Source organism: Geopseudomonas sagittaria, assembly GCF_900115715.1.
GTDB classification, from domain to species: domain Bacteria; phylum Pseudomonadota; class Gammaproteobacteria; order Pseudomonadales; family Pseudomonadaceae; genus Geopseudomonas; species Geopseudomonas sagittaria.
In genome coordinates, this window is sequence record NZ_FOXM01000009.1 from 1 (window position 1) to 175,455 (window position 175,455).

General features: G+C 67.2%; 162 protein-coding genes, 1 tRNA gene, 1 other RNA gene and 2 pseudogenes. 63 read left to right on the forward strand and 103 right to left on the reverse strand.

Translation table 11 applies throughout. The features are described 5' to 3' along the window. Positions 1–397 precede the first annotated feature (397 nt). Positions 398–1,741: a DEAD/DEAH box helicase gene (locus tag BM297_RS12045; protein WP_092431827.1), complete on the reverse strand. Its 1,344-nt coding sequence runs from the start codon at positions 1,739–1,741 to the stop codon at positions 398–400. A 289-nt stretch (positions 1,742–2,030) separates the two neighbouring features. Here BM297_RS12045 and BM297_RS12050 point away from each other — a divergent pair, with 289 nt between their 5' ends. Then, positions 2,031–2,939, forward strand: coding sequence for a LysR family transcriptional regulator (locus BM297_RS12050; RefSeq protein ID WP_092431830.1), 909 nt, complete (start codon positions 2,031–2,033; stop codon positions 2,937–2,939). Between the two features lie 91 nt (positions 2,940–3,030). Next, entirely contained in the window at positions 3,031–3,585 is a 555-nt protein-coding gene (locus BM297_RS12055; RefSeq protein WP_092431832.1) for a peptidylprolyl isomerase, read from the forward strand. 77 nt (positions 3,586–3,662) lie between these two features. Here BM297_RS12055 and BM297_RS12060 read toward each other — a convergent pair whose 3' ends face one another. Then, a complete protein-coding gene (locus BM297_RS12060; protein ID WP_092431834.1) occupies positions 3,663–4,790 on the reverse strand; it encodes a GNAT family N-acetyltransferase in 1,128 nt (375 codons plus the stop codon). Between the two features lie 88 nt (positions 4,791–4,878). Further along, complete coding sequence (locus BM297_RS12065; protein ID WP_092431836.1) at positions 4,879–6,201, reverse strand: OprO/OprP family phosphate-selective porin; 1,323 nt, start codon at positions 6,199–6,201, stop codon at positions 4,879–4,881. Positions 6,202–6,427: 226 nt separating this feature from the next. On the opposite strand from BM297_RS12065, the gene BM297_RS12070 reads away from it, so the two are divergent. The 5 genes from BM297_RS12070 to BM297_RS12090 all read left to right on the forward strand — a co-directional run bounded on the left by BM297_RS12070 (position 6,428) and on the right by BM297_RS12090 (position 11,842). Then, complete coding sequence (locus tag BM297_RS12070; protein ID WP_092431839.1) at positions 6,428–6,802, forward strand: hypothetical protein; 375 nt, start codon at positions 6,428–6,430, stop codon at positions 6,800–6,802. A gap of 54 nt (positions 6,803–6,856) precedes the next feature. Then, on the forward strand, positions 6,857–8,824 hold the full coding sequence (locus BM297_RS12075) for an alkaline phosphatase D family protein (RefSeq protein ID WP_092431841.1): 1,968 nt from the start codon (positions 6,857–6,859) through the stop codon (positions 8,822–8,824). Between the two features lie 165 nt (positions 8,825–8,989). Further along, positions 8,990–9,745 carry a transporter substrate-binding domain-containing protein gene (locus BM297_RS12080; protein ID WP_217648262.1) on the forward strand — a complete coding sequence of 252 codons (756 nt, stop codon included), beginning with the start codon at positions 8,990–8,992 and terminating at the stop codon, positions 9,743–9,745. 12 nt (positions 9,746–9,757) lie between these two features. Beyond that, positions 9,758–11,278, forward strand: coding sequence for a GGDEF domain-containing protein (locus BM297_RS12085; protein WP_092431843.1), 1,521 nt, complete (start codon positions 9,758–9,760; stop codon positions 11,276–11,278). 36 nt (positions 11,279–11,314) lie between these two features. Next, positions 11,315–11,842 (forward strand): hypothetical protein, encoded by a 528-nt coding sequence (locus BM297_RS12090; protein ID WP_092431845.1) that lies wholly within the window; start codon positions 11,315–11,317, stop codon positions 11,840–11,842. A gap of 110 nt (positions 11,843–11,952) precedes the next feature. On the opposite strand, the gene BM297_RS12095 is transcribed toward BM297_RS12090, so the two are convergent. From BM297_RS12095 to BM297_RS12105, 3 genes are all read right to left on the reverse strand, one after another. After that, positions 11,953–12,561 carry a lipid-binding SYLF domain-containing protein gene (locus BM297_RS12095; RefSeq protein ID WP_092431847.1) on the reverse strand — a complete coding sequence of 203 codons (609 nt, stop codon included), beginning with the start codon at positions 12,559–12,561 and terminating at the stop codon, positions 11,953–11,955. 433 nt (positions 12,562–12,994) lie between these two features. Further along, positions 12,995–17,038: an ATP-dependent RNA helicase HrpA gene (gene hrpA, locus BM297_RS12100; protein ID WP_092431849.1), complete on the reverse strand. Its 4,044-nt coding sequence runs from the start codon at positions 17,036–17,038 to the stop codon at positions 12,995–12,997. 62 nt (positions 17,039–17,100) lie between these two features. Beyond that, positions 17,101–18,303, reverse strand: a complete 1,203-nt coding sequence (locus BM297_RS12105) for an MFS transporter (RefSeq protein WP_092431851.1) — start codon at positions 18,301–18,303, stop codon at positions 17,101–17,103. Positions 18,304–18,403: 100 nt separating this feature from the next. Between BM297_RS12105 and BM297_RS12110 the strand changes: the two genes are divergently transcribed. After that, entirely contained in the window at positions 18,404–19,309 is a 906-nt protein-coding gene (locus tag BM297_RS12110; RefSeq protein WP_092431853.1) for a LysR family transcriptional regulator, read from the forward strand. A 12-nt stretch (positions 19,310–19,321) separates the two neighbouring features. On the opposite strand, the gene fadD1 is transcribed toward BM297_RS12110, so the two are convergent. Continuing rightward, a complete protein-coding gene (gene fadD1, locus BM297_RS12115) occupies positions 19,322–21,010 on the reverse strand; it encodes a long-chain-fatty-acid--CoA ligase FadD1 (RefSeq protein WP_092431855.1) in 1,689 nt (562 codons plus the stop codon). Between the two features lie 350 nt (positions 21,011–21,360). Between fadD1 and BM297_RS12120 the strand changes: the two genes are divergently transcribed. Continuing rightward, a complete protein-coding gene (locus BM297_RS12120) occupies positions 21,361–21,831 on the forward strand; it encodes a MaoC family dehydratase (protein ID WP_092431858.1) in 471 nt (156 codons plus the stop codon). A 134-nt stretch (positions 21,832–21,965) separates the two neighbouring features. Here BM297_RS12120 and ccoM read toward each other — a convergent pair whose 3' ends face one another. Together ccoM and BM297_RS21870 are read right to left on the reverse strand one after the other, a co-directional pair. Continuing rightward, a complete protein-coding gene (ccoM, locus tag BM297_RS22295; protein WP_280142154.1) occupies positions 21,966–22,082 on the reverse strand; it encodes a cytochrome c oxidase subunit CcoM in 117 nt (38 codons plus the stop codon). A 262-nt stretch (positions 22,083–22,344) separates the two neighbouring features. Further along, positions 22,345–22,506: a hypothetical protein gene (locus tag BM297_RS21870; RefSeq protein ID WP_092431860.1), complete on the reverse strand. Its 162-nt coding sequence runs from the start codon at positions 22,504–22,506 to the stop codon at positions 22,345–22,347. A 167-nt stretch (positions 22,507–22,673) separates the two neighbouring features. Here BM297_RS21870 and rapA point away from each other — a divergent pair, with 167 nt between their 5' ends. Then, entirely contained in the window at positions 22,674–25,523 is a 2,850-nt protein-coding gene (rapA, locus tag BM297_RS12130; protein WP_092431862.1) for an RNA polymerase-associated protein RapA, read from the forward strand. A 160-nt stretch (positions 25,524–25,683) separates the two neighbouring features. Here rapA and BM297_RS12135 read toward each other — a convergent pair whose 3' ends face one another. Further along, positions 25,684–26,472 carry a hydroxypyruvate isomerase family protein gene (locus BM297_RS12135; RefSeq protein WP_092431864.1) on the reverse strand — a complete coding sequence of 263 codons (789 nt, stop codon included), beginning with the start codon at positions 26,470–26,472 and terminating at the stop codon, positions 25,684–25,686. Next, positions 26,469–27,362: an NAD(P)-dependent oxidoreductase gene (locus BM297_RS12140; protein WP_092431867.1), complete on the reverse strand. Its 894-nt coding sequence runs from the start codon at positions 27,360–27,362 to the stop codon at positions 26,469–26,471. The genes BM297_RS12135 and BM297_RS12140 overlap by 4 nt, the downstream gene beginning before the upstream one ends. Positions 27,363–27,541: 179 nt before the next feature. Here BM297_RS12140 and BM297_RS12145 point away from each other — a divergent pair, with 179 nt between their 5' ends. From BM297_RS12145 to phnE, 4 genes are read left to right on the forward strand one after another with little or no spacing between them, the layout of a single operon-like run. After that, the gene (locus tag BM297_RS12145) at positions 27,542–28,393 is read left to right on the forward strand and encodes a putative selenate ABC transporter substrate-binding protein (protein WP_092431870.1); all 852 of its coding nucleotides are present in this window, start codon (positions 27,542–27,544) and stop codon (positions 28,391–28,393) included. Then, positions 28,390–29,202 (forward strand): phosphonate ABC transporter ATP-binding protein, encoded by an 813-nt coding sequence (locus tag BM297_RS12150; RefSeq protein ID WP_092431871.1) that lies wholly within the window; start codon positions 28,390–28,392, stop codon positions 29,200–29,202. The genes BM297_RS12145 and BM297_RS12150 overlap by 4 nt, the downstream gene beginning before the upstream one ends. Next, a complete protein-coding gene (locus BM297_RS12155; RefSeq protein ID WP_092431873.1) occupies positions 29,196–30,050 on the forward strand; it encodes a PhnE/PtxC family ABC transporter permease in 855 nt (284 codons plus the stop codon). Before BM297_RS12150 ends, BM297_RS12155 begins: the two co-directional genes overlap by 7 nt. 13 nt (positions 30,051–30,063) lie before the next feature. Continuing rightward, on the forward strand, positions 30,064–30,831 hold the full coding sequence (gene phnE, locus BM297_RS12160) for a phosphonate ABC transporter, permease protein PhnE (protein ID WP_092431874.1): 768 nt from the start codon (positions 30,064–30,066) through the stop codon (positions 30,829–30,831). 6 nt (positions 30,832–30,837) lie between these two features. Here the strand turns inward: phnE and BM297_RS12165 are convergent, their stop codons facing one another. Both BM297_RS12165 and BM297_RS12170 read right to left on the reverse strand, forming a co-directional pair. Further along, positions 30,838–31,203 carry a DUF5064 family protein gene (locus BM297_RS12165; RefSeq protein WP_092431876.1) on the reverse strand — a complete coding sequence of 122 codons (366 nt, stop codon included), beginning with the start codon at positions 31,201–31,203 and terminating at the stop codon, positions 30,838–30,840. A gap of 70 nt (positions 31,204–31,273) precedes the next feature. Then, complete coding sequence (locus BM297_RS12170; RefSeq protein ID WP_092431878.1) at positions 31,274–31,597, reverse strand: DUF2288 domain-containing protein; 324 nt, start codon at positions 31,595–31,597, stop codon at positions 31,274–31,276. 221 nt (positions 31,598–31,818) lie between these two features. Here BM297_RS12170 and BM297_RS12175 point away from each other — a divergent pair, with 221 nt between their 5' ends. The 5 genes from BM297_RS12175 to BM297_RS12195 all read left to right on the forward strand — a co-directional run bounded on the left by BM297_RS12175 (position 31,819) and on the right by BM297_RS12195 (position 36,824). Next, entirely contained in the window at positions 31,819–32,940 is a 1,122-nt protein-coding gene (locus tag BM297_RS12175) for a branched-chain amino acid ABC transporter substrate-binding protein (protein ID WP_092431879.1), read from the forward strand. A 223-nt stretch (positions 32,941–33,163) separates the two neighbouring features. Further along, positions 33,164–34,087, forward strand: a complete 924-nt coding sequence (gene livH, locus BM297_RS12180; protein ID WP_092431881.1) for a high-affinity branched-chain amino acid ABC transporter permease LivH — start codon at positions 33,164–33,166, stop codon at positions 34,085–34,087. Between the two features lie 8 nt (positions 34,088–34,095). Further along, the gene (locus BM297_RS12185) at positions 34,096–35,355 is read left to right on the forward strand and encodes a high-affinity branched-chain amino acid ABC transporter permease LivM (RefSeq protein WP_092432128.1); all 1,260 of its coding nucleotides are present in this window, start codon (positions 34,096–34,098) and stop codon (positions 35,353–35,355) included. Beyond that, positions 35,352–36,119 (forward strand): high-affinity branched-chain amino acid ABC transporter ATP-binding protein LivG, encoded by a 768-nt coding sequence (gene livG / locus BM297_RS12190; RefSeq protein WP_092431883.1) that lies wholly within the window; start codon positions 35,352–35,354, stop codon positions 36,117–36,119. The genes BM297_RS12185 and livG overlap by 4 nt, the downstream gene beginning before the upstream one ends. 3 nt (positions 36,120–36,122) lie before the next feature. After that, a complete protein-coding gene (locus BM297_RS12195) occupies positions 36,123–36,824 on the forward strand; it encodes an ABC transporter ATP-binding protein (protein ID WP_092431886.1) in 702 nt (233 codons plus the stop codon). Positions 36,825–36,896: 72 nt separating this feature from the next. Here the strand turns inward: BM297_RS12195 and rpsA are convergent, their stop codons facing one another. From rpsA to mtnA, 8 genes are all read right to left on the reverse strand, one after another. Beyond that, the gene (gene rpsA / locus BM297_RS12200) at positions 36,897–38,573 is read right to left on the reverse strand and encodes a 30S ribosomal protein S1 (RefSeq protein WP_092432131.1); all 1,677 of its coding nucleotides are present in this window, start codon (positions 38,571–38,573) and stop codon (positions 36,897–36,899) included. Between the two features lie 120 nt (positions 38,574–38,693). After that, the gene (gene cmk / locus BM297_RS12205) at positions 38,694–39,386 is read right to left on the reverse strand and encodes a (d)CMP kinase (protein ID WP_092431888.1); all 693 of its coding nucleotides are present in this window, start codon (positions 39,384–39,386) and stop codon (positions 38,694–38,696) included. Continuing rightward, the gene (locus BM297_RS12210; protein ID WP_092431890.1) at positions 39,383–41,614 is read right to left on the reverse strand and encodes a bifunctional prephenate dehydrogenase/3-phosphoshikimate 1-carboxyvinyltransferase; all 2,232 of its coding nucleotides are present in this window, start codon (positions 41,612–41,614) and stop codon (positions 39,383–39,385) included. The genes cmk and BM297_RS12210 overlap by 4 nt, the downstream gene beginning before the upstream one ends. Then, positions 41,607–42,719 (reverse strand): histidinol-phosphate transaminase, encoded by a 1,113-nt coding sequence (gene hisC / locus BM297_RS12215; RefSeq protein ID WP_092431892.1) that lies wholly within the window; start codon positions 42,717–42,719, stop codon positions 41,607–41,609. Before hisC ends, BM297_RS12210 begins: the two co-directional genes overlap by 8 nt. A 66-nt stretch (positions 42,720–42,785) precedes the next feature. Continuing rightward, positions 42,786–43,883: a prephenate dehydratase gene (gene pheA, locus BM297_RS12220; RefSeq protein WP_092431893.1), complete on the reverse strand. Its 1,098-nt coding sequence runs from the start codon at positions 43,881–43,883 to the stop codon at positions 42,786–42,788. Then, on the reverse strand, positions 43,883–44,968 hold the full coding sequence (gene serC / locus BM297_RS12225; protein WP_092432132.1) for a 3-phosphoserine/phosphohydroxythreonine transaminase: 1,086 nt from the start codon (positions 44,966–44,968) through the stop codon (positions 43,883–43,885). The genes pheA and serC overlap by 1 nt, the downstream gene beginning before the upstream one ends. A gap of 89 nt (positions 44,969–45,057) precedes the next feature. Further along, the gene (gene gyrA / locus BM297_RS12230) at positions 45,058–47,823 is read right to left on the reverse strand and encodes a DNA gyrase subunit A (protein ID WP_092431895.1); all 2,766 of its coding nucleotides are present in this window, start codon (positions 47,821–47,823) and stop codon (positions 45,058–45,060) included. Positions 47,824–47,959: 136 nt separating this feature from the next. After that, the gene (gene mtnA / locus BM297_RS12235; RefSeq protein WP_092431896.1) at positions 47,960–49,036 is read right to left on the reverse strand and encodes an S-methyl-5-thioribose-1-phosphate isomerase; all 1,077 of its coding nucleotides are present in this window, start codon (positions 49,034–49,036) and stop codon (positions 47,960–47,962) included. A 130-nt stretch (positions 49,037–49,166) separates the two neighbouring features. Between mtnA and BM297_RS12240 the strand changes: the two genes are divergently transcribed. The 6 genes from BM297_RS12240 (at position 49,167) to BM297_RS12265 (ending at position 58,032) form a co-directional block, all read left to right on the forward strand. Further along, positions 49,167–50,492, forward strand: coding sequence for a TRZ/ATZ family hydrolase (locus BM297_RS12240; protein ID WP_092431899.1), 1,326 nt, complete (start codon positions 49,167–49,169; stop codon positions 50,490–50,492). 214 nt (positions 50,493–50,706) lie between these two features. Then, entirely contained in the window at positions 50,707–51,405 is a 699-nt protein-coding gene (gene ubiG / locus BM297_RS12245) for a bifunctional 2-polyprenyl-6-hydroxyphenol methylase/3-demethylubiquinol 3-O-methyltransferase UbiG (protein WP_092431902.1), read from the forward strand. A 5-nt stretch (positions 51,406–51,410) separates the two neighbouring features. Beyond that, positions 51,411–52,082 (forward strand): N-acetylmuramic acid 6-phosphate phosphatase MupP, encoded by a 672-nt coding sequence (gene mupP / locus BM297_RS12250; protein ID WP_092431905.1) that lies wholly within the window; start codon positions 51,411–51,413, stop codon positions 52,080–52,082. 206 nt (positions 52,083–52,288) lie between these two features. Further along, positions 52,289–53,029 carry a YciK family oxidoreductase gene (locus BM297_RS12255; protein WP_092431908.1) on the forward strand — a complete coding sequence of 247 codons (741 nt, stop codon included), beginning with the start codon at positions 52,289–52,291 and terminating at the stop codon, positions 53,027–53,029. 184 nt (positions 53,030–53,213) lie between these two features. Further along, positions 53,214–56,696: a hybrid sensor histidine kinase/response regulator gene (locus tag BM297_RS12260; RefSeq protein WP_092431909.1), complete on the forward strand. Its 3,483-nt coding sequence runs from the start codon at positions 53,214–53,216 to the stop codon at positions 56,694–56,696. Positions 56,697–56,775: 79 nt separating this feature from the next. Then, positions 56,776–58,032: an MgtC/SapB family protein gene (locus tag BM297_RS12265; protein ID WP_092431911.1), complete on the forward strand. Its 1,257-nt coding sequence runs from the start codon at positions 56,776–56,778 to the stop codon at positions 58,030–58,032. Positions 58,033–58,119: 87 nt separating this feature from the next. On the opposite strand, the gene BM297_RS12270 is transcribed toward BM297_RS12265, so the two are convergent. The 10 genes from BM297_RS12270 to oscA form a co-directional block, all read right to left on the reverse strand. Continuing rightward, complete coding sequence (locus tag BM297_RS12270) at positions 58,120–59,595, reverse strand: DNA recombination protein RmuC (protein ID WP_092431914.1); 1,476 nt, start codon at positions 59,593–59,595, stop codon at positions 58,120–58,122. A gap of 419 nt (positions 59,596–60,014) precedes the next feature. Continuing rightward, entirely contained in the window at positions 60,015–61,424 is a 1,410-nt protein-coding gene (thrC, locus tag BM297_RS12275; RefSeq protein WP_092431917.1) for a threonine synthase, read from the reverse strand. A gap of 53 nt (positions 61,425–61,477) precedes the next feature. Next, a complete protein-coding gene (locus BM297_RS12280) occupies positions 61,478–62,782 on the reverse strand; it encodes a homoserine dehydrogenase (protein ID WP_092431920.1) in 1,305 nt (434 codons plus the stop codon). Between the two features lie 109 nt (positions 62,783–62,891). Next, the gene (locus BM297_RS12285; protein ID WP_092431923.1) at positions 62,892–63,626 is read right to left on the reverse strand and encodes a disulfide isomerase DsbC N-terminal domain-containing protein; all 735 of its coding nucleotides are present in this window, start codon (positions 63,624–63,626) and stop codon (positions 62,892–62,894) included. Between the two features lie 96 nt (positions 63,627–63,722). Next, the gene (xerD, locus tag BM297_RS12290; RefSeq protein ID WP_092431925.1) at positions 63,723–64,619 is read right to left on the reverse strand and encodes a site-specific tyrosine recombinase XerD; all 897 of its coding nucleotides are present in this window, start codon (positions 64,617–64,619) and stop codon (positions 63,723–63,725) included. An 81-nt stretch (positions 64,620–64,700) separates the two neighbouring features. After that, positions 64,701–65,690, reverse strand: a complete 990-nt coding sequence (locus tag BM297_RS12295; RefSeq protein ID WP_092431927.1) for a sulfate/molybdate ABC transporter ATP-binding protein — start codon at positions 65,688–65,690, stop codon at positions 64,701–64,703. Between the two features lie 3 nt (positions 65,691–65,693). Then, on the reverse strand, positions 65,694–66,569 hold the full coding sequence (gene cysW, locus BM297_RS12300) for a sulfate ABC transporter permease subunit CysW (RefSeq protein WP_092431929.1): 876 nt from the start codon (positions 66,567–66,569) through the stop codon (positions 65,694–65,696). Positions 66,570–66,582: 13 nt separating this feature from the next. Next, positions 66,583–67,401: a sulfate ABC transporter permease subunit CysT gene (cysT, locus tag BM297_RS12305; RefSeq protein WP_092431931.1), complete on the reverse strand. Its 819-nt coding sequence runs from the start codon at positions 67,399–67,401 to the stop codon at positions 66,583–66,585. A 98-nt stretch (positions 67,402–67,499) separates the two neighbouring features. After that, on the reverse strand, positions 67,500–68,498 hold the full coding sequence (locus BM297_RS12310) for a sulfate ABC transporter substrate-binding protein (protein ID WP_092431933.1): 999 nt from the start codon (positions 68,496–68,498) through the stop codon (positions 67,500–67,502). A gap of 201 nt (positions 68,499–68,699) precedes the next feature. After that, a complete protein-coding gene (oscA, locus tag BM297_RS12315; protein WP_092431935.1) occupies positions 68,700–68,885 on the reverse strand; it encodes a sulfur starvation response protein OscA in 186 nt (61 codons plus the stop codon). 267 nt (positions 68,886–69,152) lie between these two features. Between oscA and BM297_RS12320 the strand changes: the two genes are divergently transcribed. The 4 genes from BM297_RS12320 to BM297_RS12335 all read left to right on the forward strand — a co-directional run bounded on the left by BM297_RS12320 (position 69,153) and on the right by BM297_RS12335 (position 73,073). After that, positions 69,153–69,734, forward strand: a complete 582-nt coding sequence (locus BM297_RS12320; protein ID WP_092431937.1) for an RBBP9/YdeN family alpha/beta hydrolase — start codon at positions 69,153–69,155, stop codon at positions 69,732–69,734. An 80-nt stretch (positions 69,735–69,814) separates the two neighbouring features. Beyond that, positions 69,815–70,639 carry a sigma 54-interacting transcriptional regulator gene (locus BM297_RS12325; RefSeq protein WP_092431938.1) on the forward strand — a complete coding sequence of 275 codons (825 nt, stop codon included), beginning with the start codon at positions 69,815–69,817 and terminating at the stop codon, positions 70,637–70,639. Positions 70,640–70,840: 201 nt separating this feature from the next. Then, positions 70,841–71,434: a nitroreductase family protein gene (locus BM297_RS12330; protein ID WP_092431940.1), complete on the forward strand. Its 594-nt coding sequence runs from the start codon at positions 70,841–70,843 to the stop codon at positions 71,432–71,434. A gap of 316 nt (positions 71,435–71,750) precedes the next feature. Then, entirely contained in the window at positions 71,751–73,073 is a 1,323-nt protein-coding gene (locus BM297_RS12335; RefSeq protein WP_092431942.1) for an OprD family porin, read from the forward strand. Positions 73,074–73,241: 168 nt separating this feature from the next. Here the strand turns inward: BM297_RS12335 and BM297_RS12340 are convergent, their stop codons facing one another. After that, a complete protein-coding gene (locus BM297_RS12340) occupies positions 73,242–74,240 on the reverse strand; it encodes a sulfate ABC transporter substrate-binding protein (RefSeq protein WP_092431943.1) in 999 nt (332 codons plus the stop codon). Positions 74,241–74,479: 239 nt separating this feature from the next. Between BM297_RS12340 and BM297_RS12345 the strand changes: the two genes are divergently transcribed. The 7 genes and pseudogenes from BM297_RS12345 (at position 74,480) to BM297_RS12375 (ending at position 80,137) form a co-directional block, all read left to right on the forward strand. Further along, entirely contained in the window at positions 74,480–75,118 is a 639-nt protein-coding gene (locus BM297_RS12345) for a peroxiredoxin (RefSeq protein WP_092431946.1), read from the forward strand. 98 nt (positions 75,119–75,216) lie between these two features. Next, on the forward strand, positions 75,217–75,804 hold the full coding sequence (gene ssuE, locus BM297_RS12350; protein WP_092431949.1) for an NADPH-dependent FMN reductase: 588 nt from the start codon (positions 75,217–75,219) through the stop codon (positions 75,802–75,804). 147 nt (positions 75,805–75,951) lie between these two features. Continuing rightward, complete coding sequence (locus tag BM297_RS12355; RefSeq protein ID WP_092431951.1) at positions 75,952–76,917, forward strand: sulfonate ABC transporter substrate-binding protein; 966 nt, start codon at positions 75,952–75,954, stop codon at positions 76,915–76,917. A 108-nt stretch (positions 76,918–77,025) separates the two neighbouring features. Further along, a pseudogene (ssuD, locus tag BM297_RS12360) lies at positions 77,026–78,170 on the forward strand (FMNH2-dependent alkanesulfonate monooxygenase). 121 nt (positions 78,171–78,291) lie between these two features. Beyond that, the gene (gene ssuC, locus BM297_RS12365; protein ID WP_092431953.1) at positions 78,292–79,083 is read left to right on the forward strand and encodes an aliphatic sulfonate ABC transporter permease SsuC; all 792 of its coding nucleotides are present in this window, start codon (positions 78,292–78,294) and stop codon (positions 79,081–79,083) included. Next, positions 79,080–79,877 carry an aliphatic sulfonates ABC transporter ATP-binding protein gene (gene ssuB, locus BM297_RS12370; protein WP_092431955.1) on the forward strand — a complete coding sequence of 266 codons (798 nt, stop codon included), beginning with the start codon at positions 79,080–79,082 and terminating at the stop codon, positions 79,875–79,877. The genes ssuC and ssuB overlap by 4 nt, the downstream gene beginning before the upstream one ends. Before the next feature lie 44 nt (positions 79,878–79,921). After that, on the forward strand, positions 79,922–80,137 hold the full coding sequence (locus BM297_RS12375; RefSeq protein WP_090310682.1) for a TOBE domain-containing protein: 216 nt from the start codon (positions 79,922–79,924) through the stop codon (positions 80,135–80,137). Positions 80,138–80,202: 65 nt separating this feature from the next. Here the strand turns inward: BM297_RS12375 and rplS are convergent, their stop codons facing one another. From rplS to ffh, 5 genes are all read right to left on the reverse strand, one after another. Further along, the gene (gene rplS / locus BM297_RS12380) at positions 80,203–80,559 is read right to left on the reverse strand and encodes a 50S ribosomal protein L19 (protein ID WP_090310680.1); all 357 of its coding nucleotides are present in this window, start codon (positions 80,557–80,559) and stop codon (positions 80,203–80,205) included. A 42-nt stretch (positions 80,560–80,601) separates the two neighbouring features. Next, entirely contained in the window at positions 80,602–81,345 is a 744-nt protein-coding gene (trmD, locus tag BM297_RS12385) for a tRNA (guanosine(37)-N1)-methyltransferase TrmD (protein ID WP_092431958.1), read from the reverse strand. Between the two features lie 3 nt (positions 81,346–81,348). Then, positions 81,349–81,885 carry a ribosome maturation factor RimM gene (gene rimM, locus BM297_RS12390; protein WP_092431960.1) on the reverse strand — a complete coding sequence of 179 codons (537 nt, stop codon included), beginning with the start codon at positions 81,883–81,885 and terminating at the stop codon, positions 81,349–81,351. Positions 81,886–81,894: 9 nt separating this feature from the next. After that, a complete protein-coding gene (gene rpsP, locus BM297_RS12395; protein WP_090310674.1) occupies positions 81,895–82,140 on the reverse strand; it encodes a 30S ribosomal protein S16 in 246 nt (81 codons plus the stop codon). A gap of 218 nt (positions 82,141–82,358) precedes the next feature. Next, positions 82,359–83,735, reverse strand: a complete 1,377-nt coding sequence (gene ffh / locus BM297_RS12400) for a signal recognition particle protein (protein WP_092431961.1) — start codon at positions 83,733–83,735, stop codon at positions 82,359–82,361. A gap of 142 nt (positions 83,736–83,877) precedes the next feature. On the opposite strand from ffh, the gene BM297_RS12405 reads away from it, so the two are divergent. Together BM297_RS12405 and BM297_RS12410 are read left to right on the forward strand one after the other, a co-directional pair. Further along, positions 83,878–84,675, forward strand: coding sequence for a cytochrome C assembly family protein (locus BM297_RS12405; RefSeq protein WP_092431963.1), 798 nt, complete (start codon positions 83,878–83,880; stop codon positions 84,673–84,675). Between the two features lie 13 nt (positions 84,676–84,688). Continuing rightward, positions 84,689–85,975: an HlyC/CorC family transporter gene (locus BM297_RS12410; RefSeq protein ID WP_092431965.1), complete on the forward strand. Its 1,287-nt coding sequence runs from the start codon at positions 84,689–84,691 to the stop codon at positions 85,973–85,975. A gap of 69 nt (positions 85,976–86,044) precedes the next feature. Here the strand turns inward: BM297_RS12410 and purT are convergent, their stop codons facing one another. The 4 genes from purT to BM297_RS12430 are packed head-to-tail and all read right to left on the reverse strand — an operon-like array spanning position 86,045 to position 88,619. Then, entirely contained in the window at positions 86,045–87,226 is a 1,182-nt protein-coding gene (purT, locus tag BM297_RS12415; RefSeq protein WP_092431967.1) for a formate-dependent phosphoribosylglycinamide formyltransferase, read from the reverse strand. 12 nt (positions 87,227–87,238) lie between these two features. After that, complete coding sequence (locus BM297_RS12420; protein ID WP_092431968.1) at positions 87,239–87,466, reverse strand: DUF1289 domain-containing protein; 228 nt, start codon at positions 87,464–87,466, stop codon at positions 87,239–87,241. Next, positions 87,466–87,990, reverse strand: coding sequence for a gamma carbonic anhydrase family protein (locus tag BM297_RS12425; RefSeq protein ID WP_092431970.1), 525 nt, complete (start codon positions 87,988–87,990; stop codon positions 87,466–87,468). Before BM297_RS12425 ends, BM297_RS12420 begins: the two co-directional genes overlap by 1 nt. Before the next feature lie 26 nt (positions 87,991–88,016). Further along, positions 88,017–88,619 (reverse strand): CoA pyrophosphatase, encoded by a 603-nt coding sequence (locus BM297_RS12430; RefSeq protein WP_092431972.1) that lies wholly within the window; start codon positions 88,617–88,619, stop codon positions 88,017–88,019. A gap of 271 nt (positions 88,620–88,890) precedes the next feature. Between BM297_RS12430 and BM297_RS12435 the strand changes: the two genes are divergently transcribed. Then, entirely contained in the window at positions 88,891–89,397 is a 507-nt protein-coding gene (locus BM297_RS12435; protein ID WP_092431973.1) for a L,D-transpeptidase family protein, read from the forward strand. Positions 89,398–89,494: 97 nt separating this feature from the next. Here BM297_RS12435 and BM297_RS12440 read toward each other — a convergent pair whose 3' ends face one another. Then, positions 89,495–89,812, reverse strand: a complete 318-nt coding sequence (locus BM297_RS12440) for a YqfO family protein (RefSeq protein WP_092431975.1) — start codon at positions 89,810–89,812, stop codon at positions 89,495–89,497. A gap of 243 nt (positions 89,813–90,055) precedes the next feature. Continuing rightward, positions 90,056–93,952 (reverse strand): phosphoribosylformylglycinamidine synthase, encoded by a 3,897-nt coding sequence (gene purL / locus BM297_RS12445; protein ID WP_092431977.1) that lies wholly within the window; start codon positions 93,950–93,952, stop codon positions 90,056–90,058. Between the two features lie 156 nt (positions 93,953–94,108). Between purL and mltF the strand changes: the two genes are divergently transcribed. Then, the gene (mltF, locus tag BM297_RS12450) at positions 94,109–95,566 is read left to right on the forward strand and encodes a membrane-bound lytic murein transglycosylase MltF (protein ID WP_092431979.1); all 1,458 of its coding nucleotides are present in this window, start codon (positions 94,109–94,111) and stop codon (positions 95,564–95,566) included. 30 nt (positions 95,567–95,596) lie between these two features. Here the strand turns inward: mltF and tadA are convergent, their stop codons facing one another. Next, the gene (gene tadA / locus BM297_RS12455) at positions 95,597–96,079 is read right to left on the reverse strand and encodes a tRNA adenosine(34) deaminase TadA (RefSeq protein WP_092431981.1); all 483 of its coding nucleotides are present in this window, start codon (positions 96,077–96,079) and stop codon (positions 95,597–95,599) included. Positions 96,080–96,151: 72 nt separating this feature from the next. Then, on the reverse strand, positions 96,152–97,525 hold the full coding sequence (locus tag BM297_RS12460) for a multicopper oxidase family protein (RefSeq protein ID WP_092431983.1): 1,374 nt from the start codon (positions 97,523–97,525) through the stop codon (positions 96,152–96,154). Positions 97,526–97,692: 167 nt separating this feature from the next. On the opposite strand from BM297_RS12460, the gene BM297_RS12465 reads away from it, so the two are divergent. Then, positions 97,693–98,604: a c-type cytochrome domain-containing protein gene (locus tag BM297_RS12465; protein ID WP_092431985.1), complete on the forward strand. Its 912-nt coding sequence runs from the start codon at positions 97,693–97,695 to the stop codon at positions 98,602–98,604. 10 nt (positions 98,605–98,614) lie between these two features. Here the strand turns inward: BM297_RS12465 and BM297_RS12470 are convergent, their stop codons facing one another. From BM297_RS12470 to BM297_RS12500, 7 genes are all read right to left on the reverse strand, one after another. Next, entirely contained in the window at positions 98,615–99,883 is a 1,269-nt protein-coding gene (locus BM297_RS12470; protein WP_092431987.1) for a DUF445 domain-containing protein, read from the reverse strand. 115 nt (positions 99,884–99,998) lie between these two features. Further along, complete coding sequence (guaA, locus tag BM297_RS12475) at positions 99,999–101,579, reverse strand: glutamine-hydrolyzing GMP synthase (protein WP_092431989.1); 1,581 nt, start codon at positions 101,577–101,579, stop codon at positions 99,999–100,001. A 224-nt stretch (positions 101,580–101,803) separates the two neighbouring features. Next, positions 101,804–103,273, reverse strand: coding sequence for an IMP dehydrogenase (guaB, locus tag BM297_RS12480; protein WP_092431991.1), 1,470 nt, complete (start codon positions 103,271–103,273; stop codon positions 101,804–101,806). A gap of 90 nt (positions 103,274–103,363) precedes the next feature. Then, a complete protein-coding gene (locus BM297_RS12485) occupies positions 103,364–103,669 on the reverse strand; it encodes a ribbon-helix-helix domain-containing protein (RefSeq protein ID WP_092431993.1) in 306 nt (101 codons plus the stop codon). Positions 103,670–103,788: 119 nt separating this feature from the next. Continuing rightward, positions 103,789–104,370 carry a DJ-1/PfpI family protein gene (locus BM297_RS12490; RefSeq protein ID WP_092431995.1) on the reverse strand — a complete coding sequence of 194 codons (582 nt, stop codon included), beginning with the start codon at positions 104,368–104,370 and terminating at the stop codon, positions 103,789–103,791. A gap of 90 nt (positions 104,371–104,460) precedes the next feature. Then, positions 104,461–105,009: a sugar ABC transporter ATPase gene (locus tag BM297_RS12495; RefSeq protein ID WP_092431997.1), complete on the reverse strand. Its 549-nt coding sequence runs from the start codon at positions 105,007–105,009 to the stop codon at positions 104,461–104,463. Positions 105,010–105,063: 54 nt separating this feature from the next. Beyond that, positions 105,064–105,540 carry a multidrug/biocide efflux PACE transporter gene (locus tag BM297_RS12500; RefSeq protein ID WP_092431999.1) on the reverse strand — a complete coding sequence of 159 codons (477 nt, stop codon included), beginning with the start codon at positions 105,538–105,540 and terminating at the stop codon, positions 105,064–105,066. 88 nt (positions 105,541–105,628) lie between these two features. Here BM297_RS12500 and BM297_RS12505 point away from each other — a divergent pair, with 88 nt between their 5' ends. Together BM297_RS12505 and xseA are read left to right on the forward strand one after the other, a co-directional pair. Beyond that, the gene (locus tag BM297_RS12505) at positions 105,629–106,507 is read left to right on the forward strand and encodes a LysR family transcriptional regulator (protein ID WP_175526645.1); all 879 of its coding nucleotides are present in this window, start codon (positions 105,629–105,631) and stop codon (positions 106,505–106,507) included. A 43-nt stretch (positions 106,508–106,550) separates the two neighbouring features. Beyond that, positions 106,551–107,930 carry an exodeoxyribonuclease VII large subunit gene (xseA, locus tag BM297_RS12510; protein ID WP_092432134.1) on the forward strand — a complete coding sequence of 460 codons (1,380 nt, stop codon included), beginning with the start codon at positions 106,551–106,553 and terminating at the stop codon, positions 107,928–107,930. Between the two features lie 160 nt (positions 107,931–108,090). On the opposite strand, the gene BM297_RS12515 is transcribed toward xseA, so the two are convergent. From BM297_RS12515 to BM297_RS12530, 4 genes are all read right to left on the reverse strand, one after another. Beyond that, positions 108,091–110,388 carry a PepSY domain-containing protein gene (locus tag BM297_RS12515; RefSeq protein WP_092432003.1) on the reverse strand — a complete coding sequence of 766 codons (2,298 nt, stop codon included), beginning with the start codon at positions 110,386–110,388 and terminating at the stop codon, positions 108,091–108,093. A 180-nt stretch (positions 110,389–110,568) separates the two neighbouring features. Continuing rightward, positions 110,569–111,249 (reverse strand): Fe2+-dependent dioxygenase, encoded by a 681-nt coding sequence (locus BM297_RS12520; RefSeq protein WP_092432005.1) that lies wholly within the window; start codon positions 111,247–111,249, stop codon positions 110,569–110,571. Positions 111,250–111,309: 60 nt separating this feature from the next. Next, the gene (locus tag BM297_RS12525; protein WP_092432007.1) at positions 111,310–113,511 is read right to left on the reverse strand and encodes a TonB-dependent receptor; all 2,202 of its coding nucleotides are present in this window, start codon (positions 113,509–113,511) and stop codon (positions 111,310–111,312) included. Between the two features lie 222 nt (positions 113,512–113,733). Then, a complete protein-coding gene (locus BM297_RS12530; RefSeq protein WP_092432009.1) occupies positions 113,734–114,897 on the reverse strand; it encodes a type III PLP-dependent enzyme in 1,164 nt (387 codons plus the stop codon). A gap of 365 nt (positions 114,898–115,262) precedes the next feature. On the opposite strand from BM297_RS12530, the gene BM297_RS12535 reads away from it, so the two are divergent. The 3 genes from BM297_RS12535 (at position 115,263) to BM297_RS12545 (ending at position 118,603) form a co-directional block, all read left to right on the forward strand. After that, entirely contained in the window at positions 115,263–116,846 is a 1,584-nt protein-coding gene (locus BM297_RS12535) for a peptide chain release factor 3 (protein WP_092432012.1), read from the forward strand. Between the two features lie 64 nt (positions 116,847–116,910). After that, positions 116,911–117,690 carry a TatD family hydrolase gene (locus tag BM297_RS12540; RefSeq protein ID WP_092432014.1) on the forward strand — a complete coding sequence of 260 codons (780 nt, stop codon included), beginning with the start codon at positions 116,911–116,913 and terminating at the stop codon, positions 117,688–117,690. Positions 117,691–117,715: 25 nt separating this feature from the next. Continuing rightward, positions 117,716–118,603 carry an ROK family protein gene (locus BM297_RS12545; RefSeq protein WP_092432015.1) on the forward strand — a complete coding sequence of 296 codons (888 nt, stop codon included), beginning with the start codon at positions 117,716–117,718 and terminating at the stop codon, positions 118,601–118,603. Positions 118,604–118,607: 4 nt separating this feature from the next. Here BM297_RS12545 and ampE read toward each other — a convergent pair whose 3' ends face one another. Both ampE and ampD read right to left on the reverse strand, forming a co-directional pair. Next, on the reverse strand, positions 118,608–119,432 hold the full coding sequence (gene ampE / locus BM297_RS12550) for a regulatory signaling modulator protein AmpE (RefSeq protein WP_092432017.1): 825 nt from the start codon (positions 119,430–119,432) through the stop codon (positions 118,608–118,610). Then, entirely contained in the window at positions 119,429–119,989 is a 561-nt protein-coding gene (gene ampD, locus BM297_RS12555) for a 1,6-anhydro-N-acetylmuramyl-L-alanine amidase AmpD (protein WP_092432019.1), read from the reverse strand. Before ampD ends, ampE begins: the two co-directional genes overlap by 4 nt. 181 nt (positions 119,990–120,170) lie before the next feature. Between ampD and nadC the strand changes: the two genes are divergently transcribed. After that, positions 120,171–121,019: a carboxylating nicotinate-nucleotide diphosphorylase gene (nadC, locus tag BM297_RS12560; protein ID WP_092432021.1), complete on the forward strand. Its 849-nt coding sequence runs from the start codon at positions 120,171–120,173 to the stop codon at positions 121,017–121,019. Positions 121,020–121,094: 75 nt separating this feature from the next. Here nadC and BM297_RS12565 read toward each other — a convergent pair. From BM297_RS12565 to BM297_RS12600, 8 genes are all read right to left on the reverse strand, one after another. Further along, a tRNA-Thr gene (locus tag BM297_RS12565) sits at positions 121,095–121,170 on the reverse strand. 22 nt (positions 121,171–121,192) lie between these two features. Beyond that, entirely contained in the window at positions 121,193–122,296 is a 1,104-nt protein-coding gene (gene thiO / locus BM297_RS12570; RefSeq protein WP_092432023.1) for a glycine oxidase ThiO, read from the reverse strand. A gap of 118 nt (positions 122,297–122,414) precedes the next feature. Next, positions 122,415–122,972 (reverse strand): GspH/FimT family pseudopilin, encoded by a 558-nt coding sequence (locus BM297_RS12575; protein WP_092432024.1) that lies wholly within the window; start codon positions 122,970–122,972, stop codon positions 122,415–122,417. Beyond that, the gene (locus BM297_RS12580; RefSeq protein WP_092432026.1) at positions 122,969–126,259 is read right to left on the reverse strand and encodes a pilus assembly protein; all 3,291 of its coding nucleotides are present in this window, start codon (positions 126,257–126,259) and stop codon (positions 122,969–122,971) included. Before BM297_RS12580 ends, BM297_RS12575 begins: the two co-directional genes overlap by 4 nt. Positions 126,260–126,311: 52 nt before the next feature. Further along, the gene (locus tag BM297_RS12585) at positions 126,312–126,809 is read right to left on the reverse strand and encodes a pilus assembly PilX family protein (protein WP_217648263.1); all 498 of its coding nucleotides are present in this window, start codon (positions 126,807–126,809) and stop codon (positions 126,312–126,314) included. After that, positions 126,806–128,305: a PilW family protein gene (locus BM297_RS21995; RefSeq protein WP_217648264.1), complete on the reverse strand. Its 1,500-nt coding sequence runs from the start codon at positions 128,303–128,305 to the stop codon at positions 126,806–126,808. The genes BM297_RS12585 and BM297_RS21995 overlap by 4 nt, the downstream gene beginning before the upstream one ends. Beyond that, positions 128,302–128,868, reverse strand: coding sequence for a type IV pilus modification protein PilV (pilV, locus tag BM297_RS12595; protein WP_092432030.1), 567 nt, complete (start codon positions 128,866–128,868; stop codon positions 128,302–128,304). The genes BM297_RS21995 and pilV overlap by 4 nt, the downstream gene beginning before the upstream one ends. Positions 128,869–128,870: 2 nt before the next feature. Continuing rightward, complete coding sequence (locus BM297_RS12600) at positions 128,871–129,293, reverse strand: type IV pilin protein (protein WP_092432032.1); 423 nt, start codon at positions 129,291–129,293, stop codon at positions 128,871–128,873. 328 nt (positions 129,294–129,621) lie between these two features. On the opposite strand from BM297_RS12600, the gene BM297_RS12605 reads away from it, so the two are divergent. Beyond that, a complete protein-coding gene (locus tag BM297_RS12605) occupies positions 129,622–130,137 on the forward strand; it encodes a GspH/FimT family pseudopilin (protein ID WP_175526646.1) in 516 nt (171 codons plus the stop codon). 15 nt (positions 130,138–130,152) lie between these two features. Here BM297_RS12605 and ispH read toward each other — a convergent pair whose 3' ends face one another. The 6 genes from ispH to murJ form a co-directional block, all read right to left on the reverse strand. Further along, positions 130,153–131,100, reverse strand: coding sequence for a 4-hydroxy-3-methylbut-2-enyl diphosphate reductase (gene ispH / locus BM297_RS12610; RefSeq protein WP_092432035.1), 948 nt, complete (start codon positions 131,098–131,100; stop codon positions 130,153–130,155). Between the two features lie 99 nt (positions 131,101–131,199). Next, positions 131,200–131,637, reverse strand: coding sequence for an FKBP-type peptidyl-prolyl cis-trans isomerase (fkpB, locus tag BM297_RS12615; RefSeq protein WP_092432037.1), 438 nt, complete (start codon positions 131,635–131,637; stop codon positions 131,200–131,202). Then, a complete protein-coding gene (lspA, locus tag BM297_RS12620) occupies positions 131,630–132,139 on the reverse strand; it encodes a signal peptidase II (RefSeq protein ID WP_092432039.1) in 510 nt (169 codons plus the stop codon). Before lspA ends, fkpB begins: the two co-directional genes overlap by 8 nt. Then, entirely contained in the window at positions 132,132–134,978 is a 2,847-nt protein-coding gene (gene ileS, locus BM297_RS12625) for an isoleucine--tRNA ligase (protein WP_092432041.1), read from the reverse strand. The genes lspA and ileS overlap by 8 nt, the downstream gene beginning before the upstream one ends. Next, positions 134,975–135,922, reverse strand: a complete 948-nt coding sequence (gene ribF, locus BM297_RS12630) for a bifunctional riboflavin kinase/FAD synthetase (RefSeq protein ID WP_092432043.1) — start codon at positions 135,920–135,922, stop codon at positions 134,975–134,977. The genes ileS and ribF overlap by 4 nt, the downstream gene beginning before the upstream one ends. A gap of 73 nt (positions 135,923–135,995) precedes the next feature. Beyond that, positions 135,996–137,543, reverse strand: coding sequence for a murein biosynthesis integral membrane protein MurJ (gene murJ / locus BM297_RS12635; RefSeq protein ID WP_092432044.1), 1,548 nt, complete (start codon positions 137,541–137,543; stop codon positions 135,996–135,998). Positions 137,544–137,703: 160 nt separating this feature from the next. On the opposite strand from murJ, the gene rpsT reads away from it, so the two are divergent. Then, a complete protein-coding gene (gene rpsT, locus BM297_RS12640; RefSeq protein WP_090310567.1) occupies positions 137,704–137,973 on the forward strand; it encodes a 30S ribosomal protein S20 in 270 nt (89 codons plus the stop codon). A 130-nt stretch (positions 137,974–138,103) separates the two neighbouring features. On the opposite strand, the gene BM297_RS12645 is transcribed toward rpsT, so the two are convergent. Further along, entirely contained in the window at positions 138,104–139,312 is a 1,209-nt protein-coding gene (locus BM297_RS12645; RefSeq protein ID WP_092432046.1) for a Bcr/CflA family multidrug efflux MFS transporter, read from the reverse strand. A 327-nt stretch (positions 139,313–139,639) separates the two neighbouring features. Here BM297_RS12645 and BM297_RS12650 point away from each other — a divergent pair, with 327 nt between their 5' ends. Further along, positions 139,640–139,831 carry a hypothetical protein gene (locus tag BM297_RS12650; RefSeq protein WP_092432049.1) on the forward strand — a complete coding sequence of 64 codons (192 nt, stop codon included), beginning with the start codon at positions 139,640–139,642 and terminating at the stop codon, positions 139,829–139,831. A 10-nt stretch (positions 139,832–139,841) separates the two neighbouring features. Here the strand turns inward: BM297_RS12650 and BM297_RS12655 are convergent, their stop codons facing one another. Further along, positions 139,842–140,342 carry an LEA/WHy family protein gene (locus tag BM297_RS12655; RefSeq protein ID WP_092432051.1) on the reverse strand — a complete coding sequence of 167 codons (501 nt, stop codon included), beginning with the start codon at positions 140,340–140,342 and terminating at the stop codon, positions 139,842–139,844. A gap of 339 nt (positions 140,343–140,681) precedes the next feature. On the opposite strand from BM297_RS12655, the gene BM297_RS12660 reads away from it, so the two are divergent. Next, the gene (locus BM297_RS12660; RefSeq protein WP_092432053.1) at positions 140,682–141,131 is read left to right on the forward strand and encodes a bacteriohemerythrin; all 450 of its coding nucleotides are present in this window, start codon (positions 140,682–140,684) and stop codon (positions 141,129–141,131) included. Positions 141,132–141,359: 228 nt separating this feature from the next. Here BM297_RS12660 and ssrA read toward each other — a convergent pair. Continuing rightward, positions 141,360–141,717, reverse strand: a transfer-messenger RNA (tmRNA) gene (ssrA, locus tag BM297_RS12665). A 229-nt stretch (positions 141,718–141,946) separates the two neighbouring features. Here ssrA and ahpC point away from each other — a divergent pair. Beyond that, positions 141,947–142,510, forward strand: coding sequence for an alkyl hydroperoxide reductase subunit C (gene ahpC / locus BM297_RS12670; protein ID WP_092432055.1), 564 nt, complete (start codon positions 141,947–141,949; stop codon positions 142,508–142,510). 124 nt (positions 142,511–142,634) lie between these two features. Continuing rightward, a complete protein-coding gene (gene ahpF / locus BM297_RS12675; RefSeq protein WP_092432057.1) occupies positions 142,635–144,191 on the forward strand; it encodes an alkyl hydroperoxide reductase subunit F in 1,557 nt (518 codons plus the stop codon). A 96-nt stretch (positions 144,192–144,287) separates the two neighbouring features. Here the strand turns inward: ahpF and BM297_RS12680 are convergent, their stop codons facing one another. The 5 genes from BM297_RS12680 to BM297_RS12700 form a co-directional block, all read right to left on the reverse strand. Then, the gene (locus tag BM297_RS12680; protein ID WP_092432059.1) at positions 144,288–144,527 is read right to left on the reverse strand and encodes a DUF2789 domain-containing protein; all 240 of its coding nucleotides are present in this window, start codon (positions 144,525–144,527) and stop codon (positions 144,288–144,290) included. Positions 144,528–144,667: 140 nt separating this feature from the next. After that, positions 144,668–145,105: a YqaA family protein gene (locus BM297_RS12685; RefSeq protein WP_092432060.1), complete on the reverse strand. Its 438-nt coding sequence runs from the start codon at positions 145,103–145,105 to the stop codon at positions 144,668–144,670. A gap of 42 nt (positions 145,106–145,147) precedes the next feature. Continuing rightward, a complete protein-coding gene (locus BM297_RS12690) occupies positions 145,148–145,621 on the reverse strand; it encodes a hypothetical protein (protein ID WP_092432062.1) in 474 nt (157 codons plus the stop codon). A 125-nt stretch (positions 145,622–145,746) separates the two neighbouring features. Beyond that, the gene (locus BM297_RS12695) at positions 145,747–147,021 is read right to left on the reverse strand and encodes an OmpP1/FadL family transporter (protein WP_092432064.1); all 1,275 of its coding nucleotides are present in this window, start codon (positions 147,019–147,021) and stop codon (positions 145,747–145,749) included. A gap of 141 nt (positions 147,022–147,162) precedes the next feature. Beyond that, positions 147,163–147,483, reverse strand: coding sequence for an ArsR/SmtB family transcription factor (locus BM297_RS12700; protein ID WP_175526647.1), 321 nt, complete (start codon positions 147,481–147,483; stop codon positions 147,163–147,165). Between the two features lie 192 nt (positions 147,484–147,675). On the opposite strand from BM297_RS12700, the gene BM297_RS12705 reads away from it, so the two are divergent. After that, a complete protein-coding gene (locus tag BM297_RS12705; RefSeq protein WP_092432066.1) occupies positions 147,676–147,936 on the forward strand; it encodes a YebG family protein in 261 nt (86 codons plus the stop codon). 18 nt (positions 147,937–147,954) lie between these two features. Here BM297_RS12705 and moaA read toward each other — a convergent pair whose 3' ends face one another. From moaA to BM297_RS12755, 10 genes and pseudogenes are all read right to left on the reverse strand, one after another. Further along, the gene (moaA, locus tag BM297_RS12710) at positions 147,955–148,938 is read right to left on the reverse strand and encodes a GTP 3',8-cyclase MoaA (protein WP_092432140.1); all 984 of its coding nucleotides are present in this window, start codon (positions 148,936–148,938) and stop codon (positions 147,955–147,957) included. A gap of 236 nt (positions 148,939–149,174) precedes the next feature. Beyond that, positions 149,175–149,624: a molybdopterin synthase catalytic subunit MoaE gene (gene moaE / locus BM297_RS12715; RefSeq protein ID WP_092432068.1), complete on the reverse strand. Its 450-nt coding sequence runs from the start codon at positions 149,622–149,624 to the stop codon at positions 149,175–149,177. A 1-nt stretch (position 149,625) separates the two neighbouring features. Then, entirely contained in the window at positions 149,626–149,874 is a 249-nt protein-coding gene (locus tag BM297_RS12720) for a MoaD/ThiS family protein (RefSeq protein WP_092432070.1), read from the reverse strand. Next, positions 149,871–150,347 carry a cyclic pyranopterin monophosphate synthase MoaC gene (gene moaC / locus BM297_RS12725; RefSeq protein ID WP_092432142.1) on the reverse strand — a complete coding sequence of 159 codons (477 nt, stop codon included), beginning with the start codon at positions 150,345–150,347 and terminating at the stop codon, positions 149,871–149,873. The genes BM297_RS12720 and moaC overlap by 4 nt, the downstream gene beginning before the upstream one ends. Before the next feature lie 138 nt (positions 150,348–150,485). Next, positions 150,486–151,049: pseudogene (gene mobA / locus BM297_RS12730) on the reverse strand (molybdenum cofactor guanylyltransferase MobA); the annotation flags it as partial. A gap of 148 nt (positions 151,050–151,197) precedes the next feature. After that, positions 151,198–152,310 (reverse strand): dihydrolipoamide acetyltransferase family protein, encoded by a 1,113-nt coding sequence (locus BM297_RS12735; RefSeq protein ID WP_092432072.1) that lies wholly within the window; start codon positions 152,308–152,310, stop codon positions 151,198–151,200. 145 nt (positions 152,311–152,455) lie between these two features. Beyond that, entirely contained in the window at positions 152,456–153,442 is a 987-nt protein-coding gene (locus tag BM297_RS12740; RefSeq protein WP_092432075.1) for an alpha-ketoacid dehydrogenase subunit beta, read from the reverse strand. Continuing rightward, positions 153,435–154,532, reverse strand: a complete 1,098-nt coding sequence (gene pdhA / locus BM297_RS12745) for a pyruvate dehydrogenase (acetyl-transferring) E1 component subunit alpha (protein WP_092432077.1) — start codon at positions 154,530–154,532, stop codon at positions 153,435–153,437. The genes BM297_RS12740 and pdhA overlap by 8 nt, the downstream gene beginning before the upstream one ends. Positions 154,533–154,590: 58 nt before the next feature. Next, positions 154,591–155,613, reverse strand: a complete 1,023-nt coding sequence (locus tag BM297_RS12750) for a Glu/Leu/Phe/Val dehydrogenase family protein (RefSeq protein ID WP_092432079.1) — start codon at positions 155,611–155,613, stop codon at positions 154,591–154,593. A gap of 198 nt (positions 155,614–155,811) precedes the next feature. Continuing rightward, positions 155,812–156,264 (reverse strand): flavodoxin domain-containing protein, encoded by a 453-nt coding sequence (locus tag BM297_RS12755; protein WP_092432081.1) that lies wholly within the window; start codon positions 156,262–156,264, stop codon positions 155,812–155,814. A gap of 119 nt (positions 156,265–156,383) precedes the next feature. Between BM297_RS12755 and BM297_RS12760 the strand changes: the two genes are divergently transcribed. Next, entirely contained in the window at positions 156,384–156,839 is a 456-nt protein-coding gene (locus tag BM297_RS12760) for a PAS domain-containing protein (RefSeq protein ID WP_092432082.1), read from the forward strand. A 363-nt stretch (positions 156,840–157,202) separates the two neighbouring features. Here the strand turns inward: BM297_RS12760 and BM297_RS12765 are convergent, their stop codons facing one another. Continuing rightward, a complete protein-coding gene (locus BM297_RS12765; protein ID WP_092432084.1) occupies positions 157,203–158,156 on the reverse strand; it encodes a MerR family transcriptional regulator in 954 nt (317 codons plus the stop codon). 97 nt (positions 158,157–158,253) lie between these two features. Between BM297_RS12765 and BM297_RS12770 the strand changes: the two genes are divergently transcribed. From BM297_RS12770 to cysZ, 7 genes are all read left to right on the forward strand, one after another. Beyond that, positions 158,254–158,694, forward strand: coding sequence for a thiol-disulfide oxidoreductase DCC family protein (locus BM297_RS12770; RefSeq protein ID WP_092432086.1), 441 nt, complete (start codon positions 158,254–158,256; stop codon positions 158,692–158,694). Between the two features lie 288 nt (positions 158,695–158,982). After that, positions 158,983–159,693 (forward strand): dihydromonapterin reductase, encoded by a 711-nt coding sequence (gene folM, locus BM297_RS12775; RefSeq protein WP_092432088.1) that lies wholly within the window; start codon positions 158,983–158,985, stop codon positions 159,691–159,693. A gap of 45 nt (positions 159,694–159,738) precedes the next feature. Beyond that, complete coding sequence (gene folE / locus BM297_RS12780) at positions 159,739–160,308, forward strand: GTP cyclohydrolase I FolE (protein ID WP_092432090.1); 570 nt, start codon at positions 159,739–159,741, stop codon at positions 160,306–160,308. Then, complete coding sequence (folX, locus tag BM297_RS12785) at positions 160,309–160,680, forward strand: dihydroneopterin triphosphate 2'-epimerase (RefSeq protein ID WP_092432092.1); 372 nt, start codon at positions 160,309–160,311, stop codon at positions 160,678–160,680. A 120-nt stretch (positions 160,681–160,800) separates the two neighbouring features. Beyond that, the gene (locus BM297_RS12790; protein WP_175526649.1) at positions 160,801–161,094 is read left to right on the forward strand and encodes a DUF1244 domain-containing protein; all 294 of its coding nucleotides are present in this window, start codon (positions 160,801–160,803) and stop codon (positions 161,092–161,094) included. After that, entirely contained in the window at positions 161,091–161,432 is a 342-nt protein-coding gene (locus tag BM297_RS12795) for a HopJ type III effector protein (protein WP_092432096.1), read from the forward strand. The genes BM297_RS12790 and BM297_RS12795 overlap by 4 nt, the downstream gene beginning before the upstream one ends. Before the next feature lie 158 nt (positions 161,433–161,590). Continuing rightward, positions 161,591–162,346 (forward strand): sulfate transporter CysZ, encoded by a 756-nt coding sequence (gene cysZ, locus BM297_RS12800; RefSeq protein ID WP_092432099.1) that lies wholly within the window; start codon positions 161,591–161,593, stop codon positions 162,344–162,346. Positions 162,347–162,369: 23 nt separating this feature from the next. Here the strand turns inward: cysZ and BM297_RS12805 are convergent, their stop codons facing one another. Together BM297_RS12805 and BM297_RS12810 are read right to left on the reverse strand one after the other, a co-directional pair. Beyond that, positions 162,370–162,861 (reverse strand): glutathione peroxidase, encoded by a 492-nt coding sequence (locus BM297_RS12805; RefSeq protein ID WP_092432103.1) that lies wholly within the window; start codon positions 162,859–162,861, stop codon positions 162,370–162,372. Between the two features lie 114 nt (positions 162,862–162,975). Next, positions 162,976–163,461, reverse strand: a complete 486-nt coding sequence (locus tag BM297_RS12810) for an FKBP-type peptidyl-prolyl cis-trans isomerase (RefSeq protein ID WP_092432106.1) — start codon at positions 163,459–163,461, stop codon at positions 162,976–162,978. A gap of 224 nt (positions 163,462–163,685) precedes the next feature. On the opposite strand from BM297_RS12810, the gene BM297_RS12815 reads away from it, so the two are divergent. Beyond that, positions 163,686–164,597, forward strand: a complete 912-nt coding sequence (locus tag BM297_RS12815; RefSeq protein WP_092432108.1) for an acyltransferase — start codon at positions 163,686–163,688, stop codon at positions 164,595–164,597. A 31-nt stretch (positions 164,598–164,628) separates the two neighbouring features. Here the strand turns inward: BM297_RS12815 and BM297_RS12820 are convergent, their stop codons facing one another. The 10 genes from BM297_RS12820 to BM297_RS12865 all read right to left on the reverse strand — a co-directional run. Further along, the gene (locus BM297_RS12820) at positions 164,629–165,684 is read right to left on the reverse strand and encodes an extracellular solute-binding protein (RefSeq protein WP_092432110.1); all 1,056 of its coding nucleotides are present in this window, start codon (positions 165,682–165,684) and stop codon (positions 164,629–164,631) included. A gap of 126 nt (positions 165,685–165,810) precedes the next feature. Next, positions 165,811–167,532: a PAS domain-containing hybrid sensor histidine kinase/response regulator gene (locus tag BM297_RS12825; RefSeq protein ID WP_092432112.1), complete on the reverse strand. Its 1,722-nt coding sequence runs from the start codon at positions 167,530–167,532 to the stop codon at positions 165,811–165,813. After that, complete coding sequence (gene ercA / locus BM297_RS12830) at positions 167,516–168,676, reverse strand: alcohol dehydrogenase-like regulatory protein ErcA (RefSeq protein WP_092432114.1); 1,161 nt, start codon at positions 168,674–168,676, stop codon at positions 167,516–167,518. Before ercA ends, BM297_RS12825 begins: the two co-directional genes overlap by 17 nt. 138 nt (positions 168,677–168,814) lie before the next feature. Next, on the reverse strand, positions 168,815–170,842 hold the full coding sequence (locus BM297_RS12835; RefSeq protein WP_092432116.1) for an alpha/beta hydrolase family protein: 2,028 nt from the start codon (positions 170,840–170,842) through the stop codon (positions 168,815–168,817). A 7-nt stretch (positions 170,843–170,849) separates the two neighbouring features. Then, positions 170,850–172,004, reverse strand: coding sequence for a pyrroloquinoline quinone biosynthesis protein PqqE (gene pqqE / locus BM297_RS12840; protein ID WP_092432118.1), 1,155 nt, complete (start codon positions 172,002–172,004; stop codon positions 170,850–170,852). Beyond that, positions 171,976–172,254, reverse strand: a complete 279-nt coding sequence (pqqD, locus tag BM297_RS12845; RefSeq protein WP_092432120.1) for a pyrroloquinoline quinone biosynthesis peptide chaperone PqqD — start codon at positions 172,252–172,254, stop codon at positions 171,976–171,978. The genes pqqE and pqqD overlap by 29 nt, the downstream gene beginning before the upstream one ends. Further along, positions 172,251–173,003, reverse strand: a complete 753-nt coding sequence (pqqC, locus tag BM297_RS12850; protein ID WP_092432122.1) for a pyrroloquinoline-quinone synthase PqqC — start codon at positions 173,001–173,003, stop codon at positions 172,251–172,253. The genes pqqD and pqqC overlap by 4 nt, the downstream gene beginning before the upstream one ends. Positions 173,004–173,141: 138 nt before the next feature. Continuing rightward, entirely contained in the window at positions 173,142–174,053 is a 912-nt protein-coding gene (gene pqqB, locus BM297_RS12855) for a pyrroloquinoline quinone biosynthesis protein PqqB (protein WP_092432124.1), read from the reverse strand. A gap of 47 nt (positions 174,054–174,100) precedes the next feature. After that, positions 174,101–174,172, reverse strand: a complete 72-nt coding sequence (gene pqqA, locus BM297_RS12860) for a pyrroloquinoline quinone precursor peptide PqqA (protein ID WP_003253598.1) — start codon at positions 174,170–174,172, stop codon at positions 174,101–174,103. Positions 174,173–174,492: 320 nt separating this feature from the next. Further along, positions 174,493–175,455, reverse strand: a 963-nt coding sequence (locus BM297_RS12865; RefSeq protein ID WP_139231055.1) for an aldehyde dehydrogenase family protein, incomplete at its 5' end; no start/stop codon positions are given.

Consider the following 175,455-nt stretch of genomic DNA (forward strand, 5'->3'; position numbering starts at 1 on the left):
GCCAGCGTTCAATCTGAGCCATGATCAAACTCTTCAGTTCACATCATTGCGGGTTTTGAGAAAACCCTAAACTTGGCTCAGCAATCGCAAATAAACTCATGAATTCACGAGACTACTTGTGACGCTGATAATCTTGCGACCATCAGTCTTATCTCACAAGCACCCACACGAATTGCTTGATTCAACTTGTTAAAGAGCGTTTCGATCAAGTCTTTCGTCTCAACCGAGGCCGCGAATTCTACAGCAGCCTTGCAACCTGTCAAGCGTTTTTCGAAATTTTCTTTTCTACTCAACCACTTGCGTAACTCTTCCGCTGAGACAACCCGGGGGCCGCTGCAGCGAGGAGGCGAATAATACAGCTTGGAAAAATGCTGTCAACACCTCCCCGCATACTTTTTCAGCCTTCCGCCGCACCCGGCTTCTTGCGCTTGGGTGCAGTGAAGCCATCGCCAATGGCAACCGGGGCCGGGCGACTCTTCTCGCTCTTGCGGGCCGAAGGTTTGCCACTGCCCGCGCTACCCTTGGTGGCAGCAGCGGACTTCTTCACCTGCTTCTTCTTTTTGCTGCCCGCTGCCTTGCCCGAAGCCTTGAGCTTCTTCGGTCCCTGATAGCTGCCCTGCAGCTCCTTGATCTGGCGGCGCTCGAACGACTGCTTCAGATAGCGCTCGATGCTGGACATCAGGTTCCAGTCGGTATGGCAGATCAGCGAGATGGCCAAGCCGTCCTGACCGACGCGCCCGGCACGCCCGATGCGGTGGACGTACTCATCACCGCTGCGCGGCATATCGAAGTTGATCACCAGATCGACCCCTCCAATATCCAGGCCGCGCGCCGCCACGTCGGTGGCGATCAGGACATTGATGCTGCCCTGGCGCAGGCGCTCGACGGCCAGCTTGCGCTCGTCCTGGGTCTTCTCACCATGCAGCACATAGGCCTTGACCGCAGAAGCCCGCAGCACACCCGCCAGACGATCGGCCTGGACACGGGTATTGGTGAAAACCATGGCCTGCTCGAAGGTTTCATGCGCCAGCAGCCATTGCAGCAGCCGCTCCTTGTGCTGCACATCGTCGGCCGTGATGATCTGCTGCTTGAGATTTTCGTTCAGGTCGTCACGACGGTTGAGCAGCAGCAGCTGCGGGTCGCGCAGGACCGCGCTCGCCACCTGCCCCAGTCCCCGCTCACCCGCGGTCGCCGAGAACAGCAGGGTCTGGCGCTCCTGCGGACAGGCCTTGGCAATCTTCAGCACGTCCTCGCTGAGCCCCATATCGAGCATGCGATCCGCCTCGTCGAGCACCAGCACCTCGATGTCGCCCAGTTTCAGGCTGCCAGTCTCGAGATGATTGAGCACCCGCCCCGGCGTGCCGATCACGACCTCGGGATTCTTGCGCAGGGCCGCAGCCTGTTCCTTGTAACCTTCACCACCGGTCACCAGACCGGCCTTGATGAAGGTGAACTGGGCGAAGCGCTCGACTTCCTTGAGCGTCTGCAGGGCCAGCTCGCGGGTCGGCAGCAGGATCAGGACGCGCGCGCCGGCTTGCGGTTTGCTGTCCTGCAGCAGGCGGTGCAGCAACGGCAACACGAAGGCAGCCGTCTTGCCGCTGCCGGTCTTGGCGGTCACGCGCAGGTCGCGACCTTCCAGCGCCGGAGGAATGGCCGCGACCTGAACCGGGGTCGGCTCTTTGAAGGACAACGTCGACAACGCCTTGAGCAAACGCTCATGCAAACCGTAATCAGCAAACACAGCCTACCTCGAATAATGAAAATCGCTGGCGCATAGACTACCGCGAGTCATCGCCCAGAAGTTGTTTTCCCTGCTGGCCGGCTCAACGCTTCTGCGGCAACGTTCCACGACCATAACCTTGGATATCTGGATTGGTCCCGATCATGTCATCCACTTGATCGAGAGAAGGCAGGCCGCAACGCAAAAAATCGATAAGAAATCCGAAAAAACTATTACAAACAATCATCTGAATTGATGTAATTTTATGCAAGCCCCCCCGCACAGAGTCGAGAGACAGGAGCATAGAGCGATGAAAGCGCCCCGCGTGACCCTCGAGCAGTGGCGCACCCTGCAAGCAGTGGTCGATCACGGTGGCTTTGCCCAAGCCGCGGAAGCCCTGCACCGCTCGCAATCATCGATCAGCTATACCGTCGCACGCATGCAGGAACAGCTCGGCGTGCCACTACTGCGCATCGACGGACGCAAGGCGGTGCTTACCGAAGCCGGAGCCCTGCTCCTGCGCCGTTCGCGACAACTGGTCAAGCAGGCCAGTCAGCTGGAAGAGCTGGCCCATCACATGGAGCAGGGCTGGGAGGCCGAGGTGCACCTGGTGCTGGACGCGGCCTATCCGACCCAGCAAGTGGTCAGCGCCCTCTCCGCCTTCATGCCACAAAGCCGCGGCTGTCGCGTGCTGCTGCGCGAAGAGGTGCTGTCCGGCGTCGAGGAAGCACTGATCGAAGGCAAGGCCGACCTGGCCATCAGCGGCCTGATCCTTCCCAGCCAGTTGGGCACCGACCTGGCCAACGTCGTATTCGTCGCCGTCGCCCACCCCGACCATACGCTGCATCGCCTGCAGCGCGAGCTGTCCTATCAAGACCTAGAAACCCAGTTGCAGATCGTCACCCGCGACTCCGGTCGCCGCCAGCAGCGTGACGTCGGCTGGCTCGGCGCGGAACAGCGTTGGACCGTCGGCAGCCTGGCGACCGCCGCCACCTTCGTCAGCAGCGGTCTAGGCTTCGCCTGGCTACCCCAGCACATGATCAGCCGCGAACTGGCCGAAGGCACGCTCAAGCCATTGCCGCTCAGCAACGGCGCCCGCCGGGAAATGCGTTTCTTCCTCTACCCTAACAAGGACCGCCAGATGGGCCCCGCCACCCGCATTCTCAGCGACCTGCTGCTTCAGCATGCGCAGAATTCGGCGGCGCCCGTACCGACATGAACCGCAGCAGCGCCAACCGGTCCAACTGATCCAACCGCCACCGCGGCACGCAAAATTACCTCACTCATCCACTACCACAGGAAGTCCACGCATGCTGAAAAAACTCGCCATCGCCGCCAGCACCCTGCTCTTCTCTTCCGTACTGCTGGCCGCCGAAGCCCCGCACGTAGTGCTCACCACCAGCCTCGGCGAAGTCGAGATCGAACTGAATGAGGAGAAAGCCCCGGTCAGCGTGAAGAACTTCCTCAGCTACGTCGACAGCGGCTTCTACAACGGCGTGCAGTTTCACCGGGTTATTCCCGGCTTCATGATCCAAACCGGTGGCTTCGCCGCCGACATGCAGCAGAAATCCCCCCAGGCGCCGATCAAGAACGAAGCCGACAACGGCCTGCACAACGTGCGCGGCACCCTGGCCATGGCGCGCACCAGCGACGTCAACAGCGCCACCAGCCAGTTCTTCATCAACCTGGCCGACAACGCCTTCCTCGATCACGGCGGTCGTGACTTCGGCTATGCGGTATTCGGCAAGGTGGTGCGTGGCATGGATGTAGTCGACCAAATTGCCCGTGTACGCACCGGCAACCGCGGCATGCACCAGAACGTGCCGGTCGAGCCGGTACTGATCGAGTCGGCCAAGCGCCTGTAATCCCGAGTCGGGTCATCGACGACAAAAAAGGCGAAGCCATGGCTTCGCCTTTTTATTCGCCCGCTCACTGGACTGCCCTACCCCTGCCGATACGGCAACGCCTTACGCGCCTCCTCGGCATAAGCCAGCACCCCGACGCGTTCCTGCACAAGAAAATCCGCCACCGCCGCACGCAGGCCCGGATGCCGCAGATAGTGCCAGGAGCGCGTCAGCACCGGCTCGAAGCCGCGGATCAGCTTGTGCTCGCCCTGCGCACCGGCATCGAAACGCTGGAGCCCCAGACTTATCGCCAGATCGAGGCCCTGATAGAAACAGGTCTCGAAGTGCAGACGGTCGAAATCGGCCAGGCAGCCCCAGTAGCGCCCATACAGGCACTCGCCATCCCGCAGGAAGAACGCCATGGCCACCGGCCGGCCACTCTGACGCGCCAGCACCACGCGGATCGCCTCGGGCATGCGCTCGGCCAGCAGACTGAAGAAGGCGCGAGTCAGATAGGGGCGCTGCTCGCGTACCGCATAGGTATTGGCGTAGCAGGCGTAGACGAAGTCCCACTCCACCTCGCTCAGCTGCTCGCCCTCGCGCCAGTCGAAGTCGATGCCCTGCCCCGCCACCTGCTCGCGCTCCTTGCGCATCTGCTTGCGCTTGCGCGAAGCCAGCGCATCGAGAAAGTCCTGGAAATCCCGATAGCCACGATTGAACCAGTGAAACTGGCAGCCCAGCCGCTCCAGCCAGCCTTCGCGCCCGGCGATCACCCCATCGGCGAAGGCATCGGTGAAGTTCACATGCAGCCCAGACAGCCCCTCACCAGCCACCCGCAGGGCCAGGCCATCGAGCAACCGACCGGCATCCGCCGCGTCCCGCGCCAACAGGCGGGCACCGGCCACCGGCGAAAACGGCACTGCCGCCAGCAGCTTGGGGTAGTAGGGGATGCCAGCGCGCTGACAGGCGTCGGCCCAGGCCCAGTCGAACACGTATTCGCCGCGCGAATGGTTTTTCACATAAGCCGGCATCGCAGCCAACAGCTTTCCCTGCGTGTCGCGCAGCAATCGATGGGCCGGCTGCCAGCCGCGGCGCACAGCGACACTGCCACTGTCTTCCAGCGTCGACAGAAAGGCATGGCGCAGGAAGGGCTGAGCATCGGGCAGCTGGCTGTCCCACTCGGAAGCGGACATATGGGTAAGGGAGTGCAGTATCTGGATCGTCATCGATACAGTCTGGTCCTCCATGCACACGAAAAAAAGCCCCGCCAGAAGGCGGGGCTTTAATGGGGCTGTTGCGGATGAAGCGTACTGCTTAGAACACGTACTGGGCGCGCATCACGAAGCCGTCGCCGTCGTCGTCGCCAGCGTCGTTGGTGATGCCGTCGGTCTTGACCTTGACGTAGGTGGCGCTCAGGCGAACAGCCTCGTTGGCGTACCAGTTCACACCCAGGTTGTGGGTCTGGCCGTCGACCTCACCGATTTCGCGGATGGCGACGCCCTGAGTCAGGCTCAGACCGTTGTCGTCTTCCACAGTGAAGTCATCGTAACGGTAGAAGACTTCCCAAGCACCGATCTGCTTGTTCTCCGGCTTGATCTTGTCGAACTTGCCGAGCTTGTACTCGCGAGCCTCGCCGGTCAGGGTATAGGCAGCCTGGACATAGAAGCCGTCGGCCTCGATGTCTTCAGTGACGTCGGCATTATCACCAGCTTCCAGAGTACGCTGCATGTACTCGCCCTGCAGGGAGAACGGGCCGGTTGCCCAAGCCGCTTCCACACCCCAGGCGGTATCCTTGTCGAAGTCACCTGCATCAGCGTTGTTAAAGCCGCCGAATGCAGCACGGTTGCCGTTCTTGGCTTCGGTGCCGCCCTCGGTCGCTACACCGCGCATACCCATACGGCTGCGGAAACGACCATCGTAGCCCTCGTCGTCAGCATTGCGCTGGGCGAAGTTGGCGCCGAGGTGCAGGACATTGCCGGTTTCATGCAGCGGGGCGAAGACACCACGCAGGTTGACCTGCTTGGTGCTCTGGCCGTTGTCGTCGCCGTTGTCCTTGGAACTCAGGGTAACAGCACCAAGCAGGGAGTCAGCATAGGTACCGACGACTTCGATACCCATACCATCCTGATGGCTGTTGACCCAGTCCATCAGGTCATAGTTGGCGTTGCGCTCCGGAGCGGTCACCCACTTGGAGCTGGTGGCCTTTTCCAGACCGAAGATCGGATCGAAGCGACCTACCCGGATCTGTACCGGATCCCAGCCGGTGTAGGTGATCGAGGCTTCGTCGAAATAGCCGTTGTCTTCGCTGCCGGCGTTGTGGGCGAAGTCATAGTTGATCTGGTATTTCCAGTCCTTGTAGGCAACACCGGAAATTTCCAGGAAGGCGCGACGGAAATAGGCCGCATCCTCGGTATCGCCAGACGCCGTGTAGAAACCGTCAAACTGGCTGTAGTCAGCCTGCAGACGGCCGCCCACCTTGAAGGCGAACTCCTTGTCAGCGGTAGCGACTTCCAGACCACCCTTGGTCTTGAGGACGATATCGGCGCCATCGGTGGTCACGGTACCGGCAACGGCTTGAGCGGAAACGGCCAGGGCCAGGGCGCTGGCGGCAATGCCGGCGAAGTGCTTGCGGATCATCAAGGATTCCCCTTATACGATTTGACGTTGGTAAACACGCGGGCCTGGCCCGTTTCGATCTGGGGGGAATATTCGCGGCTGACTGTGTCAGCCAGGTTGCTCATATGTAAAAGTTTTATTACAACGGAACTTATTCATTCCGAATTCGCATATGTGCAACGATGCTGTTGACCGCCCCCATCCGGAGCGTCAAGGACGCGCCTCAGCGCAGAACGGAGCCCTTCCCATGTCCACCCGACCACCCAAGCTCGGCCACTACGCCCTCGGCGCCATCCTCGCCTGTTCGCTGGTCAACCTGCTGGTACGCACCGTCCTCAAGGTCGGCGGGGTGTTCGCCACCCTGCTGGTTGCTGCCCTGGTTGCGTTCGGCCTGGCCCTGGTGTTTCGCTGGCGCACCGGCCGGCGACCCTATCCGGTCGAGCGCCGCGCGCTGGTCGCCTTCTACGCTCTCGGTCTCGGCCTGCTGTATGCCGGCCTGCTGGCGCTGATGTACCTCAAGGAGGAACCCGGCCTGCCCGGCCAATTGCTGTTCGCCGCCCACTACCTAGCCTACCCGCTGCTGGCCTGGATCGCCCTGACGCCGGAGCGCAACGGCGAATGAACCGAACGCCCGTCGCACTGACCAAGGCGAGGTCACTCGCCGCATTTGTGAAACATGAACGCCCTATCCTTGCCTGAAGCTCATACCGCCGACCTGCCCCTCGTCCTCGCCGGCCCGCTGCTGCGCCGCCTCGAAGCCCGGCGCCTGGTGCTCTGGCTGGTCGGTTCGCGCCCGCTGGACGCCCGCCTGCAACTGACCTGGGACGATCCGCAGCGCGGCATGGTTGAGCTCGACCTGCCGCTCGACGACTCCCGCTGCCAGCACCTGGCCGTCGGCCGCCACGCTTGCCTGCACCTGATCGATGTGCAGCTGGACGAGCCGCTGCCGGCCGACACCTTCATTTATTACGATCTAGCTATAGAAGAAGACGGTGCGACCCTGGCCATCGCCGACTGGGCGCCGCATCTGTTGTATCCCGGCCAGACGCGGCCGAGCTTCGTGCGCCGCGGCCGGCTCGACCACCTGCTGCACGGCTCCTGTCGCAAGCCGCACCATCCGAGCAAGGACGGCCTGCTGCAGGCCGACGTCCTGATCGAAGCCAGCCGCGAACAGCCTGGCAAACGCCCCGCATTACTGATGCTGAGCGGCGACCAGGTCTACGCCGACGACGTCGCCGGGCCGATGCTGGCCGCCATCCACCAGCTGATCGAGCGCCTCGGCCTGTACGGCGAACACCTCGACGGCGCCACGGTCAGCACCAGCGAGGCGCTCTACGCCCATCCGGCCGGCTACTACCGGCGCGAGGACCTACTGCCCGCCTACACCGCCAACGCGGAACTGCGCGAACGCTTCTTCGGTGGCGTCAGGAAGCCGGTGTTCACCAGCGCCAACGCCCACAACCACTTGGTCACCTTCGCCGAAGTGCTGGCCATGTACCTGCTGGTCTGGTCGCCCGCGCCTTGGCGGCTGATCGTCCCGCGCCTGCCGGAGCTGCCCGAGCACCTCACCGCCCGCTATCACGCAGAGGAGCCGCTGATCCGAGCCTTCGTCGCCGACCTGCCGCAGGCGGCGCGCGCCATGGCCCACCTGCCGTGCCTGATGATTTTCGATGACCACGACATCACCGACGACTGGAACCTCTCGGCGCGCTGGGAACAGACCGTCTACAGCCACCCCTTCTCGCGGCGTATCGTCGGCAACGCCCTGCTCGGCTACCTGCTCTGCCAGGGCTGGGGCAACTGCCCGGACGCCTTCGCCACCGAGTTGCCGGCGATCCGCGACCTGCTCGCCGCGCCGGACCACCAGCAACGACTGATCGCCGAGACCCAGGACGCGATCATCGGCCGCCTGCTCGCCTTCAACCGCTGGCACTACAGCCTGCCCGCCCAGCCACTGTTATTGGTGCTCGACACCCGCACCCGCCGCTGGCGCAGCGAGAGCACCCTCAGCCGCCCCTCCGGACTGATGGACTGGGAAGCCCTCTGCGAGCTGCAGCACGCCCTGCTCGACGAGCCGGCGGTGGTCATCGTCTCGCCGGCGCCGATGTTCGGCGTCAAGCTGATCGAGATCGTCCAGCGCCTGTTCACCTGGGCCGGCTACCCGCTGCTGGTCGACGCGGAAAACTGGATGGCTCACCGCGGCGCAGCCAAGGTGATGCTCAACATCTTCCGCCACTCGCGCACCCCGGCGAACTACGTGATCCTCTCCGGCGACGTGCACTACTCCTTCGCCTACGAGGTGCACATCCGCCACCGCGACAGCGGTCCGCGCATCTGGCAGATCACCAGCAGCGGCATCAAGAACGAATTCCCGCGACGCCTGCTCGACTGGTTCGACCGCCTCAACCGCTGGCTGTACGCGCCGCACTCGCCGCTCAACTGGTTCACCAAACGGCGCAAGATGCAGATCACCCCGCGCATCCCCAGCCGCAGTCAGCGTGGCGAACGCCTGTGGAACGGCGCCGGCCTCGGTCAGGTGCACCTCGACGAGCGCGGCCGGCCCAGCGAGATCCGCCAGCTGAACGCCGACGGCTCGACGCCGACACGCTTCGAGGCGACCGAGCGGGACGAGCTGCACGGCTGAACGCCGAGGTAGCCACGGGTCTTTCGCCAACACGGCTCGCGCGTGTTGCCCTGGCTGCTGCGCAACACCGGGTTGATCCAGGTCAGCCGGCGGCATGCCATGGCGCTGGCGCTGGCATTACAATGCCATCAATGAGAGCCATATAACCGCACAAGGACCTCGACGATGCGCCCCGGACTGACTGCTCTATCCCTGCTGATGCTCGGCCTGCTGCTGGTCCGGGGCGCCCATGCCGAAACCCTGCGGATCGCCACCGAGGGCAACTACGCCCCGTTCAGCTACTTGGCCGACAACGGCAGCCTGGCGGGTTTCGACGTTGAGATCGCCCAGGCTCTGTGCCGGCAGATGCGCGTCGATTGCGAAGTCCAGGCGATCGTCTGGGACAAGCTGATCCCCAGCCTGGAGTCAGGCCAGGTGGACATGATCGTCGCCAGCATGGCGCGTACCGCGGAGCGCGAGCAGCGCGTCGCCTTCAGCGACTACTACTACCAGTCACACTCGGTATTCGCCGGCAAGGCCGGCATCGCCGCCGATACCTCGCCCGGGGCGCTGGCCGGCCTGCGCCTGGCGATCATCCGCGGCACCATCCAGGCCACCTTCGCCAGGGAGCGCTATCCGCAGAGCCCACTGCTGCTGGTCGCCCACCAGGAGGAAGCCTTCGCCATGCTGTTGGCCGGCAAGGCCGACCTGGTGCTGGCCGATACCATCAACCTGCTCGATTTCCTCCAGCAGCCGAGGGCGACCGGCTACGACTTCATCGGCCCGCCCCTGCTTGGCGATACCCTGAGCAGCAAGGCGCACATTGCCGTGCGCAAGAACGACCGTCTGCTGAGTCGGGTCAACCGCGCGCTGGAAGCCATCCGCCTCAATGGCATCTACGATCGCATCAACCGCCACTATTTTCCCTTCAGCATCTACTGAGGGCCATCGCGCATGACTCACCCGCCCCCGCACGCGCACTTCCGCCCCCGCCTGGCTACCACCGTGCGGCTGGGGCTGAGCGGCCTGCTGCTGTTCAGCCTGGCCGTCTGGCTGTCTCTGCCCCTGCTCGGCGGTATCGTCGACAAGGCCAACCAGGTGCGCGACGAGTATCTGCCCGACCTGACCCGCTGGCGCTACAACACCCAGCGCACCGAGCAGCTCTACGGCTTCATCCAGACGCTCTACTGGAGCAACGATGCCCAGGTGGCGCGCAGCAGCCGCCTGCAAGCCCAGGTGCTGCTCGACAGCTTCGCCTTCGAGCCGGGCAATGCATTGGCAGCCCAGGCCACACGGATCCTCCTCGACATCCAGACTCTGGCCCGCCTGCGCGACAGCCAGCGCGCCACCCTGCATGAGGTGCAGACCCTAGCCGGCGCCCTGCTACGCGACGATGCCATCTCCGACGACAGCGCCCGCTTCGCCGCCTCCTGCACCCGGCTCGGCCTGATCGGTACCGACTGGCAGGCCCTGCGCCAGGAAGCCGACCAGTTGCAGACCCGCCTCCCGGCCGGGCCTGCGAAGAATGCCCTCGCCGAGCTGCAGAGCCGCTTCACCCAACTGCAGGCGCTGGAAACCCAGGTCGGCCAGACCTACCAGCAGGCCCTCGGCCAGCAGAAGCAACTGGCCGCCACCCTCAACACCGACACGGCGCTCAAGACCCAGCAGATCGCCATGGCCGTCGAGAAGGAAGCGAACCAGGTCCGTCACTACGGCCTGCTGACCATGCTGCTGTTCGGCGCCATCACCCTCGCCATGCTCTACGCCTTCCAGCGCTTCCTGCTGCGGCCGATCCTGCACTGCACCCAGGCGCTGGAACAACTCAACACCAGGCAAACGGTCCATCTGCCGGGGCGCACCCTGTTTCATGAACTGGACACCATCTGCCAGAGCGTGAGCCAGTACAGCGACATGACCCGCCAGCAGCAGCACGTCAACCAGGAGCTGATGCAGCTGTCCCAGCAGGATGGCCTGACCGGCCTGAGCAACCGGCGCCATTTCGACAACGTGCTCGCCGTCGAACACGCCCGCGCCTGCCGCCACGCTCAAGACCTGGCGCTGATCCTCATCGACATCGACCACTTCAAGGCGCTCAACGACCGCTACGGCCATCTGTTCGGCGACGACTGCCTGCGCCAGCTGGCCGGCGTGCTACGCCGCTTCAGTCGACGCCCGGGCGACCTCGCCGCCCGTTACGGCGGTGAGGAGTTCGCCCTGATCCTGCCGGGAATGAACCTGGAGCAGAGCCGGCAACTGGCCGAACGGGTGCGCCAGGCCATCGCCGAGCTGACCACCCCCACCGACTCGGGCGAGGTCGTACACTTCACAGCCAGCGCGGGACTGATCCACACTAGCAATGCCCCCCGGCACACACCGGAGAGCCTGATTCATCAGGCCGACCTCGCCCTCTACCGGGCCAAGCAACTGGGCCGCAACCGGGTGGAAGTCGCCGGGGAAGCCGTCCCGCAGAGCTGACCCGCGCGCAGACGCGTGACAAGACCGGAGAGAAGCATGCTGCCCCGTACCCTCGAACAACTGGACGCCCTGCGCGACGAGTGCAAGGCCATGGTCACCAGGCGCGCCGGCCTGTCCGCCGGGGCGGCGGTGCTGCCGATCCCCGGCCTCGACCTGGGCGCCGACATCGCCCTGCTGGTCGAACTGATCCCGGCGATCAACCAGAAGTTCGGCCTCGCCCCCGAGCAGATTGAGGGCCTAGACCCGAAGCTCAAGCGGGTGATCCTGATCGGCGCCACCAGCCTCGGCAACAAGATGATCGGCAAATGGGTGACCCAGCAGCTGGTCATGCAGACGCTCCAGCGCGTCGGCATCCGCGTCACCACCAAGACGGTGGCCAAGTTCGTGCCCATCCTCGGCCAGGCCCTGGCCGCCTCGATCAGCTTCGGCGCGATGAAGCTGCTCGGCAACGCCCATGTCGACGATTGCTACGCGGTGGCGAAGAAGGCCCTGCTGGCGCAGGAGCCGGAGCAGGTAAGGGTGATCGAGGTAACTCCGGACATGGTCGAGATCGCCCGGCCCTGACCGCCCCGTCACACTGGACACCGCTCGCTGAAGGAAGATCAGCCGAGATCGATTTCCCTGCGCCCGACAGCGCGTGACCTCCCCCTGCCGGGCGCGGGGAAACGAGACAACTACTTGGTGATCTTGGTGATCTTGGTGCCTTGGATGCCGATCCCCGCCATCAGCCCCTTCTGGCCGAAGACGAAGGCATAGATGTCTTCCTTCATGGTTGCTGTAGTGGCGTTGCGCGCCATCCCCTCGTCCACGACCACCACGGTCGGGCCGACCCCCACCTCGAAGCCCTCCGCCTTGCTGAACGCCTGGAACGCCGCGTCGGTCATGAACATCATCGCGTAGCCATACTTCTGCACGCCGGCCTGCAGGCCATAGGAGGCCCCGGCGGTGCTGTAGTAGCCGACGGTCTTGCCGCCCCGGATCAGCACACCCTCACCGTACTGACCGCCGACCACCAGCCCCGCCTTGGTGATGCTCGGGAAAACCAGGATCGCCTGCGCCCGCTCGCCCAGCGCCTTGGCGGCTGGTACGTCCGCATACAGCGACTGCAGGGCGGCATGCGCCTCCTTGCTGAGCACTGCCGCCTCCGCGGCAACGGCAGTGCTTGCTGAAAATGCCAGAAAGACGCTCATGATAGTGGCGATCAATGCCTTCCACGTCTTGCTGAAGAACACGAGCGGTTCGGTTGTCGGCAAAGCGGTTGAGACTGATTGGCCAAGCTTCATGGTGCACCTCGTTGATTGTGAAAACCCACTGCGCGCCAAGCCGGAGCCCTTTCCCGCCGCGTCAAGGCACACGGGAAAGGGCCTCGCCGCGTCCGGCGGACCGGCCTGACCGGATGAGATCCCGGTGCCTGTCACGTGCCGCACGATGAGCGCAGTGGGCATACGCTGGTGTGCGCTTCAAAAACGCTAGTTCGCGTCGGGAAGGAGGTCAATTTGGTGGGCAGGCCATTTGCCGCAGGCTGGAGGCGTTGCTGCCCCGCCAATCGGAGGCACGGCAAATGGAAAGGGCGAGGCGAATAACCCAGCAGGCCGGGGTGAGGCAAGCGCTGCGCCCTGCACCTATCTCTGTGCCAGGGACGCGGAGCGTCCCGGACTGCATTCCCACGCCGAGCGATGGAACGATCGGGTCACGGCCACGGCATGTGGCGGGCCGTCAGGACTCCACCGCCGCCCACTGCTTGCCCAGGCGCTTGTCCGACACCGCCATCCGGGTCCCCAGCTGCTGGGCGAACAGCGACACCCGGTACTCCTCGAGCATCCAGCGGTACAGGGTCAGCTCGGGGTCGCGCTTGCCTTCCTGCTGGTGTTTCTTCAGGCGCGTCTGGTACTGCTCCCAGTAGCCGGCCAGTTCGCCGCTCCACACGCGGTCGCGCTGCAGCTGGCTGCCGACCTTGTCCAGACGCTGCTCGATGGCCTTGAGGTAGCGCGGGTATTCCCTGAGCCATTCGGCCGGGGTCTGGCGCACGAAGCCGGGGTAGACCAAGTGGCCGAGCTGGGCCTTGATGTCGTTGAGGGCGACGGCCATGGCCAGGTCGATGCGCCCCTTGAAGCGCTTCTGCAAGCCATGCCAGAGCTTGAGGATTTCCAGGGTCAGTTTGGCCAGGCGCTCGGCGTGTTCGGTCCAGCCGCCGCGCTTCTGTTCGGCGAGGCTGGCCAGCGCGGCGCCGTCGCGCGGCAGCGGGCTCTGCCCTTCGAGGATGCAGCTGTCCAGGCTGGCCAACAGGATGTCCTCGACCAGCGCGTCGACGCGACCCAGGTCGCGGTACAGCAGGCCCAGCTCGGTGAGCCCCGGCAGGCGGGTGCGCAGGTACTTGGCCGGCTCGGCCAGCTGCTGCAGCAGCAGGCGCTGCAGGGCGCGACGGTGCTGGAATTCGGCCTCCATCTGGGTCGGGAAGCGACCTTCCTTGACCACCCCGCCCTCCTCGACCAGCGCCGGGTAGACGGTCAGCGACAGGCCGGCGATCTTCTGCTGGGTCTGCGCCTCGACGGCGGCGAAGTCGCGGGCGGCGACCGGCCTGGCCTCGCCCTTGCTCGCCGGTAGCGCCAGCGCGGCCTGGCTGGCCTCGGCGAAGCGCGCGGTCAGTTCGGCGAGGTCGCGGCCTTCGCCGAGGAACTTGCCGTGCGCATCGACCACCTCGATGTTCATCTTCAGGTGGCTTTCCAGCTGGGCGGCGGCGTCCGCCCAGGCCTCTTCCGGCACACGGGCGCCGGTCATGCGGGTCAGCTCGCGGCCCAGCGCCTCGGGCAGCGAGCCCTCGCCGAAGGCCAGCTTGGCCAGTGCCGCGCCGACGAAGTCCGGCACCGGCACGAAGTTCTTGCGCAGCGCCTTGGGCAGGTTGCGCACCAGCGCCACGCACTTGCTTTCCAGGAGGCCCGGCACCAGCCAGTCGAGGCGCTCGGCCGGCAGTTGCGGCAGCAATGGCGCCGGCACGCGCAGGGTGACGCCGTCACGCGGATGGCCGGGCTCGAAGTGGTAGGCCAGCGGCAGCTGCAGGCGGCCGATGCTCAGGCTGTCCGGGTACTGCTGCGCGGTGATCTCGCTGGCCTCGCGGGCCAGCACGTCTTCCTCGCGCATGATCAGCAGCTGCGGGTTCTTCGCACTCTCGCGCTTGTACCAGGTCTCGAAGCTGGCGGTCTGGTAGATGTCCGCCGGCAGACGCGCGTCGTAGTAGGCGTACAGGGTTTCCTCGTCGGCGAGGATGTCGCGGCGACGCGCCTTGGCTTCCAGCTCATCGAGCTTGTCCAGCAGCTGGCGGTTGGCGGAGAGGCACCGGGCGCGGCTGTTGATCTCGCCGCGCACCAGGCCCTCGCGGATGAACAGCTCCCTTGCCGCTGCCGGATCGATGGGCCCGTAGTGCACCGCACGGCGGCCGACCACGATCAGGCCGTAGAGGGTGATCTGCTCGAAGGCCACCACCTGGCCGCGCTTCTTCTCCCAGTGCGGCTCGAGGTGGTTCTTCTTGACCAGGTGCGGCGCCAGCGGCTCGATCCAGTCCGGCTCGATCTTCGCCACCATGCGCGCGAACAGCTTGGTGGTCTCCACCAGCTCGGCGGCCATGATCCACTGCGGGCGCTTGCGCGACAGCGCGCTGGACGGATGGATCCAGAAGCGCCGCTGGCGGGCGCCGAGGTAGTCGCCCTCCTCGGCCTTCTGGCCGACCTGGCTGAGCAGACCGGCGAGGATCGCCTTGTGCACCGCCGCGTAGTTCTTCAGCGACTGCGCCACCTGCTGGCGCTCGCCCTGGGCGGCGACCGCCTGACGGGCGCGCTGGTCCAGCTCGCCGCTGACCTTGGCTGCCGCAGTCGGCTTGGCCGCGCTCTCCGGCGCCTCGGCCTTGTTCAGCGCCAGCTTGAGGTCGCGGCAGGTCAGCAGCAGCTGGCGGTGGGCGTCGCGCCACTCGCGCAGGCGCAGATAGTTGAGGAAGTTCTTGCGGCACCAGCTGCGCAGGGCGCTGGAGCCGAGCGCCTGGCGCTGTTCCTCGAAGCCGTGCCACAGGTTGATCAGCGCGGCGAAGTCGGAGTCGACGTCCTTCCACTGCGCGTGGGCCTGGTCGGCGGCCTGCTGGCGGTCGGCCGGGCGCTCGCGCACGTCCTGCACCGACAGCGCGCTGGCGACGATCAGCACTTCGGCGAGACTGCCCTGCTGGGCGCCTTCCAGCAGCATGCGGCCGAGCCGCGGATCGATCGGCAGGCGCGCCAGCTGGCGGCCCAGCGGGGTCAGCTGGCCCTCGCGGTTGACCGCCGACAGCTCCTGCAACAGGTTGAAGCCGTCGTTGATCGCCTTGCCTTCCGGCGGCTCGATGAACGGGAAGTCCTCGATGCTGCCCAGGCGCAGGTGCAGCATCTGCAGGATTACCGCGGCGAGGTTGGTGCGCAGGATCTCCGGATCGGTGAACTCGGGGCGGGCGAGGAAATCCTCCTCGGCGTACAGGCGCACGCAGATACCCGGCTCGACCCGGCCGCAGCGGCCCTTGCGCTGGTTGGCGCTGGCCTGCGACACCGCCTCGATGGGCAGGCGCTGGACCTTGGAACGGTAGCTGTAGCGACTGATCCGCGCGGTGCCGCTGTCGATCACGTAGCGGATGCCCGGCACGGTCAGCGAGGTTTCCGCCACGTTGGTGGCCAGCACGATCTTGCGCCCGGACAGCGGCTGGAAGATTTTCTGCTGCTCGGCCGGGGTCAGGCGCGCATACAGCGGCAGGATCTCGGTGTGACGCAGGTTGGCCTTGCGCAGCACCTCGGCGCAGTCGCGGATCTCGCGCTCGCCGGGGAGGAACACCAGCACGTCGCCGGGACGCTGGCCGACGCTGCGCTCGTGGGCGGCCAGCTCGTCGAGGGTGGCGAGGATGCCCTGATCGACCGACAGGTCTTCCTCGACGCGGTTGCCGTCCGGGTCGACCTCGGCGGTCAGCGGCCGGTACCAGGTTTCCACCGGGTAGGTGCGCCCGGACACCTCGACCACCGGCGCCCCGCCGAAGTGCTTGGAGAAGCGCTCGAGGTCGATGGTCGCCGAGGTGATGATCACCTTGAGGTCAGGGCGGCGCGGCAGCAGGGTCTTCAGGTAGCCGAGCAGGAAATCGATGTTCAGGCTGCGTTCGTGGGCCTCGTCGACGATGATCGTGTCGTAGCGCTCGAGGTGGCGGTCGTGCTGGGTCTCGGCGAGCAGGATGCCGTCGGTCATCAGCTTGACCAGGCTGCTGTCCTTGCTCTGGTCCTCGAAGCGCACCTGGTAGCCGACCAGTTCGCCAAGCGGCGTGCCCAGCTCCTCGGCGACGCGGGTCGCCACGCTGCGCGCGGCCAGGCGGCGCGGCTGGGTGTGGCCGATCAGGCCGTGGCTGCCGCGGCCCAGCTCCAGGCAGATCTTCGGCAGCTGGGTGGTCTTGCCCGAGCCGGTCTCGCCGGCGATCACCACCACCTGGTGCTTGGCGATGGCCGCCTTGATCTCGTCGCGGCGCGCGGCGATCGGCAGCGCATCGTCGTAGCGGATGCGCGGCACGCTGGCCAGGCGCGCCTCGACCTTGGCGGCGGATGCCTGGAAGCGCTCCAGCCACTGCGCCAGCCTGGTCTCATCCCACGCTGGCGTGCCCGACTGCTTGCGCAGCTCGTGCAGCTGGCGGCGCAGGCGATGACGGTCGGCGATCAGCGCCTGGTCGAGGTTCTTCAGCAGCTGGTCGAAGGCGGGCGTGGCATCACTCATCGGGCGGGAGTCGGCTTGCTATTCAGGGGGCGGCGATTGTCGCAGATTTGCTCGCCAGCGGGTCAGCCCTCGGCGTCGGCGGCCAGCGCGACGCCGCGCCGCCCGAGCGCCAGCCAGATCCCCAGTGCCACCACGCCCAGCGCCGCGCCGGCACTGCACACCCCGGCCCAGCCGTATGCCTCGAACAGCGCCGCCGAAGCCAGCGAGCCCAGCGCACCGCCGATGAAGTAGCCGGTCATGTAGCCGGCGTTGATACGGCTGCGCGCCTCTGGGCGCAGCCGGTAGACCTGGTTCATGTTGCTGACGTGGGTCAGCTGCACGGCCAGGTCGAGCACCACCACGCCAAGCAGCAGAGCCGCCAGCGAAGTGTCGCCGAAGCCCAGCGGCAACCAGGACAGGGCGAGCAGCAGCAAACCCAGGCTGGTGGCCTGCGCCCCACGCCCGCTGTCGGCCATGCGCCCGGCCTGGCTGGCGGCCAATGCGCCGACCGCACCGACCACGCCGAACAGGCCGATCACCCCGTCGGAATAGCCATAGGGCTCGGCCGACAGCAGGAAGGCCAACGGCGTCCAGAGCATCGCGAACATGGCGAAGCTCAGGCCGCCGAGCAGCGTGCGCAGACGGAATTCGGGCTCGTCGCGGAACAACTGGGCCACCGAGGCCAGCAGGCGCGGATAGCCGATGCGCTCCGGGTGACGATAGCGCGGCAGGGCGAACCACAGGGCCAGTGCGGTGATCGTCATCACCGTAGCCGCCAGCAGGTACACGCTGCGCCAGTTGCCCAGCGCGGACAGCGTGCCGGCCACCGTGCGCGCCAGCAGGATGCCCAGCAGCAGGCCGCTCATCAACGTGCCGACCACCCGGCCGCGCTCGTGCGGCGCGGCCAGGGTTGCCGCGAAAGGCACCAGCACCTGGGCGACCACCGAGAACATCCCGGCCAGCGCGGTGCCTAGCAGCAGCACTGTAAAGCTGGGCGCCAGCGCACTGAGCAACAGGCCGCCGGCGACCACCAGGGCCATGCCGACGATCAGCCCCCGTCGCTCCAGCAAGTCGCCCAGCGGCACCAGCAGGATCAGGCCGACGGCATAGCTGACCTGAGCGGTGGTGACGAGCATGCCGGCCTTGGCATAGGAGAGGTCGAACTGCTCGGCCAAAGTCTGTAGCAGCGGCTGGTTGTAGTAGTTGCTGGCCACCGCCACGCCAGTGGCGAAGGCCATCAGCAGGACCAGCCAGCGGCTCAGAGAGGGGGTTGGGTGTGCGTGCATCGCGTCGGCCTCGCAGGGTGGGGAGGCAGTATCGGCCCGACGCTGTAATGACAGAAATGAATTGTTAAGATCACTGCAATCGCATAACAAGATTAAAATCATGAACCTCAAGCAGCTCGAATTCGCCATTGCCGTCGCCGAGGAAGGCAACTTCACCCGTGCTGCCGAGCGCTGCAACGTGGTGCAGTCGGCACTCAGCCACCAGATCGCCCGCCTGGAGGAGGAGCTGGGCACGCGCCTGTTCGAGCGCCGGCCACGGCAGGTGCTGGTGACAGCCGCCGGCGAGGCGCTGCTGGAGCAGGCGCGCCTGGCGGTGGAGGCCACGCGGCGGATTCCGGCGGCGGTCGCCGCGGTAGCCGGCGAGGTGCGCGGCAGCCTGACGGTCGGGATGATCTCTTCGCTCGACCTGTTCGACATCGTCCAACTGCTGGCGGCCTTCCACACCCGCTTCGCGCAGATCGACATCGCCCTGCGTCAGGAGCACAGCGAGATCCTGCTGGAGGCCGTGCGCAAGCGCAGCATCGATCTGGCGTTCATCGGGGTGCCGGCCAGCACGCTACTGGAGGGCGTCGAAAAACGCCTGCTGGCCGAAGAAGAGCTGGTCGCGGTCCTCCCCCCCGGCCACTCGCTGGCGGGCCGCGAGCGCCTGCATCTCGAGGAGATCCAGTATTTGCCGCTGGTCGACTTTCCCGCCGGCAGCAGCGCCCGCCAACAGACCGACGAGGCCTTCGCTGCCCTCGGCCTGCCCCACCGGGTTCGCTTCGAGATCAGCCACATTGACCTGATGGCGCGTTTCGTCCGCGGCGGCATGGCGATCGGACTCGCGCCCACCAGCACCGCCGCCACCTTTGACGGCCTGACGCGCATACCCGTCTGCGACGCGCCCAAGCGCAGGGTCTTCGCCATCTGGGCGAGTACGCCGACACCGGCGACCCGAGAGCTGCTGAGCGAGCTGGAAACGCTCCTGGCGCGAACCGGCCTCACGGCAGCACCAAGCATCCCGTAGACCGACTGCAACTCAGGCCGCCGTGCGCTTCTTCAACTCCTCGTCGCGCAGCTCCCGGCGCAGGATCTTGCCGACGTTGCTGGTCGGCAGACTGTCGCGAAACTCCACCTGGCGCGGCAGCTTGTAGCCGGTGAGGTTGGCGCGCATGTGCGCCAGCACCTGCTCGGCGCTGAGCTCGGCGCCCGGCTTGCGCACCACGAACAGCTTGACCGCCTCGCCGGTCTTCTCGTCCGGCACGCCAATGGCGGCGCCGATCTGCACCCCCGGCAGGCTGGCCAGCACTTCCTCCAGCTCGTTGGGATACACGTTGAAGCCGGAGACCAGGATCATGTCCTTCTTGCGGTCGACGATGCGGATGTAGCCATCGGGCTGGATCACCGCGATGTCGCCGGTCTTCAGCCAGCCGTCGGCGTCCAGCACCTCGGCGGTGGCCTCCGCACGCTGCCAGTAGCCCTTCATCACCTGCGGCCCCTTGACGCACAGCTCGCCGGGTACGCCGAGGCCCAGATCGTTGCCGGCCTCGTCGATCACCTTGCACAGGGTCGATGGCACCGGAATGCCGATGGTTCCGGGCTGGTTGTGCTGGCGCGGGTTGACCGCCACCACCGGGCTGGTTTCGGTGAGGCCGTAGCCTTCGCAGATGGCGCAGCCGGTGATTTCCTTCCAGCGCTCGGCGCTGGTCTGCTGCAGGGCCATGCCGCCGGAGATGGTCAGTTTCAGCCCGGAGAAGTCGAGACGGCGGAACGCCTCGTTGTTGCACAGGGCGACGAACAGGGTGTTGAGGCCGACAAAGCCGTTGAACCGCCACCTGGCCATTTCGCCGACCATCGCCGGCAGGTCGCGCGGGTTGGTGATCAGCACGTTGTGGTTGCCCATCAGCATCATCGCCATGCAGTGAAAGGTGAAGGCGTAGATGTGGTACAGCGGCAGCGGCGTGATCAGCACCTCGCAGCCCTCGCCGAGGTTGTCGGCCATCAGCGCCTGGCACTGCAGCATGTTGGCGATCAGGTTGCGGTGGGTGAGCATGGCGCCCTTGGCCACCCCGGTGGTGCCGCCGGTGTACTGCAGCACCGCCACCTCGCCGGGCTGCGGCGCGGCTTCGCGCAGCGGCCGGCCACGGCCGCGCGCCAGCACTTCGGTGAACTTCACCGCCTGCGGCAGGTGGTAGGCCGGCACCAGCTTCTTCACGTAGCGCACCACCGCGTTGACCAGCCAGCGCCTGAGCGGCGGCAGCAGGTCGCCGACCTCGGTGACGATCACCCGGCGCACGCCGGTATGCGGCAGCACCTCCTCGGCCAGGTGCGCCATGTTGGCCAGACAGACGAGGGCCTTGGCGCCGGAGTCGTTGAACTGGTGCTCCATCTCCCGCGCGGTGTACAGCGGGTTGGTGTTGACCACCACCAGCCCCGCGCGCAGGGCGCCGAACATGGCGATGGGAAACTGGATCAGGTTGGGCAACTGGATGGCGATGCGATCGCCGGGGGCCAGATCGGTGTGCTCCTGCAGCCAGGCGGCGAAGGCACCGGACAGTTCATAGAGTTCGCCGTAGCTGAGGGTGCGGCCGAGGTTGCTGAAGGCCGGCTTGTCGGCAAAGCGCTGACAGGATTCGCGCAGCACCGCGAGGATGTGCGGATAGCGGTCGGGATCGATCTCGGCTGCGACGCCTGCCGGGTACTTGTCCGTCCAGAAGTTTTCGGTCATCGCGACTCCCCCGAGCGACTGCGCCTGTCGACCGCAGCGGGAACACGAGTCCGCGCTCCCTCGCCTGCCGTGGCGCTTTGTTATGTATGGCCCGCACCGGCGCGCATCGCAAGCAGCGCGGGCCCGGCGGGTGCCGGTCGAGGATAACAGCTCCCCGCCAGCGCCAACCAGCGGCGGGCCGGGCCGCAGGGGAAGTCGGTCACAGCTTGCACTGCCTGGCCGGCCCCAGCACCCGATGTAGCGGTCGTCAGCAGCGAGTCTGTACCGTATCCTGCCAGCCGTTCGCCCCGGGCAGGACTCGCTGCCCCCAGACACGCGAACGCTAGCCACTCGATGAGCCAGGAGAATCCATGAGTCTGGTAGAAAACACCCCCTACGCTGAACTGCAGGTCGGCCAGAAGGCCACCTATCAGCGCACCGTGGAAGAGCGCGACATCCAGCTGTTCGCCGAGGTTTCCGGCGACCGCAATCCGGTGCATCTGGATGCCGAATACGCCGCCACCACCCAGTTCAAGGAGCGCATCGCCCACGGCATGCTCACCGGTGCGCTGATCAGCGCGGCCATCGCCTGCACCCTGCCCGGGCCGGGCACCATCTACCTCGGCCAGAACCTGCGCTTCACCCGCCCGGTGAAGCTCGGCGACGCGCTGACCGTGGAGCTGGAAGTGCTGGAGAAGCTGCCGAAGAACCGCGTGCGCATCGCCACCCGGGTACTCAACCAGCAGGGCAAGGCCGTGGTGGATGGCGAGGCCGAGGTCATGGCGCCGCAGGACAAGCTGAGCATCGCCCTGACCGAACTGCCGCCGATCAGCGTGGGCTGAACCCGCTACGGCAGACACGACAACGCCCGCAATTGCGGGCGTTGTGCCGTTCAGGGACTTTCTGCAGGCAAAAAAATAGGCGACCGAAGTCGCCTTAAATGCCTTGCGTGCTCGTGTATCGGGAAGGATCGGCGCTACTTCTTGCTGCCTTTCTGTGCGTCCTTCCAGACGAAATATCCAAAACCTCCCAAGAAGCCGGCAGTCAACACCACGATTACGATGCCTGCGATTACTACTTCATCCATAAACATGGTTTGTTTCTCCGCGCTGTCTTGCTGTTGGAGCCAGAATACCCATGCGCTCGGCCGGGAAATTGACCCGGATCAACAGGCACCCACGACCTTGCCGGCGAAGGCAGGCAAATCCTGACGCAGATCAACGGAAGCACGGGCTGGCGAACGCGGCAGCCTCCGCCGATGATGGGCGCGTGCGCGCACGCCCCTGCACAGGCGGGTCGATAACGGTCATGGACGGCGCGGCGCGTCCAGGGCGGACACCGGCCGGCGAGCGGGCTCAGCGCTTCTTCGGCTTGCCGCGGGCCTTGCTCTTCTTCTTCGCGGTCAGCGGCAGCGCCTGCTCGAACGCCTGGCGCATGTCCTGCAGGCGCTTCTCGTGCAGGTCGTGGATGCGCCGCTCGCGCTCGGCGGCGAAGTCGACCAGGGTTTCGTCACTCATGGCAGCGCTCCTGCGGCGGTGGATGGACTGGGCGGGCGACGGAGACTCCGTCGGTCATTCCATGATGCGCAGTTGCGCCGGCCATGACCAGCCCGCGGTTGTCTTTGGCCTGCCCGGCACGCTTCCGCTAAAATGCCGCATTCATCTTTTCGTGTCTGGAGACATGCATGGCGCAGTATCAACCGGGGCAACGCTGGATCAGTGACAGCGAGGCGGAGCTGGGGCTGGGAACCATCCTCGCGCAGGACGGCCGACTCCTCACCGTTCTCTATCCGGCGACCGGCGATACCCGGCAGTACGCGCTGCGCAATGCACCGCTGACCCGCGTGCGTTTCTCGCCCGGCGACGAGATCACCCACTTCGAGGGCTGGAAGCTGACCGTGCAGGAAGTCGAGGACGTCGACGGCCTGCTGGTCTACCACGGCCTCAACGGCGAGCACGAAGCCCGCACCCTGCCGGAAACCCAGCTGTCCAACTTCATCCAGTTCCGCCTGGCCAGCGACCGCCTGTTCGCCGGGCAGATCGACCCGCTGCCGTGGTTCGCCCTGCGCTACCAGAGCCTCGAGCACAGCAGCCGCCTGCAGCAGTCCTCGCTGTGGGGCCTGTCCGGCGCCCGCGCTCAGCCGATCGCCCACCAGCTGCACATCGCCCGCGAAGTCGCCGACCGCGCCAGCCCGCGCGTGTTGCTGGCCGACGAGGTGGGGCTGGGCAAGACCATCGAGGCCGGCCTGATCCTGCACCGCCAGCTGCTGTCCGGCCGCGCCCGCCGCGCGCTGATCCTGGTACCGGAAAACCTCCAGCACCAGTGGCTGGTGGAAATGCGCCGGCGCTTCAACCTGCAGGTCGCCCTGTTCGACGCCGAGCGCTTCATCGAGAGCGACGCCGACAATCCGTTCGAGGACTGCCAGCTGGCGCTGGTCGCCCTCGACTGGCTGCGCGAGGACGTGCGCGCCCAGCAGGCCGTGCTCGACGCCGAGTGGGACCTGCTGGTGGTCGACGAAGCCCACCATCTGGTCTGGCATCCGGAAGGCGCCAGCGCCGAATACCGCCTGGTCGAGGAGCTGGCCGCCAACATCGCCGGCGTCCTGCTGCTCACCGCCACCCCCGAACAGCTCGGCCTGGAAAGCCACTTCGCCCGCCTGCGCCTGCTCGACCCGGACCGCTTCCACGACCTGGAGACCTTCCGCGCCGAGAGCGCCCAGTACCAGCCGGTGGCCGAAGCCGTGCAGGAGCTGCTCGACCACGGCAAGCTGTCCAGCGCGGCGCGCGCGGCGATCCACGGCTTCCTCGGCAACCAGGGCGACGAGCTGCTGGCCAGCGTCGAGGCCGGCGACGAGGAAGCGCGCGCACGCCTGGTCCGCGAGCTGCTCGACCGCCACGGCACCGGCCGCGTGCTGTTTCGCAACACCCGCGCCGCGGTGCAGGGCTTCCCCGAGCGCCAGCTGCACCCCTACCCGCTGCCCAGCCCGGCCGAGTACCTGGAGCTGCCGGTCGGCGAGCATGCCGACCTCTACCCGGAAGTCGGCTATCAGGCGCAGCAGGAGGACGAGAGCGACGACAGCCAGCGCTGGTGGCGCTTCGACCCGCGCGTCGAGTGGCTGATCGACACCCTGAAGATGCTCAAGAAGGTCAAGGTACTGGTGATCTGCGCCCACGCCGAGACTGCCCTCGACCTGGAGGAGGCGCTGCGCGTGCGCTCCGGCATCCCGGCCACGGTGTTCCACGAAGGCATGAGCATCCTCGAGCGCGACCGCGCCGCCGCCTACTTCGCCGACGAGGAATTCGGCGCCCAGGTGCTGATCTGCTCGGAAATCGGCAGCGAGGGCCGCAACTTCCAGTTTGCCCACCACCTGGCGCTGTTCGACCTGCCGGCCCACCCGGACCTGCTCGAGCAGCGCATCGGCCGCCTCGACCGCATCGGCCAGCAGCACACCATCCAGCTGCACGTGCCCTACCTGGAAAACAGCGCCCAGGAGCGCCTGTTCCAGTGGTACCACCAGGCGCTGAACGCCTTCCTCAACACCTGCCCGACCGGCAACGCCCTGCAGCACCAGTTCGGCCCGCGCCTGCTGCCGCTGCTCGAGGCCGGCGACGACGGCGAGTGGGCGCAGCTGCTCGGCGAAGGCCAGGCGGCCCGCGAAAGCCTGGAAACCGAGCTGCACAGCGGCCGTGACCGCCTGCTCGAACTCAACTCCGGCGGCGCCGGCGAAGGCGAGGCGCTGGTCGAGGCGATCCTCGAACAGGACGACGAGTTCGCCCTGCCGATCTACATGGAAGCGCTGTTCAACGCCTTCGGCATCGAAAGCGAGGACCATTCGGAAAACGCGCTGATCCTCAAGCCCAGCGAGAAGATGCTCGACGCCGGCTTCCCGCTCGGCGACGACGAGGGCGTCACCGTCACCTACGACCGCAACCTGGCGCTGGCCCGCGAGGACATGCAGTTCCTCACCTGGGAGCACCCGATGGTGCAGGGCGGCATGGACCTGGTGATCTCCGGCTCGATGGGCAACACCTCGGTGGCGCTGATCAAGAACAAGGCGCTGAAGCCCGGCACCGTGCTGCTCGAACTGCTCTACGTCGGCGAGGTGGTGGCGCCGCGCGCCCTGCAGCTCGGCCGTTACCTGCCGCCGGCCGCGCTGCGCTGCCTGCTCGACGCCAACGGCAACGACATGGCCTCGCGGGTCAGCTTCGAGACCCTGCACGACCAGCTGGAGAGCGTGCCGCGCTCGAGCGCCAACAAGTTCGTCCAGGCCCAGCGCGATCAGTTGAGCAAGCTGATCGCCATCGGCGAAAGCAAGGCGGCCCCCCGCCATGCCGAGCGCGTCGCCGAGGCCGCACGCCGCTTCGCCGCCGAGCAGGACGAGGCGCTGGCGCGCCTGGAAGCCCTGCGCGCGGTCAACCCCAGCGTGCGCGACAGCGAGCTGGACAGCCTGCGCCAGCAACGCGAACAGGGCCTGGCCCTGCTGGAGAAGGCCGCTCTGCGCCTGGAAGCGATCCGCGTGCTGGTCGCCGGCTGAGCGCCACGTTCATCCTGTGGGAGGCCCGACCTCGGGGCGAAGCTCTTCGCTCCGTGGCGGGCCTGCGGCCCGTAGTGCCGCGAGGTCGCGCCTCCCACAACCCACCCTCAAGATCGTCCCTTCGGCGCAGCGCCGCAGGGTGGGCAACGACCGTGAGGTCTTATATCCCTGCAGACCGCCACTGCGCCAGCCAGCCCAGGCTGGCTGCGCTACCCACTTCCCCCGGTTTGTACTCGGCACCCAGCCAGCCGGCGTAGCCGCTCGCCCGCAGCGCCGCCAGCGCCGCCGCGAAGTCCACCTGCCCGCAGCCCGGCGCGCCGCGTCCCGGGCAGTCGGCGAACTGCACGTGACCGATGTGACCGGCCAGCGCGGCGATGCAGGCCGGCAGATCCAGGCCCTGGCGCGCCATGTGGTAGAGGTCCAGCTGCGCGGCGAAGTTGGGGTGGTCGACCGCCGCGATCAGCCCGAGCAGATCCTGCGGGGTGTTGATCAGGAAACCCGGCATGTCCAGCGGGTTGATCGCCTCGGCCAGCACCTTGACGCCCAGCGGCGCGAAGGCCTCGGCCGCGCGCCGCAGGTTGCCGACCAGGGTGGCCAGCGCCGCCTCGCGCGCCACGCCCTCGGCCAGCCGTCCGGGCAGCACGTTGACACACTGCGGCTGCAGCACCTGCGCATAGGCCAGCGCCTGCGCCAGCGCCGCAGCGAACTCGGCCTGGCGCTGCGGCACCGCGGCCAGCCCCGGCCCGCCGCTCATCAGGTCGCCGGCCGGCAGATTGATCAGCACCAGCGGCAGGCCGGCGCGCTGCAGCGCCGCGTGCAACTGCTCGGCCGGCAGCTCGTAGGGAAACTGGATCTCCACCCCGGCGAAACCGGCATCCGCCGCCGCCGGGATGCGCTCGAGCAGCGGCAGTTCGGTGAACAGCATCGACAGGTTGGCGGCGAGCTTCATGCCTCACCCTCCTGGCGGAACAGCTCGACCAGGGTCGCCGGGTCGCGCTCAAGGTTGCCCTGGCTGCCGTGCAGGCGCATCAGCTGGGCGGCCAGACCGCTCATCGGCGTGGCAGAGCCCTGCTCGCGGGACAACTTCACTGCAGTGTCGAGGTCCTTGAGCAGGGTGCGCACGTGCCACTTGACCGGCTCGAAGCGGCTCGTGGCCATCTGCGGGGCGAGGATCTGCAACGGTTTCGAGTCGGCGAAGCCGCCGGCCAGCGCCGGGGCCAGCAGGCTGGCGTCCACCCCGGCCTGTTCGGCCAGCGCCACCACCTCGGCGATCACCAGCGCATTGCAGGCGACGATCATCTGGTTGCACACCTTGGTCACCTGGCCGGCGCCGACCTCGCCCATGCGCGTCAGGCGCTGGCCGAGGTGGGCGAGGATCGGCCGCAGGCGCTCGATGTCGTCCGCCGCGCCGCCGGCCATGATCGCCAGGCTGCCCGCCTCGGCGCCCGGCGTGCCGCCGGACACCGGAGCATCCACCCAGCGCATGCCGCAGCGCTCCTCCAGCTCGATGGCCATCTCGCGGGTGGCGCCCGGCTCGCAGCTGGAGAAATCGACCAGCAACTGGCCCGGCAGACCCTGCTCGACGATGCCACCGGGGCCGAACACCACCTCGCGGACCGCCGCGGTATCGGCCAGGCAGAGCATGACGATGTCGGCCTCGAGGCACAGGTCGCCAGGATGGTTGACCACCTGGGCGCCGGCATCCACCAGCGTCTCGCACTTGGCCGGGTTGCGGTTCCACACGCTCAGGGGGAAGCCGGCCGCCAGCAGGCGGCGGCTCATCGGCAGGCCCATCAGGCCGATGCCGGCAAAGGCCAGGGCGGGCAAGGTATCGCTCATGTCCATCTCCGCAACGGGGGGAAAACGCCATCTTAGCAACAGATGGCCCGGCGACCGATTGGCCTTGCGGCCGATCCGCGCGGCGACGCTCGCGCACCGGCAAAAGGCGCGCAAAGCCGCGCGCTTGCCCCTATAATTCCGCCCCCCGAATGTTTCCGCTATTGAACCGGAGATTCACCATGCTCAAGCGTACCCTGGCGCTCGCCGCCGGCATTGCCCTGTCCGTTTCCGCCCTGGCCACCCAGGCCGCCGATGTGCTCAAGGTTTCCGCCATCCCCGACGAGGCGCCCACCGAACTGCAGCGCAAGTTCAAGCCGCTGGGCGCCTACCTGGAGAAGGAACTGGGCATGCCGGTCGAGTTCGTGCCGGTTTCCGACTACGCCGCGGTGGTCGAAGGCATCGCCGCCGACCGCGTCGACCTGGCCTGGCTGGGCGGCTTCACCTTCGTGCAGACCCGCCTCAAGACCGGCAACGCCATCCCGCTGGTGCAGCGCGAACAGGACGAGAAGTTCACCAGCAAGTTCATCACCGCCGACGCCAAGGTGAACTCGCTGCAGGACCTCAAGGGCAAGACCTTCGCCTTCGGCTCGGTATCCTCCACCTCGGGCAGCCTGATGCCGCGCTACTTCATGCAGCAGGACGGCATCGTTCCCGAGCAGTTCTTCTCCCGCGTGGCCTTCTCCGGCGCCCATGACGCCACCGTCGCCTGGGTGCAGGCTGGCAAGGTCGACGCCGGCGTGCTGAACGCCTCGGTGTGGGACAAGCTGGTCGCCGCCGGCAAGGTCGACACCGCCAAGGTCAAGGTGATCGCCACCACGCCGACCTACTACGACTACAACTGGACCGTGCGCGGCAGCCTCGATCCCGAACTGACCGCCAGGATCAAGGCCGCCTTCCTCGCCCTCGACCCGGCCAACCCGGAGCACAAGGCGATCCTCGACCTGCAGGCCGCCAGCCGCTTCATCGAGACCAAGCCGGAAAACTACACCGGCATCGAGGAAGCTGCCCGCGCCGCCGGCCTGCTGAAGTGAGCGTGCGCCTGACCGGCGTGGGTCTGACCCACGCCAACGGTCGGCGCGCCCTGCAGGAAGTCGAACTGACGGTCGGTCGCGGCGAGCGGCTGGCCATCATCGGCCCGTCCGGTGCCGGCAAGACCACCCTGCTGCGCCTGCTGGCCACCAGCCTGCCGCCGTCCGAAGGCCGTCTCGAACTGCTCGGCAGCGAGCCGTGGCGCCTGTCCGCCGGGCAGCGCAAGCGCCTGCGCGCGCGCCTCGGCCTGGTCCACCAGAGCCCGCCGCTGCCGCCGCGCCAGCGCGTGGTCACCGCCGTGCTGGCCGGCCGCCTCGGCCAGTGGCCGCTGTGGAAGTCTCTGCTCAACCTGCTGCACCCGCTCGACCCGGCCGGCGCCCGCGACGCCCTGGGCCGCCTGGACCTGGCCGAGCAGCTGTTCGAGCGCTGCGACCAGCTCTCCGGTGGCCAGCTGCAGCGCGTCGGCATCGCCCGCGTGCTCTACCAGCAGCCCGAGCTGATCCTCGCCGACGAGCCGGTGTCGGCGATGGACCCGGTGCTGGCCAGCCACACCCTCGGCGTGCTCAACCGCGAGGCGGAATCGCGCGGCGTCACCCTGCTGGCCAGCCTGCATGCGGTGGACCTGGCGCTGGCGCATTTCCCGCGCATCGTCGGCGTGCGCGAGGGGCGCATCGCCTTCGACCTGCCGGCCCACGCGGTGACCCCGCAGGCGCTGGACGCCCTGTATGCCAACGAGCAGCTGGACCAGCCGCTGCCGACCGCCCCGGCGCCGGCGCCGGCGCCGCACGTGCTGACCATCCCGCGATGCTGAGCAACTCGCCCGCCACCGCCACGGCGTCGCCGCCGTTGCGCGACCCCGCCGCCCTGCCGCGCCTGCTGCTGACCGTGCTGGCGCTGGCCCTGCTGTGGCCGGGCCTGCAGCTCAGCGAGCTGAACCTCGCCGTACTGCTGGACCGCGGCAATGCCGCGACCATGGGCAGCTTCCTCGGCGACTTCTGGCCGCCGGCCCACGACGGCGAGTTCCTCGCCCTGCTCGGCCGCGCCACCCTGGAAACCCTGGCCATCGCCACCGCCGGCATGGCCCTGGCCTGGCTGCTCGCCGTGCCCTGCGCGCTGCTGGCCACCCGCGTGCTGTCGGTGTCCGCGCTGGCCCGCGGCGGTCGCCCGGTCTGGTGGGCGCAGGCCTTGCGCTGGCCGGTACGCCTGCTGCTGATCGTGCTGCGCAGCATTCCCGAGATCGTCTGGGCGCTGCTGTTCGTGCGCGCCGTCGGCCTCGGCCCGACCGCCGGGGTGCTGGCCATCGCCATCACCTATAGCGGCATGCTCGGCAAGGTGTATGCGGAAATCTGCGAATCGGTCGACCCGCGCCCGGCGCGCGCCCTGCTCGCCGCCGGCAGCCCGCGGCTGGCCGCGTTCGCCTATGGCGTGCTGCCCAACGCGGCGGCGGAGATGCTCTCCTACACCGTGTACCGCTGGGAATGCGCGATCCGCGCCTCGGTGGTGATGGGCTTCGTCGGCGCCGGCGGCCTTGGCCAGCAGATCGACCTGTCGATGCGCATGTTCGCCGGCGGCGAGGTGGCCAGCATGCTGCTGACCTTCTTCGCCCTGGTGCTGCTCGCCGACCAGCTCAGCCGCTTGCTGCGCGGCCGGCTGACATGAGGAGCAGGCCTGCATGAAGCGCGCGCTCAACTACGCCCTGCTGCTGGCGATCCTGCTCGCCGTCACCGTCTCCTTCGCCTGGCTCGGCCTGGACTTCTCCGGACTGACCAGCGCTCGCGGCCTGGCGCTGATGGCCGACTATGCCGCCGGCTTCTTCCCGGCCGACTTCTCCGCCGCGCACCTCGCCCAGATCGGCCGCGCCAGCCTGGAAACCCTGGCCATGTCGGCACTCGGCACCCTGCTCGCCGCGCTGCTCGGCCTCGGCCTGGCCCTGCCGGCCGCCGGACGCTTCGGCCGCGCCGCGGCGGCGCTGGCGCGTTTCGTGCTCAACGCGCTGCGCTCGATTCCGGAGCTGGTGTGGGCGGCGCTGATGGTGCTGGCCGCCGGCCTGGGGCCGAATGCCGGCACCCTGGCCCTGGCCCTGCATACCGCCGGCGTGCTCGGTCGCCTGTTCGCCGAGGCGCTGGAGAACACCCCGGCCGAACCAGCCGAGGCCATCCGCCTGGCCGGCGGCGGGCACGTCGTCGCCTTCGTCTACGGCACCCTACCGGGGGTATGGCCGCAGCTGATCGCCTACTCGCTGTACCGCTGGGAGAACAACATCCGCATGGCCAGCGTGCTCGGCTTCGTCGGCGCCGGCGGCCTGGGGCAGATGCTCTACGTCAGCCTCAGCCTGTTCCAGCAGGCCCAGGCCGCCACGGTGATCCTCGCCATGCTGCTGCTGGTGCTGGCGGTGGATGCGCTGAGCGGCTGGGCACGCCAGCGCTGGGTCAGCCACTGACGGCTGTCAGCTTTCCGCGTTCGGGTCATGGGCGCTCAGCGGCCCGCCGATGATCGCCTTGAGTTTGGCGCGGATATCCTCGAAGGTGGCGTCGAACTCCTTGTGATGACGCAGGACCGGGCTGTGGTTGACCGGCATCCCGTGCCTGGCGGCGACCTTGCCCACCATGCTGGCGAAGTTGAACACGGTGTCGTGGGACATCTCGAATTCATCCTCGAAAGGCTTGCCGGCGATCTCGCCCGCCATGCGGAAGTGCACCACCGGCCCCTCCTTGGCGCCCGGGCGCACTTCGTAATGGAGATCGACGTTGTAGGTTGGCAGGCCCAGAGCGGCAACCGGGTTGAATACGTGTACGTGGCCTGGCTCGAACATGGCGGCACTCCTCGAATCGGAACTGCAGTCAGTCTAGTCCGACTTTCACGCACAGCCCGCTGGCAGCGGATCAGTGCAAGGACGGCGCCAAGCGCTCCTGCACCAGCACCCAGGGTGCCACCACGACCGCCCACAGCTGCGGATCGCGGGCCTGGTAATCCTCGGCATCCGCCACCGCCATCTTGCGCAGGCTGCCTGCGGTCAGCCAGACGCCGACCTTCGCTCCGTCATCCTCGGCCAGCGCCTCGGCCACTGCCACCAGATCCAGTTCGCCGGCCACACACAAGACGTTGCCGCCAGCGAAGAAGCGCTGCAGTTCCTGCCAGGTGATCGTGGCGGTTTCGCCAAGCAGCTTGGCATAGAGGGTGCTAGGTTCAGAATCAGGGACAGACATGGAAGCTCACCTTCAGTCGGGGACGCCATGATAGCGATCAGCCATGGGGAGACAAGCCTGCGCAGTCGGCTGTAGTGCAGCGCAAGCTGTCGGGACGCCCTCGGGCTCTGGCTTTTTGCGTGCCGACACGGCAACTTAGCTGCGTGATCAGAAGCTTGTTGCAGATTGATGGCTGAGCACCGGTCTGCACCACATACAACGAAGACAACAGTGGAGCATTTATGAGCAAAGTCACAGGGAAGCTTTCCCGGCTGTGCGCCGCCATGGCCCTCTCCGGCTTCGCCGGCCACAGCCTGGCGGCAGACACCATCAAGATCGCCATCGCCGGTCCGATCACCGGCCCGGTGGCGCAATACGGCGAGATGCAGTTCGTCGGCGCGGAAATGGCCATAGAGCAGATCAACAAGGCCGGCGGAGTCAACGGCCAGATGCTCGAAGGCGTGCACTACGACGACGCCTGCGATCCCAAGCAGGCGGTGGCGGTGGCCAACAAGGTCGTCAACGACGGCATCTCCTTCGTGGTCGGCCACCTCTGCTCCAGCTCCACCCAGCCGGCGTCCGACATCTACGAGGACGAAGGCATCCTGATGATCAGCCCGGCCGCCACCAGCCCGGACATCACCGCCCGCGGCTACCAGATGATCTTCCGCACCATCGGCCTGGACAGCCTGCAGGGACCCACCGCCGGCAAGTTCATCGCTGAGCAGATCAAGCCCACCAGCATCGCGGTGATCCACGACAAGCAGCAGTACGGCGAAGGCATCGCCACCGCGGTCAAGCAGACCGTGGAGCAGGCCGGTGTCAAGGTTGCCCTGTTCGAGGGCATCAACAGCGGCGACAAGGACTTTTCCTCGCTGATCGCCAAGCTTAAGCAGGCCGGCGTCGACTTCGTCTACTACGGCGGCTACCACCCGGAGCTCGCCCTGCTGATGCGCCAGAGCGCCGAGAAGGGCCTGAAGGTGCGCTTCATGGGCCCGGAAGGCGTGGGCAACTCGGAAATCTCCGCCCTCGCCGGCCCGGCCTCCGAAGGCATGCTGGTGACCCTGCCCAAGTCCTTCGACCAGGATCCGCGCAACCAGGCGCTGGTCGAGGCGTTCAAGGCCAAGAAGCAGGACCCGTCCGGACCCTTCGTGTTCCCGTCCTATGCCGCCGTGCAGGTGATCGCCGAGAGCATCGACAAGATCGACAGCACCGACCCGGTGAAGGTCGCCGAAGCCCTGCGCAGCAACAGCTTCGAGACGCCCACCGGGACGCTGGCCTTCGACGAGAAGGGCGACCTGAAGGACTTCAGCTTCGTGGTCTACGAGTGGCACGCCGACGGCAGCAAGACCGAAGCCAAGTAACGCGAGCGTCCGGCCGGCCACCCACCCGGCCGCGACATGAGCATGCAGTTGCCGGCGGCGGATCCCGCCGGCAACTGCAGGATTCGATCTCTGCGCAACCGGACGACCGGCCCGTGCGGCCCGGTGCAGGCAAGGCTCCGGAGGCATGGACACCGGATCGGCCAGCGGCCGAGGCTTGCGTGCACCCGTCACCACTGCCGCAGCGATCCTCAGGAGAGGCGTCATGCCCGAGCTCTACCACTACCTGCAACAGCTGGTGAACGGCCTCACGGTCGGCAGCACCTACGCGCTGATCGCCATCGGCTACACCATGGTCTACGGCATCATCGGCATGATCAACTTCGCCCACGGCGAGGTGTACATGATCGGCTCCTACGTGGCCTTCATCGCCATCGCCGGCCTCGCCCTGCTGGGCCTGGACAGCCTGCCGCTGGTGATGTTCGCCGCCTTCGCCGCCAGCATCATCGTCACCAGCGCCTACGGCTACAGCATCGAGCGGGTCGCCTACCGCCCGCTGCGCGGCAGCAACCGCCTGATCCCGCTGATCTCGGCGATCGGCATGTCGATCTTCCTGCAGAACCAGGTGCTGCTGGCGCAGGACTCCAAGGACAAGGCCATCCCCAACCTGCTGCCGGGCAACTTCGTGTTCGGCGAGAGCACCATGAACGGCGTGGTGCTCTCCTACATGCAGGTACTGATCTTCGTCGTCACCCTGGCGACCATGCTCGGCCTGACCCTGTTCATCTCCCGCTCGCGCCTGGGCCGCGCCTGCCGCGCCTGCGCCGAGGACATCAAGATGACCAACCTGCTGGGCATCGACAGCAACCGCATCATCGCCCTGACCTTCGTGATCGGCGCCGGCCTGGCGGCGGTCGCCGCGGTCCTGCTGGGCATGCAGTACGGGGTGATCAACCCGCACATCGGCTTCCTCGCCGGGATCAAGGCGTTCACCGCCGCGGTGCTCGGCGGCATCGGCAGCATCCCCGGCGCCATGCTCGGCGGCCTGCTGCTCGGCGTGGCCGAAGCCTTCGGTGCCGACCTGTTCGGCGACCAGTACAAGGACGTGGTGGCCTTCGGCCTGCTGGTGCTGGTACTGCTGTTCCGTCCGACCGGCATCCTCGGCCGCCCGGAGGTGGAAAAGGTATGAGCAGCTCCATGTCTGGCAAGAACCTCAAGACCGCCCTGTTCAGCGCGCTGCTGGTGCTGGCGGTGGCCTATCCGGTGCTCGGCCTCAAGCTGACCACCGTCGGCATCCGCGTCGAGGTGCACGGCGCCAGCCCGGCGACCCTGTGGAGCATCGCCGCCGCCGCCGTGGCCATGTTCGTCTGGCAGCTGACCCGCGCGCGCATCGCCGACGCCTGCGCCGGCATGCCGCGCCTGCCCAGCGTCCCCAGCGGCGCCGGCAACTTCCTCACCCGGCCGAAAGTCCAGCTCTGGGTGGTGCTTGGCCTGGTGATGGTCGGCCTGGTCTGGCCGTTCTACGGCTCGCGCGGCGCGGTGGACATCGCCACCCTGATCCTGATCTACGTGATGCTCGGCCTCGGCCTGAACATCGTGGTCGGCCTGGCCGGCCTGCTCGATCTGGGCTATGTCGGCTTCTACGCGGTCGGCGCCTACAGCTACGCCCTGCTTTCGCACTACTACGGCCTCGGCTTCTGGACCTGCCTGCCGATCGCCGGGGCGATGGCCGCGCTGTTCGGCTTCCTGCTCGGTTTCCCGGTGCTGCGCCTGCGCGGCGACTACCTGGCGATCGTCACCCTCGGCTTCGGCGAGATCATCCGCATCCTGCTGCGCAACATGACCTGGCTGACCGGCGGCCCCAACGGCATCAGCGGCATCGACAAGCCGACCCTGTTCGGCCTGACCTTCGAGCGCCGCGCGCCGGAGGGCATGCAGACCTTCCACGAGTTCCTCGGCATCGCCTACAACTCCACCTACAAGGTGATCTTCCTCTACCTGATCGCTCTGCTGCTGGTGCTGCTGGCGCTGCTGGTGATCAACCGCCTGATGCGCATGCCGCTGGGCCGGGCCTGGGAAGCCCTGCGCGAGGACGAGATCGCCTGCCGCGCGCTGGGCCTCAACCCCACCCTGATCAAGCTGTCGGCCTTCACCCTCGGCGCCTGCTTCGCCGGCTTCGCCGGCAGCTTCTTCGCCGCCCGCCAGGGCCTGGTCAGTCCCGAGTCGTTCACCTTCATCGAGTCGGCGATCATCCTCGCCATCGTCGTGCTCGGCGGCATGGGTTCGCAGCTGGGGGTGATCCTCGCCGCGGTGGTGATGATCCTGCTCCCCGAACTGGCCCGTGAATTCAACGAATACCGCATGCTGCTGTTCGGCGCCCTGATGGTGCTGATGATGATCTGGCGCCCGCAGGGCCTGCTGCCGATGCAGCGCCCGCATCTGGAGGTGCGACCATGAGCCGTCCCCTGCTTGAGGTCCGCGACCTGTCCATGCGCTTCGGCGGCCTGCTGGCGGTCAACGGCGTGTCCCTCGACGTGCAGACGAAGCAGGTGGTGTCGATGATCGGCCCCAACGGCGCCGGCAAGACCACCGTGTTCAACTGCCTGACCGGCTTCTACCAGCCCACCGGCGGCAGCATCACCCTCAAGGGTGAGGCGATCCATGGCCTGCCCGGCCACCGGATCGCCCGCAAGGGCGTGGTGCGCACCTTCCAGAACGTCCGCCTGTTCAAGGACATGACCGCGGTGGAGAACCTGCTGGTGGCCCAGCATCGCCACCTCAACACCAACTTCCTCGGCGGCCTGCTGAAGACCCCGGCGTTCCGCCGCAGCGAGCAGGATGCCATGGAGTTCGCCGCCCACTGGCTGGATCGCGTCGACCTGCTCGAGGTGGCCAACCGCCCGGCCGGCACCCTGGCCTACGGCCAGCAGCGCCGCCTGGAGATCGCCCGCTGCATGATGACCCGCCCGCAGCTGCTGATGCTCGACGAACCGGCCGCCGGCCTCAACCCGCGCGAGACCGAGGAGCTCAAGCAACTGATCGGCGTGCTGCGCGACGAGCACGGCGTCACCGTGCTGCTGATCGAACACGACATGCACCTGGTGATGAGCATTTCCGACCACATCTACGTGATCAACCAGGGCACTCCCCTGGCGGACGGCACGCCGGAGCAGATCCGCAGCAACCCGGACGTGATCAAGGCCTACCTGGGGGAAGCCTGAGCCATGCTGAGTTTCGACAACGTCTCCACCTGCTACGGCAAGATCCAGGCGCTGCACGGGGTCAGCCTGGAGGTGCGCAAGGGCGAGATCGTCACCCTGATCGGCGCCAACGGCGCCGGCAAGTCCACCCTGCTGATGACCCTGTGCGGCTCGCCGCGCGCCTCCGGTGGCAGCATCCGCTACGAGGGCGAGGAACTGGTCGGCCAGGACTCCTGCGAGATCATGCGCAAGAGCATCGCCATCGTCCCCGAGGGGCGGCGGGTGTTTGCCCGCCTGACCGTGGAGGAGAACCTGGCCATGGGCGGCTTCTTCACCGCCAAGGGCGACTACCAGGCGCAGCTGGACAAGGTCGTCGAGCTGTTCCCGCGCCTCAAGGAACGCTACGCCCAGCGCGCCGGCACCATGTCCGGCGGCGAGCAGCAGATGCTCGCCATCGGCCGGGCGCTGATGAGCAAGCCGCGCCTGCTGCTGCTCGACGAGCCGTCGCTGGGCCTGGCGCCGCTCATCATCCAGCAGATCTTCGACATCATCGAGCAACTGCGCGAGGATGGCGTCACCGTGTTCCTGGTCGAACAGAACGCCAACCAGGCGCTCAAGCTGGCTGATCGCGGCTACGTGCTGGAGAACGGCCGCATCGTCCTGCAGGACAGCGGCGCGGCGCTGCTGGCCAACCCGGAGGTGCGCAAGGCCTATCTCGGCGGCTGACCGCACGAGCACACAAATCCCAGGCACAAAAAAGGGCGACCGAAGTCGCCCTTTTTCATGAACAGTCAGAACTTAGTTCTGGTTGCTCATCTGCGCCTTGATCAGGTCGCCGATGGTGGTCGGGCCTACGCTCACGTCTTGCTTGCGCAGTTCCTTCATCGCTTCCTTCTCTTCAGCCACGTCCTTCGACTTGACGGACAGGCTGATCACGCGGCTCTTGCGATCCACGCTGATGATCTTGGCTTCGATTTCTTCGCCTTCCTTCAGCACGTTGCGCGCGTCTTCAACGCGGTCACGGCTGATTTCGGAAGCCTTCAGAACGCCTTCCACTTCGTTGGCCAGAGTGATGATGGCGCCCTTGGCGTCAACTTCCTTCACGGTGCCACGAACAATGGTGCCTTTCTCGTTCAGGGCGGCGTAGTTGGAGAACGGATCGTCTTCCAGCTGCTTGATGCCCAGGGAGATGCGCTCGCGCTCCGGATCAACCGACAGGATCACGGTGTCCAGCTCGTCGCCCTTCTTGAAGCGACGCACGGCTTCTTCACCCGGCTCGTTCCAGGAGATGTCGGACAGGTGAACCAGGCCGTCGATGCCGCCGTCCAGACCAATGAAGATACCGAAATCGGTGATCGACTTGATGGTGCCGGAGATGCGGTCGCCCTTGTTGAACTGACCCGAGAACTCTTCCCACGGGTTGGCCTTGCACTGCTTGATGCCCAGGGAGATACGACGACGCTCTTCGTCGATGTCCAGGACCATGACTTCCACTTCGTCGCCGACGTTGACGACTTTCGACGGGTGGATGTTCTTGTTGGTCCAGTCCATTTCGGACACGTGTACCAGACCCTCGACGCCTTCTTCCAGCTCTGCGAAGCAGCCGTAGTCGGTGAGGTTGGTGACGCGCGCCTGAACGCGGGTGCCTTCCGGGTAGCGCGCCTTGATGGCGACCCACGGATCTTCGCCCAGCTGCTTCAGACCCAGGGAGACGCGGTTGCGCTCGCGGTCGAACTTCAGCACCTTGACGTCGATCTCGTCGCCAACGTTGACGATCTCGGACGGATGCTTGATGCGCTTCCAGGCCATGTCGGTGATGTGCAGCAGACCATCGACGCCGCCCAGGTCAACGAACGCACCGTAGTCGGTGAGGTTCTTGACGATACCCTTGACCTGCTGGCCTTCCTGCAGGGACTCGAGCAGAGCTTCGCGCTCGGCGCTGTTCTCGGCTTCCAGCACGCTGCGACGGGAAACGACAACGTTGTTGCGCTTCTGGTCGAGCTTGATGACCTTGAACTCGAGTTCCTTGTTTTCCAGGTGGGCGGTGTCGCGCACCGGACGCACGTCGACCAGCGAGCCCGGCAGGAATGCGCGGATGCCGTTGATGTCGACGGTGAAACCGCCCTTGACCTTGCCGTTGATAACGCCCTTGACCACTTCTTCGGCAGCGAACGCAGCTTCCAGAACGATCCAGCACTCGGCGCGCTTGGCCTTCTCGCGGGACAGCTTGGTCTCGCCGAAGCCATCTTCCACGGCGTCCAGCGCGACGTGAACTTCGTCACCAACCTTGATGGTCAGTTCGCCCTGCTCATTGTAGAACTGCTCGACCGGGATGACGCCCTCGGACTTGAGGCCGGCATGCACGGTGACCCAGTCACCGTCGATGTCGACCACGATGCCGGTGATGATGGCACCCGGCTGCATGTCGAGGGATTTAAGGCTTTCTTCAAAGAGTTCTGCGAAGCTTTCGCTCATGTTCATACCTGTTGATCAAGGGCACAGGAAATATGCCCGATCCGCACCCCAGTCGGCACGGGTTCGTTGTCATATGGAGGTGGACGGCATGGGACTGGTTTCCCGCCCACCTCATCTGGCTCACCCGGCCAGGTCGCGTGCGGCGACCTCGGCGAGGATGCGTTCCAGTACCTGCTCGATGGAGAGTTCAGTGGAGTCCAGCAGGATGGCGTCTGACGCCGGTTTCAGCGGAGCCACTGTGCGCTGCGTGTCGCGTTCGTCACGCGCGCGGATCTCTTCCAGCAGACTTGACAGATTAACACCAGCTACCTTGTCCTTCAACTGCAGGTAGCGCCGCCGGGCGCGTTCCTCGGCGCTGGCGGTGAGGAAAATCTTCAGCGGCGCGTCGACGAACACCACGGTGCCCATGTCGCGACCGTCGGCCACCAGACCGGGCGCGACGCGGAAGTCGCGCTGGCGCTGCAGCAGCGCCGTGCGCACGCCGGGCAGCGCGGCGACCTGCGAGGCGCCGGCGCCGGCCTGCTCGGTGCGCAGCTCGTCGCCGACCTCCTCGCCCTCGAGGAGGATGCGCTGGCCGTGCAGGCCCTCCTGGGCGGCGACGAACTGCACGTCCAGATTGGCGGCCAGGGTTTCCAGGGCCGTCTCGTTGTCCAGGCCGATGCCGTGGCGACCGGCGGCCAGCGCCAGCAGGCGGTACAGCGCGCCGGAGTCGAGCAGGTGCCAGCCCAGCTGGCGGGCCAGCCGGCTGCACACCGTGCCCTTGCCCGAGCCGCTTGGCCCGTCGATGGCGATGACCGGCGCCAGGGCGATCATTGCTCGCCTTCCTTGGCCACGCGCACGCCGACCTCGGCGCACAGGGCGAGGAAGTTGGGGAACGAGGTGGCCACGTTGGCGCAGTCGTGGATGCGGATCGGCGCCGTGGCGCGCAGCGAGGCGACGCTGAACGACATGGCGATGCGGTGATCGCCGTGCGCCCACACCTCGCCACCGCCGATCGGACCGCCGTCGATGACGATGCCGTCCGCGGTCGGCTCGGCCTTGACGCCCAGCGCCTGCAGGCCGTCGGCCATCACCTGGATGCGGTCGGACTCCTTGACCCGCAGCTCCTCGGCGCCGCGCAGCACGGTGCGCCCTTCGGCGCAGGCGGCGGCGACGAACAGCACCGGGAACTCGTCGATGGCCAGCGGCACCAGGTTCTCGGGGATCTCGATGCCCTTGAGCTTGGCGCTGCGCACGCGCAGGTCAGCCACCGGCTCGCCGCCGACCAGGCGCTGGTTTTCCAGGCTGATGTCGCCGCCCATCAGCTTGAGGATGTCGATCACCCCGGTGCGGGTCGGGTTGATGCCGACGTGCTCGAGGACCAGCTCGGAACCTTCGGCGATGCTCGCCGCGACCAGGAAGAAGGCCGCCGAGGAAATGTCTGCCGGCACCTCGATCTGGGTGGCGGTGAGCGTGTGGCCGCTCACCACCCTGGCGGTCGAACCCTCGACGCTCACCGGGTAGCCGAAGCCCTGCAGCATGCGCTCGGTATGGTCGCGGGTCGGCGCCGGCTCGGTCACCGAGGTTTCGCCGGCCGCGTACAGGCCGGCGAGCAGCAGGCAGGACTTCACCTGGGCGCTGGCCACCGGCATGTCGTAGTGCATGCCGGTCAGCTTCTGGCCGCCCTTGATGGCCAGCGGCGGGCGGCCGTCCGGACCGGTGTCGATCACCGCGCCCATCTCGCGCAGCGGCCTGGCGACGCGGTTCATCGGCCGCTTGGACAGCGACGGGTCGCCGGTCAGCACGGTGTCGAACGGCTGGGCGGCGAGCAGGCCGGAGAGCAGGCGCATCGAGGTGCCGGAGTTGCCCATGTACAGCGGGCCGGCCGGCGCCTTGAGGCCGTGCAGGCCGACGCCATGCACGGTGACGCGGCCGTGGTGCGGGCCCTCGATGACCACGCCCATGTCGCGGAACGCCTGGATGGTGGCCAGGGCGTCCTCGCCCTCGAGGAAGCCTTCCACCTCGGTGGTGCCCTCGGCCAGCGAGCCGAGCATGATCGAGCGGTGGGAGATGGACTTGTCGCCCGGAACGCGAATCCGTCCGTTAAGGCTGCCGCCCGGCTGGGCCAGGAAAATCAGGTCGTTGGAATGCATGGCGTCCACATAGGCCCGACGGGCCAGAATTTTGCTGAAATGCTCGCGGGCGACGCGGGCGCGGGTGAACACGCCCAGCAGTCGATGCCCGTCTCCATGATCGATCGCCTCGCGCAGGCCGTCGAGGTCACTGCGGAAGCGGTCGAGAATGCGTAGCACCGCCTCGCGGTTGGCGAGGAAGATGTCGTGCCACATCACCGGATCGCTGCCGGCGATGCGGGTGAAGTCGCGAAAGCCGCCGGCAGCGTAGCGGAAGATCTCGAGGTTCTCGCTCTGGTGGGCCAGCGAGTCGACCAGGCCGAAGGCCAGCAGGTGCGGCAGGTGGCTGGTGGCGGCGAGCACCTCGTCGTGATGCTCGACGGCCATGTGCTCGACGTCGGCGCCCAGCGCGCGCCACAGACGGTCGACCAGCGCCAGCGCCTGTGCATCGGTCTCCGCCAGCGGGGTGAGGATCACCTTGTGGCGGCGATACAGCTCGCCGTTGGCCGCCTCCACGCCGCTCTGCTCGGAGCCGGCGATCGGGTGGCCGGGCACGAAGCGGATGATGCGCGCGCCGAGCACCTGGCGCGCCGCGCGCACCACGTTGCCCTTGGCGCTGCCGGCGTCGGTGAGCACCGCGTCGCCCAGCTCGAGGCCGGCCAGTTGCGCCAGCACCTTCTCCATGGCGAGGATCGGCACCGCCAGCATGATCACCTCGGCGCCGACGCAGGCCGCAGCCAGCTCGCTCTCGCAACGGTCGACCACGCCGAGCTGCACCGCCAGGCGGCGCGACTCGGCGTCCAGGTCGACGCCGACCACCTCGCGGCACAGCCCCCGCTCGCGCAGGCCCTTGGCGAACGAGCCGCCGATCAGGCCGAGGCCGACCACCACCAGGCGGCCGACGAGCGGCTCAGGCTTGCGTTCAGCCACGGCCGAGCACCTGGGCCAGCGCTTCGAGGAAGCGGGCGTTCTCCGCCTCGGTGCCGATCGACACGCGCAGGAAGGTCGGCATGCCGTAGCCGGCCACCGGGCGCACGATCACGCCACGCTGCAGCAGGCCCTGGTTGATCGGCGCGGCATCGACGCCGAAATCGACGGCGAGGAAGTTGCCGCGCGAGGGAATCCACTTGAGGCCCAGCGCGGCCAGGCCGGCTTCCAGCTGGGCCATGCCGGCCTTGTTGACCCGGCGACCTTCGGCCAGGTAGGCCTCGTCGTCGAGCGCCGCGCAGGCGGCGACCAGGGCCAGGCTGTTGACGTTGAACGGCTGGCGCACGCGGTTGAGCACGTCGGCCACCTGCGCCGAGGAGGCCGAATAGCCCACGCGCAGGCCGGCCAGACCGTAGGCCTTGCACAGGGTGCGCGAGACCAGCAGGTTCGGATAGCGCGCGAGGTAGTCGAGGCCGTTGGGCAGCTCGCCGCCCTCGGTGAACTCGATGTAGGCCTCGTCGAGCACCACCAGCACATGGGCCGGCACGCGCGACAGGAAGGACTCCAGCGCGTCCGGGCCGAACCAGGTGCCGGTCGGATTGTTGGGGTTGGCGACGAACACCACGCGGGTATTGGCGTCGATGGCCGCCAGCATGGCCTCGAGATCGTGGCCGTAGTCCTTGGCCGGCACGGCGCGACCCTCGGCGCCGACCGCCTGGGTGGAGATCGGATAGACGGCGAAGGCGTACTGGCTGAACACCGCGTTCAGGCCCGGCGCCAGCCAGGCGCGGGCGACCAGGTCGAGGATGTCGTTGGAGCCGTTGCCCAGGGTGATCTGCGCCGGATCGAGGCCGAAGCGCGCGGCCAGCTTGGCCTTGAGCTTATAGCCGCTGCCATCCGGGTAGCGGGTGATGTCGCCCAGTTCGGCGCGGATCGCCTCCAGAGCCCTGGGGCTCGGGCCCAGCGGGTTCTCGTTGCTGGCCAGCTTGACGATGCCGGCCGGGTCGAGGTTCAGCTCGCGGGCCAGTTCGTCGACCGGCTTGCCGGGCACGTAGGGGGAGAGTTTCTGTACACCCGGCACGGCCAGGGCGAGGAAATCACAGCTCATCGGTATGTCTCCGGCAAGGGTCGCCGGCCGCGGGGCAAAGGCGACCCGGGCCGGCGCAGACGCGGTTTACAGTACGGCGTTGGGGTAGGAGCCGAGCACCTTGACGGCCACGGTTTCCTGACTGATCTGCTCGAGCACGTCCTTGACCAGCGGGTCATGCTGGTGGCCGACGAAGTCGATGAAGAACACGTAGGTCCACTTGCCGCTGCGCGACGGGCGGGTCTCGATGCGGGTCAGGTCGATGCCGCGGGCCTGGAACGGCACCAGCAGGTTGTGCAGCGCGCCGGGCTTGTTGTTGGTGGAGACGATGATCGAGGTCTTGTCGTCGCCGGTCGGCGGCACGGCCTGGTTGCCGATGATCAGGAAGCGCGTGGAATTGTCCGGGCGATCCTCGATCTTCTCGGCCAGCTTGGTCAGGCCATACAGCTGGGCCGCCATGTCGCCGGCGATCGCCGCGCTGTTCCACTCGCTCTTCACCCGCTTGGCGGCATCGGCGTTGCTGGACACCGCGACGCGCTCGACGTTCGGGTAGTGCGCGTCCAGCCACTTGCGGCACTGGGCCAGCGACTGGGCGTGGGAGTAGATGCGCGAGATCTTGTCGGTCTTGGTGTTCTCGCCGACCAGCAGGTGGTGGTGAATGCGCAGCTCGACCTCGCCGCAGATCACCAGATCGTGCTCGAGGAAGCTGTCGAGGGTGTGGTTGACCGCACCCTCGGTGGAGTTCTCCACCGGCACCACGCCGAAGTTGACCGCCCCGGCGGCCACCTCGCGGAACACCTCGTCGATCGCCGCCATCGGCTGGCTGATCACCGCATGGCCGAAGTGCTTGAGCGCCGCAGCCTGGGTGAAGGTGCCTTCCGGGCCGAGATAGGCGACCTTGAGCGGATGCTCGAGGGCCAGGCAGGACGACATGATCTCGCGGAACAGCCGGGCCACTTCCTCGTTGCCGAGCGGCCCCTGGTTGAGCTCCATGATGTGCTTGAGCACCCAGGCCTCGCGCTCGGGACGATAGAACACCGGCTTCTCGCCTGGCTGCAGCGAGGCCATCTTGACCCGCGCCACTTCCTCGGCGCAGCGCGCGCGTTCGCTGATCAGGCCGAGGATCTGCTCATCGAGGTTGTCGATGCGCACGCGCAGGGCCTGCAGCTGCTCCTTCTCGCTCATCAGCCGTGCTCCTTCTCGAACTCGGCCATGTAGCCGACCAGCGCCTGCACCGCGTCGAGACCGACCGCGTTGTAGATGGAGGCGCGCATGCCGCCGACCGAGCGATGGCCCTTGAGGTTGAGCAGGCCGCGCGCCTCGGCGCCGGCGAGGAACACCTTGTCGAGCTTCTCGTCGGCCAGGCGGAACGGCACGTTCATCCACGAGCGGGCGTTGCGGGCAATCGGGTTGGTGTAGAAGTCGCTGGCGTCGATGGCACCGTAGAGCAGCTCCTGCTTGGCGCGGTTGCGCCGCTCCATTTCCTCGACGCCGCCCTGCTCCTTCAGCCACTCGAACACCAGGCCGGACAGGTACCAGGAGAAGGTCGCCGGGGTGTTGTACATCGAGCCGTTGTCGGCGGCGACCTTGTAGTCGAGCATGGTCGGGCAGATGCTGCGCGCCTTGCCGAGCAGGTCCTCGCGGATGATCACCACCACCAGGCCGCTGGGGCCGATGTTCTTCTGCGCGCCGGCGTAGATCATGCCGAACTGCGACACGTCGATCGGCCGGGAAAGGATGTCCGAGGACATGTCGACCACCAGCGGTACGTCGCCGAGATCCGGCACCCAGTCGAACTGCAGACCGCCGATGGTCTCGTTGCTGGCGTAGTGCAGGTAGGCGGCGTTCTTCGACAGCTGCCAGTCGTTCTGCCCGGGAATGGCGAAGTAGTCGTAGGCCTTGGCGCTGGCGGCGACGTTGACGTTGCCGAAGCGTCGGGCTTCCTCGAGGGACTTCTTCGACCAGATGCCGGTGTCGACGTAGTCGGCGATGCCGTCTTCGGGCAGCAGGTTCAGCGGGATCTGGGCGAACTGCTGGCTGGCGCCGCCCTGCAGGAACAGCACCTTGTAGTTCGACGGAATGGCCAGCAGGTCGCGCAGGTCCTGCTCGGCCTTCTCGGCGACGGCGACGTACTCGTCGCTGCGGTGGCTCATCTCCATCACCGACAGGCCCTTGCCGTGCCAGTCGAGGAGTTCGGCCTGGGCCTTTTGCAGAACGGCTTCGGGCAGCGCGGCCGGGCCGGCGCAGAAATTATGGGCTCGCATGCTCACATCCACTCTCAGTTGTTGGGCGAAGAGCGCCCCGCGCCCTTCGCCGACATTGCTGCGACCGCAGGCGGCGAGCCGCCTGCGCCTGCTTATTACTCTTCGCTGACCGGTGCCGCGGCGTCATCGTTCGCCGCCAGGTCTGCGCCGGTCTCCGCCGCGCCGTGCTCCAGCTCGTCGTCCTCGCCGTTGTCCGACGGCTCCTGCACGCGCTCCAGACCGACCAGGGTCTCGTCGCTGGCCAGCTTGATCAGGGTCACGCCCTGGGTGTTGCGGCCCAGCGAGGACACCTCGTCGACGCGGGTACGCACCAGGGTGCCCTGGTCGGAGATCAGCATGATCTCCTCGCCGTCCTGCACCTGGATGGCGCCGACCAACCGGCCGTTGCGCTCGTTGCTGACCATGGCGATCACGCCCTGGCCGCCGCGGCCGCGCTGCGGGAACTCGTCGATGGCGGTGCGCTTGCCGTAGCCGCGCTCGGAGGCGGTGAGGATCTGTGCACCGGCCTCGGGGATCAGCATGGAAATCAGCTGCTGGCCGTCCGCCAGACGCATGCCGCGCACGCCGCGGGCGGTACGGCCCATGGTGCGCACGTGTTTTTCCTTGAAGCGGATGACCTTGCCGCCGTCGGAGAACAGCATGATCTCCTTGGCGCCATCGGTGATGGCGGCGGCGATCAGGGTGTCGCCCTCTTCCAGCTTGAGGGCAATCAGGCCGCTGCTGCGCGGCTTGCTGAACTGCACCAGCGGGGTCTTCTTCACGGTGCCGAAGGCGGTGGCCATGAAGATGTAGGCACCGGTCGGCTCGTCCTGCTCGTCGCCCTCGGCGAGTTCGGCATCGCTGTCCTCGGCGGCTTCGGACTCGACCAGCTCGCCCTCGATCACCAGGCCTTCGCTGTCGTCCAGCTCCTCGTCGGCACCGGCGCTCTGCTGCAGCGCCTCGAGGTCGATCTGCAGCATCGCGGTGATGCGCTCGCCCTCGTCCAGCGGCAGCAGGTTGACCAGCGGGCGGCCGCGCGCGGTGCGCGAGGCTTCGGGAATCTCGAAGGTGCGCAGCCAGTAGACCTTGCCCTTGCTGGAGAACAGCAGCAGGGTGGCGTGGCTGTTGGCGACCAGCAGGTGTTCGATGTAGTCCTCGTCCTTCACCCCGGTGGCCGACTTGCCGCGCCCGCCGCGACGCTGCGCCTGGTAGGCGGCCAGCGGCTGGGACTTGGCGTAGCCGCCGTGGGAGATGGTCACCACGCGCTCTTCCTCGGTGATCAGGTCGGCGATGGTCAGGTCGACCTGGGAGGCGACGATCTCGGTGCGCCGCGCGTCGCCGAAGTCGGCCTTGACCTTCTCCAGCTCCTCGCGGATGACTTCCATCAGGCGCACGGGATTGCTCAGGATGCGCAGCAGCTCGCCGATCTGCAGGAGGATCTCCTGGTACTCGGCCAAGAGCTTCTCGTGCTCCAGGCCGGTCAGGCGGTGCAGGCGCAGCTCGAGGATGGCCTGGGCCTGTTCCGGCGACAGGTAGTACTTGCCGTCGCGCAGGCCGTACTGCGGATCGAGGTCGTCCGGACGGCAGGAGTCGGCACCGGAGCGCTCGACCATGGCTTGCACCGCGCTGGATTCCCAGGCGGTGGCGATCAGGCGTTCCTTGGCCTCGGCCGGGGTCGGCGACTGCTTGATCAGCTCGATCACCGGGTCGATGTTGGACAGCGCGACCGCCTGACCTTCGAGGATGTGGCCGCGCTCGCGGGCCTTGCGCAGCTCGAACACCGTGCGCCGGGTCACCACTTCGCGGCGGTGACGGACGAACACCTCGAGCATGTCCTTGAGGTTCAGGGTGCGCGGCTGGCCGTCGACCAGCGCCACCACGTTGATGCCGAACACGCCCTGCATCTGGGTCTGTGCGTAGAGGTTGTTGAGCACCACCTCCGGCACCTCGCCGCGGCGCAGCTCGATGACCACGCGCATGCCGTCCTTGTCGGACTCGTCGCGCAGCTCGCTGATGCCCTCGAGCTTCTTCTCCTTGACCAGCTCGGCGATCTTCTCGATCAGGCGCGCCTTGTTCAGCTGGTAGGGCAGTTCGGTGATCACCAGCTGCTGGCGGCCACCGACCTTGTCGATGTCCTCGACCTCGACGCGGGCGCGCATGTAGATGCGTCCGCGGCCGGTACGGTAGGCCTCGATGATGCCGGCGCGGCCATTGATGATCCCCGCGGTGGGGAAGTCCGGGCCGGGGATGTAGTGCATCAGCTCGTCGACGGTCAGCTCGGGGTTGTCGATCAGCGCCAGGCAGCCGTCGATCACCTCGCCGAGGTTGTGCGGCGGGATGTTGGTGGCCATGCCCACGGCGATGCCGCTGGAGCCGTTGACCAGCAGGTTGGGGATCTTGGTCGGCATGACCGCCGGGATCTGCTCGGTGCCGTCGTAGTTGGGCACCCAGTCGACGGTTTCCTTGTCGAGGTCGGCGAGCAGCTCGTGGGCCAGCTTGGCCATGCGCACTTCGGTGTAACGCATGGCGGCGGCGTTGTCGCCGTCCACCGAACCGAAGTTGCCCTGGCCGTCGACCAGCATGTAGCGCAGCGAGAACGGCTGGGCCATGCGCACGATGGTGTCGTACACCGCGGTGTCGCCGTGCGGGTGGTACTTACCGATCACGTCACCGACCACACGGGCGGACTTCTTGTACGGCTTGTTCCAGTCGTTGCCCAGCTCGCTCATGGCGAACAGCACGCGCCGGTGCACCGGCTTCAAGCCGTCGCGCGCGTCCGGCAGGGCACGCCCGACGATCACGCTCATCGCGTAGTCGAGGTACGACTGCTTCAGCTCGTCTTCGATATTGACCGGGAGAATTTCTTTGGCCAGTTCGCCCATGAGAAGCCTGGTTCCTTTGTTCTAGGCAGGTGCCAGCAGAGTGGCATCGCGCGCAATCTGGAAGGCCCTTGCGAGCCTTTTAAAAAGAGGCAGGAGCTTACCACAAGCGTCCCCGCCGGACATCCGCCAGCCCGCGTCAGTGCAGGCGCTTGCGGCACATCAATTGGGCCATTTTCTTCGCGTCCGGACGCTCGACCACGCCCTTCTCGGTAACGATGGCGTCGATCAGGTCGGCCGGGGTGACGTCGAACACCGGGTTGACCGCATGCACCTCGGCGGCCACCCGATGGCCACCGACTTCCAGCAGCTCGCGACCGTCGCGCTCCTCGATGGGAATGTCGTCGCCGCTCGAAAGATTCATGTCGATGGTCGAGCTGGGCGCCACCACCATGAAGCGCACGCCGTGGTGCATGGCGTTGACCGCCAGCTGGTAGGTGCCGATCTTGTTGGCCACATCGCCGTTGGCGGTGATGCGATCGGCACCGACGATCACCCAGCTGATGCCTTCGGTCTTCATCAGGTGCGCGGCAGCGGCGTCGGCATTGAGGCTCACCGGGATGCCCTCGCCGGCCAGCTCCCAGGCGGTCAGCCGGGCGCCCTGCAGCCAGGGGCGGGTCTCGTCGGCGAACACCCGCTCGACCAGGCCGGCGACGTGCGCCGCACGGATCACCCCCAGCGCGGTGCCGAAGCCGCCGGTGGCCAGGGCGCCGGTATTGCAGTGGGTCAAGAGCTTCTGCGCGCGGCGGTCGTGCTTGCGGATCAGCTCGACGCCGAGCTGGGCCATGGTCAGGTTGGCCTCGCGGTCGCTGTCGTGGATGCCGATGGCCTCGGCTTCCAGCGCGGCCAGCACGTCGTCGCCGTCCTGCAGGCGGGCCAGGCGCTCGCGCATGCGCTCCAGCGCCCAGAACAGGTTGACCGCGGTCGGCCGCGACGCGGCCAGCACCGCGAAGTCCTCCTCCAGCGCCGCCCGCCAGTCGCCACCGGCGGCCAGCCGCGCGCGGGCGCCGAGCAGCACGCCGTAGGCGGCGCTGATGCCGATCGCCGGGGCGCCGCGCACCACCATCAGGCGGATCGCCTCGGCCACCCCGGCGGCGCTGTCGTAGCTGCGCCAGGTTTCCTCGAGCGGCAGCACGCGCTGGTCGAGCAGATGCAGGACGCCGTCATGCCAGTCGATTGCCTTGACCTTTTCCGCCGCCAGCAGTTGCTCGCGCATGGGGAATACCTCACCGATACCTGAAAAACCGCCGAGTATACCTGCTTGCCCGAGCCCGCGGCCGCTTCAAGACCGGCGTCGCAGCCGCTACACTCGCAGCCTCTCAGACGTCGCACCGGAAGCCTCGCCCATGCCCAGCACCGCCGCCCCCCTGGACCTGCTCCTGCTCCCCGAATGGATTGTCCCGGTGGAGCCGGCCGGCGTGGTCCTGCGCGGGCACGCCCTGGGCATCCGCGACGGGCGCATCGCCCTGCTCGCTCCGCGCCAGCAGGCGCTGGCCATTCCCGCCCGCGAACGCCGCGAGCTGCCCGGCATGCTGCTGGCCCCCGGCCTGGTCAACGCCCACGGCCACGCGGCGATGAGCCTGTTCCGCGGCCTGGCCGACGACCTGCCGCTGATGACCTGGCTGCAGGAGCACATCTGGCCGGCCGAGGCCAAGTGGGTCAGCGAGGACTTCGTCCGCGACGGCACCGAGCTGGCCATCGCCGAGCAGATCAAGGGCGGCATCAGCGCCTTCTCCGACATGTACTTCTTCCCCGCGGTGGCCAGCGAAGTGGTGCACGCCAGCGGCGTGCGCGCGCAGATCACCATTCCGGTGCTGAACTTCCCGGTGCCCGGCGCCCACGACACCGACGAGGCGCTGCGCCATGGCCTCGAACTGTTCAGCGACCTGCGCCACCACCCGCGGATCAAGGTCGCCTTCGGCCCGCACGCGCCCTACACGGTCAGCGACGACCGTCTCGAGCGCGTGCGCGTGCTGGCCGAGCAGCTCGACGCCGGCATTCACATGCATGTGCACGAGACCGCCTTCGAGGTGCAGCAGGCCCTCGAGCTGCACGGCGAACGGCCGCTGGCCCGCCTGGCCCGCCTCGGCCTGCTCGGCCCGCGCTTCCAGGCGGTGCACATGACCCAGATCGACGACCATGACCTGGCGCTGCTGGTGCAGCACAACAGCAGCGTGATCCACTGCCCCGAATCCAACCTCAAGCTGGCCAGCGGCTTCTGCCCGGTGGAACGCCTGTGGCAGGCCGGGGTCAATGTCGCCATCGGCACCGACGGCGCGGCGAGCAACAACGACCTCGACCTGCTCGGCGAGACCCGCACCGCGGCGCTGCTGGCCAAGGCGGTGGCCGGCTCGGCCACCGCGCTGGATGCCCATCGCGCCCTGCGCATGGCCACCCTCAACGGCGCCCGCGCGCTGGGCATCGACGACGACTGCGGCTCGCTGCAGGCCGGCAAGAGCGCCGACCTGGTGGCCTTCGACCTCAGCGGCCTGGCCCAGCAGCCGGTCTACGACCCGGTCTCGCAGCTGATCTACGCCAGCGGCCGCGACTGCGTGAAGCACCTGTGGGTCGGCGGCAAGGCGCTGCTCGAGGACGGCCGCCTGACCCGCCTCGACGAGGACGCGCTGCGCGGCAAGGCCCGCGCCTGGGGCGCGAAGATCGCCGGCGTCTAGGACGACCGCCCATTCCGTGGGGGCGCGCCCCCGCGGCGAAGCGGGCCGCAGGCCCGCCACGGCAGGCAGAAGCATCGCCCCGAGGTCGGACCTCCCACAGATCCGCCTGCCAGCCGGCGTGCCTCCTGCGCGACACGCCGTGCGCCCCCAATCCGTGCGAAAACTGGCAAGATAGGCGTCTGACGCAACCCGCCTTGCCAATGGAATCCACACCATGAGTAACGTCGACCACGCCGAAATCGCCAAATTCGAGGCCCTCGCCCATCGCTGGTGGGACCGCGAGAGCGAGTTCAAGCCGCTGCACGAGATCAACCCGCTGCGGGTCAACTGGATCGACGAGCGCATCGGCCTGGCCGGCAAGCGGGTGCTCGACGTCGGCTGCGGCGGCGGCATCCTCAGCGAGTCGATGGCCCTGCGCGGCGCCAGCGTCACCGCCATCGACATGGGCGAGGCGCCGCTGGCCGTCGCGCGCCTGCACCAGCTGGAATCCGGGGTGAGCGTCGACTACCGGCAGAGCACCGCCGAGGCGCTGGCCGCGGAAATGCCCGGCCAGTTCGACGTGGTCACCTGCCTGGAGATGCTCGAGCACGTGCCCGACCCGGCCTCGGTGATCCAGGCCTGCCAGCGCCTGGTCAAGCCCGGCGGCCAGGTGTTCTTCTCGACCATCAACCGCAATCCCAAGGCCTACCTGCTGGCGATCATCGGCGCCGAATACCTGCTGAAGATGCTGCCGCGCGGCACCCACGACTTCAAGAAGTTCATCCGCCCCTCCGAGCTGGGCGCCTGGTGCCGCGGCGCCGGCCTCGCGGTGAAGGACATCGTCGGCCTGACCTACAACCCGCTGAGCAAGACCTACAAGCTGGGCAACGACGTCGACGTCAACTACATGATCCAGACCCTGCGCGAGGAGTGAGTCGCATGCGTTTACGGGCGGTTCTGTTCGACATGGACGGCACGCTGGTGGACAGCGCGCCGGACTTCATCGCCGTGTGCCAGGCCATGCGCGCCGTGCGCGGTCTGGCTCCGCTGGATCCGCAGCGGATCCGCGATCAGGTGTCCGGCGGCGCACGCGCCATGGTGGCGTGCACCTTCGGCCTCGACCCGGAACATCCCGAGTTCGACGCCCTGCGCCGCGAGTTCCTCGAGCGCTACCAGGAGCACTGCGCGGTCCTCACCCGCCCGTTCGACGGCATCCCCGAACTGCTCGCCGACCTCGAGCGCGCGCGCCTGCGCTGGGGCGTGGCGACCAACAAGCCGCTGCACTACGCCGAGCCGATCATGCGCCAGCTGCAACTGGCCGAGCGCGCCGCGGTACTGGTCTGCCCCGAGCACGTGACGCGCAGCAAGCCCGACCCGGAGATGCTCCTGCTGGCCTGCCAGCAGCTCGGCCTCGATCCGCGCCAGGTGCTCTACGTCGGCGACGACGCCCGCGACATCGAGGCCGGCCGTGCCGCCGGCACGCGCACGGTGGCGGTGCGCTACGGCTACATCCACCCCGACGACAACCCGGGGCACTGGGGCGCCGATCTGGTGATCGACCACCCCAGCGAACTGCGCGACGTGCTCGACCGCGCCCTGTGCGGCTGCTGACGGTCGCTAAGACTTCCGGCGCATAGCCGCTGCCCGGCGGCTGCGCCACACTCGCATGCAAACGTAGGGTGGGTTAGCCGCTTGCGGCGTAACCCGCCATCGGCACCGGTAGGTGCCGCCTGCGGAGCAATGGTGGGTTACGCTGCGCTAACCCACCCTACGCTCGGCACCGGTTCCGCGCTTTCCGATTCAACGAGGCTCTACCCATGTTCCAATATTCCGCCCGCCCCGACCTGCTCAAGGATCGGGTGATCCTGGTCACCGGCGCCGGTCGCGGCATCGGTGCCGCCGCCGCGCGCAGCTTCGCCGCCCACGGCGCCACGGTGATCCTGCTGGGCAAGACCATCGAGCACCTCGAGGAGGTCTACGACCAGATCGAGAAGGCCGGCGGCCCGCAACCGGCGATCTTCCCGTTCAACCTGGAAACCGCCCAGCCGCACCAGTACGACGAGCTGGCGGCGACCATCGAGCGCGAGTTCGGCCGCCTCGACGGCCTGCTGCACAACGCGGCAATCCTCGGTCCGCGCACGCCGATCGAGCAGTTCTCCGGCGAAAACTTCATGCGCGTCATGCACGTCAACGTCAACGCGGTGTTCATGCTCACCAGCGTGCTGCTGCCGCTGCTCAAGCTGTCCAGCGACGCCTCGGTGGTGTTCACCTCGAGCAGCGTCGGCCGCAAGGGCCGCGCCTACTGGGGGGCCTATGCGGTGTCCAAGTTCGCCAACGAGGGCCTGATGCAGGTGCTGGCCGACGAGGTCGACGGCACCAGCGCGGTGCGTGCCAACAGCATCAATCCCGGCGCCACCCGCACCGGCATGCGCGCCCAGGCCTACCCGGGCGAGAATCCGCTGCAGAACCCGACCCCGGAAGAGATCATGCCGGTCTACCTGTACCTGATGGGCCCGGACAGCAGCGGCGTCAACGGCCAGGCCTTCGACGCCCAGTAGTCCGTAAGCGGGCGTCGAAGACGACGCCCGCCTCTCTCCCGCCTCCCTCGCCCGTCCTCGCTTCGCCCCGCTTGCAACCCGCAACGCAGAGCCGTTGTCGCGCCTCCACGACCTTGGTCGCAAGGGCCTGACGGCGCAGCACTTTGCTGCCAAACTCTGCCGATCCCGATACACCGGAGTTCGCATGTCGCTGTCCAGCGGGCTGATCGCCGCGGTCGCCCTGGCCTACATGGCCATCCTGTTCGCCATCGCCTTTTACGGCGACCGTCGCCAGACCACCGGCGTGAGCCGCCCGCGCCTGCGCGCCTGGGTCTACAGCCTGTCGCTGGCGGTGTACTGCACCAGCTGGACCTTCTTCGGCGCGGTTGGCCAGGCGGCCGGCCAGCTGTGGTCGTTCGTGCCCATCTACCTCGGCCCGCTGCTGCTGCTACTGTTCATGCCGCAGATGCTGGCCAAGATGATCCTGATCAGCAAGCAGGAAAACATCACCTCGATCGCCGACTTCATCGCCGCGCGCTACGGCAAGTCGCGCTCGCTGGCCATCGTCGTGGCGCTGATCTGTCTGGTCGGCGTACTGCCCTACATCGCCCTGCAGCTCAAGGGCATCGTCCTCGGCGTCAACCTGCTGACCGGCGCCGACGCCGGCGCCAACGGTCTGCGAGCCCAGGACACGGCGCTGATCGTGTCGCTGATCCTCGCCCTGTTCACCATCCTGTTCGGCACCCGCAACCTCGACGCCACCGAGCACCACCGCGGCATGGTCATGGCGGTGGCCTTCGAGTCGATCGTCAAGCTGCTGGCGTTCATCGCCGTCGGCGCGTTCGTCACCTGGGGCCTGTACAACGGCTTCGACGACCTGCTGGCCAAGGCGCAGGCGTCACCACGCCTCGAGGAGTACTGGCAGCAACCGGTCGACTGGCCGGCGATGATCGTGCAGACCGGGGTGGCGATGATGGCGATCATCTGCCTGCCGCGGCAGTTCCACGTCACCGTGGTGGAGAACATCGAGCCGCAGGACCTCAACCTGGCACGCTGGGTGTTCCCGCTGTATCTGCTGCTGGCGGCGCTGTTCGTGGTGCCGATCGCCCTGGCCGGACAGCTGCTGCTGCCGGCCGGCGTGGAGCCGGACTCCTTCGTCATCAGCCTGCCGCTGGCCGAGGCGCATCCGGCGCTGGCCCTGCTGGCCTTCATCGGCGGCGCCTCGGCGGCCACCGGCATGGTCATCGTCGCGGCGGTGGCGCTGTCGACCATGATCTCCAACGACATGCTGCTGCCCTGGCTGCTGCGCCGGCACAGCGCCGAACGGCCCTTCGAGGAGTTCCGCCACTGGCTGCTGTCGGTACGCCGCATCGCCATCATCGCCCTGCTGCTGATGGCCTACGTGATCTACCGGCTGATCGGCCCCAGCATCAGCCTGGCCAGCATCGGCCAGGTCGCCTTCGCCGCCATCACCCAGCTCGGCCCGGCGATGTTCGGTGCGCTGTACTGGAAGCAGGCCAACAGCCGCGGCGTGTTCGCCGGCCTCGCCACCGGCGCGCTGCTGTGGTGCTACACCCTGCTGCTGCCGCTGCTCGCCGGTGGCCTGGGCTGGTCGCTGCACCTGTTCCCCGGCCAGCAGTGGCTGGCCGGCAACCCGCTGGGTCTGCCCATGGACGCCCTGACCCAGGGCACCCTGCTGTCGCTGACCGGCAACTTCCTGGTGTTCGTGCTGGTGTCGTGGTTCTCGCGCACCCGCGTCTCCGAGCACTGGCAGGCCAGCCGCTTCGTCGGCCAGGAAGCCTCGGTACGCCCCAGCCCGCGCCTGCTGCTGGCGGTGCAGGTGCAAGACCTGCTCAACCTGGCCGCCCGCTTCGTCGGCGAGGAACGCGCCAGGCAGAGCTTCATCCGCTTCGCCTACCGCCAGGGCAAGGGCTTCAGCCCGAACCAGACCGCCAGCAGCGAGTGGATCGCGCATACCGAGCGCCTGCTCGCCGGCGTGCTGGGCGCCTCCTCGGCGCGCGCGGTGGTCAAGGCCACCATCGAAGGCCGCGACATGCAGGTCGAGGACGTGGTGCGCATCGTCGACGAGGCTTCGGAGGTCCTGCAGTTCAACCGCGCGCTGCTGCAGGGCGCGATCGAGAACATCTCCCAGGGCATCAGCGTGGTCGACCAGTCGTTGCGCCTGGTGGCCTGGAATCGCCGCTACCTGGAGCTGTTCGAATACCCCGAAGGGTTGATCAGCATCGGTCGACCGATTTCCGACATCATCCGCTACAACGCCGAACGCGGCCTGTGCGGCAAGGGCGACCCGGACATCCACGTGGCCAAGCGCCTGTACTGGATGCGCCAGGGCACCGCGCACACCTCCGAGCGCACCCTGCCCAACGGCCGGGTGATCGAGCTGGTCGGCAACCCGATGCCCGGCGGCGGCTTCGTCATGTCGTTCACCGACATCACCGCCCACCGTCAGGCCGAGGACGCCCTCAAGGAGGCCAATGAGAGCCTCGAGCAGCGGGTTGCCGAGCGCACCCACGAACTGTCCGCCCTCAACGAGCAACTGTCCGAGGCCAAGGCCCGCGCCGAACTGGCCAACCAGTCGAAGAGCCGCTTCCTTGCCGCGGTCAGCCACGATCTGATGCAGCCGCTCAACGCCGCGCGGCTGTTCTCCGCCGCCCTCGCCCACCAGGAGGCGCTGCCGGGCGAGGTGCAGGAACTGGTCCGCCACCTCGACTCCTCGCTGCGCTCGGCCGAGGACCTGATCGCCGACCTGCTGGACATCTCGCGCCTGGAAGGCGGGCGCTTCACCCCCGAGCGCAGCGCCTTCGCCCTCGACACCCTGTACGACGCCCTCGGCGTCGAGTTCCGCGCCCTGGCCCAGGAGCAGGGCATCGACCTGCGCATCCGCGCCAGCAAGCAGCGCATCGACAGCGATCCCAAGCTGCTGCGCCGGGTGCTGCAGAACTTCCTGACCAACGCCTTCCGCTACGCCAAGGGCAAGGTGCTGCTCGGCGTGCGCCGCGAGGGCCGCCACCTGCGCCTGGAAGTGTGGGACCGCGGCCCGGGCATTCCGGCCGACAAGCTCAAGGTGATCTTCGAGGAGTTCAAGCGCCTGGACAGCCACCAGACCCGCGCCGAGAAGGGCCTGGGTCTGGGCCTGGCGATCGCCGACGGCCTCTGCCAAGTGCTCAAGCACCGCATCGACGTGCGCTCCTGGCCGGGCAAGGGCAGCGTGTTCAGCGTGCGCGTGCCGCTGGCCCGCGGCCGCGCCGTGCCGTTGGCCCGCCCGCAGACGCAGAGCACCGCCGGGCAGACCATGAACGGCGCGCGGGTGTGGTGCATCGACAACGAGGACAGCATCCTCACCGGCATGCGCAGCCTGCTCAGCCGCTGGGGCTGCCAGGTGCAGACCGCGCGCAGTCGCGAGGAATGTGCGCAGCTGCTGGCCAACGACAGCCCGCCGGAGCTGGTGCTGGTCGACTACCACCTCGACGACGGCGAGACCGGCCAGGCACTGATGGGCTGGCTGCGCGCCCGCCTCGGCCAGCCGGTGCCCGGGGTGGTGATCAGCGCCGACGGCCGCGCCGAGCTGATCGCCGAGGTGCACGCCGCCGGTCTCGACTACCTGAGCAAGCCGGTCAAGCCGGCGGCGCTGCGCGCCCTGCTCAGCCGCCACCTGCAGCTGCGCTGACCCCCGCAGCCACGCCCGGGGCCGCAGTCCCGGACGTGGCTGATAGACTCAGGGGCATGCATCCGCCAGGGAACCGCCGATGACCCCCAACCTCGAAATTCTCCTCGATCTGGCCAGCGCACTGGCCCTCGGCCTGCTGATCGGCGCCGAGCGTGGCTGGAGCGCGCGCGACAGCGACGACGACCAGCTCGCCGCCGGGGTGCGCACCTTCGGCCTGGTCGGCCTGCTCGGCGGCCTCGCCGCCCTGCTCGCCAGCCATCTGGGCGCGGGAGTGTGGATCGCCCTGCTGCTGGCCCTCGCGGTGCTCAGCACCAGCGCCTACGTGGTCGGCCTGCGCCACAGCAGCGACCACGGCCAGACCAGCGAGATCGCCCTGCTGCTGACCTTCCTGCTCGGCAGCCTGGCGCTGGCCGACAGCCGCCTGCTGGCCGCCGGCTGCGCGGTGGTGGTGGCCCTGCTGCTGCGCCTCAAGGAACCCATGCACGCGGCGCTCAGGCGCCTGTCGGCCGGCGAGCTGTCCGGCACCCTGAAGCTGCTGTTCATCTCGCTGGTGCTGCTGCCGGCGCTGCCCGACCGCGGCTTCGGCCCCTGGCAGGTGTTCAACCCCTACGTCACCTGGTGGATGGTGGTGCTGATCGCCGGGCTGGGCTTTGCCGCCTACGTGGCCATCCGCCTGGTCGGCACCCGCCACGGCCTGCTGCTGACCGCCCTGCTGGGCGGCATCGTCTCCTCCACGGCGATGACCATGACCCTCGCCCGCCTGCACGGCCAGCGCGAGTTGCACGCGCTGCTGGCCGCCGGGCTGCTGGCCACCTCGGCGCTGATGTTCCCGCGCGTGCTGCTGGAAGTGGCGGTGGTCAACCCGCAGCTGGTGGCGGACCTGCTCTGGCCACTGGCAGCCGCGGCGCTGGTCTACGCCCTGGGTGCGCTGCACTGGTGGCAGAGGGCCAGCAGCGGCGAACTGAGCGCCGAGGCCGAGCCGCCGCTGCAGAATCCCTTCGAACTCGGCCCGGCGCTGCGCTTCGCCCTGCTGCTGGCACTGATCCTGCTGCTGGTCGAGATCGCCCGCCGCGAGCTGGGCGACGTCGGCGTCTACCTGGTCGCCGCCCTGTCCGGACTGACCGATGTGGATGCCATCACCCTGTCGCTGTCGCGCAGCGCGCTGAGCGAGCTGGACCCGCAGGTGGCGGTACGCGGCATCGCCCTGGCGGTGGTCAGCAACAGCCTGATCAAGGGCGTGCTAATCGCCCTGCTCGGCGGTGCCCGCCTGGCGCTGATGACCCTGCCGCTGATGGCCGCCGGCCTGGGGCTGGGCCTCGCTCTGGTGCTGATCTGAACAGACCGGCGCCGCACGCACCGCCGTTGCCCCCTGGCCGCGCTTCCGACGCCTGGATAACCGCGCGAGGTTATCCACAGCGCGCCGTCAGGCCGGATCCTCGTCCAGCGCCAGCGGCAGGCTGGCCGAGCGCTCCAGCCAGTCGGCGGGCAGGCTCTTGCTGGCGCGCGCGCCGAGCAGCCTGAGCTGCTCGCTGCGGCTGATCAGGTCGCCGCGCCCGGCAGTGAGCTTGTTGCGCGCGCTGGCGTAGGCCTTGTCCAGCTGCTGCAGGCGGCTGCCGATCTCGTCGAGATCCTGCACGAACAGCACGAATTTGTCGTACAGCGCGCCGGCACGCTCGGCGATCTCGCGGGCATTGAGGTTCTGCCGCTCTTGGCGCCACAGGCTGTCGATCAGGCGCAGGGTGGCCAGCAGGGTGGTCGGACTGACGATCACGATGTTCTGCGCGAAGGACTCCTCGAACAGCCCCGGCTCGGCCTGCAGGGCGGCGGAGAAGGCGCCCTCCAGCGGCACGAACAGCAGCACGAAGTCCAGGCTGTGCAGGCCCTCGAGGCGCTGGTAGTCCTTGCCGGAAAGCCCCTTGAGGTGGCTGCGCAGCGACTGCACGTGCTGCTTGAGCGCCTGCTGGCGGCCGCCCTCGTCCTCGGCGCCGACGTACTGCTGGTAGGCGGTCAGACTGACCTTGGCGTCCACCACCACCTGGCGCTCGCCGGGCAGGCGGATCAGCACGTCCGGCTGGAAGCGCTCGCCGCCGGCGCCGTGCAGGCTGACCTGGGTGTCGTACTCGCGGCCCTTCTCCAGCCCGGCATGCTCGAGCACCCGCTCGAGCACCAGTTCGCCCCAGTTGCCCTGGGTCTTCTGGCCCTTGAGCGCGCGGGTCAGGTTGGTCGCCTCGTCGCCCAGGCGCTGGTTGAGCTGCTGCAGGCGCTCCAGCTCCTTGCCCAGCGAGAAACGCTCGCGTGCCTCCTGTTGATAACTCTGCTCGACGCGCTGCTCGAAGCTGTGCAGGCGCTCGCGCAGCGGGTCGAGCAGCTGACCGAGGCGCTGCTGGCTGCTCTCGGCGAAGCGCTGCTCGCGCTCGTCGAAGATCTTCCCGGCCAGCTCGGCGAACTGCGCGCGCAGCTCGTCGCGCGCGCCCTGCACCTCCTCCAGGCGCTGGCGATGGCCCTGCTGCTGCTCGCGCAGCGCCGCACTCAGCGCCGCCCGCTCGGCCGCCAGGTCGCGCAGTTCCTCCTCGCGCTGCTGGCGCTCCTGCCGCCACTGCCGCGCCGCCTCGGCGGCCTGCTGCCGTTCAGCGCCGAGCAGCTGTACCTCGCGGCGCAGCCCCGCGGTTTCGCCCTGCAGGCTGAGCAGCAGGCGCTGCTGGGCCTGGTTCTCGCCACGCGCCTGCTCCAGCCGGCCGGCCAGCTCGCTGCGCGCCTGCTCGCTGCCGGCCAGGCGCTCCTCGAGCAGGCCGACCTGCTGCTGCAGGCGACTGCGCTGCTGCAGGGACCACAACAGCGCGGCCAGCGGCAGGGCCGCGGCGACAACACCGAGCAACAGGCTGGACAACTCGAAGGGCATGACTGAACTCCGTGACTGATAGCGACGAGTATAACGGTCTTGTCCACAGCCACAGCGCTGGACAAGGCCAGGTTCAATCCACAATTACTGTGGATAACTGGGTGGACAAATTCCGGACAGATCGTCCCGCCCCCTGCCGCACATGGCCTGCAGACAAACTGATCATTTTTTGCTCAGCATTTTTTCTGCTTGATTTTCAATGAATTAGTTATTAGCGACAGCGCGCCCGGGACGCACCACCGAGGGGCGCAGGGATTTGCCGAGGAACCCGGAAATTGTGCACAAGTTCGCGCCCGGATGGCGACAGGCACCATGGCGGCACCCTGCCGACGGCACGCGCCGGCCCGTTGTGGTGCAGCAGCAAAAAGGGCCGGCTGCTTGCGCAACCGGCCCTTTCTGTGGACAACCCGCAGCGGAACTTACAGCGGCTTGCCGCGGTTGCCGTGCTGGCTGACGAAGTCCTGCACGGTCTTCAGGTCGTTGGCCAGCACCGTGCAGCGCTCCTCGCGCTGGAACAGGTCGGCCAGGTGCGGCGGCAGCTGCGGCACGGCGGCGATGCCGGCCTTCTCCACCGCTTCGGGGAACTTGACCGGATGCGCGGTGCCCAGCACCACCATCGGCAGCGCCTGGCTGCGCCGGCAGTCGCGCGCGGCCTTGACGCCGATCGCGGTGTGCGGATCGAGCAGGTAGCCGGTCTGCGCGTGCACCTGGGCGATGGTCGCGCAGGTCTGCTCGTCGTCCACCGCCAGCGAGTCGAACAGGCGGCGCGCCTCGGTCCAGCGATCGTCCGCGACCGACAGCTTGCCGGTGGCCTTGAACTCGTCCATCAGCGCGCTGACGGCGAGGCCGTTGCGGCCGTGCAGGTCGAACAGCAGGCGCTCGAAGTTGGAGGAAACCATGATGTCCATCGACGGCGACAGCGACGCGTGCAGGGTGTCCTTGTCGTAGCGGTTGCCGGACATGAAGCGGTGCAGGATGTCGTTGCGGTTGGTGGCGACCACCAGCTGGTTGATCGGCAGGCCCATGTTGCGCGCCAGGTAGCCGGCGAAGATGTCGCCGAAGTTGCCGGTCGGCACCGAGAAGGCCACCGAGCGGTGCGGCGCGCCGAGCTGCAGGGCGGCGTGGAAGTAGTAGACGATCTGGGCCATGATCCGCGCCCAGTTGATCGAGTTGACCGCCACCAGACGGGTGCCCTTGAGGAAGCCCTGGTCGGCGAAGCTGGCCTTGACCATCTCCTGGCAGTCGTCGAAGTTGCCTTCGATGGCGATGTTGTGGATGTTCTCGCCGAGGATGGTGGTCATCTGCCGGCGCTGCACCTCGGACACGCGGTTGTGCGGGTGCATGATGAAGATGTCGACGTTGTCGCAGGCCTTGCAGCCTTCGATGGCCGCCGAGCCGGTGTCGCCGGAGGTGGCGCCCATGATCACCACGCGCTCGTTGCGCTTGGCCAGCACGTGGTCGAGCAGGCGGCCGAGCAGCTGCAGGGCGAAGTCCTTGAACGCCAGGGTCGGGCCCTGGAACAGCTCGAGCACCCACTCGTTGGCGCCCAGCTGGGTCAGCGGCGCCACCGCCTGATGAGCGAATACGCCGTAGGTTTCCTCGAGGATGCGCTTGAAGTCGGCATCGTCGATGCTGCCGGCGACGAACGGGCGCATCACCCGGAAGGCCAGCTCGTGGTACGGCAGGCCGGCCCAGGAGGCGATCTCCTCGACGGTGAAGCGCGGCAGGTTTTCCGGCACGTAGAGACCGCCGTCACTGGCCAGGCCGGCGAGCAGCACGTCTTCGAAGTTGAGGGCCGGCGCCTGGCCGCGGGTACTGATATAGCGCATGGGGACAAACCTTCGGTGCGGGCTGCCGGCACGCGCCGGCAGCCGTTGACGGATTAGTTGAGCGATTCGACGCGGATGCGCACGACCTTGCCGGCCACGCCTTCCAGGCCTTCCAGCGCGGCGATGGCGTCGTTCATGTTCTGCTCGCGCACGCGGTGGGTGACCAGGATCATCGGCACCAGGCCGTCGTGCTCCTCGGCTTCCTTCTGCATGATCGACTCGATGTTGATGCCGCGCGCGGAGAGGATGCTCGCCACCTGGGCCAGCACGCCCGGATGGTCCTTGGCCTGGATGCGCAGGTAGTAGGCGCTCTCGCAGGCCTCGATCGGCAGGATCGGGTGGTCGGACAGCGCGTCCGGCTGGAAGGCCAGGTGCGGCACGCGGTTTTCCGGGTCGCTGGTCAGCACGCGGGTCACGTCGACCACGTCGGCCACCACCGCCGAGGCGGTCGGCTCCATGCCGGCGCCGGCACCGTAGTACAGGGTGCTGCCGACGGCGTCGCCGTTGACCATCACCGCGTTCATCACGCCGTTGACGTTGGCGATCAGGCGGTCGGCCGGGATCAGCGTCGGGTGCACGCGCAGCTCGATGCCGGCGTCGGTACGGCGGGCCACGCCCAGATGCTTGATGCGGTAGCCCAGCGCCTCGGCGTAGTTGACGTCGGCGGTGGTCAGCGCCGTGATGCCTTCGGTGTAGGCCTTGTCGAACTGCAGCGGGATGCCGAAGGCGATGGAAGCGAGGATGGTCAGCTTGTGCGCGGCGTCGATGCCCTCGACGTCGAAGGTCGGATCGGCCTCGGCATAGCCCAGCGCCTGGGCTTCCTTGAGGACGTCCTCGAAGGCGCGGCCCTTCTCGCGCATCTCGGTGAGGATGAAGTTGCCGGTGCCGTTGATGATGCCGGCCAGCCAGTTGATGCGGTTGCCGGCCAGGCCCTCGCGGATCGCCTTGATCACCGGGATACCGCCGGCCACCGCCGCTTCGAAGGCGACGATGACGCCCTTCTCGCGGGCCTTGGCGAAGATCTCGTTGCCGTGCACGGCGATCAGCGCCTTGTTGGCGGTGACCACGTGCTTGCCGTTCTCGATGGCCTTGAGCACCAGCTCGCGGGCCACGGTGTAGCCGCCGATCAGTTCGATGACGATGTCGATTTCCGGGTTGCAGGCCACCTCGAACACGTCACCGGTGATGGGGGTACCGGTGGTATCGCATTGCGGGTTGGCGTCACGCGCGGCAATCTGCGCCACTTCGATGCCGCGCCCGGCACGGCGGGCAATCTCCTCGGCATTGCGCTTGAGCACATTGAAGGTGCCGCCACCGACGGTTCCCAACCCACAGATACCTACTTTGACCGGTTTCACTCTGAATTCCCCATCATCACAACACAGAACGGCCGGACATGCCGGCCGATGAAAAGATCAGCACATTACGAAGCGCTTGATTGTTAGTCAATCGGCAGCTGCCCGCCGCTCACTTCGCCGCCAGCGCCGCCTCGGCCAGCTGTGGTGCCGGCTGGTAGCCGGGGATCATCTGGCCATTGGCCAGCACGATGGCCGGGGTGCCCTGCACGCCGATCATCTGGCCGAGCTGGTACTGCTTGGCCACCGGATTCTCGCACTGCGCCGCCGGCACATCCTTGCGCGCCTTGGCCAGGTTCATGGCTTCACGCGGATCCTTGGCGCACCACACGCTGACCAGGGTGTTGTAGCCGTGGCTGCCGGCACCCTGGCGCGGGAAGGCGACGTAGCGCACCTCGACACCGCGACGGTTGAGCTCGGCCACCTCGCTGTGCAGCTTCTGGCAGTAGCCACAGTCGGTGTCGGTGAACACGGTGATGTGGGTCTTCTGCGCGGCCTTGGCGTCGGCCGGGAACACCACCATCTCCTTGCTCGGAATGGCGTTGATCACCTTGGCCACGCCTTGGCTCTCGGCCTGCTCGGTGAGGTTGACGGTCTTGCCGTCCTTGATCTGGAACAGGAAGCCCTGCAGGACGAACTGCGCGTCGGCGCTGGTGTACAGCAGGCGGCCGCCCTTGAGCTGCACCTGATACAGACCGGGCATCGGGCTTTCGCTGATCGCCTCGATCGGCAGGTCCGGCTGCAGCGCCTTGAGGGCCTGGCGGATCGCCTGGTCCGGGTCGGCGGCCAGGGCGATGGAGCTGGCCAGGCCGAAGGCGGCGGCAGCGAGGAAACGGGACAGACGCATGGAAACTCCTTGAGCGCGAGGAAGCGGCTTTAACAATGGATAAAGCCTAACATACCCACCCGCCGCCACTGCTGCAGCGGCGCACAGGGCCGACGATCAGCCGCGCGGATGGTGCTCGGCGTGCAGCGCCTGCAGGCGGGCGCGCGCCACGTGGGTGTAGATCTGCGTGGTCGACAGGTCGCGGTGGCCGAGCAGCATCTGCACCACGCGCAGGTCGGCGCCGTGGTTGAGCAGGTGGGTGGCGAAGGCGTGGCGCAGGGTGTGCGGCGACAGCGGCTTGTCGATGCCGGCGGTCCGCGTGTGCAGCTTGATGCGGTGCCAGAAGGTCTGCCGGGTCATCTGCTCGCCGCGCAGGCTGGGAAACAGCACGTCGCTGGGCTTGCCGATCAGCAGCTCGCCGCGTGCCTCGCGCAGGTAGCGCAGCAGCCAGTCGACGGCCTCCTCGCCGAGCGGCACCAGGCGCTCGCGGGCGCCCTTGCCGAACACCCGCACCACGCCCTGGCGCAGATTGACCTGCTCGAGGGTCAGGCCGACCAGCTCGCTGACCCGCAGGCCGCAGGCGTAGAGCACCTCGAGCATGGCGCGGTCGCGCAGGCCGAGCGCCTCGTCGGTGTCCGGCGCGGCCAGCAGCGCCTCGACCTCCGCCTCGCTGAGGGTGTGCGGCACCGCCCGCGACTGTCGCGGCAGGGCGACCAGCAGGGTCGGATCCTCGGCGATGAAGTCCTCGAGCATGCAGTAATGGTAGAAGCCGCGCAGGCAGGACATCAGCCGCGCCGTGGAGCGGGCGTGGTAGCCATGGTCCAGGCGCCAGGCCAGGTGCTCGAGAATCAGCTCGCGATCGACCCGCTCGAGGTCGAAGCCGCGCTCCACCAGCCAGTCGCGAAACAGCGCCAGGTCGGTGCCGTAGGCCAGGCGGGTATGCCGGGACAGGCCCTTTTCCAGCCAGAGGGATTCGAGGAAGCGTTCGACCAGAGGATGACTGACGGCAGACATGGGCAATACGACCGGCCAAAAGGCGCAGTCTGGCAGAGCCCGGCCAGCCCGGTCCACTGGCGCAGACCGGGCCGCCACCACTCAGCAAGCCGGGCGCAGACTGCCGACACCCGGGCGGAAATACAGCCGGTCGCCGCGCTGCAGGCCGACCAGGCTGGCATGGCTCTTCACCACCTCGGCCTCGATCGGCTCGCCCTGCCCCTCGACCTTGAGGGTCACCCGGGTGATCGCGCCGAGCGGGCGGATGTCGCGCACCTCGCCACCGCGGTGCTCGGCCAGCGGCTCGCGCGACAGCGACACCTCGTGGGGGCGGAACAGGATGTGCCCCTCCTCGCCCAGGTGCAGGCGGTTGGCGTCGCCGAGGAAGTGGTAGACGAAGTCGCTGGCCGGCTGCTCGTAGACCTCGCCCGGCGAGCCGATCTGCTCGACCACGCCCTTGTTCATCACCACGATGCGGTCGGCGACCTCCATCGCCTCTTCCTGGTCGTGGGTGACGAACACGCTGGTCAGGTTGATCTCCTCGTGCAGGCGCGCCAGCCAGCGGCGCAGCTCCTTGCGCACCTTGGCGTCGAGGGCGCCGAACGGCTCGTCGAGGAGGAGGATCTTCGGCTCCACCGCCAGCGCGCGGGCCAGGGCGATGCGCTGGCGCTGGCCGCCGGACAGCTGCTCGGGGTAGCGGTCGGCCAGCCAGTCGAGCTGCACCATGCCGAGCAGCTCGTGGACCTTGGCGGCGATCTGCGTCTCGCTCGGCCGCTCGCGCTTGGGCTTCATGCGCAGGCCGAAGGCGACGTTGTCGAACACCGTCATGTGGCGGAACAGCGCGTAGTGCTGGAACACGAAGCCGACGTTACGGTCGCGCACGTCGTGGCCGGAGACGTCCTCGCCGTGAAAGGCGATGCTGCCCGCGTCCGGGCTTTCCAGACCGGCGATGATGCGCAGCAGGGTGGTCTTGCCGCAGCCGGACGGACCGAGCAGGGCCACCAGCTCGCCGCTGCGGATGTCCAGGTTGATGTCGTTGAGGGCCTGGAAGGCGCCGAAGCGCTTGCTGACGTTGCGGATCTCGATACTCATGGCTTATTCCTCGGCAGCATTCGACTGGAGGCGCGCCAAGCGGGCCTCGCTCCACTGCTTGAGCAGAAGGATGAACAGCGCCAGCGCCAGCAGCAGGCTGGCGACGCTGAAGGCGGCGACGTGGTTGTACTCGTTGTAGAGAATCTCGACATGCAGCGGCAGGGTGTTGGTGTAGCCGCGGATGTGCCCGGAGACCACCGACACCGCACCGAACTCGCCCATCGCCCGCGCGGTGCACAGCACCACGCCGTAGATCAGGCCCCACTTGATGTTCGGCAGGGTGACGTGCCAGAACATCTGCCAGCCACTGGCGCCGAGCAGGCGCGCGGCCTCCTCTTCCTGGGTGCCCTGCTCCTGCATCAGCGGGATCAGCTCGCGGGCGACGAAGGGCACGGTGACGAACAGGGTGGCCAGGACGATGCCGGGCACGGCGAAGACGATCTGGATGTCACGGTCCTGCAGCCACTCGCCGAAGAAGCCCTGGGCGCCGAACAGCAGCACGTAGATCAGACCGGCGATCACCGGCGACACCGAGAACGGCAGGTCGATCAGGGTGACCAAGAGGCTCTTGCCGCGGAACTCGTACTTGCTCACGCACCAGGCGGCGGCCACGCCGAACACCAGGTTGAGCGGCACCGAGATGGCCACGGCGAGCAGGGTCAGCTTGAGCGCGGCAATGGCGTCCGGCTCGAGGATGGCGGTGAAGAACACGCCGAGGCCCTGCTTGAGTGCCTCGCTCAGCACTATATATAGAGGCAGCAGCAGGAACAGGGCGAACACCAGCCAGGCGCCGACGATCAGCAGCTGGCGGCCCAGCGCGTGGCCGCGGCGGGCGGCATTGGCGGAGGCATTGGCGGAGGCAGCGGTTAGGGATGACATGACGGCTTCCTCCTCAGGGGGTTTCGATGCGGCGCTGCAGCAGGTTGACCAGCAGCAGCAGGACGAAGGACACCACCAGCATCAGCACGCCGATGGCGGTGGCGCCGGTGTAGTCGTACTGGTCGAGCTTGACCATGATCAGCAGCGGCAGGATCTCGGTCTTCATCGGCATGTTGCCGGCGATGAAGATCACCGAGCCGTATTCGCCGACGCCGCGGGCGAAGGCCAGCGCAAAGCCGGTCAGCCAGGCCGGCAGCAGCGCCGGCAGCAGCACGTGGCGGAACACCTGCAGCGGCCTGGCGCCCAGGCAGGCGGCGGCCTCCTCGACCTCGCGCGGAATGTCGGCCAGCACCGGCTGCACCGTGCGCACCACGAACGGCAGGGTCACGAAGGTCAGCGCCAGGGTGATGCCCAGCGGGGTGTAGGCGATCTTGACACCGAGATCGCTGGCGAACTGACCGACCAGCCCGCTCGGCGCGTACAGCGCGGTCAGGGCGATGCCGGCCACCGCGGTGGGCAGGGCGAACGGCAGGTCGATCATCGCATCGATGATCTTGCGCCCGGGAAAGGTGTAGCGCACCAGCACCCAGGCCAGCAGGGTGCCGATCAGACCATTGATCAGCGCGGCGAAGAAGGCGGTGGCGAAGCTCAGCTTGAGCGCGGCCAGCACCCGCGGGGCGCTGACGATGGCCCAGAACTCGCTCCAGGTGAGTTGTGCGGCATGCACGAACATGGCGCCCAGCGGAATCAGCACCAACAGGCCGAGATACACCAGGGTGTAGCCCAGCGTCAGCCCGAAGCCGGGTATGACGGGGGAAGTGCGGCGGGACATGGATTCCTCGCAAGGTTGCTGGCCCGGAGGCCATCCGGGTTGGGAACAGTCAAAAATCCCCGGTGCCCGGCACCGGGGGTTCGCTCAACAGGCTGCGCTCACTGCACCTGGTAGATCTGGTCGAACACCCCGCCATCGTTGAAGAACTTCGGCTGCGCGGTTTTCCAGCCGCCGAAATCCTTGTCGATGGTCACCAGCTTCAGCGCCGGGAACTGCTGGGCGAACTCAGCGGCCACCTTCTCGTTGCGCGGACGGTAGAAGTGCTTGGCGGCGATGCGCTGGCCCTCCGCGCTGTACAGGTGGTTCAGGTAGGCGGTGGCCACCTCACGGGTGCCCTTTCTGTCGACGTTCTTGTCGACCACCGCCACCGGCGGTTCGGCGAGGATCGACAGGCTGGGCGCGACGATCTCGAAGTTGTCGCCGCCCTCCTCCTTGAGCGCCAGGAACGCCTCGTTCTCCCAGGCCAGCAGCACGTCGCCGATGTGGTTGTTGACGAAGGTGATGGTCGAGCCACGCGCGCCGGTATCCAGTACCGGGACGTTCTTGTACAGCTGCTCGGTGAATTCCTTGGCCTTGGCCTCGCTGCCGTACTTCTGCTTGGCGAAGGCCCAGGCGGCGAGGAAGTTCCAGCGTGCGCCGCCGGAGGTCTTCGGGTTGGGGGTGATCACCTCGACGCCCGGCTTGACCAGGTCGTCCCAGTCCTTGATCTGCTTGGGATTGCCCTTGCGCACCAGGAACACGATGGTCGAGGTGTACGGGGTGCTGGCCTGCGGCAGGCGGCTCTGCCAGTCCTCGGGGATCAGCTTGCCGAGCTTGTGCAGCTCGTCGATGTCACCGGCCAGGGCCAGGGTCACCACGTCGGCGCGCAGCCCGTCGATCACCGCACGGGCCTGCTTGCCCGAGCCGCCGTGGGACTGCTGGATGGTCAGCGCCTCGTGACCCTGGGCCTGCCAGTGCTGGTTGAACGCGGCGTTGAATTCGCTGTACAGCTCACGGGTCGGGTCGTAGGACACGTTGAGCAGGGTGGTCTGCGCCTGTACGGCGGCGCTGAAGGACAGGCCGGCGATGGCGGCCAGGGTGAAACGACGAATGGACATGCTGTTGCTCCTTGTACGTGCCGCTCTGGCACGTTGATCAATTCCGGGTGGTGAAGGTCTTGCTGAACTTCAGCGACACATTCGCCAGCAACAGCGGCGGTAGGGGTGCGTGCTCATGGCTGTGCTCGTGCTCATCTTGTTGTGGCTATGGCTCGGGGTCATGCTCACGCCCTCTGGAGGTCCAGTCGGGCCTGGCTGGAATCAGGCCGGCTTGCTGCCGGTCGGCGACTGCAGACGGAATTTTTCCTTGCGCTCGATCTGCACCACCTGGCCGTTGTGCACGGTGATTTCCACCGCGCCGTAACGCAGGCCATTGAGGGCATTGTGGATCTCGCGCAACAGGCCGGCTTCATCCTGTCCGGCAACACTGCGTAGGTTGGCGCTCATGGAAATGCTCCTTGGAAAGGGTCCGCCGCACGACACGACACGACTCGCGGCGGCTGAGCGGATATTAGGCGTGCCACGGATATTCTTAAAAATACTGTTTAAGAATTTTTATATTCCTTCAAGAAATAACAAACCGACAGCCGTCCGCCATCCTCTCCTCAGCAACAAAAAACCAGAAAAGCATAAATAAATAATTTTTTATTACTTAACAGCCATTTCTCTACTGCCTAGACTGCGCTGATCCACAGCCTGTACGAGGGCCGCTCCATGCGCCGTCACGCCATCCACTACCTGATCCTGCCGGGCTGGCAAGGCTCGCCAAGCGAGCACTGGCAGAGCCACTGGCAGCGCAGCCTGCCGGATGCCAGTCGGGTCGAGCAGGCCGACTGGCTGCATCCGCAACGCGATGCCTGGGTCGCCCGCCTCGAGCGGCACATCGCCGCGGCTCCCGGCCGGCTGATCCTGGTGGCCCACAGCCTGGGCTGCATCACCCTCGCCCACTGGGCGGCGCAGGCCTCCCCGGCGCTGCTGGCCAAGGTACAGGGCGCCCTGCTGGTGGCACCGGCGGACGTCGAGCGCCCCGGCTGTCCCGAGGCGCTGCAGAACTTCGCGCCCATGCCACGCAGCCTGCTGCCCTTCCCCAGCCTGCTGGTCGGCTCCGACAACGATGCGGCGGCAACTCCGGAGCGGGCGCTGCAGCTGGCCCGCCAGTGGGGCGCCGAGCCGGTACTGCTAAGCGGCGTCGGGCACATCAACGTCAAGTCCGGGCACTGCCAGTGGGAACAGGGTTTCGCCTACCTGTACCGCCTGCAGACCCTGATCGAGCAACAGGCCCGGCAACGGGCCTGAGCGCCTGCCGCTGACCTGCTGCGCGTCGGGCGCCGAATCTTTCTGAACGGCTGGAGTCCGGCTCCGGCCCGGAGCCAGCCATGAGCCCGCATCACCCGCTGAACCAACCGATCCTCACCTTCGCCGACGCCGAGCGCAGCCCGTTGAGTATCCGCGCCAAGGCGCTGGTGTTCGTCGACCCGCGCTCGCAGCAACTGCATGACCAGGTCGAGCGCCTGGCCCCCGGCTACCAGCCGCTGCTGATCCGCGGCGAGACCGGCACCGGCAAGGAACTGCTGGCCAGGCACATCCACCGCTCGAGCGGCCGCCCAGGCCTGTTCGTCGCCCTCAACTGCGCCAGCCTCAGCGCGCAGCACGCCGAAGCCGAACTGTTCGGCCACGCCCCCGGCGTCTACAACGGCTCGTCCAGCAGTCGCGCCGGCTGGTTCGGCTCGGCCCACGGCGGCACCCTGTATCTGGACGAGATCGGCGACCTGCCGCTGGCGTTGCAGCACAAGCTGCTGCGCGCCCTGGAAACCCGCGAGGTGCTGCGCGTCGGCGCCCGCGAGGCCAGCGCGGTGGACGTGCGCCTGGTCGCCGCCACCAGCTTTGACCTGTCCCGTGCGGCGGCGGTCGGCAAGTTCGACCAGCGTCTGTTCCACTACCTGACCGATGGCCGCCTGGAGCTACCGCCGCTGCGCGAGCGGCCGGGCGACATCCTGCCGATGGCCGGCTACTTTCTCGGCGTGCACGCCCAGCGCCTCAGCCTGCCGCCCCCCAGCCTGAGCCTGGCGGCCCAGCAACTGCTCGAAGGCTACAGCTGGCCGGGCAACACCCGCGAACTGGAAAGCGTCATCCACTTCGCCCTGCTGGTGTGCGGCAAGGTGATCGAGGCGGAGCACCTCGAGCTGCTGCCCGGCAACTGAGCGCGCACCTGCCGGCTAGCGGTTGCGCCGGTACGCACCCGGCGGCAGGCCGACGCCAGGCTGAAATGCGTGACAGGTCCGCTCAGCCGGGCTGTTCGTCCGCCTCTGTTCGATCTGCATGCAGAGCAAATGAGGCACTATGCCCGGCATGCTAGTGCGCCGCTGGCCACCTGATCCGGACCGCCCACCAAGGAGCCCCCCATGAGCAACAAAAAACGCGTCGCCACCCATGCCATCGACCCGCAGTTCATCGAGCGCTGGTCGCCGCGCGCCTTCACCGGCGAAGACATTCCCGAGGCCACCCTGCTCGGCTTCATCGAGGCCGCGCGCTGGGCGCCCTCGGCCTACAACGCGCAGCCCTGGCGCTTCCTCTACGCGCGCCGCGACAGCGCCGACTGGCAGCGCTACCTGGACCTGCTGGTCGAGGCCAACTGCGGCTGGGCGCAGCATGCCTCGGCGCTGCTGGTGATCGTCTCGAAGACCACCTTCGTGCCGCCGGGCAAGAGCGAGGAGCAGCCTGCCGCCTCGCACGCCTTCGATACCGGCGCCGCCTGGGGCTTCTTTGCCCTGCAGGCGCACCTGGCCGGCTGGCACACCCACGCCATGGCCGGCTTCGACAAGGAGCTGGCGCGCCGCGAGCTGAAGATCCCGGACGGCTACGAGGTGCACGCCATGGTCGCCGTCGGCAAGCGCGGCGACGCCGCCAGCCTGCCCGAGGCCCTGCAGGCCCGCGAGACGCCCAGCCCGCGCCTGGCGCTGGAGGCCATCGCTGCGGAGGGCGAGTTCAGCCTGTAACCCCGCCGTGAAAGCACGAGGGCGAAGTCAGCTACAGCCTGCCGCTGTTCTGACCGAGCGCCGGCAGTGCGCGACAAACGCACTGCCGGCCTGCCCGAGCGTCTGGGTCGGCGCTTTCCGGCGCTTGCAACACGAGCGACATGCTGCACGACATATTCCATAATAGAATTTAAAAATAAATAATTATTCTTTTTTGATTTTACAATCCTGTCATACCCTCTCCGCCTGACATATAGCGGTCATCTTGCCGTGCCTCCAACGGGAAGCACGCCGATGCCCACCGCTGTACCGCCATGTACTCACGGAGAATCACGCAATGAACAAGTCCCCCCTGGCCCTCGCGGTCATCGCCGGCACCCTGGCCCTGGCCGGCACCGCCCAGGCCGCCTTTGTCGAGGACAGCAAGTCCAGCCTGACCCTGCGCAACTTCTATTACGACCGCAACGACAAGAACACCGCCAACAACAACAGCGAGGCCAGCGAGTGGGGCCAGGGCTTCATCTTCAACTATGCCTCCGGCTACACCGAAGGCACCGTGGGCTTCGGCGTCGACGCCGTCGGCCTGCTCGGCGTCAAGCTGGACTCCGGTGGCCGCGATAACAAGGCCGGGCGCGATCGCCGTCCGGGGCAGCTGTTCCCCCTGGAGAGCGACGGCAGTGCGGTGGACGATTACAGCAAGGCCGGCCTGACCGCCAAGGCCAAGGTATCCAACACCGAACTGCGCCTCGGCACCCTGCAGCCCAAGCTGCCGGTGGTGAACTTCAACGACGGCCGTATGCTGCCGCAACTGTTCGAAGGCGGCCAGATCACCTCCGGCGAGATCGACAACCTGACCCTGACCGCCGGCCAGCTGGAGCACGCCAAAGGTCGCAGCTCCACCGACAGCACCAGCCTGCGCATCGGCGGCGCCACCAGCGACGCCGACTCGAACAAGTTCTACTACGCCGGCGGCGACTACAAGCTGAGCAAGGACCTGACCGCCCAGTACTACTACGGCAACCTGGAAGAGTTCTACGAGCAGCACTTCGTCGGCCTGGTACACAACTGGGCGCTGCCGGTCGGTGCGCTGAAGAGCGACCTGCGCTACTTCGACAGCAGCTCCGATGGCAAGAACGCCAGCGCCGCCGGCCGCGGCGAGGGCTATGTCAGCAACGGTTTCTGGAAGGCCGGCGACGCCAACCGCGGCGAGGTCGACAACCAGACCTGGAGCGCCCTGTTCACCTATACCCTGGGCGGTCATGCGCTGAGCGCGGGCTACCAGCAGGTCGACGGCAACAGCGACTTCCCGTTCCTCAACCAGGGCGACGGCTCCTCCAGCTACCTGATCACCGACGTGCAGATCAACAAGTTCGCCAGCGCCGGCGAGCGCACCTGGCTGGCCGGCTACGCCTACGACTTCGCCAAGCTCGGCGTGCCGGGCCTGAAGGCCAGCGCGCTGTACCTGAGCGGCGACAACATTGATGCGGCCAGCGGTGACAACAAGGAGTGGGAACGCGACCTGCGCTTGGACTACGTGCTGCAGGATGGCGCGCTCAAGGGCCTGGGCTTCACCTGGCGCAACGCCAGCCTGCGCGGCAACGATAGCACCGACCTGGACGAGAACCGCCTGATCGTCAGCTACACCCTGCCGCTGCTGTAACTCGCCCACAGCCTGCTGCGCCAAAGCCCGACGGGACCACCCGCCGGGCTTTGGCTTGCCCGGGCATCTGGGCCCTGACGCAGCGCCGCCCATGCAGGCTTTGCTGAACTGCAGACAACAAAAAGCCCGGCCGGGTCATCCCGCCGGGCTTTTTGCCGTGCAGCGCGGTTACTGCGCGCCGTAGGCCTGGTCGAACACGCCGCCGTCGTTGAAGTGGGTCTTCTGGATCTGCGGCCACTCGCCGAAGGTCTGCACCGCGTCGAGCAGCTCGACCTTGGGGAAGCGGTCGGCGAACTCGGCGAGGATCGCCGGGTTGCGCGGGCGCAGGTAGTTGGCGGCGGCGATGCGCTGGCCCTCGTCGGACCACAGGTACTTGAGGTAGGCATCGGCCTCGGCACGGGTGCCCTTCTTGTCGACCACCTTGTCGACCACCGCCACCGGCGGCTCGGCCTGCACCGACACGCTCGGGTAGACCACCTCGAACTCGCCGCGACCGAACTCGCGGGCGATCATCTCGGCCTCGTTCTCGAAGGTCACCAGCACGTCGCCGATCTGGTTCTGCATGAAGGTGGTGGTCGCCGCGCGGCCGCCGGTATCCAGCACCGGCGCCTGCCTGAACAGCTTGCCGACGAACTCGCGCGCGGCGGCCTCGTCGCCGCCGGTCTTCAGCACGTAGCCCCAGGCCGACAGGTAGGTGTAGCGGCCGTTGCCCGAGGTCTTCGGGTTGGGCACCACCACCTCGACGCCGCCCTTGAGCAGGTCCGGCCAGTCCTGCAGGCCCTTGGGGTTGCCCTTGCGGACGATGAACACGGTAGCCGAGGTGAAGGGTGCGCTGTTGTCCGGCAGGCGCGCTGCCCAGTCCTGCGGAATCAGCTGGCCGTGGTCGTGCAGGGCGTTGATGTCGGTGGCCATGTTCATGGTGATCACGTCGGCCGGCAGGCCGTCGATCACCGCCCGCGCCTGCTTGCTCGAGCCGCCGTGGGACATCTGGATCTGCAGCGGCTGGTTGCCCGCGGCCTGCCAGTGCTTCTGGAAGGCGACGTTGTATTCCTTGTAGAAGTCGCGCATCACGTCGTAGGAGACGTTGAGCAGGCTGGCGGCCTGGGCCGTGCCGGAAGCCAGCGCCACGCTGGCCGCCAGCAGGGAAGAAGTAAGCAGTCGCTTCATCGGGCAATCCCTGGGGTCTGGAGACAAGAAAATCGGACTATAGGAAATATTTTTTATTCCATAAAAGAATATTTGGTTACTGAGCTAGGCATTTCAGGAATAAATCGCGTGAGCGCTGAGCTCGACCTTAAATATTCGTTTTAGTTATTAATAAATCAAAATATATTCTTTTTAATGCGATCCGATCCTGCGCATAGTGGCCTCCACCCAAGGACATCCCCCTTCTGAGGAGCAGAACCATGAGCATCCGCCTCGGCGATATCGCCCCCGATTTCGAACAGGATTCCAGCGCCGGTCGCATTCGCTTCCACGAGTGGCTCGGCGACAGCTGGGGCATTCTGTTCTCTCACCCGGCCGACTTCACCCCGGTGTGCACCACCGAGCTGGGCTTCACCGCCAAGCTGAAGGGCGAATTCGCCCAGCGCGGCGTCAAGGCCATCGCCCTGTCGGTCGACCCGGTGGACTCGCACCTGAAGTGGATCGAGGACATCAACGAGACCCAGGACACTCAGGTCAACTTCCCGATCCTCGCCGACGCCGACCGCAAGGTCTCCGACCTCTACGACCTGATCCACCCGAACGCCAGCGACACCCTCACCGTGCGCTCGCTGTTCATCATCGACCCGAAGAAGAAGGTGCGCCTGATCATCACCTACCCGGCCAGCACCGGGCGCAACTTCCACGAGATCCTGCGGGTGATCGATTCGCTGCAGCTGACCGACAATCACAAGGTCGCCACCCCGGCCAACTGGCAGGACGGCGACGAGGTGGTGATCGTGCCCTCGCTCAAGGACGAGGCCGAGATCCAGCAGCGCTTCCCTAAGGGTTACCGCGCGGTGAAGCCTTACCTGCGCCTGACCCCGCAGCCGAACCACTGATTTTCAACGCCAAGTTTTCAACCCTTAATCCACGATGGGGTTCGGGGCCTGAACGGCAGGACAGGCCTCTTTTTTATTCTCACGAGAAGGAAACAGCCATGCTGGTGGTATCCCTTTCTGGCAGCCCCTCGCAACAGTCGCGCTCCGGCGGTCTGCTCGAGTGGTCGCGCCGCTGGCTGAGCGCGCGCGGCGTGGAAGTGATCAGCTTCGGCGTGCGCGACTTCGCCGCCGAGGACCTGCTCTACGGGCGCTTCGACAGCCCGCAGGTGATCGAACTGGCCGAGCACGTGCGCGCCGCCGACGGCCTGCTGGTCGCCACCCCGGTGTACAAGGCCGCCTATTCCGGCGCGCTGAAGGCCCTGCTCGACCTGCTGCCCGAGCGCGCCTTGGCCCACCAGGTGGTGCTGCCGCTGGCCACCGCCGGCAGTCCGGCACACCTCTTGGCGCTGGACTACGCGCTGAAGCCGGTGCTCGCCGCGCTGAAGGCCGAGGAAGTGCTGCAGGGGGTGTTCGCCGACGATCGTCAGACCCGCTACGAAGAGGGCCACGTGGTCCTCAGCGAGGAGCTGGAGCAGCGTCTGGAAGCGGCACTGGAGCAGTTCTACCAGGCGCTGGTGCGCCGTCCGCGCCATCTGGAGCCGGGGCAGCTCGAACAGCAGCTGCTCGGCGCCCGCTGGAGCGTCTGAACCACGATTCCCCTCCGGGCGAGCGCTCCCGCGCAGTCCACGATTTTCCGTCCTCCCCCACGGGGCGAGGCACTTGAAAGTCCTCACTCGTCCGTCAACGGACCAGCAGGCATCCACCACTACCGACTTGCATACAAGGAGAGCGCCATGCGCACCCCCTACCTGCGTCGCGGACTGGTCGCCCTGCTGGCAGCAGCGATCTCCTCCGCCGCCCTCGCCGCCGATGACGCCGACAACACCCTGCGCATCGGTTACCAGAAATACGGCACCTTGGTCCTGCTCAAGGCCAAGGGCACTCTGGAGCAGCGCCTCGCCGAACAGGGCGTGAAGGTGCAGTGGACCGAGTTCCCCGGCGGCCCGCAGCTGCTGGAAGGCCTCAACGTCGGCTCGATCGACTTCGGTGTGACCGGCGAGACCCCGCCGGTGTTCGCCCAGGCCGCCGGCGCCGACCTGCGCTACGTGGCCTACGAGCCGCCGGCACCGACCGGCGAGGCAATCCTGGTGGCCAAGGATTCGCCGATCCAGTCCGTCGCCGAACTCAAGGGCAAGAAGGTCGCCCTCAACAAGGGCTCCAACGTGCACTACCTGCTGGTGCGCGCGCTGGAAGATGCCGGCCTGTCCATCAAGGACATCACCCCGATCTACCTGCCGCCGGCCGACGCCCGCGCCGCCTTCGAGCGCGGCAGCGTCGACACCTGGGTGATCTGGGACCCCTTCCAGGCCGCCGCCGAGCAGCAGCTGTCGGCGCGCACCCTGCGCGACGGCAGCGGGCTGGTCGACAACCACCAGTTCTACCTGGCCAGCGGCAGCTACGCCCAGCAGCACCCGCAGGTGGTCGGCGCGCTGATCGAGGAGATCCGCGCCGTCGGCGTGGAGGCCAAGGCCGATCCGGCCAAGGTGACCGCCCAGGTCGCCCCGCTGATCGGCCTGCCGGCCGACATCACCCACAAGGCGGTGACCCGCCAGGGCTACGGTGCCCAGCCGCTGACCCCCGACGTGGTCGCCGCCCAGCAGAAGATCGCCGACACCTTCGCCGACCTCAAGCTGATTCCCAAGCGCTTGAGCATCAAGGACGTGGTCTGGACGCCGCCGGCCAAGGTCGCCCAGCAGTAACTCCCGTGGCGGGCGCGCCCTCAGGGCCGCCCGCACCTCCGATCATCGAATCATCGCGCGCATGAGCTACGCCCCGCCGCCGGCGCGCCCACTTTCAGGAATACTGCGATGAGTCTGAACATCTTCTGGTTTCTCCCCACCCACGGTGACGGCCACTACCTGGGCACCGCCGAAGGCGCCCGCGCCGTCGACCACAGCTACCTGACCCAGGTGGCCCAGGCCGCCGACCGCCTCGGCTTCGGCGGCGTGCTGATCCCCACCGGACGCTCCTGCGAGGACTCCTGGCTGGTCGCTGCCTCGCTGATCCCGGCCACCCAGCGCCTGAAGTTCCTGGTCGCCCTGCGCCCGGGGATCATCTCGCCGACCGTAGCCGCACGCCAGGCGGCGACCCTCGACCGCCTGTCCAACGGCCGCGCTCTGTTCAACCTGGTCACCGGCGGCGATCCGGACGAGCTGGCGGCCGACGGCCTCAACCTCAGCCACGCCGAGCGCTACGAGGCCGCCGTGGAGTTCACCCATGTCTGGCGCAAGGTGCTGGAAGGCGAGACCGTCGACCTCGACGGCAAGCACATCCAGGTCAAGGGCGCCAAGCTGCTCTACCCGCCGATCCAGCAGCCGCGCCCGCCGCTGTACTTCGGTGGTTCTTCCGAGGCGGCTCATGAGTTGGCCGCCGAACAGGTAGAGCTGTACCTGACCTGGGGCGAGCCGCCGCAGGCGGTGGCCGAGAAGATCGCCGACGTGCGCGGCCGCGCCGCCCGGCACGGCCGCACGGTGAAGTTCGGCATCCGCCTGCACGTGATCGTGCGCGAGACCAACGAGGAAGCCTGGGCTGCCGCCGAGCGGCTGATCAGCCACCTGGACGATGACACCATCGCCAGGGCGCAGGCCTCGCTGGCGCGCTTCGACTCGGTCGGCCAGCAGCGCATGGCCGCCCTGCATGGCGGTCGCAAGGACAAGCTGGAAGTGGCGCCCAACCTGTGGGCCGGGGTCGGCCTGGTGCGCGGCGGCGCCGGCACCGCGCTGGTCGGCGACGGCCCGACCGTGGCGGCGCGGGTCAAGGAGTACGCGGTCTCGGCATCGACACCTTCGTGTTCTCCGGCTATCCGCACCTGGAGGAATCCTACCGCGTCGCCGAGCTGCTGTTACCGCACCTGGACATCGCCCAGCCGCAGCGTCCCGAGAGCCGCGGCTACGTCAGCCCGTTCGGCGAGATGATCTCCAGCGACATCCTGCCCAAGGCAGCGGCCAGCTGAGGATCTGATCGTGCCCACGCTCCAGCGTGGGCACGCAGCCCGGAACGACGGACGCCGAGCGTCCACACCATGGGTTCCCACGCCGGAGCGTGGAAACCATAGTGAAAAGAGTGAATGAACGATGAGTACGACACCTATCCATCGGCTGGCCCTGCGCCTGGCACCCTGGGCACTGCCGGTCCTGCTGCTCGGCGTCTGGCAGCTGGCCGCGAGCAGCGGCTGGCTGTCCAGCCGCATCCTGCCGGCGCCCAGCGCCGTGGCCGTCGCCGGCTGGGTCCTGCTGAGCAGCGGCGAACTGTGGCAGCACCTGGCGATCAGTGGCTGGCGCGCCGCCATCGGCTTTGCCATCGGCGGCAGCATCGGCCTGCTGCTCGGCTTCATCACCGGCCTGTCGCAATGGGGCGAGCGCCTGCTCGACAGCTCGGTGCAGATGATCCGCAACGTGCCGCACCTGGCACTGATCCCGCTGGTGATCCTGTGGTTCGGCATCGACGAGAGCGCGAAGATCTTCCTGGTCGCCCTCGGCACCCTGTTCCCCATCTACCTGAATACCTACCACGGCATCCGTAGCGTCGACGCCGGCCTGGTGGAGATGGCGCGCAGCTACGGCCTCACCGGTTTCGCCCTGTTCCGCCAGGTGATCCTGCCCGGCGCCCTGCCGTCGATCCTGGTCGGCGTGCGCTTCGCCCTCGGCTTCATGTGGCTGACGCTGATCGTCGCCGAGACCATCTCGGCCAACGCCGGCATCGGCTACCTGGCGATGAACGCCCGCGAGTTCCTGCAGACCGACGTGGTGGTGCTGGCGATCCTGCTCTACGCGGTGCTCGGCAAGCTGGCCGACCTCGCCGCGCGCAGCCTGGAACGCCTGTGGTTGCGCTGGCACCCGGCCTATCAGCAAGGAGGTGCCCGATGAGCGCCCAGGACCTCAAGCGCGGCATCCCGCTGCACCTGCACGGCGTGGCCAAGGCCTTCGGCGAGCGCAGCGTGCTGCATGGCATCGACCTGCACATCCCCGCCGGCCAGTTCGTCGCCGTGGTCGGTCGCAGCGGCTGCGGCAAGAGCACCCTGCTGCGCCTGCTCGCCGGCCTGGACAGCGCCACTGCCGGCGAACTGCAGGCCGGCAACGCGCCGCTGGCCGCGGCCCGCGAGGACACCCGGCTGATGTTCCAGGAGGCGCGCCTGCTGCCGTGGAAGCGGGTGATCGACAACGTCGGCCTCGGCCTGACCGGCGACTGGCAGAGCCAGGCGCTGCAGGCCCTGGAAGCGGTCGGCCTGGCCGAACGCGCCCACGACTGGCCGGCGGCGCTGTCCGGCGGGCAGAAGCAGCGCGTGGCCCTGGCCCGCGCGCTGATCCACCGCCCGCGCCTGCTGCTGCTCGACGAGCCGCTCGGCGCCCTGGACGCGCTGACCCGCATCGAGATGCAGCAACTGATCGAGCGCCTGTGGCAGCAGCACGGCTTCACCGTGCTGCTGGTGACCCACGACGTCAACGAGGCGGTGGCGGTCGCCGACCGGGTGATCCTGATCGAGGACGGCCACGTCGGCCTCGACCTGCCGATTCCGCTGGCCCGCCCGCGTCCGCGCGCCTCGGCGGCGCTGGCCGCACTGGAAGCCCGGGTGCTCGAGCGCGTGCTGGCCCTGCCGGCGCAGGAAGAAACGGCCGAACCCGTATCACCACTGCCCACGCAGCTGCGCTGGGCCCTGTAACCCACTGATCCCGCAGCAACCCCTACCCTTCAAGGAGCAAGACCATGACCATCAAGGCCATCAACGTGCGCAACCAGTTCAAGGGCACCATCCGCGAGATCATCCTCGGCGACGTGCTGTCGGAGATCGACGTGCAGACCGCCGCCGGCATCGTCACCTCGGTGATCACCACCCGCTCGGTCAAGGATCTCGAACTGGCGGTCGGCAGCGAAGTGATCGCCTTCGTCAAATCCACCGAGGTGTCGATCGCCAAGCTGTGAGCGACAAATCGCAGGCACAAAAAAAGCAGCCCGAGGGCTGCTTTTTTTGTGCAGGGAAGCGGGTCTTAGACCAGCTTCTCCTTGATGCGGGCGGCCTTGCCGGACAGCGCGCGGAGGTAGTACAGCTTGGCCTTGCGCACGTCGCCGCGACGCTTGACGTTGATGCTGTCGACCAGCGGGCTGTAGGTCTGGAAGGTACGTTCCACGCCCACACCGTTGGAGATCTTGCGCACGGTGAAAGCGCTGTTCAGGCCGCGGCTGCGCTTGGCAATGACCACGCCTTCGAAGGCCTGCAGACGCTGACGGTCGCCTTCCTTCACTTTCACCTGGACGATCACGGTGTCGCCGGGGGCGAAGGCCGGGATCTCTTTGCTCATCTGTTCAGCTTCGATCTGCTGAATGATCAGGTTCTTGTTGCTCATGCTGTGCTCCAAAGACAAGTCGTGTGACTCGCCATCGATACGTTAACTATCGTCCCGCTGGCGGATGTATTCCTCCAGCAGCTTCTTCTCTTCTCCAGAAAGCGAGCGACTATCCAGAAGATCGGCACGTCGTTCCCAGGTACGTCCCAGGGACTGCTGCAAACGCCAGCGCCGGATGTGTTCGTGGTTGCCGCTGAGCAGCACCGGCGGAACACTTCTGCCTTCGTACACCTCGGGTCGGGTGTAGTGCGGGCAATCGAGCAGGCCGTCGGTAAACGAGTCCTCCTCGGCGGAATCTGCATGCCCCAACGCTCCGGGCAGCAACCGCGTAACCGCATCGATCAGCACCATGGCCGGCAGCTCACCGCCGGACAGGACATAATCGCCAATCGACCATTCCTCATCCACATGCGTCTCGATGAAACGCTCGTCGATGCCTTCGTAACGCCCGGCGATGAGGATCAGTCGCTCCTCGGTCGCCAGTTCGCGGACTGCCGCCTGATCCAGACGTCGTCCCTGTGGCGACAGGTAGATCACCTTGGCCACAGCGCCGGCAGCCTGCCTGGCATCGGCCAGGGCGCGCTCCAGCGGCTTGATCTTCATCACCATTCCGGGGCCGCCGCCGAAAGGCCGGTCGTCCACCGTCTGGTGGCGGTCTTCGGTGTAGTCCCGCGGATTCCAGCAGTGCAGTTGCAGGAGACCCTGCTTCACCGCGCGACTGGTAATGCCGTACTCGCCGATGGCAGCGAACATCTCGGGGAACAGGCTGAGAACGTCTACCCGCATGGGTTAGAAATCCGCATCCCAGTCCACCCGCATCTCACCGGCAGACAGGTCGACGCTTTGCACGCATTGCCCGGTATAGGGCAACAGACGCTCGCGATCATCCAGACTGCCCGTGCAGGGCTTCACCACCAGCACGTCATTGGCACCGGTTTCCAGCAAGTGATCGACCTGGCCGAGCAACTGCCCGTCCTGATTGATGACCTTCAGACCTTCCAGCTGATACCAGTAGTACTCGTCATCCTGCAGTGCCGGCAGCTGGCTGCGCGGTACACAGATGAGGAATCCGGCATAGCCACGGGCCTCTTCGCGATCGTCGAGTCCCTTGATCTTGGCGGTCAGCACCTTGTTGTGCAGGCGCCCACTGGCCAGTTCGACCTGTCGAACCTCGCCATCGCGCGTAAGCGTCCAGTGACGGTAGCTCAGCAGGTTATCCAGCGGATCGGTGTAGGAATACACCTTCACTTCGCCGCGGATGCCGTACACCGAACCGATTTTGCCGAGAACGACCAGATCCTCGGCGGGTGCCGGCGAATTTTGCATGATCAAGGCTTAGGCTTGCGCCGCTTCCTTGAGCAGCTGGGCAGCGCGCTCGGACGGCTGGGCGCCCTGGCTCAGCCAGTACTGGGCACGTTCGGCGTTAACGGACAGGCGCACTTCAGCACCGGTGGCAACCGGGTTGAAGAAACCGATACGCTCGACGAAACGGCCGTCACGGGCGGAGCGGCTGTTGGTCACGGTCAGGTGGTAGAAAGGGCGCTTCTTGGAGCCACCACGAGCAAGACGGATAGATACCATTGAACTTCGTTCCTGTAGTCGGTGCTTGCAAAAACTGTATGCACACTAGGGCCCACGGCCCGAAAGGCCGCACATTTTAAGGATTATCCAGGGATTTGCAAAGCCCTTTTGCGGCGCTCGCCAAAGCGGGCACCGGCATGGAGTCATCCTCGGTTCATCGCGCACTGCCGGAGCAGGCCGCGAAGATCGGCGGCGACCCGTAGGCCGCCGCCCGATTCTTACATCTTCGGCATGCCGCCACCGGGCAGCAGACCACTCATTCCGCGCATCATCTTGGCCATGCCGCCCTTGGCGGTGACCTTCTTCATCATCTTCTGCATCTGCTTGTGCTGCTTGATCAGGCGGCCGACATCCTGCACCTGGGTGCCGGAACCCAGGGCGATGCGGCGCTTGCGCGAACCGCTTATGACTTCCGGATCGCGGCGCTCGAGGGGGGTCATCGAGTTGATGATCGCCTCCATCTGCTTGAACTGCTTCTCCGCCACGTTCTGGGCGTTGCCCATCTGGCCGAGGTTCATGCCGCCGAGCATCGGCAGCTTGTCCATCAGGCTGCCGAGGCCGCCCATGTTCTTCATCTGCTGCAGCTGGTCGCGGAAGTCTTCGAGATCGAAGCCCTTGCCCTTCTTCAGCTTCTTGGTGAGCTTCTCCGCCTTCTCGCGGTCCATGGTCTGCTCGGCCTGCTCGATCAGGCTGAGCACGTCACCCATGCCGAGGATGCGCGAGGCCACGCGATCGGGATGGAACGGATCGAGCGCTTCGCTCTTCTCGCCCATGCCGAGGAACTTGATCGGCTTGCCGGTGATGGCGCGCACCGACAGCGCGGCACCGCCACGGGCATCGCCGTCGACCTTGGTCAGCACCACACCGGTCAGCGGCAGGGCCTCGTTGAAGGCCTTGGCGGTGTTGGCAGCGTCCTGGCCAGTCATGGCGTCGACCACGAACAGGGTCTCCACCGGATTGATCGCCGCGTGGACCTGCTTGATCTCGTCCATCATCTCGGCGTCGATGTGCAGACGACCGGCGGTGTCGACGATCACCACGTCGATGAACTTCAGCTTGCCCTCGGCGATGGCCGCGCGGGCGATATCCACCGGCTTCTGGCTCAGGTCGGAGGGGAAGAAGGTGACTCCCACCTCGCCGGCCAGGGTCTCCAGCTGCTTGATCGCCGCCGGACGGTAGACGTCGGCCGAGACCACCAGTACCGACTTCTTCTTGCGCTCCTTGAGGAAGCGCGCCAGCTTGCCCACCGTGGTGGTCTTGCCCGCACCCTGCAGGCCGGCCATCAGGATCACCGCCGGCGGCGCGGCGGCGAGGTTGAGGTCCTCATTGGCCGCGCCCATCAGTTCTTCCAGCTCGGCGCGGACGATCTTCACGAACGCCTGACCCGGGGTCAGGCTCTTCGACACCTCGGTGCCGACCGCGCGATCCCTGACCTTGTTGACGAAGTCCTTGACCACCGGCAGGGCGACATCGGCCTCGAGCAGGGCCATGCGCACCTCGCGAAGGGTGTCCTTGATGTTGTCCTCGGTCAGCTTGGCGCGGCCGGTGACATTGCGCAGCGTCTGCGAGAGGCGGTCGGTCAAATTCTCGAACATGCACGGTCCTTTGAAGGGGGAGCTTGCGGCAAGTCGGCGATTATAGCCGAGTGCGACGGCCGCCGACACCGCCCGCAGGCTTTCGTGGATAGCCGGTTCTGTGCCAAACTCGGCAACTCCGAGGCTTCCCCCACAAGGACTTATGACGCCTTTGCTGCCCAGCCTGGCTGCAGCCGGCCTGTATGCCGGTGCGGCACTCTACCAGGCCCTGCTGCTTTCCCGTCGCGCGGTGCCCGACAAGCGCCTGCTCGGCCTGCTCGGCGTGCTCGCCCTGCTGGCCCACGGCATCGGCCTGCGCCTGCTGCTGCTGGACAACGGCGCCCTGCGGCTCGACTTCTTCAACGCCGCCAGCCTGCTGGCCGCCGCGGTGATCGCCCTGACCCTGCTGGCCAGCCTGCGCATCCCGGTGGAGAACCTGCTGATGCTGCTGTTCCCGCTCGGCAGCCTGACCGCCCTGCTCGCCCTGCTGCCCGGCGGTACCACCCAGCCGATCGTCGAGGCACCGGGCATTCTCGCCCACATCCTGCTGTCGATCCTCGCCTACGGCATGCTGACCATGGCAGTGCTGCAGTCCCTGCTGCTGCTGCTGCAGAACCACCAGCTCAAGCACAAGCATCCCTCCGGGATCATCCGCAACTTCCCGCCGCTGCAGACCATGGAAAGCCTGCTGTTCAGCTTCCTGTGGGGCGGCTGGCTGCTGCTCTCGCTGTCGCTGCTGTCCGGCTGGCTGTTCCTCGACGACCTGTTCGCCCAGCACCTGGTGCACAAGACCCTGCTCGCCTGCCTGGCCTGGGTGGTGTTCGGCGTGCTGCTGTGGGGTCGCCATCAGCTCGGCTGGCGCGGCGGCAAGGCGATCCGCTGGACCCTGGCCGGCTTCCTCCTGCTGATGCTGGCCTATTTCGGCAGCAAGCTGGTTCGCGAATTCATCCTGCACATCTAGGGCACCTGACGCCGTGGGCGACTTCCATTCAAGCTTTCTGTTCGGCCTGCTGGTCTTCCTGATCATCTGCTCGGCGTTCTTCTCCAGTTCGGAGACCGGCATGCTCAGCCTCAACCGCTACCGCCTGCGCCATCTGGTGCGCGAGGGGCACAAGGGCGCGCGCCGCGCCAGCGCACTGCTCGACCGCCCGGACCGCCTGCTCGGTACCATCCTGGTCGGCAACAACATCGTCAACATCCTCGCCGCCTCGATTGCCACCGTGCTCGCCGTGGAGCTGTGGGGCGACGCCGGCATCGCCATCGCCACGGTACTGCTGACCATCGTCATCCTGATCTTCGGCGAGATCACCCCCAAGACCTTGGCGGCCCTGCGCCCCGAGCAGGTGGCCTACCCGGCCAGCCACCTCCTGCTGCTGCTGATGCGCCTGTTCTATCCGCTGGTGTGGCTCACCGGCGCGATCAGCAACGGCCTGCTGCGTCTGTTCGGCGTCGACCCGGCCCAGGCGCGCCAGGACAGCCTGTCCACCGAGGAACTGCGCAGCGTGGTGCGCGAATCCGGACCAGGCCTGCCAGCCGACCGGCAGAGCATGCTGCTGGGCATCCTCGACCTGGAGAAGGTCACGGTCAACGACATCATGATCCCGCGCAACGAGGTGGTCGGCATCGACCTGGAGCAGGATCTCGAGCTGATCATCGCCCAGCTGCGCACCACCACCCACACCCGCCTGCCGGTCTACCGGCACGACTTCAACCAGGTCGAGGGGGTGATCCACATGCGCCGCATCGCCCGTCTGCTGACCCACAGCCAGCTGACCTGCGAGGCGCTGCGCAGCGCCTGCGTGGAGCCCTACTTCGTGCCGGAGAACACCCCGCTGTCGACCCAGCTGATCAACTTCCAGAAGCACAAGCGGCGCATGGGCATGGTGGTCGACGAATACGGCGAGGTGATCGGCCTGGTCACCCTGGAGGACATCCTCGAGGAGATCGTCGGCGAATTCACCACCCAGCCCAGCCAGCGCGCGGCGGACGTGCACCCGCAGGAGGACGGCAGCTACGTGATCGACGGCAGCGCCAACATCCGCGAGGTCAACCGCGAACTGGACTGGCACCTGCCCTGCGACGGCCCGCGGACCATCAACGGCCTGGTCACCGAAGCGCTGGAAAACATCCCCGACAGCAGCGTGTGCCTGAAGATCGGTCCCTACCGCCTGGAAATCCTCGAGCCGGCGGAAAACCGCGTCAAGCACGTGCGCGCCTGGCGCGCCGACAGCCCGCCCGACGAGGCCAGCGCCGAGCACTGAGCCGCGCTGACGAAACGAAAAGGCCGGCCCTCGCGAGAGTGGCCGGCCTTTTGCGTTGCGCAGCTGGCGTTACAGCTCGACGCTGACCGCCTGCGCCGCGGCCAGCGCCTTGGCGCGCGCCGCCTCGATCGACTCGTCACGCGCCAGCGCCACGCCCATGCGCCGCTGACCGCTGACTTCCGGCTTGCCGAACAGGCGCAGCGCGGTATCCGGCTCGGCCAGCGCCGCGCCGAGGTTGCCGAAGCGCACCGCGCGCGACTCGCCCTCGACCAGGATCACCGCCGAGGCGGACGGACCGAACTGGCGGATCGCCGGAATCGGCAGGCCGAGGATGGCCCGCGCGTGCAGGGCGAACTCGGAGAGATCCTGGGAGATCAGCGTCACCAGGCCGGTGTCGTGCGGGCGCGGCGACACCTCGCTGAACCACACCTGGTCGCCCTTGATGAACAGCTCGACGCCGAACAGGCCGCGCCCGCCGAGGGCCTCGGTCACCGCGCAGGCGATGCGCTCGGACTCGGCCAGCGCCTGCGCCGTCATCGCCTGCGGCTGCCAGGACTCCTGGTAGTCGCCCTTCTCCTGACGGTGGCCGACCGGCGCGCAGAAGGTGGTGCCGCCGCTGTGGCGCACGGTGAGCAGGGTGATCTCGTAGTCGAAGTCGATGAAGCCCTCGACGATCACCCGGCCCTTGCCGGCGCGACCGCCTTCCTGGGCGTAGTCCCAGGCCTTCTGCACGTCGGCCTCGCCGCGCAGCAGGCTCTGGCCCTTGCCGGAGGAGCTCATGATCGGCTTGACCACGCAAGGGAAACCCAGCTCGACCACCGCGGCGGCGTAGTCGGCGAAGGAGTCGGCGAAGCGGTACGGCGAGGTGCGCAGGCCCAGCTCCTCGGCGGCCAGGCGGCGGATGCCCTCGCGGTTCATGGTCAGCCTGGCCGCACGCGCGGTGGGCACCACGGTGAAGCCCTCGGCTTCCAGCTCGACCAGGGTATCGGTGGCGATCGCCTCGATCTCGGGGACGATGTAGTGCGGCCGCTCCTGCTCGATCACCGCACGCAGGGCGGCACCGTCGAGCATGCTGATCACGTGACTGCGATGCGCCACCTGCATGGCCGGCGCGTTGGCGTAGCGGTCGACGGCGATCACCTCGCAGCCCAGGCGCTGCAGTTCGATGGCGACTTCCTTGCCCAGCTCGCCAGAGCCGCACAGGAGCACACGGGTCGCGCTCGGCGACAGCGGGGTTCCGATCATGGTCACGGAATGCTTCCTTCAGAGGGGATTGGGTTTTACCAGAAAGAGTCCGCCAGCCAGGGCGCGCTGGTGGCAGCGCGCGAGCACCGCACGACGCTCGGCGTTGTCCATGCGCCCCCAGCGGGTGATTTCCTCGCCGCTGCGCTGGCAGCCGACGCAGATGTCATCGTCGTCCAGCGCGCAGACGTACACGCAGGGCGAGGCGACCGGCTTTTCCGGCGCGTCCGACGGCGGCAGCTCGGCCATCAGCCGGCCTGCTCGACCAGCTCGCGGGCATAGCGGCGGGCATTGTCGACGTAGTGCGCGGCATTGCTCTCCAGGCCGCGCATCTGTTCTTCAGTGAGCATGCGCACCACCTTGCCCGGCACGCCCATCACCAGGCTGCCGTCGGGAATCTCGCGACCCTCGGGAATCAGCGCGCCGGCGCCGATCAGGCAGTACCTGCCGATCTTCGCGCCGTTGAGCACCACCGCCCCGATGCCGACCAGACTGTGGTCGCCCACGGTGCAGCCGTGCAGGGTGACCTTGTGGCCGATGGTGACGCCCTTGCCGAGGGTCAGCGGCCAGCCCATGTCGGTGTGCAGCACGCTGCCATCCTGCACGTTGCTGCCCTCGCCGATGTGGATCAGCTCGTTGTCGCCGCGTAGCACGGCGCCGAACCACACGCTGGCGTCGGCATCCAGGCGCACCTTGCCGATCAGGCTGGCATCGGGAGCCACCCAGCTGTCGGGATGAGCTTCGACACGGGCATCGCCCAGGCGGTATTTCATTGGCATTGTCCTCTCGGGCTGGCGAATCAACGGTAGTGGCTGAAGTGTTCGGGCGGCTGGTGCATCTCGATGCCGGCGTCGTAGATCAGGTTGACCAGCTCGACGATCATGATCGCGGTCAGCCCCCAGATCTTGAAGCCGCCGTAGCGGTAGCTGGGCACGTACCAGCTGTAGCCCAGGTAGTCGATGCGATGGGTGATCTCGCGCGGATCCTCGCGAAAGTAGTCGAGCGGCACGGAAAACACCGCGGCGATCTCGTCGTCGTTGGCCTTGAACTCCACGTAGTCGGGGATGAAGCCGACGTAGGGGGTGACCTTGATGCCGTGACGGGAGATCTGCGTACTGAGCGGGCCGATGACCTCGACCAGTCCCGGCGCCAGCCCCACCTCCTCGTGCGCCTCGCGCAGGGCGGTGAACACCAGCGACTCGTCCTCCGGATCACGCCGCCCGCCGGGAAAGGCCACCTCGCCACCGTGGGTGGACAGGCCGCTGGCGCGCAAGGTCAGCACCAGCTGCGGCTCCGCGCTGCGCGTGATCGGCATCAGCACCGCCGCTTCGGGAAAGGATTTCTCACTGGGCAGGGAACCGGGACTGTGGGCCTGTACGCGTTGGCGCAGCACGTCCAGCATGGGACACTCTCGTCATTGATGGTGAACGAATCATGGCACGAAAGGCCGGGCACGCCCAAGCCCCGGCTTGCCGAAGGCGACGCACGCAGACATTTGCCCACCGCCGCCCTTCCCCCACCCTCGGCACTCACCTAAAATTCACCCATAGTCACCGCCGGCAACAGTCCGGCCCTTACCGTGGCACAGCGCGACCATCAGCCCTTGCGGCGCGCTGCATGAACAACCGGCCGCCGGGCTGACGGCCACCCTGGTTTGCACTGGAATGCCCGTCATGCGCTGGTTGATCGTCCTGTTCTGCTTCTTCTTCACCAGCCTGCCCCAGGCCATGAGCACGCCCAGCCTGGAGTCGCCGACGGCGGTCGACAAGGTGCTGGTGGTCAAGTCCGAGCGCAAGCTGCACCTGCTCAGCCGTGGCGAAATCCTCAAGAGCTACCGGGTCTCGCTGGGCAAGCAGCCCAACGGCCCCAAGCGCTATCAGGGCGACAAGCGCACCCCGGAAGGCTTCTACTGGATCGACTGGCGCAAGAACAGCGACAAGTACAACCTGTCCATGCACATCTCCTACCCCAACGAGCGGGACCGCCAGCATGCCGAACAGAAGGGCCTGCCGGCGGGCGACATGATCATGATCCACGGCACCCCGCTGGACGAGGAATACCCCGAGTGGTACTTCCACACCCTCGACTGGACCGAAGGCTGCATCGCCATGCGCAACCACGACATGCGCGAGGTGTGGAGCCTGGTCAAGGACGGCACGCTGATCGAAATCCGCCCCTGAGCTCAGCCGCCAGAATCTGCGCACAATAAAAAAGGTGCCGGCATCCGGGGATGCGGCACCTTTTTCGCTTCAGGGCGGGTTTCGGACGGGATCGCGCCTAGAACACCATGTCCGACAGCCGCCAGACGTCGAAGGCCGGCGTCTCGTAGGGGTGGCTCTGCTTGAGCGCCTTGACCGCGGCGTGGATCAGCTCGTCCGCCACCACCAGCTCGACCTTCCACTCCGCCACCTGGGCCAGCTCGCCCTGGGCACCGACGTAGGGCTGGCTGCCCGGCAACGGATGGAACTGGCCCTGGCCGAGGGTCTGCCAGCAGCAGCTGTCGTACTCGCCGATGCGCCCGGCACCGGTGGCGAAGATCGCGGTCTTGACCGCGTCCAGATGGGACTCGGGAACGAAGAAACACAGCTTGTACATCAAGGTCTCCGGCACGAAGGGGTGAATCGGCAGCAATGCCCGCAGGCCGCTATCCTGCCACAACCGCTGGCGCTCTGGCGCCTCCTCCTTGACGGCTTGTCGGCACGATCCGCCGAGCGGCGGCAGATTCCCGGCCAAAGCCCGCGGCACAGATGCAAAAAAGGGCGTCCGCTCGCTTGCGCACGCCCTCGATGACCGACACGCCCGCCAGCGCACCAGGCGCTGGACGGGCGACGGCGCGGATCAGTCGACCCAGACCCGCGCGTTGCGGAACATGCGCATCCAGCCGGCGTCTTCCTGCCAGTCGTCCGGACGCCAGGAGTTCTGCACGGCGCGGAACACCCGCTCGGGGTGCGGCATCATGATGGTGACGCGCCCGTCGCGGCTGGTCAGGCCGGTGATCCCGCGCGGCGAGCCGTTGGGGTTGGCCGGATAGGTCTCGGTGACCTTGCCGTGGTTGTCGACGAAGCGCAGCGCCACCGCGCCGGACAGGTCGGCCTGCAGCAGGGCTTCCTCGCTGGCGTACTCGGCATGCCCCTCGCCATGGGCGATGGCGATCGGCAGACGCGAGCCGGCCATGCCCTGCAGGAAGATCGACGCCGACTCCTGCACCTGGACCATGGCCACCCGCGCCTCGAACTGCTCGGAGCGGTTGCGCACGAAGCGCGGCCAGGCCTCGCTGCCGGGGATCAGCTCGACCAGGTTGGAGAGCATCTGGCAGCCGTTGCACACGCCGAGGGCGAAGCTGTCCTTGCGCGCGAAGAAGGCGCTGAAGTTGTCGCGGGCGCGGTTGTTGAACAGCACCGACTTGGCCCAGCCGCCACCGGCACCGAGCACGTCGCCGTAGGAGAAGCCGCCGCAGGCCACCAGGCCCTTGAAATCCTCCAGGCTGGCGCGACCGGCGATGATGTCGCTCATGTGCACGTCGACCACCGCGAAACCGGCGCGGTGGAAGGCGGCCGCCATCTCGGTCTGGCCGTTGACGCCCTGCTCGCGCAGGATCGCCATGCGCGGACGCACGCCCTTCTTGATGTAGGGCGCGGCGACGTCCTGGTTGACGTCGAAGGCCAGCTTGACCGACAGGCCGGGGTTGTTTTCCTCGAGCAGGCCGTCGTACTCCTGCTCGGCGCACTCGGCGTTGTCGCGCAGGCGCTGGATGCGGTAGCTGGTCTCGCTCCAGATGCGCTGCAGGATTCGCCGCTCGGCGCTGTACACGGTCTCGCCGTGCCAGTGCAGGCGGATGTCGCCACCGTTGAGCGGCTGACCGATCACCGCCACGCAGTCGCCCAGACCGGCGGCGCTGAACTGCGCCAGCACCTCGGCGGTGTCGCCCTGGCGAACCTGGATGACGGCACCCAGCTCCTCGTTGAACAGCACGGCGCCCAGCTCCTCGCGGCTGTTGGCCAGCGCGTCGAGCTGCAGGTCGAGGCCGCAGTGGCCGGCGAAGGCCATCTCGGTGACGGTGGCCAGCAGGCCGCCGTCGGAGCGGTCGTGGTAGGCCAGCAGGCGGCCATCGCTGTTGAGGCCCTGGATCACCGCGAAGAACGCCTTGAGGTCCTCGGCGTCGTCGACGTCGGGCACGCTGCGGCCGATCTGGCTGTAGACCTGGGCGAGGATCGAGCCGCCCATGCGGTTCTGGCCGCGGCCGAGGTCGATCAGCACCAGGTCGGTGGCGCCCTTGTCCAGGCGCAGCTGCGGGGTCAGGGTGCGGCGGATGTCGTTGACCCGGGCAAAGCCGGAGATGATCAGCGACAGCGGCGAGGTGACGCTCTTGTCCTCGCCGTTATCCTGCCAGCGGGTCTTCATGGACATCGAGTCCTTGCCGACCGGAATGGTGATGCCCAGCGCCGGGCACAGCTCCATACCGACCGCCTTGACGGTCTCGTAGAGGCGCGCATCCTCGCCCGGGTGGCCGGCGGCGGCCATCCAGTTGGCCGACAGCTTGATCTCGGAGAGCTTGTCGATGCTCGCCGCAGCCAGGTTGGTGATGGTCTCGCCGATCGCCATGCGTCCGGACGCCGGGGCATCCAGCAGGGCCAGCGGGGTGCGCTCACCGACCGCCATGGCCTCGCCGGTGTAGACGTCGAAGGCGGTGGCGGTGACGGCGCAGTCGGCCACCGGCACCTGCCACGGGCCGACCAGCTGGTCGCGGGCTACCAGGCCGGTGATCGAACGGTCGCCGATGGTGATCAGGAAGTTCTTGCTGGCCACCGCCGGGTGGCGCAGCACGCGCTCGACCGCCTCGTCCAGCACCAGGCCGGCGGCGGCGAAGTCGTCGCCCAGCTCCGCCTCGCGGCTCACCGAGCGGTGCATGCGCGGCGCCTTGCCGAGCAGCACGTTGAGCGGCATGTCCACGGCGTTGTTGCCGAAGTGGCTGTCGCTCACGGTCAGCTGCGGCTCGGCGGTGGCCTCGCCGACCACCGCGAACGGGCAGCGCTCGCGCTCGCAGATCTCGCGGAAAGTGTCGAGGTCGGCGGCGTCGACGGACAGCACGTAGCGTTCCTGCGACTCGTTGCACCAGATTTCCAGCGGGCTCATGCCCGGCTCGTCGTTGGGCACGTTGCGCAGCTCGAAGCGGCCGCCGCGGCCGGCGTCGTTGATCAGCTCCGGCAGGGCGTTGGACAGACCGCCGGCGCCGACGTCGTGGATGAACTTGATCGGGTTCTGCTCGCCCATCTGCCAGCAGCGGTCGATGACCTCCTGGCAGCGGCGCTCCATTTCCGGGTTCTCGCGCTGCACCGAGGCGAAGTCGAGGTCGGCGGAGCTGGTGCCGGTGGCCATCGACGAGGCAGCACCGCCGCCCAGGCCGATCAGCATGGCCGGACCGCCGAGCACGATCAGCTTGCCGCCGACCGAGATCTCGCCCTTCTGCACGTGCTCGGCGCGGATGTTGCCGAGGCCGCCGGCGAGCATGATCGGCTTGTGGTAGCCGCGCACTTCCTCGCCATGCGGGGTGTCGATGGCCTGCTCGAAGGTGCGGAAGTAGCCGGTCAGGTTGGGACGGCCGAACTCGTTGTTGAACGCGGCGCCGCCCAGCGGGCCCTCGATCATGATGTCCAGCGCGCTGACGATGCGCTCTGGCTTGCCGTAGGGCTTCTCCCACGGCTGCTCGAAACCGGGGATCTGCAGGTTGGAGACGGTGAAGCCGACCAGGCCGGCCTTGGGCTTGGAGCCGCGACCGGTGGCGCCCTCGTCGCGGATCTCGCCGCCGGAGCCGGTGGAGGCGCCGGGGAACGGGGCGATGGCGGTCGGGTGGTTGTGGGTCTCCACCTTCATCAGGATGTGCACCGGCTCCTGGTGGGCGGCGTACTCGTGGCTGCCCGGCTGCGGGAAGAAGCGCCCGGCGGTGAAGCCCTCGATCACCGAGGCGTTGTCCTTGTAGGCGCTCAATACGCCTTCGCGGTGCAGCTCGTAGGTGTTCTTGATCATGCCGAACAGCGACTTGTCCTGGCTCTCGCCGTCGATGTCCCAGCTGGCATTGAAGATCTTGTGCCGGCAGTGCTCGGAGTTGGCCTGGGCGAACATCATCAGTTCGATGTCGTGGGGGTTGCGCCCCAGCTCGCCGAAGCTCTTCACCAGGTAGTCGATCTCGTCCTCGGCCAGGGCCAGGCCCAGCTCGACGTTGGCGGCCTCCAGCGCGGCGCGACCGCCGCCCAGCACGTCGACCACGGTCAGCGGCTTGGGCTGGGCGTGGCTGAACAGCGCCTGCGCCTCATCCATCTGCGCCAGCACCAGCTGGGTCATGCGGTCGTGCAGGGTCGCGGCGACCAGCTCGGCCTCGGCCGCGGACAGCTCGCCGGCCACGTAGTAGGCGATGCCGCGCTCGAGGCGCTGGATCTTGCCCAGGCCGCAGTTGCGAGCGATGTCGCTGGCCTTGCTCGACCACGGCGAGATGGTGCCGAAGCGCGGCACCACCAGGAACAGACGGCCTTGCGGCTCCTGCACCGGGACGCTCGGACCGTACTGCAGCAGACGGGCCAGCACCTGTTCCTCGTTGCTGTCGAGTGCGCTGGACACTTCAGCGAAATGGGCAAACTCGGCGTACAGACCGGTAACCGCAGGAACCTTCTGGGTCAGTTGCTCGAGCAGTTTGCCGTGACGGAAGGCGGAAAGAGCGGGAGTGCCGCGCAGGATCAGCATTGTCGGAACAGCCTCTTGGGCAAGGGAGTGCGAAAGACTGCGCATTCTAGCGCAAAGCAGCCAGCCCGGCACCCGCAGCCGTCGGCTGTGCGGCCGCGGCCACGTTAGCCGACGGTCGATGTATGGCCCCTGCCCGGCTTTGCGTATACTTCAGCCATGCTCAGCCTCATTGCACAACGCCTGCGTCACAGCGTCTGGCTGCTGACGACCGTCCTGATCCTGCTGCTCAGCGCGTGTGGCGAACAACCCACCGCCCTCGAGCGAGTCAAGGAGGAAGGCGTGTTGCGCGTGATTACCCGCAACAGCCCGACCACCTACTACCAGGACCGCCACGGCGAAACCGGCTTCGAGTACGACCTCGCCGAACGCTTCGCCAAGAGCCTCGGGGTCAAGCTGGAGATCGAGATCGCCAACAGCCTCGACGAGCTGTACGCCCGCCTCAACGCCCCCAACGGCCCGCACCTGGCCGCCGCAGGCCTGATCGAATCCGCCAGCCGCAGCCCGCTGGCACGCTTCAGCCACGGCTATCTGGACGTCACCCTGCAGGTGGTGCACCGCCATGGCCAGCCACGACCGACCAAGCCCGAACAGCTGGTCGGCAAGCGCATCACCGTGGTCAAGGGCAGCGTCCACGCCGAGCGCCTGGCCGAGCTGAAGCAGCGCCTGCCCGAACTGCAGTACACCGAGTCCGACGAGGTCGAGGTGGTCGACCTGCTGGGCATGCTCGACGAGGGACAGATCGACCTCACCCTGGTCGGCTCCAACGAGCTGGCGATGAACCAGTTCTCCTTCCCCAACGTGCGCGTCGCCTTCGATCTGGACAGCAACCAGCACCTGGCCTGGGCCGTGGCGCCGGGCGCGGACGCCAGCCTGCTGCAGGCAATCAACGCCTTTCTCGACAAGGCCCAGACCGACAAGACCCTGCAGGAGCTCAAGGAGCGCTACTACGGGCACGCCGAGGTGCTCGGCTACGTCGGCACCTACACCTTCGCCCGCCACCTGCAGCAGCGTCTGCCGCGGTACGAACAGCACTTTCTCAAGGCCGCCGAGAACTACAAGGTCGACTGGCGCCTGCTGGCCGCCATCGGCTACCAGGAGTCGATGTGGCAGCCCGAGGCCACCTCGAAGACCGGCGTGCGCGGCCTGATGATGCTCACCCAGCGCACCGCCCAGGCCATGGGCGTGGCCAACCGCCTGGACCCCAAGCAGAGCATCCACGGCGGCGCCCGCTACTTCACCGAAGTGCACGCCGGCCTGCCGGACAGCATCAAGGAGCCGGACCGCACCTGGTTCGCCCTCGCCGCCTACAACGTCGGTGGCGGCCATCTGGAGGATGCCCGCAAGCTGACCGCCGCAGCCGGCCTGAACCCCAACAAGTGGCTGGACGTGAAGAAGATCCTGCCGCGCCTGTCCCAGAAGCAGTGGTACACCAAGACCCGCTACGGCTACGCCCGCGGCGGCGAGCCGGTGCACTTCGTCAACAACATCCGCCGCTACTACGACATCCTCACCTGGGTCACCCAGCCGCAGCTGGAAGGCAGCCAGGTCGCCGACCGCGGCCTGCACCAGCCCGGCGTCGACAAGACGCCGCCCAAGGTCGAACCGCGCCTGTAGGTCCGCCGGTCACGGCGCGACAGCACGGACTCAGGCCTTCTGCCGGCGCAGGCGGAAGAACTCGCTGAGGATCGCCCCGCACTCCGCCGCCAGCAGCCCGCCCTCGAGCAGCACCCGGTGATTGAGAAAGGCCTGCTCGAAGAAGCGCCCGCGACTTTCCACCACACCGGCCTTCGGCTCGGTGGCGCCGTAGACCACCCGGCCGATGCGCGAGTGCACGATCAGCCCGGCGCACATGCTGCACGGCTCCAGAGTCACGTACAGGGTGCTGCCGGGCAGCCGGTAGTTCTCCAGGTGCCGCGCCGCATCGCGGATCGCCACCATCTCGGCATGGGCGCTGGGGTCGTGGGTGGAGATCGGGCAGTTGAAGCCGCGGCCGACGATCTCGCCGCCCACCACCAGCACCGCGCCCACCGGCACCTCGCCCCGCTCGGCGCCCAAGGCGGCGAGCGCCAGCGCCTCGCGCATGAAGCGCTCGTCGTGGCTGCGGTCGATGATCAGTGGTCTTTTCATGGGCGGTCGGCTGGATGCGTGAAGAAGTCCGCCAGTTTGGGAAAAGCCGCCGCGGAGTCAAGCCCGGGCGAGCTAGACCACGGCAATCGCCGCCATCAGCCCGGTCTCCATGTGGTCGATCACGTGGCAGTGGAACATCCAGGTGCCCGGATTGTCGGCCACCAGCGCCACCCGCGCGGTCTCCTGCTTGCCCAGCAGGTAGGTGTCGGTGAACCAGGGCGCGTCGATCCTCCGCCGGTTGGACGACAGCACCTTGAAGCTCATGCCGTGCAGGTGGATCGGGTGCTGATACTGGCTGAGGTTGCGCAGCTCGAGGATGTAGCTCTGCCCCAGCCTGAGGGTGGCGATCGGCCGCTCGGCGCAGCTCCGGTCGGCGATGTCCCAGGCCTGGCCGTTGACCTGCCAGAAGCTGTGCGCGGCGCCCTGCGCCAGGTTGACCGACACCGCACCGGTCCACTCGAAGTTGAAACGCAGCGTCTCGGCGCCGGCCAGGTCCGGCTCGGCGATCGGATTGGCCGGCAGAGCCGGCGGCCAGTCACCGGCCGGCTCGCTGCTGGCCACGCTTTTCAGGGTCGCCAGGCGCAGCGGGCCGTTGCGCAGCGGCAACTCCACGCCAGCCGCCGGCACGCGCAGGGCCAGCTCGATGCGCATGCCCGGGCCCAGCCAGTACTCCTTGCCCAGCGGCTGCGGCGCCACCGGGTTGCCGTCCAGCGCGTAGATGCGCGCCTCGGCCTGCGGCAGGTTGAGACGGTAGGTCTGGGTATTGTCGAGGTTGAGCAGGCGCAGGCGCACGACCTGTCCGGCCGGCAGCTCGAGGGTCGGCGCGTGCACGCCGTTGATCGTGCTCAAGCGTCCCAGGGTACCGCCGCGCGCCGCCTCGCGCGGCACGCTGAAATCGCGGAAGGCGCCCTGCTCGTCGACGTGCCAGCTCTTCAGGCTCAAGGTGCGCTCGTGGCGGAAACCGCTCGGCTCGCGCTCCTCGACGATCAAGGGGCCGACCAGGCCGCGACCCAGCTGCGCGCCGCTGGCGGTGTGCGGGTGGTACCAGAAGCTGCCGGCATCCTTTACTTGGAAGCGGTAGTCGAAGTACTCGCCGGGCAGCACCGGCAGCTGCGACAGGTAGGGCACGCCGTCCATCTCCAGCGGCAGGCGGATGCCGTGCCAGTGGATGGTGCTCGGCTCCGGCAGCCGGTTGACGAAGCGTACCCGCAGCCAGTCGCCCTGGCGCGCGCGCAGCTCCAGGCCCGGCGCCTGGCCGCCGTAGGCCCAGGCGCGGGTCGTATGCCCGGGCACCAGCTCGACGTCCAGCGGCGCGGCGATCAACTCGTAGTCGTGGGTCGCGGTGTCGGCTGGTTGTCCCAGCCAGTAGCGCGCGCCGCCGCCGGCGAGGCCGAGCACACCGAGACCGGCCAGGCCGGTGAGCATTTGTCTGCGGGTGAAGGACATCGAGCCTCCTAAGTGGGCGGCGAAGGGTGGCGCTACCGCTAGGCAGCCGCGAATGACAGAGTTTCTCATTATCCACACCTCAGGTGCGAGCCATCGCTGCGACACAACCGCACCCCGGCGCTGGACTAGGCTTGCAACAACACCCCGCTCTCCCGGTGACACCAGCCATGCCCGCCCTGCGCCGCCGTCTCCCTCTGCTCGGCCTGCTCCTCGCCGCAACCGCCAGCCAGGCGCAGCCGGTGACCTACGCCGAGCTCGCGCCGCTGCTGCAGACACGCTGCGTACTCTGTCACTCGGGGAGCAACGCGCCGCTGGGCCTGCGCCTGGACAGCATCGCCGGCCTGCTCGCCGGCAGCCAGCGCGGTCCGGTGGTGCTCGCCGGCAAGCCGCAGGACAGCGAACTGCTGCAGCGCCTGACCGGCAGCCGCCAGCCACGCATGCCGATGACCGGCCCGCCGTTTCTCAGCGACGCGGAGATCGCCCTGTTCGAGCGCTGGATCGCCGACGGCCTGCCGGCCGGCAGCGAAGCGGCGGGCGCCGGCAGCACACCCGCAAGCCCGCCACCCCCGGCGTCCGGAGCAGTGGTGACCTATGCCCAGGTCGCGCCGATCCTCGCCCGCCGCTGCGCCAAGTGCCATGCCGCGCAGGGACTGATGGGCCCGCCGCCGGAAGGCCTGCGCCTGACCTCCTATGCCGAGACGCTGGCCAGCAGCGAGCGCGCGCGGGTGGTGCCCGGCGCGCCCGAGGCCAGCGAACTGCTGCGGCGCATCCGCGGCCAGGCGCGCCCGCGCATGCCCTACGACGGCCCACCCTGGCTCGACGAGGCGGAAATCGCCCTGATCGCCACCTGGATCGAGCAGGGTGCGCGCAATGCCGAGGGCCAGCCGGCGCCCAGTCCGAGCGGCGCGCGTCTGCGCCTGCACGGCACCCTCGGCGCCAACTGGACGCTGGACGGCCTGCCACTGCGCGTCAATGCCGGCACCCGCATCGACAAGAGTCCGCGCCCCGGCGACTACGTGCAGGTGCGCGGCCACTGGTCGGCGGGGAACGTCGAGGTGGAGCGCCTGCGCCGGCGCTGAACCTGGTGGATCAGCCCAACAGCCGGGTCAGCCCATGCAGCACCAGCCCGACCATGCCGCCGACCAGGGTGCCGTTGATGCGGATGAACTGCAGATCCTTGCCGACGTTGTGCTCCAGCTGGGCGACCAGCTCGGCGCTGTCCCAGGCCGCCACCCGCTCGGCGATGTAGCGGCGGATGTCCTCGCGGTGGCGCTCGACCAGGGTTGGCGCCACTTCCAGCAACTGGTCGTTGAGCCAGCGACGCATCGCCTCGTCCGCCGCCAGCGCCTCGCCCAGGCGCAGGCTCAGCCTGATCAGCCGGCGGCGGATGGTCGAGTCGGCGTCGGCCAGGTCGGCCTGCAGCCAGTCCACCAGCTCGTCCCACAGCCCGCGCAGGTAGCCGGCCACCGCCGGATGGGCGAGCAGCTGCTCGCGGATCTGCTCGCCCTTGAGACGGAAGGCAGGGTCTTCCTTGAGCCTGGCGATGACACTCGCCACACAGCCATCGAACTTGCCGCGCAGCTCGTGCTGGTCGTCGCGGCTGATCTCGCCGATCAGCGCCGACACCCGGCGCACCACCTTGTCCGCCGACCACTGGCCGGCCTTCTCGTCCAGGCCGATGTCCTTGCCGAACAGGCGAAAACGCAGGGCGCTGAACTCGGCGGACAGCCCGGCGGCGATGCGCTGCTGCACCGTCTCGTCCTGCAGCAGCGCGTCCAGCTGAGCCAGCACCTCGTCGAGCATCGCCTGATGGCGGCGCTCGTGGGTCAGCAGGTCGAGCAGCTGGCCGCCGAGGCCCGCCAGATCCACCTCGCGCAGCTTGGCGGTGGCGCTGCGCTGGATGAAGCGGCGCACCCGCTCGTCGCGCAGGGCCCGGATGCCGTAGCGGGCGATGCCGACCAGCTGGCGACCGAGTGCCTCGGCATTGCTCGGCTGGCGCAGCCAGCCGGCCAGCCGCGCCGCGGCATCGAATGCCTCGAGCTTGGCCATCACCTGCGGCGTGGCGAGGAAATGGGTGCAGATGAAGTCGGCCAGGTTGCGGCCCAGGCGCGCCTGCTTGCGCGGGATGATCGCCGTGTGCGGAATCGGCAGGCCCAGCGGGTGACGGAACAATGCGGTGACGGCGAACCAGTCGGCGATCGCGCCGACCATCGCCGCCTCGGCGAAGGCCGCCAGATAGCCCCAGGCGGGGTGCGCCGCCGCCATGTGGGTGGCCAGCGCGTACAGCGCCGCCGCCAGCAACAGCAGACCGAGGGCGATGGCCTTCATCCGCGCCAGGGGGGAATTCCATGTCGACATCGGGCGACTCCTTCGGCATCACGGCGCAGCCTGCCGCATGCAGGCTGCAAAACCCGGACAGCACAAGGGCAGCCTAGGCTGCCCTTGTGTTCACTGCATCAACGAAGCCGCGGGATCATTCCCACTCGATGGTCGCCGGCGGCTTGCTCGACACGTCGTAGGTGACGCGCGAGATGCCTTCGATCTCGTTGATGATGCGGTTGGAGACCTTCTCCAGCAGCTCGTAGGGCAAGTGCGCCCAGCGCGCGGTCATGAAGTCGATGGTTTCCACCGCGCGCAGGGCGACGACCCAGGCGTAGCGACGGCCGTCACCGACCACGCCGACCGACTTCACCGGCTGGAACACCACGAAGGCCTGGCTGGTCTTGTGGTACCAGTCGAAGTTGCGCAGCTCCTCGATGAAGATGTGGTCGGCGCGGCGCAGCAGGTCGGCGTACTCCTTCTTCACCTCGCCGAGGATGCGCACGCCCAGGCCCGGACCCGGGAACGGGTGGCGGTAGACCATGTCGTAGGGCAGGCCGAGTTCGAGGCCGATCTTGCGCACCTCGTCCTTGAACAGCTCGCGCAGCGGCTCGACCAGCTTGAACTGCATGTCTTCCGGCAGGCCGCCGACGTTGTGGTGCGACTTGATCACCTTGGCCTTGCCGGTCTTGGCGCCGGCCGACTCGATCACGTCCGGGTAGATGGTGCCCTGGGCGAGGAAGTCGATGCCCGAAAGCTTGGTCGCCTCTTCGTCGAACACCTCGATGAAGCTGCGGCCGATGATCTTGCGCTTCTCTTCCGGATCGCTGATGCCGGCCAGGCGACCGAGGAACTTGTCTTCGGCGTTGGCGCGGATCACCTTGACGCCCATGTTCTCGGCGAACATGGTCATCACCTGGTCGCCCTCGTGCAGGCGCAGCAGGCCGTTGTCGACGAACACGCAGGTCAGCTGGTCGCCGATGGCGCGATGCAGCAGCGCGGCCACCACCGAGGAATCGACGCCGCCGGACAGGCCGAGCAGCACCTTGGAGTCGCCGACCTGGGCGCGCACGTTGGCGATGGCGTCCTCGACGATGTTGGCCGGGGTCCACAGCGCTTCGCAGCCGCAGATATCCAGCACGAAGCGCGACAGGATGCGCCCGCCCTGGCGGGTGTGGGTCACTTCCGGATGGAACTGCACGCCGTAGTAGGCGCGGCTGTCGTCGGCCATGGCGGCGATCGGGCAGCTCGGGGTGCTGGCGACGATGTGGAAGCCGGCCGGCAGGTCGGTGACCTTGTCGCCGTGGCTCATCCACACATCCAGCGCCAGCACGCCGTCGTCGTCCATGTGGTCTTCGATGCCGTCGAGCAGGCGGCTCTTGCCGACCAGGTCGACGCGGGCGTAGCCGAACTCGCGCAGGTCGGAACCCTGCACCTTGCCGCCCAGCTGCTCGGCCATGGTCTGCATGCCGTAGCAGATGCCGAACAGCGGCACGCCCAGCTCGAATACCGCCTGCGGCGCACGCGGGCTGTCGGCTTCGTGCACCGACTCCGGACCACCGGCGAGGATGATGCCGCGCGGGGCGAAGGCGCGGATGGCCGCGTCGTCCATGTCGAACGGGTGGATCTCGCAGTACACGCCGATCTCGCGCACGCGGCGGGCGATCAGCTGGGTGTACTGGGAACCGAAGTCCAGGATCAGGACCCGGTGGGCGTGAATGTCGTGGTGGGCCATGGCCATCTCTCGTAGCGGAATTCACAAACGACTCGGGGTTGCCCGCCTTTCACAGCAGCAACCCCGGGTCTTTCTCAATCAGGCAAAAATCGATTTGCCGCGTCGCGAGCGCAGGACAGGCAAGGCGGAAAGAGGTGAGGAAGCGGAGTTTGCTGGAGCAAATGAGCATTCCGAACCTCTTTCCAACGCAGCATGGCCAAGCGCAGCAGCGTCAAATCGATTTTTCAGCCGACGCGGTAGTTCGGCGCTTCTTTGGTGATCTGCACGTCGTGCACGTGCGACTCGGCCATGCCGGCGCCGGTGATGCGCACGAACTGCGGGCGGGTGCGCATCTCTTCGATGTTGGCGCAGCCGGTGTAACCCATCGAGGAACGCAGGCCACCCATCAGCTGGTGGATGATCGCGCTCAGGGCACCCTTGTACGGCACGCGGCCTTCGATGCCTTCCGGAACCAGCTTCTCGGCACCGGCCGAGGAGTCCTGGAAGTAGCGGTCCGAGGAACCCTGGGCCTGGGCCATGGCGCCCAGCGAGCCCATGCCGCGGTAGGCCTTGTAGGAACGGCCCTGGAACAGTTCGACCTCGCCCGGCGCCTCTTCGGTACCGGCGAACATCGAGCCCATCATCACCGCGTTGGCGCCGGCGACGATGGCCTTGGACAGGTCACCGGAGAAGCGGATGCCGCCGTCGGCGATCATCGGCACGCCGACCGCGGCCAGGGCGCTGGCGACGTTGGCGATGGCGCTGATCTGCGGCACGCCGACACCGGCGACGATGCGGGTGGTGCAGATCGAGCCTGGGCCGATGCCGACCTTGACGCCGTCGGCGCCGGCTTCGACCAGCGCCAGGGCGGCCTCGGCGGTGGCGATGTTGCCGCCGATCACCTGCAGGTCGGGGAAGTTCTGCTTGACCCAGCGCACGCGGTCGATCACGCCCTTGGAATGGCCGTGAGCGGTATCCACCACCACCACGTCGACGCCGGCAGCGGCCAGCGCGGCGATGCGGTCGCCGGTGTCGGCACCGGTGCCGACGGCGGCGCCGACGCGCAGGCGACCCTGGTCATCCTTGGAGGCCAGCGGGTAGGTCTTGGCCTTCTCGATGTCGCGGAAGGTCACCAGGCCGCGCAGGTGGAAGTCCTTGTCGACCACCAGCATCTTCTCGATGCGGTGCTCGTAGAGCTTGGCCTTGATCTCTTCGAGGCCGGTGCCTTCCTGCACGGTGACCAGCTGGTCCTTGGGCGTCATGATCGCCGCCACGCTGTCGCCGGTATTCGGGGTGAAGCGCAGGTCACGACCGGTGACGATGCCGACCAGCTCGTTGCCCGACACCACCGGGAAACCGGAGAAGCCCAGCTCGTCGGCCTTGCGCAGCAGCTCGCTGATCTTGGTTTCCGGGGTCACGGTCTCCGGATCGCGCACGATGGCGGTCTCGTGACGCTTGACCTTGCGCACCTCGGCAGCCTGCTGCTCGATGGTCATGTTCTTGTGGATGATGCCGATGCCGCCTTCCTGAGCCATGGCGATGGCCAGGCGGGACTCGGTCACGGTATCCATCGCTGCGGAAACCAGCGGAATGTTCAGTTCGATACCGCGGGTCAGACGGGTCTTGAGGGAAACATCCTTCGGCAGAACCTCGGAGTAACCGGGGATCAAGAGAACATCGTCGAAGGTCAGGGCTTCTTGGCTGATACGCAGCATGGCGGGGGCTCCCGGACGGGAAAAATGGAAGCGCGGCATTATACCCGGCACAGCGATTGCACTCAACGCGGCTGGTCGATATCGCGGCGCTCAGGAGACTGCACGGCCGACCAGGCTCAGCTCCGCGACCTTGTCGCGACGCTGGGCCAGGAAGCGGGTGCAGCTGACGCGCAGGAAGGAAGCGAAGTTGACCACCTCGCCGCGGTAGTCCATGACCTCCTCGTACAGCTTGGCGATCAGTTGGTTGGTGGTCATGCCGTCGACCTCGGCGATCTCGCGGAGGATGTCCCAGAACTGGTTCTCCAGACGCAGGGTGGTGACCACCCCGCGTATGCGCAGGGAGCGCGAGCGTGATTCGTAGAGGATTGGATCGGCCTTGACGTACAGCTCGCACATGGATGCTCTCTCCGCAAGATCGTTCCCACGCTCCCGCGTGGGAACGCCAACCGGGGCGCTCTGCGCCCTTTCCCCCGCAGCCAGGGACGCGGAGCGTCCGCCCCGGGGCTCCCACGCTGTCAAAGTTCGATGCGGGTGCCGAGCACCTTGAGGAACGCCGCCAGCCAGGCCGGATGCGCCGGCCAGGCGGGGGCGCTGACCAGGTTGCCGTCGGTGTGGGCCTGGTCGACCGGGATCTCCACGTAGCGGCCGCCGGCCAGGCCAACCTCCGGGGCGCAGGCCGGGTAGGCGCTGCACTCGCGATCCTTGAGCACGCCGGCGGCGGCGAGCAGCTGGGCACCGTGGCAGATCGCGGCGATCGGCTTGCCGGCCTGGGCGATGGCCTGCACCAGGGCGATCACCTCGGCATTCAGGCGCAGGTACTCCGGCGCGCGGCCGCCCGGCACCACCAGGGCGTCGTAGTCGGCTGCCTGCACCGCAGCGAAGTCGAAGTTGAGGGCGAAGTTGTGCCCCGGCTTCTCGCTGTAGGTCTGGTCGCCCTCGAAGTCGTGGATCGCGGTGCGCACACTCTGCCCGGCGCTCTTGCCCGGACACACCGCGTGCACCACGTGGCCGACCATGCTCAGCGCCTGGAACGGCACCATCACTTCGTAGTCTTCGACGTAGTCGCCGACCAGCATGAGGATCTTCTTCGCAGCCATGGTTCTCTCCCTGTTGCGGGTGGTGAAGGTCCGTGCAGTATCGACCATGGCGCGGCGGGCGGGTAACAGCCGCCTACTACAGGGCATGACTCAGGGCTCGAAAAACACCTGACGCACCGCAAAGCCCAGCCGCTCGGCGAAGGCGGCGAGGAAGTCCGGGCGGAACTGCGCCTGCGCCCAGCCGTTGAAGATGAAGCCCAGATTGGAGAAGCCGCACGGCTGCAGGAACAGGAAGCCGTTGATGTCGTCCTCGAAGCCGCACTCGGGGCAGGTGAAGTTGTCGGTCTCCCCCGGCCACCACTGCTCCAGACTCTCGAACAGCGGCTCGCCGATCTCCTGGCGGCACTGCGGGCAGCCGGCCTCCTCGCGGAAATCACGGGTCGGCGTATAGATGCAGCGCTGGGTGACAATCTCCAGGCCGTTGTGCGGCTGGCCGAACGGCAACAGCTGCGGATGCTCGACCACCCGCCGCGCCCCCGGGGCGATGGCGTAGGCCATGCCGTTGCCGCCCTGGCCGCAGGTGCTCGGCAGCGCCTCGACGATCTCGCGCTTGACCAGCCAGTTCAGCAACTGGCGCGCCTTCGCCTCGTGGGCGGGGACGCTGGAAAGCTGCGGGACGAGGATGATGTGTTCGGTCATGACGGCAGGCCGGAAACGAAGTAGCCGGGCAGCTTAGGCGCTGGAGCGGACAAATCAAGTCCGCTCCGCAACGCCCTCGGCGCACGGGGCGCCCCTCCGGGCCAGCCAGCGCTCGCGCAGCACATCCCAGCTCCAGTTGAAGCCCACGGTGTAGGGCAGGAAGAACAGGATCAGGCCGATGTCGAGCAGCAGCGCCTCGAGCAGACCGACCGCCAGCCACCAGGCCGCCAGCGGCACCAGCACGACGATCAGCCCCGCCTCGAACAGCGCGGCATGGCACAGCCGCGCCTGCAGGTTGCGCTGGAAGCCCAGGCGGCGCTGGGCGCGGTCGAACAGCCAATTGAACAGCATGTTCCAGAGCATGGCGACGGTCGAGAACATCAGGGTCAGCGCCCCCAGGTGCAGCAGCGGCTGGTCCAGCAGCCAGGCCAGGGCCGGTGCGCAGATCGCCAGGGCGATGAGCTCGAAGGCGAGCGCATGGCCGATGCGCTCGCCCAAGGAGCGTTGCGGCGGATTGCCAGGCGGGTTCATGGGGCAGACCTCGTGATCGACAGCGTGGGACGCTATCCTCATCGGAGATCCAGCCACCGACAAACCAGCTGCCATCGGCGAAACCGATATGAACCTCTCCCCCGAATCGCTCCAGGCCTTCGCCCAGGCAGCCAGCTGCGGCTCGCTCAGCGCCGCCGCGCGGCGCCTGGGCAAGAGCCAGTCGACCATCAGCGAGGCGGTGGCGCGCCTGGAGATCGACCTCGGCGTCGAGCTGTTCCGCCGCGGCCCGCGCCGGCTCGAGCTGACCGCGGCCGGCGCCAGCCTGCTGGCCCACGCCGAGGCGGTGCTGGCCGCCGGCGACCGCCTGGCACGCCATGCCGCCCGCCTGGCGCAGGGCCAGGAGGCGCGCCTGACGCTGGCCCTCTCCGACGCCTACCAGCCCCGCCAGTACGAGGCACGCCTGCTGGAACTCGACCAGCGCTTCCCCGATCTGGAGTTCGAGTGCCTGATCGCCGAGCACGCCGACGTGCTCGACCTGGTCAGCCAGGGCCGCGCCCAGCTCGGCCTGCTCGCCGCCCGCACCGGCTATCCGCCGGACATCGCCCACGCCAGCCTGGCGACCAGCGCCGAGTTCGGCCTGTTCGTCGCCCACGGCCATCCGCTGGCCGGGCTGGCGCGGGTCACCGCCGAGGACCTGGCGCAGTGGCGCGTGCTGCGCCTGAGCAGCGTGGCGGTCGGCGAAATGCCCGCCGACGACCTGCCCGGCGACGGCGGGTGCTGCTGGTCGGCGCCCGACTACCTGCTGCTGCTGGAAATGGCCAGGCTCGGCTTCGGCTGGGCGGCTCTGCCGCGCCAACTGGTCGCCGACTACGGGAATGAGCGCCTGCAGGCGCTGACGCTCGACGGCTGGCCCAAGCGCGTCCGGGTGGACGCGGTCTGGTCGCGCCAGCGCGAACTCGGCCCGGTCGCCGCTTGGCTGCTCGACCGCTTGCTCGCCGACGACTGAACGACTGTCGCACCCGCCGCGCTCCCGGCTTATCATGCCGGCCATGATTACAGACCCGTTCCAGCGGCTCGGCCTCGATCGCGAGGTGCTGACCGTCAGCCAGCTCAACCAGCGCGCCCGTCACCTGCTCGAGGACGTGTTCCCGCAGGTGTGGGTCGAGGGCGAGATCTCCAACCTGGCGCGCCCCTCCTCCGGGCACGTCTACTTCACCCTCAAGGACGCCGGCGCCCAGGTGCGCTGCGCGCTGTTCCGCTCCAGCGCGGCGCGCGTGCGCCAGGCGCTGCGCGATGGCCTGGCGGTGAAGGTGCGCGGCAAGGTCTCGCTGTTCGAGGGCCGCGGCGACTACCAGATGATCCTCGACACGGTGGAGCCGGCCGGCGACGGCGCGCTGCGCCTGGCCTTCGAGGCGCTCAAGGACAAGCTGGCCGCCGAGGGCCTGTTCGCCGCCGAGGGCAAGCGCACCCTGCCCGCCCATCCGCAGCGCATCGGCATCGTCAGCTCGCCAAGCGGCGCGGTGATCCGCGACATCATCAGCGTGTTCCGCCGCCGCGCGCCACAGGTCGAACTGACCCTGGTGCCCACCGCCGTGCAGGGCCGCGACGCTACTCCACAGATCGTCCGCGCCCTCGAGCTGGCCGACCACCAAGGCTTCGACGCGCTGATCCTCGCCCGCGGCGGCGGCTCGCTGGAGGACCTGTGGTGCTTCAACGAGGAGGCGGTGGCGCGCGCCATCGCCGCCTGCCAGACGCCCATCGTCAGCGCGGTCGGCCACGAGACCGACGTGTCGATCGCCGACTTCGTTGCCGACGTGCGCGCGCCAACACCCTCGGCCGCCGCCGAACTGCTGGCCCCCGACTCCAGCGACCTGCAGCGTCGCCTCGACAGCCTGCAGCGCCGCCTGACCCTGCGCATGCAGCACCTGCTAGAAGCCCGGCGGATGCAGCTGGACGGCCTGCGCCGGCGCCTGCGCCATCCCGGCGAGCGCTTGCGCCAGCAGGCCCAGCGTCTCGACGACCTGGAGCTGCGCCTGCAGCGCGCCATGGCCCGGCGCCTGCAGAGCGCCAGCGAGCAGCTGGCGCGACTGGACGCGCGCCTCACCGCCCAGCATCCCGAGCGCCTGCTCGTCCTGCTGCGCCAGCGTCTCGAGCATCTGCGCCAGCGCCTGCCGCGCGCCATGCACACCCGCCTGCGCGAACGCCGCCAGCAGCTGGAGGCCACGGTGCAGACCCTGCAGGTGGTCAGTCCGCTGGCCACCCTCGGCCGCGGCTACAGCATCCTCCTCGACGACCGCGGCCGCGCCGTGCGCCGCGCCGCCGACACTGTCCCCGGCCAGCGCCTGAGCGCGAAACTGCACGAAGGCGAGCTGGCGCTGCGCGTCGAGGCAAGCTCAGTGACGCCGGCCACGCTGGAGCTGCCGTTGTAGGGTGGACCGCGCGCGGCGCAACCCACCGTCGATGCCGCCAGGCAGCGCGACTGCCGGCCTGCCGGCCGGTTGGTGGGTTACGACCTGCGGTCTAACCCACCCTACGCTACGGCTGCTGTAGGGTGGACAACGGCGCAGCCTTGTCCACCATCCGGCACACTCAATACAGATCGCGCCGGTAGCGCCCGCTGTCCTGCAGCTCGACCAGCGCAGCCTCGCCGAGCAGCTCGCGCAACACGCCATCGACACCCTCGCCCATGCCCTTGAGGCTGCCGCACACGTAGATGGCCGCGCCGTCCGCCAGCCAGGCGCGCAGCTCTCCGGCCGCCTCGCGCAGGCGGTCCTGCACGTAGACCCTCTCCGCCTGGTCGCGGGAGAACGCCAGGTCGAGGCGCTGCAGGAGGCCCTCGGCCTGCCAGGCCAGCAGCTCGTCGCGGCAGAGGAAGTCGTGCGCCGCGCTGCGCTCGCCGAACAGCAGCCAGTTGCGCTGCTGCCCGCGCCGCGTCCGCTCGCGCAGCAGGCTGCGCAGGCTGGCCAGGCCGGTGCCGTTGCCGATCAGCAGCAGCGGGCGGTCGTCCTCCGCCAGCCGGAAGCCAGGGTTGCGGCGCAGGCGCAGCGGCGCCGTGGCGCCCTCGGCCAGCTGCACGCACAGCCAGCCGGAACACAGTCCCGGGGTGCCGTCGGCATGCAGTTGCAGACGCACCAGCAGCTCCAGTGCACCGTCCTCGGCCAGCGAGGCAATCGAGTAGCTGCGCGGCCGGGCGCCGGCCTGCCGCGGCAGAATCTCGACCAGATCGCCGGCCTGCCAGCGCTGACCGGCCGGCACCTGGAACACCAGGCGCCAGACCGGCGCGGCGGCGCTGCCGGGGTTGAGCCACTGGCGCTCGCGCAGCGTCCACTCGGCGAAGCCGGGCTCGGCCGGGGCCTCTGGCGGCGTGCTGCCGGTCAGCTCGCCGAGCCGCGCATGCCAGCGCTGCAGCGCCGAGTAGTCACCGTTGTCCACCTCCACTGGGGCGAACAGGCTGCGCGCGCCCTGCCCCTGCAGCCAGTCGTGCAGCTGGCGGCCAAAACCGCAGAAGCGCTGGTACTGGCGGTCGCCGAGGCCGAGCAGGGCGTATTCGAGATGGCGCAGGTCGAACTCGCCGGCGAGCACCCGGCGCACGAAGCCGCGCAGGACCTGCTCGTCGAGCTGGGCCAGCGAGCGCACCTGTACCGTCGCGCCGGCCGCCTGCAACTGGCCGGCGGTCTGCCAGGCCAGCTGCTCGGCGAAGCCGTTCTGGCTGGCGAAGCCGATCAGCCAGGGCCGGCCGTTGCCGCTCGCCCCATCCAGCACCTGGCGCCCGGCGCGGGCGGCGCGCCGCGAACGGCGGCGGCCGAGGTAGAGCTGCCAGCCGGTGATGAAGAACAGCGGCATGCCCAGGCTGGCCAGCAGCATGAGGATGCGCCCGGGCTGGCCGAAGTAGTCGCCGGTGTGCAGCGGGTAGACGCTGGCCAGCAACTGCTGCACGTCGCTCTTCTCGCTGTAGCGCTCGTGCTGCAGCAGCTTGCCGTCGGCGTCCAGGCTGACGCGATTGAAGGCGCGGTTGTGCTCGGCGGCCTGCGGCAGGTACATCACCTGCAGCGGCTGGCCGGCGCGCTCGGGCAGGCGCAGGCTGGCCAGGCGGTAGTCGTCGCGCACCTCGTGGCGGAACGCGTTCCACAGCGGGTCGATGCTCACTGGCGCAGGCGGCGCTTCGGACTGCGGCGGCGGTCCGCGACGCTTGCCCGGCCCGCCGTGCTGCGGGGCCGACTCGCCGGCCAGGGCATGCACGCCGTCGCGGTACCACTCGTAGGACCAGTAGAGCCCGGTCAGCGCCGCCAGTAGGTAGGCGAGCAGCACCCAGGTGCCGGCCACCGCGTGCAGGTCCCAGAGGAAACCGCGCCCCGTGCGCCGCCAGTCGAGGGTCAGCCAGGCGCGCCAGTTGCCGGCCTGGCGCGGCCAGCGCAGGTACAGCCCGGACAGACAGAGGAACACCAGCGCCAGGGTCGCCGCACCAGTGATCGGCTTGCCGGCGTCGCCGATGGCCAGCCAGCGGTGCAGCTGCATCAGGAACTGGAACAAGCCGGCGCCGCGCGCGGCGCCGAGCACCTCGCCACTGTAGGGGTCGGCGTACAGCGTCTCGCCGCGCGGCCCGCCGCCGCTGACGTTGACCTTGACCGCGTCCAGGGCGTCGGCGGAGAAGCTCAGGCCGAGCACCTGCCGGTTGGGCAACTGTTCGCCGACTCGCCCGACCAGTTCGTCCGGGCTCAGCGGTCGCGCGCCGACGGCCGGCTCGACGCTCATCACGCCGGGATTGAGCAGGCGCAGCAGCTCGTCCTGGTAGGACAGGCTGGCGCCGGTCACGCCCATCAGCGCCAGCACCAGCCCGGCGCTGATGCCCAGCAGCCAGTGCAGCTGGAAGAGGATTTTCTTGACCACCTGGGATCACCTGATCGCTATGCCGCGGCTGCGGCGAAGTTGGACTCGGACGCGGCGACAGGCCGCATCGCACCGCCAGCGGATGCGGCAGTGCGAAACGATTCTATTCGAGAATAATTTGCAACAAATTGGCTTTACCCAACCTTTACCCACCCGCGACACGGGCGGGAAGGCAGGCCGTCACAGCGCCCAGCGGCGCAGCAGGTTGTGGTAAACGCCGGTGAGCTGCACGCTGGCGCCGTGGTCGGCACCGAGCTCCTGGTTGATGCGCTGGATGCCGGTATCCAGGTCGAACAGCAGGCTGCGCTGGCCGTCGTCGCGCACCATGCTCTGGATCCAGAAGAACGAGCAGACCCGCGCCCCGCGGGTGACCGCGCTGACCCGGTGCAGGCTGGTGGAGGGATAGAGGATCAGGTCGCCGGCCGGCAGCTTGACGCTGTGCGCGCCGTAGGTGTCCTCCACCACCAGCTCGCCGCCGTCGTACTCGTCGGGGCCGGTGAAGAACAGGGTGGCCGACAGGTCGGTGCGCACCCGCGCGCCGCTGGCGCGGTCGAGGCGCACCGAGTTGTCCACGTGCAGGCCGAACGACTGGCCGCCCTGGTAGCAGTTGAACAGCGGCGGGAAGATCCTGTCCGGCAGCGCCGCGGCGATGAACAGCGGGTTGCGCTCCAGCGCCTGGAGGATCAGCGCGCCGATCTGCCGCGCCTCGGCGCAGTCTTCCGGCAGTTGCAGGTTGTCCTTGGCCATCGCCGACTGGAAGCCGGCGGTGCTCTTGCCGTCCGCCCAGGGCGCCTGCTGCAGCAGGCGGCGGCAGTCGAGGACCTGATCCTGAGTAAGCACTTCGGGGATGTGCAGCATCATGGCGTTGCGCTCCTGGTACGGCGAAGCCCCGCCGGAGCGGGGCCTGCCTGGACGTGAAGGTTAGAACGAATAGTTGGCCGAGAGGATCGCCGCACGGGCGTCGCCGTACTCGATCGCCGAGGAGCGCGCGTCGGTGCCCGGGTTCTGGCGCACCCGCTCCACGTAGTCCTCGTCGAACAGGTTGTTGACGTTCAGCTGCAGGTCGAGGTTCTTGCTGACTTGGTAGCCGACCATGGCGTTGTGCAGCCAGTAGGCGTCCAGCTTGGCGCTGTCGGTGGCGGTCACGTTGCGCTCGCTGACGTAGCGGGCGCCGTAGCCCAGGGTCCAGCCGGCCGGCAGCTCGTAGGTGGTCCACAGGTTGAACGAGCGCGGCGGGGTGTTGCCCAGTGCCTGGCCTTCGCGGCTCGGGTCGTTGACCGACTTGAGGGTCTCGCTGTCGAGGAAGGTGTAGTTGGCGTAGACGTTCCACTGCTCGCTGACCTTGCCGGTCACGCCCAGCTCGACGCCCTGCACCCGCTGTTCGCCGGCCAGCACGAAGGAGCCGTCGGCCAGCTCTTCGCGGGCATCGGTCTTCTCGACGCGGAACAGCGCGCCATCCAGCTGCAGGCGGCCACCCAGCAGTTCCCACTTGGTACCCAGTTCCCAGGTCTCGTTCTTCTCCGGCGACAGGTCGGCGGTAGCGGCGCTCACCCCGGCGCCGCTGGTGGCGAGGAACTCGGCCGAGGGGTTGAACGAGGTGCCGTAGGCGACGTAGATGCGCCCATTGTCGGCCGGCTTGAACACCAGGCCGGCACGCCCGCTGAGCTTCTCGTCGCTGGTTTCCAGATCGGTGACGGTGCCGGCCGGCAGCGCGGTGTTACGGTATTCGCCGTCGAGCCAGTCGTAACGCAGGCCGAGGCTCAGGTCCCAGCGAGGATCGAGGGCGATGGTGTCGAAGACGTAGAGCGCCTTGCTGTCCAGCACGGTCGAGGTGTCGGCGCTGCGGGTCTTGTTCACCGGACCGCTCCAGTAGCCCGGCGGGTTGGCCAGGGCGTAGCCGTCGGCCGGATAGAGTGCGCTGGCCAGGCCATGGTTGTAGGTGATGCGCTCGTAGTCCTCGCGGGAGATCTCCGCGCCGGTGACCAGGGTGTGGCCCAGACCGAGGGTGTCGAAGTAGGCGCTCAGGTTGGTCTGGTTGATCCACATGTCGGTGGTCACATCACGGCCGTAGGCCTGCGGACCGGCCGGCTTGTAGCGCCCGGCGCTGACGCCGGTGGTGTTGACGTGGGAAGCCGAGACCACCGCATCACGGTCGATGCGGCTGTAGCGGGTCAGGTTCTGCAGGCTGAGGCTGTCGTTGAACTCGTGCTCCAGCTTGACGGTGAAGGCGTCGCTCTCCACCTCGTCCTTGTCGAGGTTTTTCCAGCCGAAGTAGGCCTCGCGGTCGACCCCAGCGAGCTTCTTGCCGTCGCGGGCCGGCACGCCGTAGTCGGGCAGGTTGTCGTCGGTCTGGTGGAAGTAGCTGAGGGTCAGGCGGGTGGCGTCGCTCAGGCCCAGGGCCAGGGACGGCGCGATGCCCCAACGCTCGCGGTCGATCTCGTCGCGGCCCGGCACGTCGTTTTCGTGGGCCATCAGGTTGAGACGGAAGGCGCTGTCGGTACCCACACCCTCCAGGGTCTGGTTGGTGTCCAGGGTCATGCGCTTGTAGTTGTCGGTGCCGAGGCTGGCGCCGATCTGGGTGAAGTCGCGCTGGCGCGGTTCCTTGCTGACCTGGTTGATGCTGCCGCCAGTGGTGCCGCTGCCGCCGAACACCGAGTTGGGGCCCTTGATCACCTCCACCGCCTCGATGTTGAAGGTGTCGGTGCGGTTGGTCTGGCTGCTGTCGCGCAGGCCGTCGATCTGCATGTTGGCGTTGGCGCTGAAGCCGCGGATGTTGATGCTGTCGCCCGAGCCGCCGCCGCCCTCGCCGGCGTTGAAGGTGATGCCGGAGACGTTGGACAGCACCTGGCGCAGGCTCAGCGCCTGCTGCTCCTGGATCACCTGCTGGGGCACCACGCTGATGGTCTGCGGGGTATCCAGCAGCGGCGCGGTGTATTTCGGCGAGGAAACCGACTCGGTCTTGTAGCCGCTGTCCTGCTCACCCTGCACGCTGACGTTGTCGAGCTGCAGAGCGCCCTGCTCCTCCGCCAGAGCTGGAACGGCCAGGGAAGCCACGGCCAGGCCGACGGCGGTAGCCAGCAGGCGCTGGGGTTGACGGGTAGAGGCTTTGATGAACGCACGCATGAGAATCACTCCCTTGTCTTAATGGGATGCGATTCTATTTGAGAAATATTATCAGTAAAGAAAAGAGCCTCGTCTTTACATTTTCTTTACATTCATCAGGGAACTCCCCTCGCGCACCTCGCGACCCACCCCTACAAACGACAAAACCCCGCCGCAGCGGGGTTTGTCGATCTCACCAGGACCGCGTCCTCCCCCGGTGCGGGAGAGGACAGCGGCGGCCCGTTACAGGTAGTAGGCCTTCAGCGGCGGGAAGCCGTTGAATTCCACCGCGCTGTAGCTGGTGGTGTAGGCACCGGTGGACAGCCAGTACAGGCGGTCGCCGATGGCCAGGTTCAGCGGCAGGCCGTACTTGTAGTTCTCGTACATGATGTCGGCGCTGTCGCAGGTCGGACCGGCGATCACCACCTCTTCCAGCTCGCCCTTCTTCTCGGTCCAGATGGGGAACTTGATGGCTTCGTCCATGGTTTCGATCAGGCCGGAGAACTTGCCCACGTCGGTGTACACCCAGCGCTCGACGGCGGTACGCGACTTGCGCGCGACCAGCACCACTTCGCTGACCAGGATGCCGGCGTTGGCGATCAGCGAGCGGCCCGGCTCAAGGATGATTTCCGGCAGGTCGTCGCCGAAGTCTTCCTTGAGGAAGCGGATGATCTCTTCGGCGTAGGTTTCCAGGCTGTTGGTGCGGGTGATGTAGTTGGCCGGGAAGCCGCCACCCATGTTGATCATCTTCAGCTCGATGCCGTCTTCTTCCTTGAGGCGCTCGAAGATCACCTTGACCTTGGCGATGGCGGCGTCCCACACGGAGATGTCGCGCTGCTGCGAGCCGACGTGGAAGGACACGCCGTAGGGCACCAGGCCCAGATCGCGGGCGAGGATCAGCAGGTCCATGGCCATGTCGGTCTGGCAGCCGAACTTGCGCGACAGCGGCCAGTCGGCCGTGGTCGAGCCTTCGGTGAGGATGCGCACGTAGACCTTGGAGCCCGGCGCGGCCTTGGCGATGTTGCGCAGGTCGGCTTCCGAGTCGGTGGCGTACATGCGCACGCCCTTGTCGTAGAAGTAGCGGATGTCCTTGGACTTCTTGATGGTGTTGCCGTAGCTGATGCGCTCCGGACCGACGCCGCGGGACATCACCTTGTCCAGCTCGTAGATCGAGGCGATGTCGAAGTTGGAGCCCTTTTCCTTGAGCAGGTCGATGATCTCGACCGCCGGGTTGGCCTTGACCGCGTAGTAGACCTTGGCGAACTCGAAGCCGGCACGCAGGTCGTCGTAGGCCTTGTCGATGATCGCGGTGTCGATCAGGACGAAGGGGGTTTCCTTCTGGTCGGCAAACGCCTTCATCTTCTTGAAGGTGTCGCGGTCGTAATAGTCTTCAACCTTGATGGTCATGCTCGGCTGGGCTCCAAAATGGGAAAAACACAAAAGTTTCAAGGGGCTGTCACTGAACGCCTAATCCGTATCCCCACTTTGGTTCGCCTACTTCCCAAGGCATGTCGCCGAAAGCAAAAAGGTCAACCGCGCGTCGTGCTCGATGGCGGGTTGACCTTGCTGTCTCGTCGTCAGTACTTGAGCCGGATGGATCGTTTCCAGCATGGACGTTCGGGCGCGAACTTTAGGACCAAGGGGGGTCAAGATCAACCAGAAATTTCCCCAATTTGCCCCCGCTCATCACCAGCGGGTCAGCAGGGGGGCGCATCCGCTATAATCGCCGCCTTTTTTGACAGACATTCATTACGCCGAGGCGTTCCACGCTTATGACCACCCAGGCCGCCGAAGTGGCGAAACGCCGCACGTTCGCCATCATTTCCCACCCCGACGCGGGCAAGACCACCATCACCGAGAAGCTGCTGCTGATGGGCAAGGCGATTGCCGTCGCCGGCACGGTCAAATCGCGCAAGTCCGACCGCCATGCCACCTCCGACTGGATGGAGATGGAAAAGCAGCGCGGCATCTCCATCACCACCTCGGTGATGCAGTTCCCCTACCGCGAGCACATGATCAACCTGCTCGACACCCCCGGCCACGAGGACTTCTCCGAAGACACCTACCGCACCCTGACCGCGGTGGACTCGGCGCTGATGGTTCTCGACGGCGGCAAGGGCGTCGAGCCGCGCACCATCGCTCTGATGGACGTGTGCCGCCTGCGCGACACGCCGATCGTCAGCTTCATCAACAAGCTCGACCGCGACATCCGCGACCCGATCGAGCTGCTCGACGAGATCGAGGCGGTACTGAAGATCAAGGCCGCGCCGATCACCTGGCCGATCGGCTGCTACCGCGACTTCAAGGGCGTCTACCACCTCAGCGAAGACAAGATCATCGTCTACACCCCGGGCCACGGCCACGAGCGCACCGAGGTCAAGGTCATCGAGCACCTCGACTCCGATGAAGCCCGCGCGCACCTGGGCGACGAGTACGAGCGCTTCCTCGAGCAGCTGGAACTGGTGCAGGGCGCCTGCCACGAGTTCGACCAGGACGCCTTCCTCAAGGGCCAGATGACCCCGGTGTTCTTCGGCACCGCGCTGGGCAACTTCGGCGTCGACCACGTGCTCGACGCGGTGGTCGACTGGGCGCCGCAGCCGCTGTCGCGCGCCGCCCACGAGCGGGTGGTGGAGCCGACCGAGGAGAAGTTCAGCGGCTTCGTGTTCAAGATCCAGGCGAACATGGACCCCAAGCACCGCGACCGCATCGCCTTCATGCGCATCTGCTCGGGCAAGTACGAGAAGGGCATGAAGATGCGCCACGTGCGGATCAAGAAGGACCTGAAGATCGCCGACGCGCTGACCTTCTTCTCCAGCGAGCGCGAGATGCTCGAGGAGGCCTACGCCGGCGACATCATCGGCCTGCACAACCACGGCACCATCCAGATCGGCGACACCTTCACCGAAGGCGAGGCGCTGGGCTTCACCGGCATCCCGCACTTCGCCCCGGAACTGTTCCGCCGCGTGCGCCTGAAGGACCCGCTGAAATCCAAGCAGCTGCGCCAGGGCCTGCAGGAACTGGCCGAGGAAGGCGCCACCCAGGTGTTCTTCCCCGAGCGCAACAACGACATCATCCTCGGCGCGGTCGGCGTGCTGCAGTTCGACGTGGTCGCCAGCCGCCTCAAGGAGGAATACAAGGTCGAGTGCGCCTACGAGGCGATCAACGTCTGGTCGGCGCGCTGGATCGAGTGCGCCGACAAGAAGAAGCTCGAGGACTTCAAGGTCAAGGCCTACGAGAACCTCGCGGTCGACGGCGGCGGCCACCTCACCTACCTGGCGCCGACCCGGGTCAACCTCAGCCTGATGGAAGAGCGCTGGCCGGACGTGAAATTCCGCGCCACCCGCGAGCATCACTGACAACCTGCGGTTCCAGCGGGGCGCTGCGGCGCCCCGCTACACTTTCGGCATGAGCGGAGGCGCCATGCAGCTGATCGACACCCACACCCACCTCGACTTCCCCGACTTCGACGCCGACCGCGCTGCCGTGCTGGCGCGCTGCCGGGCATCGGGCGTGGAGAAGCTGGTGGTGCTCGGCGTCTACCAGGCCAACTGGCAGCGCCTGTGGGATCTGGTCGAGAGCGAGGACGGCCTGTACGCCGCCTTCGGCCTGCACCCGGTCTATCTCGAGCAGCATCGCCCCGAGCATCTGCTCGAGCTGCGTGGCTGGCTGGAGCGTCTGGCCGGCAACCGCAAGCTGTGCGCCCTCGGCGAATTCGGTCTCGACTGGTATGTGCCCGAGCTGGACCACGCGCGCCAGCAGGCGCTGTTCGAGGCGCAGCTGCAGCTGGCGGTAGAGTTCGAGCTGCCGGCGCTGCTGCACGTGCGCCGCGCCCACGCCCAGACCATCGCCACCCTCAAGCGCTACCGGCTCAAGCGGGCCGGCATCGTCCACGCGTTTTCCGGCAGCCTTGAAGAAGCCAAGGAATACCTGAAACTCGGCTTCAAGCTGGGCCTCGGCGGCGCCGCCACCTGGCCGCAGGCCCGACGCCTGCGCAAGCTGATCGCGCAGCTGCCGCTGGAAGCCATGGTGCTGGAAACCGACGCCCCGGACATGGCGCCGGCCATGCACGCCCAGCAGCGCAACAGCCCCGAGTACCTGGCGGAGATCTGCCAGGTACTGGCCGAGCTGCGCGGGGTGACTGCCGAGGAGCTGGCCAGCGCCAGCAGCCACAACGCCAGCGCACTGTTCGGCTGGCGCTGACCCTCACCCAACCCGAGACCATTCCATGACCCTGCGCTTCGGCATCGACCTCGGCGGCACCAAGATCGAAATCATCGGCCTCGACGGCGAGCGCGAATGCCTGCGCCGGCGGGTGCCTACCCCCCAGGGCGACTACCCCGCCACCCTCGCCGCCATCGCCGGCCTGGTGCAGGGCGCCGAGCGCGAGCTGGGCCGCCGCGGCAGCGTCGGCGTCGGCATCCCCGGCACGCGCTCGCCGGACCACGGACGGATCAAGAACTCCAACTCGGTGTGCCTGATCGGCGAGGACCTGCAGGGCGATCTGCAGCGCCTGCTCGAGCGCCCGGTGCGCCTGGCCAACGACGCCGACTGCTTCGCCCTGTCGGAAGCCAGCGACGGCGCCGCAGCCGGCGCGCGCAGCGTGTTCGGAGCAATTCTCGGCACCGGGACCGGCGGCGGCATCGTCATCAACGGCCAGCTGCTCGGCGGACCGAATGCCATCGCCGGCGAGTGGGGCCACAACGCCCTGCCCTGGCGCAGCGCGGCGGATGGCGAGCCACGGCGCTGCTACTGCGGTCTCGACGATTGCATCGAGACCTTCCTCAGCGGTCCCGGCTGGGCGGCGCGCAGCCAGCTCGGCCTGGATGCCGGCCAGCTGTACCGCGCGGCCGCCGCCGGCAAGCCGGCGGCTCAGGCCGCCCTCGCCCGTTACTGCGACCAGCTGGCGCGGGCATTGGCCTCGGTGATCAACCTCCTCGACCCGGAAGTCATCGTCCTCGGTGGCGGCCTGTCGAACATGTCGGTGCTGTATCGCGACGTGCCGCCGCTGCTGGTGCGCCACGTGTTCTCCGACCAGGTCAACACCCGCCTGCTGCCAGCCCGCCACGGCGACTCCAGTGGCGTGCGCGGCGCTGCCTGGCTGTGGCCGGCCTGACCCGCTACAGCAGCAGGATCCACAGCGCCAGGGCGCTGTACCAGATCAGCCCGGCGCGCAGCAGCAGGCTCCACAGCTCGTCCAGCGTCTCCACTCCGCCCGTGCCCGCGGCGCTGTCCGCCGCCGCGCGGCCGGCATCGACCACCAGCTGCGCGGCACTCGCCTGCAGATCGAACAGGCGCGCCCAGAGCACTCGGTTGGCGGTGACGAAGTTGCCGGCCAGCGCCAGGCTCAGCGCCAACAGGCGCGCCGGCAGCCAGTCGAGCGCCTGGCGCAGGCCTACCGCGTGCCGGCGCAGCGCCTCGTCGCCGGCATGCTCTGCCAGCAGCGCCAGCAGGCGATAGGCCAGCGCCGCCAGCGGACCGAGCAGCGCGTACCAGAAGACCACCGCAAAGAAGCCTTGGTAGACCTGCCAGAGCAGGAAACCCTGCACCTGCGCCAGCAATGCCGGGGCATCCGCGGCCTGCACACCGAGATCGCGCCGGGCGTCGAGATACGCCGCCTCGGCATCGCCGCGCTGCCAGCTGGCGCGGAACGGCGCGAGGCTAGACTGCGGATCGCCGCGACCGAGGCTCCACAGCAACACCGCGACATGCAGCGGCAGCAGCAGCCAGCCGTAGGCCAGCGGCGCCAGCGCCCACAGCAGCAGCGCGACCAGCAGCAATGGCACGCCCAGCACCAGCAGCTGGCGCAGCGGCCGCCCGACCAGACGCGGCTCGCTCTCCACCCGGCCCAGGGCGCGCAGGAACAGATCGTCGCGCTGCAGGCGCGCGCGCCAGCCGCTGGTCTTTTCCAGCAGCAGGATCAACAGCAACACCAGAAAGCTCATGCCTGCACCTCGGCGCCCAGCGAGCCCAGGTAGCGCGCCCAGTCGAACGCCGGGCCTGGATCGGTCTTGCGCCCCGGAGCGATGTCGCTGTGTCCGCAGATACGCGCGGGGGTGATCTGCGGGTAGACCCGCAGCAGCTCACGGGTCAGCGCCAGCAGGCTCGCGTACTGCGCGTCGCTGTAGGGCAGCTCGTCGGTGCCCTCTAGCTCGATGCCCAGGGAGAAGTCGTTGCACTGCTCACGCCCGGCAAAGCACGACACCCCGGCATGCCAGGCGCGCTGGTTGCAGGACACGAACTGGATCAGCGTGCCGTCACGCTCGATCAGAAAGTGCGCCGACACCTGCAGGTGGGCGATGCCGGCGAAATACGGATGGGCCTGCGGGTCCAGCTGGTTGCGAAACAGCGCCTGCACCTGGCCGGTAGCGAACTGCCCCGGCGGCAGACTGATGTTGTGGATGACCAGCAGCGACACCTCGCCGGCCGGCCGTGCGTTGAAGTTCGGCGAGGGACAGTGCTGCGCACCAACGCACCAGCCGCTCTGCGGATCGATCTGCATCTCGACTCCTTTCCTGGACTGCCACAGCGCGACAGCCCTCGTTCATTCAGCTCACTCTAGAGCAGCGCCGCGCCCAGACCAAGCACGCCGCCAGTACTTGTTGCATCCCCTGCGCGACAGGCACACGCCCGGCACCGGCAAACCGGCCTATAATCCGCCGAAAACGCACAGGGAGCCCGTCATGCCCAACCTTCGCCTTGCCGATCTCGGCGCCGAAATCACCGCCAACGTGCGCGCCGCGCTTGCCGAAGACATTGGCAGTGGCGACATCACCGCCCAGCTGATCCCTGCCGAGCGCCTGGCGCGGGCGAAGATCATCACCCGCGAGGCCGCCACCATCTGCGGCACCGCCTGGGTCGACGAGGTGTTCCGCCAGCTCGACCCGCGCGTGCAGGTGACCTGGAACGTCGCCGACGGCGAGCGCGCCATGCAGGACCAGACCCTGTTCAGCCTCGAAGGCCCGGCGCGCGCCCTGCTCAGCGGCGAACGCAGCGCGCTGAACTTCCTGCAGCTGCTCTCCGGCGTCGCCACCCGCTGCCGCGAATACGCCGACCTGGTCGAAGGCACCGCCGTACAGTTGCTCGACACCCGCAAGACCCTGCCCGGCCTGCGCCTGGCGCAGAAGTACGCGGTCACCTGCGGCGGCTGCCACAACCACCGCATCGGCCTGTACGACGCCTTCCTGATCAAGGAAAACCACATCGCCGCCTGCGGCGGCATCGCCCAGGCCGTCGCCAGCGCCCGGCAGATCGCCCCCGGCCGCCCGGTGGAAGTGGAAGTGGAGAACCTCGAGGAACTGCAGCAGGCGCTGGACGCCGGCGCCGACATCATCATGCTCGACGAGCTCGACCACGACGACATGCGCACCGCCGTCACCCTCAACGCCGGCCGCGCCAAGCTGGAAGCCTCCGGCGGAGTGAACCAGACCACCCTGCGCGCCATCGCCGAAACCGGCGTCGACTACATCTCCATCGGCACCCTGACCAAGGACGTCAAGGCCGTCGACCTGTCGATGCGCCTGAGCCTGTAAACGTCTTTTATTGCCGTGCAAAGAAAAACAGCCCGTTGCGCAGTGATGTGCAACGGGCTGTTTTGTCTGAAGCGATGGTGCCGGTGAGAGGAATCGAACCCCCGACCTTCGCGTTACGAGTGCGCTGCTCTACCGACTGAGCTACACCGGCTGGAAACGTGGCGCGAAGGCTATCATTGCGCCCGGCGCAGACGCAAGGCGGGCGCGTAGGGGGCTGGATCGACAATCGGCGCCTGCCCCAGCAGCAGGTTGGTCAGCAGCTGGCAGGACGCCGGCGCCAGCACCAGGCCATTGCGGAAATGTCCACAGTTCAGCCACAGGCCGTCATGCTCCGGCACCGGACCGATAAACGGAATGCCGTCCGGCGAACCCGGGCGCAGACCGGCCCAGTGCTTGACCACCTCGGCGTCGGCCAGCGCCGGCAGCAGCTCGATGGCCGAGGCGCGCAGGCTCTCCAGCGCCTCCCCGGTCGGGGTCTTGTCGAAGCCTTCGTATTCCAGGGTGCTGCCGACCAGGATATGGCCGTCGCGGCGCGGGATCGCGTAGCGGCCGCCCGCCATCACCATCGCCGGCAGGAAGTCCGCCGCGCACTTGAACAGGATCATCTGCCCCTTCACCGGCTCCACCGGCAGCTCGAGACCGAGAGTCTTGAGCAACTCGCCGCTCCAGGCACCGGCCGCCACCACCACTGCATCGGCACGCAACTCGCCCTGCGCCGTGCGCACGCCTACCACTCGCCCACCCTCGCGCACGAAACCATCGACCGCACACTGCTCGCGGATCTCGACATTCGGCAGCTGCTCCAGCGCCGCGCGCAGCGACTTAAGCAGGCGCGGATTGCGCACGTTGGCCACCCCGGCCATGTGGATCGCATGCTGGTAGCCGTGGCGCAGCACCGGCACCGCCGCTTCCACCTCAGCCATCGGCACCGCACGCAGCGGCCGCCCCTCGCGCGCGGCCCAGGCCAGCGCCTCGGCCTCGTCCTCCAGATCCAGCCAGTACAGCCCGGTGACGTGCACCTCCGGATCGACACCGCCCTCCTCGATCAGCCGCTCGCCGAGGCGCGGATAGAAATCCTGCGACCAGTGCGCCAACGCCGTCACGGCCGGACTGTAGCGCCACGGATACAGCGGCGAAACGATGCCGCCGCCGGCCCAGGACGCTTCGCTGCCGACAGCGGACTGATCGAGCAGGGTGACCTGGCAGCCGGCCTGCGCCAGCAAGCGCGCCGACTGCAGGCCGATGGCCCCGGCGCCGATGATGAGGATGTTGTGCATGGGGAAGCCTATTGAGAAAAACAAAGCCCGTACTACTGGCTACTGGGTTGCAGAGAGCGAGTACGGGCTAGAGTTTAAGCCTTTGCGAAGGCCTTGGGTGTGCTGCACCTGAAGCTCATCAGGCCGAGGGACAGCTCCCGTCCGTGGTTTTTTCTACGGAGGTACGACCGGTCGCAGAGATGGTCACCACGCGTTCCTGACTCCCTGCGCTCGGACTTGCTCGACAGATTCGCAAGGTAGTCTGCGTGGCCCCCACCCCGGAGGGCCTGAAAGCAATGCTGGTGACGTCATCGACAGCAGTAACCCGGTAACCAGCAGCCAGAGACTGTTGCTGGTGGATAACAGTCGCACCTTGCAAAACTATCCAACCCTGTTCCCAGCTGCCGCTATTTGCACAACTCGTACCATTGGCGGACATGCAGAGGGTCACATCCCTGTTACGTTTGATCGCCTCACTGCGGGCCAACTGGGCACTGGCCACTAGGCTGGTGCCATAACTGCGCAATCTGCTGCTCAGCGAAAACTCGCTGAAGGATGGAATGGCAATCCCCATCAGGACTGCCAGTACCGCGATGGTGACCATCAGCTCAATCAGCGTGAAGGCTCGCTGTCGTCTCCGTGAGCGCCCAGGCACCGTGGAGCCCTGAGCGGCATAGCGCTCCAATCGACAGATCATGGCAATGGATCCTGCTGGTCTTCGATATTCCAATAAACCTTGGCTCGGGGTTGTCCTGCCACGTTAGGGGCTGGTGCCTCCCCCCCCTGCAAAGGCGACTCTGGGTTCGAGCCAATCACGAAGGGAACAGTCGTTCCATCGTCAAGAGTAACCATGCCGGCCACTGGCGACGGCGGCAGACCACCGCCAGCGATCTCCTCGAAGCGCAAGCCGGTACCATTCAGGCTCTTGGCATTGGTGTAGTCGATGTTATACACACTTGCAGTGCCCAGGGTCGGGCACTGGCCGGGCTGGTAATGTTCAGGGATGTGGGTACTAAACGTGACCACCCCGTAGACGGTGATTGCCGAGGTAACCACCTGCTCATCATTACGTAGCTCAAGGTACCAGCCTTTCTTGGTGTTCACGACACTCTCGGTGGGCGAATCGGCAGTCGCGCCTATCGGGTACAGCGAGTCCAAGCAGATGACAGAAGGCTCGCCATCAGGAACCGAACAGGTACTACGCTCACTGCTCAGCCAGTTGGTATCGGTCGGGATATCACGAACCATGTAGAAATGGTTCGCCACCGTGGTAGCTGCACTAGCCACGCCCTCGTCATTATTTTCCAAGGGCTTTTCGCGATCACCCGAGCCGACCAACACATAGTAGGTGTTGCCGTCCACCACCACATCGGGGGCGAACATGAACTTGCGGTTGGCATTGCAGGAAGCCAGCGAGTCGCACCCCAGCGCAGCGATCCGGGTCATGCTCCAGTTGTCCTCGGTGGACTCGCCAATGGTGATCCGGTAGACATTGCCGCCAAGATCGGCAGCATAGGCGTACTGGGTCATACCGTTGCTTCCGGTCACCAGGGTCACATCGCCAACCACCCCTCGCTCGGTCTCGAAAGCCCTGACGACATCGCCCGAATCGGCGTCCAGGATGTAGATCTGGTTGCCTTTGGATGAAGCACTGCAATTATGGTTTTGGGTGCCATTATCGAAGTCCTCGCAGACATCGTAACCGCCGCCCATGATCAGCAGAGGAGCGGCCCCTGCCTCATAGCCCTGCGCCAGGAACGGCTTGGCCGACGACCAGGTCTGACCGATATCGCTGAGTCCCGTGGTGCAGCCGGTATCGCTGGCCACATCCGGGCTGGGGCAGCCGATCCGCCACTTCAGGCTCGGCGAGGCTGGATTGTCCACGTCAAAGGCATACAGAGCGCGACCTCCGCGACGCATGGCCGCATACAGCCAGGCATCGCTACTGTCCTTGTGGGCGGTAACCGGACCATCGAAGCCGTAACGCTTGGGCTCAGGTGTAGGGAGCCCCGTGACTACAGGAAAATTGGGGAAGTCGATGCCTACTTCGTTGTCGCGAATCCGCTTGATATGCGGATAGAACTCCGGCGGCATGAATGACCACAACTCTCGACCAGGCTCCAGCCCACCGATAGCGCCCTCACCATCACGGTTGCCATTGACGGCGCGCAGCAGGCCATCGTTGCCGCCGTAGAACACCACGACTTCCTTGCTGGTATCACTACCGAAGTTGATCGCCACCGGGCGGGAATGCACCACGTCACCATGTACCGATGGACGCATCGTGCTTGTCGTGGTGTACACCCGGCCATCAGAAAACTCGCTGTCAGCACCGGCATCGGCCCCGCGCGCCCAGTTGATCAGTGCCGTGCGCTCAGTCGCAGTTACCGTGGCCCCCAGCTCCGCAGCAGTCACACTGTGACTGGTATCGAACTGGTCTAGTAGACCGACCGCCGGAGCCGGGGGCGTCGTGCAGTCGCTTTGGGTGCAGGCCAGAACATTGCGCGTCGTGGCATTGGCCAGGAGCAGCGAACCGCCAGTGCGCAACTTGTAGCCCTGGGCGCCCTTTTCCACGACGTTGCCGTCCGGATAGTCTGCTTGTGCGGAGCCGGATACCGCCATACACCCCCCCGCCTTGCCTTCCGGCACCTTGCTCCAGTAGGGCAGGGTCGCGTCGCCCCAATAATTCGCTGGGGTGGTCGTTTTGGGCGTCCAGAAGCTGCGGGCGCACTCGGTCACGAAGCCCGTCGAGCTGTTGATCGCCGATGCACCATCGGCATCCTGCAACACCAGCTCGCCACCGGAGAGGCCCATCTTGTACTGCTTGAGGTTGCCAGCCCAGCGCGGCAAGGCATTCTCATCGGGACGGAACATACCGACGAACACCTGATTGAGATAGGTGCCCTGGGTGTTGACACTGACCGGCAGGCTGACCGAGGCAAACACGCTGCTGACCGACTTGATCTCGGACAGCGCAGTCTGCAGCGCCACCGCGATCGCATCTTCATTGGTGGCAGCGAAGTACCCTCCCCCGCCAACGTCCCCCATGCTGCGCAGCAGCTTCTCGTGCGCAGCGCTGGGCTTGGCATTGTAGACATCGATGGTGTAGGTGACTACATTCTGGAAACCAGGCGCCGGGCTGACATCGGTCTGGTACATGAAACGCGCCATTTCGTCGGCATAACGGACATCGGAAGACGAGGTCGGATAGATCTGCTGGGTGGGATCCTCACCCACGTTGCGCAGCAAGGTTGCCGCATCCGACTCCGTCGGCCCCGGCCAGCCATTGCCGATCAGGATCACGTAGTTCTTCGCCTTGCAGACCTCCTCGGTGGGGGCCGCTGGTTTGTAGGTGGTCTGCGCCAGATCGGCAAAAGCCAAAGGGTCCCGCTTCGCGAATACTGCATCGCCCGAATAACGGTACGACCCGAAATGGGTGGAGTTGCGCGGCTGGCTCCCACCCTCGATATCGCTATAGGCTTCAGCGATACGGGTATGACCACCGAAGTACTTGAATACCTCGAACATCGCCCGGTCATAGCCGACCGAAGAGGAAACCTTTTCCGAGGGATCCTGAAAGTTGGCCAGAATATGATCAATCTTTCTGATAAATTCCACCCGATTGGCCCAGGTCATTTCCATGACTCGGGAGCGCACATAGCCACCGTCAGGGATCTGTCCACTACCCTCGTTGAGCATCATCAGGCCGATATTGACCTTGGCATCCTCGTTAGCGGGGGCCAACCCAGAGACAACTCGCTTGATGGCCCGCAACTCGGACTCACCCTGCGCACTACCATCGGGCCACTGCTGACTCTGGGCCGCCCAGTTGGCCGAGTTGTCGAGCAAAATGATCACATTGGGATAATCACTGCCGGACAGGGATTCGGCCCCGACAAACAGGTCGATATCCTCGGCTACGGCGCCAGCGCTGGCCGCCAGCAGCGCGACCGCCAAGAGGGTTTTCCTGAATCGATTTATCATTCTTGATTCCTTCGAAGTCCTTGTGAACGCATTACAGGAAAATATCGACTCATCACGCTGGCGTCGGACAGTTACTGTTGTTTTTCTGGGCCTCGGAGAGCAACACCCGGAGTCCCGAGCGCACCACCACCGCTGCACCACTTACAGGATCGCTCACGGTAGCGGTGATATCCCACACCGTGTTCCACGTATAGCTGGTCACGACCAGCAACTGGGCACTACTGGGGGCAGTTACATCGGCCATGGAGGCATTCACGCAAACCGGAGCAGCAATCTGAACCGTATAGTCGCTGACATCATCATTATTGAGATCGACATTGATAGTGCTCGCAGCTGGAGTGCTGGAAAAATCATCACTGGCAACCAACTCGATAGCCATATTGGCCGCTGCAACTGCCTCGTCGCGACTTTGCATATTGGCTACCGCTTTCAGATTGGTACCACTCATCATGAAAGCGCTGCTGACCATCAAAGTGAACAGCAGCAACATGATCAGCCCCACGATCAAGGTCGCGCCACGCTGGTTACGGGGCATGAAATTCCGTCTCATGGTGTCTCCCTGCGTCCGGAAACATTGTTAAGGCGAACCGTGCTGGAGAATACATGGCGCTTGAACCCGTCATTGAAGGGGCCCAGCGTTGTACTGCCCAGCGTATAGGTTTTGGTATCCACATGCCCGCGCGATGGCTCTCGGCTTCGCACAAGAACATACAGCTTCACGGCCACAGCATCCTCAAGGTCATCGGCGGTACAAACCGTAGCTGCCGGCTCGGTTGACGGAGCGGTGTTATCTACCGCTCGATCCTCAGTCGGGCACCTGACGAACCTGTCGGGAGCGCCATCCCCTCGATTGGTCGCTGTCGTCTTGTTGTCGGAATCGGTCCAGGTAACCGCTTCAGAGTAGTCCACATCGGCGCCTGTTCCGGTCTTGCTTATGTCATCGATGCCAACCTCTACCCGGAACCCCTCGACCCCCTCGATCAGAGGCTGTGCTGGCAATTGCTGCGGATCGCCACCACCGCTTGGTACACCGAATGAGGAGCGCATCAGCGTCGGGATTCCATCTCCGGAACTTACTGCATAATCACGAATATAATAAATATTCGAGATGAACCGGCGTTTGGGGGCGACCTCATTGCAAGCGCTCCCTGACTTAAGATTCAACCCTGCGGTATCCAGCACATAAGAAGGCACATAGTAGGTAGCCCCCAAGGCAGGCTGCGTCTCCCATGGCGATACCACTGCCCGCCTAGTAGGGCCTTCGTAATCGACGATTGACCTCATCTGACCCGCACCAACACCATTCATGACATATACATTCATGCCGTTATAGATATCATTAACGCCCGACGCCAATGCGGACAAGTTGATGGCATCGGGCTCTGCGCCCTGGACCCCGCCAAAGCTATCCTGGACACACCAGGAGTTCTGAAAATACAGCTCGCCGTCAACTTCCGGGCAATTCGAATTGGCTTCCCCGTTATCTACACAGGTATCGGCATGGCGAACCACCAGGAGATCTGTATTCGCCTGCTGATTGGTCAGGCTGCAACTTGCAGGAGCCGCGTCATAGACCTGAACCGGGATACTCAGCAGGTTACTGCGATGGACAAGCTTGGCTGAGCTATCGTTTGGACTGGAAGGAGTCTTCCCCCATTCAGCATATGGCCGGCACGGGTCTGGAACGCCAGTTGGTCGCTCCGGAATAGCGGGGTAAGCTCCTGTATCCACGGCAATACCAAGAGCCGCTTCATCCAGCGTGACCGTGTCAGCCGCCGAAGTAAGGTCGTCAAACTCAGGAACGAATCCGTCCCAAAATCCGGCATGCGCAAGATCTTTCTGCAGCACCTGAATAACAAAACGTCCATTCTCAACCAAAACATTGGTCCTGGCCATTTCATCATTGGTACGACTTACATTCAGGTAGAGCGTCAATATCGCAACCATGATCAACATGCCGATAGCAGATGCGACCATCAACTCGACAAGATTGAAGCCTGCCTGGGTGCGCAAGCTGAAAAATCGCCCAATAGAAGTCTTATTCATAGATCGGCAATCCGCACGATGGTGGTCACAACACGTCGACACAAATCATTGGTACAGGCCGAATCCGTACCGCCATCATATTCACCGGCTCCGCAAGCAACACTAGCGGGCGGCGCCGAAATCGGCCCCATGCCCTGCCAGGCAACTGTAATCAGGTATTCGCCACTTCCCAGTGACTCGACACAGCCGCGCCCGCCAATCATTGCGCCCATCTTGGCGTTGCCAATGCTCTCAGCCGCACCCTGCAACGCCTGGCACCACTCGGCGCGATCAATTTCCTGGCGAGTACTCAACGCAGAGGGGCAGGTCATAGCGGCACCCAAGGGGGTGGCACTGGTAGTTTCATAGTCAGCCGCCCGGTTGCGATTGGTCGCGACCCGATTGGCCATGTCGTTGAGCAACAACAGCGCTTGCGAGCGCTGGTAGGCCTCCATTTCCGACATCTGTAGACGCGACTGCAGGCCGGCCACACCGAGCAGGCCAATGGAAAGGATCAGGATGGTCACCATGACCTCGATCAGCGATACCCCTCTCTGCCGACGCGAACCCGACGATCGTTTCATGCTTACCACTTCCCTGTCGGCCCCTTGACCCCTTCGCTGTTGAGCGTCAGGTCGCCATCGCTGGCCTGCGCGCCCGTCGAGTCAAAGGTGATGGTGTAAGTTGGCATAGAGCCGGTACCCAAGGTGATGTCGTAGCTGTAGTGGCTGCTGACATCACTAGGCAGCGCATACCCCGAAGCCTCCAGCTGGGTCTTGCTCGCATAGCTGCGATTGGCCAACAGGTATTGCTGTTGGCGGTTGGCGATATCCATCATCTGCGACTGCGCCGCCGAGCGGTGCCCGCGGATGACGTACTGCTGATAACTCGGATAGGCGATGGCGGCCAGGATGCCGATGATCGCCACCGTGATCATCAGTTCGATGAGGGTGAATCCACACTGTCTTTTCCGTTCCACTTCGCCACCTGTTGCGATCCGGGTATTCATTGGGGGGTGAGTCTGCCATCTGTTGCGTTTGCGGAGCTTGATCGAGCCGGCATTATCGTCGACTGCTTGCCAAGTCCTCGTTGATCCGTGACATGCGCACCGGTTGAGCCTCTGCCGCGGATGATTGCACTCATCCGAAATGAACGAGAGCCTGCAGTCGACCGCCGGTTCTTTTGCCCTCTTGGCTGGCAAGTCACTGTGAAGCAGTGCAAGTTTTCGGCAGGGCTGGCTCAGAGTTACGAACGACGGCATGCCCGTTTGGCTAACATCCGACGCACCTCCCGCAGGACGCGGGAGCTCCCTCTCAGCCAGGCAAGGATGCCAGGTCATGCCCAAGCAAGATCGCGGTTTCACACTTATCGAAGCCATGGTGGTGATCGCGTTGCTGGCCATTCTGGCCAGCATTGCCACGCCCGGTTTCACGCAGATGATCCACGCCCAGCAGCTACGCAGCGCCAGCATCGACCTGGCGCTGGCCTTCACCACTGCCCGCCATGAGGCGATCACCCGGCAGCGGCCGGTGCTGATCGACAACGGGGATGGCGAGTGGGCCAGTGGCTGGCAGATCTTCGTCGACCAGAATGCGAATGGCATCCTCGACGAGGGGGAGCTGGTGTTGCGCACGGGTGATGCCAGCGCAGCAGGCGTGCGGATCAGCGGCAACACCCCGGTGAGCCGCTATGTGCGCTACATGCCGACGGGCGTGGCGAAACTACAGAGCGGCGCCTGGCAGGCCGGCACCATCACCCTGTGCCATAACGACGGGCAGCAGGCAGTACGCAAACTGGTACTCAGCCCGGCTGGCCGGCTGCGTACGGTCAAGGAAGCGGCGGGCAGTTGCTGACCGCCGCCGACCCCATCAGTCTTCCTGCACCACCCGCAATTCCTTCGGTATGGAGAAGGTGATGTTCTCCGGTCGGCCATCCAGCTCGACGACCTCGCCGGCGCCCCACTCCTGCAGGCGCTCGATCACGCCCTTCACCAGCACTTCCGGGGCGGAAGCGCCGGCGGTGATGCCGATCTTCTGCTGGCCATCGAACCACTCGCGCTGGAGGTCTTCGGCGCCGTCGATCAGGTAGGCCGGGGTACCCATGCGCTCGGCCAGCTCGCGCAGGCGGTTGGAGTTGGAGCTGTTGGGGCTGCCGACCACCAGCAGCAGGTCGCAATCGTGGGCGAGCTGCTTGACCGCGTCCTGGCGGTTCTGGGTGGCGTAGCAGATGTCATTCTTGCGCGGTCCCTGGATGGCGGGGAACTTGGCGCGCAGGGCGTCGATCACCTTGGCGGTGTCGTCCATCGACAGGGTGGTCTGGGTGACGTAGGCCAGCGCCGCGGGATTGCGCACCTCGAGCTTGGCCACGTCCGCCTCGTCCTCGACCAGGTAGATGGCGCCGCCGTTGCGGGCGTCGTACTGGCCCATGGTGCCTTCCACCTCGGGGTGGCCGGCGTGACCGATGAGGATGCACTCCTCACCGTCGCGGCTGTAGCGGGCCACCTCCAGGTGCACCTTGGTGACCAGCGGGCAGGTGGCGTCGAACACCCGCAGACCACGACGTGCCGCCTCGTCGCGCACGGCCTGGGAGACGCCGTGGGCGCTGAAGATGACGATGACGTCGTCCGGCACCTGGTCCAGTTCCTCGACGAAGATGGCGCCGCGGGCTCGCAGGTCCTCGACCACGAACTTGTTGTGGACCACTTCATGGCGCACGTAGATCGGCGGGCCGAACACTTCCAGGGCGCGGTTGACGATCTCGATCGCGCGGTCGACGCCGGCGCAGAAGCCGCGGGGGTTGGCGAGGGTGATTTGCATGGGGAGTCTCGGCACGCGGGGTTTCCAAGGAGGCACAGGCCAGGCCGACGGCCTGGTTGGCGGGTTACGGCCTGCGGCCTAACCCACCCTACAATGGGCTCAGGCGGGCTGTACGTCGATAATTTCCACGTCGAAGGTCAGGCGCTTGCCGGCCAGCGGGTGGTTGAAGTCGATGGTGACCTGCTCGGCGTCGAACTGCTTGACCACGCCCGGCAGCTCGGCCTTGGCGGCGTCGTTGAAGATCACCATCAGACCCTCGGACAGCTCCATGCCCTCGAACTGGCTGCGCGGCATGACCTGCACGTTCTGCGGGTTGGGCTGGCCGAAGCCGTGCTCCGGCTCGATGGCGATCGAGCGCTTGTCGCCGGCCTTGAGGCCGTAGAGCGCCTGTTCGAAGCCGGGCAGCAGGTTGCCGTCGCCGACCTTGAAGGTCGCCGGGCGCTTGTCGAAGGTGCTGTCGACCACGTCGCCCGACTCGAGCTTGATGGCGAAGTGCAGGGTTACCTGGCGCTCGGGGCCGATGCGCTGTTCAGTCATTGCGGTCTCCGCTTTTCTCGGATTTGAACATGTCCAGGGCCAACAGCACGGCGCCGACGCTGATGGCGCAGTCGGCGACGTTGAAGGCCGGGAAATACCAGCGCTGCTGCCAGTGGACCAGAATGAAGTCGATGACGTGGCCATAGGCCACGCGGTCGAACAAGTTGCCCAGCGCGCCACCCAGCACCAGCGCCAGGCCGAGGGCCAGCCAGCCCTGGCCGCGGCGCGGCAGGCGCTTGAGCCAGACCACCAGCACAGCGCTGACGCCGACGGCGATCAGGGCGAACAGCCAGCGCTGCCAGCCGCCGTGATCGGCGAGGAAGCTGAAGGCGGCGCCGGTGTTGTAGGCCAGGGTCCAGCTGAAGTAGTCGGGAATGACCACTATCTGCTGGTACATCTGCAGGCTGCTGTCAAAGTACAGCTTGCTGATCTGGTCGAGCACGAAGACGATCGCGCTCAACCACAGCCAGGGCAAGGCACTTGGGCGCCCGGCATCAGGCATGCTCGCGCACCTCGCCGGCACCGTGCACGTTGTCGATGCAGCGGCCGCAGATTTCCGGATGCTCGGCATGCTGACCGACGTCCGCGCGGAAGTGCCAGCAGCGCACGCACTTGCCGTGCGCCGACTTGACCACGCGCAGCTTGAGGCCCGGCAGCTCGCTGTCCACCGCCTCGGCCGGGGCATCGGCGAGCGGCGCCAGGCTGGCGTAGGAGGTGATCAGCACAAAGCGCAGCTCGTCGCCCAGCTTGGCCAGCCGGCTGGCCAGCGCGTCCTCGGCGTACAGGGTGACCTCGGCCTGCAGGCCGCCGCCGATGGTCTTGGCGTTGCGCTGGTTCTCCAGCTCCTTGTTGACCGCGACCTTGACCGCCATGGCCTCGGCCCAGAACTCGCGGCCCAGCTCGGCGTCGGCGTCCAGTTCGAACAGGCCGTCGTACCAGGTGGTGAGGAACACCGACTCGCTGCGCTCGCCCGGTAGGTACTGCCAGATCTCCTCGGCGGTGAAGGCGAGGATCGGCGCGATCCAGCGCACCAGCGCCTCGGCGATGTGGAACAGCGCGGTCTGGCAGGAGCGGCGCGCCTGGCTGTCGGCCGCGGTGGTGTACTGGCGGTCCTTGATGATGTCGAGGTAGAAGCCGCCCAGCTCCTGCACGCAGAAGTTGTGCACCTTCTGGTAGACGTTCCAGAAGCGGTACTGGTCGTAGGCCTCGGTCAGCTCGGTCTGCAGGCGCGCGGCGGCGTCCACCGCCCAGCGGTCGAGGGCCAGCATCTGCTGCGGTTCGAGCAGGTCGGTGGCCGGGTTGAAGCCGCTGAGGTTGGAGAGCAGGAAGCGCATGGTGTTGCGGATGCGCCGGTAGGCATCGGCGCTGCGCTGGAGGATCTGCTTGGACACCGCCATTTCGCCGGAGTAGTCGGTGGCCGAGACCCACAGGCGCAGGATGTCGGCGCCCATGCTGTCGGTGACTTCCTGCGGGGCGATGACGTTGCCCAGCGACTTGGACATCTTGCGGCCGTTCTCGTCGACCACGAAGCCATGGGTCAGCAGGCCGCGGTACGGCGCGTGGCCGTCGATCGCGGCGCCGGTCAGCAGCGAGCTGTGGAACCAACCGCGGTGCTGGTCGGAGCCTTCCAGATAGAGGTCGGCGCGCGGGCCCTGGTCGTGGCCCATCGGGTGCGAGCCGCGCATCACGTGCCAGTGGGTGGTGCCGGAGTCGAACCAGACGTCGAGGGTGTCGCTGATCTTGTCGTAGTCGGCGGCCTCGTCACCGAGCAGCTCGGCGGCGTCCAGCTTGAACCAGGCCTCGATGCCTTGCTGCTCGACGCGCTGGGCAACCTGCTCCATCAGCTCGACGGTGCGCGGGTGCAGCTCGCCGCTTTCCTTGTGCAGGAAGAACGGGATCGGCACGCCCCAGTTGCGCTGGCGCGAGATGCACCAGTCGGGACGGTTGGCGATCATCGCATGCAGGCGCGGCTTGCCCCAGCCGGGATAGAACTCGGTCTGCTCGATGGCGTCCAGCGCGCGCTCGCGCAGGGTGGCGCCCTGCTCCGGCTGCTTGCCGGACGCGGCCCGGTCCATACCGACGAACCACTGCGCGGTGGCGCGGTAGATCAGCGGGGTCTTGTGCCGCCAGCAGTGCATGTAGCTGTGGCTGATGCCCTCGTGCTTGAGCAGCGCGCCGACTTCGCGCAGCTTGTCGACGACCTGCGGGTTGGCCTTCCAGATGAACTGGCCGCCGAAGAACGGCAGGTCCTTGACGTAGACGCCGTTGCTCTGCACCGGGTTGAGGATGTCGTCATTGTGCATGCCGTACTGCTTGCAGGTCCGGAAGTCGTCCTCGCCGTAGGCCGGCGCGGAGTGGACGATGCCGGTGCCGGCGCCCAGCTCGACGTACTCGGCCAGGTAGACCGGCGAGAAACGCTCGTAGAACGGGTGGCGGAAACGGATGTTTTCCAGCGCGGCACCCTGGGTGCTGGCGATCGCCTCGCCTTCCAGGCCGTAGCGCGCCAGGCAGCTCTCGACCAGCTCGGCGGCCAGCAGCAGCAGCTTGTCACCGACGTCGACCAGCGCGTACTCGAATTCGGGATGGACGTTGAGCGCCTGGTTGGCGGGGATGGTCCACGGCGTGGTGGTCCAGATCACCGCGTAGGCGGTCTTCTCCAGGCGGGTGAGGCCGAAGGCCTCGGCCAGCTGGGCGCTGTCCTCGATGGCGAAGGCCACGTCGATGGCGTCGGACTTCTTGTCCTGGTACTCGACCTCGGCCTCGGCCAGCGCCGAGCCGCAGTCGAAGCACCAGTTGACCGGTTTGAGCCCCTTGAACACGAAGCCGCCCTTGACCATCTCGGCCAGGGCGCGGATCTCGCCGGCCTCGTTGGCGAAGTTCATGGTCTTGTACGGGTTGCTCCAGTCGCCGAGCACGCCGAGGCGGATGAAGTCGGCCTTCTGGCCCTCGATCTGCTCGGCGGCGTAGCTGCGGCACAGTTCGCGGGTCTTGTCCGCCGGCAGGTTCTTGCCGTGGGTGACCTCGACCTTGTGCTCGATCGGCAGACCGTGGCAGTCCCAGCCCGGCACATAGGGGGCATCGAAGCCAGCCAGGGTGCGCGAGCGGACGATGATGTCCTTGAGAACCTTGTTGACCGCGTGGCCGATGTGGATGTTGCCGTTGGCGTAGGGCGGGCCGTCGTGGAGGACAAACTTCGGCCGCTCGGCGCCGAGCTGGCGCAGCTTGCCGTACAGATCGATGCTGTCCCAGTGTTTGAGCATTTCCGGCTCGCGCTGCGGCAGCCCGGCCTTCATCGGGAATGCCGTGTCCGGCAGGTTCAGGGTCGCTTTGTAGTCGGTCATTTCAGGTTCTCTAACGGTTGACCCTGCCAGTGGGCACGGGCGGCGGCGATGTCCGCGTCGATCGCCGACTTCAGTGCCTCCAGGGAGGCGAAACGCTGCTCGTCGCGCAGCTTTTGGTGGAACTGCACCACCAGGCGGCGACCGTAGAGGTCACCGACAAAATCCAGCAAATGCACCTCGAGGTGGGCGCGGCCGTCGCCCGCCACGCTCGGCCGCGTGCCGATGTTGGCCACCCCGGGCCAGCGCCGGCCGTCCACCTCGGTGCTGACCAGGTAGACACCATTGAGCGCCGCGCGCAGCCGGTTGAGGCGCAGGTTGGCGGTCGGCGCACCCAGCTGGCGACCGAGCTTCTGGCCATGCAGCACCCGGCCGCTGATGCAGTAGGGGCGGCCGAGCAGGCGTTCAGCCATGGCGAAATCGCCGGCGGCCAGCACCTCGCGCACCCGCGTGCTGCTGATGCGCTCGCCGTCCAGCTCGATGGTGCTGGCCGACTCGACGGTGAAGCCCTCGCGCGCACCGGCCTCGACCAGCAGGTCGAAGTCGCCGGCGCGGTCGCAGCCGAAGCGGAAGTCGTCACCCACCTCCAGATGCTTGACGCCGAGGCCCTCGACCAGGATCTGGTGGACGAACTGCTCGGCGGACAGCTCGCGCAGGCGGCGGTTGAAGGTCAGGCACAGCACCTGGTCGACACCCGCCTCGCGCAGCAGCTCGAGCTTCTCGCGCAGGCTGCTGATGCGCGGCGGCGCCTTGTCCGGAGCGAAGAACTCACGCGGCTGCGGCTCGAAAATCACCACGCAGCTGGGCAACCCGGCCTCTGCGGCGCGCTCGCGCAGACGCGCCAGAACGCCCTGGTGGCCAAGGTGCACGCCGTCGAAGTTGCCGATGGTGGCAACGCAGCTCCGCTGGCAGCAGCGCAGATTATGAAGACCTCGGACCAGTTGCATAGGGCGCATCTTGTTCACAAAGTGGTCGATTATACCCATGCGCGGACGTCAGGCGTAGGCCCTGTTTCCCCGCTCAATGACGCAGGTGACGCAGGCGCAGGCCCAGCAGCAGCATCGCCGCGACGTAGACGGCGATACCGCCGCCGACCAGCAGACTCAGCTCCCCGGCGCGACGCTGCCAGCCCCAGGCGAACCACTCGGCGGCCGGGGCATTCAACCACCACACCAACGCCACCATAGCCGCACAGCCGGCCAGCAGGCGCAGGATGAACAGCCCCCAGCCGGGGGCCGGACGGTACACGCCGGTCTTGGTCAACCCCCAGAGCAGCAGGCCGGTATTGAGCATCGACGCCAGCGAGGTCGCCAGGGCCAGACCGACATGCTGCAGCGGCCAGATCAGGATCAGGTTGAGCACCATGTTGGCCACCATGCACTGCACGGCGATGCGCACCGGCGTCTTCAGGTCCTGTCGGGAGAAGAATCCCGGCGCCAGCACCTTGATCAGCATGAAGGTCAGCACGCCCAGCGAATAGGCCTCCAGCGCATTGGCCGCCTGCACCACGTCGCGCTCGGTCATCTTGCCGTAGTGGAACAGGCTGGCGATCAGCGGCTCGGAGAGGATCGCCAAGGCCAGCGCCGCCGGCACGCCGACCAGCAGGACCATGCGCAGCGCCCAGTCGATGGTCGCCGAGAAGGCCTTGGGGTCGCCGCCGGCATGCTGGCGCGACAGGCTGGGCAGGATCACCGTACCGATGGCGATGCCGAAGGCGCCCAGCGGCAGCTCCGACAGACGATCGGCGTAGTACAGCCAGGACACGCTGCCGGTCTGCAGGAAGGAGGCCAGCACGGTATCCAGCAGCAGGTTGATCTGGCTGACCGACACGCCGAACAGCGCCGGCAGCATCAGCGTCATGATCCGCTTGACCCCCTCGTCCCGGCGATTGGGCCGCGGAATCGGCAACAGCTGGATGCGCACGAGGAACGGCAACTGGAACAGCAGCTGGGCCATGCCGGCGATGAACACCCCCCAGGCCAGCGCCATGATCGGCTGATCGAAGTACGGGGTGAGCAGCACCGCCGAGCCGATCATGCAGACGTTGAGCAGGACCGGGGTGAAGGCCGGCACGGCGAAGCGCCCATAGCTGTTGAGGATGCCGCCGCAGAAGGCGGTCAGCGAGATCAGCAGCAGGTAGGGGAAGGTGATGCGCAGCAGATCGCCCGCCAGGGCCAGCTTGGCCGGATCGTCACGAAAGCCCGGCGCGAACAGCATGATCAGGTAGGGCGAGCCGACCACCCCCAGCGCGGTGATCGCGGTAAGGGTCAGCCCGAGGGTGCCGGCGACCCGGTCGACCAGCTGCTTGACCTCAGCCAGGCTGCGCTGCGCGCGATACTCGGAGAGCACCGGGACGAAGGCCTGGGCGAAGGCACCCTCGGCAAACAGGCGGCGCATGAAGTTGGGAATCTTGAAGGCAATGAAGAACGCATCGGCCGCCGGACTGGAGCCGAAGTAGGCCGCTACCACCATGTCGCGCACCATGCCGAGCACCCGCGAGAGCAGGGTCATCACACTGACCACGGCACTGGAACGCAACAGACCGCTTTTGGCCGACTCACCGGACATGCTTTAATCCCCACCCTGCAAAGGTCGGCGAGTTTAAGCCAGTGCCAGCCCGTCCGACCAGCAATCGACGGCCGCCTTTGGCGCTTGACAACTCAGTCAAGCGTCGGCATGATTCGCGGCCTTATTATTTGGTATCCCCCAGTATTCGAGGAGCTCGACGGTGGCAAACTCCCCCTCCGCCAAAAAACGTGCCAGACAGGCTGAGAAGCGCCGCAGCCACAACGCCAGCCTGCGCTCGATGGTGCGTACCTACATCAAGAACGTGGTCAAGGCTATCGACGCTAAAGACCTGGCCAAGGCTCAAGTCGCCTACACCGCTGCTGTACCGGTGATCGACCGCCTGGCTGACAAAGGCATCATCCACAAGAACAAAGCTGCTCGCCACAAGAGCCGCCTGAACGGCCACATCAAGGCCCTCGCTCAGGCTTAAGCTTTAGTTCCGACAAGAAACCGGCTGCGGCCGGTTTTTTGTTGCCTGCAAGAAAGTGCCCAAGAAAGTGCCACTGCAAAACCCGCCAGCGGCCAGCGCGCCCCGAGGCGGCACGCGCCGACGCCCTCCGCTAGCGCGCGCCCTCCTCCAGCACCCCGGGATTGGCGATATCCGGCCGGTACTGCGCCGTGCGCCAGGCCACCAGCAGCGCACCACTGGCGCACACCAGCATCACCAGCGCCATCGGCCGCGCCGTACCATCGTGCAGCACCCCGACCAGCGACGCCGCCAGCGCGGCAATGGCGAACTGCAGGCTGCCGAGCAGCGCCGATGCACTGCCGGCATGCGCGCCCTGCCCGGCCATCGCACAGGCCGAAGCGTTCGGCAGCACCATGCCGAGGGTGGCAATGCAGCAGAACAGCGGCACCAGCAGCGGCCACAGCGCCGCCGGCTGCCACAGCGCCACGCCGAACAGCGCCAGCGCACAGAGCAGGTAGAACGCCACCCCGCGCGGCACCCAGAAGCCCGGCCCGCGCCGGCGCAGCAGGCGCGAATTGAACTGGGCGACCAGCACGAAACCGGCGGCATTGCTGCCGAACAACCAGCCGTACTGCTGCGCCGGAACCCCGTAGAGATCGATGAACACGAACGGCGAGCCGGCGATGTAGGCGAACATCGCCGCCATCGCCAGACCGCCGGTCAGCGCGTGACCGACGAACGCCCGATCGGCCAGCAGCCGCCGATACTGCCCCAGCGCCCCGCTCAGCGGTGCCGGCGGCGCATCCTGCGGCCGCGTCTCCGGCAGCCAGAGCACCACCAGCAGCAGACAGAGCGCCGCGAACAACCCCAGGCAGACGAAGATCGCCTGCCAGCCGGACAGCGCCAGCAGCGCCCCGCCCGCCGCCGGGGCGAGAATCGGCGCCAACCCCATCACCAGCATCAGCTGGGAGAACACCTTCGCCGAGTTGACCGGGTTGCACAGATCGCGCACCACCGCACGCGCCACCACCATGCCGGCGCAGCCACCCAGGGCCTGGACGAAACGCGCACCGACCAGCCAGTCAAGGCTCGGCGCCAGCGCACAGGCAAACGAAGCCAGGGCGAACAGGGTCACCCCGAACAACAGCGGCGGACGACGGCCGAAGCGGTCGGCCAGCGGCCCATAGAGCAGCTGGCCGATGGCCAAGCCGATGAAATAGGCCGCCAGGCTGTACTGCACATGCTCGACGTCGGTGGCAAAGGCCTGCGCCAGCGCCGGAAAACTCGGCAGGTAGAAATCGATCGCCAGCGGCGCGAACGCCGTCAAGGCACCAAGGATCAACAAGAGACGTAACGGCATCGAAACTCCGGGGCAGGGGCAGCGCAACACCGACGGGCGCATAGCATGGCCGCCAGTTTTAGATACATTCGAGTATGTTTGTAAATGGTCCGCGATGACAATGCCCGCCCCGGCCATCATCGCCACGCGCCTCACCACCGAGTGACACCTTCGCAGCTGATCCCCCGCCGCGCGACCGGCCAGCACCCAACTCTGCCCGCCGCGCTGGAAGCCCGAGCGACAGCGCCGCAGCCACCCACCGACAAACGGCACGCTTATTGCTGTCACGTTCGCACGACTGTAACTCGCACACGGTAAATAGCTGCCATGGATTCACGGAGCAGTGTCATGTCTACCCTCACCGAACTGGCCGCCCAGATTGCCGAGCTGTACCCGCTCAAGGACAAGACCGCCGGCAAGCGCTATCGCATCGTCAACCAGCTTGCCGGCCTGACCGAGCTGGAAGAGGTCAGTGGCCAGCCGCGCTACATCGCGACCCACACCCTCAAGGACGAGCGGCTCTGGGACAGGGCCGGCTGAGCCTGCGCCCTCAGCGGCGGGCCTTGCCGACCGCCGAGAGATCGAGCGTGCCCGCATCACTGAAGCGTCGTCCACCCAACAGCCCACCACCGAACTTGCCACGCAGCACGTAGGGCAGGCTGTCCAGCCGGGCGTTCTCGGCCAGCCCCAGCGCCTGACGCACGGCGGCAAACGCCGAGATGCTCACCGGCACCACCAGCAGCGTCTCGCCAAAGCGCGGCACACTGCCACTCTGGGCACTCACCCCACGCGCCAGCGAGCGGTCATTGACCTTCAGTTCCAGAGCGATGCCGTCGTAATCGATCGGCGTCGTGTTGGGATTCTGCAGCCGCAGCTTCACCGCAAAGCGCATCTCCAGGCCCTCGCCCGGCAAGGGCTCGATGCCGACCACCTGAATGTTGAGAGGGTCACGGACACCGAGCGCCGCACAGGCGCTCAGGCTCAGCACCAACAGCGCCGCCAGCAGGAAGCGGACGGCACGGACAACAGGCGGAGCAACAAGACTGGACATAAGGCGACTCTCGCGAAGGGATGACAGGGACCCGCCCCGACAAGTATCCGCCTGCCAGCCCGATCCTGCCTGTGCGCCTGCACTCATCGCCATCACCAACAACCCACCCGCCACCGCACTCGCCGTCAAAGCCGATACCGCAAGACACAACGACCGCACCAAAACAGCGCACCATCCGCCAAGAAGTTACCCACAACCCAGCCATTCCCGCCGCATCATCCGCGCGGGCACGCACAGTAATGGCACGGTAAAACCACAGAAATAATGTGGCATTAGACTTGCTTTGTAATGGATAGCGGACCCAACCCGTAACACTCAAGCACTCAGCGAGGAAGAGCCATGGCAATTGCGATCAGCTGGACTGCCGACTTTGAAACCGGCATCGACATCATCGATGAACAGCACAAGCGCATCTTCGAGTATCTGAAGGAGATCGATCAGGCCATCTCCCGCAAATCCGTCGAGCAGATCGAACACGTCATCAAGTCGCTGATCGACTATGCGATCTCCCACAACACCTTCGAAGAAAGCCTGATGGAAAAGGCCGGCTACCCGATGCTAGACGCCCACCACGAGGTGCACGAGCGCTTCAAGGAGCGCGCCGACTCCTATCGCGTGCGCTTCGGCAGCGGCGAGGATCCAATCCGCCTGGCCCGCGAAGTGCGCAGCGACATCGGCCTGTGGCTGACCAACCACATCAAGCGCGACGACAAGCACTACGTCAATTACGTCAAGAGAAGCCTCGAGGGCGGCTTCGTGGCGCGGATGCTGGGCAAGTTCTTTGGCTGAGAGCACCAGCCACACCGGGAGGAGCGCCCCAAGCCAGCCCAGGGCGCAATGGACCGGCGCCGCCCGGACAACAGGAAGGGAGCGTGGCGGCCGAGCATCAGGGGCGGGCCAGGCTGCTGGCCGGGTAGCGGCCAAGCCCCCATGCACAGGACTCGGCGGCACACCCTCCACAAAACGACAGCCCCAGACAGCACAAAGCCCCGGAGTTCGGGGCTTTGTGTCAGGTTTTGGTGGAGCCGGGGGGATTTGAACCCCCGTCCGCCAGCTCTCCGCTATCGGTTCTACATGCGTAGCCATCTCTATTGAGTTAACTCCTCGCGGCCCGAGTGGCAGGGCGCTTGGAGCGAGCTGCATAAGTTTTAGCCGTTACGTCTGCAGCGAACTTGGCGGCGATCCTGTTCTATATGACTGACCAAATCTTCGGGTTTACAGGCATCCCCTAGGGTCAGCTAGCGGCCCTTAGGCGGCTAGAGCGTAGTTGTCGTCGTTGGCAACTATAAGTTTGTAACAGCGGATTTACGAGATCTGTTACCAACTCGGCATGCCCCTCAAGTTTTGTTACCGGCGTCGAATCCTGATCGGCCCCTGGGTACTTCTGCTTGCAAGGTTGGAGTGGAGTGTACGGCAAAGGTTCCCTACGGCCAAGTCTGTTGTAGAGTAGCCAGGCGCTTCCGCCCGGCGAGCGGACGGATGGCAGCGAAGCAGGTCATAGGCAAAAGCAATCCAATCGATTCGACCAATCAATTATGCCTAACCACCTACTCCACGTAGGATTCTCTTCGTCAACCAGCTTTCAACCCTGAAGGAGTCAGCGAATGTCCCTCATCAACACCCAAGTTCAACCGTTCAAGGTCAACGCTTTCCACAACGGCAAGTTCATCGAAGTCACCGAAGCCGACCTGAAGGGCAAGTGGTCCGTGCTGATCTTCATGCCGGCCGCCTTCACCTTCAACTGCCCGACCGAAATCGAAGACGCCGCCGAGAACTACGCCGAATTCCAGAAGGCCGGTGCCGAGGTGTACATCGTCACCACCGACACCCACTTCTCCCACAAGGTCTGGCACGAAACCTCCCCGGCCGTCGGCAAGGCCAAGTTCCCGCTGATCGGCGACCCGACCCACGTGCTGACCAACGCCTTCGGCGTGCACATTCCGGAAGAAGGCCTGGCCCTGCGCGGCACCTTCATCATCAACCCGGAAGGCGTGATCAAGACCCTGGAGATCCACTCCAACGAGATCGCCCGTGACGTCAGCGAGACCCTGCGCAAGCTGAAGGCCGCCCAGTACACCGCCGCCCACCCGGGCCAGGTCTGCCCGGCCAAGTGGAAGGAAGGCGCCGAGACCCTGACCCCGTCCCTGGACCTGGTCGGCAAGATCTAAGTCCACCAACCGTCAGGTTGCCGCGCCACGAGGGCTGTCACCCGGCTCTCGCGACGCCCGAATGCCCGGGTGCGATCCGCCCGGGCATTTTCATATCCGATTTTCGCAAAGGAATACCGTCACTATGCTGGACGCCAATCTGAAAACCCAGTTGAAGACATACCTCGAGAGGGTCACCCAGCCGTTCGAGATCGTCGCGTCCCTGGATGACGGCGCCAAATCCCAGGAAATGCTCGCCCTGCTGCAGGACATCGTCAGCCTGAGCGACAAGATCACCCTCAAGAGCGACGGCAACGACAGCCGCACGCCGTCGTTCAGTCTCAACCGTCCGAACGGCAACATCAGCCTGCGTTTCGCCGGCATCCCGATGGGCCACGAGTTCACCTCGCTGGTGCTGGCCCTGCTGCAGGTCGGCGGCCACCCGCCCAAACTCGAGGCCGAGCTGATCGAACAGATCAAGCAGCTCGACGGCGAATTCAACTTCGAAACCTATTTCTCGCAGTCCTGCCAGAACTGCCCGGACGTGGTGCAGGCGCTCAACCTGATGGCGGTGCTCAACCCCAACGTGCGCCACGTCGCCATCGACGGCGCACTGTTCCAGGATGAAGTCGAGCGGCGGCAGATCATGTCGGTGCCGAGTATCTACCTCAACGGCGAGCTGTTCGGTCAGGGCCGCATGGGCGAAGCCGAGATCCTCGCCAAGCTGGACACCAACAGTGGCAGCCGCGACGCCGAGAAGCTCAACGCCAGGACCGCCTTCGACGTGCTGGTGGTCGGCGGTGGCCCGGCCGGCGCAGCAGCGGCGATCTACGCCGCGCGCAAGGGCATCCGCACCGGCGTTGCCGCCGAGCGTTTCGGCGGCCAGGTGCTGGACACCATGGCCATCGAAAACTTCATCTCCGTACCGGAGACCGAAGGCCCGAAACTGGCCCGCGCGCTGGAAGAGCACGTGCGCCAGTACGAGGTCGACATCATCAACCTGCAGCGCGCCAGCAAGCTGATCCCGGCCGCCTCCGACGACGGCCTGCATACCGTGCAGTTCGACAACGGTGGCGAACTGCAGGCGAAGACGGTGATCCTCGCCACCGGCGCGCGCTGGCGCGAGATGAACGTGCCGGGCGAGCAGCAGTACCGCGGCCGTGGCGTGGCCTACTGCCCGCACTGCGACGGCCCGCTGTTCAAGGGCAAGCGGGTGGCGGTGATCGGCGGCGGCAACTCCGGCGTCGAGGCGGCCATCGACCTGGCCGGCATCGTCGCCCACGTCACCCTGCTGGAATTCGGCGAGCAGCTGCGCGCCGACGCGGTGCTGCAGAACAAGCTGCGCAGCCTGGCCAACGTGACCATCATCACCATGGCGCACACCACCGAGGTCAAGGGTGACGGACAGAAGGTCGCCGGCCTGGTCTACAAGGACCGCCACACCGACGCAGTGCACGAGGTCGCGCTGGAAGGCATCTTCGTGCAGATCGGCCTGCTGCCCAACAGCGACTGGCTGAAGGGCAGCGTCGAGCTGTCGCGCTTCGGCGAGATCATCGTCGATGCTAAGGGCCAGACCAGCATCCCCGGGGTGTTTGCCGCCGGCGACGTGACCACGGTGCCGTACAAGCAGATCGTCATCGCTGTCGGCGAAGGCGCCAAGGCCTCGCTGAGCGCCTTCGACCACCTGATCCGCCAGGGCTAAGCGCCCTGCTCTGCCGAACGCCGTGCTGCTCCCGGAGCAGCGCGGCGTTTTCGTTTGCGCAGCGCGATTCTTGGCGCATCAGCGACACGGCGAGAGTCAGTGACGAGCGCGCAGCGCCGCATTGAGGTTGTCGACCACCTCGGCCCAGTCGGCATCCTCGAGGATCTCCTCGCGCAGGAAAGCTGCCTGCGCCGGAGACCAGAACGGCGCATCGGCCAGCTGCACGTCATCGGCCAGCGGCGCATGGCGCTCGATGAAGCGGCGGATCGAGTCGTTGTCGTTGGGCAGACCGAGCTGCTCGAACAGATGATGAAAGGCGTGGACCGGCTGTTCCATGGAATCCTCCCGCAGTGGCTGCGGCACGGTTGAGAACAGCACAGAGTATTGCCCAGCATGGACGAGTCTGCCGAAGCCTGGCGGACAATTGCCGCCCAGTGGTGCGCCAGGTCGGCAAAGGTCCGGGCCCCGAACGGGGCTCAGGAAAAGCCCAGGGTCACCGCCGTCAACGCCGCATAGCGGGCACCCTTGGCCAGGGTGACGCAGAGCAGCACGATCCAGAACGACTCGCGCATCACCCCGGCGACCACGGTCAACGGATCGCCGACCACCGGCAGCCAGCTCAACAGCAGCGACCAGCGGCCATGGCGCTGGTACCAGTGCTGCGCACGCTGCAGATGCTGCTCGCGCACCGGGAACCAGCGCTTTTCGCGAAAGCGCTCGAGATACAACCCCAGCAGCCAATTGAGCAGCGAGCCGAGCACATTGCCGGCGGTCGCCACCGCCAGCAGGGTGGCCACCGGATGGCTCTCGGCCAGCAACAGACCGACCAGCAACGCCTCGGATTGCAGCGGCAGCAGGCTGGCCGCGCCAAAGGCGGCGAAGAACAAACCTATGTAGGCACCAAGATCGAACATGGACTGGGATTGCCTGCGAGAAGGTGCGGCGAAAGGGGCGTCTTACTCGGCGTCGTCCTCGCGGATCAGCGCATAGTCGAAACCATAGACATCGCTGAACCACACCGGGTTTCCCTCGGCCAGGCCGCCGTAGGTGATGCGCAGGGCCAGCAGGCTGGCGCCGTAACCCAGATCCTGCAGGCGCTGGGCAAACAGGTCGCGATAGAAGCTGCTGGCGTCCTCGTACGCCTCGCTGGCCCGCGCCTCGTCGTCGGGGAAACGGGCATCCAGCTCGGCATCGAAGCGGGCGAAGCGCTCGGCGAAGTCGTCGGAAGCATAGACGAACTCGTCTTCCTCGCCGCCGAAGACGAAAGCCAGATGTTCGCAGGGAGTTTCCAGATACTCGTCGTCCTGCTCGACGAACTGCTGCTGGCCGCAGATCGGGCAGTGCACCTTGGGCGGCTGCAAGCCGAACGGCTGCTCGATGGCGACGTAACCGACCTGACCGGCGTTGGCCGGAGAAGCATTGTCCTGCATGAAATCCTCGCTGAATCGCCCCGGAACGAAACGGGGCGACCAGATGGTCACCCCGCGGGTGGTGCGCAGTTTAAGGGTTTCACGCGCGGATGCGGGCGGAAAATTCCCGCCGCGCATCCGCTGGCTCAGAGCTTCCAGGCGTAGGCGATACCGACGCTGTCCTGCTGCATCTGCAGATCCACCTCGCCGCCGCCCAGTTGCGGGGCGATCGAGTTGCTGCCCTTGAGTTCCTCGCTGAAGGCATGGGCGTAGAACAGGCTGATCTCGTGGTTCGCTTCGGGCGCCCAAGTCGCGCCGAGGGTCAGGTGCTCGCGCACCACGCCCGGCGCCAGGGTGTTGAAGAAGGTCTCGCCCTTGTCCAGCGCCTGGTCGGCCCAGCTGTAGCCGCCGCGCAGGGTCAGCTGCGGAGTGAGCGCGTAGCTGGCACCCAGCTTGTAGACGCGGATGTCCTCCCAGCCGAAGTTGGGGCCGTCCTCGGAGCCGAGCGGATGACCGCTGAACAGCACGTCCACCGAGTTGGAAATCGCCTTCACGTCGCTGTAGTCGATCTGCTGCACGTCGGCGGCCAGGGTCAGCCGCTCGGTGGCGCGCCAGGCCAGGCCGATGCCGTAGTTTTCCGGAATGTCGAAGCTACCGTGGTCGGCGAACAGGCCTTCGTAGCGCTCGAACTTGCCGGTCTTGATCTTCGACGACCAGGCCACGCCGACGCTCAGGCTGTCGGTCAGCTGGCCGTTCCAGCCCAGGCGCAGGCCCCAGCCGTCGGAGTGGTCGTGGCCGTTGTTGCTGACCTTGCCCGGCGCCTCGGAAGTCATCGCGTTATCGAACGCGCTCAGGCCGCGCGCCTCGAAGCGCTGGTAGGCGTAGTTGAGGCCGACGCCGAAACTGTGCCGCTCGTTGAGGCGCCAGGCCAGCGACGGCGTGACGAACACCTGGATCAGGTCGACGCCGGCACCGCCCTGGCTGCCGTAGGCACCGAACGGGTTGCGCTGGTAGTCGGTGTTCATGCCGCCGTTGCCGTACACGGCCAGACCGAAGGCCAGGCGCTCGTCGAGCTGGCGGGTGTAGCCGAACTCGGGGATCAGGAAGGACTCGGTGTCGTTGCCATCGTACTTGCCATCGGCCGAGCCGGCGGGGCCGAGGTTGTTGCCGTGGATCTCCACGCTGCGATCGGGCTTGAACCAGGTCACGCCCAGATCGAGACGGTTGCCCACCAGGGCGGTGCCGGCCGGGTTGCTGGCGGCGGCCAGGGCATCCTGCGGCAGAGCGTAGCCGACCCCGGCCATGCCCAACGACTTGATGCCGTAACCGTGGGCGAAGTAACCATTGGTGGCGAAGGCCAGCGGGCTGACGGCGGCACTGCTGGCGAGCAGCGCGGCAAACAGCGGCTTGTTGAACGACATGCAGATTCCCCCAAAGACAGTCGGCTGCCCGCGGCAGACCGGAATGGGGACAATCTTAAACAAAATACATAATGTGCAATTATAATATTAGATTATGCTTTGATTCACTTTTGTTCTATGCGGCCGAGCTGCAGCTCGCCGTCAGGCCTGCGGACAGTAGAGCTGGTAGAGGGTGCCGAGCAGCACCAGCAGCTTCGGCTCGGCAATCGAATAGAACATGCGCTTGCCGTCGCGCCGCGTCTGCACCAGCCCCTCGTTGCGCAGCACCGCCAGCTGCTGCGACAGGCTCGGCTGACGCAGGCCGAGAATTTCCTCCAGCTCGCCCACCGAGCGCTCGCCCTGGCTGAGCTGACAAAGCAGCAGCAGGCGATCCGGATTGCCCAGCGTACGCAACACCCCCGCGGCCTCGGCGGCGGCGGCACGCATCAGCTGCATATCGAGTTCGGCTTGGGCTTCGTTCATGGTGCGCAGGTTCCTTGTATCGCGGGTCGTCTGGTGACGCAGCGTCACAGTATCGCCCGAACATCACGCCACGACCATGCCCGCCATCCGCAGCGGATCACTATCCAGATGCCCTGCGCCGGCCTATAATGCGCGCAATTACTGTATAAAAAACCAGTCAATCAAACATCATGCAGGCAGATGGGGTGGCACATGGCCGTCGAAGTGGTTTATCGCAGCAGCCGGGATGTGGAGCGTTTGTTCATGGATAAGGCCGAAGCAGATCGTCACGACCGCATGCTCGAACTGGCAGAAAAGCTGGCCGACGTGCTGCAACAGGCGGTGCCGGCGCTCGGCGAACATCAGGCAGAGGAACTGGGCATCTACATGGCCAGGCACCGCGACGTGTTCGCCAGGGCCTTCAAGAATCAGGCGGATGCGCTGGACGAACTGCGCAGTCCGGCTGCCGAGTAACGCTGCGCCCGACACGGCTCAGCCGCCGGTGGCGTTCATGAAGCGCAACACCTGCACCTCGCCGGACACCGCGAACTCGTGGCGCAGCGGCTTGTGCTGCAGCGCCGCCGCGATGGCCTCGACCAGCGGGCGATCCTCGGTCGGATGACGGCGCACCAGACCGCGCAGGTCCAGCGAGTTCTCGTGGCCGAGACACAGCAGCAGGCGCCCTTCGGCGGTCAGCCGCAGGCGGTTGCAGCTGCTGCAGAAGTTGTGCGAGTGGGGGGAAATGAAGCCGACGCGGGTATCGGGATGACCCTCCAGGCGCACGTAGCGCGCCGGGCCGCCGCTCTGCTCGGGGCTGTCGAACAGGTTGTAGCGCGTCGCCAGTAGCGCACGCACCTCGTCGCTGGAACAGAAGGCCTCGCCGCGATCCCGGCCGACCTGGCCGAGCGGCATCTCCTCGATGAAGCTGATGTCCAGGCCACGGGCCACGGCGAAATCCACCAGCGCCACCACCTCGTCGTCGTTGCGCCCCTTCATGATCACGCTGTTGAGCTTGATCCGCGCGAAGCCTGCCGTGCGCGCCGCCTCGATGCCGGCCAGCACCTGCTCGAGATCGCCGGTGCGGGTGATGGCGTGGAATTTGTCCGCATCCAGACTGTCGAGACTGATGTTGAGGCGCTTGACCCCGGCCTCGGCCAGCGGCACGGCCAGCTTGCCCAGCTGCGAGCCGTTGCTGGTCATCACCAGCTCGCGCAGCCCGGGCAGCGCGGCGATCTGCCGGCACAGGTCGACGATGCCGCGGCGCACCAGCGGCTCGCCGCCGGTCAGACGAATCTTCTTCACCCCCAGGCCGACGAACAGCCGGGCGATGCGCACGATCTCCTCGAAACCGAGCACCTGCTGGCGCGGCAGGAAGGTCATGTCCTCGGCCATGCAGTAGACACAGCGGAAGTCGCAGCGATCCGTCACCGACAGGCGCAGGTAGTCGATCTTGCGAGCATGGCCGTCCAGCAGCATGGCATCGTTCATCTCGGGGTCTCTCCTCGTGGCCGCACCGCACGCTCGGCTGGCATACCCAGCCGATGCAAGGACTGCACCAGCACTGCGATCGCCGGCGCGATGCCCGTCGCCCTTCAGTTAAGCACGTCCCCCGGGGGTTGGCCGAGCTGCACGCCGGCGCGAGAACGCACCAGATCGAGGCGCACCACGGTGCAGAGCGCCAGTAGCGCACCATCGCGAGGCATGAGTGCGTGTCAGTCCCAGCGCCGGGCTGCGCTCTGGTCGCTGTCGCGGCCATCGACCCAGCGTGAGCCTTCGGCCGTGTCCTCGCGCTTCCAGAACGGCGCGCGGGTCTTCAGGTAGTCCATGATGAAGTTGCAGGCGTCGAAGGCGGCCTGCCGATGGCTGCTGGCGGTGCCGACGAAGACGATCGGCTCGCCCGGCTGCAGATGACCGACGCGGTGGACGATCTCCACGCCGAGCAGCGGCCAGCGCTGGCCGGCCTGCTCGACGATGCCGGCCAGGGCCTTCTCGGTCATGCCCGGATAGTGCTCGAGGGTCATGCCGGCGACCTCCTGGCCGTCGTTGTAGTCGCGCACGTAACCGACGAAGCCGACCACCGCGCCGATGCCGGCGTTGGCGGCGTGCAGCGCCTCCAGCTCGACACCCGGCTGAAACGCCTCGACCTGCACCCGGATCGCCATGTCAGCCTCCGGTCACCGGCGGGAAGAAGGCCACCTCGTCGCCATCGGCCAGCGGCTCGGCGAGGCTGCACAGCTCCTGGTTGCGCGCACACATCAGGCCCTTCTCGGCCAGCACCTGCCAGGCCTCGCCGCGCGCCAGCAGCTGGCGACGCAGGGCGTCGAGGCTGTCCAGCTCGGCCGACCAGGCCAGGCGCTCGCCGTCGCTGTCCAGCGCCTCGCGGTAGCGGGCAAAAAAACGCACCTCGATCATGCCGGCTCCTCCGCACGGTAGTCGCCGCTCTTGCCGCCGCTCTTTTCCAGCAGGCGCACGCATTCGATGGTCATCCCCCGATCCACCGCCTTGCACATGTCGTAGAGGGTCAGCGCGGCGATGCTGGCGGCGGTCAGCGCCTCCATCTCCACGCCGGTCTGCCCGGCCAGCTTGCAGCGCGCGACGATGCGCACGGCGTCAACGCCCTCGGCCTCCAGCTCGACGCGGATGCCGGTGAGCAGCAGCGGATGGCACAGCGGAATCAGCTCGTGGGTCTTCTTCGCCGCCATGATCCCGGCCACCCGCGCCACGGCGAACACGTCGCCCTTGGGATGGCCGCCAGCGACGATCAGCGCCAGAGTATGCGGCTGCATGCGCACCAGAGCCTCGGCACTGGCTTCGCGGGCGGTGGCGGCCTTGTCGGTGACGTCGACCATGTTGGCGCGCCCCTGGGCGTCGAGATGGGTCAGCACGGCGGTTGTCTCGGATGAAACCGGAGGGGCAGACCTAGCAAGAGTCATGCCCGCCGCTGCCGACGTCCGCGAGGGGGACTCTTCGTTGGCCGCGCCCGGCATCGCGCCGGGCGGAGCGGCCGCCGTCAGCGCCTCGAGCGTATTCAGATTGGCCAGCCGCGGATCGTCCTGCGCGCAGCCCAGCACCTGGGCATCGGCGCCCAGCAGGAAACGCAGCGGGCTGCGCTCGCCGGCCTGCCAGACGCGCTCCAGCTCGCCCTGCAGGCTGCGCGGAATCATGCAGAACATCGGCTCCCACTGCGCACCGCGGCGCAGTAGCAGCGGCCGCTGCGGCTCGCTCACCGCCTGGTGACGCATGGCCGAGAGCAGATCGTCGTCGACCTGCGGCGCATCGCAGGGCAACACCAGCAGCCAGTCATGGCGCATCGCGGCGAGGCCGGCACGGATACCGGCCAGCGGACCGGGGAAGTCATCGCTTTCGTCGCTCACCAGACGGTCGGCCCACAGCGCGTAGCTCTCGGCGTTGCGATTGCAGGAGATGATCAGGTCGTCGGTCAGCGGCTGGACCCGCTCGCTCATCACCGAGATCAGCGGGCGGCCGGCGAACTCCACCAGCCCCTTGTCCACCCCACCCATGCGGCGCCCTCTCCCGCCGGCAAGCAGCAGCACGGAACAGGGTGGCAGTTCAGCGGCAGCAGACATGGCTATTCTCCAGGCGATAAGTCATTGCTGCGATGTTACACCGCCGCGCCAGCGCCGCCAGCCGACCTGTTCCGCAATATCACTATGCTGGCCTGACGCCCGGCTGTGGCACCCAGGCTGCGAGTTCATGCCCCCTGCGCCGCCCGGTTCAGCCCTCCGGCTGCTCCAGCGCCTCCACCAGCACCTTGAAGAAGCGCGCCGCCTCGCCGCCGGTGACCACGCGGTGATCGAAGGTCAGCGACAGCGGCATGATCGGATGCACCTCCACCCTGCCGTCGACCGCCACCGGCTCGTCGCGGATCTTGCCGGCGCCGATGATCGCCACCTGCGGCGGCACCACCACCGGGCTGGCGTAGCGGCCGAACAGGGTGCCGAAGTTGGACAGCGTGAGGGTCGCGCCCATCATGTCCTTGGGCGGGATCGAGCGCGCCTTGACCGCCTCGCGCATGCGCCGCATGCCTTCGCGCAGGTCCTCGGCGCTGCGCCCGCCGACGTTGTGCAGCACCGGCACGAACAGGCCGTCCGGAGTATCCACGGCAATACCGAGGTCGAGGTGATCATGCTGGCGGACGGCCATGGCCTTGCCATCGAACCAGACGTTGAGTCCCGGCTCGGCGCGGCAGGCCGCGGCGATGGCCTGGGCCAGGCGCACCAGCGGATCGCGCGCCGTCGGCCAGCGGCTGAGGTCGGCGTCCTCGGCCAGCATCACCGGCACCACCTCGGCGTGGGCGCGGGCCATGTTCAGCGCCATGCTGCGGCGCACGCCACGCAGGCGCTCGCCGCCGAAGCTGGTACGCACGCTTTCGGCGGCCGCCTCGACATCGGCGCGGGTGATCAGGCCGTCGCCACCCGAGCCGCTCAGGCCGGCCAGCTCCACGCCGAGCTGACGCGCCAGCTGGCGCACCGCCGGGGTGGCGCGCGGCGCCAGGTGCTCGCGGGTCGACGGCGCCGCGCCGACGAAGAAGCTGTCGCCCGCCCCGCCCTCGCCGGCCTCCAGCTTGCCGACCACTGTGCCGGTGTCCTCGCCCTCGCCCTCGTAGGCCAGCAGCGGCTCGCCGACGTGGAGGATGTCGCCCTCGGCGCCGTAGGTCTTCAGCACCACGCCGTCGTAGGGCGCCGGAATGTCGACGATGGCCTTGGCGGTTTCCACCGAGACCAGCAGCTGGTCGGCCTTGACGCTGTCGCCGGCCTTGACGTGCCACTCGACGATTTCCGCCTCCTGCAGGCCTTCGCCGAGGTCGGGCAGCTTGAAGTGTTTCATGGTTGTTCTCCTCTGCGGTGCGCCCTGCGCACCTGCAATCCGTGTGGGAGGCCCGACCTCGGGGCGATGCTCTTTGCGCCTGGCGGACCGCTGGCCCGCATCGCCGCGAGGTCGCGCCTCCCACAGAAGCCGCTCGGCATCACCTTCAGGCGTACTCCAGCACCGCGTCGCAGGCGGCGAGGATGTCGCCGACGTCCGGCAGGTAGTACTGCTCCAGGCGGTACAGCGGCGGCGGGATGTCCGGCGCGGCGACCCGCTGGATCGGCGCGTGCAGGTCGAGCAGCGCGCGCTCGTACAGGCTGGCGGCGATCTCCGCACCCACTCCGCCGCTCTTCGGCGCCTCGTGGACGATCACGCAGCGCCCGGTCTTGCGCACCGAGGCTTCCAGGGTGTCGAGATCCAGCGGCTTGATGCAGGCGACGTCGATCACCTCGGCGCTGACCCCGCGCTCGGCCAGCGCACTGGCGGCCTGCAGCGTCTCGTGCACACTGGCGCCCCAGCTGACCAAGGTGAGGTCGCTGCCCTCGCGCAGGGTGAAGCAGCTGTCCAGCGGCAGGCGGCGGCCGTCGTCGAGCAGCGGCTGCGGGTTCATCCGGTACAGGCGGGTCGGCTCGAGGAAGATCACCGGATCGGGATCGTCGATGGCCGCCAGCAGCAGGCCGTAGGCGCGCGCCGGCGACGAGGGGATGACCACGCGCAGGCCGGGAATGTGGGCGAACAGCGCCTCGGTGGCCTCGCTGTGGTGTTCGGGCGCGCGGATGCCGGCGCCCATCGGCGAGCGCAGCACCAGCGGGCAGCTCAGCCGGCCGCGGGTGCGGTTGCGCAGGCGGCCGGCGTGCGACACCAGCTGCTCCATGGCCGAGTAGATGAAGCCGAGGAACTGGATTTCCATCACCGGCTTGAGGCCCTGGGCGGCCATGCCGATGCTCAGGCCGGCGATCATGTTCTCGGCCAGCGGCGTATCGATCACCCGCTTGAAGCCGAACGCCTCGCGCAGGCCGAGGGTGGCGCGGAATACGCCGCCGTTGACGCCGATGTCCTCGCCGAGCACCACCACGTTGTCGTCCTCGGCCATCGCGCGGTGCAGGGCCAGGTTGACCGCCTCCAGCAGGGTGTACTTTTTCTCACTCATGGTCGGCTCCTTGCGTGCGGCGGGCGATGCGCTCGGCGAACTGCTCGCGCTGCTCGGCCAAGGCCGGCGGCCAGCTGGCATAGACGTACTCGAACACCGACAGCGGGTCCTGCGCCGCCAGCGCCTCATAGCGCTCGATGGCCTGCTGCAGTTCGGCCTGGCAGGCGGCCACCAGCGCCTGCTCCTGCGTCTCGTCCCACAGCCCGCGCGCCACCAGGAAGTTCTGCAAGCGCTTGACCGGCTCCTCGTGCCAGGCCTGGTTGACCTCCTCGGCGCTGCGATAGCGGGTGGCATCGTCGGCGGTGGTGTGGTCGCACAGCCGGTAGGTGATGCACTCCAGCAGCGTCGGCCCCTTGCCGTGGCGGGCCTGGTCGATGGCGTGGCGCAGACGTTCGACCACCGCGATCACGTCGTTGCCATCCACCTGCTCGCCGGCGAACCCGGCGCCGATGGCCTTCTGCGCCAGGGTCGGCGCACCGCACTGGATGCGCCGCGGCACCGAGATCGCCCACTGGTTGTTGTTGACCACGAACACCACCGGCAGCTGCCAGGCGCCGGCGACATTGAGCGCCTCGAGAAAATCGCCCTTGCTGGTGGCGCCATCGCCGCAGGTGGTCAGCGCCACGCGGTGCTCGCCGCGGATCTTGAACGCGCTGGCTACCCCGCAGGCATGCAGCGCCTGGGTGGCGATCGGCACGCACAGTGGGAAATCGCCGCGCGCCACCGGGCCCGCATAGGCGCTGCCGCGTTCGTCGCCGCCCCAGTACAGCAGCATCTCGCTCATGCTCACCCCGCGCAGCAGCTGGCTGGCGGTATCGCGGTAGTACGGCAGCAGCACGTCGTCGTCGCGCAGCAGGGTACCGATGGCGGTGCCGATGGCTTCCTGGCCGAGGCTGGAGGCGTAGGTGCCGATGCGCCCGGTGCGCTGCAGGGCGATCACCTTCTGGTCGAACAGACGGGTGCGCAGCATGGCGCGGTACAGCCCGACCAGCCGCGCGCCGTCTTCCGTCCAGTCGGGCAGCGGGCCGAGCGGTCGGCCCTCGGCGTCGAGGTAGCGGGTCAAGGGCAGCTCGATTCGGTTGTGGGGCATGGCATCCTCCCTGGCACCTGGCGGTGCGTTGGCGGCCGCGGCTCGGCGGCGCAGCGACTCAGGAACCGTAGATCAGGCGTTCGGCGAGCATGTCGGCCACCCGGGCCGGCGAGCGCTGCTCGGCCTGCGCCTCGGCATAGATTTCCGTCAGCCGCGCGCCGATCCGGGAAAGGTGGGCGGCAATCTCGGCCGGACTTCGCCCCTGATGTTGCAGGGCGACGAAGATCAGGCCGCCGGAGTTGATCACGTAGTCCGGCGCGTAGAGGATCCCGCGCGCCGCCAACTGGTCGCCCATCTCCGGGCTGTCGAGTTGGTTGTTGGCCGCACCGGCGACGGCCGCGCAGCGCAGCTGGCCGACCGTCTGCGGGTTGATCGCCCCGCCCAGGCCGCAGGGCGCGAGGATGTCGCAGGGCATGCCGAGCAGCACCTCGCTGGACACCGGCTGCGCACCGAGCCGCTCGACCGCCCGCTGCAGGCGCGCCTCGTCGATATCGCTGACCAGCAGCTCGGCGCCGGCCGCCGCCAGATGCTCGGCCAGTGCGTAGCCGACATGGCCGAGGCCCTGCACGGCGATGCGCAGGCCCTTGAGATCGGCGCTGCCCAGGCGCGCCGCGGCGGTGGCGCGGATGCCGGCGAGCACGCCCAGAGCGGTGTGCGGCGACGGGTCGCCACCGGTGGTGGTGCTGGTGACGTGGCGGGTGTGGCGGGCGATGCAGTCCATGTCGGCGCTGGAGGTGCCGCTGTCCACCGCGGTGATGTAGCGCCCGCCGAGCTTGTCGACGAAGCGGCCGAACGCCTCGAACAGCGCCTCGCGGCTGGCCAGCTGCGGCGGGCTGATGATCACCGCCTTGCCGCCGCCCAGGGCCAGGCCGGCCAGCGCGGCCTTGTAGCTCATGCCGCGGGCCAGGCGCACGGCGTCGCGCGCCGCGCTCTGTTCGTCGGCGTAGGCCAGATAGCGGCAGCCGCCGAGCGCCGGGCCGAGATTGGTGTTGTGAATGGCGATGATCGCGCGCAGCCCCGTTTGCGGGTCGCTGGCCAGATGCAGCTCCTCGACGCGCGCGGCTTCCATGGTGGCGAACATGAGACGAACTCCTGACTGGTCGATGAGTCCGGCGTCGTCGGCAGGATCGCGCCTGGCCCTGCCGCCGCGACGGACACCCCCGTCCGCCTCGACACAGCCGCCTGCGCTGCGCTCCTGCGCGGGAGGACGAACCCCCGCGCGACGCTTCTTTCGTCTCAGTATAGGCAGCGCTCGCCCCGCTGCCCGGCGATCAGGCTCTCAGCGCAGGTTGGCCGCCAGGCGCGCCAGCCACGGCTCGGCGTCCTCGGCCGGGGTCACCGTCTCGCTGGCATCCAGTTGCAGTTGCGACTGCACATCGCGCATGCCCAGTTTGAGCAGTTGCGCATGGGCCTGCAGGGCGGCGGCACAGAAGTTCTCGCCGTAGTCGGAGTCGCCCAGGCCGATCACCGCCAGCGGCCGGCCACGCCAGTCGGGCTGCCAGCCGTCGATCTCGTCGAGCAGCGCCTGCAGGTCATCCGGCACCTCGCCCATGCCGGTGGTCGAGGTCACCACCAGCAGCGCCTGCGGGTCCAGCGCCAGCAGCGCGTCGAGGCCGATGTCGGGCAGATGGCGCGCGTCCAGGCCGGCAGCGCGCAGCTGCGCTTCGGCATGGCGGGCCACCTCTTCGGCGGCGCCGAAGGCAGAACCGGAAAGAATGGCGACTTCGAGCATGGTGGCTCCCGGGCAAAAATGGAAAGCCGCCATTATGCGCCAATGCAGCGTCGCTGCGACGGCATGGCAAGCCGATGGGGATGGATTAGAATGCCGCCATCACCTACAGGACAGTCCCGATGATCAACGCCAAGCTGCTGCAACTGGTAATCGACGCCTCCAACGACGGCATCGTGGTGGCCGAACAGGAAGGCGACGACAACATCCTCATCTACGCCAACCGCGCCTTCGAGCGCCTGACCGGCTATGCCGTCGACGACATCCTCTATCAGGATTGCCGCTTCCTGCAGGCCGGCGACCGCGCCCAGCCCGGCCTGGAGGCCATCCGCCAGGCGGTGCACGAGCATCGCCCGTGCCGCCAGGTGATCCGCAACTACCGCAAGGATGGCTCGCCGTTCTGGAACGAGCTGTCGATCACCCCGGTGCTCAACGAGGCCGACCAGCTGACCTACTACATCGGCATCCAGAAGGACGTCACCGAACAGGTCGAGGCCGAGCAGCGCGTGCGCGAGCTGGAAGCCGAGCTGGCCGCCGTGAAGGCCGAGCTGGAAGCCCTGCGCGCCGGCAAGGCCTGAGCCCGCCGGGCTACTGTCAGTCCGCCGCCTGCCGCCCGCGTGCTGGCGCCGGCGCGGGGTCGCGGCCAGCCGTTGCGCGATCCGGAAATAAAAAACTCCGGCAGCCAAAGGGTTCGCGGCGGCTGCCGGAGTGCGCAGGCAGAGTGCGGCGTACAGGCTTTCAGGGGGTGGACTGTACGGCGCGCATTTCTGTATAGCTTTTGTATAACAAAATGCCGTGCACGGCAAGCATTCCTGTACAGCGCGCACAGTATTTTTTCATCGACAGCCCGCGGCGTCGCCCGGGGTATGCCCGGGCGACGGCTGTCGCACATGGAATCATGGGCCATCGACCCGGGCAGCCGGGCCGGCGGAAGGCGACCGTCAGGTATCCAGATGACCGGCGAGGAACTGGCGCAGACGCCGCGGCATCAGCCGCCCCTCGCTGCCCAGGCAGGCGATCGGCGTGCCCTGCAGGGACTCCTCGGCCAACTCGGCCACCTCGCCGGCCAGCGCCAGCGGGCAGTCCAGCGCCAGCACCAGGCGACCGAGCTGGCGCGGCAGCTCGGTTTCCGGCGGACGATTGGAGAACAGCACCAGCGCCTGCGGCTGGATCTTCTCGCACACCAGCGGCAGCTCGTCGAACGGCTGGCCAATGCCGAGCAGGCTCACCGCCAGATCGCTGCCGGCCAGCAGCAGACCGGTCACCAGCAGCTCCAGCTCGTGGCCATGGCCGGGCAGCGCGGCCAGCAGCACGCGCTCCTCGCTCTGCCCGCGACTCAGCTGCAGGCGCTGCAGGGCACGGCCGCGCAGGAAGGTATCGAGAAACAACCACTCGCTGGTCTGGCCGAAACCGTCCTGACGCAGCAGCAGCTCCTGCCACACCGGCAGCAGCACGTCCTGGAACACCACCGCCAGCGGATAGCTGGAGAACACCTGGCCGTACAGGCGCTCCAGGCCCACTTCGTCGAAGGCCGCCACGGCGCGGCGCAGCTGCGCCTGCCACTCGCCCCACTCGCCGACCGCCACGTCGTCGTAGGCCGGCGCGCTGGGCGCCTTGGCCGTGTTGCTGCGGGCGAGGATCTTGCCGACCTTGCTGACCGCCACGCCACGCTCGATCCAGGCCAGGATGCTGCGCACCGCGTCGATATCGGCCAGCGAATACAGGCGATGACCGCTGTCGGTACGGGTCGGCTGGATCAGCCCGTAGCGCCGCTCCCAGGCCCGCAGGGTGACCGGGTTGACGCCGGTCAGGCGCGACACCTCACGGATCGGATACAGCTCTTCCTCGCGGGGCACGGCGGGAACGCTGGCGGAGGCGACGGAGAATTCGGGCATGGCATAGGCACCGCACGGCGGATGTGAGTGGCGATTGTAACCCAGGCCATTGCCGGCTTAAATTGTACAATACATGTACATGCACAGGACGCTCGCCATGCACCACCCCACTGCCTGGCCACTGACGCTCTACTACGACGGCAGCTGTCCGCTGTGCGCCCGCGAGATCCGCGCCCTGCGCCGGCGCGCGTCGCCACAGCGCCTGCAACTGGTGGATATCGACGCCGCCGACTTCGATCCCGCCTCACTCGGCTTCAGCCGCAGCCAGCTGCAGCAACGCCTGCATGCGCGCTTCGCCGATGGCCAGTGGGTGAGCGGCCTCGACGCCACCTTCTGGAGCTGGTGCGCCGCCGGCCTCGGTCGCTGGGCGGCGCCCTTGCGCTGGCCGCTCCTGCGGCCGCTGCTGGAACTCGGCTATCGACTGTTCTGCCGCCTGCGCCCCTTCCTGCACTGGCTGCCCCATCCGGACGGGGCGGCGCGCTGCCGTACCGCAACCTGCGAGCTGCCGGACCGAACCGGCAACGCCGACAGGGATTGAACCCCGCCAGCAGCGCCACGGCCGGAAAGCTGCCAAAACATGTACAAAACACAAAATCTAGTACAATAAAATGACACACCCAAACGCCCGTGCAGCCGTGGAAACAGGCGCCCTAGCGGCCTATGACAGCCAGGCACTCGACAAAAACCGCCTACCCACACGACCCGCATGGTTGTACAAGATCGAATACTGATATAACTTTGCCCCTGGTTCAGTCGGTGCACCGTCCCGCACTTGTCAGGTACCCGGCGGCAGTGCCGCTGAACCCCCTTTTGCCACGAGGCCTTCATGAGTCAGTCAGCCGCCCCCATCCTGATCACCGGCGCCAGCCAGCGGGTCGGCCTGCACTGCGCGCGGCGGCTGCTCGACGCCGGCCAGCCGCTGATCGTCAGCTACCGCACGGAGCGGCCGGCGCTCGACGAGCTGCGCCAGCGCGGCGCGCTGACCCTGCCGGCCGACTTCTCCAGCGAAGCCGGCATCCTCGCCTTCATCGCCGAACTCCAGCAGCACACCGAGCAGCTGCGCGCCATCGTGCACAACGCCTCGGACTGGCTGCGCGAGGAGCCCGGCCACGAGGCCGAGGCCTTCACGCGCATGGTCAACGTGCACATGCTGGCGCCCTACCTGATCAACCTGCACTGCCGCGAATTGCTCGAGCGCTCGACGCCGGCCGACATCGTGCACATCACCGACGACGTCGCCCGCCGCGGCAGCGCCAACCACGTCGCCTACTGCGCGAGCAAGGCCGGCCTGGAAAACCTGACCCTGTCGTTCGCCGCGCAGTTCGCCCCGCGGATCAAGGTCAACGCCATCGCCCCGGCGCTGGTGATGTTCCACGCACACGACGACGCGACGTACCGCGAGAAAACCCTGGCCAAGTCGGCCCTCGGCATCGAGCCGGGACCGGAGGTCATCTACCAGAGTCTGCGCTATCTTCTGGACAACCCCTACGTCACCGGCACCAGCCTGTGCGTCAACGGCGGCCGCCACCTGAAGTGAGCCCGCTACAGTGAGCCCCCAAGCGGCCGCCACGAGGAATCGAACATGAGCGATCAACTGTCGCAAATCACCCAGCATTACCGCGAAATTCTCAAGGGCATCGGCGAGGACCCCGAGCGCGAAGGCCTGCAGGACACCCCCAAGCGGGCGGCCAAGGCCATGCAGTACCTGTGCCGCGGCTACGAGCAGTCGCTGGACGAGATCGTCAACGGCGCGCTGTTCGCCTCCGACAACGACGAGATGGTGATCGTCCGCGACATCGAGCTGTACTCGCTGTGCGAGCACCACCTGCTGCCGTTCATCGGCAAGGCCCACGTCGCCTACATCCCCACCGGCAAGGTGCTCGGCCTGTCCAAGGTGGCGCGCATCGTCGACATGTTTGCCCGCCGCCTGCAGATCCAGGAAAACCTCACCCGGCAGATCGCCGAGGCCGTCCAGCAGGTGACCAACGCCGCCGGCGTGGCCGTGGTGATCGAGGCACAGCACATGTGCATGATGATGCGCGGCGTGGAAAAGCAGAACTCGGTGATGTCCTCCTCGGTGATGCTCGGCGCCTTCCGCCAGTCGACCAACACCCGCCAGGAATTCCTCCAGCTGATCGGACGGAGCCGCTAAATGCCACGACTCGAGCCCGGCATGGCGCGCATCCGCGTCAAGGACCTGCGCCTGCGCACCTACATCGGCATCAAGGAGGAGGAAATCCTCAACAAGCAGGACGTGCTGATCAACCTGACCATCCTCTACCCGGCGCAGGACGCGGTGCAGGGCAACGACATCGATCAGGCGCTGAACTACCGCACCATCACCAAGGCGGTGATCCAGCATGTCGAGGAAAACCGCTTCGCCCTGCTCGAACGGCTGACCCAGGAAATCCTCGACCTGGTGATGGCCAACCCGGCGGTGCGCTACGCCGAGGTCGAGGTCGACAAGCTGCATGCCCTGCGCTTTGCCGAGTCGGTGTCGATCACCCTCGCCGGGCATCGCTGAGCACCTCCGCTCCTGCAACGCTTGCGGCCGCCCCGGCATTGTCCGGCGCGGCCGCGGCTTTTATCATCGCTCCTCCGTCCACCGATCGCCGCGAGAGCAGCCATGAGCGAACCCGTAGTCATCACCGCACAGCAGCGCCTCGAACTGGAGGCCGCCGCCTTTCGCCGTCTGCTCCAGCACCTCGGCGAGCGCAGCGACGTGCAGAACATCGAGCTGATGAACCTGGCCGGCTTCTGCCGCAACTGCCTGGGCAAGTGGTACAAGGCCGCCGCCGACGAGCGCGGCATCCAACTGTCCGCCGAAGACGCGCGCGACGCTATCTACGGCATGCCCTACGCCGAGTGGAAAGCCCAACACCAAAAAGAGGCCACGCCCGAGCAACTGGCCGCCTTCGACCAAGCGAGCAAGAAATGACCGCACTGACCGACTTCCGCGCCGCTCTGCGCCGCGCCGAGCATCCCTTCGCCGACACCCTGGTGTTCATCGCCGCCCACTACGACTACCAGCCGCAGCCCTTCGTCAACGGCGGCGTGGAGAGCGCCGCCGGGCAGAACGAGGGCTCCTGCAAGCTGCTCGGCCTGGCCCTGCTCGAAGGCCTCAGCGACGAGGAAACCCTGCTCGGCTTCGGCGAGCACTACCGCAGCGTGCTGGCCACCCCCGAGGGCAGCGACCACGCCAACATCCGCGCCCTGCAGGTCTCCGGCCTGGCCGGCGTGCGCTTCGCCGCGCTGCCGCTCAAGCGCAAGGCCTGAGCCGCTTCGGGTAGGGTGGGTTAGCCGCAAGGCGGCGTAACCCACCAACGATGCCGCCAGGCATCGCGAGTCCCGCTGGTGGGTTACGGCCTGCGGCCTGACCCACCCTAGGACACGCCCCGTGCTAAGTTGGCCGCGTGTTCCCTCTGGAGTTACCCATGCCCACCCAAGCCCTCTCCGGCCCCGGCTATCTCGGTGCCGGCCTGAAACTGATCCTGCGCCCCGGCCTGCGCCTGTTCGTCCTGCTGCCGCTGACCATCAACCTGCTGCTGTTCGTCGGCCTGATCGTGCTCGCCGTGCGCGAGTTCGAGGGCTGGGTCGCCAGCCTGATGCCCGGCCTGCCCACCTGGCTGAGCTTTCTCGAATACCTGCTGTGGCCACTGTTCGTGGTGCTGGTGCTGCTGATCCTGTTCTTCAGCTTCACCCTGCTCGCCAACCTGATCGCCGCGCCGTTCAACGGCTTCCTCGCCGAGAAGGTCGAGGCGGTGGTGCGCGGTGAGGACACCTCGCCGCCGTTCAGCTGGGGCGAGCTGCTGGCGATGATCCCGCGCACCCTGGCCCGCGAACTGCGCAAGCTCGCCTACTTCCTGCCACGCGCGCTGGGGCTGCTGGTGCTGTCGCTGATTCCGGGGCTGAACCTGATCGCCGCGCCGCTGTGGCTGCTGTTCGGCGTGTGGATGATGGCGGTGCAGTACATCGACTACCCGGCCGACAACCACAAGCTGGGCTGGGACGAGATGCTCGCCTGGCTGCGCGCCAAGCGCTGGCAGAGCCTGGGCTTCGGCACTGCGACCTACGCCGCGCTGCTGGTGCCGGGGCTGAACATCCTGCTGATGCCGGCCGCTGTGGCCGGGGCGACGGTGTTCTGGGTACGCGAGGACGGCGCCGCGCTGCTCACCCAGCCGACGCGTTGAAGCATGTGCCGCGGGCGCCGGGCTTACGCCAGCGCCGCGAGGGCCTTCTCGATCGCCTGGATCAGCAACGGATCCTCGGGGGTGATGCGCGGCGAGAAACGCTCGAGCACGCGGCCATCGGGGCCGACCAGGAACTTCTCGAAGTTCCAGGTGATGTCGCCGGGGAATTCCGCGCCCTCGCCGGCCAGCAGCAGGTACAGCGGATGGCGATCGGGGCCGTTGACCTCGAGCTTGGCGCTCAGCGGGAAGCTGACGCCGTAGTTGAGGCTGCAGAACGCGCGGATGTCCGCCTCGCTGCCCGGCTCCTGCCCGGCGAACTGGTTGCACGGCAACCCCAGCACGCTGAAGCCGCGCTCGCGGTACTGCTGGTACAGGTGCTCCAGCCCGGCGTACTGCGGAGTCAGGCCGCACTTCGAGGCGACGTTGACCACCAGCACCACCTTGCCCTTGAACGGGGCCAGCGGCAGCTCCTCACCATCCAGGGCCTTGAGGGTCAGATCGTGAAAGACGCTCATCACATCGCTCCATGCCGATCTCGGTAGCATTAAAAAGGCGCTATCGCGGTCTGCAACAGCGCCTTCCTGAATGACAGCTTAGCAGCAGAGCCAGCAGGCATCTGCTCGCCGGACTCAGTGGTGATGACCGCCTTCGCCGTGCACGTGACCGTGGGCGATTTCTTCGGCAGCCGCGTCACGCACGTCGATGACCTTGACCTTGAAGTTCAGGCGCTGGCCGGCCAGCGGGTGGTTGCCGTCGACGGTGACGTCGTCGCCTTCCAGATCGCGGATGGTGACGATCTGCATGCCGCCGTCCGGAGCGGAGGCATGGAACTGCATGCCGACTTCCAGCTCGTCGACGCCTTCGAACATGGCGCGGTTCAGCACGGCCACCAGCTCGACGCTGTAGTCGCCGTAGGCTTCCTGCGGCTCGATGGTCACTTCCAGCTCATCACCGGCCTGCTTGCCTTCGAGGGCCTTTTCCAGACCGACGATGATGTTGCCAGCACCATGCAGGTAGACCAGCGGTGCGCCGCCGGCGGAGCTGTCGATGACCTCACCGTTTTCGTTGGTCAGGGTGTAGTCAATGGAAACCGCCTTGTTGGCCGCGATCTGCATGCTGGGAAACCTTTGCGAATTTGAGTATGGAAGGCGATTTTACGTCGCTCTCGAGCCGAAAGCGACCCGCCGCGGGACGGATGGACCGGCCAACGCCAGGCGCGCGATGATTGTCGGGCAAGATCCGCCAACGGCGGCGATCGGACAGCCCTGTCGCGGCTGGGCTATCATCCGCAGCGCGCCCCTGCAGCCGCGGGACGGCGCCGCTTGCCCGGAATTCGACGATGCTCCGACACCTGCCCGCGCCGCTGCGCGGCCTCATTGCCGGCCTGTTGCTGGTGCTCAACACCCTGTTCTGGTGCTGGCCGCTGTTCGCCCTGGCCCTGCTCAAGCTGCTGCTGCCGTTTGCCGCCAGCCGGGCGCTGTGCCGGCGCCTGATGGGCCACATCGCCGAGGCCTGGGCCGCCGGCAACAACGCCTGGATCCGCCTGGTGCAGGAGATCGACTGGCATGTCGAGGGCCTCGAGCGACTGCAGGGGCACCGCTCCTGCCTGGTGATCAGCAACCATCAGAGCTGGGTGGACATCTTCGTCCTGCAGTACCACCTCAATCGGCGCCTGCCGCTGCTGCGCTTCTTCCTGAAGAAGGAGCTGATCTGGATTCCGCTGTTCGGTCTGTGCTGCTGGGCGCTGGACTTCCCGTTCATGCAGCGCCACTCCAAGGCCTACCTGGCGCGCCATCCGGAAAAGCGCGACGCCGACCGCCAGGCCACCCGCCGCGCCTGTGCGCGCCTGTCCGGCATTCCGCTGGCGCTGTTCAACTTTCTCGAAGGGACGCGCTTCACCGAAGCCAAGCACGCGGCGCAGCAGTCGCCCTACCGTCACCTGCTCAAGCCGCGCGCCGGCGGCATCGCCCTGGCCATCGACGCCATGGGCGAGCAACTGCAGGGACTGGTCAACGTGACCATCCACTACCCCGACGGCCGCCCGCGCTTTCGCGATCTACTCTGCGGCAGGCTGCGCCGGGTGGCGGTGTGTTTCGAGGAGCAGGCGATCCCGCCGGAGTTCGTCGGCCGCAGCTACGACCAGGATCCGGCCCACCGCCTGCAGTTCCAGCAGTGGGTCAACCGCCTGTGGGCCGACAAGGACGCCCTGCTCGAGCGCCTGCACCGGCAGTTCCCGCCGCGCACAAACTGAAGTACGCGGCGGGGTAAGGCTGGTGCGCCGCTTAGGGCTTGACCTGCGCCCAGGAGGCATCCACCGCCACCTTCTGCTTGGCGCTCAGCGCCTCGAGGTAGTAAAAGCTGCGCCGCTGGTCGCCGGTGACCACCAGCTCCAGGCGCTCGCTGGCCAGCTTGGTCATCGCCGGCGAGTCGGCACGGGTGACCGGATAGAACAGGGTGTCGAGGGCGTTGCGGGTATTCACCTCGGCACTGGCCAGGTAGTCGATGAAGCGGTACGCCGCGGCGACGTTGCTGGCGTTGCGCGGAATGGCCATGGTGTCGATGAACATCAGCGCGCCCTCGCGCGGCATGACGAAGCGCAGCGGCGCACCGGCGTCGGCCGCCTTCAGCACATGCCCGCTCCAGGCCATGGTCATGCACAGCTTGCCGCTGGCCAGCTGCTCGATGTAGGAGCTGTTGCCGAAGCTGGCCGCCTTGCCACGCAGTGCCGCCAGCTCGGCGCCGGCCTGCTGGATCTGCCGCGGGCCGCTGCGACCCAGCGCGCGGCCCTTGTAGTTGAGCAGCAGCGACAGGGTTTCCTCACGCGCATCGAGCATGCCGATGCCGCACTGGGCCAGACGCTCGCTGTTCTTCGCATCGAACAACAGGCCCCAGGTATCCTCGGGCATCTCGCCCAGGGTATCGACCACCTTGGACACGTTCAGCGCCAGGCCGACGGTGCCCCACAGGTAGGGCACGGCATGACGGGTCTTGCCGTCGAAGCCGACGAGCATGGCCAGCAGGTCGGGATCGATCTCCTTCAGGCTGGGCAGCTTGGCCGGATCCAGCGATTGCAGGCGCTGCGCGTCGATCAGCGCCGGCAGGTGGAAATGCGCAGGAAATACCACGTCGTAGCTGGCGCCGAAACCGACCTCGTTGAGTACCCCCTCGGCCGAGGCGTAGGTGGTGTACTCCACCTTGATCCCGCTCTGTTTCTCGAACGCCTGGATCACGCTGGGCGCCAGGCGGCCTTCCCAGCCGTACACCTTCACGACCTCTTGCGCCTGCGCCAGACCGGCCCCCAGGCCGAGGCTCACAGCCAACAGCATCCGTTTCAACATTGCCCGTACCCCTTATAGTTATAGGCGGACCGCGCCCCCATGACAGCGGTCCCGCGCGCGGGGATTTAATCGAGCCATACGACTTTTGTCGCGCCAGCCTGCAGCAAAGGTGACACAGGTCTCAGTTCAGACAAGGAACTGGCTGAGCACCGCGCGCAGCTTGCCCGGCCGAACCGGTTTGTTGAGCAGCGGAATGCCCTGCTCGTGCAACTGGCGGCGGCACTGTTCGCTGCGCTCGGCGGTGATCATCACCGCCGGCAGCGGTCCGGCCGCCTCGCCGCGCAGGGCATGGATCAGATCGCAGCCGTTGGCGCCCTGATCGAGGTGATAGTCCACCAGCAGCAGCTCCGCCGGCCAGTCGGCCAGCTGCTCGCGCGCCTCCTCCAGGCCACTGGCCACGCGCACCTCGCAGCCCCACTGGGCCAGCAGCGCCTGCATGCTCTGCTGGATGTCCGGCTCGTTGTCGACCACCAGCACCCGTCGCCCCGGCAGCGGATTGCCCGGCGTCTCGCGCGGACGCGCGACCGGCTCCGGCGCCACGTAGTCGGCCAGCGGCACCTCGATGCTGAACACCGAGCCGCGCCCCGGCTGCGAGCGCACCTGGATGCGGTAATCGAGCATGCGCGCGATGCGCTCGACGATGGCCAGACCCAGACCGACGCCCTTGCGCTCGGCGGCGCGACCGGCGTCCAGCTGGTTGAACTCGAGGAAGATTTCCTCGAGCTTGTCCACGGCAATGCCGCGGCCGGTGTCCCACACCTCGACCAGCAGGCGCCCGCCGCGCCGGCGGCAGCCGAGCAGCACACGGCCCTGGCCGGTGTAGCGGCAGGCGTTGCTGAGGAAGTTGCGCAGGACGCGGGTGAGCAGGCGGAAATCGGTGTTCACCGCCAGGCGCGGAATGCGCACGCGCAGCTCGAGGCCGGCGGCCTCGGCCACCGACTGGAACTCCGAGGCCAGCGGCGCCAGCAGCTCGTCGAGGCGATACACCGCCAGGTCCGGGCGGATCGCCCGGCTGTCCAGGCGGGCGATGTCGAGCAGGTCGGCGAGCAGGTCCTCGGCGCCCTCCAGGGCCTGGTGGGTGCGCTCCACCAGGTTGGCCTCGCTGGCCGGCAGGCGGCGCTCGCGCAGGGTGGCGATCAGCAGGCGCGCCGCGTTGAGCGGCTGCAGCAGGTCGTGGCTGGCCGCCGCCAGGTACTTGTCCTTGCTCTGGTTGGCCGCCTCGGCGGCGTCGCGCGCCTCGCGTAGCTCGCATTGGATGCGCTCGCGCTGGCGGATCTCCTGCTGCAGGTGACGGTTGGCCTCGAGCAGCTCGGCGGTGCGCGCGGCGACACGCTGCTCCAGCTCGATGTTGAGCTGCTGCTGGCGCAGCTGGGCCTGCTTGCGTTCGGTAATGTCGGCGACGAAGCCCTCGACCAGGCCCTCCTCGTCGGGCTTGAGCAGCAGGTTCATCAGCACGTCGATGCAGCTGCCGTCGCGGCGGCGCAGGCGCGTCTCGTAACCGTACAGGCCGTGGCCCTGGCTCAGCACGGCGTTGATCCGTGCCAGCTCGGCGGCACCGCCGACGAACAGCTGTTCGGCCAGATCGGTCTGCGACCACAGCACCTGCTGCGGATCCTCGTAGCCGAGCATGTGCGCCAGCGCCGGGTTGGCGGCGAGGATGCCGTGGTTCAAACGACCCTGGAAGATGCCGTGCACCGCATGTTCGAACAGCCACTTGTAGCGGTTGCGCTCACGCTCCAGCTCCTCGAGACGTGCCGACAGTTCCGGGTAGTAGCTCTTGCGCGCCGAGTGGCTGCCCAGGCCGAGCAGGTCGGCAACGTCGGGGCGACCGTCAGAGAGCTTCGCCATACACCACCTCGACGTCGCGCTGGGTCGACTGTCGCGGATTGGTCAGGATGCACGGGTCCTGCATCGCGTGCTGCGACAGGAAGGGAATGTCCGAACTGCCCACGCCGTGCAGCTTGAGGGTCTCCTCGAAGCCGACCGCGCGCTTGAAGGCGACCAGGTGCTCGACCAGGCGGCTGCGCACCTGCGCCGACGGCAGACCGCGGCAGTCGATGCCGAAGGTCTCGGCGACGATGCGAAAGCGCTCCGGCGCGGCGTCGAAGTTGAACGCCACCACGTGCTCGACCAGCGCCGCGTTGCACAGCCCGTGCGGCAGGTCGAGGTAGCCGCCGAGGCTGTGGCTCATGGCGTGCACCGCGCCGAGAATCGCGTTGGAGAACGCCAGCCCGGCCTGCATGCTGCCGAGCATGATCTTCTCGCGCAGAGCGATGTCCTGCGGATTGGCGATCATCTGCACCAGGTTGCCATTGATCAGGCGCATCGCCTCCAGCGCGTGGGGGTCGGTGAGCGGCCCGCTGCCGGTGGAGACGAACGCCTCGATGGCGTGCACCAGGGCGTCGATGCCGGTGCAGGCGGAGAGGAACGGATCCATGCTCACCGTGGTTTCCGGGTCGATCAGCGACACGTCCGGCACCACCGCCTTGCTGACGATGGAGAACTTCATCCGCTCGGTCTGGTTGGAGATGATCACGAACTGCGACACGTCGGCCGAGGTGCCGGCGGTGGTGGGGATGAGGATCAGCGGCGGGCTGGGCACGCGGATGGTGTCGACGCCCTCGAACTCGAGGATGCAGCGCCCGTGGGCGGCGACGATGCCGATGCCCTTGGCGCAGTCCATCGGACTGCCGCCGCCGACCGCGACGATCACGTCGCAGGCGCTGGCGCGATACAGCTCGGCGCCGGCCATCACCTCCTCCACCCGCGGGTTGGGCGACACCGCGGTGTACAGCACGTGGGCGATGCCCTGGCGATCCAGGCTGGCCAGCACGTCGCCGACCCAGCCGGCCGCCTGCACGCCGGGATCGGAGACCACCAGTACCCGCCGCGCACCGAAGGTCGCGGCGTAGTTGCCGACCGAGTGACGGGAGCCGGCACCGAAGATGATTTCCGGGCTGACGAACTTGCGAAGCGGACTGATGGCAGACATGCGGGAACCTGACGGCATCTTTGTTGTTATGAAGTGTTACAGGGCGACAGCCTACTGGATTAGTCGGTCTTTGCAATCCACCCAAGGTGGCACAGCCGCTCTACGGTAGCGGCCTCCGCCCGCCAGGCCAGCCCGGCGCTAAGCGAGCCAGCGCTGGTAGAACCGCCACTCGCGCTCGAGCGCATCGGCCAGGTTGGCGGCCTGGCGGAAGCCGTGGCGCTCCCCGGCATAGCGGCGGTACTCCACCGCCACCCCCCGCGCGCGCAGGGCGGCGACCATCGCCTCGGTCTGCTGCGGCACCACCACCGCATCCAGGCCGCCCTGGAAGAAGATCAGCGGCGCCGCGATGCGCTCGGCGTGCAGCAGCGGCGTGCGCGCCCGGTAGCGTGCGGCATCGCGCTCGGGGTCGCCGATCAGCCAGTCCAGGTAGTCGCCCTCGAACTTGTGGGTGGCGCGGCGCAGGCTCAAGGGGTCGCTGACTCCGTACAGGCTGGCGCCGCCGCGGAACACCTCGTGGAAGGCCAGTGCGCACAGCGCCGTGTAGCCGCCGGCGCTGGCACCGCGGATGAAGGCACGCCTGGCATCCACCAGGCCCAGCTCGCCGAGACGACGGAGCAGCGCGCAGGCGTCGTCCACCTCGATATCGCCCCACGCCCCCTTGAGGCGCAGGCGGAAGGCGCGGCCGAAACCGCTGGAGCCGCGGTAATTGAGGTCGGCCACGGCGAAGCCGCGCTGGGTCCAGAACTGGATGCGCGGATCGAATAACGGATAGCAGGCCGAGGTCGGCCCGCCGTGCAGGAACACCACCAGCGGCGGCGTTTCGCCGGCCAGTGGCCGGCAGGCGGCGTTGCGCGGCGGATAGAAGAAGGCGTGGGCCTGCTCGCCCGCGCCGCTGGCGAAACTCAGCGGCTCGGGACACGACAGCTCGCCCACGCCCAGCGGCTGCTCGCCGCCGGCGAGGATGCGCACCGCCGCCGAGTCGCGGGCGATGGCCAGCACCGCCGGCAGCCGCTGCGGCGCGCCGGCGATGCAGTAGAAATAGTGCTGGTCCGCCGCCAGCTGGCGGAAGCGGCTGAACTCGGCGGCCAGGCGCCGCTCGCGCCCGGTGCCGTCGCGCTCGATCAGCAGGCCCCAGCCCTCCTCCAGCCGGCTCAGCAGCAAACCTTCCGCCGCCAGCGGCAGGTAGCTGACGGTGCCCAGTTGCCAGGGGGCGGGAGCGTGGTCGGCGCAGGCCATGGGCTGCGGCTCGCTCCAGCATCCGCCGCCATTGTCCGCCCGACATGCGGGCTGGGCAGCTCTTGTAGGAGGCCCGCCCCCGGGGCGATGCTCTTGAACCCCTGACGGCCCTGCGGCCCGTGTCACCGCGAGGGCGCGCCTCCCACAGGTATCAGTCGACAGGTGCAATTGGCCGCCCTGCTCGCTCCACGGCTGCCACCAGCCGCCACGGTCGCTGAGGCACCACAGCCGACCGTCGGCGGCGAAACAGGGTTGCTGCAGGGATTCGTTGCCGCTGGCACCGGCGAGGACCTCGCTGGCGCCGAGCGAGCCATCGGCATGCACCGCGGCCCGGCACAGCCGGGTGGACGTCCACGGCAGCTCGGGGCGGTCCCACTCGACCCACGCCAGGCTGCGCCCGTCGGCGGACAGCCGCGGCGCGGCGTAGAAGTCGGCGCCCTCGACCAGCACCCGGCGCCGACCGTCCGCCAGCGCCAGGCTGACTAGCCGGTGCACCACCGTCTCGGCCTCGCGACTTTCCTCCACCGCCAGCACGGCCTGCCGGACCGGTGCGAAGTGCAGGTCGCCGTAACGGCAGTTGGGATTGGCGGTCAGGGCATGCAGCGGGCCGGCCATGCCGTCGCCACCGACCGCCAGCCGGTAGACCTGCTGGTCCGCCTCGTCGACCAGCGCCACGCCGTCGCCCGCCACGCAAAAGGCGCCGCCGCCGTATTCGTAGACCCGGCTGCGCACGGACAGCCCCGGAGGGGTCAGGCGCTGCGCCACCCCGGCGCGCCACAGCCACAGGCTGCAACCCGCCTCGGCCGGGTCGAAGGCCAGCCACAGCAGGCCGCCCAGTCCGGCGCGCAGCTCGGCGAAGTCGCGGCTGGCCGCGGCGGCATCCGCCGCCGACCAGGTGCTGGGCCAGCTGCCGCAGGGAAGCTCCGCCATCGCGCCCCTAACCCTTGCAGATGATCTTCGACGCCCGCTCGTTGCGCGCGGTGAGCTGCTCCAGGCTCCACGGCGCCTCCTCCGCCTCGCGGCGGGCGTCGAGGATCAGGCCGTGGTGCGCCGACTTGCTGCACACCGGGTCGGCATTGCTGGCGTCGCCGGTGAGCATGAACGCCTGGCAGCGGCAGCCGCCGAAGTCGCGGTCCTTCTCGTCGCAGGAGCGGCACGGCTCGGGCATCCAGTCGTCGCCGCGAAAGCGGTTGAAGCCGAACGACTCGAACCAGATGTGCTCGAGGCTGTGCTCGCGCACGTTGGGGAACTGCACCGGCAGCTGGCGCGCGCTGTGGCACGGCAGCGCGGTGCCGTCCGGGGTGATGTCGAGGAACAGGTTCCCCCAGCCGTTCATGCACGCCTTGGGCCGCTCCTCGTAGTAGTCGGGGGTGACGAAGATCAGCTTGCACGGATGCTTCTGCGCGGCGAGCTTGTCGCGCCACTCGTTGGTGATGCGCTCGGCGCGCTCCAGCTGCGCCTTGGTCGGCAACAGCCCGGCGCGGTTCAGCTCGGCCCAGCCGTAGAACTGGCAGGTGGCCAGCTCGACGAAGTCGGCCTCCAGCTCCAGGCACAGCTCGATGATCCGCTCGATGTTGTCGATGTTGTGCCGGTGGGTGACGAAGTTGAGCACCATCGGGTAGCCGTGCTTCTTCACCGCGCGGGCCATTTCCAGCTTGTGGGCGAAGGCCTTCGGCGAGCCGGCCAGCAGGTTGTTCACCTCCTCGTCGGCGGCCTGGAAGCTGATCTGGATATGGTCCAGCCCGGCCTCGCGGAAGCTGGCGATCTTCGCCTCGGTCAGGCCGATGCCGGAGGTGATCAGGTTGGTGTAGTAGCCCAGCTCGCGCGCGGCGGCAATCAGCTCGGCGAGATCCTGGCGCACCAGCGGCTCGCCACCGGAGAAGCCGAGCTGGGCGGCGCCCAGCTCGCGGGCCTGGCGAAACACCTCGATCCACTGCGCGGTGCTCAGCTCCTCACCCTGCTTGGCGAAGTCCAGCGGGTTGGAGCAGTACGGGCACTGCAGCGGGCAGCGGTAGGTCAGCTCGGCGAGCAGCCACAGCGGCGGGCCGGGCGTGTGCCCCGGCTTAGCGAAACTCGATCCAGAAACGCTCATGGGCCACCTCCAGGAAAGCCAGAATGTCCTCGGCGATGCCCTCGGCATCCGGGAAACGCGCCTGCAGGTCGGCGATGATCGCCCCCACGCTGCGCGCGCCGTCGACTTCGGCGAGAACCGCGCCGGCGCTGTCGTTGAGCTTGATCATGCCCTCGGGGTAGAGCAGCACATGGCAATTCTGCGCCGGCTCCCACTGGAAGCGGTAGCCGCGGCGCAGCGCCGGAATCTTGGTCAGGACTTCGTCGCTCACAGCGCGATCCCCCGGTGCCAGACCCGCTCGGCGGTGACGGTGTGGTACGGCGGGCGCTCAAGCTCGTAGGCCATGCTCATGGCGTCGAGCATGCTCCACAGCACGTCGAGCTTGAACTGCAGGATCTCCAGCATGCGCTGCTGGGCCTCGAAGGTAGTGTAGTGCGCGAGGGTGATGCGCAGGCCGTGCTCGACGTCGCGGCGCGCCTCCTTGAGGCGCTTGCGGAAGTAGTCGTAACCGGTCGGATCGATCCACGGGTAGTGCGCCGGCCAGGCGTCCAGGCGCGACTGGTGGATGTGCGGGGCGAACAGCTCGGTCAGCGAGCTGCTGGCCGCTTCCTGCCAGCTGGCGCGGCGGGCGAAGTTGACGTAGGCGTCCACCGCGAAGCGCACGCCGGGCAGCACCAGCTCCTGGGACAGCAGTTGCGCACGATCCAGACCGACCGACTCGCCCAGACGCAGCCAGGCCTCGATGCCGCCCTCCTCGCCCGGCGCGCCGTCGTGGTCGATGATGCGCTGGATCCACTCGCGGCGGGTGTCGCGGTCCGGGCAGTTGGCCATGATCGCCGCATCCTTCACCGGGATGCACACCTGGTAGTAGAAGCGGTTGGCCACCCAGCCCTGGATCTGCTCGCGGCTCGCGCGGCCTTCGTACATGGCCACGTGGAACGGGTGGTGAATGTGGTAGTAGGCGCCCTTGGCGCGCAGCGCCTGCTCGAACTCGGCGGGGCTCATGGCAGTCTGGGTCATCACGGCTCCTCGGTGGCCGCAGTCGCTGCGGCGCGTTGTTGTTGTTCTGGTGCCTGGCACCTTGCGCAGGGTGGGTCAGCCGCAACGCGGCGCAACCCACCATCGATGCCGCCAGACATCGCGACGGCCGGCTCGGGTTTACAGCTCGATGCTCATGCCATCCCAGGCGACCTCGATACCGCGCGCGTCCAGCTCGGCGCGCTCGGCCGAGTCCTCGTCGAGGATCGGGTTGGTGTTGTTGATGTGGATGAGCACCTTGCGCGGCCGCGGCAGGCGCTCGAGCACCTCGAGCATGCCGCCGGCGCCGCTCTGCGGCAGGTGGCCCATGGCGCTGCCGAGCTTGTCGCCGACGCCGGCGTGGATCATCTCGTCGTCGCGCCACAGGGTGCCGTCGACCAGCAGGCAGTCGGCCCGGTCCATCCACTCCAGCAGCGCGCCGTCCACCTGGCCGAGGCCGGGGGCGTAGAACAGCTTGCCGCCGCTGCGGACGTCCTCGACCAGCAGGCCGAGGTTGTCGCCCGGGTGCGGGTCGTTGCGGTGCGGCGAGTACGGCGGCGCCGCGCTGCGCAGCGGGATCGGCGTGAAGCGCAGCGCCGGGCAGGCGGCGACGGTGAAGCTCTGCTCGAGGGCGATCGGATTCCAGCGCAGGCCGCCGTGCCAGTGGCTGAGCATGTTGAACAGCGGGAAGCCGGTGGTCAGGTCCTGGTGGACCATCTCGCTGCACCACACCTCGTGCGGGCAGCCCTCGCGCAGGGTGAGCAGGCCGGTGGTGTGGTCGATCTGGCTGTCCAGCAGGATCAGCGCGCGGATCGCCGTGTCGCGCAGCGCGCGGGCCGGCTGCAGGGCCGGGAAGGCCTCGATCTGCGCGCGGATGTCCGGCGAGGCGTTGCAGACGATCCAGTTGACCCCGTCGTCGGACAGGGCGATGGAGGATTGGGTACGCGCCTTGGCACGCAGGGTGCCTTCGCGCAGGCCGCGGCAGTTGCGGCAGTTGCAGTTCCACTGCGGGAAACCGCCGCCGGCGGCGGAACCGAGGATACGGATATGCATGGGCAGTTCCCGAGCGGGAAGCCCCGGACGGGCCGGGGCTATGTGGATCAACGGTTGGCGAAGTACATCGTCACTTCGAAGCCAATACGCAGATCAGTGAAGGCGGGCTTGGTCCACATGGCGCAGTCCTCTTGTTGTCGAAACCGGTGAATTCCGGCAAGACAGTTATGCACCCGCTGGCGCGCGGGCCAAATGGTACTTTGGAAGGAGTTTAGGCTGACCTTGGTAGCCCTGACCGAACGCCGACCACCGCGCGCGGCAAGCGCCGGGCTGCGCGGCGTGCGGCCCGGTCAAACTGCGGACGAAAAAAAACGCGGCCGAGGCCGCGTTCGACAGGGACTGCCGGAAGCCATGGGTAACCGGCGGCAGCCGCGCTCGCTGAGCGCATCGACAAGGACAGACCGGCGCGCCGGGATGCGCGCGCCGGGGGTGGAGAGACTTAGAAGAAGCCCAGCGGATTGACGTCGTAGCTGATCAGCAGGTTCTTGGTCTGCTGGTAGTGGTCGAGCATCATCTTGTGGGTCTCGCGGCCGACGCCGGACTTCTTGTAGCCACCGAAGGCGGCGTGCGCCGGGTACAGGTGGTAGCAGTTGGTCCACACGCGACCGGCCTTGATGCCGCGGCCCATGCGGTAGGCACGGTTGATGTCGCGGGTCCACACGCCGGCGCCGAGGCCGAACTCGGTGTCGTTGGCAATCGCCAGGGCCTCGGCTTCGTCCTTGAAGGTGGTCACGCTGACCACCGGGCCGAAGATTTCCTCCTGGAACACGCGCATGTCGTTGGTGCCCTTGAGCAGGGTCGGCTGGATGTAGTAGCCGCTGGACAGGCTGCCCTCGAGCTTCTCCGCGCCGCCACCGGTGAGGATCTCGGCGCCTTCGGCGCGGGCCACGTCGAAGTAGGAGAGGATCTTCTCGAACTGCTGGTCGGACGCCTGCGCACCGACCATGGTCGCGGTGTCCAGCGGGTTGCCGCGCTTGATCTGGCCGATCTTCTTCATCACCGCAGCCATGAAGTCGTCGTAGATCGACTCCTGGACCAGCGCGCGCGACGGGCAGGTGCACACCTCGCCCTGGTTGAAGAACGCCAGCACCAGGCCTTCGGCGGCCTTCTCGATGAAGGCCGGCTCGGCCTGCATGATGTCTTCGAAGAAGATGTTCGGCGACTTGCCGCCCAGCTCGACGGTGCTCGGGATGATGTTCTCGGCGGCGCACTTGAGGATGTGCGAGCCCACCGGGGTGGAACCGGTGAAGGCGATCTTGGCGATGCGCTTGCTGGTGGCCAGCGCCTCGCCGGCCTCGCGACCGAAGCCCTGCACCACGTTGAGCACGCCCTTGGGCAGCAGGTCGCCGATGATTTCCATCAGCACGGTGATCGACAGCGGGGTCTGCTCGGCCGGCTTGAG

What these genes read in the sequence shown, in the direction of transcription:
- BM297_RS12265 (WP_092431911.1), top strand. Translation starts at nt 56,776, where the DNA reads ATGACCCCCAACCTCGAAATTCTCCTCGATCTGGCCAGCGCACTGGCC.
- mltF (WP_092431979.1), top strand. Translation starts at nt 94,109, where the DNA reads ATGCTCAGCCTCATTGCACAACGCCTGCGTCACAGCGTCTGGCTGCTG.
- BM297_RS12530 (WP_092432009.1), bottom strand. Translation starts at nt 114,897, where the DNA reads ATGACCATCAAGGTTGAAGACTATTACGACCGCGACACCTTCAAGAAG.
- hrpA (WP_092431849.1), bottom strand. Translation starts at nt 17,038, where the DNA reads ATGAGTGATGCCACGCCCGCCTTCGACCAGCTGCTGAAGAACCTCGAC.
- BM297_RS12525 (WP_092432007.1), bottom strand. Translation starts at nt 113,511, where the DNA reads ATGCGTGCGTTCATCAAAGCCTCTACCCGTCAACCCCAGCGCCTGCTG.
- BM297_RS12295 (WP_092431927.1), bottom strand. Translation starts at nt 65,690, where the DNA reads ATGAGTATCGAGATCCGCAACGTCAGCAAGCGCTTCGGCGCCTTCCAG.
- BM297_RS12825 (WP_092432112.1), bottom strand. Translation starts at nt 167,532, where the DNA reads ATGGCGAAGCTCTCTGACGGTCGCCCCGACGTTGCCGACCTGCTCGGC.
- purL (WP_092431977.1), bottom strand. Translation starts at nt 93,952, where the DNA reads ATGCTGATCCTGCGCGGCACTCCCGCTCTTTCCGCCTTCCGTCACGGC.
- thrC (WP_092431917.1), bottom strand. Translation starts at nt 61,424, where the DNA reads ATGCGCTATATCAGTACCCGCGGCCAGGCGCCGGCCCTCAACTTCGAA.
- ercA (WP_092432114.1), bottom strand. Translation starts at nt 168,676, where the DNA reads ATGTCTGCCATCAGTCCGCTTCGCAAGTTCGTCAGCCCGGAAATCATC.
- BM297_RS12680 (WP_092432059.1), bottom strand. Translation starts at nt 144,527, where the DNA reads ATGGAACAGCCGGTCCACGCCTTTCATCATCTGTTCGAGCAGCTCGGT.
- gyrA (WP_092431895.1), bottom strand. Translation starts at nt 47,823, where the DNA reads ATGGGCGAACTGGCCAAAGAAATTCTCCCGGTCAATATCGAAGACGAG.
- nadC (WP_092432021.1), top strand. Translation starts at nt 120,171, where the DNA reads ATGCCCAACCTTCGCCTTGCCGATCTCGGCGCCGAAATCACCGCCAAC.
- BM297_RS12520 (WP_092432005.1), bottom strand. Translation starts at nt 111,249, where the DNA reads ATGATGCTGCACATCCCCGAAGTGCTTACTCAGGATCAGGTCCTCGAC.
- pqqB (WP_092432124.1), bottom strand. Translation starts at nt 174,053, where the DNA reads ATGCATATCCGTATCCTCGGTTCCGCCGCCGGCGGCGGTTTCCCGCAG.
- BM297_RS12110 (WP_092431853.1), top strand. Translation starts at nt 18,404, where the DNA reads ATGAACCTCAAGCAGCTCGAATTCGCCATTGCCGTCGCCGAGGAAGGC.
- xseA (WP_092432134.1), top strand. Translation starts at nt 106,551, where the DNA reads ATGATTACAGACCCGTTCCAGCGGCTCGGCCTCGATCGCGAGGTGCTG.
- BM297_RS12660 (WP_092432053.1), top strand. Translation starts at nt 140,682, where the DNA reads ATGGCAATTGCGATCAGCTGGACTGCCGACTTTGAAACCGGCATCGAC.
- pqqE (WP_092432118.1), bottom strand. Translation starts at nt 172,004, where the DNA reads ATGAGCGTTTCTGGATCGAGTTTCGCTAAGCCGGGGCACACGCCCGGC.
- BM297_RS12605 (WP_175526646.1), top strand. Translation starts at nt 129,622, where the DNA reads ATGCCCAAGCAAGATCGCGGTTTCACACTTATCGAAGCCATGGTGGTG.
- BM297_RS12705 (WP_092432066.1), top strand. Translation starts at nt 147,676, where the DNA reads ATGGCCGTCGAAGTGGTTTATCGCAGCAGCCGGGATGTGGAGCGTTTG.
- BM297_RS12140 (WP_092431867.1), bottom strand. Translation starts at nt 27,362, where the DNA reads ATGAGCGATACCTTGCCCGCCCTGGCCTTTGCCGGCATCGGCCTGATG.
- BM297_RS12095 (WP_092431847.1), bottom strand. Translation starts at nt 12,561, where the DNA reads ATGAAGCTTGGCCAATCAGTCTCAACCGCTTTGCCGACAACCGAACCG.
- rapA (WP_092431862.1), top strand. Translation starts at nt 22,674, where the DNA reads ATGGCGCAGTATCAACCGGGGCAACGCTGGATCAGTGACAGCGAGGCG.
- BM297_RS12735 (WP_092432072.1), bottom strand. Translation starts at nt 152,310, where the DNA reads ATGAAACACTTCAAGCTGCCCGACCTCGGCGAAGGCCTGCAGGAGGCG.
- BM297_RS12540 (WP_092432014.1), top strand. Translation starts at nt 116,911, where the DNA reads ATGCAGCTGATCGACACCCACACCCACCTCGACTTCCCCGACTTCGAC.
- ribF (WP_092432043.1), bottom strand. Translation starts at nt 135,922, where the DNA reads ATGCAACTGGTCCGAGGTCTTCATAATCTGCGCTGCTGCCAGCGGAGC.
- BM297_RS12585 (WP_217648263.1), bottom strand. Translation starts at nt 126,809, where the DNA reads ATGAGACGGAATTTCATGCCCCGTAACCAGCGTGGCGCGACCTTGATC.
- BM297_RS12120 (WP_092431858.1), top strand. Translation starts at nt 21,361, where the DNA reads ATGAGTCTGGTAGAAAACACCCCCTACGCTGAACTGCAGGTCGGCCAG.
- cmk (WP_092431888.1), bottom strand. Translation starts at nt 39,386, where the DNA reads ATGATCGCCCTGGCGCCGGTCATCGCCATCGACGGGCCAAGCGGCTCG.
- BM297_RS12175 (WP_092431879.1), top strand. Translation starts at nt 31,819, where the DNA reads ATGAGCAAAGTCACAGGGAAGCTTTCCCGGCTGTGCGCCGCCATGGCC.
- hisC (WP_092431892.1), bottom strand. Translation starts at nt 42,719, where the DNA reads ATGAGCTGTGATTTCCTCGCCCTGGCCGTGCCGGGTGTACAGAAACTC.
- BM297_RS12285 (WP_092431923.1), bottom strand. Translation starts at nt 63,626, where the DNA reads ATGCGTCTGTCCCGTTTCCTCGCTGCCGCCGCCTTCGGCCTGGCCAGC.
- cysT (WP_092431931.1), bottom strand. Translation starts at nt 67,401, where the DNA reads ATGTCCCGCCGCACTTCCCCCGTCATACCCGGCTTCGGGCTGACGCTG.
- BM297_RS12435 (WP_092431973.1), top strand. Translation starts at nt 88,891, where the DNA reads ATGCGCTGGTTGATCGTCCTGTTCTGCTTCTTCTTCACCAGCCTGCCC.
- BM297_RS12430 (WP_092431972.1), bottom strand. Translation starts at nt 88,619, where the DNA reads ATGCTGGACGTGCTGCGCCAACGCGTACAGGCCCACAGTCCCGGTTCC.
- BM297_RS12600 (WP_092432032.1), bottom strand. Translation starts at nt 129,293, where the DNA reads ATGAATACCCGGATCGCAACAGGTGGCGAAGTGGAACGGAAAAGACAG.
- ahpC (WP_092432055.1), top strand. Translation starts at nt 141,947, where the DNA reads ATGTCCCTCATCAACACCCAAGTTCAACCGTTCAAGGTCAACGCTTTC.
- BM297_RS12105 (WP_092431851.1), bottom strand. Translation starts at nt 18,303, where the DNA reads ATGCACGCACACCCAACCCCCTCTCTGAGCCGCTGGCTGGTCCTGCTG.
- BM297_RS12080 (WP_217648262.1), top strand. Translation starts at nt 8,990, where the DNA reads ATGCGCCCCGGACTGACTGCTCTATCCCTGCTGATGCTCGGCCTGCTG.
- BM297_RS12425 (WP_092431970.1), bottom strand. Translation starts at nt 87,990, where the DNA reads ATGAAATACCGCCTGGGCGATGCCCGTGTCGAAGCTCATCCCGACAGC.
- rpsA (WP_092432131.1), bottom strand. Translation starts at nt 38,573, where the DNA reads ATGAGCGAAAGCTTCGCAGAACTCTTTGAAGAAAGCCTTAAATCCCTC.
- pilV (WP_092432030.1), bottom strand. Translation starts at nt 128,868, where the DNA reads ATGAAACGATCGTCGGGTTCGCGTCGGCAGAGAGGGGTATCGCTGATC.
- ssuE (WP_092431949.1), top strand. Translation starts at nt 75,217, where the DNA reads ATGCTGGTGGTATCCCTTTCTGGCAGCCCCTCGCAACAGTCGCGCTCC.
- BM297_RS12170 (WP_092431878.1), bottom strand. Translation starts at nt 31,597, where the DNA reads ATGTCTGTCCCTGATTCTGAACCTAGCACCCTCTATGCCAAGCTGCTT.
- BM297_RS12750 (WP_092432079.1), bottom strand. Translation starts at nt 155,613, where the DNA reads ATGTTCGCCACCATGGAAGCCGCGCGCGTCGAGGAGCTGCATCTGGCC.
- mupP (WP_092431905.1), top strand. Translation starts at nt 51,411, where the DNA reads ATGCGTTTACGGGCGGTTCTGTTCGACATGGACGGCACGCTGGTGGAC.
- trmD (WP_092431958.1), bottom strand. Translation starts at nt 81,345, where the DNA reads ATGCGGGTAGACGTTCTCAGCCTGTTCCCCGAGATGTTCGCTGCCATC.
- phnE (WP_092431874.1), top strand. Translation starts at nt 30,064, where the DNA reads ATGAAGCGCGCGCTCAACTACGCCCTGCTGCTGGCGATCCTGCTCGCC.
- BM297_RS12345 (WP_092431946.1), top strand. Translation starts at nt 74,480, where the DNA reads ATGAGCATCCGCCTCGGCGATATCGCCCCCGATTTCGAACAGGATTCC.
- BM297_RS12185 (WP_092432128.1), top strand. Translation starts at nt 34,096, where the DNA reads ATGTCTGGCAAGAACCTCAAGACCGCCCTGTTCAGCGCGCTGCTGGTG.
- BM297_RS12405 (WP_092431963.1), top strand. Translation starts at nt 83,878, where the DNA reads ATGACGCCTTTGCTGCCCAGCCTGGCTGCAGCCGGCCTGTATGCCGGT.
- BM297_RS12535 (WP_092432012.1), top strand. Translation starts at nt 115,263, where the DNA reads ATGACCACCCAGGCCGCCGAAGTGGCGAAACGCCGCACGTTCGCCATC.
- ssuC (WP_092431953.1), top strand. Translation starts at nt 78,292, where the DNA reads ATGAGTACGACACCTATCCATCGGCTGGCCCTGCGCCTGGCACCCTGG.
- mtnA (WP_092431896.1), bottom strand. Translation starts at nt 49,036, where the DNA reads ATGCGCGAGCAACTGCTGGCGGCGGAAAAGGTCAAGGCAATCGACTGG.
- BM297_RS12795 (WP_092432096.1), top strand. Translation starts at nt 161,091, where the DNA reads ATGACCGCACTGACCGACTTCCGCGCCGCTCTGCGCCGCGCCGAGCAT.
- BM297_RS12765 (WP_092432084.1), bottom strand. Translation starts at nt 158,156, where the DNA reads ATGCCCGAATTCTCCGTCGCCTCCGCCAGCGTTCCCGCCGTGCCCCGC.
- BM297_RS12770 (WP_092432086.1), top strand. Translation starts at nt 158,254, where the DNA reads ATGCACCACCCCACTGCCTGGCCACTGACGCTCTACTACGACGGCAGC.
- murJ (WP_092432044.1), bottom strand. Translation starts at nt 137,543, where the DNA reads ATGTCCGGTGAGTCGGCCAAAAGCGGTCTGTTGCGTTCCAGTGCCGTG.
- BM297_RS12575 (WP_092432024.1), bottom strand. Translation starts at nt 122,972, where the DNA reads ATGATCTGTCGATTGGAGCGCTATGCCGCTCAGGGCTCCACGGTGCCT.
- folX (WP_092432092.1), top strand. Translation starts at nt 160,309, where the DNA reads ATGCCACGACTCGAGCCCGGCATGGCGCGCATCCGCGTCAAGGACCTG.
- BM297_RS12465 (WP_092431985.1), top strand. Translation starts at nt 97,693, where the DNA reads ATGCCCGCCCTGCGCCGCCGTCTCCCTCTGCTCGGCCTGCTCCTCGCC.
- ahpF (WP_092432057.1), top strand. Translation starts at nt 142,635, where the DNA reads ATGCTGGACGCCAATCTGAAAACCCAGTTGAAGACATACCTCGAGAGG.
- BM297_RS12065 (WP_092431836.1), bottom strand. Translation starts at nt 6,201, where the DNA reads ATGATCCGCAAGCACTTCGCCGGCATTGCCGCCAGCGCCCTGGCCCTG.
- BM297_RS12055 (WP_092431832.1), top strand. Translation starts at nt 3,031, where the DNA reads ATGCTGAAAAAACTCGCCATCGCCGCCAGCACCCTGCTCTTCTCTTCC.
- BM297_RS12695 (WP_092432064.1), bottom strand. Translation starts at nt 147,021, where the DNA reads ATGTCGTTCAACAAGCCGCTGTTTGCCGCGCTGCTCGCCAGCAGTGCC.
- fadD1 (WP_092431855.1), bottom strand. Translation starts at nt 21,010, where the DNA reads ATGACCGAAAACTTCTGGACGGACAAGTACCCGGCAGGCGTCGCAGCC.
- BM297_RS12195 (WP_092431886.1), top strand. Translation starts at nt 36,123, where the DNA reads ATGCTGAGTTTCGACAACGTCTCCACCTGCTACGGCAAGATCCAGGCG.
- pheA (WP_092431893.1), bottom strand. Translation starts at nt 43,883, where the DNA reads ATGAGCGAGAAGGAGCAGCTGCAGGCCCTGCGCGTGCGCATCGACAAC.
- ampE (WP_092432017.1), bottom strand. Translation starts at nt 119,432, where the DNA reads ATGAGCTTTCTGGTGTTGCTGTTGATCCTGCTGCTGGAAAAGACCAGC.
- BM297_RS12375 (WP_090310682.1), top strand. Translation starts at nt 79,922, where the DNA reads ATGACCATCAAGGCCATCAACGTGCGCAACCAGTTCAAGGGCACCATC.
- BM297_RS12320 (WP_092431937.1), top strand. Translation starts at nt 69,153, where the DNA reads ATGCGCCGTCACGCCATCCACTACCTGATCCTGCCGGGCTGGCAAGGC.
- folE (WP_092432090.1), top strand. Translation starts at nt 159,739, where the DNA reads ATGAGCGATCAACTGTCGCAAATCACCCAGCATTACCGCGAAATTCTC.
- fkpB (WP_092432037.1), bottom strand. Translation starts at nt 131,637, where the DNA reads ATGACTGAACAGCGCATCGGCCCCGAGCGCCAGGTAACCCTGCACTTC.
- tadA (WP_092431981.1), bottom strand. Translation starts at nt 96,079, where the DNA reads ATGAAAAGACCACTGATCATCGACCGCAGCCACGACGAGCGCTTCATG.
- BM297_RS12335 (WP_092431942.1), top strand. Translation starts at nt 71,751, where the DNA reads ATGAACAAGTCCCCCCTGGCCCTCGCGGTCATCGCCGGCACCCTGGCC.
- BM297_RS12740 (WP_092432075.1), bottom strand. Translation starts at nt 153,442, where the DNA reads ATGAGTGAGAAAAAGTACACCCTGCTGGAGGCGGTCAACCTGGCCCTG.
- BM297_RS12805 (WP_092432103.1), bottom strand. Translation starts at nt 162,861, where the DNA reads ATGAGCGTCTTTCACGATCTGACCCTCAAGGCCCTGGATGGTGAGGAG.
- BM297_RS12835 (WP_092432116.1), bottom strand. Translation starts at nt 170,842, where the DNA reads ATGGCGGAGCTTCCCTGCGGCAGCTGGCCCAGCACCTGGTCGGCGGCG.
- BM297_RS12820 (WP_092432110.1), bottom strand. Translation starts at nt 165,684, where the DNA reads ATGTTGAAACGGATGCTGTTGGCTGTGAGCCTCGGCCTGGGGGCCGGT.
- BM297_RS12050 (WP_092431830.1), top strand. Translation starts at nt 2,031, where the DNA reads ATGAAAGCGCCCCGCGTGACCCTCGAGCAGTGGCGCACCCTGCAAGCA.
- rpsP (WP_090310674.1), bottom strand. Translation starts at nt 82,140, where the DNA reads ATGGTATCTATCCGTCTTGCTCGTGGTGGCTCCAAGAAGCGCCCTTTC.
- rimM (WP_092431960.1), bottom strand. Translation starts at nt 81,885, where the DNA reads ATGCAAAATTCGCCGGCACCCGCCGAGGATCTGGTCGTTCTCGGCAAA.
- BM297_RS12255 (WP_092431908.1), top strand. Translation starts at nt 52,289, where the DNA reads ATGTTCCAATATTCCGCCCGCCCCGACCTGCTCAAGGATCGGGTGATC.
- BM297_RS12545 (WP_092432015.1), top strand. Translation starts at nt 117,716, where the DNA reads ATGACCCTGCGCTTCGGCATCGACCTCGGCGGCACCAAGATCGAAATC.
- BM297_RS21870 (WP_092431860.1), bottom strand. Translation starts at nt 22,506, where the DNA reads ATGAGTGACGAAACCCTGGTCGACTTCGCCGCCGAGCGCGAGCGGCGC.
- BM297_RS12645 (WP_092432046.1), bottom strand. Translation starts at nt 139,312, where the DNA reads ATGCCGTTACGTCTCTTGTTGATCCTTGGTGCCTTGACGGCGTTCGCG.
- rplS (WP_090310680.1), bottom strand. Translation starts at nt 80,559, where the DNA reads ATGAGCAACAAGAACCTGATCATTCAGCAGATCGAAGCTGAACAGATG.
- BM297_RS21995 (WP_217648264.1), bottom strand. Translation starts at nt 128,305, where the DNA reads ATGAATAAGACTTCTATTGGGCGATTTTTCAGCTTGCGCACCCAGGCA.
- BM297_RS12650 (WP_092432049.1), top strand. Translation starts at nt 139,640, where the DNA reads ATGTCTACCCTCACCGAACTGGCCGCCCAGATTGCCGAGCTGTACCCG.
- pqqC (WP_092432122.1), bottom strand. Translation starts at nt 173,003, where the DNA reads ATGACCCAGACTGCCATGAGCCCCGCCGAGTTCGAGCAGGCGCTGCGC.
- BM297_RS12075 (WP_092431841.1), top strand. Translation starts at nt 6,857, where the DNA reads ATGAACGCCCTATCCTTGCCTGAAGCTCATACCGCCGACCTGCCCCTC.
- BM297_RS12700 (WP_175526647.1), bottom strand. Translation starts at nt 147,483, where the DNA reads ATGAACGAAGCCCAAGCCGAACTCGATATGCAGCTGATGCGTGCCGCC.
- BM297_RS12165 (WP_092431876.1), bottom strand. Translation starts at nt 31,203, where the DNA reads ATGTTCGAGCCAGGCCACGTACACGTATTCAACCCGGTTGCCGCTCTG.
- ileS (WP_092432041.1), bottom strand. Translation starts at nt 134,978, where the DNA reads ATGACCGACTACAAAGCGACCCTGAACCTGCCGGACACGGCATTCCCG.
- BM297_RS12495 (WP_092431997.1), bottom strand. Translation starts at nt 105,009, where the DNA reads ATGACCGAACACATCATCCTCGTCCCGCAGCTTTCCAGCGTCCCCGCC.
- BM297_RS12330 (WP_092431940.1), top strand. Translation starts at nt 70,841, where the DNA reads ATGAGCAACAAAAAACGCGTCGCCACCCATGCCATCGACCCGCAGTTC.
- BM297_RS12485 (WP_092431993.1), bottom strand. Translation starts at nt 103,669, where the DNA reads ATGTGCGAGCTGTACGTCAAGGCCGATCCAATCCTCTACGAATCACGC.
- livH (WP_092431881.1), top strand. Translation starts at nt 33,164, where the DNA reads ATGCCCGAGCTCTACCACTACCTGCAACAGCTGGTGAACGGCCTCACG.
- BM297_RS12690 (WP_092432062.1), bottom strand. Translation starts at nt 145,621, where the DNA reads ATGCAGGACAATGCTTCTCCGGCCAACGCCGGTCAGGTCGGTTACGTC.
- BM297_RS12310 (WP_092431933.1), bottom strand. Translation starts at nt 68,498, where the DNA reads ATGTCCATTCGTCGTTTCACCCTGGCCGCCATCGCCGGCCTGTCCTTC.
- BM297_RS12720 (WP_092432070.1), bottom strand. Translation starts at nt 149,874, where the DNA reads ATGATCGAGGTGCGTTTTTTTGCCCGCTACCGCGAGGCGCTGGACAGC.
- guaB (WP_092431991.1), bottom strand. Translation starts at nt 103,273, where the DNA reads ATGCTGCGTATCAGCCAAGAAGCCCTGACCTTCGACGATGTTCTCTTG.
- BM297_RS12685 (WP_092432060.1), bottom strand. Translation starts at nt 145,105, where the DNA reads ATGTTCGATCTTGGTGCCTACATAGGTTTGTTCTTCGCCGCCTTTGGC.
- BM297_RS12070 (WP_092431839.1), top strand. Translation starts at nt 6,428, where the DNA reads ATGTCCACCCGACCACCCAAGCTCGGCCACTACGCCCTCGGCGCCATC.
- BM297_RS12355 (WP_092431951.1), top strand. Translation starts at nt 75,952, where the DNA reads ATGCGCACCCCCTACCTGCGTCGCGGACTGGTCGCCCTGCTGGCAGCA.
- BM297_RS12440 (WP_092431975.1), bottom strand. Translation starts at nt 89,812, where the DNA reads ATGTACAAGCTGTGTTTCTTCGTTCCCGAGTCCCATCTGGACGCGGTC.
- BM297_RS12755 (WP_092432081.1), bottom strand. Translation starts at nt 156,264, where the DNA reads ATGCTCGAAGTCGCCATTCTTTCCGGTTCTGCCTTCGGCGCCGCCGAA.
- BM297_RS12760 (WP_092432082.1), top strand. Translation starts at nt 156,384, where the DNA reads ATGATCAACGCCAAGCTGCTGCAACTGGTAATCGACGCCTCCAACGAC.
- BM297_RS12580 (WP_092432026.1), bottom strand. Translation starts at nt 126,259, where the DNA reads ATGATAAATCGATTCAGGAAAACCCTCTTGGCGGTCGCGCTGCTGGCG.
- BM297_RS12085 (WP_092431843.1), top strand. Translation starts at nt 9,758, where the DNA reads ATGACTCACCCGCCCCCGCACGCGCACTTCCGCCCCCGCCTGGCTACC.
- BM297_RS12270 (WP_092431914.1), bottom strand. Translation starts at nt 59,595, where the DNA reads ATGCCCTTCGAGTTGTCCAGCCTGTTGCTCGGTGTTGTCGCCGCGGCC.
- thiO (WP_092432023.1), bottom strand. Translation starts at nt 122,296, where the DNA reads ATGCACAACATCCTCATCATCGGCGCCGGGGCCATCGGCCTGCAGTCG.
- BM297_RS12500 (WP_092431999.1), bottom strand. Translation starts at nt 105,540, where the DNA reads ATGAACCCGCCTGGCAATCCGCCGCAACGCTCCTTGGGCGAGCGCATC.
- BM297_RS12260 (WP_092431909.1), top strand. Translation starts at nt 53,214, where the DNA reads ATGTCGCTGTCCAGCGGGCTGATCGCCGCGGTCGCCCTGGCCTACATG.
- BM297_RS12240 (WP_092431899.1), top strand. Translation starts at nt 49,167, where the DNA reads ATGCCCAGCACCGCCGCCCCCCTGGACCTGCTCCTGCTCCCCGAATGG.
- guaA (WP_092431989.1), bottom strand. Translation starts at nt 101,579, where the DNA reads ATGGCCCACCACGACATTCACGCCCACCGGGTCCTGATCCTGGACTTC.
- BM297_RS12655 (WP_092432051.1), bottom strand. Translation starts at nt 140,342, where the DNA reads ATGTCCAGTCTTGTTGCTCCGCCTGTTGTCCGTGCCGTCCGCTTCCTG.
- ampD (WP_092432019.1), bottom strand. Translation starts at nt 119,989, where the DNA reads ATGCAGATCGATCCGCAGAGCGGCTGGTGCGTTGGTGCGCAGCACTGT.
- BM297_RS12490 (WP_092431995.1), bottom strand. Translation starts at nt 104,370, where the DNA reads ATGGCTGCGAAGAAGATCCTCATGCTGGTCGGCGACTACGTCGAAGAC.
- BM297_RS12420 (WP_092431968.1), bottom strand. Translation starts at nt 87,466, where the DNA reads ATGGCCGAGCTGCCGCCGTCGGACGCGCCGGAAAAGCCGGTCGCCTCG.
- BM297_RS12090 (WP_092431845.1), top strand. Translation starts at nt 11,315, where the DNA reads ATGCTGCCCCGTACCCTCGAACAACTGGACGCCCTGCGCGACGAGTGC.
- BM297_RS12155 (WP_092431873.1), top strand. Translation starts at nt 29,196, where the DNA reads ATGCTGAGCAACTCGCCCGCCACCGCCACGGCGTCGCCGCCGTTGCGC.
- moaA (WP_092432140.1), bottom strand. Translation starts at nt 148,938, where the DNA reads ATGCTGCTGGACGGCCATGCTCGCAAGATCGACTACCTGCGCCTGTCG.
- BM297_RS12060 (WP_092431834.1), bottom strand. Translation starts at nt 4,790, where the DNA reads ATGACGATCCAGATACTGCACTCCCTTACCCATATGTCCGCTTCCGAG.
- ispH (WP_092432035.1), bottom strand. Translation starts at nt 131,100, where the DNA reads ATGCAAATCACCCTCGCCAACCCCCGCGGCTTCTGCGCCGGCGTCGAC.
- moaE (WP_092432068.1), bottom strand. Translation starts at nt 149,624, where the DNA reads ATGGCGATCCGGGTGCAGGTCGAGGCGTTTCAGCCGGGTGTCGAGCTG.
- BM297_RS12470 (WP_092431987.1), bottom strand. Translation starts at nt 99,883, where the DNA reads ATGTCGACATGGAATTCCCCCCTGGCGCGGATGAAGGCCATCGCCCTC.
- BM297_RS12340 (WP_092431943.1), bottom strand. Translation starts at nt 74,240, where the DNA reads ATGAAGCGACTGCTTACTTCTTCCCTGCTGGCGGCCAGCGTGGCGCTG.
- lspA (WP_092432039.1), bottom strand. Translation starts at nt 132,139, where the DNA reads ATGCCTGATGCCGGGCGCCCAAGTGCCTTGCCCTGGCTGTGGTTGAGC.
- BM297_RS12810 (WP_092432106.1), bottom strand. Translation starts at nt 163,461, where the DNA reads ATGCAGATCGCGGCCAACAAGGCGGTTTCCATTGACTACACCCTGACC.
- folM (WP_092432088.1), top strand. Translation starts at nt 158,983, where the DNA reads ATGAGTCAGTCAGCCGCCCCCATCCTGATCACCGGCGCCAGCCAGCGG.
- ffh (WP_092431961.1), bottom strand. Translation starts at nt 83,735, where the DNA reads ATGTTCGAGAATTTGACCGACCGCCTCTCGCAGACGCTGCGCAATGTC.
- BM297_RS12135 (WP_092431864.1), bottom strand. Translation starts at nt 26,472, where the DNA reads ATGAAGCTCGCCGCCAACCTGTCGATGCTGTTCACCGAACTGCCGCTG.
- ccoM (WP_280142154.1), bottom strand. Translation starts at nt 22,082, where the DNA reads ATGTTTATGGATGAAGTAGTAATCGCAGGCATCGTAATCGTGGTGTTG.
- pdhA (WP_092432077.1), bottom strand. Translation starts at nt 154,532, where the DNA reads ATGCCCCACAACCGAATCGAGCTGCCCTTGACCCGCTACCTCGACGCC.
- BM297_RS12815 (WP_092432108.1), top strand. Translation starts at nt 163,686, where the DNA reads ATGCTCCGACACCTGCCCGCGCCGCTGCGCGGCCTCATTGCCGGCCTG.
- oscA (WP_092431935.1), bottom strand. Translation starts at nt 68,885, where the DNA reads ATGAGCGCCAACCTACGCAGTGTTGCCGGACAGGATGAAGCCGGCCTG.
- BM297_RS12145 (WP_092431870.1), top strand. Translation starts at nt 27,542, where the DNA reads ATGCTCAAGCGTACCCTGGCGCTCGCCGCCGGCATTGCCCTGTCCGTT.
- ssuB (WP_092431955.1), top strand. Translation starts at nt 79,080, where the DNA reads ATGAGCGCCCAGGACCTCAAGCGCGGCATCCCGCTGCACCTGCACGGC.
- cysZ (WP_092432099.1), top strand. Translation starts at nt 161,591, where the DNA reads ATGCCCACCCAAGCCCTCTCCGGCCCCGGCTATCTCGGTGCCGGCCTG.
- BM297_RS12325 (WP_092431938.1), top strand. Translation starts at nt 69,815, where the DNA reads ATGAGCCCGCATCACCCGCTGAACCAACCGATCCTCACCTTCGCCGAC.
- cysW (WP_092431929.1), bottom strand. Translation starts at nt 66,569, where the DNA reads ATGTCATCCCTAACCGCTGCCTCCGCCAATGCCTCCGCCAATGCCGCC.
- BM297_RS12505 (WP_175526645.1), top strand. Translation starts at nt 105,629, where the DNA reads ATGAACCTCTCCCCCGAATCGCTCCAGGCCTTCGCCCAGGCAGCCAGC.
- BM297_RS12460 (WP_092431983.1), bottom strand. Translation starts at nt 97,525, where the DNA reads ATGTCCTTCACCCGCAGACAAATGCTCACCGGCCTGGCCGGTCTCGGT.
- ubiG (WP_092431902.1), top strand. Translation starts at nt 50,707, where the DNA reads ATGAGTAACGTCGACCACGCCGAAATCGCCAAATTCGAGGCCCTCGCC.
- xerD (WP_092431925.1), bottom strand. Translation starts at nt 64,619, where the DNA reads ATGTCTGCCGTCAGTCATCCTCTGGTCGAACGCTTCCTCGAATCCCTC.
- livG (WP_092431883.1), top strand. Translation starts at nt 35,352, where the DNA reads ATGAGCCGTCCCCTGCTTGAGGTCCGCGACCTGTCCATGCGCTTCGGC.